Source organism: Butyrivibrio proteoclasticus (assembly GCF_900115735.1).
In the GTDB taxonomy this organism is placed as follows: Bacteria; Bacillota; Clostridia; order Lachnospirales; family Lachnospiraceae; genus Butyrivibrio; species Butyrivibrio proteoclasticus_B.
In genome coordinates this window covers 1-219409 of the sequence record NZ_FOXO01000003.1, presented here as the reverse complement: position 1 = coordinate 219409, position 219409 = coordinate 1, and the positions used below count along the sequence as shown (strand labels likewise).

Sequence of the window (219409 nt, the reverse complement as noted above, 5' to 3'; positions counted from 1 at the left end):
CGCAAACACAGGGCTTCAGAAGATAAGGCCATCATGAAGGCCAATATGGAATACCTCAAAGATATGATAAAGCATGAACTTGGAAAGAACGTCTCCATGCCCGGTATGGGCGGCAGCGGTGTTTCCCCTGCCACATCCATGAGCATGCCTCAGGGTATGGGAATGGGAATTGAGATGGATGTCTCAGCGCCCCAGGCTTCGGCTCCATCGATTGATATTCAGGTGTGAACATCCTCTTGCGTCATATGTTACAATGAAATTACAAAAAGAATTTGGCACGAAGCAGGACACAATTTTGCCGATGGATATTATATAGAGATTGCAAGAAATCCCTCTGCGTTCATGCAGAGGGATTTTTGTATTGCATTAGTACCAAAACTAATGTTGCTTCATTTTATACCAAATCAATCTACTCAGAGCACGCAATAAGTTCTAAAAATCAGTACCATATCTAACGAACCTCATATTTGGGCTCCCATTTTTATGCATATGACTTTATCTTGCTGATATCGGGCCATGAAGATGGAAAAAACTATTTATTGGCTGAATATTGTGCCAAGTTAAGTGTGTCAGGAACCCCCCAGGGGGCTTGTGGGGCGGATTTGACAATGTTATCCTTTCATTTGTGTGAGTCAATATAAACACAGTGGAGGATACTAAATTATGAAAAGTAAATTTTTAGCGGCACTACTTGCTGCAACCATGGCATTATCAATGGTTGCTTGTGGTTCAGGTGCCGAGACTCAGTCAACAGAGATTCAGACAACAGACGCACAGACAACTACTGAAACATCTGAGAATCAGACAGCTGACGAAAGTAAGCCTGCAGCTACAGGTGAGAAGATTCTTCACACTGCAGCATCTTTTGCTTATCCAAGTCTTGATGTACACAAGGAATACTATGGATGGTACACATCAATTTATGGAGTTTCAGAGGCACTGTTTAAGCTCGACGAGACCATGAGTGCTGTTCCATGCCTTGCTAAGGACGCAGTTGCAGATGGCAGCACATGGACTATTACACTTAATGATGGAGTTCAGTTCTCAAACGGAAAACCTCTTACAGCTGATATGGTAATTAGAAACTTTCAGCGTCTTGCTGCAGAGAACAGCAGATTTGCTTATCTCGGCGATTTTGAAATGACTGCTACAGATGACAAGACAATCGTTATCGATACAAAGGAAGTTTATCCTACTCTTAAGAACGACCTTGCAAGTCCTGAGTGCGGAATGATCGATCTTGATGCAACAACAGATTTTGACAACGCACCTGTATGCACAGGACCATTTGTTATTACAGAGTTTATCCCTGAGGGAGACGTAACAGTAGCAAAGAACGAAAACTACTGGGGCGGCGATGTTAAGCTCGACGGCGCTGTATTCTACTACATGCAGGAGGATGATCCCAAGCTCCTTGCTATGCAGAGCGGCGAGATCGACTGCTACAACAGCGTTTCATCAGCAGCTCTTGAGGTTTATAACCAGAGCCCTGATCTGTACGATGTAGTTTCAATTCCAGGTGCACGTCTTCAGTTCTACATTCTCAATGAGAATACACTTGATGATTCTGTGAGAGAAGCAATCAATCTCACTGTTGATAAGGACAAGATCGCAGAGTACCTTTCAGGTACAGTATCTGCAGCAGTTGGACCATTCTCAACATCAGCTGCTTATGGCAAGGTGAGTGTTCCTGCAGTAGATACAGCCAAGGCAAAAGAGCTTTTGGAGGCCGATGGTTACACACTTGGAGCTGACGGCATCTACGAGAAGGATGGTAATAAGCTCAGCATCAGCATTGCATACTATGCAGCAAGATCTCTTGATACTCTTGCAATCCTGATCCAGGAGCAGCTTAAGGCTGTTGGTATTGATTCAACACTTAGAGTTGAGGAAAATCCTGATGCTACTTACATTGCTAACGCAGACTTTGATCTTGCTCTTTACTGCATGATCGCTGATAAGTCAGGTGATCCTCTTTATTTCATCGACTCAACTCTTGCAGACGGAGCTTACTACAATGTAGGTGGATTTGAGAGTGCTGAATGCCAGAGCATGATTGAGCAGCTCAGAACTGAGACAGATACTGCAAAGAGAGCAGAGCTTGCCAACAAGATTGTTCAGATTGCTATAGATGACAATGCATTTGGATATGTTGGACTTTTCAATAACACTACAGTTCTTCGTAAGGGCGTAAGCGGATTTGCAGAGTATGTTCCTTTCGATTTCTATGGAGTAGACGCAGAGACTGACATTAATGGCTAAACAAATACTTAAAAGGATCCTGGGACTTGCCCTGATACTTTTAGTGCTGAGCTTTCTTGTGTTTGGCATAATGTATCTGGCTCCCGGTGACCCTGCGGAAAAGAGACTCACCTCCCAGGGTGTGGTGGTCACAAAAGAAATACTGCAAGCGGAGCGGGAGAGGCTTGGCCTCCTCCGCCCCTTTATCGTTAGGTACGCTGAGTGGCTTTCGAATGTTCTCAGAGGAGATTTTGGTGTTTCCTTTAAGGATGATCTTCCCGTAGCGCCAAAACTGATAAAAGGGCTTAAGAACACATGTGGACTGGCTTTAACCAGTCTGCTTTTGGCGCTTATAATCTCTTTTCCACTGGGAATATGGTCAGCGGTCAAAAAGGGGAAATTGGTAGACCATATCGTCAGGCTCTTTTCATTTATAGGTAATTCTCTTCCGAATTTCCTGATATCAGTACTTTTGATGTATCTGTTTTGCATACATATCAAGATCTTTCCTGTAATTGCAGATGGAAGCATCAAAGGACTTATGCTCCCTGCGCTTTCTCTGGCAATACCCATGGCAGGAAGGTTTACAAGACAGATTAGGAGCGAACTCTTAGATCAGCTTGGGGAAGAGTATGTTGTGGGAATGAGGTCCAGAAAGGTAAAGGGCAGATTTATTCTTATCAACAATGTCCTTAGAAACAGCCTTGGACACATACTTACAATAATCGGCCTTCAGATCGGAACCCTGATGGGAGGCAGCGTTGTTATTGAGAATATTTTCAGATGGCCGGGTATCGGCAAACTTGTGATGGATTCCATAACAGCCAGGGACTACCCTGTGATCATGGGCTTTGTGCTTATTATGGGAACAATCTATGTTGTTATAAATCTGATAGTTGATATTACCTACAGGCTCTTGGATCCGAGGTCTTTTTAATGAACCATAAACGGAAAAAGATTAACAGAATAAAAGTAATAATATCTGCAGGTGTTGCACTGCTTTTGGTGCTTATAGCTCTTTTCGCAAGTGTTATTGCACCTAATGATCCATATGCAACAAGCGCATCAGCCATAAGGTCAGCTCCGTCCGGGGAATTTCTGTTTGGAACAGATAACCTGGGAAGATGCGTGTTTTCAAGAGTTTTATACGGAGCAAGGACAACTATAGCAGCTACATTTATACTGGTTGCGATTTCTTTTATCCTGGGAAGCATTATTGGAATTCTTAGCGGATATTATGGCGGAATATTGGATGAAATAATGATGAGGATTGCCGATATTATGCTGGCATTTCCTCAGATGGTAGTAGCCATCGCGGTTGCGGGCATTCTTGGAGGAGGACTTTCAAGTGCCATGATTGCGCTGGGAATAACTATGTGGACCGGTTTTGCCAGACTTGCACGGAGTCATACATTTGCCATAAAGAATTGCCCCTACGTGCAGGCTGCGAAATTGGCGGGAAAGAGTGGGCCGGCTATAATGATGGCCCACATACTTCCCAATATAATAGCACCACTTCTTACAAATGCCCTTACACAGATAGGAACCACCATGATAGGTATCTCGGGCCTGTCTTTTTTGGGGCTTGGAGTTGTGCCACCCACTGCTGAGTGGGGGTCAATGATCAATGAGTCCAGGGCATATATACAAATAGCACCTTGGGCTGTGCTGTATCCGGCAATTGCTACCATAGTCACCATCATAGTATTTAACTATCTTGGGGACTGCGTAATGGAATATAGAGATGAGGATTAAGCATGGATACAATACTTAGGATAAACAATCTCTCTGCCGGCTATGGCGATGAGAGTGTTATAAATGATATCTCTTTTGAAGTGGAAGCAGGTAAAAGAGTCTGTATCGTCGGCGAGAGCGGAAGCGGTAAATCTACGCTTCTTAAGGCTATTCATGGCTTTGGAGGCGTGACTAAAACATGCGGAAGTATAGAGACTCCAAAAGACATTTTACTTGGCATTGTGCCTCAGAATCCCGGCGGATCTTTTAATCCCATAAGGACTTACAAGGCACAGATAATGGAGGCGCTAAAAAGTAATAACATCGATTTTAAAATAGATGAAGTTGAGAAGACACTCCAAATCCTGGGACTTAATGATGCTAAAAGAGCGCTTGCATCAAGGCCTTATGAGCTGTCAGGAGGCATGAACCAGCGTATGGCCATTGCCACAACAATGCTCTTGGAGCCGGGGATTTTATTATGCGATGAAGTTACAAGCGCCCTGGATGTTAAAACTGCAGGGATGGTTGTGGAGCAGCTTCTTGAGATCAACAAACTAAAGGGTACTACTATTTTGATGGTTACCCACCATTTGGGTATTGCATCTAAAATGGCTGATTACATTGGAATCATGAAAAGTGGCAGGATGCTTGAGTATGGCCCTGCAAAAGAAATCCTGGAGAATCCACAAAACGAGTACACAAAGAATCTCTTGAAAGCCGTACCAAGACTGAAGGTGAGCTGATATGCCGGATTCAGATATAAATTTAGAAGGAAAAAATCTAAATAAAAGCTACGTTGATAAAGGCAAAAAATTACAGGTTTTAAAGGATGTGAGTTTCTTCCTGAAAAATGGAGAGATTCTTGGAATCGTAGGCGAGAGCGGAAGCGGAAAGAGCACCCTTCTTCGTCTCGTCACCTGCCTGGAAAAGCCTGATAGTGGAAATCTTTATTATAAGGGAACAGAGTATACAGGTAAGTCGCCGGCCTTTGCCGGAACTTTTCTGCAGATGATATTTCAGGATGCCCAGATGTCTTTTGACCCAAGAATGAAGATGAAAAAAGCCGTTGTGGAAGCTGCAAAGGGCTGTGGTCATGAAAAACTGTCACGAATCCTTGAGGCCGTTGGGCTTGATGAGAGCCTTTTGGAGAAAAAGGCAGGAAGCATGTCCGGAGGACAGTGCCAGCGAATGTCAATTGCAAGGGCGCTGTGTTCTGATGCCGGGATTCTTTTGTGCGACGAGGCAACAAGTGCGCTGGATGTTACAACTCAGGCCCAGGTAGTAGCTCTTTTGCAGCAGCTGAGGAAAAAAGAAGGGGTGTCGATCATATTTGTCTCCCATGACATTGCTCTGGTGAGCATGCTGTGCGACAGGATAATGGTAATGAAAAACGGCGAGTGTGTGGAAGAGGGAGAGACCGGTAAAGTTCTTGGAAATCCACAGCATTGGTACACCAGGGAATTACTTGATAACCTGATTGAGTAACTTACTTTTAGAAAGATATTTGAGGTATATGTGGTAATATGACTAAGCTTAGGCAGATTCCTTTCGAAGAGGAAGCGGAAGATATCAAAGATAAAGTGGTGACCTATTGGTCAAAGAGAGCTGAGAGCTTTAGTGAGCACAAACACGAGGAAATACACAGCAGGAAAAAACAGCTGTGGCAGGCGGAGTTTTTAAGACACTTTTCAGCTGATGATAAGCTGTCTGTTCTGGATGTTGGATGCGGAGCCGGTTTTTTTGAAATGGTGTTGTCGGATTTCGGGTTTGAGGTGACAGGCGTGGATCTTACGCCTGAGATGATAGAGAAGGGAAAAGAGCTGCTTTCACGCCATGGAGCAAAGGCGCGCCTTATGGTTATGGACGCCGAGAAACTGGATTTTGCCGATAGCTCTTTTGATCTGGTGATAAATAGAAATCTTGTATGGACACTTCCGCATCCGGTGGAAGCCTACATGGAGTGGCACAGAGTGTTAAAGCCGGGAGGAATGCTGCTTGTGTATGATGCGGAGTATGCAAAGGGATTTCATCACTATGATCAGATGCAGAACCTTGCCCACAAAAATGTGACCGACGCCATGGTAGAGGAGTGCCACGATATTTACCACATGTTATCTATCAGCACTTTGGACAGACCGGAGTGGGACAAGGCTTGTCTTGAAAAGATCGGTTATGAAAATATAGTTACTGATCTTGGGGCGGGAGATAGACTCTATAGCGAGAAAGACCAGTTTTATATGCCTGACAGGATGTTTCTGGTAAAGGCTCAGAAAGCAATAGTCTAATAATATGAATGGAGTTTGAGATGAGAAGAGGAATTGATACTACAGATATGATGGTATATGGTCACGAAGCCTGGATAATCACTGATAAGAGTGTATATGAGCCGGGGGAAGAAGTCTGCGGAATAATGAGATGGGGACATCACATGAGACCTGACGGGTTCTTTCGCCTTGATGAAATAAGAGCCTTTGCTACAGATGAAAAAGGAAACAGGATAGCAATAACACCGGTCAAAGGCCCCGGCGATGAGCAGGGAGACTACTACGAGCTTCGCTTTACTCCTGCTTCTGAGGGCATTTACACCCTTATGTGTATTTATGACAATAATTATGTAAGAGATGAAAAAGACGTGTATTATGAAGGCGACAGAAGGACATATCCTGATATTCTTGATGCCAAGAACTATCCTCAGATATATGTGACAAACATAACTGTTGGAGATAAGAAGGGGACTCCCGAATTTATCCATGAATCCAGAGTAAGCTTCGTTCCCGATCCCTGGGAAGCAGACACCGACGTGCTTCATTTAAAGCTTATTCACGACAAATTCCCGCTTGGGGGATCCACAGTAGTTGTTGTGTTCTATGATGGAAAAGAGTATTTTGAGAGAATCCTGAACACAGATGAGGAAGGCAGGATATTCTTCTCAGTGGAGAAAAAGGGTGTGTATATGGCCGTTACAAGAACTCCGCTGGCGGAAGGAATTCCCGGAATCTATGACAGTAAAGAGATAGCTTCAACATTCACATACGTTAAAAGGTAATACAAAAACAGGATGCGTTTAACATGCATCCTGTTTTTGTATTACTCCGTAGGTCACCATGGGACCATTCTTGATTATGCTAAGAGATGAGCACTGGTGGATCAGAACTCCGTCAGTATCGGCAATGGCTGTGTGAAGGGGTCTTCCAAAGTAATCCCTTATCTCACCAAATTTATCACCTTTTGAAAATTTATCTCCCACCTTTTTCTCCGGATACCAGCAGCCGGTGAATGGGGCGTCATCACTGAATTCTCTGAGTTCTGTCTTGGGATATGTCTTGTACTCTCCTTCAATAAGACCAAGGAATTTCAAAATGTTCAGTACATCTTCTTTGTCTGCCTGTACCTCATCTTTTGGAAGGAGACTAAGCTGACCGCGCTCTATTAGAACACTGGGGATTCCGGCCATGGAGGCTGTGTTGTAGGCGCCTTCGGTGGTGCAGGTACTCTTTACGCAGTAGGAGGCGTTGACGCAGTCCACCATCTTTTTTGCAATATCACTGGCAGGAGAAGCTCCCACGTAGTATGCGTAGGGGATAAGAGTCTCGTATCCGTCTCCGCTATGCAGGTCAATGTAAGCATCAGCGTTTTTAATAAAAACATCAAACAGAAGGCTTGCCAGTCGATCGGCGGCTGAACCATCCTTGTCTCCCGGGAAGACTCTGTTGAGATTCTTGCCATCCTCATAAACAAGGGACATGGTTCTGTTTTCAAAACCTGACCTGTTGGCTAATGGGATGATGATAAGATTTCCTGAAAGGTCTTTGGGAGAAATCTCATTAGAGAGCTCAATAGCTGCCTGAATGCCGACATATTCCGCATTATGGATACCTGCTGTAACTAGTACGGTTTTGCCCGGCTTTTCGCCACAGATAATGATATGTGGAATGTGTATTTCAGTTCCATCTACATGTATATGGTCTTTTATCGTCTTGCCGGAACTAAGCTCGTGTCCGGCTATATTTATTTTCGCCATTGTCTTAACCCTCATTTCAGAGACAAGGTTATCATGTTAGGACCGGGACTTTCAAGCCCCCTGGGGGGTTACATAGCTTCCGCGTACACAAAAAACCATAAACATCAGTACCACATCTAATGAACCTCAGCCTCAGGATACTTGCTAAGTGCTGAGTTTTTTTTTGTAGGAATGCGGTGTCAAAATTTAAAAATTTTGGCTCCGGTTTTCTGTTGTAGTAAAAATGCGGCATAGGGCAGTGTCAGATATACGTGTCATTAAGAAATAGCGCATACTCTGGAATTGCTTAAGAAAAACTCTTATAATCAAAGTTGCAGCTATGACAGTATCCTAAGCCTGCGTGAAGTGGGTCTTGATTATTTGCCGGATGATATAAAGAGGCCTGTTTCAGAAGACAAGATGCAGGAGTTAGTAATCCCACTCGACTATGTGAATGCAGAGTGGCTGCCTAGGGAGGTTCAAGATACCGCTGTAATCAGAAAGCAAGAAGAATCTTAGTATAGAATAACTTTCAGTTTTATCTGTTAAAGGAGAATGAATCATTTTGGACTATAAGAAACTGAATGCGATTATATATGCATTATTAGCGGCATTGTTTTATGCAATAAACATACCGTGTTCGAAATTACTGCTTAATAACGTGCCACCGACGTTTATGGCTGCATTTCTGTATATGGGAGCAGGTCTTGGAGTCGGAATCATGTATATTTTCCATGCAAAGAAAGAATCCACAGAAGAAAGGCTTGGGAGAGAAGATATACCATATACTTTTGCAATGGTTGTTTTGGATATTATAGCGCCAATCCTGCTGATGATAGGCATAAAACTGGGAACAGCAGCCAACGCATCACTTCTTGGAAATTTTGAGATCGTAGCAACAACGTTGATTGCATTCGGACTCTTCAGAGAGAAAGTATCCGCAAGGCTGTGGGGAGCAATATCTCTTATTACAGTGGCAAGTATAATACTTTCATTTTCAGGAGAGGGGAGCTTTTCCTTTTCACTAGGATCGATGTTTGTTCTTGGGGCAACTGTTTGCTGGGGACTTGAAAATAACTGTACGAGAAAGATATCCGGGAAAAGCACTTATGAAATAGTGACTATAAAAGGAATCGGATCGGGGACAGGATCGTTCATAGTTGCTATGGTACTTGGAGAGAACATCCCGAGGCTTTCATATATAGGAATAATTATGATTCTTGGTTTTGTTGCGTATGGACTCAGTATATTCACGTACATCAGAGCACAGAAGACTTTAGGAGCAGCAAAGACAAGCGCTTATTATGCGGTAGCACCGTTTATTGGGGTGGTAATGTCAGCTGTATTTCTGAAAGAAAGATTCACGATGTTGTTTATAATTGCGCTGATAATAATGATTACAGGGACTGTACTTATTGTCAGGGATACATTGATACATAGCCATAAACATGCTCACACACATCTGATAACGCATACGCATGACGGATCTACACATACGCATGCTATCGAGCATTCCCATGATCACACCCATGTGATCAAGGAGGGAAAACATGGGCATACACACAGTGTAGAGGAGTTGGAAACCGCCCTGGGACATAGGGGAGCATTGTAAGATAAATCCGAATATATTATAGAGTAGAACTGATTATCAAGTATTAAGATGGAGCGTTTTATGATACATACCTTGATGAAAGAAGATGGGTTTGAAGGAATCCTGTTTCCGGGCAACGGAAGCAAGGACAAAGTAATAATAGTTATGTCCGGTTCAAATGGTGGAATGAATATGGCTAAACATGAGGCAGAGTTCTACCATAAGAACGGCATTCCAGCTATGTCGCTTGCACTTTTCAAGACAAAGCAGACATCTCCTGATCTGGTAAGTGTAACCATTGAATACGTTGAAAATGCTATCAGGTACTTAAAAGAAAAGTACTCAGAGATGAAGATTATCAATATCGAGTTGAATGGCGTATATATGATAAAGCAAGCCATGCACTTACTGACGGGCTTGATGAAATGTCCGGTTATGCCAAATGGGCTCTGAATCATATGCTTCCGGCTGAGAAAAAATATCCTAAAGAGTGCGAGGAGGCCAGACAGGACAGCATTAAGCTAATATTGAAGTTCCTTGATGAATAGGGCAATAGATCCTGCTGAATAAGGATAGGAGATGAGACAGAAAAAATACTGAAGTACTATTGAAAATGGAGTTAGCTTATGCTAACATTTGAGATAACTGATAATTATTTTCATGATATTAAATATCTATTAAAAACACCCGGTTAGTGCGGGATTTTCTTTTGAGAATGGGTTAGTTGAGACTAACGAAATAATGTTTGGCTGGAAGTGATGGCATGATGAATAATGAGCAGATTGTTGAGGCTTTAAAAGAGAGCGGTATGAGAATAACCAGACAGAGAATGATAGTTGCAGATGTCATTGCGGATAATGACGGAGCCAGCTGCAAGGATATCTGCTGTATTGTACGAGGCAAAGATTCTTCTGTGGGAGTAGCTACGGTATACCGCATGATAAATGTGCTGGAAGATATCGGAGTAATTGAGAGGATAGATATGATCAAACATAGGAGGAATGGCGATGAAGGCTGATTACAAGAATTGGATGCCGAAAGGGATGGTACTTGGGACGATTGGAATTACTGCAGCGATATTCTTTGTTGCAGTAATTGTAGGTATGGCTTCAATAGTGGGAAAGGTATTGCTGATTTTAACTGTGTTGTTTGCCTTGATATCTTTGTGGATGTACCTGATGTACAGGGCATTTTCCTATAACGGAACACGTCAGATGTCTAAGCAGATAATAGAAGGTGTTTCATCCTATGTAAAAATCCCGGATGGCGGTAAATGCCTCGATGTTGGATGTGGAAGCGGGGCTCTAAGTATTGCCTGTGCAAAGAAAAATCCAGGCGCTCAGATAATTGGTATAGACAGATGGGGTAAAGAGTATGCTTCATTCAGCAAGAGTCTCTGCGAAAGTAATTCTGTTGCTGAAGGTGTAAATAACACATCTTTTCAGCAGGGCGATGCCTGTAAGCTTGATTTTGCAGATGAGACTTTTGATGCAGTTACAAGTAACTATGTGTATCACAACATACCAAGTAAGGACAGACAGGCGATTCTTCTTGAAACACTAAGGACCCTTAAGAAGGGCGGAACATTTGCTATTCACGATATTATGTCCAAGGCAAAATATGGAGATATGGAAAGCTTTGTAGAAAAGCTTAAAAATATGGGATACGAAGAAGTAAAACTTGTTGATACTACTAACGGTATGTTCATGAGCAAGTGGGAGTCCACCTGGATGGCTCTTACAGGTTCTGCGCTTCTTATGGGGAGGAAATGATTTATGGGACTTTTTAAAAACTTTGTAAGTCAGACAAGAAAGCCGGAAGGTTTCCTGGGACAGATGATGGTCAATGGCATGAACAGTGGGCACGCGAAGATGGCCGACTGGGGAATGGCACATTTAAAAACTATTGCACCGGAAGAAATTCTTGAAGTTGGATGCGGTGGTGGAAGAAATGCACATGAGTTGCTACGGAAGTATCCATCTTCTAAGGTTACGGCGATTGATTATTCAGATGTTTCGGTTGCAAAAGCAGCAGCTTACAACACAGGCATGATACAGAAGGGACGCTGCAAGGTTCAGCAGGGCGACGTTTCTAATCTGAACATGAATGAGCAGTATGATCTTGCAACAGCTTTTGAGACCATTTATTTCTGGCCGGGACTTGAGAAATGCTTTTCAGAGGTAAACAAGGCACTTAAGCCTGGTGGAATCTTCATGATTGTAAATGAGTCTGATGGAACTGATAAGGCGAGTCTCCAGTTTGAGAGCATCATTGATGGCATGAAGTGTCATACAGTAGAAGAAATCGAAGGGGCTCTGAAACCTGGATTCTCGGATTAACATGACGAGGTTGGTAACTCGATTCCGAGAGTCTCGTAAATCTCAGCCTGCTTGTTCAACATCTCACCAATCCTGAGCGCGCGGTTTTCATCTTCATAGCACTCAAGCACATCGAGCTTATCAAGCAGTTGCTGCATCGTGTAACTTTTATATAAATCTGTTTCTTTCATCTTGTGATCAAGACAGGAAATCAGAATTAATGCTATAAATTCGTTGAATATTTTGCCATCGAGGTTCTTCTCTGACTTGGAAAGAAGCCGCCTCATGTTGAGTTTCTCTTTGATGTTACAAAAGCCTTTCTCAACGATATCCTTCATCCTATAGAGATGGAGTGCTGTAAAAGCGTCCATCTTCTCATTGGTGATAAGGGCAAAGTATCCTATATACCTACGTGCTGCTTTGATCTCGTCCTCTTTGTAATAGACCTGCCTGCCACGAGCAGGTGTGTCCTTTACTTCAAAAAACCTGGCATAAGCTTTCCTGTGTTCCTCAACCTCTTTGTTTTCAAGCAGCTCATTACAGAGAGTGGCAATACGTTTGTCAAAAGCCTGTTCCTCGTCAGCACCTCTTTCGATGCTGTAGAAATAGTGGATGTAAATCCTGCGTTTCTCTTCGAGAGTATCGCCGATATATGGCCTGTCCTGTGTGTAGTTCCATTCAGCACTGACTGTAAGGCCATAAGTATTAAGGCCCTCATCGAAGTTGTTAAACATACGGATGTCATCATATACATCATCAAGATTGCTCTTGATGAGCTTGAGGGAGAGCTTAACTCCTACGAGGAACTTAACATGTTCCTTGTAAAGACCATTTATGTTGTCTTCAGAGTAAAATCCTCTGTCCATAACAAACTTGGTCTTGCCAAAGCCCAGAATATCCAGATCTTCTAACAGATGCTTTACCGTCTTGGAGTCCGGGATATTTCCGGCAAGCTTGCGGTAATAGAACGGAAGACCTGACTTTTCTCCAAATACAAGAAGGAGATTGATCTGGGGAAGCTTGTCATCTTCCTTGTTCTTGCCCCACTGTACCTGGTTGAGGGTCTCGGAATAGCTTGAGATACTTGTGCTGTCATAAGCCCAGTACTCATCTTCAACTCTACGTCTGGCCTGGAGTTTCAGGAACCTGGCCACCTGGTCATCAGAGATGGAAGCAAACATTTCACTGCTTCTGGGCGAAGCTATATCTTGTCCATAAGGATGCTTATGGGTAAGATTCCATTTTTCAAACCTGTACAGAGGGTTGTTATCCTCGAGTATCAGGTAGAAAGCTACTGACAAAAGCTTTTTGTACATGTCCGGGAAACATGTCTTAAGATCAGCTGTTAGCCCGATCTGATCAGACAACTTTTCAAGAAGGTATGTGGCTCCAAAATAGAGACGTTTTGTCTCCGTGAATGGCTTGGGTCCAGTCTTGACAGGCAAGGATTTGGAGGGCTTTGCCTCCCCTTTCTTGGCACGGCCACGGGTAGGGATAATCTCTCCCGAAACAGGATCAACCTTTCCGATACATACTCTCTTAGAACGAGACTGCTGTTTTTCCTTGTCCCAATAGTAGGTTGTCTCGTAAGCGTAGGTAATGCCTGATCTTTTGTCAGTTTGAGTAACAATTGCCATTATCACACCTCGTCACGTTTTCTTATAATCATTATAAAACATGACGAGACAAAAATCAAGTGTAAAACAGCAATAAATTCAGTATTTTAGCGGCTTTTGGGAAATTGTGACGAGGTTTTCATCGTCACGTTTCCGAGAATCCAGGCTGAAAGAAGCGGGTTTTTCAAAGGTTAAGTCAGATCATCATGAGAGTAAACCGTGGATTACAGTCATTGCAAAGAAATAAGGAGTAGATGGCGCGGTTATGATGAAGTATAAAGGAACTTATCTGTGATTACTGGATCGTACCTGATAAGATAGCGAATCCTCAGTAAAGTTGGAGGATAAGGGATGGACAGAAAGATAAAAGTCTATAAAAAGATATATCGAAAGGCCATTGAAAAAACTGGACTTAATAATGTCGATGACAGAGTTGAAGCATACGCTGCCCGACTTTCTAAGATGTATGCCTCTGATGATTTCAGGAAACACAATGTTTATCCATCAACAAGTACGCTTCATGTATATGCGGTAATTGCAATGTGTCTGGAACTAAAGCAATTTGGCTTTTCTGACACAGATATCATGGATTATATAAACGCTGGTTTTGAAGCAAGAAGGACATTTTTCAATGTGATAATTGCAATAATCAACGCACTTCCGAACAGTTTTGATATTGCCAGAAAGTGGAATATCGGCGACCATGAAAAACGAATGACTGATGGCAGCATAACCTATGACTATTTCAATGTCACCAGAGACAAGGTAGAATATAGAATTTCAAAGTGTATGTATGTCGAAATGTTTGAAAGCTATGGGATAAGACCGCTTTGTAAAATATTCTGTAATACAGATACAAGAGCCTATTCGGGACTTACACGGCATGTAGAGTTTATCAGACATTCGGATTTATCAGATGGGCCTGCATGTCAAGATGAGGTGATCAGAAAATGTTAAAGAACTACATGAAGGAAGGGCAGAAACTCCCTCTCTTTGGAGTCGGGCCATATATTGTTTATGGAATTGCTATGGTCAATGTAATAGGAATTATCTTGTTTGGCTATGTGCTTAAGATAGGAATCCTGTATAAGCCATGGATATTTATTTTCCGAGTGGTTGGTACATTACTCATAATAATGGGAATCGGAGTCTGGTATATAGGAGCTGTCCGGTCAGATATGGATGATTCTATAACAGAGAACAGGCTTCAGACCAATGGCATTTATTCATGGGTACGGAACCCGATGTACAGCGGCTGGTGGTTTGCGCTATCTGGGATTACCCTTATGTGGCATAATGCATGGCTGCTACTTTTTCCGATTGTTGACTGGATTATTATGACAGTTGCACTTATAAAAACGGAAGAGAAGTGGCTTTTGGATTTATATGGTGAGGAGTACGCTGAGTATAAGAAAAACGTAAACAGATGCATTCCGTGGAAACCTGGCATTGGGATATTTAGAACGGAGATATCCGCAGCTAAGTGGATGATATATGATTTGCCGGGGAATGCAGGCTGGATAATATGGATCGTTTGTACAGTGAAATGTTTGAGGCAAGAGGCGAATATGTATGCCGTACTTTCTGTCATAGTAGCAATTTTCATGATGATTGGCGTGTTGGAACTAATTAGTGAGAGGGCGGCAGGGCTTAACCGCATCCTTACAGCGACAAGGCTGCACAGGGGCTTTGGAGCCTTAACTCTGGGCGGGCTGATTGGAATCCCTGTTTCAATATATGGAATTATTTCAAAGACTGACCGGGGATTGCCGCTGTGGATGCTGACAGGAGCAGTGCTGTGTGCCCTGTTTGCCGGGCTCATACTCATAACGTTTAAGAGGGAAAAATAAGATGAGAATACTCGTTTATGGAGCAGGAGTGTTGGGTGGAAATCTGGCAAGCAGTCTGTACAGACAGGGAAAAGATGTCACACTTCTTGCCCGTGGAAAGTGGTATGAAGAGATAAAAAGAAATGGGCTTAGTATTCATCATTATTTCGGCAGAAAGACCAATATGAAGATACCTGTGATTAATGGGTTGAGATCGGATGATAGATACGACGTTATATTCGTGGTGGTCAGATATACCCAGATAGATAGTGTTGTTCAACCTCTTAAAGATAATGCTTCCAGGAACATTGTATTTGTCGGCAACAATCTTAAGACAGACGAACTTACATCCGCACTATCAGAAAAAACTGTGCTGTTTGCATTTGCAATGTCTGCAGGGCATAGGGGAAAAGACTATATCAGATCAGTGTCACTGAATAAGATAACAGTTGGAAATACTAAGGGGACTTCCTCGCAGGAGAATTTTATAAGAAATGTATTCTCCGGAACAAACTTCAAAGTAGTCTATGAATCAAATATGACAGACTGGCTCATATGCCATGCAGCATCAGTAATACCAATAGCTTTTGCCTGTTATTATGCAAATGGTGATATAAAAAAGCTTAGGCGCGACAAAGTCTATGTCAACAGGATCATGGATGCAACTATTGCGGCTTATACAGTACTGGAAGACAATGGGCATGAAATCATGCCTGATTCCGACAAAGATTTTAGGAATCCAAAGTTCAAAAAGAAATACCTTCCGTTCTATCAATTCATTTTCGCAACGAAGCTTGGAAAACTCTGCACTTCAGACCATGCGATGAATGCAGTCGATGAGATGAGTGCGCTCAACAGGGATTTCAAGGCATACATCGGGCAATACGGCGATATTCCAAAGCAGTGGACAGACCTTGAGAGGGATACTAACGGATATCTGGTGTAAATATGGAGGCCGGACGGGGAAATCCATGGATGCTTGCTGGACTATTGATTATGACGAAAAAGGCTAAGGTTGTTGATATATGACTATACACGAATTTGGAAAAGATAATGATAAGGTCATAGTGTTGCTACATCCGTCCGTGGTTATGTGGGATTACTTCGAGTATGTGATTCCGCTTTTGGAAAAGAAATACCATCTGATAATTCCTGCACTTCCGGGGTATGACCCTGACAACAAGAGCGATTTCACAAGTGTTGAAGAGATCTCAGCAGAACTGGAAGAATGGCTGAACCTGAACGGGCTGAGCAATGTGACGTGTCTTTACGGCTGCTCCATGGGTGGAAGCATTGTAGTCAGGATGCTTGCAGGCAACAAAGTGACAATACAGAGTGCAGTAATCGATGGTGGTATTACTCCATATCAGCTTCCTTGGATCGTTACAAGATTGATAGCAATAAAGGATTTTTTGTTGATATACACAGGAAAACTTGGTGGAACAAAGCTGTTGGAAAAAGCTTTTTCAACTGATGAACTGTCAGAGGAAGATGCGCAATACGCGGCAAAGGTTCTTAAAATGATCAGTGCAAGAACAATCTGGAGAACATTTGAATCATGTAACAATTATTCCATGCCTGAGAATGTCCATATTGACTGCAGGTATATAGAGTACTGGGTTGCAGAAAAGGAAGTCAAAGACCGAAAGTGGGATGTGTCATATATCAAAAATTACTTTCCACGGACGGTTTTCAGAAAAATAAAGGATGTAGGGCACGGGGGTCTTGCTCCGTTTAATCCGGAAAAGTTTGTGAGGGGGATTGAAAGCACTATATGGAAAAGTACGATGTTACAAAGCCCGTCATTTTGAAAAAAGGAGTCTATAAACTCAACGGCGAGGCAAATTTTAATTATCAGCTGAATAGAGTTATCAACTGGGATGGCGGTAGACTTGAAGATGTCGAAAAAGTCTCCGGCAAGATCCACAACAGTGACGATTGGAAAAGAGAACTTATCTTGCTCGGCGACGAAGCCATGAAAGAGGGCAGGACAGATAATGCCATTGCCTATTATCGAATGAGCGAGTTCTTCATGTATGACGGTGATCCTGATAAGAGAAAGTACTATGAGAAGGCAACCAAGCTCTTTTACGAGTACTATGCAGATTTCTTTGAGGGAGAAAATCCAAGGATTGAAAGATATGATGTCCCCTATGAGAATGTGAAACTCCCTGTGATGCATGTGGTGCCTTATGGTGAGAGCAAGGGGACTATACTTATCCATGGTGGCAATGACAGCTATTTTGAGGAATTTCTTTTCACTGTCCTATATATGCAGGAACAGGGCTTTGAAGTCTACATGTTTGAAGGCCCCGGGCAGGGTGGCGTAATGCGCGTTCAGGGAATGCATTTCACCCATGAATGGGAGAAACCTGTTAAGGTAATCCTGGATTATTTCAAGCTTTCTGATGTGACTATCATAGGCATATCTCTCGGAGGTTATCTTGCCCCAAGAGCAGCGGCTTTTGACAAACGCATAACTAAAGTGGTTGCTTGGTCCATATTCCCATGCTTTCAGGATATTCTTGTGAGTATGCAACCACAAGGTACGCAGAGAGCATTTCATATCCTCATGAAGCTACATGCCCGTCCACTTCTTAATCTGGTATTTGGCAAAAAAGCTAAGAAATCTCCCATAATCGACTGGGGAATCAAGCATGGATGCTATGCCTATGAGGCAAAGGATGCATATAGTTATGCCAAGAAGCTGAAGCTATATGACATTGCACCCGTCGCAGATCAGATTACGCAGGATATGCTGATTCTTGGGGCCAGTGGAGACCATTTCATTGATTACCACCTTATCGGAAAAGAGATCAACATGCTAAGGAATGTCAGAAGCCTTACATTTCGCCTGTTTACTGACAAGGAAGAAGCGGAAAATCATTGTAATGTGGGTAATGGGAAATTGGCTATAGATGAAATACTTAGTTGGATTACACGTATTGGGAGTAAGGAATGATTGTTACAGCTGTCGCAGTGGGAACCAGGGGGGATGTAAATCCTCTGGCAGAGCTTGGCGAGGAAATGACAAAAAGGGGACATGAGTTCCGGATACTGACATCGGAGGCTTTCCGTCCGCTCATAGAAAGTAAAGGCGTGACCTTCTTAAGGCTTGATACGGATGCAGATCATGTCATGAAATATATGGTTACAGACTATAAGACTAGCCTTGATTTTGTTAATGGGCTATTTAAGCTTAAGAAGGAAAATCCGAGATTTATGGAGCAGACCATTGATGCTATAAAAGGCTCTGACCTTGTAATGTATGGTACGTGCTCAGCTTTTGCAAGACATGCGGCTGAGTATCTTGGAATCAAATGTGCAAGATATTTTTACAGTCCGATGGATCCGACCAGACAATACTCGCTTTATACTGATGATTTTAATTCGGACAAAGTGCTTAAAAGCTATGATGGACTATCGGATGGGATGAGCCTCATGACAATTGTCGCCCTAAATAAATGGAGAAAAAGTGTAGGTCTTCCAAAGTGGAAGAAAAGCAGCAGATATACAGAACTTAATGGAAGAAAAGTACTTACTTTTTATCCTACAAGTCCTCTGCTTATGCCACCGGATCCTGCATGGGGAGACCACATACATGTGACAGGGTACTGGTATCATCCGGAAGCGAGTATAAAAGATTATGAAGAGCCTGAGGAACTTACGGCCTTTTTGGCAGTGGGTGAGAAACCGATATTTGTAGCTTTTGGAAAGGCAGAGTCACCTGAACTTGCGAGACTACAGCTGCTGACATTAGATGCTTTAAAAAAGACCGGAATTCGTGCTGTCGTGCAGGCATACCAGATACCGAAAAAAGACAAGATAAATACTGACAAGCTGTTTTTTATAGATAACGTCCCATATGCTTATATCTTCGGAAAGGTGAGAGCAGTAGTGCATCATGGTGGAAATACAACAAACGGTCTGGGACTTAGGGCAGGGCTTCCAACACTGGTGATAGCACTGGCGCTTGATCAGCATTTCTATGGCAGGGTGGATCACAAGCTTGGATGTGGACCAAAACCTTTATACATCAGAAAGAAGTTATGTACAGCCACAGAAATCGCAGATTCTCTTAGAGACTTGGTCAGTGGAAATTACGATGTTACGGCGCAGACAATTTCTGAGCTGATAATGAAAGAAAATGGCATAGAAGAGGCTGTTAAAGCAATAGAGGACTATGTTTCAGAGGGGTAAATGAGTATGCTTTTAACTGTTTTTCTTACAATTGTTTTCTGTGCTGCGATAACGCTGATGATGTTTTCTGCGGTGGCATTTATACAGAATGAAAAGTTCTTTTCTTCAGCGCCAAAGGAAGCACAGGCGGTGCTTCGTCATAGAGACAAGGAACTTTTCTATGGGGCGAGGATAATTGGATGGACACTTATGATATTCAGCCTTCTGATGATACTTGGTGTTGGAGTGATTTCAATCTGGGATGGCTTCAGGAGTGGGTTCACGTTTGGGCAGTTCTTCTTCAGATTTGTTTTCATATTCACCGTATACAAGATTTACGATATGGTCTGTTTTGATTACTTCCTTCTCATGAAATTCCGTTTCTTTCAGTTTTATTATCCAGAGGTGGAAAATGTATATAGAAATAGGAAGTATGGATATAACATCAAGAGCCAGCTGCTGAAACTTCTTGTGATTTTCCCGGCAGCGTCAGCTATTGTGGCCTGGATATGTACATTGTTTTAAGAAACGTGGAGGAGGCAGATATGTCTGACAGGAAAACTGAGATAAAGAGTGCGTATAAGAGTCTGGGAAAGGCTCACGGCTTTTATGATGGGATGATGACCTGCAGTACCTTTATGGGCAGGTTAGTCACAAAACTTGTGTGGAACATGGACAGAGAGGATGCGCTGGAATATCAGGCGAGAGCTTTTGAGATGATACCTGCAGACTTTTCAGGGAAACTACTTGAGGTTCCGGTGGGCACCGGTGTCCTTTCAATGCCGGTTTGGAAAACGCTTCCGAACGCAGACATTACATGCCTTGATTATTCGGAAAACATGATGGCATCTGCATCTCAAAGAGCAGATGAAATGCGGATAAAGAACATAGTATTTAAGCAGGGGGATGTGGGAAATCTTCCTTTTGAAGACAGTACATTTGATGCGGTTGTTTCGCTGAATGGTTTTCACGCATTCCCGGATAAAGAAGCTGCTTATAAGGAGACATTCAGAGTTCTCAAACCAGGTGGCATTTTTACCGGATGCTTTTATGTAGAAGGCGCCAACACACATACTGATAAGATGATAGACAGGTTTTACATAAAAAGCGGATTCTTCACAAGACCGTTCGAAACAGTAGAGTCCCTGGAGAAGCGACTCAAGGGACTGTACATTGAAGTCAATGTTACAAATGTTGAGAGCATTGCGGTATTCCAGTGCAGAAAGAAGGAGCTATGAGCATTAAATATGAGATCCTTAAGCGGATAGTAAAAGCCGCAGGTCTAAAGAAGATGTGGGATGGAAAAACTGCTGAGGAGATTGTTGCAGCAAAGAAAAAGGAAAATGCTAAGAACCATATTCCTGAGCTTAAAGATTCTGAGTTTAATATAGACCGGATCAAGGTTATGGGTTTCACAGTGATCAGAATGAAGCACAAAGCCAAGGCAGTTCATGCAAATCTTTTTATCATTGGCGGTGGAATGGTAATGGCGCCAAGACCTGACGCTGTCAAGAAAGCACTGCGCTTTGCCAGGGAAACAGGCGTAGATGTGTATGTGCCATATTATCCACTTTGTACCGATTATCCTCTGACAAAAGCATACGCCATGATCCATGAGACATATAAAGAGATGCTAAGGGATTATGATGCTGAGAACATCTCAGTTTTAGGCACATCATCAGGCGGGAATCTTGCGCTTGGAATAGTCCCATACATCAATGATGGACATGATGACACCCCAATGCCGGGATATATCCTCGCAATTTCGCCCGGAACCTGTGTTGAAACGGACGAAGAGTGGCAGAGAATGCTTGAACTGGATAAAAAAGATGTGGCAATTCCGGCAAGCTATATGAGAACCGCTGTGGATATCATGAGACATGGCGATTTGTCAGTTCCTGAATACATGATATGGCTTCAAAAGGCCGATTTTACCAATTGTCCGCAAGTGACTTTTGTTTATGGCTCCGAAGAAACGTTGTATGCCTGCGCTCCATCTTTCGAAAAAGTCATGCAAAAATATGGAGTGGATTATGAGATGATCGTAGGCGAAGGCATGTTCCACTGCTATCCGGCATTCCCAATAGTGAAAGAGGCCAAGGAAGGCTGGGATAAGATGGTGGATTTAATCAGAAATACTACAAAACAGGGGAGTATAAAAAATGCAATTTGAAGAAATTGGGAATATGTCAGGAAAGACGCTTATGCTGCTTCCCGGGACATGCTGTGACTGGCAGACAAACTTTGGAACAGTAATCGATAGGTTATCAGAGAAATATCATCTTATATGCGTGAACTATGATGGGTTTGATGGAAGTGATGGTATCTTTCCTGATATGATTACGGTAACAGAGAAAATCGAGAAATATATCTGTGAGAAGCATAATGGCAGGCTTGATGGAGCTATTGGATCTTCTCTTGGTTCAAGTTTTGTGGGTCAGCTTGTTATGAGAAAGAACGTGCATATAGATCATGCTATCTTTGGCAGTCCTGACCTTGATCAGAGCGGGCCGGTATCAGCAAAACTCCAGTCAATGCTTGTTGTGCCTCTTTTAACAAGCTTTACAGGCAGTGAAAAGAAACGGAATAAATCCAAAGAAAAGCTGAAAAAAATCTTTGAAATGGATGATGAAAATGCTGAGAAATTCATGAACTGTTTTTCCAAGTTTAATCCCCGGTCCATAAAGAATGAGTATTACACAGACCTCCTGACCCATCTTAGGGATGATATCAATGTTGAACATACAAGAGCTCATTTTATCTATGCCAACAAAATGGGTGAGAAATATCTTGAACGCTATAAGAAGTACTTCCATGATCCTGACATCAGAGAGTTCAACATGCAGCATGAGCAGTGGCTGTTCGGCGGGAAAGAATACGCAGAACCTGTGCTGAAAGCTATAGATGAATTTATGGTAATGACAGTTTGAGGGTAATATGGGGGTGACTATGGTTCTAATATTAGAGTGCATTGTGGTTTGCTTTATACTATTTCTCCCCTGTGTAGTTGTTATAGCAAATGGAACAGAACAGGGAGCTTTTTTATATGAAAAAGATGTACAGGATCGCGTCGTAGAGATGGGACTTATAACAAAGGCACAGATCGATAAGAACTGTAAATTATTCAAGATAGGCACACTTACAGTGATGATTGCTTTTGTGCTGTGGTCAGTTTATGGTATCAATGGAGCAAGAGGATTTATAGTGCCATTTCTCCAAATATATGCTATGACAATGGCAGAAGGACTATTCGATAGATTCTTTATTGATTGGTATTGGGTGGAGCATACAAAAGCCTGGACGATTCCAGGAACCGAAGATCTAAGGCCTTACATCCCCAAAAAGACGAAGATTGTGAAGTGGCTGATTACGATTGTAGGCAATCCTATTATTGCAGCTGTACTGGCAGGGATTATGATGGTCGTATTATGAGGGAGGGAAGCAGGTAACATGGTTTGGTATGTATTGGTAATTGAAGCGATAGTATTTGCAGTATTATTTACAACAATTCTTTTTGTGTCTTTTCATGGGGAAAAAATGTACAGTCCGGCATGTATCCATAATTACCCGCCTGATATTCAAGAAGAATACTTCAAAACACATGAAAGAGTGGATGTTTCATATAAATCAAAAAAGGTAGTACTGGCGAAGTCCTGTGGAATAATCATGTTTACAGTTATTCTTACCATATGCGCGAAGCTTGCCGGGGCAGTTACATTTTGGCAGGGATTCGCGATCGCTTTTGGACTCATGGTATGGATTGGAGCCTATGACACACTCTTTCTGGACTGGGTGCTATTTGCAAATATGAAAATGTTCAGGCTGGAAGGAACAGAGCACATGGACAAGGCTTACCATCAGAAGTGGTTTCATTTAAAAGGTGCTATATTCCCAGGGCTGTTGTTTGCACTGATTCCGGCAGCGCTTGTAGGACTGTTCATAAGTTTGATGGGTTGAATAAGAAAAGAGCTTTGATTAAGTGGTAAGCCAGGAACAGAGCATGAAACATGTGGGTACAAGAACGCTTGGGGAAAAGAGCTTTATGTATGATCTTGTAAGAGAAAAATGAAATGATAAATTTTTGAGAAAAGTTAGCAACAACTAACATTAAGTAGTATCATGAAGTATAGTAAGTAAAAGATTGGGGATAAAGAAGTGACGGAGAGCAGTCTGTATGAGCAATACTCTTAAAAAATCTTCTATATTTAAGCGTTTTTATTCGGAATTGGCTGAGAAATACGGAAAAGCTAAGGCAAAAGATATATGGGATTATGCTGAAGAGGAGTTTTCCAGATTAAAGAATGCTGAACCATCCGCAGATAAGGCGAGTGTGTCATATGTCTTTCCGGCAGTAGCACTGTATCGTTCAGTTGAGCATTTCTATCCCGGAGAAGCTTTGGCTGTTACAAGAGGCTTTGGAACAAAGATGGGACGCAGACTACAAGGTATCTTTAGCAAGATTACTGCTTTTCCGGGCATTCCTTCACTCATGTGGAAGAGGATGGATAGAATTGCTGCAAAACTGAGCGATGGATATGAAATAAAGAACCTTAAAGTTACCAAAGAACAGTGCTTCATGGATGTGGTAAGCTGTCCTCTTTATGATAAGGCACGGGAACTTGGGACTCCGGAAGCTGTTCAGATGATCTGCTGCATGGATAAAGAATACATGAACGGCTTCAGGGGAGTTGATTATAAACGGACTAAATCAGTGGCTGAAGGTGATGACTGTTGTGACTACAGGCTCACAAAGTCGTTGTAAAGGCTATAGACATGAGAGAAAGAGAATGCTATGATTTGGAGTTAGCATAAGCTAACGTTTTAAAAGGAGGAGTGGACAATGGAACTTACTTTTGGTGATGTACAGGAAACAGCTCTTATTCCACTTGCGATAAAGGCAAGTGAGACAGCAAGATCTAATGCCAGGATAATTGATCTTAAGGCTAAAGAGATTATTGATGCGCTTGGAGTTGACGTTAGTAAATACGATCCCTTTTTATCACATGAGGGTGTAGTGGCTAGAACAATACTATACAGAAATGAGTTGAAGCGGCTTATCAGTAAATATCCGGATGCACTCTGCATAAATCTTGGATGTGGTTTTGATGATAAGTTCTTGCAGGTAGACAATGGCAAGATCACGTGGTTTGATGTGGATCTTCCGGATCAGATAGAGAAGAGACGTAAAGTGTACTCTGACAGGGACAGGTGCACAATGCTCGATGGGAGTGCGCTTGACGGAGAATGGACAAGGAAACTTCCTAAGCGAGAAATGACCATCGTGGTTATGGAAGGAGTCCTTGAATACTTTTCCAAAGACCAGGTAAAGACATGCATCAACATGCTTTGTGACAGCTTCGAACATGGATATCTTCTTGCGGAGCTTCATTCTCCGTTTCTTGAAAAGAATGGTAGCCATCACGATGCTGTGAAACATACTAATGCTTCTTTCGGCTGGGGAACAAAGTCAGGCCGTGAATATCTGGATCTTGAACCAAGAATGAGCCTTGTGTCTGAGACGAATTATAACGAAGAAATGAAGAAATACTCAATACGCGGAAAACTTTTTGCTATCGTTGGAAAGAACATCAACAACAGACTGGCAGTATTTAAATGGTAAAGCATTAAGGGCGGAATGTATGGATAAGTTTAATGACATCGAAATTGATGACAAGTTAGACTGGAACAGGATAGAGAAGCTTATGCGGATAGGCATATTTGCCGCATGCATGGTGCTTGTGGGAGATGTGCTTATAGGTTATGGGATGCATGATTCCTCTAAAACAGGTATGGAATGGTTCTTGTCAGCATATTTGCAATTATCGGATACCAGAATGTTTTGGTCAGCATTTCTGGGATTCATAGGTATTCCGCTTGAGGCACTTTGCTATTTTGGAGTGTACAGGCTGATTGTTCCTAAATCACAGAAATATGCTCATCTTTATAGAACAGGAATACTTGGGGTATTGGCTTTCGCGGGATGTGGAGTGCATGTCCCGTGTTTGTCCACATGCTTCTTTTACAAGTATATGAACGATGTTGCCCCGGAGATTGCAGTAGATGCAGCAGTGAAATTTGGTAAATACTTTCTTTTGCCGGGAATGATAGTGTTCTTTCTATTCTGGATCATCCAACATGTGGCACATATTGCAGCATTCACAAAAGGGCTGACTCCATATCCTAAATGGTGCTGGATATTCTGTCCTGCGGTAGGAATGGCCGCAGTCATGCTGTTTAAGGTCCTTCCTGAATCAGAAGTTCGCAATGCTATTACTGCTGCTTGGATCAGTATAGGGAATTTGTGGATGTTTGTTGGACTTTTGATTATGGCGAAGAAAGTCAAGGTTGGAGACAGATGATTATTCTGATACAGATGGTTTTATTCTGCCTGCTTTTTACTGCGATGGTCATGTACGCGGTAAGAGGGGGCGCTATTGATGGATTGTATTTCTATCCGAAAGCAGTACAGGAAAGGGCTATAGATATAGGCTTTATAACAAAAGAAACTATGCAGAAAAAGCGCAAGGTCTTCATGACAGAGTTTTACATAGTAATGCTGACAGCGCTTGTACTCATTATCGGATTATGGAACAGAGTCTCTGATTTCAAAACGGCATATTTACAGGCTCTGCTATTTCTTGAAGTAATGAATATCTATGATGGTATTGTCATAGACAAGATCTGGGTTGGACATAGCAGGTTTTGGATCTTGCCTGGCTGTGAAGATATTCCATTTGTTCAGACCTGGGGCCAGGTTTTGAAAAAAAGAAGCTTGCTGGCAATGATATGGATAGCAGGAGCTGCTATAGTTGCAGGGATTGTGGTGTTTTTGTTTTGAAAGGGAAATGAGATGTATATCAACGAGTATGGAAATCCGAATAATCCAAAGCTCATATTGCTGGCGCCAATGATGATATCCGGTGCAAATCTGTATGATCTGATGAGCCCGTATCTTAAGGGAGATTACTTTATCATCGCTCCCGATCAGGGAGGTCATGGTAAAGCCGGGGCATATATCAGTGCTGATGATGAGTACAGACAGCTTAAATCGTATCTGACTGATAAAGACTATAAGGATATCAAGCTTGTATACGGAGCTTCACTTGGCGTAGCAGTTGCATGGCGGCTATTCTGGGATTTCGATTTTAATTTAGAACGTGCCTGGTTTGACGGTGTTGCACTCAATAAGAGTTCTAAGATGGCAGAAGTGCTTGTGTGTAATCTGTTCAGAAAGAGAAAGAAACAGCTGGATAAGACTCATGTGGAAGCATCAAAATCCCTAGTGGATTGGTATGGCTATGACTTCGCAAAGATGATGACTAAGAACTTTGAAAGAATCACGCTGAGTGATATCGATGCAATATGCCATGCATGCTGTACCTACGATATGAAGCCACTGTCAAAAGAACAACAGGCCAAACTCCATCTTGAATATGGCGAAAAGGATTTTGACCTCAAACTTTCTAGAAAATCTTTTGCCAAGTACTTGCCAGATGTGAAGGTGGTTATTAGAAAAGGGTATCCGCATTGTGGATACATGGCTGCGCATACCAGAGAGTATGTTGAAGAAATAGAGGAATTTGTAAATGTTTAAAAAGACAAAGAATATAAGGGGACTTATTTGTGGAATCATCGGATGACTATGCTATGGATGCTTTTGTAAAGCAGATAAAAAAAGTGAGTACTCTTGAAATTGAAGTTAGCAGGTGCTAACATATAATACAGCTGATAATAATTTTCATGATACATCAGTACACCAAATAATAAATAACTGCATCAAAATTCTCGGCGGATTTGTTTCGGTTATTTATTATTTGGTGTATTAGGGGGCAGGATGAATAAGGAGCAGCTGGTATATGTATCACATTGAGAAAAACACAGTGCAGGAAACGCTTATAATCCCACTGTTTGGAAGAAAAGTATGCTCGGAGCATTTTCCGGAATTGTTTAAAGACCCAGAGGCAGAACGCATCTGCTCCATGCTTGATTATGATTTTGCAGAGAATGGTCAGAAGATGGAGAGTGCAGTCGGGCTTTTTGGCGCGCTTGAAGTTGCGCAGAGACAATATGACCTTGCTTGGGAGGTCAAGGAGTACCTAATAAAGCACCCCTATGCTGCTGTCGTAAATCTCGGGTGCGGATTGGATGACACCTTCAGAAAATGTGATAACAAAGCCTGCGTGGGCTTCAATATAGATATGCCGGATGTAATAAAGGTCAGAAATGAGATCCTTCCAGCCGGAGAGAGGGAAAACAATCTCGGATACGACCTTAATGATGAACACTGGATGGATGAAATAGATCCATCCCATGGTGCTGTGTTCTTTGCATCCGGTGTTTTCTATTATTTTAAGACTGAGGCTGTAAGGAAACTGTTACAAAAGATGGCAAAGAAGTTTCCAGGAGGAATAATAGTATTTGATTCCTGCAATCAGCGTGGGGCTAAGATGATGACTAAGACATGGCTTAAGGAAGCGGGAATCTCAGACGTGGGCGCATTTTTCTCTGTTGAAGATAAAGCTGAGATTGAGGTATGGAGCAATGATTTCACATCAGTAACTGCACGAAGCTATATGAGGGGCTATCGTGATATCTATAATGAGGTCAGGCTTCTACATAAATTGATGATCAGGTTCTGCGACAGTCTTGTAAAGATGCAGATCATAAAGATTACATTCAAGTGAGACCTATAAGGAGATGCTGAATGGCTGTTTTTATAAATAAGAGCACACAGATTGATTTTAAGCTTCCGGCAACTGACTGCGGGAATGAAGGAAAAATGAAATGGATTGTATATGATGATCTTTTTCACGCCGGCTATATAGATATATGGTCAAGGTATTTACCGGAAACTATTTTCAGGTCAACCTCATTTAAAAATCAGGATACGGTACCAGTCAAGATAAATTACTGCTTTCGTGGTCGATGCGAGGTACTGCTCAACTCGGGGGTGACTACCTTTGTTGTGGGTGATGAACTGGCAATTGATTATGGCACTTCCCAGAACAACGAGGAAGCATTCTTTTACCCAACGGCAGAATACGAGGGGATAGAACTGATTCTGTATCCTTCTGAGGAACTTGGCAAGATCCTTTCATTTAATGGCAAAGAAAATATTATAAATGAAATAACACAAAAGTGTACTGATAGAAGCATTCCATTCATAACCGTGGCAGAAGAGCGTATCAGAAGATGTGTGGAGGATCTTAAGGATGATATTCTGGGGCAGACTGACAGTAATCTTTTGCTTATGGATATCATAAAACTTTTGTATCTCATCAACGGTATGTCTTTTAAGTCTGACAAAAGAAGAACCTTTTGCACCTCTTCACAGGTGGATATTGCTAAAGAAGCCCTAGGGATTATATCAGCTGATTTATCAAAACGTCATTCAGCAGCCGAGCTGGCTGCTTCTTTTGGTATAAGTGAATCCTCGCTTAAGAATTATTTTCGTGCAGTATTTGGAAAAGGGTACAGTGAGATTATAAGCGAAATAAGGATGAGAAAAGCAGCTGAGCTTATCAGGGAAAACAAAGAAAACCTTGGTAAAATCGCAGAAACTGTAGGTTACCAGAACCAGTCGAGATTTTCAGAAGCATTCCTTAAGTATCACAAAGTTCTCCCAATGGAATATAAAAGAATAAGTCGATGCTAAAAAGGCTAAAAATGCTATTTTGCTGTAGAAATATAGGAGGCAAATAACTAAAATCATATAGTGGTGTTAGCGGAAGCTAACAATCACTATAATGCCAGTGTGGCGGAAGGAGAAAAATATGGATGGGATAATGACTCAGAAAAAAAATAATGAAAAGCTTGGAGGAAAAGACCTGATAAATATCGGAATTTATGCAGCTATCTATCTTGTGATAATGACTGCAATCTCTATGTTGGGATTCATTCCGATCATGATGCCGATGTTATCTGTTCTATGCCCTCTGATTGGTGGTATTACCATGATGCTATTTTTTACAAAGGTTAAAAAGTTCGGGATGATCACAATTATTACTATTATAATTGGAGCATTTTTGTGGGTTACAGGAATGGGCTTCTGGCCGTTTATTTTTGGAATTATATGCGGAATTGTTGCGGATCTTGTTGCAAAGAGCGGAGATTATTCAAGTAAAAAGAAGACAGTCTTAAGTTATGGAATTATGTGTATAACAATCTTTGGGTGTTTCCTGCCATTATATCTTGACATAAACGGATATTTTTCAACAAGAACATCCTTTGGAAGCGACTATGTTGAGGCTATGACAAGGATATTCAGACCATGGACAGCACCTATAATCCTGGCATGTTCATTTGTCTTCGGGGTTCTCGGAGCACTCCTTGGAATGCATTTCCTTAAAAAGCATTTTGAGAAAGCCGGTATCGTCTGATGGAAAGTGCGGTATATAACCCGGGAAAACTTGATCGTGGACTTATCATGGATCCCAGAACAAAGCTGGCATTACTCATCACGGTAACAACCTTTGCATTGGGCGGTGCCGGAGGTAGAAGATGCGGAATGCTTGTACCTGTACTTTGCATGGTGCCTTTTCTCCTGCTTCTAACTGCAAAGAGATTCAAAACAGCGATTATTGGAATAGTGCTGTTTTGGGGATCGAGTATGCTTCTGGCCTTTGCTAATGCGCATGATTTGAGAGGGCTTATTTACTATATTATCCTCGGCTCATGCGGAGTGCTTGGAAGGTTCCTTCCCTGCATAATGATGGGGAGGTATCTGATGGAGTCTACAACTGTAAGCGAATTTACAGCAGCAATGAAAAAGCTCCATGTAAGCGATAATTTCATCATTCCGTTATCTGTTATGTTCCGTTTTTTTCCTACAGTTGTAGATGAGGCTGATTCAATTAGCTGCGCGATGAAAATGAGAGGAATAAACATTGGGGGGAGACATGCTTCCAAGATTATAGAGTACAGGATGGTTCCTCTTATGACCTGCTGTGTAAATATCGGAGAGGAACTATCAGCAGCGGCTCTTACAAGAGGTCTTGGCGGCGAGGTGAAAAGAACTAATATCTGCAGGATAGGTTTTCATCTGCAGGATTACGCTGCATTGTTATTGTGCCTGGTCCCGTGGGTATTACTGATTGTGGATGTGGTGAGATGATAGAATTTGAAAATGTCAGCTTTAATTATTTGAGGACAGAGCAAGCTTCTGTCAGGAATATTAACCTTAAGATAAACAAGGGAGAGACGGTGCTTTTATGTGGTGAATCCGGATGCGGTAAAACAACGCTTATCAGGATGATAAATGGTCTTATCCCGCATTTCTATGAGGGACGGATGAATGGAAGTGTATCGGTTGCTGGGATGGATACGACAGAAGCAGAACTTTATGAGACGGCAAAAGTTGTAGGTTCGGTATTCCAGAATCCCAGGAGCCAGTTCTTCTGTGTGGACAGCACAAGCGAGCTTGCCTTTGGCCCTGAAAATATGGGACTTCCGGAGGAAGAAATAAGGGAGCGCATAGACACTACTGTGGCTTTGATGAAGATCAGATCTTTAATGGACAGAAGCATATTTGAAATGTCGGGTGGAGAAAAGCAAAGAATAGCCTGCGCATCTGTAGATACGCTAAATCCAGAGGTTTGTGTTTTGGATGAACCTTCATCTAACTTAAGTCTTGAGGCTATTGAAGACCTTAAGAATACTCTCCTTGGCTGGAAGCAGAAGGGAAGGACGATTGTTGTAGCTGAGCATAGGCTGTACTGGCTTAAGGATATCTGCGACAGGGTAATCTGCCTTAAAGAAGGGAAGATCATCTTTGATATGCCGATGAAAGAGTTCAGAAATCTGTCTGAGGAAGAGTTAAGACGCCATGGTCTTCGGTCTATAAATGAGAATCTTTCGATGGCGCCAATTGAAACAGGGAAGATGAATCCTGAGACCATTACCTTTGAGAAGCTTTTCTACAATTACAGAAATTGTGATGCTCTTCATATAGACAGGCTTGAAATACCCCGGAATGAAGTAATAGCAGTAGTCGGTTCCAATGGTGCAGGCAAGTCCACATTTTCGAAATGTATATGCGGGCTGATGAGGGGATTTAAGGGTTATGCCATCATCGGAAAAAAGAAGCAAAAGAGTAGAAATCTTCTGAAGAGTTCATACATGGTCATGCAGGATGTTAACCATCAACTGTTCTGTGAAACGGTTATGGATGAGGTCACGTTGGGAATGGATGAGGAAAACAGACAAAGAGTAGTTGAAATCCTGGATAAGCTTGGGCTTAAGGAATTGGCAGACAGGCATCCCATGAGTCTTTCAGGTGGACAGAAACAGAGGGTTGCAGTTGCAAGTGCGCTGCTTTCTGATAAAGATATTATCCTGTTTGATGAGCCCTCCAGCGGGCTTGATTTCTATAACATGGAGCGCGTGGCAGAGCTCATACGGTCACTGCGTGGCCAAAAGACAGTTTTTGTTGTTACTCACGATCCGGATCTTGTCAGGAGATGCGCTACTGTGGTTCTCCGGTTAGAGAACGGGCAAGTTGTAAATACTAATTCAAGCGGGGAGATAAAAGATTATGGGAGAGAAAAAGAAAAGTGTTATAGCGCAGCTGTTCGAATATGCGGGCAACCATAAGTATTTTACCATATGTTCATGGATACTGGCAGCCATAAGTGCTCTTGTGGCACTTGTGCCATTCTATTACATATGGTGCATCATAAAAGAGGTTGTTGAAGTAAGGCCTGACTTTGACAGGGCAACTCACATAGTATCTCATGGCTGGAGCGCTGTGGGTATGAGCCTTTTAGCCATGGTCATATATATCGCAGCTCTCATGTGTTCACATATCGCAGCCTTCAGGGTTCAGGCTAACATGAGGACTGCAATGATGGAGCATGTTATGAAGCTTCCCATGGGGTATATAGAATCCGAGGGGAGCGGAAAAATCAGAAAGATAGTTGCGGAGTCAAGCGCTGCTACAGAGACATTCCTGGCACACAGTCTGCCGGATAAAGCCGTGAGCTACGCAACTCCCATTGGGCTTATTGCCATGCTTCTTTTCTTTGACTGGAAGATAGGTCTTATCTGCCTCATTCCTGCTGTCATCGCATTCCTTGCCATGGGAGGCATGATGGGGGAAAAGATGCAAAATGACATGAAGGAATACCAGAATGCGCTTGATGAGATGTCCGCTGAGGCTGTTGAATATGTCAGGGGAATTCCGGTTGTTAAGACCTTTGGACAGTCAGTCTTTTCTTTTAAGAGGTTTAAGGAAGCAATAGATAAATATGAAAAGTGGACCATTACCTATACAATAGGAATGAGAATGCCCATGATAGGCTTTACAACAGCGGCTAATGGTGTGTTCGCAGCACTTGTGGCCTGCAGTCTCATTTTTGCCGGGAACGGCGTCCCAGATACATTCCTTTATAACATTCTCTTTTACATCATAATTACTCCGATACTCACGGTAACCCTGATGAAGGTGGCTTATGCGGGGGAAAGTCAGATGGTGGTAAAAGATGCTCTGGAAAGGATGTACTCACTTTTAGAGGTCGAGCCCCTTAAGGAGGCTACGAATCCTCAGCTTCCTAAAGATAGCAGCATCAGCATTGACAATATCATCTTCACTTACGACGAAAAAAAAGCCAACGCCATCGATGGTATCACACTGGATATAAAGCCGGGTGAACATGTGGCATTTGTGGGACCTTCCGGAGGAGGAAAGACCACGCTAGCATCCCTTGTTGCAAGATTCTGGGATGTTAAAGAGGGCAGTATTAAGATTGGAGGTGTCAATGTAAAAGACATTGCGTCCTCTGAGCTTATGAAACAGGTATCTTATGTTTTTCAGGACAGTAAGCTCCTTAAGATGTCGATACTTGATAATGTAAGAATGGGGCGTCCGGATGCTACACAGGACGAAGTGGTACAGGCTCTTAAGGATGCCATGTGCTGGGATATAATAGAAAAACTTCCGGACGGCATAAATACTATGATCGGAAGCAAAGGTACATATGTATCAGGTGGCGAAGCACAGCGAATATCCATAGCAAGGGCTTTTCTTAAAAATGCACCGATACTGATTCTGGACGAGGCGACAGCCTTTGCGGATCCGGACAATGAGATAATGGTCCAGCAGGCCTTTGCAAATCTGTCAAAAGATAAAACATTGATCATGATCGCCCATCGTCTGTCAACTGTAGTAAATGCAGATAAGATATGTGTCCTTACAGATGGTAAGATTGCAGAATCCGGAAAGCACGAAGAGCTTCTTGCAAAGAGGGGAATCTACAGCCATATGTGGAACGAATATCAGAAATCAGTAAACTGGAAGGTAGGTAAGGGCGCATGAGTATAGTGGAAAAATTACAGCATAAATACGCCCTTTCAGAGCAGGGCGCCAAGGACATGTTAAAAGCGTTTGCGGCATGCACGCTGGCAAACCTGGCACAGATGATGCCTGTAGGGATCCTCTTTATGATGACAGGAGATCTTTTAAATGGGCAGTTGCCGAAAAATCATGTGGTAATATTCATTGTGGGGAGCATTATCTGTCTTTTGCTTATAGCAATTACTGAATATTTCCAGTATAATGCAACGTTTTTCTCAACCTATGTCGAAAGCGGCGTTAGAAGACGTTCTCTTGCAGAAAAGTTAAGAAGGATACCGCTTTCATTCTTTGGTAAAAAAGATCTGGCAGACCTGACCAATACCATCATGGCAGACTGTGCAACGCTTGAGACTGCTTCATCTCACTGGCTGCCGGAGCTTGTGGGCGCTTTCATTTCTACAACGCTTGTAGTAATAAGTCTGTTCTTCTTTGATGCAAGAATGGCTATAGCAGCTGTATGGGTGCTTCCTGTAGCATTTATCATAGTGTTTTTCTCAAGAAATGTGATGCATGCTGTAAACAGGAGAGGAAGCAGATATAAGGTGGCATGTCTTGACGGTATACAGGAAGCGCTTGAGACAGTGCGCGACCTGAAAGCCTACAATGCTCAGGATACATACATGGAAGAACTTAATAAGAAAATCAAGGCTGTTGAGTCCCACAATATCTTTTCTGAGTTTCTGAATGCAGCATTTGTCTGCAGTGCCCAGATGATCTTAAAGTTCGGCATCGGAACTGTTGCAATTGCCGGTTCAGCTCTTCTTATTAAGAATGAGATAAATGTTGTCACTTTTTTTATGTATCTTCTTGTCGTATCAAGGATGTATGAGCCTTTGCAGATAGCACTTCAGAATTTTTCTGCACTTATAGCAACGGATACTCAGTGTGAGAGAATGGATGAGATCCTTTCACATAGGGAACAGACAGGCATAGATACCCTTTCAAACAAAAACTATGATATTGAGTTTAAGAATGTGCATTTTTCATATGAGGATGGAGAAACAGTATTAAGCGATGTGAGTTTTGTGGCAAAGCAGGGAGAGGTTACAGCGCTTATCGGTCCTTCCGGCGGCGGAAAGACTACTGTATCAAGACTGGCGGCAAGGTTTTGGGATATTGACAGCGGGCTTATTACCGTTGGTGGAATGGATATATCAAAGATTGAGCCGGAAACTCTTTTATCAATGTATTCCATAGTGTTCCAGGATGTGACTCTTTTCAATAATACTATTCTTGAGAATATCAGGATTGGCAAAAAAGAGGCTACAGATGAGGAAGTACGGGCTGCAGCAAAGCTTGCCCACTGCGATGAGTTTATTGATAAGCTTCCTGATGGTTACAATACACTCATAGGAGAAAACGGCTCTGAGCTGTCCGGTGGGGAAAGGCAGAGAATATCCATCGCCAGGGCATTCCTTAAGGATGCACCTATCATTCTTATGGATGAAGCCACAGCGTCCCTTGATGTAGATAATGAATCACTGATCCAGGAGGCCATCAGCGACCTGATAAAGGATAAGACTGTCCTTATCATCGCCCATCGCATGCGCACAGTTGATGGTGCAGACAAGATAGTTGTGCTAAAGAATGGTACAGTAGCAGAGTCGGGAAAACCTTCTGTGCTTAAAGTTAATGACGGTATCTATAGTCACATGATATCAGTTCAGATGCAGTCAGAGAATTGGGTATATAACTGAAGAACTAATCCTTATCACGGCGTTTCATATGATGAATATATTGCAAAGGTACTTCCGACCCTCATTTCATATGAGCATCCTATAAATATGCCAGACTGGTTTGTGCCTGAAACGTATTACTACTTATGGAATGAAGGGAAGCTGATTGGAGAGTTTCGTATCAGACATCATCTTACAGAAGCTCTTAGGAATGGTGCAGGACATATTGGTTACAGCATCAAGAGGGATGAAAGAGGAAAAGGATATGATACAGCCGGCCTAAAGCTTACTATTTCCGAGGCGAAAAAGATTATTCCAGAGGATGAGATTTATCTTCGTGTCAATAAAGACAACATCGCATCCCAGAAGGTAATGCTGAATAATGGGGCATACAGAGCAGGTGAAGACGAGGACCATTATTTCATGAGGATTAAAAAGTACTAAATACGACAAAGAGGAGACCGGCAAACGATGACAGGTTTGCTATTACTCCTCTTTTATATTGGAAAAAACGATATGGTCACGCTGTTTTATCGGAGATATGTTCAGCAGCCAGCTTCTGGTTTATGGTATCTTCACATGCCTGCATCGCCTGCAAAGTCATGGTAAGAAGCTTATCAAGTTCCCAACCGAGCTGGGCAGCGCCTCTTTCTATAACCTCTCTGGAACAGCCTGCTGCAAAGCCTTTACTTTTATATTTCTTTTTCAAGGACTTTAGTTCCATGTCTTTTGTGCTCTTTGAAGGCCTCATGAGAGCAGTAGCCCAGATCAGGCCGGTCAGTTCGTCAGCAGCAAAGAGTACCTTTTCCATTTCTAAGGTGGGCTCTACGTCTATAGTTGTGCCATTTCCGACAGTTATTCCGTATCCGTGAGAGCAGACTGAGTGGATAATGTCATCACTGACGCCTCCTTCTCTGAGAAGCTCAGGAGCTTTTAGGCAGTGTTCATCCGGATATAACTCGAAATCAATATCATGAAGTAATCCAACTATTCCCCAGTGTTCTTCTTCAGCTGAATAACCAAGTTCTTTTGCGTACCATTTCATGACAGCTTCTACAGTAAGAGCGTGCTGGATGTGAAATGGATCTTTGTTATATTTCTTTAATAGTTCAAATGCATCATCACGTGTGATCATAATATCCTCCAATCTTTCAGAATATTCTACTTCATTTTTGCTCGGATGGCGATTAACTATTTACGATAGTTGGCGATAGCAACGGTATAAGGAAACGATAAATAATCAGTGTCTGAGTAGTATACAGCTGTATACTAAAACATCCATAAATCGTATACCGGTGTTTATTTTTACTGCAAACATATTGAAATAAAATAATATCAAGGAGGCTTCGCGTGTAAGGAGGCATTTTATGGATGAAATCGCAACTGACTATATTTATTGCAGAATAATGACGCTTGCTGATGAAGTTGAAAAATCACTCTATCGTGTCGCTGTTGATGGAGGGCTCGAGAGAAATCAGATATATAATATGATGAAAAGAGGATCCATGCCAGATTTGAGGATACTTAATAAGATATGTCGGGGGTTAGATGTAACATTAAAAGAATTTTTTGATGAGGAGTTTCATGCAGATAAAAATGAAAGAATATTGATAGAGACATATCGATCATTTAAAGGACAAGAAAACAGAAACCGATTCACAAGGTATGTTGTTGGATTTGCTGGAGCAATGAAAGATGAAAATACGGAAGGCTTGAAGAACGTAAATGACAGGGAGGCTAATTGATAGCGGATCTGTCTTTTTTTAATTATGGAGGGAGAAGCATGCAAAAAGTAACAAGAATGACAGCGGAAAGACTTGCCGAAGAATTGTGTAAGCAGGAAGGTTTTGATGTTAAGGATGCTTCTGACTTTGCAGAAGACATGCTTACCAGGTTGTTGGCAGGACAAGTTGTAGCTGAAGAGGACGCAAATAACAATGTGCCTGCAGTCATACAATCCCAGAAGCTTAGGCTTAGACATTGGTACATTCTTCTGGTTGATCAAATGCCGAATGTTTTTAATCACGATAAACCGATACCAATTCCTGCCGAATATGGAGGACGTGGAGATTTTATATGGGAACTTGTACGTACTATTTGGATCAAAGGAAAGTCAGATGGGATGCTTGATAAAATAGAGAGGATGCTTGATGGTAATGTGTCAGGTACGCCATATGATCCCGAAAAAGACAGACGTAAGGATGGTAAGCTTATCAGGACGATACTTACAGATTGCTTTTTTACTGGAGAGGCAAGTTCACTTACTAACGAGGAGTATGCCAGACAATTACAGATAAGCCGCTCAACTCTTGAGAGTAAAAAAGAAGCAGGCATGGCAATTTTTGGAATCTTGATGTGGATATATGCTGTCAGAAGAGAAATGGAAGATATAGAAGAAGGAATTATACCAAGACCAGAACAGCATAGATGGTGGATGAAATATGTTTAGGGAGCAGCTTTGAGGCTGCTCTTTTACATTAATTGAGAAACACTCAACAATTACGCAATAAAAAACATATAAACTACGTCTAATGTTTAACAAACTTCATTAAATCCGCCAAATGCCAGTGATCATGTGATAAAATGCCTATCGTTGCAGAAAGGAGGAGTCATTATTTGGGGAAACATATCACTAAGTGGGGAGCTAGTGATTGTTATGAAAAAATGTGTAAATGCTTATATGGTCGAATAAGATGTGGGCCATTGCAATTCCGGGGAATCTGATTTTAATTAGGAAGAGTAAAAAGAATTGTTGGGAGAAAATGCAATGGCAGATATAAATGTAGCGGCTTGCTTTGAGAGGGAATTGGAGGAATTACATTGCCCATACTGTGGGAAGTGGGTGTGTGATACCGATATGGATATTGGGCGCATTATAGAGCCCTGCAGAGAATGCGGAAGAAGGCTTGTCATAATGAATATGGGAGAGGGACCATTTATTTTTAAGGACAGAAGAAAGGTTGCCAGAATCCGCAGAAAAGAAAAAAGAATGCAAAAAAAAGGCATTCATGAATACAACTAAATATTGATATGAGCTGTATGTATTGGGCGTTGAATCCGTAATTGAGGAAGGTTCGCAGCATGCAGCAAGAGTTTGCTTAGACGGACTATGAACAGTAATTGATGTTGAAAGGCGGAGCAGAACAGAGGAAATATCCATGACGGGTATTCTGTTTTGCTACCGTCTTTTTATTATGCCCATTTTTAGCGTTCAAATTTGAACTCATTTCGGAGATTTTTCTCTGTTTTCTCTGAATAAGGTTCAGATTTGAACATTTTTAATTGGGAAACTTACATAGGCAGATATCCGTGAAGCCCGGTTTTTGAAACTGACAACTTTCAAAAATCGGAGGAAACGGATAATGAATATTAATGAGAAAAATGAATATGAAATAATAGACCTTGGCTATGAGTATCCAGGAATGACAGGAGGAGTCAAGTGGGCTGTTATCACGGAGCTTGATAGTGAAATGCTTATAGAAAAATATGGAGATGAATTATCTATGTTCAAGCCATTTGTTGTCATGACAAAAGCTCAGGGAGAGGTGCTTAAGGATTATGACAGAAATGAGGCTAAACATAGAATGAGAAGAGTCAGAACCTGCTCACTGGACGGATATGTGGAGGGAGAAACTGAGTATATATATTCTGTTTTTTCAAAGGATGAACCAGAGGATATAGTTGTCCAGATGGATGAGGTAGAATGCTTACGTAAGGCTGTTGAAACTCTTACAGATATTCAGAAAAGGAGGCTCAAACTGTATTTTTATAATGATTTGACTGCGCGTGAAATAGCTGAACTAGAAGGTGTTTCACATAAGAATGTGTTGAAATCTTTGAACGAGGCAATTAAGAAAATTCAAAAATATAAAAACTAAGGGGTACCATCAGTAACTTCTCTGTTCGGATAGATGAGAGGATAAAAACTCATTTGTCGGACATTGAAAAGTAAATAGCCATTCATCAGGTACGTTCCTGTTATTCAAGCCCCAAAGGTACGCCTTGCGCGATATAGCCTCACTGAAAGCCGGTAGCACCGGTCTGGCGATGACAATAACATGGATAATGATACTTCCGCTCAGCCACAACTCATCGTAATGGGAGCGGCCCGGCGAGATCCGCGGGGAGGTAAAGAGCCTATGGAGCTGTCAGCTGCAGCCGCCTGATGACTTCCGAAATCCGGGTGTCGAGGACAAATAGATACAATATAAATATTTTGGAGCGTTTCTTCCATATTTTATTTATGAAGGAAACGCTCTTTTTTTAGGAGATATAACAAATATGAGAGAAGTTTTAAGAGGAGACATATACTTAGCAGATCTGGGTGAAAACATAGGATCTGTACAGAGAGGCGAGCGTCCTGTTGTAATAGTACAAAATAATAAAGGAAATAAGTATTCGCCTACAATTACAGTAATACCTGTGACGACTAAGATTCATCGAAGTAAAGGATTTCCCACGCATGTGCTTTTGGATCATATTGGGGGACTTGATGAAGAATCAGCGTCTATGGCAGAGCAGATAACTACCATAAGCAGGAGTAAGCTCATAAGATACATTGGTAGTTTGCCAGAGGACTTTATGAAAGCGAGAATCAATAAGTCAATTCGTATACAGTTAGGGCTGGATAAAATAGAGAAAACTGCTAAGAAGGATTTGATAAAATCGGATCCGTCTGGGGTACCAATTTGGCACAAAACTTCAATGACTGTCGAAGAAGCATCGGAGTATTCGAATATTGGAATAAACAGAATAAGGGAATTATGTAAAGATCCCTTAATCAAAATCTCTTTTCAGGTAGGAAGAAAAATATTGATAAAACGAGAGGCGTTTGACGAGTATTTAAATAATGTGGAACTCATCTGATAGAGCCTGCCAATCTTGAAAAAAAGGCTTTTCTATGTTATTTTTATACACGCGTGATGATGCTTCCTTTATTAAGAAGGAGTGTTATTGTGGGTAAAGATTTAAGAGGCCGAGAAATCGGCGAAGGAATTGTGCAGAGAAAGGATGGTTTATATTCAGCCAGATTTACTAACAAGAGTGGAAAAAGAGTAGAAAAATATTTTGATAATGCTGCAGATGCCAAAAAGTGGGTCACGATAAGCCGGCTTGAGGATGATAAAAAACCGGCCACAGCCATTGAATATAGCATGACTGTTGATGAGTGGTTTGTATATTGGATAAAAACATTTAAGCAGGGTTTATCGCCAAATACGATAAGAAATTATAAGGATCGTTACTATACTAATGTCCAAAACCATATAGGTAAGATGTTGCTTATAGATGTTAAGGCGATGCATTGTCAGCAGATTCTTAATGAAATGCAGGCAGATTACGCAATATCTACAGTCTATCAGACATACATTTGTCTTGGCTCAATGTTCAAATCTGCTTTGCTAAACGATCTTATTCCTAAGCATCCGCTTGATGCAGTGAACTTCAGAGCAAAAAAAGTAAAGACACCGCGCAGAGTTCTCACTGTGGAGGAACAGGAAAAATTCCTCGAATTTGCAGATAAGAATCATAATGCAAAACAATTTAGGTTGCTTTTGCAGACAGGACTTAGAACCGGTGAGCTGATAGGTCTAACTTGGGACAGCTTTGATATTGAGAATAGAACCCTGACAATTGATAAAGCACTTGAGTATAGACATGAGCGTGGGTATTGGAGAGCTGGACCACCAAAAACAATGGCCGGATTCAGGACAATACCGCTTACTGAAGAAGCTTTTGATATATTATATGGGTTGTATCAAAAGCGGCACACCAGGAAAGAATCCATGGCACTGTCACAGGTATTAACCTTCATTGACCCGAGAACCGGACTTGAGAGAACAGTAAACATGAAGGAATTGATATTTGTAAATTTTCGGACCGGAGAGCCTATCAAGAATTCTACTTATGATACCAATCTTTATAAGATATGTGATAAGGCAGGAATTAAACCTTTTTGTATGCACGCATTAAGACACACATTTGCTACCAGATGTATTGAGAGAGGAGTTAATCCGAAGTCTCTTCAAAAGATTTTGGGACATGCACAGTTGTCTACCACGATGGATACATATGTACATGTGACTGATGATTCTTTAATTCTTGCGATAAGACAGTTTGAGGCTGCTGTATAGCCTTTATAATTTTGTATAAAAGTTGGGAAGTAAAAAAATAATCAAAACTTATCATTTCTGGTGTAAAATGGTGTATATTTCATTATTCTAGATAGAAAGAATCCCGTAAATACGGGCTGGAGGTAATAAAAAATGAAACTAGGAATCGTAGGTTTACCAAACGTAGGTAAGTCAACACTTTTCAATTCACTTACTAATGCAGGAGCGCTTGCAGCTAATTATCCTTTTGCGACAATTGATCCTAATGTTGGAGTTGTTGCAGTTCCGGACAAGAGACTTAAGCTTCTTGGCGATCTTTATCATTCAAAGAAGGTTACACCTGCAACAATTGAGTTCGTTGATATTGCCGGACTAGTAAAGGGTGCATCAAAGGGTGAAGGACTTGGAAACCAGTTCCTTGCAAATATCCGTGAGACAGATGCTATTGTACATGTTGTAAGATGTTTTGAAGATCCTAACGTAGTTCACGTTGACGGATCAGTTGATCCTGCAAGAGATATAGAGACAATCAACCTTGAGCTTATTTTTGCTGATCTCGAGGTTCTTGAGAGAAGAATAGCAAAGGTTTCTAAGACTGCACGTATGGATAAGACTGCAGCAAAAGAGCTGGATCTTTTGAACAAGATAAAGGCAACTCTTGAAGAGAATAAGATGGCTAGAGAGCTTGAGATCACAGATGAAGATGAGCTTGCTCTTATGAATGGGTACGACCTTCTTACATGGAAACCTGTTATTTATGCAGCCAATGTAAAGGATGATGATCTTGCTGATGAGGGAGCTTCCAACAAGTATGTTGCAGCAGTCAGAGAACTTGCTTCAAAGTCCGGCAGTGAGGTATTTGTTATCAGTGCTCAGATTGAAGCTGAAATTTCTGAACTGGAAGCAGATGAAAAGGCAGAGTTCCTTGAAAGTATGGGACTTACAGAGTCTGGACTTGATAAGCTTATTGCAGCAAGCTATAAGACACTTGGTCTTATGAGTTTCCTTACATCAGGCGAAGATGAGACAAGAGCATGGACAATTAAGATTGGAACAAAAGCTCCTCAGGCAGCAGGTAAGATTCATACAGATTTTGAAAGAGGATTTATCAAAGCTGAAGTTATCAATTATGAGGATCTTCTCAGAGAGGGCTCACTTGCAGCAGCGAGAGAAAAAGGTCTTGTCCGAATGGAAGGAAAAGAGTACGTGGTTCAGGATGGAGATGTGATTCTCTTTAGATTTAACGTGTGATACTGCAAAGCATCGCAGCAAAGCATGAAAATATGCAGATCCATGCTTGCATGGGAATCTGCATATTTTCATGCTTTGATATGAGGCGCGCAGCGCCTCAACGAGGAATTGCGAAGCAATTACGAGTCTGCGATGCGAAGTGAAGCAGAGGAATTGCGAAGCGATTACGAGTCTGCGATGAAAAATAAAATACAGGGAGGCTGTTATGCCGGATATAATGGGGAAGATGGATATTGCGTTTCCGCACTTAAATATCTATTTGGAGAATGTCCCAAAGAGTTTTACTGTTTTTGGTTTTAGTATTGCTTTGTATGGAGTGATTATTGGACTGGGCTTTTTTCTGGCACTTATCCTTATTTCGAAAATTGCCGGGGCAACAGGTCAGAATCCTGATACATACTGGGATGTGGCGACTTTTGTAATAATCTTTTCAATTCTTGGCGCTAGAGCTTATTATGTGTTTTTTGCCTGGGATTATTATAAAGATAATCCTATCAGCGTGCTTAACATCAGAAATGGTGGTCTTGCCATATATGGTGGCGTGATTGCCGGGTTCCTTACAGCGTTCATTTATTGCAAGGTTAAAAAAGTTAATTTCTTTTTGCTTACAGATACCATTATGCCGGGGCTTTTACTTGGACAGGTAATGGGGAGATGGGGCAATTTTACTAACAGAGAAGCCTTTGGAGAATATACAGATAACCTTTTTGCTATGAGGCTTCCGGTGGAAGCTGTACGAAGCGGAGAGATAACTGAGCTTATGAAGGCTCACATGGTGGAAGGTACGAATTATATTCAGGTGAGTCCGACATTTCTTTATGAAAGTATGTGGAACCTGTGTCTTCTTATTATTATACTTTTGTATATCAAGCACAAAAAATTTGATGGCGAGATAGTTTTGATGTATCTTGGTGGTTATGGTCTTGGAAGATCCTGGATAGAGGGACTTAGAACAGATCAGTTGATAATGCACACTACAGGACTTCCGGTGTCTCAGATGCTTGCTATATGTCTTGTGACTTTTTCAGTGGCAGTTATGGCTGTAAAACGACTTCGAATGCGTAAAAAGTAATAAATCGAATAAATATTTTTTCTATAAAAAATGTCTTCTTGAATTTATGATTCAGGAGGGCATTTTTTTTCATGGATTTTTAATGGACAGCATGAAAGAAGTGTTTTATAATGTGTTCAGGTGGTAAAAAGTGTCATAAAGTGGTTAAAAGTGGTAGAAAAGTGGTAAAATAGGTGGGAGCAGCATTTAAAGGCGAATACAGTCATTCCATAGATGCTAAGGGACGACTCATAATACCTGCTAAATTCCGCGAGCTTTTGGGCGATCAATTTGTGGTTACCAAGGGCTTTGACGGATGCCTTTTTGTGTTCGCAGAAGAGGGATGGAACCAGTTTGAAGAAAAACTCCAGTCTCTGCCTATGGATAAACCGGAAGCCAGAATGCTTGGACGATTCTTTATTGCAGGCGCAATTGATGCGGAAGTCGACAAGCAGGGAAGAATCCTTTTACCAGCAAATCTTCTGCAGCACGCAAAAATAGAAAAAGAGGCAGTTATTGCCGGTGTTGGTAACAGAGCTGAAATTTGGAGTAAGGCAGAATGGGAGAAGGCTAGTACCTTTGATGACATCAATGAAATTGCAGCTAAGATGAGTCAGTACGGTTTAAGCATTTAAGCTGAACTTAGAAGTGCTTTGAGTCTGGTGCATGGCTTAATAAAATAATAAGGAAAAAGTATGGAATTCAAACATTATTCAGTACTACTTGATGAGTGCTTGGACAATTTGAATATTAAGCCCGACGGAATATATCTTGACGGAACTCTTGGAGGCGCAGGTCATTCCCTGCACATCGCAGAGAAATTGACAGCTGGAGGGCATTTGTATGGCACAGATCAGGATGAAGATGCTATACGTGCAGCTACTAAGAGACTTGAGCCTTATGAATCAAGAGTTACTATCATCAGAGATAACTATGAAAATGCAGTTGAGAGACTAAAGGCGCTTGGGGTTACAGGAGTTGACGGAATACTTCTTGACCTTGGTGTCTCATCTTATCAACTTGATAACGCAGAAAGAGGCTTTACCTACAAGGAAGATGTTCCTCTTGATATGAGAATGGACCAGAGGCAGACGTTGACTGCCAGAGATATTGTCAATGACTATTCTGAAATGGAGTTATTCCATATTATAAGAGACTTTGGCGAAGATAAATTTGCCAAGAATATTGCAAAGCATATCTGCATAGAGAGAGCTAAGTCACCAATAGAGACAACAGGACAACTTAATGACATTATTAAGGCGGCTATACCTGCCAAAATGAGGGAAAAGGGAGGTCATCCTTCCAAGAGAACTTATCAGGCTATCAGAATTGCACTTAACAGGGAATTGGATGTTTTACAGAATTCGTTGGATGGATTTATAGATTTCCTGAATCCTGGAGGAAGGCTTTGCGTTATTACTTTCCATTCACTTGAAGACAGAATAACCAAGAATAATTTTAGAAGAAATGAAAATCCTTGCACGTGTCCTCCTAATTTTCCGGTTTGCGTATGTGGTAAGACATCGAAAGGCAAGGTTATAACAAGAAAACCGATTTTACCAAGTGAAAAAGAGCTGTCTGAGAATAAACGCTCTCAGAGTGCAAAGCTTCGAGTATTTGAAAAAGTTTAATTGGGATTATTGAACTGTAATAGCAGTGAGAAGGGAGGCTAACATGGCAAATGAATATATTCACGGAAATACCGTAAAAAGAATTAATGAACAACCAAAAGAGAAAAAAGACCGCTTCCATGTGCAGGAGCCTCAAAAGAAAGATAGAAGGCGCCATCACATGAGCCTTGGCTATCTGGTATTTTTGTCTATGGCAATGGTACTGATGGTTGGAACACTTGCCTGGTACATTAACTTACAGTCACAGATTAAGAACAGTGTTAAACATGTAGCTCAGCTTGAGAGCCAGCTTAACACATTAAAACAAGACAATGATGAGGCTTATAACAGAGCTAATGGTAATGTGGATCTTGATGAGATAAAAAGAATAGCAATTCAGGAATACGGAATGACGTATGCCAGTGAGGGACAGATCATAACATATTCTGATGGCGGTGGAAACGACTACGTACGCCAGATTGCGCCTGTTCCACATGAATAACTTCTAAAAGTATTTGCCCCTGAAACAAAATATGACTATAATTTAAAGGGTGTAATTGGAAGGATTTTATGTTTAGATGAAAAGGCGTAAGGAAAAAAATAAGCAGAAGTTTACTATAGGAATGAGAAAAAAGCTGGTAGTGCTGTTTGTATTGGTACTACTGGCTTTCGTTGGGTTAGGGGTCAGACTTATCCTTATAACCAAGAATAATGGCGAAGAATATCAAAAGCAAGTTCTTTCACAGCAGCAGTATGATTCGACGACGATTCCTTTCAGAAGAGGAGAAATACTGGATGCGAATAATACTATTCTTGCTTATAGCGAGAAAGTATACAATGTTATCCTTGATGCCAAGATTCTTTTAAGGGATTCCAAGTATCTTGATCCTACATTAAAAGCTCTTGTAAGATGTTTCGGACTTGATGGAGGGGATATCAGAAATTACCTTGCAGAACATCCGTCTTCGCAGTACTATGTTTTGGCTAAAAAGCTTACTTATTCAGAAATCAGCGAGTTTCAGGAACTTATAACTCCTGGATCTGAAAGTTATGATGAGAATATACAGGGCGTATGGTTTGAAGAAAGCTATATCCGTAAATATCCAAACGGCACACTTGCCAGTGACATAATCGGCTTTACATCAAGTGACAATACAGGTATGTATGGACTTGAGGAGTATTATAACAACACTCTTAGCGGAACTCCCGGAAGAGAATATGGTTATCTCGATGATGATTCTACTCTTGAAAGGACTACTATTTCGGCTACAGACGGCGATAGTATTGTTACAACTATAGATGGCAATCTCCAGACAATAGTTGAAAAACATCTCTATGAGTTCAACGAGCAGTACAAAAATAATGCCAGAGAAGGAAATGGCGCTAACAATGTGGGATGTGTGATCATGGACATCCATACCGGTGAAGTTCTTGCTATGGCAAGTTATCCAAATTTTGATCTTAATAATCCCAGAGATACTGCGGCTCTTATTGGCATGCCGGCAGTTGATGAAAAAGGAAACAAGGTAAAGGGCGAATCTGTTTACGATTCAGGTGTTTACATTACTGAGGAGATGCTTCAAAACTTTACTGATGAGCAGCTATATCAGAATTACAATGCTTTGTGGAAGAATTTTTGCATTGCTGATACTTATGAACCGGGATCTGTTGCAAAGCCTTTTACTGTTGCAACCGGACTTGAAAGCGGCTCCATAACAGGAGATGAAGTTTATAACTGTCTTGGAAAACTTGAAGTTGGCGGATGGGAGATTAAGTGCCACAATACCTATGGTGACGGAGCGGTTTCAGTTTCAAGAGGAATTGAGATTTCTTGTAACGTGGCTATGATGTATATTTCTCAGGCTATTGGTGTAAATACTTTCACTAAGTTCCAAAAAGATTTTGGCTTTGGACTTAAGACCAATATAGATCTTGCAGGAGAGGCCAGAACAGAGGGACTTACCTACAGTGCTGCCAATATGACATCTACTGACCTTGCAACCAACTCCTTTGGACAGGGTTTTAACGTAGATATGATTGAGATGATAACGGCTTTCAGCTCACTGATAAATGGAGGTTATTACTATGAACCTCATGTTGTTAAAAAAATAGTAAGCAGCAGCGGAGCTACTATTAAAAATATTGAACCGAGAATTTTGAGGCAGACAATATCACAGAGTACTTCGGATAAAATTATCGAGTACTGTAATCAGGTTGTTGCCGGTGAAGAAGGTACAGGTAAAACAGCAAGACCTGCAGGATATATGATTGGCGGTAAGACAGGAACAGCGCAGACTCTTCCCCGTGGAAATCATCAGTATGTCGTTTCTTTTATGGGATATGCACCTGCATCTGATCCTGACATTGCAATTTACGTTGTAGTTGACAGACCAAATGTGCTTTACCAGGACGATGCCAAGTTTGCAACCAGAATAGTCAGAGCTATTCTTACAGAGGCGCTTCCTTATCTTAATTATCCTATGACAGAGGAGCTTTCTGAAAAGGAGAAAACTGAACTTGAAACTCTTCGCGAACAGCTTGTTACTACAGCTGTAACAGAGGAGGAGCAAGAAGAAAATCCTGAGGAAGTTACAGAAGAGACAGGTGAAAACCAGGAGGAGACAACTGAAACATCTGAGGAAAAGGAAAGAACTTCAATTTGGGAGTCATTTGACAAAGACCCTGCTACGGGCTATTATGTAGACCCAAGTAACGGAAATCTTATAGATCCGGATAGCGGAAGCGTAATTGGTGGAGATGAACTTCCTGATTTTGAAGGAGTACCGACTGAGGCCGCTTCGGAAAGCAGTAGTAATTAAGATTAGAGGATGTAATTATGGAAAACTATTTAACCAGAGCATTGATACCTGTTCTTGTATCGTTTATTATAGCAGTCATTATTGGACCTTCAGTAATAGGTGTCTTAAAAAAGCTAAAGGCAGGTCAGACAGAGCGTGAAGAGGGGCTTGAATCCCATCAGAAAAAGACTGGAACTCCAACTATGGGAGGAATTATATTTCTAATTCCTTTCTTTATTATAGGAATTTTGTACGGAGCATCACATAAAGAAGTTATTCCAATTCTTATCCTTACTTTTGGTTTTGGCTTAATAGGATTTATTGATGACTATATCAAAGTTGTAAAAAAACACAATCTCGGACTTCGTGCCTGGCAGAAAATTGTTGGTCAGCTCGTGATTGTTGTGGTTTTTGCTCTCTATGTTGAGAACTTTACAGACCTTTCTCTTGCAATGAAGGTGCCATTTACAGATATAATACTTGATTTTGGCTTTTGGAATATTCCTATTCTGTTTTTTATTGCACTTGGAACAGCAAACGGAACAAACTTTACAGATGGAGTGGATGGCCTATGTGCATCTGTGACTGCGGTTGTAGCTGCATTTTTTGCAGTAGCCGGAATGGTAACTGGCGCTACAGGTGCAGAGGTTATGTCATCAGCTATGCTTGGAGCTCTTTTGGGATATCTTGTTTATAACGTATACCCCGGAAAGGTAATGATGGGAGATACAGGTTCTCTTGCTATTGGAGGATTTGTTACCGGAGTAGCGTACGTTATGCATATGCCTGTTTTTATAGTGATAGTTGGCTTTATTTACGCTATCGAAGTTGTTTCAGTCATTATGCAGGTTTCATATTTTAAAATAACACACGGCAAAAGGATATTCAGAATGGCTCCTATTCATCACCATTATGAAAAAGGCGGCTGGTCTGAGACAAAGGTTGTGAATGTGTTTACTACAGTAACAATTCTTATGTGTCTTATTGCTTATGCCGGTTTGTAAAAAAACTTATGATATGCGAAGGAAAGTAAAATGAAAGCAACAGATATTATTGGGAAAAAAGTACTGGTAATCGGTTCGGGTCTTTCAGGTGTTGGATCTGTAAGGCTTCTTCATCAGGTTGGTGCAGTGCCAATCCTATTGGAAGAAAACACAAAGGTAACTGAAGAAGATATTAGAAAAAAGCTTCATGAAGAGGATAGGGATACTACACAGATTATTATCGGAAATATCGAAGATAGTGTATTGGATGAACTTTCTCTGACAGTTCCAAGTCCGGCAGTACCTCTTGATGCACCTACAGTGATGAGGATTAAAGAGAAAAATATACCTATTTGGAGCGAGATTGAGCTTGCTTATAATTTTTCAAAAGGTAAGCTTGTTGCGATAACAGGTACAAATGGTAAGACAACAACTACAACTCTTGTGGGCGACATAATGAAAGCTCATTTTGCGGATACATATGTAGTTGGAAATATAGGAGTGTCCTATGCTGAGAATGCGCTTAAAATGACTGATGACTCTGTTACTACAGGCGAGATCAGCTCTTTTCAGCTGGAGGCTGTGGATAATTTCCATGCAAACGTATCAGCAATCCTTAATATTACACCTGATCATCTCAACAGACATCATACAATGGAATGCTATGCTTCCATGAAAGAAAATGTCACAAACAGACAGACAAAGGACGATACTTGTGTTCTTAATTACGATAATGAATATACAAGAGATTTTGGAAACAGATGTCCGGCAAAGGTAATCTTTTTCTCAACAAAAGAAAGGTTGTCTGATGGATTTTTCCTTGATGGCAATGAGATTTTTATGAGCACAGCAGGAAATGCAACCAGAATCATGGACATTCATGATATGAATCTGGTTGGTCTTTGCAATGTGGAAAATGTTATGGCAGCCATAGCAATATCTCTTTCTATGGGCGTACCGCTTGCAACAATTCTTAATGTGGTTCGCAATTTCAAGGCAGTAGAGCATAGAATTGAATTTGTTGCCACCAAGAAAGGCGTTGATTATTATAATGATTCCAAGGGAACCAATCCTGATGCGGCTATTCAGGGCATAAGAGCCATGAATAGACCAACAATCCTCATCGGTGGTGGCTATGATAAAGGTAGTGAATACGATGAGTGGATTGAAAACTTTGGCGGTAAGGTAAAACTTTTGGTACTTATAGGCCAGACCAAAGAAAAAATCGCGGAGTGCGCTAAAAAACACGGATTTACTGATTACTGCTTTAAGGATAGTTTTGAAGAAGCACTTAAGTTCTGCACAGAAAGTGCCAATGAGGGCGATGCAGTTCTTTTGTCACCTGCATGTGCAAGCTGGGATATGTTCCCAAATTATGAGACCAGGGGAAAGAAATTCAAGGAATACGTAAATGCACTTTAATGTGCTTTTTAACGGTATTTTGTATGTTATGAGGGATTAAAGTGGAGAAAGTCAAAACACTTAGAAAGCCAAAAGTTGAATCATATATTGATTATAGCCTGGTTTTCATAGTTCTGTTTTTGCTGGCGTTTGGTCTTGTTATGCTTTATTCGACAAGCTCTTACGAAGCTAATTTGGACTATGGAGATTCAGCCTATTATTTCAAACATCAGCTTGGACCAACTTTGATTGGACTTGGAGCTATGATTTTTATGTCCTATTTTCCTTACAGGATCTTGAGGAAGGTTGCGTTTCCGATTTATTTGATTGCAACTGGACTGCTGCTTCTTCTTGTTCCTTTTGGAAAAACTATAAACGGTGCAAAAAGATGGATCTATATTGCAGGTATATCAATTCAGCCTGCTGAGGTTGCTAAATTTGCCGTAATTGTTTTTTCTGCAACACTTGTTATTTCGCTTAAAAAGAAATTGCTTGATCCAAAAGGATTTGGGACTATGCTGGCGTTTCCGGCTTTTCTTTCACTTTTGGTCTATGGAATCACCAAGAACCTTAGTTCAGCGATCATTATCATGGGTATTGCAGTAGTCATGCTTTTTGTGTCTACTCCGGGATATAAGAGATATGTTATCGCAGCCCTTTCTGTTTTGGCGCTGGCAACTGTAATTGTTCTAATAGTTGCTAATTCTGCAGATTCAAGCGGAATGAACTACAGATTCAAAAGAATCCTTGTGTGGCTGGATCCTGCTGCTTATGCAAGTGGCAAGGGATTCCAAACTATTCAGGCTCTTTACGCCATTGGGTCAGGTGGCATTTTTGGTAAAGGACTTGGAGAAAGCATGCAGAAGATGGGTTTTATCCCTGAGGCACAGAACGATATGATTTTCTCCATTATTTGTGAAGAATTAGGGCTTTTTGGCGCTATTGCTGTAATGCTTATGTTCCTTCTTCTTATCTGGAGATTAATGGTTATAGCTAATAATGCACCTGATATGTTTGGAGCACTTCTTGTCATCGGCGTAATGGGACATATTGCTATTCAGGTTGTCCTTAACATTGCGGTTGTAACTAATACCATCCCTAATACGGGAATAACGCTTCCATTTATTAGCTATGGCGGATCTGCAGTTATTGTTCAGCTGGCTGAAATCGGTATGGCGCTTAATGTGGCCAGAAATATAGGAAGATGATATAGATGGCAAAAAGAAAGCGTAGAAAACCAAAGTCAAGAAAAAAGAATAATGTAGATATCAGAAGTTTTTTTGAAAGAATCGGAGACTCCTTAAGATATAACAGGAGTCTTTATATTATAATCGGAATAGTTTTTTCAGTATTCATTGTTGGACTTTTGGCATTTACTTATATTAGGGATAATTATACCATTACAAACGTTTATGTTACGGGAAATACACACTATACCAATGAAGAAGTGATTGATATGGTCATGACAGACAGATTCTGCCATAATTCTTTGTATCTTTCGCTTAAATACAGGAATAAATCTATAGAAGATATTCCTTTTGTTGAGAAAATGAGTGTTGAGATAGTCTCACCCGATACTGTAAGAATAAATGTTTATGAAAAAGCAGTAGCTGGTTATATTTCGTATCTTGGACATTACATCTATTTTGACAGGGATGGAATAGTGGTAGAAAGCTCAATGGAGGCTAGCGATGATGTGCCGGAGGTTCTGGGACTTAGTTTTTCTTATATAGTCCTTTATGAGAAATTGCCAATAGATAATGAGGAGGTTTTTGAAGAAATCCTTGATATCACACAGCTTTTGTCGAAGTATGACCTGAAGGCAAACAAGATTTTTTTTGATAGCGAGTATAATCTTTACCTTTATTTTGATGGAATTGAAGTAAGTATAGGAACAAAAGACTATATTGATGAAAAAATAATACAACTTCAGTATATTTTACCTAAACTGGAAGGAAAAACAGGGCTGCTTGAAATGAAAGACTATGATGAAGATACCAAAAATGTGACTTTTCAAGAAAAAAAGCAGTAAATTATTGTACAAAAACGTAAATTTATAAGAAAAAAACAGGTTGATAATTGGACGAAAAAATCGTATCATACCTATTAGGAGTCTATGGATTATGAAGGAGGAGTTGTTTTGCTGGAGATAAAGTCAAACGAAGCAGAAAATGCCTGCAAGATAATTGTCGTTGGGGTCGGCGGTGCAGGTAATAATGCTGTAAATAGAATGGTAGACGAAAATATTACCGGTGTTGAATTTATCGGTATAAATACAGATAAACAGGCACTTCAGTTATGCAAAGCCCCTAAGCTTTTACAGATTGGTGAGAAGCTTACAAAGGGTCTTGGTGCCGGTGCAAAGCCTGAGATTGGCCAAAAAGCTGCTGAGGAGAGCGCAGAAGAGATTTCTGCTGCACTTAAGGGAGCTGATATGGTATTCGTTACTTGTGGAATGGGTGGCGGAACAGGAACAGGTGCGGCTCCAGTTGTTGCAAAACTTGCCAAAGAGATGGGTATTCTTACAGTTGGTGTGGTTACAAAACCTTTCAGTTTCGAGGCTCGTGTTCGTATGCAGAATGCTATGCTCGGAATATCTAATATAAGGACTAATGTAGATACACTTATTGTTATCCCTAACGATAAACTTCTTCAGATTGTTGACAGACGTACAACTATGCCTGATGCCCTTAAGAAAGCTGATGAAGTACTTCAGCAGGCAGTTCAGGGTGTTACTGATCTTATCAATGTACCTGCAGTTATCAATCTTGACTTTGCAGATGTACAGACTGTTATGAAGGATAAAGGCATTGCTCATATTGGTATTGGTACCGGTAAGGGTGATGATAAGGCAGCAGATGCTGTTAAGATGGCGGTTGAGAGTCCACTTCTTGAGACAAAGGTTAACGGGGCTACAGATGTTATCATCAATATTTCAGGTGATATCAGCCTTACAGATGCACAGGAAGCTTCTGACTATGTTCGTGGCCTTGCCGGTGATGATGTAAATGTAATATTTGGTGCAATGTATGATGAAAACAAGACTGATACATGCACAGTTACAGTTATTGCAACAGGAATTGATGATAAAATTGCAACAGCAAGACAAGCTGCAGCAAGACCTGCTCAACAGGCTGCAACTGTAACAACAGCTTCGATTCCACAGCCTGCAGTTAATGCAGCATATGCTACACCTGTTACACCATCTTCAGTAGTTACTCCTGTACAGCCTTCAGTAGAAACAATTGGTATTTCTCGTGAGAATAGTGCTACAGCTCCTAAACCAAGTCTTGGTATCAACAGACCTACAGATATCAAGAGCACAGTAGAGCCTAAGTCACTTAAAATTCCTGATTTCTTACAGAGAAAGTAATAATTAACGAAATTGTATTAAAAAGCCTTTTGCAGATTATGCAAAAGGCTTTTATTTTTGCTTGAATAATGCTACAATAATTTGTGTGGCTGTTTGTTTTTTTACCAATATGTAGTAGACATGTCAAATAGGAAAATGGAGGAAATGTTATGAAGTGCCCATTCTGTGGGAAAGATGATACCAGAGTAATTGATTCCAGACCGGCTGATGATAATACATCAATCAGAAGAAGAAGGGTTTGTGATTCCTGTAGCAAGCGTTTTACTACATATGAAAAAGTTGAGACTATACCTCTCATTGTTATAAAGAAGGGCGATGTGAGAGAACCATATGACAGAGCCAAGATAGAGGCTGGAGTTTTCAGAGCGTGTCACAAGAGACCTGTGAGCGCCGAGCAGATTACTAAAATAGTAGATGCAGTTGAAACAGAAATTTTCAACATGGAGCAGAAGGAAATCCCCAGCAGAGCTATAGGTGAGATAGTAATGGACAAGATGAAGAATCTTGATCCTGTTGCATATGTCAGATTTGCATCTGTTTACAGAGAATTTAAAGATGTGAACACCTTCATGGATGAGCTTAAGTCAGTCCTCAAAAAGGAAGCGGAAGGAACAATAACAGACAGTACAGATAAAAACACACCACTATTGAAAAAAGAATAAGCAAAAAGTGATAGTAATAGCCTTGACAATAAGTTGTCGAGGCTTTATATTTACATAGATATTGCTGCGCAATACCCATGTAAATTTTTTTATGCGCTCGGTGAAAATGTAATTTTTGCTGGCTGAATTTAATTTAATGGTATTGTGTGCGAATAAAACAATTTCATAGGAGGAAGATTTTAGCATGATTAGAGGAGATGTTATGAGAAAGGGAGTATCATCACTTCTGATGATCGTGTTAACAACACTGACTGTTGCATTGAGTGGATGCTCAAGTGACAAGGCAGGGGAATCTGCTTCTTTAGACCAGAGCGCAGGGGCGAGCACTGAAACAGTGACTGGCACAGCTGATACAGCGTCTGAAGCGGTTGCAGATGATCTTTCTAAGCTTATCGTAGGTATACCTCAGGATATAAGCGATCTTGACCCTCATTACGCAACGGGGGCTGGAATCAAAGAGGTATTATTTAACGTCTTTGAAGGCCTTGTAAAGCCTGACGCTAGCGGTAATCTTATCCCGGCTGTAGCAAGTGAAGTTAACATATCTGATGACAACAAGGTTTACACATTTACACTTCGCGATGGAATTAAGTTCCATGATGGAAGTCTGGTTACAGTGGAGGATATTAAGTATTCTATCGACCGCAACAGGGGCGCTGATGGAAGCGAACCGCTTGTTTCTTCATTTTCCAATATTGAAAGTGTAAATATTATTGATGACAGCCATGTGGAGATTGTTCTTACTACTCCAAATTCTGAGTTTTTACCACTTCTTACAGTGGCTATCATCCCAGAGAGCAATACAGATCCTGCTACTAATCCAATTGGTACAGGCCCTTACAAGTATGTTTCAAGCTCACCACAGGAGAACTTCATCGTTACAAGATTTGATGACTATTGGGGTGATAAGGCATACATTAAGGATGTAGTATTTAAAGTTGAGGCTAACTCAGATGCGATCGTACTCGATCTTGAAGGCGGATCACTTGATATGGTTGCCCGTCTTACAAGCGCTCAGGTAGCTCAGCTTTCAGATAAGTTTGATATTTACGAAGGCACAATGAACCTGGTTCAGGCCATGTACCTTAACAACGCAGTAAAGCCTTTTGATGATGTTAAGGTAAGACAGGCTCTGTGCTATGCAATAAGCCCTCAGGAGATTATGGATTTTGTTTCTGATGGCGCCGGAACAGAGATTGGTAGTGCAATGTATCCTTCATTTACAAAGTACTATGATCCGGCTCTTAATGACACTTATAATCAGGATGTAGAGAAAGCGAAAGCTCTTTTGGCTGAGGCTGGTTACCCTGATGGATTTACATTTACAATTACAGTTCCATCAAACTATGCGCAGCACGTTGATACTGCACAGGTTATTGCAGAGGAACTTAAGGCTATTGGTGTTACAGCCAATATTCAGGAAGTTGAATGGAATACATGGCTCAGTGATGTTTATTCTGACAAGAACTATGAGGCAACAGTTGTAGGCTTTGATGCTTCTACTCTTTCTGCTTCAGCTCTTCTTGCAAGATATTGCTCAGATTCAAGCAAGAACATGTTCAACTTCAAGAGCGATGCATATGATGCAGCTTATGCAAATGCAGTAGCAACTTCTGATGATGCTGAAAAGACCAAGTACTATAAAGAGTGCCTTAAGATCCTTTCAGAAGAAGCAGCTAATGTATATATTCAGGATCTTCCTGAGTTCGTTGCTCTAAATAAGAAATTTACAGGATATGAATTTTATCCTCTTTATGTACAGGATATAGCTAAGATCAGACCTGCACAGTAAAGAAAAGTAAGATATAGCGAGGAATGCGATATGAAATATATCATCAAAAAGTTTTTTTCTACGATTGTGACTTTGGTGGTGGTTTCGTTGTGCGTATTCCTCGCTTTTAACGTTATCCCCGGTGATCCGGCACTAAGAAAACTTGGAACAGAAGCTTCACAGGAGCTGATTGAACAGACGAGACAACAGATGGGACTTAATGATCCGCTTCTGGTAAGATATGTCAGATGGTTTACCTCTTTTCTTCATGGAGATATGGGAACTTCCTATAACTACAATGTTCCGGTTGCGGGCATGATCATTGATAAGATCCCGATTACTCTGACAATGGCTGTTATGTCATTTCTGCTTACGATTTTGGTTTCAATTCCTCTTGGAATCGCAACAGCTAAACATGAAAACGGTCTTCTGGACAAGACAATCACCATAACTAATCAGATAATTATGGCGATTCCGCCTTTCTTTTCCGGAATCCTGATCACTTTCATATTTGGAATGATCTTTAAGCTGTTTACTCCGGGAGGATTCGTATCTTATACAGAAGATATGTCTAAATTTATCAGGTATCTGATCTTCCCTTCAGTTGCCATCGCACTTCCTAAGATTGCAATGACAGTTAAGATGCTTAGGTCGAGCCTTCTTGATGAGGCTGAAAAAGATTACACGAGAACGGCCTATAGCAGAGGAAATAATACAAGTGGTGTGCTTTACAGGCATGTACTTAAAAATGCCATGATACCGGTTATCACATTCCTTGGAATGCTTCTTGCAGACATGGTGGCAGGCAGTATCGTTATTGAACAGGTATTTAGCATTCCCGGAATCAGCAGGATTTTGCTGGCGAGTATCAGCAACAGGGATTATCCCGTTGTACAGGCGATCATTATGGGAATTTCAGCCATAGTTATCGTGATAAATCTTTTCGTAGATATAATTTACAGAATAATCGATCCAAGAATTGAGATAGCAGAGTGATGAAGGATTTCTTAAAAAAGCTGAAAAAAAATCCCTACATGATAGCGGGATTAATAATAACAGGGTTAATAGTACTCCTTGTAGTAGTGGGAATATTCTGGATGCCCTATGAACCTACCAAGATGAGTGCAACAGAAAAGCTTCAGGGCATTTCTTTTAAGCACCTTATGGGAACTGATAACATGGGACGTGATGTGTTCAGCAGAGTTATGTATGGAAGCAGGATCACGCTTCTTATAGCGATTGGAACCGTTTTGATAGGTGCAGGTGTGGGAACCATAATAGGCGCACTTACAGGATACTACGGAGGAGCCTTTGATGAAGTTGTAATGAGAGTTATAGATGCTCTTTTTGCCTTCCCAAGTATTCTTTTGGCACTTGTTATTGTCAGTGTATTTGGAACCGGATGGTCACAGCTTCTTTTATCACTTGGAATTGCCTTTGTTCCCAGCTTTGCGAGGATAGTAAGAGGCGAGGTCTTAAGAGTAAAGAGCATGGACTACATAGAGAGTGCCAAGCTTCAGGGAGTGTCAGATATCAGAATGATATTTGTTCACATACTTCCTAATATTAAAAATGTTTTAGCTTCTTCAATCCTTATTGGATTTAACAATGCAGTTCTTGCCGAAGCTGGTCTTAGCTACCTTGGGGTAGGTTCACAGCCTCCTTTTGCAAGCCTTGGTAAAATGCTTTCAGATGCGCAGCAGTACATGTTTACAGTGCCCAGCATATGCTTATGCCCGGGAATTGTAATAGTACTTATGGTTTTAGGATTTTCCTTTTTGGGAGAAGGTATCAGAAGATGGAAATAATACTGGATGTAACAGATCTTCATATAGAATTTCATGATCATGAGCTTCCTGAAACTGTAGTAGAGGACTTTGATCTGATGCTTGGCAAAGGGGAAATTGTGGGCATTGTAGGTGAGTCAGGTTCAGGAAAAAGCATGAGTGCCCTGGCAATTGCAGGTCTTTTGAACAGGCATTCCATGGAAAAAACAGGAAAGATAATGTTTAACGGCGACAATCTTCTTACCTGTAACAGAAATAAGCTAAGGACCTATCAGGGCGATGAGATTTCGATCATTTTCCAGGAGCCGATGACTTCTCTCAATCCGGTTAAAAAAATCGGTTGGCAGGTGGAAGAACCTCTTTTTATCCATCATCCCGAGATAAGTAAGACAGATAGGAAAAAGAGAGCTATTGCGATGCTTGAATCTGTTGGACTGGAAAATGCAAGCGAGGTTTACAATATGTATCCTCATGAACTCTCAGGCGGAATGAGACAGAGAGTTATGATCGCAGCTGCAATGATAGGCAATCCGCAGATCCTGATTGCTGATGAGCCGACTACAGCGCTGGATGTCACTGTGCAGGCTCAGATTGTAGAGCTCCTTAAAAAGCTTAACAGAGAAATGGGAACATCGATTATTTTTATTTCCCATGATCTTAGTCTTGTCAGACAGCTTTGTCAGCGAGTTATTGTTATGCAGAAGGGCGTGATCGTGGAAACAGGAAATACAGAAAATGTATTTAGAAACCCGAGGGATCCATATACTAAAAAGCTCATAGCTGCCATACCCAAAATTGATCTTGGAGATTGAAAGGTCTGAGAATATGGAAGAATCAAAGGTACTTAAGGTAGAGAACCTTAATGTATATTATAAAAACAGAAAAAGAAAGTTCTTTTCAGGGACTAAAAAAATTCATACCCTTTATGATGTCAGTTTTGAGATGGAAGAGGGTGAGGTTCTTGCTATAGCCGGAGAGAGTGGCTGTGGAAAATCGACCCTTGCGAGAGCAATAGTAGGTATTAACAAGGATTACACCGGTACTTTGTGGCAGAAATATGACGAACCACAGATGGTTTTTCAAGACCCATATAGTTCGCTTAATCCTGCCAAAAAGATTGGATGGCTTTTGGAAGAACCACTGAAAGTAGATAAAAAGCGCAAGTGGACAAGTCAGGAGCGAAAAAAGAGAGTAGAAGAAATTATGGGGGAGATAGAACTTCCTCTGGAGATGCTTGACCGATATCCTTCTCAATTGTCAGGGGGACAAAGACAGAGAATATGTATTGGCATAGCACTTATGAAATCACCGCGGTTATTGATTGCAGATGAGCCTGTATCAGCGCTTGATGTCACGATTCAGGCGCAGATTATGGAGCTTCTGCAGAACCTTCACAAGAGGCTTGGAATTTCAATTATATTTATTTCCCACGATCTTAGAGTCGTTTATCAGATTAGTGATCACGTGATGATCATGAAATCCGGAAAAGTCGTGGAATATGGAAAAACACGCGATGTTTATAAGAATCCTCAGGATGAATACACTGTTCAGCTTCTTAAAGCTGCAGGAATACGACAGTAAAAACGGCAATTTATTTATAAATTATTAAAAGAATTAAATTAATCTTAAATAACGTTCTGACCGCCTAAAATTGCACATTATTCTCATATAATGGTATTAAGAGATTTTTCAAAGTATCCGATATTCTTTATGGAAAGTTATTGTGGGAATGATTGCAGGAAAGGAGGCAGGACGTTATGGCATTAAATAGATTAAATAGTGGCCTTTCAGGTTATAATGCATATAATATCCCATCCGCAAGTGATAAGAACTCGCAGATTGCCCCTGCCCCCATACAAGAATCTCAGGATACAAGTGTAGATCGTGAAAACTCCAACAAGCAAGAATCTAAAAAGATGGATCTTACTGTTGAGGTTCCAAAGAGGGATAATGCTTCTATTGAAAATGTAGCTATTTCTTTGGGAGTATTCGATGGCATTTCTGTTGATCTCTTCGGTGTAGATGGAATTGCATCAAATGATATGAAACAGGCAATTTCAGGAATGAAAAAGGATCATATCCTTCATGAATACCAGTATTTTGTAGGAAACAAGGATATGACCGGCAAGGCTGCCAATGTTATTACAGACACAGGAGACGGACTTGTTATTAAACTTAATTGATATATTTTGACTATTAAAGGGAGCTGGAAAAAATGATTTCTCATTTTTTCACAGCTTCTTTTTGTGTGGCAAAAAAGTCATCGGAATGGGGATGGGACTCCCTTGCGTTACAAGTGATTTGAAGGTAAAATTTACTGAATAAGATAACAGCGCGGGGTGAGAATTATGAACTATACAGATGGATATACAAGAACATGCGGACTCATTGGTAATCCTGTAAAACATACAATGTCACCGCTGATACATAATTCACTTGCTTCAATGACAGGGATAAACATGGTGTATGTTCCCTTTGAAGTTAAGGAAAAAGAACTTAAGAGCGCTATAAACGGAGCTTTGGCCCTTGATATTCATGGGATGAATGTCACAATTCCTTATAAAACGGCAGTTATTCCTTTCCTTGAAGATGTAGATCCTCTGGCAAAGGCTATTGGTGCTGTCAATACACTGGTAAGAACGGAAAATGGTGGCTTCAAGGGATATAATACGGACATGACAGGCCTCTATCATGCTATGAAGGATGAAGGGATAGAGCTAAAAGAGCAAACGGTAGTTATCCTTGGAGCTGGAGGTGTTGCAAGACCTACAGCCTTTTTGTGTGCCAATAAAGGTGCCAAAAAAGTCTATGTCCTGAACAGGACCTTTGAAAAGGCTGTAGACGTGGCAGACGAAGTGAATTTGGCCCTTTTAAATTTTGAGGGTGATGAAAAATGCGCTGATGATGGCATGAGTGCAAAGGATTGCCAAAAGATGTGTGCAGCATCGGGCCAAAAGGATGATGAAGTAAAAGATTATAGTGACAAAAAAGTTGTACCTATGCGTCTTGAGGATTACCGGCAGGTTTTGGAAGCAGAAGATTGCTTTATTGCAATACAGTGTACTTCGGTAGGGCTTTTTCCTGACGTTAACAGCGCTGTAATAGAGGATGAAGAGTTTTATAAAAAAGTATCTTCCGCAATGGATCTTGTGTACAGGCCGCTTCAGACGAAGTTTTTGAAACTTGCAGCTAATGCAGGCGCCAGGATATTTTCAGGACTTAAAATGCTTCTCTATCAGGGAATTGATGCCTATGAACTCTGGAATCAGGACAAAGGTATTAAGGTAACAAAAGAACAGGCGGATGAAATCTACAGATCTATGATGCTTGAAGTGGTTGGAGCTTCTAACATTGTACTTGAGGGCTTTATGGGGAGTGGCAAGAGTACAGTTTCAGAACTTTTATCAGAAGAACTGATGCTGGAACTCATTGATACAGATGAAGTCATTGAAGACACTGAAGGAAGAACTATAAATGAGATCTTTGAGACAGATGGCGAGACTTCATTTAGAGAAATGGAAACTGACCTTTTGAAGGCTATAGATTCTGATCACTGGAGAGAGTTTGTTATTTCTCTTGGAGGCGGAATACCTGTCAAAGAGGAAAACAGAGAGCTTTTAAGAAAAATCGGAAAGGTTGTATACTTAAGGGCAAAACCTGAAACAATTTTTGAGAGAGTAAAAGATGATGATAAAAGACCTCTCTTAAAAACTGAGGATCCTCTCGCAAAGATTGAGGAGCTTCTTGAAATGCGTGCATCATTATATGAAGATGTTGCTGATATGATAATTGATACAGATGGTAAGACTCCAATGGAAATTACCAGAGAAATAATAGATAAATTGGGCTTTTAAGGAATGAACAAAAGAAATTATTCAAAAGAACTCGAAGAAAAAATAGAGGATTTTCAAAAAAATGATGAATATCCAAAGCTCTTATTACATGCCTGCTGTGCACCCTGTTCTTCATATTGCCTTGAGTATTTAAGGGAGTTTTTTGATATAACTGTTTTTTTCTATAATCCCAATATTACTTCTGAGAGTGAGTACTCCAAGCGCGTTATTGAGGAAAAGAGACTTATAGCTGAATATAACAGACAGGTCGAGGAAAAGGACTTTGACGGGATGAATTCAGACGATAAAGCCCGAAAGATTGAAATTCTGGAAGGCTTTTATGATCCAAAAGCTTTTTTTGAAGTTACCAAAGGCATGGAGCATTTAAAAGAGGGCGGTGAAAGATGCCGAAAGTGCTTTGAACTGCGACTTGATGAAACGGCAAGGATTGCAAAAGAAAAAGGCTTTGACTATTTTACTACCACGCTCACGATCAGTCCTTTGAAAAATGCGGATGTTTTAAATGAAGTGGGCGAAAAAGCGGCACAAAAAAACGGAAGCAGATTTTTACCATCGGATTTTAAAAAGAAGAACGGATACAAGCGTTCAATTGAGTTGTCTCATAAATTTGATCTTTACAGACAGGATTTTTGTGGATGCAGTTATTCAAAAGCTCAGAGGGAGCAGGAAAAACGTGAAAGAGATGGGGAATAATGGATACAGGAATAAATGAAAATGCCTTGCCGGATTCACTGGTGCTTCATGATCCGATAACGGGCGAACCTATTCAAAAGCAATATGATGAGAACAGTATTGTTCTGGATCCTTTGACAGAAAAGCAAATTGCTGATCAGGAACATATGCTCGAAATGCAGCGCCTTATGGCACAGCAGAAAGTGGCAGGATATACGGGATATAACACTGCGATTCCCAATACGGCCGGCACGGTGGACGCTTCTTTGGACAAAAACAAGGATACAAGCCGCACACTGTGCTTTTTATCTCTTGCCGGATTATTGATTTCACATTTCTGGGTATATTTTTATTTTTTTATTATTCAGAACTTGTCACCGGCTTGGATTTTGGGAGTTCCTGCGCTGGGAGGTCTTTGTGGAATAGCAGGTTTTATTCTTATGATTGTGGCAAGGGTTAAAAGTCCCAAATATGTTTTTGCAAAAGTTGTTATGTGGATATACATAGTTCTGATCTCATTAAGAGTTATAGGGGGAGTACTGATCTGGTATATTTTTATGATAATGTAGACAGCTAATTTGCCATTGATAGAACAGCTTTATTCTGTTAAAATTCATTAGTCTGATTTTAAGTAGTGATTATTTTTTATTATAGAAAGAAGGGTAAGTTTTGGAAAAAGTACTTGAACTCATATCAAAAGAAGTTTCTGATGCTTTTGAAGCAGCAGGATATGACAGGGAACTTGGAAAGGTAACTATATCAAACAGACCTGATCTGTGCGAATACCAATGTAATGGTGCAATGGCCGGTGCTAAAAAATATGGCAAGGCTCCTTTTATGATCTCTGATGCTGTAGCCGAAAAGCTCCAGGACAATGAGATGTTTGAAAAAGTAGAGTCTGTTAAACCGGGCTTTCTTAATATTACTGTAAGTGGAGATTTTGTAAGAGGATACATTGTAAGAATGCTCCATGAGAAGCACATGGGAGTAACTCTTCCGGGACATGAGCCTACATTTATGCTTGATTACGGCGGACCAAACGTTGCAAAGCCTCTTCACGTAGGACACCTTCGTTCAGCAGTTATTGGTGAGAGTATAAAGAGAATCTTGAAATACAACAGTTACAAGGTAATAGGCGATATTCACCTTGGTGACTGGGGACTTCAGATGGGACTTGTTATCACAGGTCTCAAGGAGAGAAAACCTGATCTTTGCTATTTTGACCCTGATTATGAAGGAACATATCCGAAGGAACCTCCATTCACTGTCAGTGAACTTGAAGAGATATATCCTGCAGCCAGCAAGAAGTCAAAAGAGGATGAGGCATTTAAGGCTGCGGCTATGGAGGCGACAAAGCTTTTGCAGGACGGCTATAAGCCATACAGAGCTCTTTGGCATCACATTTTGAACGTATCTGTTGCCGATTTAAAACAGAACTATAAAAAACTTAATGTGAACTTTGATCTCTGGAGAGGTGAGTCTGATGTTCATGACGTTATCCCGGGAATGGTAGAATACATGAAGCAACACGAGTATGCGTACCTCAGCCAGGGGGCACTTGTGGTTGATGTTGCAAAAGAGACTGATACAAAAGAAATCCCACCATGCATGATCCTTAAGTCTGATGGAGCTTCTCTTTACAATACAACCGACCTTGCTACTATCAAGCAGCGTATGGAAGAGTTCCATCCGCAGGGACTTATCTATGTGGTTGATAAGAGACAGGAACTCTATTTTGAGCAGGTATTCCGTTGTGCGAGAAAGACCAAGCTTGTTATGCCTGAGACAGAGCTTCACTTTGTAGGCTTTGGTACTATGAATGGAAGCGATGGCAAGCCATTTAAGACAAGAGATGGCGGAGTTATGCGTCTTGAAAATCTCATAGCTGAGATTGATGAGAAGATGTACACAAGGATCAAGGAAGGAAACCTTGATGTTTCTGATGAGGAAGCCCGTGATACAGCTCACAAGGTTGCTCTTTCAGCAATCAAGTATGGCGATCTTTCTAACCAGCCATCCAAGGATTATATTTTTGATGTTGAGAAGTTTACTTCATTTGAAGGAGATACAGGCCCATATATCCTTTACACTATCGTTCGTATCAAGTCTATTCTTAAGAAGTACGAGGCAGAAGGAAAGAGTGCTAAGGAAGCGAAGCTTGATAAGCCTGACAGTGATGATATGAAGAATCTCATGCTTCAGCTTACAAGATTTGCTGATGCAGCTGAAAGTGCTGCAAGGGACCTTGCTCCAAACAGAATCTGTGCATATATTTATGATCTTTCAAATGCATTTAACAGTTTCTACCATGGAACAAAGATCCTTGCTGAAACAGATGAGAACAAGAAGGAAAGCTACATCGCACTTCTTGTTATTACCCTTAAGGTCCTCGAAACAGGTATCGATCTTTTAGGATTCGACGCGCCTGAGCGCATGTGAGCGATATAAGGATTCAAAGTAATACAATGCTGTGCTTGCACAAAGCATTGTATTACTTTGAAGACTGAACGGACATGAGGAAGCAGCACGATAGTGCGGATTCCTCATGTCCGTAGGATTGCGAAAGCGAAGCGGAGCAATCCGTATATCGCGAGCGATAGCGAAGTCCGTAGGATCGCGTTTTTTTAAGAGGAATAACATGAATAATAACCATATGTTCAGCAACAGAAAGCTTCTTCTGTTGCTGATTCCTATTATAGCTGAACAATTCTTAAACTCCCTTATGGGAATGGCTGATTCCATGATGGTCAGTAACGTGGGAGCGGCAGCTCTTTCGGGAGTTTCACTTGTAGACTCCATCAACAATCTGGTGGTGCAGGCTTTTAATGCCATGGCTACAGGTGGTGTAATAATATGCTCCACATATATTGGACAGAAGGATATAAAAAGAGCTTCAGAAGCTGCAAGACAGGTCATCTTAGTATCTACCTTTATTTCGGTACTTTTGATGGTACTGGGCCTTATCTTCAGAATGCAGCTGTTAAAACTAATATTTGGAACTGTTGAGGCAGATGTAATGGAAGCAGCAGGTATTTATTTCTTCCTTACCATTTTGTCTTATCCGGGTGTTGCTTTGGCAGCTGCAGGAAGTGCAATATTCAGGGCACAGGCCAATAGCAGACTTCCGATGAATGTGGCTATAGTATCCAACATTCTTAATGTAACAGGTAATGCACTTCTTATCTGGGGCTTTGGACTTGGCGTATATGGTGCAGCCCTTGCTACTTTGTTATCAAGAATTTTTTCAGCCGTAGTTCTTTTGATATATCTAAGGAATAAAGAGCTTGAGATAAGCATACGGGATTATCTGTCAATCAGACCTGATAAAGACAAGATTCACAGAGTTCTCGCGATGGGAATCCCTAATGGCATTGAAAATTCTATGTTCCAGTTTGGTAAGCTGGCAATCCAGTCTTCTGTATCTATTTTGGGAACAACAGCTATTGCAGCTCAGTCTATGACCAATATATTTGAAAATGTAAATGGTGTTGCCGGAATAGGCGTAGGAATAGGACTTATGACGATAGTTGGCCAGTGTCTTGGTGCAGGCAGGAAAGATGAGGCTGTTTACTATACCAAGAAGATGATCCTTTGGGGCTACATAGCTATTTTGAGTAGCTGTCTTTTTGCTTATGCGATCGCAAGACCTGTGACTTACCTGGCTGGTATGACTCCTGAAAGCGCAAGTCTTTGTATATACATGCTTGGATGGATCACGATCGCCAAGCCTATTTTGTGGTCACCATCCTTTGTTATCCCATATGCTTTAAGAGCTGCGGGGGATGTTAAGTTTTCCATGATAGTTGCAACACTTACCATGTGGCTTTGCAGAGTAACACTTGCTACATTCCTTATCAGAGTTGTGGGAGTTGGTGCTATTGGCGTGTGGATCGGAATGTTTGCTGACTGGGCTATAAGAGGTGTTATTTTTACCATAAGATTCAGGCGTGGAAACTGGATCCACAAGGTTGTTGCGTGATCCAATAATTCTGTATTCAAGATTTTATACAATTTTAATTCAATTTGATAATGAATAGAAATATAATTAAGATAGTCACTTTTTCGATAGCATTTTTAGGAAAAACCGCATGAAAAGAAGGAACTATCTTTTTTATTTAAGGTATATATTAGCTGCAATGGGAGTGGTTTGCCTTATTGCAGCTTTTGGTATGCTCGGACAACATATGCAGCAAAGTGCAGTCAGTCGTCTGTCGCAGATTCCTTCAGAAGTAAAGCATAAGGTGTTAGTTCTTAGTTCTTACGAACCTACGTATTTTACATTTGAAGATCAGGAAATAGGCCTTAAAGAGGGGTTATATCCCAATGGAATAGAATTTGACACGGTTTATATGAATACAAAGAAATTTGGCACCGCGCAAGATATTGAGACTTTTCATGATTACTTCAAGGATAGGTTCCTCAGGGATAAAACATATGAGGGTGTTCTTATAGGTGATGATGATGCCCTTAAGTTTGCGCTTAGGTATCAAACGGAACTCTTTAACGGAATGCCTTTGGTGTTTTATGGAATAAATGATCTGCAGCTTGCCAAGGAGGCAAGCCGCAATCCTATGGCAGCTGGATTTTATGAAAAAGACTATCTGCAGGAGACTATGGAAACTGCAACGAAAAGCCTTCCTGACAGAAAAACTCTCGTTGCTCTTCATGATGAATCTGCGGCGGGAACAGCAGATATGAATATATTTTACTCATTAGCTGATAAGTATCCTGATTATACTTTTATAGATATAGACAGTTCCACACTTTCGCAGGAGGAGCTCATACGAAGTCTCCAGAATCTGCCTAAAAACTCAATATTGTTTTATATGACTTGTTATAATGACAAGTACGGAAACAGTTATTCTATGCTCAACAGAACAAGAACTATTGTCAATAATGTGACTGTTCCTATATTCAGAAATTATTCCGGAGGAAGAGACGCGGGAGTTTTGGGCGGAACCTTTATGGATTTTGAGGTTCAGACAAAAAATGCTGCGCAGATAATGTGCGATGTTTTGAATCATGATGTAGAGATTTCTGAGTATAGTTTGATCCTGGATACTCCAAGCAGGAATGAATACAATTATCCTCTTGTTATGGAGTATGGAATCTCTATAGATAATCTGCCAAAAAACACAATATATATAGACAGACCTACGACTTTTTTTGATAACTATAGTGAAATACTTCCGGTAGCATTGCTGATGATCTCATCAATGGTACTATTTATCGCTGCAATGTATGCGGCTCTTAAAAATGAGAAAAAAGTAAATGAGGCGCTTAGAGATTCAAAAGAGGAAATAGAAAATTCCCGTTACAAATTGCAGTATCAGGCCCAGCACGACGAGTTCCTTGATATATTTAACAGGCGAGCTATGGTTGAGTACCTCAATGACAATGTGACAATGAATCAGGTCTATTCGATAATAATGCTTGATATAGATGGCTTTAAAGATGTTAATGAAAACTATGGACATGAAGCAGGAGACAAAATTCTTAAAACTATAGCTGATCATCTGCAGAGTTTTTGTCACTCCAACGGAATGACTCTGGGAAGGTATGGCGGTGATGAATTTTTGATCTATTGTCCTTCAGAAAGGCTTGATGAGAATTCTAAAAAGATATGTGATCTGAAAAAGCTCTTTTCACAGTCTTTTACCTCAAACGGGATAAATATTGTTCTTTCAGCCAGCATGGGTATTTCCAATTCGGATGGCCTTTCATATCCCGAGCAGCATATTATAAATGCTGAGATTGCAATGTATGAAGCAAAAGAACGCGGAAGAGGCATGATATTCGTATATGCTGACGTGATGAAAGATAAGGTAAACAACGAGGAAAAAATAAAGACGCAGTTTATAAAGGCCATTGAAAAAGACGGCTTTTATATGAAATACCAGCCAAAGGTTTCAGCCAAGGCGAAGGAACTTGTGGGCTTTGAAGCGCTCATCAGAATGAAAGATGGCTCATATGAACCAAATCTTTTTATCCCTGTGGTTGAAAAGAGCGGGTGGATCACAAGGCTTGGCAGACATGTCACGCTTATGGTAGTTAAACAGTTATCTGAATGGATGGCACAGGGGAAAAAGCTATATCCTGTATCAATTAACTTCTCAAGTAAGCAGATACATGATATTGGATATGTTTCTTTTTTAAAAGAACTATTGGATATCTATGATGTAGATCCAAAGTACCTTCAGATCGAGATTACCGAGAGTCTTCTTTTGGAAAACTCAATACAGACTGACGACCTGTTCGAAGGTCTGAAGAGACTGGGAATTAAAACTCTTCTCGATGATTTCGGAACCGGCTATTCATCACTTGCTTATCTTATCTATGTTCCGGTAGATGATATAAAGCTGGATAAGTCTTTGGTTGACGCATATCTGATTGATGGTAAGGACAGCTTCATTGAGGATGTTATCAAACTTGTTCATGATATGGGCAAGACTATAACAATAGAGGGAGTAGAGTATGAATGGCAGTATGAAAAGCTTCGCAAGTACGGAGCTGATACTATTCAAGGGTATTATTTCAGTAAGCCTCTTGAACCGGATGCGGCTATTTCGTTCGAAGTACAGAAATAGAAACAGGATAAAAACGCGCAATTATGCCTTATTCATGCTATAATAAAATTTACAATAAATTTTTTTACGAGGAGCTAGTATGTCTTTTGTTGTATTTACGGATGGGTCGGCAAACCTTCCGGCGAAAATGTCTGAGGGGATAACTATATTGCCGTGTAGTTATATGTTAAATGGAACTGAAATTGTGTACGAGGGAGATGTTGAGGCATTTGATGCTCATTCTTTTTATGAAGGGCTTAAAAATGGCGATAAGGTAAAAACATCGCTTCTAAATACACATCTTTTTATGGAACATTTCAGACCTGTACTGGAAAACGGACAGGATCTTGTATACATTGCTATGGCAGCAGGCATAAGCGGTACTTACAATGCTGCTATGAATGCAGCCGATGAACTTATGGAAGAATTTCCTGACAGATTTATCCATATTGTTGATTCAAAGGGCTGTGGATTTGGAAGTGGAATTTTGGCAATTAAGGCAGCAAAGCTCTCCAGAGAGGGCAAAAGTTGCAAAGAGGCAGCACAGATTCTGGATGATGCAGTGCCTCATGCATGCCAATATTTTACAGTTGATGATCTTAATTTTCTTAAAAATACAGGCCGAGTAAGTGGGGTAACCGCAAGTATCGGAACAATCCTTAATATTAAACCAATTCTTTTTGGCGATAGTACGGGACATATCATTTCCTGCAGCAAAGTAAGAGGCAGGAAAAATGCCATAAGCGCTATAGCTGCAAAGTATTCTGAAAAGAGGATGGAAACAGAAGATAACATAGTCTGCATCTCTCATGGCGATTGCTATGATGATGCCGTTAAACTTTCAGAACTGGTAAAAGAGGTTAATCCAAAAGCAGAGATCACAATCTGTCAGCATGAGCCTTTTTCTGGAGCTCATGTGGGACCCGGTATGCTTGGACTGTTTTTCTGGGGGAAAGAAAGATAGATAGAGTAAAACCTGCTGATCATGTATGTATTATCTATGAGGGGATTTGCTTATATGATTCTTATGTTGATGAAAATGTCAGGAATATCGGCACTTTATGTTGCATTGACGGTATTTCTGTGGAAACTTCTAAAGGACAGGAGACAGACTTTTATCATAAAACTGTCTCTTGGACTTGTCTATGGTATGTGCTCCGTGCTTTCTACGCATTGTGCTGTGGATTACGGAGATATGCTTCTTAATCTCAGAGATGTCGCTCCGCTTGCGGCAGGACTTTTTTTTAATCCTACTTCAGGTATCATAGCTGGCCTTATAGGCGGAATAGAACGATATATTGCGGGAACATATTTTGGGGTAGGCTCATATACGCGAATTGCGTGTAGCTTATCTACCTGCCTTGCAGGTTTTGTTGCCTGGCTTATGCATGCAAAAGTATTTGAAGGCAAAAAACCTTCACCTGTTTATGCACTGTTTATGGGAGCTGTAATGGAAGTCTTTCATATGTACGTGGTTTTCATAACCCACAGAGATGATATGAGAATGGCATTCCATGTAGTTAGCATTTGCTCTATTCCAATGATAGTTTTTTCGGGAATAGCCCTTTCGCTTATGTCGGTAATTCTTCAGGTTCTTTCCGGTGAATGGAAAAATCCTTTTAAGGATATGACAGGAGAAAAAGTATCGGTTTCGCAGAGGTTTCAACGCTGGCTCTTTTTGATCACTACGATTGTCATTGCAGGTAATTTTGCTTTTTCTTACATTATTCAGACTCAGTCTGCCTCTCAAAATGGCAGAAATAGTATTATGGAGACTTCTCAGAGTGTGAAGAGCAGATATCTTGAGGTATCCAAAAGACTCACTGCTGATGGTAATGAGTTTTTTGAGATTATAGATGATGATGGAGATATTATTGCAGGGAGACATAAGGATTCAAAAATAGATGCAAGTACTCTTGAAGTACTTAAAGGCAAAAAGGATGAGGAGCTTTTTGAAGGACAGTACTTTGAAGAGGTGTCTCTGAATAAAGTTGATGGTATCGGCATTGATATGATTCTTTTGACATACATACCCTACAGCGAGCTCTATTGGTATAGAAATGCCCAGGCCTATGAATCTGCGCTCGCAGATATCCTGTTATTTACTGTGATTTATGTTCTCATCGCATTTTTGGTAAAACAGATTGTTATCAGCAATATTGACCTTATCAATTCTTCGCTGGATAAGATAACAAACGGAGATCTTAATGAAGTGGTTAAGGTAAGAAACTCATCCGAGTTTGCGTCACTTTCAGATGATATTAATCAGACGGTTGAGACGCTTAAAGGTTATATAGCTGCTGCGGAAAAAAGAATAGAGCAGGAGCTTATTTTTGCAAGGACCATACAGGAATCATCGCTGCCAAGAAACTTCCAGTTTGCCACTTTGAAAGATAATATCGAGATATTTGCGTCAATGAAGGCGGCTAAAGAGGTTGGTGGAGACTTTTATGATTTCTTTTTTGCAGGCCCGGGAAAGCTTGCCTTTGTAATTGCCGATGTTTCGGGAAAAGGAATCCCTGCGGCATTGTTTATGATGAGAAGTAAGACTGCAATCAGAAGCTTTGCTGAGCTTGGAAAGAGTCCGGCTGAGATAATATTTAAGACTAATAATACTCTTTGTGATGGAAATGATGCAGAGATGTTTGTGACGGTGTGGATTGGAATTTTGGATTTGACAACAGGTGTTATGAAATGTGCAAATGCCGGTCATGAGTATCCTCTTATAAAACATGCTGGCGGTGACTATGAGCTTTTTAAGGATAAGCACAGTCTGGCCCTTGCTGCAATGGAAAATCTAAAGGCAAGAGAATATGAGATAACACTAGTACCCGGAGATAAAATATTTGTTTATACAGATGGTATCCCTGAGGCAATCAATGAGGATATTGTCCAGTATGGTACTGACAGGCTTCTTGATACTATCAATTCTGTAAAAGACAGGCCGTTTACGGAAGTTTTACCGGCAATATCGCAGGATATTGCAAAGTTTAGAGGAAAAGCCGAGCAATTTGATGATATTACAATGCTTGGTTTTGAGTTAAAAAGCTTGCGTAATCACTAAATATAGTATTTTTACTTTATAATTATAATTAAATATTTACTTTATTTTATAGATTCTTAATCGTTTTCGTACGAAATCACGTCTATACTAAATATAGTTTTTTTGCCATCCTTATTTTTGATTCGTATAAAAAATAGAAGACAAAAAATTGATAGATCGGGAGGTTTGTATGAAAACGATTGTTCGTATAAGGGAGATAAATGATATCACTTTGGCGTTCATGATGCTTGGACTTGCTGAGACTGTATTTGGAGCAGCGATGCTGGGCGCAGGCCTTTGGAGTTATATCAGAGAGATATTTTTGACAAATATAATGGTAGATGCCGTTATTCATGGAAGTGCACTTGTTTTAAACGGAAGTCTTCTCGTTATACTTTGCCTTATGTCGACATTATTTGCAGTAAGTAAGGCTAAAGTAAATATTCTTTTTTCACTATCATCATTATCTATTGCAATAGTCTTGATCGGATTCATTCGCGGGCTTTGCATTGGGGACAATGGTTTTGGACTTATCTTTTCTGTGATAGAGCTTATGATTTGTGGAATTGTTCATTTTGTTCTTTTTACAACCAAACGTTATCTTGGAAGAAGATCAAAGACAGCAAACTATTCCTGGTCAAATGAAATGGTGCTTAAGAAGGTTGGATAAATCCAATATTTTGAGTCACTATGCATTCTTGAATCAACAATTCAAGAATGCATCAACCAAGCCAATTTAAATCGACTTCGTCGATGAGGCTTGGTTGACTCTTCACTCATATTCTTACGAAATCCGCAGTATATGCGGATTTCTGGAATTTAGTTCAAGATGTCATACCTTATGGTACAGTGTTCTTTATCTCGAGAAAGAATGCAGGGTATACACTCCTTTCTATAATATGGTTTAAGACATTTGCTTTAAGACAAAAATAAAAATCTCTGAAACGCGTGTATTTACCACGTTTCAGAGATTTTTTTAGTAGCGAGAGGGGGATTCGAACCCTCGACACCGCGGGTATGAACCGCGTGCTCTAGCCAACTGAGCTATCTCGCCATATGGGCTTTGCCGAACTGTCTGTCGCAGCCGACTCGTATAATATACCCCACAGTGGCATATGTTGTCAACACAATTTTATAAAAAAATTCAAAAAAATATTTCTTAAATTTATCATTTGTGTTAATACAAGCATAAGTTAACAAAACAACGAACTTGGATTGTGTTAAGATATAGTAAAGTGCTATGTTTGCACTTTGGACATCTTTTGTGAATGAGCGAGGATTTTTTTTATGAATTTAGTTGTTGGGAAATCATTTTATTTTGATTTTGAAGTGGCATTTATGCAGTGGCTCCAAAGTGCCTTAGGGGAAAAAGGAGCAATGGCTGTTTCACATTTATCGGCTTTTGGTGAAGAAATGCTGCTTATAGGAATACTCGGATTCATTTTTTGGTGCTATGACAAGAGGTATGGAACCTTTATTGGAATAAATGTTATGGTTGGTCTCGTATTAAATCCATTGATAAAGAATGTTTTCTGGAGGAGGAGACCATATTTTGATCATGAGACTATAAAATGCTTTAGACCGGTTGAGAAAAATGCAGATATGTATGATATTGCTGCACAGGGGTTTTCTTTTCCCAGTGGGCATTCTACAAATTCAGTTACAGCGTACAGTTCAATAGCTGTGTATAAAAAGAATAAAGTATTAAATGTTGTTGCCTTTGTTATTCCGCTATTGGTCGGTTTTTCAAGAGTGGCAGTGGGTGTACATTACCCAACTGACGTAGTTTGCGGTTGGATTTCAGGTCTTTTGATTGTTCTTTTGATTCCTCTTATCTTTAGTAAGGTGGATGAGAAAAAACACTGGGTTGTTTATGCTGCGATTTTTGCAATTTCATGTGTGGGGCTTTTTTATTGTAAGACAAGTGATTATTTCACATCTTTAGGCCTAATGGGTGGATTTTTTGTTTCACTTGAATTTGAAAAGAGATTTGTGAAATTTGAAAATACGAGGAACCCGCTCTTTTGTATAACAAGAATAATTGGTGGTTTTGCAATTTACTTTGCAGTGAATACACTCTTAAAACTTCCATTTAGCAAGGAATTTTTGGATTCAGGAGTTTTTCTTGCAGGAGTTGTAAGAAGTATCAGATATTTTTTTGTTTCCTTTGCGGCAATTGGCTTATACCCTTATGTTTTTAGAGTGGAAAAGATATTAAGGAGGTAAACTTATGTGGGCTTATGAAACATCTTTTTATCAGATCTATCCCCTTGGATTTTGCGGGGCACCTTTTGAAAATGACGGTGTTTTGGAACACAGGATATTAAAGGTAATTGACTGGATTTCGCATTTGAAAAAACTTGGTGTGGGCGCAGTTATTTTTAATCCTGTGTTTGAGTCGGATACTCATGGTTATAATACAAGGGATTATAAAAAAATCGATGTGCGCCTGGGGACAAATGCTGATTTTAAGAAGGTTTGCAAAGCACTGCATAAGGAAAAAATACGGGTTGTGCTTGATGGTGTGTTTAACCATGCAGGTAGAGGCTTTTTTGGTTTTGAAGATGTTAAGGAAAAAAAGTGGGATTCGCCCTATAAAGACTGGTTTAACATAAGCTTTGACGGAAATAGCAATTATAATGACGGATTCTGGTATGAAGGCTGGGAAGGTAACTATGATCTTGTAAAGCTGAACTTGAGAAATCCTGCTGTTACGGATTATCTTTTGGAGAGTATTAAATTCTGGATTGATGAATTTGGAATTGATGGGCTTAGGCTCGATGTGGCTTACTGCGTGGACACCGATTTTTTAAGAAGACTTCGTCATGAGACTGCCGCGTGGAAAGAAGACTTCTTTTTGATGGGTGAGATGATAGGCGGTGACTATAACCGCATTATGTCTGATGAACTTTGCCACAGTGCCACTAATTATGAGTGTTATAAAGGAATGTTTTCTTCCTTTAACAGCATGAATATGTTTGAGATAGTTCATTCACTCCTTAGGCAGTTTGGACCTGAGAATTGGACCCTTTATAAGGGAAAACATCTTCTTTCTTTTGTGGATAATCATGATGTGAGCAGGATAGCAAGTACGCTTTCAAGGCCGGAGCATTTAAAACTTATCTATACACTAATGTTTGGAATGCCCGGTATTCCTACGATTTACTATGGTAGTGAGTGGGGCGAAAAAGCTGACAAATCACAGGGAGATCCGGCTTTAAGACCATGTTTTGACAGCCCCCTCTGGAATGATCTTACAGATGTGATTGCGGCGCTGTGTAAGGCAAGAGAAGGCTCTAAGGCGCTTAGCTACGGTGGCTTTTCATCACTTCTTTTAACTAACAGGCAATGTATATTTGAAAGGGAGGCAGATGGAGACAGGATGATAGTCGTGATAAACGCTGACGAAAACAGTTTTCATGCTGATTTCAATGCAAGAGCCGGTAAGGGAAAAGATATGATAACGGGAAAAGACATTGATTTTGGCGGAGGACTTGATATACCTCCTTACACCGGATATCTCATCCAGGTTTGATTTTGGACACAAAAATAATATTTTGAGTCTCCATGTCACAAGCAGAAATACTTTTTTGAAGTGCTTATAAGCTAAAATTTATATAGTACAACAAAAAGTATATGGAGGATGCTTAGAACATGAAAATCCATTTTGACAAGCTTTATAAGGATGATAGGGAAAAAGAACTATGTGGGCTTGGTATACCATTTCCAAAGGGCGAAGTTACTTTGGAAAAGTATGAGTCTATGTGCGTTTTGGATAAGGATAAAGCGATTCCTTCTCAGTTTAAAATTACTTCTGTCTGGGATGATGGAACTGTAAGATATGTTTTTGCAAGGTTTCTGGCTGATCTTCCGGGAAATGCGGATAAGGACTTTGAACTGGAATTTTCTGGCAAAAAAGCTGATTTTGAAGAAAAGATTGATATAAGTAAAGCCGGAGACTTAATATCTGTTTCAAATGGGGCTCTAAGCTTTAAGCTAAAAAATAATACTGATAGTATTTTCGAAGAATTTATTTATCAAGGTAAAAAAATAGACAGGGAGAGATTTGAGGGCCCTGTTTTATGTGCAGATGGTCAAAAATTCAAGACGGTTTTTGATGATTTCAAAGTAGTTGAAACGGGCAATATATATGCTGCGATTGAGGCAAACGGAAGATTCATAGAAAAAGAAAAATATCTTTCGGGCGAGGGGATAAGGTTCACATTCAGAATATATGTGACTGCCGGAAAGCCGTGGATTGAGTGCGCTATAAGACTATTTAACTGTACTGATGGCGATTTTCAGCCCCAGTCTCTTATGTTTGAAATAAAAAACAGTTCCGAAGATAAAAAAGACAAGATCAGGACGATGGTTGCAAAATCCAATTATAAGACCAGCTTTATTACAAACGATGAAGGTGAAGAGGTCTCTTTGAAGATCATGGCTGAGATGCTTGAAAAGGAAGCCAATGAACATTTTGCAGAAGTATTCTATGGAACTTTTTTTGCTGACTGTACAAGCTATGCTTCGGGAATGGGAATATGTGCAACTGTATTTCAGGCGCAGCAGAACTTCCCTAAGGCAGTAAAGGCATCATCTGATGGAATGTGTATTTCGCTTATTCCTGATCAGGAGGAAACTAAAGCAAAGTCACAGAGTGAACCTGTAGTATTTAGCTCAGGAATGGCAAGAGAACAGAGGATTTTACTTCATTTTCATGAAGCTACTATGGATGTTTATGAGATAAATAACAGAAGCCTTATTTATCAGATGCCTGACACACCTCAGCTTGCTCCTGAGGTCTTTGAACAGGCAGGGATCATGCCGGATATCTTTTTACCTGAAGATAAAAAGATTGATGACTATGAACTTGCGCTTATCGACAAGGCAGATAATCATGTGCGCTGCTATGGAATGCTTAACTGGGGAGATGGGCCTGATCCGGGATATACCAGCCAGGGCCGCGGAGGCGGAAGGCTTGTCTGGACCAATAATGAGTACGATTATCCTCATGCAATGTACATGATGTACGCCCGGAGTGGAATAAGGCGATTCTTGGACTATGCCAATGTGGCTGTCATGCACTGGATGGATGTGGATGTTTGTCATTACAGCAAGGATGATCTGCAAATTGGCGGTCAGTGGGAACACATAAATGGCCACACCGGAGGCTCGAAAGAAGGGAATGGCTGCGCCGGAGTACTGGCCTGCAGTCATGAATGGGTTGAAGGCCTATTGGACTATTATCATTTTACAGGGGATGAAAGAGCCCTTGAAACGGCAATAGGAATCGGCGAAAATGTTAAAAAGCTTCTTGATACTCCGATGTTCCGAATTCCGGGAGAGAGCAGTGCAAGGGAGACCGGCTGGGCTCTTAGAAGTCTGTCTGCGCTGTATGTTGAAACTCACGATGAGAGCTGGATTGAAAAGTGTGAATGGATCGTTTCTCAGTTTGATGAGTGGAACAAAAAGTATGGACACTGGCTTGCACCATATACTGACAATACGACCATCAGAGTTGGCTTTATGATTTCAGTTGCTGTCGGTTCACTTATGCGCTACTACAGAATTTTTCCTTCAGGTAAGTTAAAAGAGATGATCCTGGGTGCTATAGATGATATAGTCGAGAATCAGATGAATCCTTACGGATTATTCTACTACAAAGAGCTTCCGAGCCTTAGCAGAAATGGAAATAATCCTTTGCTTCTTGAAGCCATGGCTATTGCTTACGAACTTACAGGGGATGCTTCATATCTTGATAAGGGAATCAAGACATTTAAAAAACATATGTCATCAGCCGGATACAGTTTGGGACAGAAAAAAATCATTGAAGATACTGTAGTTGTTGGCAGCGGAGCACCTAAGGCTTTTGCACAGGGATTTCTGCCACTTGCCTTGTTTTATACCAAGGTTGTAAAAGCAAATAAGTTGTTGTTATGAAGAAACTATATTATAATTAATATATGGAAATACGTACACCAATTGTTGCAATTATAGTACTCTCTATACTGATTATAATTTATCTGCGCAAGACAAAACCGCAGCTTAGTTCGTCACGTGTTTTTTTTGTCTTCCTTGTGATGGCTTTTATAAATATCGTCTCTGAGATAACAGAATGCTATGTATTTATATTTCTTGGGGGATCCTTCAATGCCTTAAGGCGCGGTGTTCAGAATTTCTATGTCGGATCGCTTTTGATATGTACATATGTGATGGCTTTATATGTCTATTCGAAAGTAACTGTCAAAAGAGGTGTATCTGCAAGGGTGAGCGCGATACTTGCTATCCCTCTTGTGATCGGATTGATTTCGATGCTTAATGGAAAAGTCCGGTATGGAAGGACACAGACAGGTTTTTATTACAACTATGGGACTATGATAATAGTTTGCTATTTCATAGGATTCTTTTACCTGCTTGCCATGGTGATCAGTATTCTGATCTATAGAAAACGCCTTAGACGAGAAGATTTTATAGCGCTTTTCTCAGGGGCATTAGCATGGCTGCTTTTTGCAGCATATCAGTACTATACCAAGGGAGTTCAGGTGTCGGCCATAGCCATGATGGTCATGGCTCTTGTGGTATTTCTGGTCATCGAGAATCCTAAAGAACTGTTTGAGAGAGCACTTCCTAATGTAAAAAACAAAGATGCTTTCACGATGTATCTTTTGGAAAAATATGGACATGAGAAGCCGTTTTTCATTGTGTCTGTCATTTTTACCGGAAAAACAAGTGTTCAGACTGCGGCCAACAGAGATGAACTCTATAAACTTCAGGCCGATGTGGCAGAGCTCATTCAGGACAAGCTTGATGTTGATGGGTATCTCTCAAACTGGAATACATTGAGCTTTGTGGTTGTTTCTCCTGAAAAGATAGAAGAGTTTATGAATATCATAAACAACTACAAAGTGGATGGTGGTAACTATAAACTTACATTTGCAGTAATAGATGCTCTAAAATGTGCCAGAGATGCCAATGAGGCTCTTCAGATTCTTACATATGTGTCCGGAGAATATATCTACAAACAGTCATCTCCAAATCTTGTGATTGATGAGAAAGTCATCGACAAGATGAGGTACAGAAATACTATTGAGGATGTGGTCAGAGAGTCTGTAAGGAATAATGCTTTCGAAGTTTATTATCAGCCAATTCTTTCAGTTAAAGATGGGACTTTTTCATCAGCGGAAGCGCTGGTAAGACTTAAAAGACCTGATTCAGCCAATTATATTTCTCCTGAAGACTTTATTCCTATTTCAGAGAAATGTGGCCTTATCCAGCAAATTGATGATCTGGTATTTGAGAAAGTATGCTCTTTTATTGCAAAAGAGAATATTTCAAGTTTTGGAGTAAAGACTATCGAGGTTAACCTTTCTGGAAATGAAGTTGTTGATTACCAGGCATTTGAAAGGCTTAGCCGGAAAATGGAAAAGTATCACATTCCTCCGAAATTTATCAATTTTGAAATAACAGAGACAGCTTATATAAATAACGACGAAGCTTTTAGGGAAAATGTTAGAAAGCTCAAGGAAATGGGTAGTACTTTCTCGATGGATGACTTTGGATCAGGTTATTCCAATCTGCTTGAAATCCTCAAAATGGATTATATCCTGGTCAAGATGGATAAGGAATTCATATGGAGCTGCCTTGATAAAAGTAAGCCGGAGAACCTGAAAATGCTCCAATATACGATAAATTTCCTGAAAGAATACGGACTTCATATCCTGGCGGAAGGTGTTGAGACAATGGATCAGGCCAAGATACTTATTGATAACGGAGTTGAGTATTTGCAGGGATTTTATTATTCAAGGCCTATTCCGGAAAAAGAGTATATTGAATTTTTGAATACACAAAAAGGACTTTTTGAGTCGAAAGTGAAAGGAGAATGATTATGAACGAGGCGTTATATGATGCGGTTTTTTGTTACGGTGAGAACAGGGTGGATCCTTTTGAAAACACAAAAGTTGATTTTCAAAGGATTATATCAGATATGCGTCTTGTTGGATATGAAATTTCTGCTTTGAATATTGTTCAGCAGATTATGCTTGAGCAGCTTGATAATCTTCTTAAGATAAAGGCCAATATTATTGAAGCTACAATGGACATGGAAAATAAGGATGAGTATTGTAAAGAAAAATATGGCCTCTCATTTAAGGATATAGATGCATTGGATCCAAGGCATGATATTGAGTGGGATATTAAAAGTGGAAGGGTGATCTTTTTCCTTGCCCATGATGCTCAATACAAAGAGGAGGCTTATTTTATCATGTTTAAGAAAGCCTTTGATGTGTTCACTGAAAAAACCGGTTTCAGTTATATGAGTCAATGAAATGGGAATAATACTTGAGACAAGCAGATTGATACTTAGAGGCTGGCAGGATAATGACGCTGCCAGCCTTTTTAAGCTTGCCAGCGATGAGCGGGTAGGTATGGCAGCAGGCTGGCCTGCGCATGAAAGTGTGGGTTACAGCAGGGCAGTAATACGGACAATTTTTAACAAAAAAGAAGTATATGCCATTTGCCTTAAAGGGGGGAATGATGAGCCTGTAGGAAGTATTGGGCTGACACTTACCGGAAGCAGGGAACGTCCCCTTATGGACGGCGATGCTGAGCTTGGGTACTGGGTAGGAGTACCTTTTTGGGGAAGGGGAATAGCTACTGAAGCAGCCTGTGAAATAATAAGACATGGCTTTGAGGATATTAAATTACGCCGTATTTTTTGCTGCTATTTTGATGGAAATGTAAGATCAAAAAGAGTACAGGAGAAGTGCGGCTTTGTACCCTATGCTGTGAACGAAAATACGTACATTCCAATACTTAAGGAAACTAGAAAAGAGTACGTGAATGTAATGTGCGCACCAAAGTGCAGATAGCATAGATACTGAGAATCGCACATAAAAAAGACACAAAATTATCAAATTTTTCAAACGATTAACTATTACAAAATTTGTAATAATATGTTATAATTTAGTCACGTTCGAAAAGTGCCAAAGGCACTTTAAAAAAGTCCATAGATGAAAGCGCTTTCAGACAGATACAGCAGGTTGTTTTTTTCAGAAGGAGGAACAATATGTTAAATGTAGGAGAGTGCGTTATTTACGGTAGTCATGGTTTATGTAAGGTTCGAGAGATTCTCGTACCGTCGTTTCTTGAGAGGGGAAATGAAAAGGAATATTACATGATGATTTCTGCTGTAGATGCGGGCAGTGTCCTTTATGTTCCGGTTGACGGAGCTGAGGATAAGGTTCGAGATGTTATGAGCGCTGACGAGGCTATGGGACTTATAGATGATATCGAGGATACACCGGAGATTGAGTTGCTCGAAGGAAAAAAGGCTGAACCGGCCATCGTCAGTGTCATCAAGCGTAACGTTGTGGAAGAGATGATGAGCCTTGTAAAGACACTTCACAAGATCAAGGCGATGCGTGAGGCAGAGGGCAAGAAATTCGCTGCCCTTAACGAGAGATACCTCAATATCGCTGAGAAACTTCTTTATACCGAAATGGCTTTTGCACTGGAAACAGAAAAGGATGTCGTAAAGAGCCGCGTGATCGAGGAACTATCACATTTACCACTAGAGACTGCATAAAGCAGTCTCTTTTTTCGATTACATAAATGTATGTTCAAAATAAAACTGGCAGGACAATGGCAGCCGTTTCTCTTTATTTCTACACTTTAATGTGCTAAAATTGGGGCTATGGAAAAAATAGTGGAAATTTATTATGAAAGTGCATATATAAAGGAGTTTGACGCGATAGTCATCTCCTGCAAGGAGAGAAAAGACGGGAAATATGATGTAATCCTTGACAGAACAGCTTTTTTCCCTGAGCAGGGCGGACAGAGCTCTGATATAGGTACTATAGTTGATGAAAATGGAGCAGAGCATAATGTGACCCATGTCTCCATAAAAAATGAGTCTCTTGCAGATTCTTGCGAAAACCTGGAAGAAACTCTAAATGAATCTATAGCTGTGATAAGGCATGTGGTAGATACACCTTTAACTGAAGGAGAAAATGTTCACGGCGTTATCGACTGGGCTCACAGATTTTCCAATATGCAGCAGCATACCGGAGAGCATATTTTCTCAGGAATCGTGGCATCGGAATATAGTTATGACAATGTGGGATTTCATTTAAGCGACACTGAAGTTACCATGGATTACAACGGCCTTCTTACTTCAGAGAATATCAGGGACATTGAACTTAAGGTAAACAGGGCAATTTGGGAGAATGTTCCTGTTATTTGTGAGTTTCCGGATGAACAGACCCTTAGGTCATTAAACTATAGAAGTAAAAAAGAACTATCAGGTGATGTCAGAATTGTCACAGTCAAAGGTTATGATGTCTGTGCCTGTTGTGCGCCGCATGTTGAGCACACCGGTGAGATTGGAATTCTAAAAGTTACTGGTCTTCAGAATTACAAGGGCGGTGTCAGAGTTAATATTTTGTGCGGAAAACGTGCGCTTGAGTATATAACAAGCCAGCAGCAGATCGTGGACGAGCTCTCAAGGCAGTTTACGACGTCTTTTGATAACATAATTTCTTCTGTAAAAAAGCTTTCATCTGAAAATGCAGATCTTAAAGGGGAGCTTTCGGCTACAAAGGAAAAGCTTATAGAGTATGAGCTTAAAGAGATTCCTTCTGATAAAGAGAATGTCATTTTGGTAAAAGATGAGTCAACGGATGGGAACTCTATGAGAAAGATTGTCAACTTGCTTTCACAGAGCCATGATGGATTTTGCGGAGTGTTTGCAGGAACTGACGAGAAGGGTTATAAGTTTGTCTTTTCATCCGGTCAAAAGAAAAAAGATCTGAATGAAGTGATCAAAGTTCTAAGAGAAAACTTCGGGGCAAAGGGCGGAGGAAATGCCCAAATGATCCAGGGAAGTTTATCAGCAATAGAAATATCAGACGTTTTAGAAAAAATAGAGGAGTTGTAATGGAGATTATGAAAAAATGAGTGCTGGAACGATAAAGGATTTCAGGGATGGATGCAGAGATGCGATTCCAATCTGCCTTGGCTATGTGGCAGTTTCTTTTGCTTTTGGAATAGAGAGTTCCAAAATTGGAATGTCTGTTTTTGAGGCAGTCATGACTTCGCTTTTGAATGTAACAAGTGCAGGGCAGTTTTCAGCCCTTGATGTTATCGCAAGGAACGGCAGCTACATCGAGCTTATCATGCTTCAGATCGTTATCAATCTGCGCTACAGTCTTATGTCTACGGCTCTTTCCCAAAAACTTGATACCCATCTTGGCACGCTCCACAGAATGGGAATATCCTATGGAGTAACTGACGAGATATTTGGTGTAAGCATATTAAAACAAGGGACGCTTTATCCTATGTATTCCTACGGCCTTATTGTCACTTCTGTTTTTGGATGGGTGCTGGGAACAGGACTTGGTGCTACAGCAGGAGCAATTATGCCTGCCAGGATAATCAGCTGTCTTGGGCTTGCCATATATGGTATGTTTGTTGCGATCATCATTCCGGATACCAGGACAAGCAAGGCTGTTATGTACGTTGTAATATCAGCGATGACATTAAGCACATTATTTACATATGCACCATTGGTAAAAGAAATTTCATCAGGCTTTAGAATAATAATCGTAACGGTTGTTGTTGCTGCTTTAGCTGCAATCATAGCGCCGGTAAAGGAGGAAAGCCATGAATAATGTTTTTTCCTATATCATAGTTATGGCTCTTGTGACATATCTTATAAGAGCGCTTCCTTTGACTCTTATCAGAAAAGAGATAAAAAGTAGCTTTGTTAAGTCTTTTTTGCACTACGTACCCTATGCAACCCTTGCGGCCATGACTTTCCCTGCAATACTTCATGCCACAGACTATGTGTTATCATCTGTCATAGGCTTTGTAGTTGCTCTTGTACTTGCTCTTAATAAAAAGAGCCTTCTCACAGTTGCAGGTGCAGCCTGCGCTGTAGCATTTGTAGTGGAAATATTTCTTCATTGAGATTATTATATAGTTCATAGATAGAAAGAACGAGGTAATAAACATGCGAGTTGGAATGGGATATGACGTCCATCGCCTGGTAGAAGATAGAGACCTTATCATCGGTGGAGTAAAGATTCCTTATGTTAAAGGGCTTCTTGGTCATTCGGATGCGGATGTACTTTTGCATGCGATAATGGATGCGCTTCTTGGAGCGGCAGCCCTTGGAGATATTGGCAAGCACTTCCCTGACACAGATCCTAAGTATAAGGGAGCTGATTCATTATTTCTTTTAAAGACAGTTGGAGAGATGCTTTCAGAAAAGTGCTTTATGATTGATAACATTGATGCTACAATCATAGCTCAGGCTCCAAAAATGAGACCACATATAGACACTATGAGAGAAAACATTGCAAATGCACTTGGAATTGATATCTCTCAGGTCAATGTCAAAGCTACAACAGAGGAAGGACTTGGATTTACCGGAACCGGTGAAGGAATATCCTCTCAGGCAGTCTGTATGATCAGTAGCTTTTTTGAAAAAGGAGCTACTGTATATGACAGTGGGGCAAGGTGCGCAGGCTGCGCCGGATGCACCAAAAATTGAGAGAATAATTGGAGAGAAAAAATGGCACATTCATTTACTTTTTATAATACTTTATCAAGAAAAGTCGAAGATTTCATACCAAGAGAGGAAGGCAAGGTATCAATGTATACCTGCGGACCTACTGTATATCATTACGCTCATATCGGTAATATCAGAACATATATCATGCAGGATGTGCTTATAAAAGCCCTTGAATATGCAGGATATGATGTAAAAAGAGTTATGAATATCACAGATGTAGGACACCTTTCTTCAGATGCTGATACAGGCGAAGATAAGATGCTTGCAGGAGCAAAAAGAGAGCACAAGACAGTAATGGAAATTGCAAAATACTATACAGATGCTTTCTTTAAAGATTTTGACGCCGTAGGCAATAAGCGTCCTGATGTTGTGGAACCTGCAACAAACTGCATTCCTGAGTTTATTCATATGATTGAAGTTCTCCTTGAGAAGGGCTTTGCATATGTAGCAGGCGGAAATGTATATTTTGATACCAGCAAGTTAAATGACTATTATGTTTTTTCTTCAGATATTGAGAAAGAGCAGCTTCAGGTCGGTGTTCGTGATGATGTAGAAGAGGATGTCAACAAGAAGAACAAGACAGACTTTGTGCTCTGGTTTACAAAATCAAAGTTTGAAGACCAGGCTCTTAAATGGGAGAGCCCATGGGGAGTTGGATACCCGGGATGGCATATCGAGTGCTCATGCATTTCAATGAAACACCTTGGAGAATATATTGATATTCACTGCGGCGGCGTGGATAATATCTTCCCACACCACACAAACGAAATTGCCCAGTCAGAGAGCTATCTTGGCCATGAGTGGTGCAAATACTGGTTCCATAGCAATCACTTAAATGACAGAGCAGGTAAGATGAGTAAGTCAAAAGGTGCAGTTCTTACTGTTTCTGTATTAAAAGAAAAAGGATATGATCCTTTGGTTTACAGATTCTTCTGCCTCCAGTCACATTACCGTAAGCCTTTAGAGTTCTCTTTTGAGGTACTTGACAGCACAGCTGTTGCTTTTGACAAGCTGGTTAAGAGAGTTGCTGAGCTTAAGGAAGAGGGAGCAGTTGACGAAAGCGTACTTAAGAAGTTTGAGGACAGCTTTGCAGATGCTATCTGCGGAGACCTTAATACTTCAATGGCTATAACAGTTCTTTATGATGCATTGAAGGCTGATACTAATGATGCTACAAAGCTTGCAATCGTGAAGAACTTTGATAAAGTTCTTTCTCTTGATCTTATTGGTCATGCTAAAAACATGAAGGAATCAGCTACAAGCGTTGATCCTGAGCTTGAGGCATATGTTCTTGATGCCATCGAGCGCCGCAGCCAGGCCAAAAAAGAAAAGAATTTTGAACTTGCAGATGCTATCAGAAATGAACTGCTTGAAAAGGGTGTTGAGATCAAGGATACCAGGGAAGGTGTTAAATGGCAGCTTCGTTAAATGATTATTTTAATGAACAATTTGGAATAAAAGAGCAGGATATAAGAACTTTTTCTCCTTTGACGCTGGCCTATATAGGGGATGCTATTTTTGATGTAATAGTGCGTTCTATACTGGTTAATAAGGGAAATACAGCAGTGAATAAGCTTCATTCAAGAGCAAGCTCAATAGTCAAGGCCCAAACTCAGTCGCTTATTATAAGGACTATAATGGATGACCTTACAGATGAGGAAAAAGAAATCTATAGAAGAGGCCGCAACTCTAAACCACATACCAAGGCAAAAAATGCATCAACTATAGAGTACCTTGATGCCACTGGCTTTGAGGCTGTAATGGGATTTCTTTATCTCAAAGGAGATATGGACAGAGTCTGCGAAATTGTTAGATTGGCAATTGAAAAAGCTGATCTTGATATCTTGAAATAATGAGGAAAAATATGGAAGAAAATTTAGAGAGCAGAATTGTTGAAGGTCGAAATGCCGTTCTTGAGGCTTTTAGATCCGGTAAAGTAATAGACAGACTGTTTGTGCTTGATGGATGCAAGGATGGCCCGATTCAGAGTATTTTGCGCGAAGCAAAAAAACACAAGGATACAGTTATTTCTTTTGTCAAAAAAGAAAGACTGGATCAGTTGTCAGAAACCGGTAAACATCAGGGTGTGCTTGCGTATGCGGCAGCCTATGAGTATGCTGAAGTTGATGATATTTTAGAAGCAGCTAAAAAGAATGGTGAAGATCCTTTTATCATCATTTTGGATAATATTGAGGATCCACACAATCTTGGCGCTATTATAAGAACAGCTAACCTTTCCGGCGCGCATGGAGTTATAATCCCAAAGCACAGGGCAGCATCACTTACAGCGACAGTTGCAAAGGCTTCTGCGGGTGCTATCAATTATACACCTGTCGCAAAGGTTACTAATATAGCCCAGACAATTGAAGAGCTTAAGGACAAAGGACTTTGGTTTGTATGCGCTGATATGGGCGGTACAACAATGTATGACCTTAATCTTAAGGGACCTATCGGACTTGTTATAGGTAATGAGGGAAGCGGAGTATCAAGGCTTGTCAGGGAAAAATGCGATATGATCGCATCCATTCCTATGAAGGGGGATATTGATTCCCTTAATGCTTCAGTAGCAACCGGTGTTCTTGCTTTTGAAATAGTTAGACAGAGACTTAAGTAAATGAAGAATTATAAAGACTACACTGATGAAGAGTTAGTACTGAAAATTCATGATGACAACGAATCAGATGTTATAGACTATATCATGAACAAATATAAGAATCTTGTCAGAAAAAAAGCCGGTTCAATGTATATTTTAGGCGCTGACAGGGATGATCTGATTCAGGAGGGAATGATAGGCCTGTTTAAGGCAATCAGGGACTATGATATTGGAAGAGATGCAAGTTTTATGACGTTTGCCGATCTTTGCATTTCAAGACAGATGTACTCAGCAATAGCATCCTCGGCCAGAAAGAAGCATGCACCGCTTAATTCCTACATTTCCATCTATTCCGGCAGGGAAGATGATGAAAATAGTGCAACAGCGATAGAGAGTATTTTAGAGTCTGATTCCAGCTCGATTCCTGAGCAGCTTATAATTGAACAGGAAAATATCAAGGATCTTGAGGAGGCTATCGATAAAGAGTTAAGTGGTTTGGAGAGGCAGATACTTGATCTGTACATAACCGGAATGAGCATAAGGCAGATTTCTGCGGTGCTTGGCAGGGATCTTAAGTCTACAGACAATGCAATGCAGCGTATCAGAAAGAAATTAAAAAAATACTTGCGAAAGTAACTATATTATGTTATATTGATATAGCTGTGCAAGCAGCGGTAACTATAGTTAATTATGAAGATCTTTTGTATATAGAGAGGTGAGAAGAGATGAGACAGGACATTCAGCCAGAATTCCATCAGGCAACTGTTACTTGTAACTGCGGTAACACATTTACAGTTGGATCAACAAAGAGTGAGATTCACGTAGAAATCTGCTCAAAGTGCCATCCATTCTATACTGGTCAGCAGAAGGCTACAACTGCTCGTGGACGTATTGATAAGTTCAACAAGAAATACGGCATGAACAATCAGTAATTCATAAAGGTGTAGAGTTAAGAGGTTGAGGCTTTTGGCCTCAGCCTCTTTTTTCGATAATAAGCAGAGTTACGTGACGAGGTGAATATGAAGAAAAGAAAAGTTAAACACTATTCAGGTATTGGCGGACAGGCTGTTCTTGAAGGCGTAATGATGAGAAATAAAGACATGTATGCTGTTGCGGTCAGAAAGCCTGACGGAGATATAGCTGTTGAGGTGGATGAGTTCCATGGCATTGCATACGGCAGTAAGCTTTTAAACATTCCATTTGTCAGAGGCGTGTTTGTATTTATTGACTCTCTTATTTTGGGACTTAAATCTTTGAATTATTCTTCTACTTTTTATGAAGAGGAAAAAGAAAAACCATCTAAGTTTGATGAGGGTATTGATCAGGTTTCAGGAGGTCATGAGGATACATTTCTTATGATCCTTACAACGGCTATATCTTTTATTTTTGCCATAGGTCTTTTCATGATCCTTCCATATGCACTTTCGGAAGTAATCAGTAAGTATATCAGAAATACATCTCTCGTCGCTATTATAGAGGGTGTACTCAGGATCCTTATCTTTATCCTGTATATTCTTTTGATCTCTCAGATGAAAGATATTAAGCGCTTATTTATGTATCATGGCGCTGAGCATAAATGCATCAACTGCATTGAAAAGGGCAGACCTCTTACTGTTAAAAACGTAAGAAAGAGTTCAAGACTTCACAGAAGATGTGGCAGCAGCTTTATATTATTTGTAATGCTCGTAAGTATTATCCTGTTTTTCTTTATAAGAGTTGACTCTTATTTATGGAGAATTGTAGTAAGGATCCTTCTTATTCCTGTAATTTCAGGAATATCCTATGAGCTTATAAGATTAGCAGGGAGATATAACTTCTTCCTTGTAAGAATGATCTCAGCTCCGGGACTTTGGCTTCAGAAACTGACAACTAAGGAACCTGACGATAGCATGATCGAAGTTGCTATAAAATCTGTTGAGGCAGTATTTGATTGGAAAGCTTATCTTAAAGATTCTTTTGGATATGAGATAGATGACAGCTGGCTCAATGATGAAGAGGAGACTGAGGAGCTTGAATCTGCTAACTGATATTTTTATTTGGTGATACTATATGAATTATAAAGAGGCTTATGAAAACGGAATAAACAAACTTTCCAGAGTCGGAATTCCAGACGCAGGTCTGGATGCACGGCTCCTTTTGGAATATGTATGTAATACTTCTCACAGCACTTTATATGCCCATCCGGATAAGGAGCTGACAGAAAAAGAAGAGAAGGATTATGAGGCTCTTATAGCAAGGAGAGAGGGGCGTGAACCTGTAGCCTATATTCTTGGAAACCAGGATTTTATGGGCCTTAATTTTAGAGTTAATGAAAATGTCCTTATCCCGGAACAGGACACAGAAAATTTGGTGGAAGAGGCGCTGAGGTTCTGTGAGGATGGTATGAGAGTGCTTGATCTGTGTACCGGTTCCGGCTGTATAGCTTTAAGTATTCTAAATTTTTCCAATGACACTAAAGCGGTTTGCACAGATATTTCTGATAAGGCTTTAGCGATTGCAACAGAAAATAGTGAGAGGCTAGGCCTTAAGGAAAGAGCTGAATTTATTCATACGGATCTTTTTCCGCCAAAAGATGGTTCCAGGTATGACCTTGTAGTATCCAATCCTCCATACATAGCAAGTGATGTTATTGAGACTCTTGCTCCTGAAGTTAAGGATTTCGAACCAAGACTTGCACTTGATGGTGATGATGATGGCTTGTCTTTTTACAGGAGGATTGTAAATGAGGTTCCGGAGTATCTTTATTCTAACGGATATCTTATTATGGAAATAGGATATGATCAGGGTCAGGCTGTAAAAGAGCTTCTAGAACAGGATGAGAGATATCACGACATAGAGGTAATAAAGGACTATTCAGGTAATGACAGGGTCGTAAGAGCGTGTTTTTATTAGGTGCATATTCTTTTTTTGACCATGATGAGATTTAGTACGAATAGAGGTAGCTATGTTTGATAAGATAGAAGATATTTTAAGGCGATATGAAGATATAACAATGGAGCTTAATGATCCTTATGTTGTATCTGATCAGAATAAATTCAGAAATCTGATGAAAGAGCAAAAGAGTCTTGAAGCGCTGGTAGAGTGCTATCAGGAATATAAAAAGTGTAAACAGACAATTGATGATAGTTTGCAGCTTTTAGATGAGGAATCAGATCCTGATATGAAGGAAATGCTTCGTGAAGAGCTCTCAGAAGCCAAGGAAAGGATACCGGAGCTTGAGAACCAGCTAAAGATACTTCTTTTGCCTAAGGACCCTAATGATGAAAAGAACGTTATTGTGGAAATACGTGCAGGTGTAGGTGGGGAAGAGGCAGCCCTTTTTGCTGCAGATATGTACAGACTCTATACAAGGTACGCTGAGAGGAAGAACTGGCGTGTTGAGACTATGAGTGTCGAGGATACAGGTATAGGCGGTATCAAGGACGTCAGCTTTATGATAAAGGGCGAAGGTGCTTATTCAAGACTCAAGTTCGAAGGTGGAGTGCACAGAGTTCAAAGAATTCCGGCTACAGAATCAGGCGGAAGAATCCACACTTCAGCCATTACGGTAGCAATAATGCCGGAAGTTGAGGATGTGGAAGTTGAGATTGATATGAACGACTGTAAATTTGATGTGTTCAGAGCATCAGGTAATGGAGGACAGTGCGTTAATACAACAGACTCTGCTGTAAGACTTACCCACCTTCCTACAGGAATTGTTATTTCCTGCCAGGATGAGAAGAGCCAGCAGCAGAACAAGGCAAAGGCGCTTAAAGTATTAAGAGCAAAGCTTTATGAGCTTGAAGAGCAAAAGAAGCACAATAGTGAAGCGGCACTTAGAAAATCCCAGGTTGGAAGCGGAGATCGTTCTGACAAGATCAGAACATACAATTTCCATCAGGGGAGAGTTACAGATCATAGAATCAATCTTACACTTTACAAGATTGACCAGATAATGGATGGTGATCTGGATGAAATCATTGATTCTTTGATAGCCGCAGACCAGGCAGAAAAACTTGCTGCAGAATAAAAAGATTCTTGGATTGTTAATCCAAGAATCTTTTTATTTGACGAAAGTTATACGTTGTATTTGGTCAGGATAGCAATGAGCTCATCATATTTGGGCTTTATCTTGTCATATTTCTCCTCGTAGCCGTACATGGAACCAGCTCTTAGAATCTCGGTTAGTTCACATACAGGTGTTAAAAAACCTTTAAGCCCAAGGTTAGCGCTTACTCCTTTAAGTGTGTGAACAGCTTTAAAAGCTTCTGAAACGTTTTTTTCTGCAAGATATTTTGTCAGATCGCTCATGCTCTGGTCGTTCAAAAACTTAAACATAAATTTAGCGATAAGATCTTCATTGCCCATGAATCGGTCTAATATTTCGTCCCAATCCACACCCCATTCAATTAGTTCTGCCTTAAATCCAGCGTCCATAGTTCTCCATTCCGTAATAATGATGTCACGCAAACTGCAGAGAATGCGTGTTTCTTAGATTACAATCAGGATACATACGTTTTTAAAAATATAAATCAACTATATGTTATAATTGTACACCTTTTGATTCAGTCCTTCAATCATAATAGTTCATATTCTATGTTGTTTTTGTCAAGAAAGCTTGGGATGTATGAATCCCAGGCTTTTTCTATTTCCTTATCAAGAGTAAAAATACTAAAGGCAGTACCGGTAGTAAGAATCATTTCTCCACTTGAATATTTTATGTTAAGGCCCAAGTTTACCTGCTCAGGTAATATATCACTACCGCTTGCGTTAATGAGAGCTTCTCTTAGGGAACCACCAAGATAGAAGATAAATCTAAATCCAAGAGGAGTTCTTTTGCCTTTTATGAGATCCAGACAAATGGGACGGAGATTTTTCCATAAGGAGAAATCACTGTCTGGAATATAATCAGATGAATCAACGCTATTATAGAAATCTTTATGGAGCTTGCCATCTATGTGAAATGTGTTAAATGTTTCTATAGTGGCTTCATTTACGAGAAATGTATCAAATATTTCACTGGTGAGAAGCTTTCCCATAAAGTCTTTTTGCTTTTGGATTCTAATAGCAATCATTTATTATTGTTTCCTTTGAAGATATGCAACTAATGCATATGTGTTCTAGCATGTAACTACAATTCCGCCTTTACCTGCATATGTTGTTGATACGCCGGCAGCATCAACGATGATTGTTTCTTTAAATGGAACCTTTTTAAGAATAAGGTCTCTAACGACGCAAGCTCTTTCATAGCAGTTCACATGGGTGATCATAAGACGCTTGGTCTCAGGATTTTCAATTTCAGCAGCAACTATTTCTGTCATTTTAACAAGTGCTTTGCGAATGCCGATTCCCTGACTTTTTTGCATAATCTCACCCTTGGTACCGATACAGACTGGCTTAATATTGAGTGTTGTGGCTACAAGAGCCTTCATACCTGTTAAACGTCCGTTTTTTCTAAGGGTATCAAGAGAGTCCAATACAAAGTATGTGGCCATTTCGTCCCTGTATTTTTCAACTTCTGTAATGACGTCACTGAAAGAAAGGCCGGACTCAGCAAGTTCCATGGCCTTTAATGCTATATTCGCCTCGCCGCAGCAGGCAGAGAGTGAGTCGATTATATGTATATTTTTTTCGCCTTTTTCTTCGTGGAAAAGATCTTTTCCTAAAAGAGCACTGTTGTAGCTTCCGCTAAGCTTGGATGAAAGGGTTACTACGTAAACATCATCAGCATCACAATCAAAGGCATCCATATATAATTCTGGTGATGGGCAGGCTGTCTTTGCACAGTTTTCAGATGCTGCAACCTTAGCAAGGTAATCTGCCTGATCAAAAGTGTCATCATCAACTATAATGTTGTCATCAATCTCAAGTATAAGAGGTACTACCTGAAACTTGGGATTTTTTCTGTACTCAACCGGCAGGTCACAACAACTGTCTACTACAATTTTATAACTCATAGATCCTCCAAAAAATTAGTACACATAATACAAAACGTAGTATTGAATACTACATCAAAATGATACCACGTGTGCAACTGCCAGTAAACAAACGTATTTAAGACTGTTTTTCACTTGCTAAACGTTCACATATTTCTTTTGCCTGTTTAATTGAATTTATATAGGTGAGAGAAATAGGATAAGAGTTTCTGTTGTCCATGGTAACTCTCATAAAGGCAGTTTTTGATATGTGATTTATGTTGATAAGTGTGGTATCGGATACAGGGCAAATCTGAGGGAAAATAGCGCACTGATCGTAGAAATTATAGATGTCATCCATGACGACCTGAATGCGTCCATCGGCAAGGTGGATGAAAAGTTCAGCGCCTTTTTTAATAACGCATATTATGTCATCTCCCTTGGCATAGATTGTCCCGTGTTGTCCTCTAAGTTCCAAAGTTTGGATAGGATCACCCATCCATTTCTTTATTTCATCCATTGTTGCCGTAAGATCAGCAACTTTTATTGGCTTGTCCAAGAAAAAGATATTTGGTTCATTTATTTCTTCCTCTGCAATTCTTTTTCTGTAGTCAATAGAAGAAGAGCAGAGTACGATTGGGTTTGTGACGCCATCTGCAAGCAACATCTTTGCTATCTGACAGCCGTCTAAATCGCTACTTACCATGTCAATAAACAGCCCATGATACATTTGCGGATGCTGCATAAAAGCGTCTATGTTGCCATAGGAGTCAATATAGATCCTTTCTCCAAAATCTTTAAAAAATCTGTCTGATTGCCTGCCGAGAAGCCTTTCTGTCTGCTTTCTGTCAGCAATGTTGTCATCACATACAGCTATATGCATTTTTCCTCCCCATTTCCCCAAAAAACAATTAAATGAAATCAATATTGATCGGAACTACAATTAATAATACACCAAACAATAATTGAAGCAAAAGAATAACAGGCATCCCTATTTTGAATGAAAGATGCGCTGTCTTATGTCTGAAAAGCTGCATTCCAATTATGGAACCGAGGCTTCCACCAATTATTGCAACAGAAAAAAGGGTTGCCTCAGGAATGCGAAAGGCGTTTTTACGCGCCTTTCGCTTGTCTATTCCCATTAGGGCAAACCCAATTATGTTCACTAAAATGATGTAACCAATTAAGCAAGTGAGCGAATTCATTACTTACTGTTCTTTTCGGCTTCCTGCATCTTCATAGCGCGTACCTTAGAAGAAAGGCCAAACAGATTTATGAATCCCTCTGCATCATGGTGATCGTAAAGGTCTCCTGTCTTAAATGATGCAATGCTTTCGTTGTAGAGAGAGTATGGAGAAGTTGTTCCGGCTTTAATAATATTACCTTTGTAAAGTTTAAAGGTTACTTCACCGGTTACATATTTCTGCGTGGATTCAATAAATGCCTGTTCTGCTTCACGAAGAGGAGTAAACCATTTCCCTTCATATACTATATCAGCAAACTTGTTGCCCATATCTTTCTTCATTGTATAGGTATCGCGATCTAAAATCAACTCCTCAAGCTGTTGGTGAGCCTCGTAAAGAATTGTTCCTCCAGGAGTCTCGTATACGCCACGGGACTTCATTCCTACTACACGGTTTTCAACGATATCAACGATGCCGATACCATTATCGCCACCAAGTTTATTGAGAGTGCGGATAATATCTGAAACCTTCATTTCTTTTCCGTTAACTGACTTTGGAACGCCACCTTCGAATGTCATTGTGACAGTTGTTGGTGTGTCAGGCGCTTCTTCAGGAGTTTTGCCGAGTACTAAGAGATGCTTGTAGTTTGGTTCTAAAGAAGGATCTTCAAGTTCAAGTCCCTCATGGGAAATATGCCAGAGGTTTCTGTCACGGCTGTAGCTTGAATCAGCTGAGAATGGAAGATTGATTCCATGTGCTTTGCAGTATTCAATTTCTGATTCACGTGAATCCATTGTCCACTTATCATTTCTCCATGCAGCGATAATTTTGATATCAGGAGCAAGAGCTTTGATTCCAAGTTCGAAACGGATCTGGTCATTTCCTTTTCCGGTTGCACCATGGCAGATTGCTACAGCACCTTCTTTTCTTGCTACTTCAACAAGCTTTTTGGCAATAAGAGGACGAGCCATTGATGTGCCAAGAAGATACTTATTTTCATAAACTGCGTGTGCCATTACGCAAGGAACTATATATTCATCACAGAATTCATCAACTACATCTAATATATAGAGTTTGCTTGCCCCGCAACTTAATGCTCTTTCATTCAGACCGTCAAGTTCCTCTTCCTGACCGCAATCTATGCAAACGCAAACAACTTCATAATCGAAGTTTTCCTTAAGCCAGGGTATGATAGCAGTAGTATCCAAACCGCCCGAATATGCAAGAATAACCTTTTCTTTTGCCATTTTTTCTCTCCTCGTCTTTCTTTATGTTTTCTCGAATTTATTTTATTACAATATAAACTCTTTATACACAAAATGCAACCCAAAATGTATAATTATTTATAAAAGTTCAAAAATATGCATAAATATTTATTTTGATTATTGCATATTTTTTTTATAGGTCGTATACTGAAAAAAGTTCATAGGAGGTTTCAAAAAATGATAAAAGTAGGAATCATTGGTGCCACAGGTTATGCGGGTGCAGAAATTGTAAGATTATTGCAGGGACATCCTGAAGCAGAAGTCGTTTGGTATGGATCCAGAAGCTATATAGATGAGAAGTACAGTAGTATATATGGAAACCTTTTTAAATTGATAGATGCAAAATGCATGGATGACAACATGGATAAGCTTTCAGATGAGGTAGATGTTATTTTTACAGCAACTCCACAGGGGCTTTGTGCGTCACTTGTTAATGAAACTATTCTAAATAAGGTGAAGATAATTGATCTTTCAGCAGATTTCAGATTAAAAGATGTATCGGTTTATGAAAAATGGTACAAGATTGAGCATAAGGCTCCGGAATTTATAAAAGAAGCTGTATATGGTCTTTGTGAAATAAACAGGGATAAGATCAAAAATGCAAGACTTATAGCAAATCCCGGATGTTATACAACATGTTCGATTCTCACGGCATATCCTCTTATTAAAGAAGGACTTATTGAGCCGGATACTTTGATCGTGGACGCGCTAAGCGGTGTCTCGGGGGCAGGAAGAGGCGCGAAAGTAGCCAATCTTTATTGTGAAGTTAATGAGAGCTGCAAACCATATGGCGTGGCTACTCACAGACATACACCTGAAATCGAGGAACAGCTCGGATACGCTGCGGGAAAAGAAATGGTGATAAATTTCACGCCACACCTTGTTCCTATGAACAGAGGAATACTTGCGACGGAGTATGCAACTTTAGTCAAAAAGGATGGCAAGCTTCCGAACGAGTCAGACATAAGAGCAGCCTATGAAAAGTATTACAAGGATGAATACTTTATCAGACTTCTTGATGAGGGGGTATATCCTGAAACAAGATGGGTTGAATGTAGTAATTATGTTGATATTGGATTTAAAATCGATGAGCGCACCGGAAGAATTATCATGATGGGTGCCATCGACAATCTTGTAAAGGGTGCTGCAGGACAGGCAGTTCAGAATATGAATATTGCCTTTGGACTTAAAGAGAGTATGGGACTTGAGATTGTTCCATGCTTCCCTTAATAAAAAGAAAAGTTGGTGAAACTATGGTTCGTACAATGACAATTGATGATTATGATGAAGTATACGCGCTCTGGATGTCGATACATGGTTTTGGAATCCGTTCAATTGACGATACTAAAGAAGGCGTAGAGATGTTTTTAAAAAGAAATCCCACTACAAGTGCAGTTGATGTGGAGGATGGAAAGATAGTCGGTGCTATTTTATGCGGACATGATGGAAGAAGGGCTTGTCTCTATCATGTATGTGTAAGTGAGAAATACAGAATGCACGGAATCGGCAAAAAAATGGTGGAATTTTGCTGTGAACAGTTAAAAAAGGAAAAGATCAACAAGGTATGCCTGAATGCTTTTGTTACGAATACAGTTGGAAATAAGTTCTGGCAGAAAATGGGATGGACACTAAGAACAGATCTTAATTATTACGATTTTGCTTTAAATGAAGATAATCTGACTATTTTTAATAAATGAGCTGGTTACCGTTAGCGACCGTATTTTGGTCGGTTACGGTATCCGCATCCGACCAGATATAGTCAGATAATAAAATATCGTTATTAGAGGTGGAGACAGATATATGAAAGAGATAACAGGTGGCATTACAGCAGCTAAAGGATTTAAAGCAGCAAGTTGTGAAGCAGGTATCAAATATAAAGACAGGACTGATATGGCGCTTATTTATTCTACAGTGCCATGTGTGTGTGCCGGGACCTTTACTTCTAATGTGGTTAAGGCAGCATGCGTTCAATGGGATAAAAAAATAGTTGAATCAGGAAATGCCATGCAGGCAGTTGTAATCAATTCAGGGATAGCCAATGCATGCACAGGAAAAGAGGGCTTTGATGCCTGTGAGGCAGTTGCTAAAGCAGTGGAAAAGAGCCTTGGAGTAGATCATACATCTGTTGGCGTTGCATCTACCGGTGTAATTGGGATGCAGCTTCCTGTAGATAAGATAACACTTGGCGTATCTAAGATGAGCGAAAGCCTTGATGAGAGTATTGAAGCTGGAACAGCAGCATCAAAGGCTATTATGACAACTGATACGGTTAATAAAGAGATTGCCGTAACCTTTGATATTGATGGAAAAGAAATCACTCTTGGAGGTATGAGCAAGGGCTCCGGAATGATCCATCCTAATATGTGCACGATGCTTGCTTTTCTGTCAACTGATTTAAATATTGAGAAATCCTTGCTTCAAGAAGCAGTAAAAGACGTTGTAGCAGACACTTTTAATATGATAACAGTTGATGGTGATACATCTACGAATGATACTCTTTTATGCATGGCAAATGGTATTGCAGGCAATGACTGCATCAGCATTAAAGATAATAACTATGAAACATTTAAAGAAGCTCTTTCATATGTCTGCACATATCTGGCAAAGAGAATGGCTTCAGATGGAGAGGGAGCAACAAAGCTTTTTGAAGCAAAGGTTATAAATGCAAAAAGTAAAGCTGACGCAAGAACTCTTTCAAGAGCAATTGTTGGATCAAATCTTTCAAAAGCAGCTATCTACGGCTGCGATGCTAATTTTGGAAGATTTCTTTGTGCCATGGGATATTCCGGCGCAATCTTTGATCAGAACGATGTGGAACTTTTCTTTGAAAGTGTAAATGGCAAGATAGAAGTATTTCATATGGGAACACCACTTGATTTTGATGAAGATAAGGCACTTCAGATCATGAAGGCTGATGCTGTAACCGTACTTGTCAACATGCATGAAGGTAATGAGTCAGCAACAGCTTGGGGATGCGATCTTACATATGATTATGTGAAGATCAATGCTGATTACAGGTCATAAGGAGGACTTACTATGGATAAGGATATGGAAAGCGTATTAAAAAAAGCAGAAGTACTGGTTGAGGCCCTTCCATATATTCAGAAATTTAATAAGAAGATCATCGTTGTAAAATATGGCGGTAGTGCCATGAGTAACGAAGAACTTCAAAAGAGTGTAATAACAGATGTTACTCTTTTAAAGCTTGTAGGACTTAAACCGATCATTGTACATGGCGGTGGAAAGGCCATCAGTTCCTGGGTTTCAAAAGTGGGAAAAGAAGCCCGGTTCGTAAACGGACTTAGAGTGACTGATGCAGAGACTATGGAAATAGCCGAGATGGTCCTTGGCAGAGTTAATAAGCAGCTGGTTACAATGGTTCAGGAGCTTGGAGTTAAGGCTATTGGAATAAGCGGAAAAGATTCAGGACTTTTGCATGTTAAAAAGAAATATTCAGATGGCAAGGATATTGGCTTTGTTGGTGAAATCGATAAGGTTGATCCCAAGGTATTATTTGACCTTATTGATAATGAGTATCTTCCTGTCATCGCACCTGTTGGATTTGATGACAACTTTGATACATATAATATAAACGCGGATGATGCGGCATGTGCTATTGCAAAGGCTGTTGGTGCAGATAAACTCGCATTTTTGACTGATATAGAGGGCGTATATAAAGATATAAACGATCCTTCATCGTTCCTGTCAAGGCTTACATGCTCGGAGGCAGATGCACTTATTGCCGGTGGAAATATAGGCGGAGGAATGCTTCCAAAACTTAATAACTGCACAGATGCCATAAGACAGGGCGTTAACAGTGTCCATATTCTGGATGGAAGAATAGCACATTGCCTTCTTTTGGAAATATTTACCAATAAGGGCGTTGGAACGATGTTTACAGCTGACTAAGAAGTGGCAGCAGTTAAAAAACATAATAATAAGGGAGAACTTAAGCTATGAGCGAAATGATGAAATCATATATCGAAGAGGCTGAGAAAGCACTGCTTCATACATATAACAGATATCAGATTGTCCTTGAAAAGGGCGATGGAGTCTATCTATATGATATCGATGGAAAAAAGTACCTTGATTTTGTGGCAGGTATTGCTGTTTTTGCCCTTGGTTACAATAACAAGGAATACAATGACACATTAAAAGCTCAGATTGATAAGGTTCTCCATACATCCAATTATTACTATAATGTGCCGGCTATAGAAGCTGCAAAGAAGCTAAAAGAAGTCTCTAAAATGGATAGAGTCTTTTTTACAAACAGCGGCGCAGAAGCAGTTGAAGGCGCACTTAAGGCTGCCAGAAAGTATGCATTTTTAAAGGATGGAAAAACTGATCATGAGATAATTGCTATGAACCATTCTTTCCATGGCAGGACTTTCGGAGCACTTTCAGTAACTGGAAATCCTCACTACAGAGAGGCTTTTGAGCCTATGATCGGAAATATAAAGTTTGCTGATCTTAATGACTTTGAAAGCGTTCTTTCACAGGTTAATGGTAAGACTTGCGCAATAATTCTTGAAACAGTACAGGGAGAGGGCGGAATATATCCGGCAACAGAGGAATTCCTCACAAAGATAAGGGAACTTTGTGATGAAAAAGATATCCTTCTTATCCTTGATGAGATACAGTGCGGCATGGGAAGGACAGGAAATATGTTTGCATGGCAGAAATACGGTATAAAGCCTGACATAATGACAACTGCAAAGGCTCTTGGGTGCGGAGTACCGGTAGGAGCGTTTCTTATGACTGAAAAAGTAGGGGCTAATTCCCTCGTAGCAGGCGACCATGGTACTACTTACGGCGGTAATCCTTTTGCATGCGCTGCAGTCGGTAAAGTACTTGATTTATTTAAGCAGGACAATATAATAGAGAATGTGAATGAGGTGGCTCCTTATCTGGAGAAGCGCTTAGATGAGCTCGTAGAGCGCTATGACTTCATTCAGTGCAGAAGAGGAATGGGACTTATGCAGGGGCTTGTTTTTGACAGACCTGTTGCAGAAGTTATCAATAAGGCACTTGAAAATGGTCTTATTTTGATAAATGCAGGATCGAATATTATTCGTTTTGTACCTCCTCTTGTTATAACCAAGGAAAATGTAGATGACATGATAGGTATACTTGATTCATGTCTGAGGAGTTTATGAGATTAAGAGTTAAAGTTTTTTCTATTGTTTTAATACTTTGTATGTTATCTGGTACGATTCTTTACGCGCAGTCCAAGCAGAGCGTGTTTGAGGATTATTCTCTTTTTAACCTGAACAAGACAACTGTAAGAATATGGTACACGGACGATGCGCTTACTCCATATCTTCAGAATAAAGCGGTTGCTTATTCTGAATCACGCAGCAGAGTGCGTATCGAGCCTGTACTTGTATCAGGTCTTGAGTATCTAGAAGCTATCAATAAGGCTTCTCTTGAAGATGATAATTATCCTGATCTTTATATAATAACAAATGATTCTCTTGAAAAGGCCTATTTGGCAGGACTTGCTCTTGAGATTGACAACGGAGCTGATTTTTTGGATGAGGAGACATTTCCTGCATCTGCAGTTAATTCCGTTACTTATAATGGAAGGCTGATTGCTTATCCTTTCTATTACGAGACAAGTTCTTTGGTCTATAACAAGACTTACCTTGAGAACATGGTAAGAGAAGAGCTTCAGGCTGAGATTGACATGGCAGAAGGTGTGGAAGCAGAAGAAAATGCGGCTACAGACAGCTCAGCCGATGCTTCAACAGAGGAAGACAGCAATGAGAAATCAACTATTTCAGATAAAGAGGTTCAGGCAGGAGTTGAGGAAAAAATTCCACATACTATTGCAGATATTTTGAAATTTGCTCAGAGCTATAATGCTCCTGATCAGGTTGAAGCAGTATTTAAATGGGATGTTACTGATATTTTTTATAACTATTTCTTTGTTGGAAACTACATGAATGTAGGTGGTAAGGCAGGAGATGATGTAAGTCTCATAGATATTTATAATTCAGATACCATCAGTTGCATGAAGATATATCAGCAACTCAATCAGTTCTTTGCCATTGATGCAAAGGAAATTGATTATGACCAGATTGTTCAGGATTTTATTGACGGCAAGATAGTATTTACTGTTGCTACTACTGATATCCTTTCTAAGATAGAAGCAGCAAAAGCTTCCGGTGAATGCGAATATGATTTTGAGGTTGCTGACATCCCTGATATAACTTCAGATTACAAGACAATAACTATGTCAGTTACTGACTGCATAGTTGTTAACGGATACACTGAGCATCCTACAGAAGCTAATTCTTTTGCCAAATATCTTTTAAATGATAATTCCGGAGATATATACAAACTCGGCGGAAAGCCTGCTGCTCATTTCGGTGTTAATTATGGGGACAAAAATCTTGATACATTCACTGAAGTATATGCAGATTCAGTACCTATGCCTAAAACTATTGAGACAAGTAATTTGTGGATGGAACTTGAGATTGCATTTACCAAGATCTGGAACGGAGATGATTGTAATTCTACGTTGAAAAATGTATCTGAGAATATCATGACTCAGGTTACCGGTACGGATTTTGAGGAAGATACCCTTCCTGATCCGACAGATTTGGATGTCACAGACGGACTTACAGAAGAAAGTGATTAATTTTTGTTTATGCTTGCGTTATTTTTTTTAATCGACTAGAATAAAAAAGCATGGCGGGGTTCCTCTTAGGAGGAAAACATGCGCAAGTTTATATTTCTATTTTGTTGCACTATGGCTATTATTCTGGCTGGGTGTACAAATGCCAGATATGATTCGGATATAGTTCTTAATGATACTATAGATGATGAGGGGTCTGAAGATATTTCTGATGAAAATTGTAGCACGGGGGATGACACTGCAACTGCTTTTGAGGAGCATCCGAATATTGTAGTGTATGTATGTGGTGCAGTTATTTGTCCTGGTGTTTATGAATTACCGGCTGTTTCGAGAGCAGATGATGCAGTAAAGGCAGCAGGTGGTTTCGCCGATGGCGCAGATGATACTTATATCAATCTTGCAGCCAAAGTCGAGGATGGCACCAAACTCATGATTCCAACTAAAGACGAAGTTAAAAATGGCCTTGTTGCAGATAGTACGGATATCACTGGTGAATCAGGCAGCAATGGGCTTATTAATATTAACAAAGCCACAAAGGAGGAACTAAAAACTATTCCTGGAATTGGGGAGAAAGTTGCCGGTAAGATTGTTGAATACCGGGAGCAAAGTGGGTATTTTGCCTGCATCGAAGATATTATGAAGGTGTCAGGCATTAAGGATAAACTTTTTTCTAAAATAAAGGAATATATAACAGTTTAACAGTTTTAGAAAGCGGAGAAGTAATGAGTAAGAAAGCACTTGTAGTAGATGATGAAAAAGCAATAGTTAAAGGTATTAAGTTTAGTCTGGAACAGGATGATATAGTTTGTGACTGTGCTTATGATGGCCAGACAGCTCTTGAGATGGCAAGGACTAATACATATGACATTATTCTACTTGATGTGATGCTTCCCGGACTTACGGGCTTTGAAGTATGCCAGCAGATCAGGGAATTTTCAAATGTTCCTATCATCATGCTTACAGCAAAGGGTGATGATATGGATAAGATTCTTGGTCTTGAATATGGTGCAGATGACTATATGACCAAGCCTTTCAATATTCTTGAAGTGAAGGCTAGGATTAAGGCAATCATCAGAAGAACCGGTAGGACAGTGACACCTGAAAAGACTTTGACATTTGGAGATCTTAAACTCAACGAAGCTTACAGAAGAGTTTTTGTGAAAGATAGAGAAATAAATGTTACCAGTAGGGAGTATGAACTTTTGGAACACCTTGCTTCTAATGCCGGAAGGGTATACTCAAGAGAAGAACTTTTGCATACCATATGGGGAACTGACTATCCGGGGGATGAGAGAACTGTCGATGTTCATATCAGAAGACTTCGTGAAAAACTTGAGAGTAACCCGAGTGAACCAAGATATGTACGAACAAAATGGGGCAGTGGCTACTATTTTCAAGGATGATTAAAATAAAAGTATGAGTCTTTTTTTGTCTAAAGTAAGAGATATAGCTATTCAGCTCAATATAAGAAATATTTTCAAGAGTCTAAGAGTGCGATTTTTCATAGTGGTTTCTATTACGGGATTGCTTTCTTGTTTAGTTATGCATGCCCTGATATTACAGAGCTATGAAGATCGTGCTGTCAACGTTAAATCAACGGAAGTTCAGACGCAGTTGCGTATTCTTGCCAATCATCTTATTACTTATAATTATCTGCAGGATACTTCTTCAGAAGTTATTAATGCAGAACTTGATATGATTGCTAACCTTTATGATGGCCGTGTAATGGTTATCAATGATGATTTAAAGGTTGTAAAGGATACATATAATATCAGTCAGGGAAAAACCATTATTTCCGAAGAGGTTGTTAATTGTCTAAAGACAGGATCAAGGGGAACTTTGTCAAAATATGACAGTTCGAATGGTTATATTGAAATGATCACTCCTATAGTAACAACTGAACTTATTGAAGAGGGTGATATAGCGGTGGCAGGAAATTCCAATGAAGTTGTCAGAGGAGTTCTTTTGACGAGTGTATCAACTGAAACTATTGCCAATACGCTAGAAATCTTAAGCAGACGTGCAACAACTCTTGAAACGCTTATTGTAACCATAATTCTAGTGTTCTCAGCACTGGTTTCATACGCACTGCTTAAGCCTTTCGACAGAATTACAGCTGCTATCAATGACGTTAAAGCGGGCTACACAGATAAACCTGTAGTCGGGCCTAACTACCTGGAGACTGAGCAGATAATCAATGCGTTCAATGCCCTTTTGAGGCGTATGAAGGTTCTTGATGATTCGCGACAGGAATTTGTATCCAACGTGTCACATGAACTTAAGACACCGATAACCTCTATCAAGGTTTTGGCTGATTCCCTTTTGGCTCAAGAAGACGTTCCCAATGAAGTATATAGGGAATTCATGACGGATATAGGTGAAGAGATTGACAGAGAGGATAAGATAATAAACGACCTTCTGGCGCTTGTTAAGATGGACAAAAAGGCATCGGGACTTTCTATAACATCAGTTGATGTTGTGAATCTTACAGAAGTAGTTCTAAAGAGAATGCGCCCTATTGCAAGAAAACACAATATTGATCTTACGCTTGAGAGCAACAGAGCAATTACTGCCGAGATTGATGAGGTGAAAATATCACTTGTGATCATGAATCTGGTTGAAAATGCTATAAAGTATAACAAAGAAAACGGTACTGTTAAGGTTGAACTTGATGCGGATCATCAGTATTTTTCAATTAAGGTAATTGATACTGGAATTGGTATCCCGAAAGATAGCCTGGATCATATTTATGAGAGATTTTATAGAGTTGATAAGTCACGATCAAGGGAAATTGGCGGTACAGGCCTTGGACTTTCCATTGCCAGAAATGCGGTACTCATGCACAGAGGTTCAATAGATGTTAAGAGTACTCTTGGAGAGGGTACAACGTTTGTTGTGAGAATTCCGCTTATTTGTGTAGGGTCAAAATGATTAATAATATGAATAAGAGACAAATGCTATACAAAAGAATAATGTTTGCCTGTATTGGAGTGATGATTTCTATTCTGACAGTTGGGTGTGAAAGAAAAAATCATGGTGATGCCGATGATTTCATGGTTTACTATGTAAACAGCAGTGAAACTGGGATTATTTCAGAAAGCTATGAAATTCAGGCTGATATGTCTGATTTAGAGGCTGTTGTAAATGAACTGATTACTATGCTTGAAACTATGCCTGACAGGCTTCAGTATGAGGCACCGATTGCTGGCGATATTAAGCTTATTAATTATTCACTTAAGGATAAGCTGCTTACACTTAATTTTGACCGTAAGTACAATGAACTTGGAAGAACTATAGAGATACTCGACAGAGCTGCTATTGTCAGGACTTTTACTCAGCTTGAGGATGTTGAATATGTTACCTTTCAAGTGGAAGGGACACCTCTTACGGACCATTCTGGAAATGTAATTGGAAATATGTCTGCTGATACTTTCATCTATAATGTGGGCAAAGAAATAAGTACCTATGAAAAGATTGAATTAAAGTTGTATTTTGCAAATGAAACCGGGACAAAGCTTGTTCCGGTTTACAGATCGGTTGTTTACAACAGTAATATTTCAATGGAAAGGCTTGCTGCAGAGCAGGTTATAAGCGGACCAAATACAGATATCGCATTTCCTACAGTTAATAGGGATAGCAAGATAAAAAGTGTAAATATTAAAGATGGAGTCTGCTATATAGATTTTGATTCAACATTCCTGACTCAAACGCAGAGTGTATCAGCAGAAGTTGCTCTTTATTCAATAGTGAATACCATTACGGAGTTTTCTGATGTCAATAAAGTAGTTCTTTCCGTGAATGGAGAAACTTCATTTACATTTATGGATTTTGCAATATCAGGTCCTTATGAGAGAAATCTTGATATTGTAGAATGATTTAGGAGTTTTATATGAAAAGACCGCTTTGCGCAGTTGCGCTTATAATGGCGGTGATTGTCTATATTTATCTTGAGCTTTTTAGTTCTAAACTGATAGTATATGAGCCTGAAGAGAGTTTTAAAGAAACAATCAAAGTTGTTGGGGTAGTTATCCATAAGGAACAAAAGAAAAACTCTCTGGGCGATATATACACAGCTCTTTATCTGGTTCCGGAAAAATCCTTAAAAGGAAAATTTGAATATATCGAATGTTATTTATCTGCCGGCTCATATGAGCCCTCTATTGGTGAGACAGTTCTGGTCGCAGGTAAGATGAAAGTATTTCAGGAGCCAAGAAATCCCGGTGAATTTGACTCTCGCCTTTATTACTCAACTTTAAAAATTGCATATTGTATAAAAAATGCTCGTGTGGAAAAGAACAATGGTAAGAAAGATATTTTTAAAGAAAGCTTGTATAAAATGCGTCTGTTTTTTGAAAGAAATCTTGATGAGAGCATGGATGAAGAGGATGCTGCTATTATGAAAGCAATGCTTCTTGGAAACAAATCTTTTATGGACGAGGAAATAAAGGATCTATATAAGGATTCCGGAATCATGCATATTCTGGCGGTGAGTGGCCTTCACATATCTATAATTGGTATGGGGATATATAGACTTTTAAGGAAAATAAGAGCTCCTGGCGGAATGGCAACAGCATTGGCGATTATTATCATGTTTTGTTACGGGTCTATGTGTGGAATGAATACATCTGCCTTTAGAGCTATATTGATGTTTACATTTCGCTTGTTGGCACCGCTAATTGGGAGAACATATGATATTTTCACAAGCCTTTCGATGGCATTTATTTTGCTATTGCTTGAACAGCCTTTGTATTTATATAATAGCGGATTTTTGTTTTCATTTGGCGCAATTGTTGGAATAGCTTTGGTAAAGCCTGTTTTAGCGCCGCTGTCTTTAAGTTATGAGTCATTTTCAATGAAATTTGTTAACGATGAAGATGAGAGCTTTCTAAAAAAAGTTACGAAGAAGTGTTTTGATTCTATCACCACATGTCTTGCAATAATGATCGTTACGCTTCCTGTGTATACATCTTTTTATTATGTTTACCCAATTGGATCGATAATTCTAAATCTGGTGGTTTTGCCACTTATGGGAGTTCTGATGGTTATGGGAATAATGAGTATGACTATTGGTGCACTACTTGTTCTTATCGGAAAAGCACTTGGTATAGGTACTCATTTTATTCTTTTGTTTTACAAGGCGTCATGTAGTCTTAGCAGATTTCATGGAGGGTTTACCTGGTATGTGGGGCACTCTTCAGAAGTTCAGGTTGTTACCTATGTGATTCTTGTGAGCTCTCTTTTGGCAGTTTTAAATTATGAGAGGCATGGGCTGGTAAGCGAAAATAGCACTCGCAATAAACTTCTTAAAGTCGATGCGCTCAAATATTTCTTTCTTTTATTTTCCATAGTGGTTCTTACTTTCAGGATTCATCCGGACCTTGAAATAAATATGATTGATGTAGGGCAGGGAGATGGTATTTTAATATCTTCTTCAGGGAAAAACCTTCTTATTGATGGGGGAAGCACCAGTTGTAAAAATGTCGGAAAATATAAGATTATCCCTTTTTTGAAGTACAAGGGCGTCGGGAAAATAGATGCTGCTGTAGTAACTCATGAGGATGAGGATCATATAAGCGGACTTCTGGAAATAATGGATGATATGGAAAAGGGAGGAATATGTATAAAGAAACTAATTCTTCCTGAAGTGTCGGAAAAGTCCAGGGGTGAGAATTTTAATCATGTTGAAAAGAGGGCAATAGAGCTTGGTGTTCCAATAATCTATATAAACACAGGTGAAAGCTTTAATATGGCAGAAGCATCGTTTTTATGCCTGAATCCTCAAAAAAATATGATAACTGAAGGAGCAAATGCCTATTCTACAGTTCTTTATATGGAGTATGGGAATTTTACAGCTCTTTTCACAGGCGATATGGAGAAAGAGGGACTTGATAATGTTAAGAATATACTAAAATTAAGCAGAACAGATGTGACTCTTCTAAAAGTAGCACATCACGGTTCAATGTACACTACAGATGAGGAATTCCTTGAACTTACAAAGCCTAAATTTGCGCTTATTTCCTGCGGAGTGGACAATAAGTACGGGCATCCTCATAAGGAAACTCTTGATAGATTAAAGAGCATCACAGCTGCAACCTACAGGACAGATGAAGATGGATGCATAACAATTGAGGTGAATGGTGATCACATAAAAATAATGAGCTTTTTGGAGTGAGCATTAGTGGCTTTTTATATATGCTTCTGCTAGAATAGTCTACGGAGTGTGATTTTATGGCAGCTAAAACAACGGATTTTCCCGTTAAACAGAGACAACTTAATGATGATATAAAGAATGGAACGTTTAAAAGATGCTATCTGATATATGGAGAGGAAGCGTATCTTAGACTTCAGAACAGGGACAAACTTGTGAAGGCCCTTGATGGCGGTGCTTCTTCCATGAATTTTACAAAGTATGAGGGAGATCAGATTAATCCGGCACAGGTCATAGATATGGCAGAGACTATGCCTTTTTTATCAGATAAAAGAGTCATCCTTATTGAAAATAGTGGCTTTTTTAAGAACGGGTGCCCGGAGCTTTCAGATTATCTTAAAAAGCCTTCAGAGACGACGTATTTTATTTTTGTAGAAAAAGAGATTGATAAGAGAAAAGACATTTTTAAGGCTGTCAGTAAGATAGGCTTTGAAATGAATTGTGACACACAGGATGAAGATACCTTAAAGAGGTGGATAGCAGGAAAATTTGCTTCGGAGGGGAAAAAAATATCTCCGAGGGCAGCAGCTTTTTTTCTTGAACGAGTTGGCACAGATATGTCCAATATCAGTACCGAAATAGAAAAGCTTGTTTGCTATTGTATTGACAAAGATGAGATAACTGTCGAGGATATAAATGCAGTTTGTGCAGGGTGGCTTACAAGTAGGATTTTTGCTATGACTGATGCAATTGCTTCTCAGGACCAGAAAAAGGCTATTGACCTTTACTACGATCTTTTGGCATTAAAAGAGCCACCCGCCAAGATACTGGCACTTATTACCAGGCAGTTTAATATCATGCTTCAGGTAAAAGAGATGAGTGCTAATCACAAGGACAGAGCACAGATAGCATCAGGCGTGGGAATAGCACCGTTTCTTGTGGGAAAGTATGAGAGTTGGGCGAGAATATATTCATTTGAAGAACTTCGAAGGGCGCTTGAGCTGTGCGCAGCCAATGATGAAGCGGTAAAAACCGGTAAGCTTGATTATATTATCAGTGTAGAAATGGTCATTATCGGAACAACCAGAAAACGGTAATTTGAAAATCTGTGGCAATCGGGTTATACTATACAACATATTGGCTAAATATTTTGTGAATAAATCTATATTTAGAAAATTGGTTTTTATAATTTAGGGGAGAAGGAGTATGGAGAGACAAAGACCGGTGCCTTTTGAATTGTTTAGGCATTTTAAGGGGAATATGTACCAGATCATTTCTGTAGCAATCCATTCTGAAACAAGAGAAGAGATGGTAGTATACCAGGCTCTTTATGGCGATTACAAAGTTTATGTAAGACCGCTTAATATGTTCATGTCTGAAGTTGATCATGTTAAATACCCCAGTGTTAAACAGAAATATCGTTTTGAGAGGATAGAGAGAGACTCTGATGGAAGGCTCACACAGGAGAGCGGTTCCGGTAAAAAAGAGGAATCTGACTCTATAGTGAAAAGTGAAAATGTAATAAGACCTGAAGGCGAAGTTGAAAGAAAAGAAAAAAGCGATATTGCTGAAAAGGAAGAAATCAGAAAGCAGTTTAGAAGCGAACCTTACCATCATTCAGAAATAATGGATAAATCCATTGATGCAGAGGCAAAAGAACTGAATCTGAATCCACTTGTTATAGAGTTTATGGACGCAGATCTTGCTGTGGATAAAAAAGATATTTTGTCTAAGCTTCGTCCTGTTATAACAAATGATATGATAGATATCATGGCCATGTCACTTGGCGTTGTTGTTAACGAAGGAGATGTGTACGACAGGTACAATGATCTTAGAACCTGTCTTACAACAATGGAAAAATTTGAGAGTACCAGATTAAGGAGTTGAAAAATGAAATTACTTTCGGTTGCAATACCTTGCTATAATTCAGAAGGGTATATGTCAAAATGTATAGAATCCCTGCTTGTAGGCGGAGAAGATGTAGAAATTCTTATAGTAGATGATGGATCAAAGGATAGAACAGCGGAAATTGCTGATGAATATGCTCAAAAGTATCCAACAATCTGTAAGGCAATCCATAAGCCAAACGGCGGACATGGCAGTGCTGTAAATGCAGGGCTTGAAGCTGCCACAGGTTTATTCTTTAAGGTGGTTGATTCGGACGACTGGGTAAAAGAAATAGCTTACAGAAAGATACTTTCTACTCTTGCTGAGCTTGCAGGAGGTGAAAAACAGCTAGACCTTCTTATTAGTAACTTTGTTTACAACAAAGTTGGTGAGAAGAGACATAAAGTTATGCGTTACAATTCAATGTTCCCAATTGAGGAGCTCTTTACATGGAAAGATATTAAGAGAACTCCAAAGGGGCATTACCTTTTGATGCATTCTGTCATTTTCAGAACAAAACTGTTGAAAGATTGTGGACTTAAGCTTCCTGAGCACACATTCTATGTGGATAACATTTATGTATTTAATCCACTTCCTTTTGTTAAGACTATGTATTACCTCGATGTCAATTTCTATTATTATTACATTGGCCGCGAGGATCAGTCGGTTAACCAGAAAATCATGCTTTCACGTATTGACCAGCAGCTCCGTGTAAATAAGCTCATGGTTGATTATTACGTAGAAAACTATGGAATGATACGTTCTCAGAGAGAAAGACATAAATATATGTTTAACTATCTCGAGATCATTACAGCTATTTCATCAGTTCTGTTGATCACGGAGGATACTCCTGAGAACCTGAAAAAGAGAAAAGAACTGCTTGAATATATTAAGGACAAGAACTACTGGCTCTATCTTAAGATCAGATACAGTATTGAAGGAACATATATCTATCTTCCCGGAAAGGGCGGAAGAAAGATCACACTTGCTGGATACAAGCTCCTTCAGAAAATATTCCACTTCAATTAAAAATCTGAGTTAACAGATTCTTTATAATTTGTTCGGCTTGTATTACTGTAATTTAGTGATAAAATAATACGAAGTTGATATGTGTTCTTTCTAAATTGAGGAGTTTATGAAAAACATGAAAGTAAAAATTGAAGAGTGGATAGGAAGGCCACTGAACAGGGATTATTGGCGAGATATGCTAAAACTCTCGACACCTATTTTAGTGTATGGACCCATTTATCTGATGTGGTTTATCTTGATTGAGAAACACAGATTTTCCCATTATGCAGTTATCCATACTGCTATTGATGATATGATCCCTTTTGTAGAAGCTTTTGTTATTCCGTATTATATGTGGTTTTTGTATGTTTCGCTTACGCTTTTGTTTTTTATGTTTTCCTGCGATGTAGAGGATTATTACAAAAACTTTGCATTTTTGGCAACAGGTATGACAATTTTTCTCATTATCTCGACTTTGTTTCCGAATATGCATCAGCTTAGACCTGCTGTTATGCCAAGGGATAATGTATTTACACATTTGGTTGCAATAATTTACAAAAGTGATACAGCTGCAAATTTATGGCCAAGTATTCATGTATATAATTCAATTGGATCCATGATAGCAATCCATCGCAGCAGACGTTTTAATAAAACGGGTAAGGTTGTAAGCGATATTATAGGGACATCGATAATTCTTTCTACATTGTTTATCAAGCAGCACTCTATGTATGATGTGATTACAGCGTTTATTATGGCAATTATTCTTTACCTTGTTGTATATCATACTTCCATATTGGAGGCTTTTTGCAAGAGAAGAGAGGAAGAACTGGCTGTACGTTATAATTAAAAATTTGACCTCAATTTCCAAAAATATTGGTGATTGAGGTCTTTTTTAGATCATTAAATATATATGTTAGGGGAGGCAACAATGGTTTTTACTAATGAAAATGGGGCATTAGTAGCAAAAAGACAGGGTGAGACCCTTAGAATCGAGGGCTGGGGAGAAGATTCACTCAGAGTCAGAAGTACGATGTATCCGGAGTTTACCGGGAATAATTGGGCGCTTGAAAAGAAAAGTGCAAGGACTGAAGTTATCATTTCCCAAAGGGAAGATGGGCCTTTTGCAACCATAGTTAATGGGCGTGTTAAGGCAACTGTCAATTTTGCGGGAGTTATTTCTTTTTACAAGGATGACTCCATGATTCTTAGGGAGTATTATAGATGCTATGGCGGTACAGAGTCTAAAGAGTCGAGGTGTCTGAAATACATTAACCGTGATTACAAGCCACATGTGGGCGGCGATTACAGGATAACTGTCAAGTTCGAGAGTAATGATGGGGAAAAAATCTTTGGTATGGGTCAGTACCAGCATCCGTACAACAATCTAAAAGGCTGTATTCTTGATCTTGAACAGCGCAATTCTCAGGTGTCTGTTCCGTTTGAAGTATCGAGCTTGGGCTATGGTTTCTTGTGGAATAATCCTGCTGTTGGAAGAGCTTCATTTGGCATGAATTATACTGAATGGGTGGCAGAGGCTACAAAGGAAATGGACTATTGGCTCACTGTATCTGATACTCCGAAAGGTATTTTGGAAAATTACACTTCTGTATCCGGAAGAACTCCCGAAATGCCAGAGGATCTGATGGGGCTTTGGCAGTGCAAGCTTCGCTACCGCACACAAAAAGAAGTGCTTGAGGTTGCTCATAAGTGCAAGGATGAGGGAATACCTATCGACTGTATCGTTATTGACTTCTTTCACTGGACGGTGCAGGGAGACTGGAAGTTTGATGAGACCTACTGGCCTGATCCGAAAGCTATGGTAGATGAACTCCACAGCATGGGAATTAAAGTTGTTGTTTCTGTATGGCCTAGCGTTGATAAGAGAAGCGAGCATTTTTATGATATGCTCGAGAAAGGCCTTTTGGTGAAAAATGAGCGCGGCGGCCTGCAAAACTATGATTACCAGGGGGATTGCACTATTCTTGATGCAACCAATCCTGAAACAAGAGAATATGTATGGAACGTTTGTAAAAAGAACTATTACGACCTTGGAATAGATATGTTCTGGCTTGATAATTCGGAGCCTGATCTTGTTAAATATGATTTTGATCAGCTTAGATATTATCTTGGACCGGGACTTGAAGTCAGCAATATTTATCCTCAGTACTATAGCAGGCTCTTTTACGAGAATATGAAAAAAGAGACTGATAAGCCGGTTGTCAATCTTTTAAGATCTGCCTGGGCAGGAAGTCAAAAATATGGAAATGTTGTGTGGTCAGGTGATGTACCAAGTACCTTTGAAGCCCTGAAAGATCAGATTGCAGCAGGACTTAATATGGGGCTTTGTGGCATTTCCTGGTGGACTACTGATGTTGGTGGCTTTATGACAGATGATGTAAATGATCCTGATTTTAAGCAGCTCCTTGTCAGATGGTTTGAATTTGCAGTATTTTCTCCTGTACTCAGGATGCACGGTGATAGAGGCCCTTATGATATTGCACCTCTTGATAACAGAGACTTTGGAGGTGGTTATCTTCACACGGGGCAGCCTAATGAGCTATGGAGTTATGGAGAAGAAGTTTATGATATCCTAAAAAAGCAGTTACAGCTTCGCCTTGAGTTAAAACCATATATCAAGAGCATGTTTGATGAAAGCAGCAAAAACGGTTCGCCTCTTTTGAGAACTCTTTTCTATGAGTTTCCTGAAGATGAAAAGTGCTGGGAAACTTTTGATGAGTATATGTTTGGCGATTCATATCTTGTTGCGCCTGTCACTGATCTTAACTGCTTTGAGAGAAATGTATATCTTCCAAAGGGGCGGTGGAAGGATATCCGTGATGAAAAAGTTTACGAAGGTGGGCAGATAATAATATCAAAAGCGCCGCTTGAGTCAATTCCTGTGTTCTGTAAAATATAATATTGGATTTAAGAACAAAAACTCTCTGTGTGCAGTTAAAAGTAGCATATTGAGAGTTTTTTGTTTAGAAAAACACCTAGATTTTTTAGGGGTTATATGTTACGATATGCCATGTGTGTAACTTTAACACATTAAATTGTAAAAATGTTTAGGAGGAGCGAAAAATGTACTCACTGGAAGAAGTCAGGAAAGTTGACCCGGAGATTGCAGCTCTTATTGAAAAAGAGGTTGCAAGACAGAATGATCACATTGAACTTATTGCGTCAGAGAACTGGACGAGCAAAGCTGTTATGGCAGCTATGGGCAGTCCGTTAACTAACAAATATGCAGAGGGACTTCCCGGAAAAAGATACTATGGTGGATGTTTTGTAGTTGATGAAGTTGAAAAGCTTGCAATTGAGAGAGCCAAAGAGCTTTTTGGCTGCGACTATGCAAATGTTCAGCCTCATTCAGGCGCACAGGCAAACCTCGCTGTTCAGTTTGCTCTGCTTCAGCCAGGAGATACCATTATGGGTATGAATCTCAATCAGGGCGGTCATCTTACACATGGCAGTCCGGCTAATATTTCAGGAACATATTTTAACGTAGTTCCTTATGGTGTTGATGAAAATGGCTTCCTTGATTACGACCAGATGTACAAACTTGCTGTAGAGCACAAACCTAAACTTATCATTGCCGGTGCATCAGCATATTGTAGAATAATTGACTTTAAGAAGTTCAGAGAGGCAGCAGATGCATGTGGCGCTATCCTTATGGTAGATATGGCACATATCGCAGGACTGGTTGCTGCAGGTGTTCATCCAAGCCCATTTCCATATGCAGATGTTGTAACTACAACAACTCATAAAACACTCCGTGGACCAAGAGGCGGCCTAATTCTTTGGAATCAGTCAGCTCAGGATAAGTTTAAAATTAATAAGGCTGTATTCCCTGGAATTCAGGGCGGCCCGCTTGAACACGTTATTGCAGCTAAGGCTGTATGCTTTAAAGAAGCTCTTTCTCCTGAATTTAAGAAATATGCAACGGATGTAGTTGAGAACTGCAAAGCTCTTTGTGATGGACTTATGCAGAGGGGAATCAAGATTGTTTCCGGTGGAACAGATAATCACCTTATGCTTGTTGACCTGACAAATTTTGGCCTTACAGGAAAAGAAGTTGAGGCATGGCTTGATGATGCTCATATTACAGCCAATAAGAACACCATTCCAAATGAGCAGCAGTCTCCTTTTGTAACAAGTGGAATCCGTCTTGGAACAGCAGCTGTTACAACGAGAGGAATGAATAAAGAGGATATGGATAATATTGCTGAAGCAATAGCAATCGTTATCAAAAACAAGGGCGAAAGGAATGATGAAGCAAGAGCTATCATCAAGAGCCTTACAGATAAGTATCCGCTTGACTGATCAATATAAAAAGCTTTGGACTTTTAATGAAGTCCAAAGCTTTTTTATAACATAGGAAATTGCTTCCTATGTTATAAAAAATCGCTCCGCTATGGATGCGCACATCGCGCGATTGGAAGATGTTGCATAAATGCAACCGCGCTCGGCGCGAGAATGTCGCAAGCGACATTCTTTTCAGCACATGAGCTGGAGTTTTTCTTGTAAGCACTCAAGAGTTATGTTGTCGGATTTTACAGAAACTTCGCCATCTGTGTGGACCCACATGGGGAGAAGTGGTTTGATAGTGACTTCCTTTACTACATGATGCCCAATTCCCTTTATCCAGTAGTGTTTGCCAAAAAATGATAAGGGTAGGGCGAATATCATTCGTAGTGGCGGCATATCACCAGCATATACCAGATCAAATTTACCGTCAGCTAAATCTGCATGTGGAGCAAAGTTAAAGCCTCCGCCTTCATAGTGATGGATCATTGATGCAATAAAAATAAAACGTTTTAAATGTATGACCTGCCCGTTATCAAGTTCAATCTCACAAGGTATTTTATCAGCTTTAAGGAGTTGTTTTATGGCTATGAGTCCGTAGGTAAGCTTTCCTAGTCCAATTCTGTTAAGAAAGTTTTTGGTGCCTGAAGAAAGCGCTTCTTCGCAGACTGCCGCATCGAATCCGATTCCTGAGCTGACATCAAAAATTCTTGTTTTAGATATATTTTTTTCATGTAGTCTGGACATTGGAGCTGTCATTGAATTAAATGTAAGTTTTCCAAGATCAAGTTTTCTTACAACTTTTCCATCTAAAATTGTATCCAAAAGGGTGTCTATATTTTTTGAGTAAGCGAGATCTCTTGCAAAATCATTGGAAGAACCGATAGGAACATATCCCACGAGAACTTTGTCAAAGTCTGATATTCCGTTCATTACTTCGTTGAGAGTTCCGTCACCGCCCAAAACAATTATTTTAATATAATTGTTTGGCTCACTTTTTCTTGCGAGATTGTCTGTGGATTTTTCGGTTGAAGAAATTTTTTTAGCAAGTATCGTCCCATCTCCCGGGCCTTTTGTCATGTAAGCTGTATAATCAATTTTCTTTTCCAAGAGTTTTAACTCGAGCTTTTCCCAAATTGCCTTGCCTTTTCCTGAGCGTGCAGATGGGTTTACTATGCAGTGGTACATGGGTGAAGTTCCTTTTCTTATATTGGAATTTGTAGATTGAATAAATGGGCGTAATTATAAGCCCTTGTAATATCATAATTATTTTTGTGTCTTATGTACAGAGCATTTATACATAGGTTTTTGTTTTTTCTTTAGAAAAACAAAAAAATACTTGACTGGCTTTTATCTTTTGATTCAAAGTGGCAAAACTCAGGCACAGGTTCAAGAAAAATTATTTTTTGAGAACATATAAATATAAACTAAATTTCGAAAAGAATACAAGTTTTTGGGGGAGCGCTTTTAAGTGTATGAGAATTGAGCATCGTGAAAAATACAATATATAGGCATCCTTTTGTATATTAAAGTAATATACCTAATTGTATATAAAGAATATACAATTAGAATAATTAACTGAATACTAAAGGATGATAATTAAGTAGTCAAAATAAATAAAAGAAAATTATAAAATGTATTGACAAAATGAAAGGATGAAAATATAATAAAACCATCAAGTAAGAGATACAAAAATACTTTTCCAATCAATATATAGTATAGATTACAGATTGGAGAAAGAAAGGGAGGTACGGTCCAAAGGGATAGTTAATTAAAATATTCAGAGAAAGGATGGTACGGTCCACCAGCATACTAAGTTTAGTTTTTTAAAGTTTTAAGTTCGAAGTTCAAAGAAGTAATAAGAATGACAGCAATTCAAGTACATGATTAGTGGTTAGGGCATGTTTAAATCTTGCAACCACAGCATATGAATGCAAAAGTTAATGGAACGATGAGCTGAGAATCGGAGGAAGGGTCCATTGGACGCAGAGAATTTTAATTTAGATGATGAGTACTCGGTATAAGGGCAGAAGCAGGTAATATGATGAAGCTTCTGCCCTTGATTTTTGGTTCCGGACAGAACTTTTGATGTGCAGTTATATTCTCTGAATTTTTTGTGAATAGTATAGAAAGACTATGCATTGGTTCTTCATTGGACTTATAAAATATGATAAAATAGATAACAGAAAAAGTTTTGCAGTTAACGGGGATTTTATGAGTAGATTAGATGAACAGGATTTTGATGAGCAGCGAATGGCCCGGAGAAACAGGAGAAAAAGGAGCCAGCTCATTGCGTATATATTACTGACTTTTGTTGTTATACTGTTTGTTTTGGCTATCGTTTTTGGGGTGATTTTTTTAAAGAATTTGTTTGGTGGAGGGAAAAATGCTGAGTCTTCAGAAGGAGAAGAGGAGGCTTCAGTTCTTGAAAGCAGTCAGGAAATAGTTATTGAGACTCCTGAGGCTGTAAGTGAGCCTGAGGAGATGTCTGAAGAAGATATAATGAATGAAGTCGTTTCAGATATGATAGAGGCAATGCCGGTTGAGGATAAGGTTGCAGGTCTTTTTATCATTACACCTGAACAGCTTACCGGTGTGGCAACTGCGGTTAAGGCCGGAAGTGGCACGCAGGATGCTCTTTCTCAATATGCAGTAGGCGGTATAGTTTATTCAGCCAAGAATATTAAGTCTGAAGATCAGATAACTGAAATGCTTGCTACTACATCTTCTATGAGTAAATATCCTATTTTTACCATGGTTAATGAATGGGGAAACGGTGCGATCAGTTCATCGATTGGACTTGGTGAGATAAAAGATTTTACGGATGAAAATGCAGCTGCAGAAAATGGACAAGCTGTTGCAGATTCTATGTATAAATATGGTTTTAATTTTGATCTTTCACCCAATATGGATTTCACAGAAAATGGGTTTTATGGTACAGATATAGATACGGTAAAAAATGTGACGGCATCATTTACGCAGGCACTTCATGATGAGGGAATATGGTCATGTGCATATTCTTTCCCTAAGCAGGGGGATACTTCAAGCAGCATGGAGCAGATTGATGACTCCACAGAGATGCTTGCTACAAGTGAATATGCATTGTTTAAAAATGTGATAGACAATGGAAATGTTACAGCAATTATGATTTCAAATGCCTCTTTTCCAAACGTGGTTGGGGATAACACTCCTGCTTCACTTTCATCTGTGATCATAGAGGATGAATTAAGAGGAGTTTTGGGCTTTGATGGAATAGTAGTTACCGGAGCTCTGGATGATGGGGCTATCACAGAGTATTACACATCGGATCAGGCAGCAGTTATGGCAATAAAGGCCGGTGCGGATATAATCTACCTTCCTGAGGATTTTGAGACAGCATATAATGGTCTTTTAGAAGCTGTTAATAATGGGGAAATATCAGAGGAAAGGATTGATGAATCGCTTAACAGGATATATAGAATAAAATATGCTGACAGAGTAGAGGAGATAGCAAAAGGAAATTAAGGCAGAACGTAAGTGGGGAATAAAGTATTTAGGGAGAATAGGCCGTAATGGATACTCTTGTAGTAGGTAGTAATGGTTATTTTTCGAAGGATTCCCTCGAAACTGCATTTGGCGCAGATAATATAATACTTTGCGGACAAGAGCTTGAGAGTAAAAAGGCAGGTAATATCAGATGGTTTAAAAAATCAATAATGGGTGACGATTTTACGACTCTGTTTTTTACCTACGGCTTCGAGCGCGTTGTATTTGTGTCGCATTTTATAAATAAGGACAGTTACGAAGTTGGTGAGATTGAGCAGCTTCGAAATGTCCTTTCGCTTTGTAGAAAGTCTAAAGTAAAACAATTTGTTTACATTACATCTGATGAGGCACTTCTTGATATTGAGAACAGTGACTCTATCATATACAGTTCTGTAGAGTCTATCTGCAGATATTATGCTGAACAATACCAAATTTCAGTAAAAATCATATATTCACCGCATTTGATAAGTGGGCACTATAAAGATGATTTCTGGTGTCGTATTTTTGATTCCCTTGAAAGAAATGAAAAAGTTGAGATCAAAGCAATGGGCGATGAGATAGCAGATTTTTTGTCTGTTGACGATCTGGCTGCTTTTTTGAAAAGAATGTTTGATGCCTGGGAAGAAGATGAGTACAGCTATGGAACCTATGAGACCATATATCTTAGAAGTGGCGCAAGTACTACTTATGAAGAGGCTTTTTCATCGATAAGGAAGATTTATAAGATGGCAAATGTGTCTTATATCGGATCATCCATAAAAGGACGTTTTGACTATGGACAGGATGTAGCAAGGCAGTTCTATGGCTGGTTTGCCAAAAAAGATGCGGTAGCTGAAATAGAAAACTATGTGGAGGAATATCGGAATAATTATCATGCCAAAAGAAAAATAACAGAAATAATACGTGATAAACTCAGGTTGAATGGAAAAATAATGATGCTTGTTGAGCTTATCCTTGGAGCGTTTTTGGTTGAAATATATAACTATTATTCTAATGGTAGTGTGCAGTTCAGGATGATTGATGTGAGGCTATTGTTTGTAGTTCTGATGGCATTGGTATATGGAACAGGTGTTGGCGGTATCACAGCATTTATAGAAATACTTTCGTTGATTCTGGCTTATTATAGGCAGGGAACTAATGGATTGTTATTGTTTTATGATCCAAGCAATTGGATACCGTTTATACTTCTTTTGGTTGCAGCTGCTGTTTGCGGATATATCAAACAAAGCCGGGATGAAGAGCGAACATTTATAACAGATGAAAACAAGCTTCTCAAAGAGGAAAAAGACTTTGTTAACAGGCTATATGAAGAGGCAATGGAGTATAAGAATCAGTATAAACAGGATCTTATAGGGAGTAGAGATGGCTTTGGAAGAATATTTGATGTTGTAAAGAAGCTTAGTACTACTGTTCCTGAGGAAATTTTTGCTGAATCTATTCCTGTTATGGAAGATGTCCTTGATAACAGATCAATTGCTATCTATACAATTAATGATCCAAACGCAAGATTTGCAAGACTTAACGTTGCTTCAGAGCAAATAAGTGTAAAACTAAAAAAATCAATAAATCTGGAGGATTACAGTCAGGTTATAGAGGAAGTTAAGAAGGGCGAAATCTGGTTCAACAGGGATGTAAGAGAGGGATATCCAACCTATGTCGCCGGGATAAAGTCAGATGGCGTCCTTAGTGTTTTGATAATGATATATCAAGTTGAGTATATCCAGATCAGCACATATTACACAAATCTTATCAGAATTTTAAGCGGACTTATGGAGAACTTCATAATCAAAGCCTGGGAATATCAAAAAGTTGTTGCAGATAAAACTTATGTCGAGGGCACTCAGATCGCTAAATATGACTATTTTATCCAGCAATTTAAAATTCAGAAAGAAATGGCTGATAATAAATTGACAGATTTTAGACTCTTTAGGATCATGCGAGAAAACAGAACCATTATGGAGATTGATGAAATGCTTCAGACCAAGATTCGTAACAATGATATTGTTGGCCTTGGCAGGGACAACAATATATATCTTTTGGCTTCACAGGTGGATGAAAGCAGTGAATCTATTGTGCTAAAGAGATTTCGTAATATGGGGCTTAAGTGTGATGTAGTGGAGAGTGTGGGATGATAGTGCTTATTTTTCTGCTCATACATTTTGGTATATGCCTTGCTGTATTCGTTTTTATGAAGCTTGGCGTTTTAAAAGTGGATAGTCTCATGATGGTCATGGTTGTTTGCATTCCGCTATGGGGCGCTCTTTGCGCTGTGATAATAACTGTTATGATAAAGCTTGGAAAGGTTGGCAATAAGAACGGAGACCTTGAACTTATGAGGAGTAATCTTATTGAACAGTCTCTTTTACCTAGGCAGGAAGCAGAGTCTGATGATATTGTTCCTCTTGAGGACGCACTTATCATGAATGATCCTACTGTAAGACGATCAGTTATGATGGATGTTCTTATGACCGATACAAAAAAATATATTCCTGTCATCAATCAGGCAAGAATGAATGATGATGTGGAAGTGGTTCATTATGCAACAACTGCCATGGTTGAATTGTCTAAAGAATATGAATTAAAACTTCAGGAGTACAGCAGCGAATATGCTACCAATCCCGGCAAGGAAGGACTTCTTGATGAATACGTATCTTTTCTTGCCCAGTATATATCAAGCGGTATGGTTCAGGGACAACTTCTTGAGATTCAGAGAAATACCTACCACCAGCTACTCATAACAAAGCTTACGCTTAATCCCAATATTGATGATTACGAGAGACTTGTTAAGAGCCTTTTGGATTCAAAACTCTATATCAGAGCAGATGTCGCTCTTTCTACGATGGAGCAAAATTGGCCCTCTGATGAGAGGAACTGGCTTCTGCGTTTCAGATATTATTATGAGACGGGTGCCAGTATTAAGTTAAAAGAAATGATAAAAACCACATCTGAAAGCGGTAATTATTATTCCAAAGAAATAAGGGATATAGTGAAGCTGTGGAAAAAAGAGGAGATGGGCGCATGAAGAAAAAACGATTTATTGCTTTGGCAAATGTGACCATTGGCTTTTTTGCAATGTTTTTACTGCTTCTTATTGAGCGTGTCGGAATCCTATACGAGGGGACCGATGAGCAGGTGACGCTTCTTCCTACAGATAACGTTGTTCATATGAAAGAACTTTCGTCAAAAAAGAGTTGTTTATTGATATCAGATAGTGGTAACGATACAAGCATATTGATTACACCACAGTATGAACAGATATTTGCCGACATGAGAGTTTCCTATGACATTATTGATTTGGCTAAGAACTCAATTGAAGATAACAGAAAAAAAGACAGACTGTCAGATTATAAAACAGTTGTTATTGCAACTAATGACTACACGGTATTTGGTGAAGATATCCTTACACTTACTGACTGGGTGAAAAGTGGTGGACGATTGCTTATAGGAATAACTCCGACAAGGTCAGAGGTCTTTGATATTATCACTTCAAAACTAGGGATAGTTGAGATTGGAGATAACTTTGTTCCTGTAAGAGATTTTGTTTCTGATGAGAATTATATGCTGGGGGCTCAAAAGACATATTATGTTGATGATGCATATGAGTCAGCCCTGACTGTACAGCTTGGATCTGATACTAAAGTATATGCGCATACGACAGACAATGTGCCGCTTGTGTGGAGTCAGGAATATGGAAAAGGAAAGTTTGTTGTCTGTAACTTTAGTTATGTTTCAAAGGCTTACAGGGGGATTTATTCAAGTGCTTATACACTTTTGGAGGATATTTTTGTTTACCCTGTCATAAATGCTTCCACTTTTTATCTTGATGATTTTCCATCACCTACTCCATCTGGTGACGGTGAGTATATCAGGAGAGATTACGGAATGGGAATTGCCCAGTTTTACTCAGCTGTTTGGTGGCCTAAAGTTCTTTCTCTTGGAGAAAAACATAATATTCCCTACACAGGTTTGATAATTGAAACGTATGAGGATGATACGGGAGAAATTCTTCCTTCCAACGAAAGTACAGCAGATTATTACTACTATGGGAATATGCTTCTTAATAAAGGGGGAGAGATTGGGTACCATGGTTACAATCACCAGCCTTTGTGCGGACCGGATTATGTTTATGAAGATGACATTGGTTATAAGGTTTGGGAAAGCTATGATGCCATGTACAATTCTCTTGATGAGCTGACAAAGTTTTCAACGGGCATTTTTACAAATACTGAACTTTCTGTTTATGTGCCGCCTTCAGATGTTTTATCTCCTGAAGGAAGGGCGCTTATAGGAGAAGAGTTTCCGAATATCAAAGCGATAGCGAGTATCTATTTTGAGGGACCTGATGCATATTCTCAGGAGTATGAAGTTTCTGAGGACGGGATTGTTGAGACGCCTAGAATAGTATCCAGTTGCATAATTGACGATTACATGAAGTTGGCGTCTTTTTCAGAACTGAATTTACACTTTGTAGCTTCCCATTTCATGCATCCGGATGATCTTTTGGATGAAGACAGAGGCGCAGCTTTAGGCTGGGAACAACTTAGCAGAAATCTTGATGAGTATATGACCTGGATAGATACTTCAGCACCTGATATAAGACATCTGACAGGATCATGCATGGCAGGAGCAGTTCAGAGGTATGTCAATGTAATACCTGATACAGAGATATCTGACTTACAGCTTACTATCACATCTGACGGACTTATCGATGATGCATATTATTTTATAAGAGTTTCGGAAGGGAAACTTGTAAAAGTTGAAGGTGGAAAGCTGATAAAGCTTAATGAAACGCTATATCTTCTTGATGCAAATAATGAAACAGTAACTATAACAAGGAAGTAGGTTATGAGAATTTGTCTTATTCTTGAAGGAAGTTACCCTTATACATATGGCGGAGTTGCAACCTGGATGCATGGCTATATCCAAGCTCTTCAGGAGCACACATTTATTTTGTGGGTTATCGGTGCGCATGCCAAAGACAAGGGAAAATATAAATACGAATTGCCATCTAATGTAAAAGAAGTTCATGAGGTGTTTTTGGATGACGCTTTGAAGGTAAGAGCAAGGAAGAAGGATAAGTTTAAACTCTCAGATGATGAGAAGGAAGCTATAGAAAAGCTTATAGACTGTGAAAGGCCGGATTGGAAGATCCTTTTTGATATGTATCAAAAAAGACATTATAATCCTGCAAGTTTTCTTATGAGCGAAGAATTTCTTGAAATCCTGACGCGTCTTTGTAAGGAAAAGTACCCATATGTGGCTTTTGCGGAGACATTCCATACTATTAGATCCATGCTTTTGCCGGTACTTTATCTGATTGGGAGTAAGATCCCTGAAGCTGACATCTATCATACGATCTGTACGGGATATGGTGGCCTTTTAGCTTGCCTTGGAAACTATATGACAGGAAAACCGATTATATTATCTGAACATGGCATTTATTCAAGAGAGAGAGAAGAAGAAATAATCAGGGCACAGTGGGTGATACCGGCATTTAAAAGGCATTGGATAAAGTTTTTTTACATGCTTTCAGATGTAGTTTATAAAAGAGCAACTTTTATTTCGTGCCTTTTTGAAAATGCCAACAAGATACAGGTTGAGTTGGGAGCAGAGCCTTCAAAATGCAGAGTTATTCCGAACGGTATCAGGTATGAGAGGTTTTGTAATATTCCGTATAAAGAGGATGATGGTTTTATAGACATAGGTGCGATAATAAGAATTGCCCAGATAAAGGATGTTAAAACACTTATATATGCATTTCATGAGCTTACTGGAATGAGAGATAACGTAAGACTGCATATCCTTGGGGGAATTGATGATGAGGAATACGCAGAGGAGTGCTATCAGCTTGTCGAAAGTCTTGAAATAAAAAATCTGAAATTTGTTGGTCAGGTTGATGTTGTGAAATATATGGAAAAACTGGATTTTACGGTTCTGACCAGTATTTCTGAGGGACAGCCATTGTCGGTTCTTGAATCATTTGCATCGGGAAGGCCTGTGGTAACAACGGATGTAGGCTGTTGTAGGGAACTTATAGAAGGAGCCAGTGACGATTTTTTTGGTACAGCAGGATTTATTGTTCCGCCTATGCATAGAGAAGGATTGGCTAAAGCCATGGACAAAATGTGCAGTGACAGACAGGTACGCATAGAAATGGGACAAAATGGGAAAAGGAGAGTGGAGAAGTTTTTTCAGCATCCACAGATGATGAAAAAATATAACAGTTTATATAATGAGATTTACTATGGAGTTAAATTGTAAATGGCGGGTATAGGGTTTGAGTTAAAAAAGCTCTTTAGGGCCACAGGCGTCCTGTCGATGCTAAAAGCCTATGGCTATACAGGTATGATTACAGCGGGACCTATGCTTCTGGGTGTAGTGTTTCTTCTTAGCATCAACTACATAGGGAAGGTGGCAGGACTAATTGAGGCAGATCGGGATTTGCTGGTCTGCATGATAACTTATTGTCTCATAGCGTCAATGATACTTAACAGTATCTTTTCAATGGTAATGACAAGATATGTTGCGGATCTTTTGTATGATGGAAAGGAAAGTGATGTACTGCCTTCGCTGGAAGGAATCCTTGGAATAATGATGCCTGCAGGTGGCGTTTTGTGGATAGTTTTTCTTTGCTTTTCAGGACTGGATTTTTTGTTAAGTGTTCTTAATTTTATTTTGTTCATGGAACTTACTGCTGCATGGACGCAGATGAACTATTTGACGGCAGTAAAGGATTACAAAGGAATACTCCTGTCATACATATATGCTATTATTTTTGCTGTTCTTACAGCATTTTTTGGATGTGCATTTTTAGGAGTTTCAATCTACATTCTTATGCTTAGCGTAAGTGTTGGCTATGGAGTTATGATAGTTTATGACATGATTCTATTATACGGATATTTTCCAAATTCTATGGAAAATCACTATTCATTTCTTCCGTGGTTTGATGAGTACAGCGATTTGATGCTTATCGGCTTTTTTACCAATGTAGGTTTGTTTTCACATCTGGTGATAGCGTGGATGAGTGATGTGGGTGTCAAGGTAAAAGGGCTGTACTACGGAGCGCCACAGCATGATGTTGCGGCACTGTTTGCCTTTATTACGATTCTTATAACAACAATAAATTTTGTTGCATCAGTAGAAGTGAATTTTTATCCAAAGTATAGAAAATACTATGATCTGTTTAACGGAACGGGTTCAATCATGGAGATAGAGCAGGCTGAAAATGAAATGTTAACAGTGCTTGAACATGAGCTTATTTACACTGCCAGAAGGCAATTCTATGCAACTGCACTTATTCTTTCAGTTGGTCTTGTTGTTTTGGAGAGACTTCCTTTAGGATTTGACTCTCTGATGGAAGGATTCTTCAGAATTCTTAGTGTTGGTTATGGCGCATATGCAGTGGGAAACGTATTGATGCTTATTCTTATGTACTTTACGGATTACAAAGATGCCAGAAGTTCTGCTATCATCTTTGGAACATTGTCAACTGTTTTAAGCCTTATGTCGCTGCAGCTTGATCCTAAGTATTATGGCTTTGCATTTACTTTAAGCAGTATAGTATACCTGATTTTTACCTTGAAAAAACTTATGAATTATACCCAAAAGCTTCCGTATCACATTTTAAGTTCGCAGCCAATTGTTGCAGAAAAAAGGTATGGGCTTGGTAGCAGATTGTATGAATTTATAAGCAGAAATTCAAAAACTGCATAAGAAAGGCATCTATATGAGAAAGAAAAAAAGAAAAGCTATAGGAATAATATTTGCGTTTGTTGTGATCGCTGCTGCAATTGCCGGAAGCAACCTCTATAATTACTATTTTAATGAGGATAATCAGACGCAGGTAGAGACAAATACTCTTTTGCAGGCCATAGACAATATAAATATCAATACGTCTCGAAATGATAACAGCCATATTCGTGATGTGGATGCTTTGTATGAGGATGATGGAACAAATGTAGTGACAATGTATCTGACTGTCAGGCAGGGCAATGCTGGCGAAGGAACAAATCATACTTGGGAAGAAGTGAATTCACATTCTGCTTATTACTACGATGAACTTGGTATTCCAAGGTATAAGGTGGAAGCTCTTTTACAGGTGGGAACAGAAGAGGGGATTCCAGCAGGGAATCTTGGATACGGAAGGACGGCTCCTAATGCGACTGTTCAGATAAGAGGTCAGACTTCAAGCAGAAATTATCAAAAGAACTATAAGATCAAGCTCAAAGAGAATCAGGGTAATTGGAATGGTCAGACTACCATATCATTAAATAAGCATCAGACTGATGGACTTAGATTTAGAAATAAATTGGGCTTTGATATTTTGAAAAATGTGGATCAGCTAATGAGTCTTAGAACCCAGTTTGTACATCTTTATGTCAATGATCTTACAGATGGAAGTGATGACGGATTTGAAGATTATGGATTGTATACGCAGGTTGAGCAGCTAAATAAAACAGCTCTCAGGGCTCATGGCCTTGACAGATATGGTCAGCTTTATAAGGTGAACTTTTTTGAGTTTTTCAGATATGAAGATGTTATAAAACTTGAGACAGATCCTGAGTACGATGTCAGTAAATTTGAACAGTACCTCGAAATAAAAGGTGATAGCGACCATACAAAACTCATTGATATGCTCAATGATCTTAATGATTATTCCATTTCGATAGATGAAGTGCTAGACGAGCATTTTGATAGGGAAAATCTTGCATATTGGCTTGCGTTTAATCTTTTGACAGGAAATGTTGATACCCAGAGCAGAAACTGCTATCTTTATAGTCCCAAGAATGAAAAAGTGTGGTATTTTATTAGCTGGGACTTAGATGGTACTTTCAGGACTAAAGAAAATGAATTACTAACCAGATCAGATTATGGAAGCTGGGAAAAAGGTGTAAGTAACTATTGGGGAAATGTGTTATTTAATAGATGCTTGAAATCTGATAGCTTTAGAAAAGAGCTTGATGATGCTATTCTTGATTTAAAAGAAAATGTTATTACTCCAAATAGAATCAGTGAGCTTATAACAGATTACAGGGCAGTAGTAGAACAGTATTTATGGGATGCTCCCGATATCACATATGAACAGCTGACTCCGGAGCAATATGATGAGGTAGCTTTGGAACTTCCTTCTCAGATTGAGGAGAACTATGAAAGCTATCTTGCATCATTGGAAAAGCCGTTGCCTTTCTATGTTGGAGAACCGGCTATTGAGGATGGAAAGCTTCTTATGAACTGGGATACTGCTTATGATTTTCAGCATGATGATGTTACTTACAGGGCAGTTTTGTCTAGAAATTCCAATGGAGATGACGTAGTGGCTTCTTATGAAGGTGTATGGACAAAGTTTAGCTGCGATGTTCCTGAACCTGGCGAATACTTCCTTTCGGTGAATGCTATTGACGAAAATGGCAATTCTCAGGAGTGTTTTGATTATTATGAAGATGCTGAACTTGGAAAAACATATGGTGTGCTATGTTTTTATATAAATGAAGATGGTACAATAGACAGATATACTGTCGTTGAATAACGAATATTATTGATAGAGCGGTGCATATATGGATAAAACCTTTAGACATGAGTGGAAATATCTGATCAGCTATGGGGAGTTTGAAACCTTAAAGTCAAGGCTTTCGCCTTACTTTAAACTTGATCCCAATGCTGTGAATGGAGAATATCTTATTAGAAGTTTATATTTTGATGATTACTTTAACAGCGCTTATGAAGAAAAAGATATGGGTGTTTTCTTCAGAAAAAAATACAGGATCAGGATTTATAATTTTTCTGATAAAGGTATTAAGCTCGAAAGAAAAATAAAAAACGATAAGTACATTTATAAAGAATCGGCAAAGCTCACTAGAGATGAGGTTTACAGAATACTTGACGGAGATTATGGATTTCTTTTGCAAAAAGACAATAATCTGTTAAAAGAATTTTATGTTGAATGTGTAAGTAATGTTTTAAGACCACGTGTTATTGTTGATTATGACAGAACTCCTTATATTCATGATGCAGGGACGGTCAGAATCACCTTTGATAAAAAGGTTAGAGCTGCAATTGGAAGTTACGATATATTCGATGCTACTCTTCCAACACTGGCTGCACTTCCGGCGGATAAACTCATTATGGAGGTAAAGTATACGGAATTTTTACCGCAGCTTGTAAGGGATCTTTGTCCGCCTGCTTCAAGTGAATTTACAGCTGCGTCAAAATATGTTTTATGTTGTGATAAGACCGCGTACCTTAATGGTAGCGATAATTATGTAGATGAGAGGAATATTATATGAGCGTTAAAGACATGATCAAAAAATCAATTTTAAATTCTGATACCTATTCAACCTATGACGTCGGAAATATTGCAATTGCACTGTTTATTGCACTTTTGTTAGGTATTTTGATCTACCTTGTATATAGAAGATTTTATGCAGGTGTCATTTTTTCAAAGAGTTTTGCTGTAACACTTATCGGCATGTGTGTTCTTACGTGTATGGTTACATTGGCAATCAGTACCAATGTTGTTATTTCTCTTGGTATGGTGGGTGCACTTTCAATTGTAAGATTTAGAACTGCAGTCAAGGATCCACTTGATCTTTTATATCTGTTCTGGTCTATAACAACCGGTATTACAGCGGGCGCCGGAATGTACGCGCTTACACTTGCTGCAGCAGTTATCATGATAATCATGATTGCCATTTTCTATTCAAAATCATCAAACGGTAAGATTTATATTGCTGTTATTCATTACGAGGGAGTAGAGACCGGTGATGAGATACTAAGAGCATTTGGTAAAAAGAAATACTTCATAAAGTCCAAGACAATGAGAGGCAATGTTACAGAGCTTGCTGTAGAAGTAAATGTAAAGGGCGATGATTTCTTCTTTGAAGAGAAAATCAGAAATATTGATAACGTAAAAGATGTAACACTCATTCAGTATAATGGGGAGTACAATGCATAAAAAAAAGCTGATGCTGCTGTTTGTCTTTACAATTTTTGCAGCGGTTTTGGTTGGAGCATTTTATATGTTCTTTAATTTCAGAAAAGAAAAAGTAATCACTTATAAGGCGGATGATGGCGTTTATCCCAATCCGTATATGGGATTTGCGCCTGATTGTGATAGTGTGGAACTATGTCAGACAAGTACTCTTGTTTATATGAATTTGAAATGGCGAGAACTTGAGCCTGAAGAAGGCGTTTATGCCTGGGATGATATTGAGGCAGACAATCATCTTGATGAATGGAGAAAAGAGGGCAAGCATCTTGTCCTTAGATTTGTTTGCGATTATCCAAAGAGTGAAGAACATATGGATATTCCGGACTGGCTCTATGAAAAGACAAAAGATGGAGAATTCTATACGATAGAGTACGGGTGTGGATATTGTCCTGATTACAATAATAAGACATTTATCAGTGAACACGAAAAGGTTATAAATGAGATAGGAAGGCATTTTTCAGAAGATGGGTTCCTTGCTTATGTTGAGCTTGGAAGCCTTGGGCACTGGGGAGAGTGGCACACATATTATCCTGCAGGAATTCCTAAAATGCCTCTGACAGAGATTAGAAGCATTTACGTGGGGCAATATGTGAATGCTTTTCCTTATGCGCGGCTTTTGATGAGAAGACCTTTTGCGGAGATGCCTGAAGACTTTGGCGTTTTCAATGATATGACAGGAGCAGAAGAGGATACTCTGGAGTGGCTTGGCTGGATAGAAAACGGCGGCTACTATAATGCAACCAAAGAAGAAAATGGTTTAAGGAGTGCTCAGGATGTATGGAATATAGCACCTATAGGCGGAGAGTTTACAAGTTCAATACCTATGAGTACTATGCTTGGAGATGATCTGGATAAAACGCTATCTTTACTTGAAGATTCTCACATGACATTTATAGGACCTATGGTACCTGAATGCCCAAGAGGGGATGACGGAGTATTGGAAGCTGCATGTGATGTCCTGAGAACTGTTGGCTATAGATACAGAGTTAGCTCGTTTAGTATGAGAAATGCAGTTAATAACATTACAGAAATAGGCATAACAATGACAAATGACGGCGTTGCACCTGTGTATTTTGATCTGTTACCGTATATTTATATTGAAGATCAAAATGGTACGGTGCTGGAGAAATCCCTGATTTCTATGGATCTGAAAAAGTTATGTCAGGATCAGGAGATGCAGAGCACTATAAGAGTATCAAGTGATCTGCTGAAAGAAGACGGAACAAAGATTTACGTGGGAATAGAAGAACAGGGGAAAAATGAGCCATCAGTTTATCTGAACATGCAGGCGCAGCGCGAAGGCACAAAGTCTCTTTTATGGAGTAAAAAATAAGAAAACTTTCTCAATAAAAAAACTGGTTCATGAATTTAAAGTTCATGAATCAGTTTTTTAATACTGTTTTAATCTCTTGGCCTCATATAGAAGTTACCCATAACTTCTTCGGTGCGGATAGAATTGATAAATGCGTTTGGGTCAATCTCTTTTATCTTAGGAATAAGCTTTCTGGTATCGGAAGCACTTACAATCGAATATACAATCTTTTTGTTTTTATGGGCATAAGAGCCTTCGCCATCAATAAGAGTTGCGCCGTGACTGCATGTTGAATAAATCATTGAACATACTTTGTCAGGCATATCAGTAATGATAAAAAGAGTTCTTTGTTGATATGTTCGATAAAGTACGTGCAGGGTCTGCGTGGATACATACTGGAAGATCATTGAGTAAAGAGCCTTTTCCCATCCAAACATTGCGCCGGCTATGGTAAGAACTATTACATTTCCTGCAAGGATTATAGGAAATGCGTCGATTCCTTTTCTTTGAGATAGGAAAATAGAAATAAAGTCTGTTCCTCCGCTTGTTGCATCGACCTCAAGACACATGGTAATTGCAACTGCATTTAAGATACCACCGAAAACAGCCACAAGAAGCGGGTCATGGGTAACGGTGTGAATCGGAATGACATCTACAAAAAAACCATTGGCCAAAACCATGATCATTGAAAACAAAGTAAATTTTTTGCCAATGTAACGAAAACCGATATAGACAGGAATTGCGTTTAAGCAAATATTTATAGGAGAGTAGGCAATCTGAAGGCTCAGATACTTAAGAGCTGCTCTTTGGATAACGATCGTAAGTCCCTGTGCACCTCCCGGGATAAGTCCGCCACCATTAATGAAAGTCTGGATATTGATAGACATTAGCAATGCTGCAAGAAGCACTACAACTAGTCTGATACAATCCCATCTTAGAGTGGATACAATTTTCTTTTGCTTATCTGACATGAAATATACCTTCACTATTCAAGATTTAAAATTTCATATGCAATTTATGTAAACAACAAATGCTATAATAGTATATACGGAATAAACTATGAATTCAACCTGAAATCTCTCGGACTGCAGCCAAAATTTCTTCTGAACAGCCTATGAAAAAAACTGGTGTTATCATATCCTACCATCACAGAAATATCGGCTATTGAAATATTTGTGTTTTTAAGTAGTTCCTGAGCTTTGTTCAATCTTTTTGATTGCAATAGTTCTTTGAAAGTACTTCCTGTATTTTTCTTTATGATCCTGCTAAGAACGTAAGGGTCTTCACTGACAGAATTTGAAAAAGAAGTAAGTGAGGCGTCTCTGTAATCTGTATCTATGTACCTTAAGAGTTTAAACATTATTTCCTGATCATAGGAAGTTCTTGATACACCGATGGATTCTGTGTGTTTTAGGAGGTTCAAGAATAAAAGTCCGATTGTTACCTGATTTACATTTTGATAGTCGGTACTGTCGGTGCCAATCATATTCCAAATCATGTTTTCCATTATGTTCTGAATCTGAGGAATATCAGATACTTTAAAATACAGAAAGTTGCCATCTGCATTTTTCTTGGTCAGACAGCTTACCAAAAAATCTCTTAGGGGACTCTCGTTTTTTTCAAGCATTGAAAAGGCTGTGTCAAAAAACTCCGGAAGAATCATGAAATTAACAGCAATATCGTTTTCGCCTGCCGGGAGTATTTCCTGCCTCGCGTGCTGGTTCATGAAAAGAAGATCACCCTCTTTTAGTACTATACGCTGGCCGTCTATTATGTGCGTCGTTTCACCCTGACACATATAGATGAATTCTACATAGTTGTGAGTGTGGAGAGGGAAGTGAATAAAGCGCACATGAGGACGCATATCTATGAGTTTACCATCCTGCAGTACTCTGGAAGAATCGATTTCATCGTCGGGGGTAGAGGACTTCTCATCACTATAGTATAAATTCCTGTTTATGTGCTCTGCTCCATCTAAAATGGCTTTTTCTTCATCGGTTATAGGATTTAATATTTCAAGTATTTTTTTATTCATGGTTATATTTTAAGTATTATTTAGGAACTTTGCAAGAAAGGACGTATTTTTTGTTTTTAAAAGACCTTAAATTGAAGCCCTTTTTTTATTATTCTTGATATTAGTAATAAAAGTAGTATGTGCAAATGCAGATATATTTTTGTACACAAATATATAGTTCACGAGAAGGAGAAGGGGAATGACAGTTAAAGAAAGATACGAAGAAGCAAAAATGCGCTATTCCAAAATTGGCGTTGATACAGAGAAAGCAATTAGCGAGCTCTCAAAAATAAAGCTCTCAATGCACTGCTGGCAGGGAGATGATGTAATAGGCTTTGATCAGAAAGGACCTCTTACAGGCGGAATTCAGACAACAGGTAATTATCCATATAAGGCAACAACTCCGGAGGAGCTTATGGCTGATATCGATAAGACACTTAGCCTTGTTCCCGGTAAGCACAAAATCAATCTTCATGCTTCATATGCTATTTTTGAGGATGGAGAGTGGGCTGACAGAGACGCCCTTGAGCCAAAGCACTTTAAAAAATGGGCAGAGTTTGCAAAGGAAAGAGGGCTTGGAATTGACTTTAACCCAACATATTTCAGCCATCCAAAGTCCGATAACGGAACGCTTTCAGCTGCAGATGAGGATGTAAGAAAATTCTGGATAAGACACGGTCAGGCATGTCTTAGAATTTCTGAGTATCTCGCATCTGAAACAGGTCAGGTCTGCATGATGAACATCTGGATTCCTGATGGACTTAAGGATGTACCTGGTGACAGAAAAGCTCCAAGAGAAAGACTGAAGGCTTCTCTTGATGAAATTCTTGCAACACCTTATGACAAGAATAAAGTTGCGGTTGCTGTTGAGTCAAAGGTATTTGGAATTGGCGCAGAGTCATACACAGTGGGAAGTCATGAGTTCTACATGAACTACGCTGCCAAAAATAACGTAATGTGCCTAATTGATACAGGACATTTCCATCCTACAGAGAATGTAGCTGACAAGCTTAGCTCAATGCTTCTTTTCTATGATAAGATGGCTCTTCATGTATCACGTCCTGTTCGTTGGGATTCAGATCACGTTGTTATTTTCAACGATGATGCAAGGGATCTTGCTCAGGAAATCGTAAGAAATGGTGCTGACAGATTCTACATTGGAATGGACTACTTTGATGCAAGCATTAATCGTATTTCTGCATGGACAAACGGAATGAGAAATTTCCTGAAGGCTCTTTTATATGCAGAGCTTCAGCCAATGGAGAAGTTCACTGAGCTTCAGAATGCTCAGAACTTTACAGAACTCATGTCTCTTACAGAGCAGATTAAGATGCTTCCTATGGGTGATGTTTGGAATTATTACTGTGAGAAAAATGGTGTAGCTCTTGAAGAAGACTGGTTCAAAGACTGTATGGAATATGAGAAAAATGTTCTTTCTAAAAGAGCATGACTTCTTGAACTAAATTTCAGAAATCCGCATATACTGCGGATTTCGTGAGAATATGAGTGAAGAGTCAACCAAGCCTCATCGACGAAGTCGATTTAAATTGGCTTGGTTGATGCATTCTTGAATTGTTGATTCAAGAATGCATAAGTAAATATTTGGATTAAGGAGATTTTTAGAAATGAAAGTATTGGATGCTAAGTTTGCAAAAGGATTTTGCCGCATGTGCGTTGACGGTTTTTACCAGGGATGGCATGAGAGAAACGGCGGTAATTTAAGTTACAGGATCAAGCCTGAGGAAATTGAATCAGTAAAAGAGGAACTAGATGAGTCTTCTGAGTGGAAACCAATCGGAACAACAGTAAAAGATTTGGCCGGTGAGTATTTTATGGTCACAGGTTCAGGTAAGTACTTCAGAAATGTAGAGATCGATCCTGCAGCAAATGTCTGCATTATCAAAGTTGATGACCAGGGTGAGAATTACAAAATTTTATGGGGACTTGTTGAAGGCGGAAGGCCAACATCAGAACTTTCTTCACACCTTATGAATCTTGAAGTTTGCAAGAAGAGAAATCCTGAGATCAGAGTGGTATATCACTGCCATCCTGCAAACACAATAGCGCTTACTTATGTTCTTCCTCTTGATGGAAAAGTATTCACAAGAGAAATCTGGGAAATGGCTACAGAGTGCCCTGTAGTATTCCCTGATGGAATCGGAGTTGTGCCGTGGATGGTTCCCGGAGGAAAAGAAATCGCTGTTGCAACTTCAGAGATCATGAAGAAGCAGGATGTAGCTATCTGGGCTCATCATGGAATGTTTGCATGCGGAACAGATTTTGACATTGCATTCGGACTTATGCATACAGTAGAAAAGGCAGCAGAAGTTCTTGTCAAGGTGATGTCCATGACAAACAAAAAGAGACAGACAATTGAACCTGATGATTTCAGAGCTCTTAACGGCCCATTTGGAATCAAGGTAAATGAAGAATGTCTTTATACAAAAAAGAGCGATATTATTGGCGAAGTTTAATGGAGACTTACTATGGAATACTATTTAGCAGTTGATATAGGAGCGTCATCCGGCAGACATATCCTGGCGCATATGGAAGATGGCAGGATAGTACTTGAAGAAGTATACCGCTTTTACAATGGCATGGAAGACAAGGATGGTCACAAGATCTGGAATGCTGAAAAACTTTTTGATGACATTCTGGAAGGTATGAAAAAGTGCAAGGAGATCGGCAAGATTCCTGTGACTATGGGAATTGACACCTGGGGCGTTGATTTTTGTCTTCTTGATAAGGATGACAAGAGGATTGGAGACCTGGTTGCTTACCGTGATGACAGAACTGCGGGAATGGATGAAGAAGTATATAAGATCATTTCCGAAGATGAGCTTTATGAAAGAACAGGAATCCAGAAGGCCATTTTTAACACAATCTATCAGCTTATGGCACTTAAGACAAAAGAGCCTGAGAAGTTAAAAGAAGCAAGGACGCTTCTTATGGTTCCTGACTATTTCAATTTCCTTTTGACAGGAGTCAGAAAACAGGAATATACCAATGCTTCAACAACACAGCTTCTCAATGCAAAAACAGGCGAGTGGGATCACGAGCTTATTAAAAAGCTGGACTTTCCTGATGAACTTTTTGGAGAACTCTCTATGCCCGGAACAGTAGTGGGACCTTTAAAGAGAGAAATAGCAGAAAAGGTTGGATTTGATCTTAAGGTTGTCCTTCCTGCTACGCATGATACGGGCTCTGCAGTTATGAGTGTGCCATGCACTGAAGAAAACACTCTTTATATTTCTTCCGGAACATGGTCACTTATGGGATGTGAGCTTCCAAAAGCAAATTGTTCGAAAGAAGCTAAAAATGCCAACTTCACAAATGAAGGCGGATATGAGAAGAGATATAGATTCCTTAAGAATATCATGGGCCTTTGGATGATCCAGTCTGTGAAAAAAGAATTTGAAGCAGGATTTGATTATCCCGGAAAAAATAAGGATGATGATTATTCTTTTGCAAATCTTTGTGACAGGGCAAAAGAGGAGACTATAGATTCTATTGTTGCAGCTAATGATGGCAGATTTTTAAATCCTGACTCTATGATAAGAGAAATTCAGAATGCCTGCCGTGAGTGCGGCATGCAAGTTCCTGTAACTCCATGGGAGATAGCAAGAGTAATCTACAGAAGCCTCGCAAAATGTTACAAAGAGACAACGGAAGAAATAGAAAACATCACCGGAAAGAAATTTAATTCTGTAAATATAGTTGGAGGCGGATCAAATGCAGTTTATCTAAATGAGTTGACAGCTGCAGAAACAGGGCGCTCAGTCAATGCCGGTCCAGGAGAAGCTACTGCTATAGGCAATATCGGAGCACAGATGCTTTCAAATGGCGTATTTTCAAGCCTTTCAGAGTTTAGAGAGTGTGTATACCAGTCATTTGGCGTAATTAAATATTAAATGATCATAAACTTTCAAAGCCCATCAGATTTTCTGGTGGGCTTTAAATTTGACATTAAAGAAAATTTTAATTTTTTATTAATAAAGTTTTTATTTTTTTGGGTTTTAATGTATAATGAAAGGCTGCACTGTAAATTTAGTTTAATTAGGGTAGGTAGAAATGGATATTAGAATTGAAAACTTAACAAAAACATATGGCAACCTTAATGCTGTAGATCACATGAACCTGTGTATTAAGGATGGCGAACTCGTAGGTCTTCTCGGACCATCAGGCTGCGGTAAGTCAACAACTCTTTTCATGCTCTCCGGACTTACAACTCCTACAGAAGGAAAAATTTATTTTGGTGATAAAGATGTTACATCTATTCCTCCAGAGGATCGTGAAATTGGACTGGTGTTCCAGAACTATGCATTGTATCCACATATGACAGTAGAGGATAATATCACATTTCCTTTGATCAACAGAGGTATGAAGAAGGCTCAGGCACGTGAGGAAGCCTTTGAAATTGCCAAAGTTGTAAAAATCGATGAATATATGAAGAGACGTCCAAGCGAGCTTTCAGGCGGACAGCAGCAGCGAGTTGCAATTGCAAGAGCACTCGTTAAAAAGCCTCAGGTTCTGCTTCTTGACGAACCTTTATCAAACCTTGATGCAAAACTTCGTGTTGCTACAAGAGAAGAGATCAGACGTATCCAGCAGGAAGTTAAGATCACAACTATTTTCGTTACACATGACCAGGAAGAGGCTATGAGTATTTCAGACCGTATCGCTGTTATGAAGACAGGTGTTCTTCAGCAGTATGAGGTTCCGCAGACAATGTATCTGAATCCTGCAAACTCTTTTGTAGCTAATTTCCTTGGCATGCCTGAAATTAACAACATTGAGATTGATGTTAAGGATGGTGTAATAACTGCAAACGGAATAGTTCTCAGAAAGGGAGTTTCTCTTGCTGATGGACATTACAAGGCTGGTATAAGACCTGAGTCATTCTTTGTTGATGATAACGGAGCAATTCTTGAGGTAAATAACATTCGTATGACAGGCCGTGACCTTCTCATCTTTACCAAGCTTGGAAACACTAACGTAAGAGTACTTGTACATTCATACATGCAGGTAGCAGTTGGTGATAAGTTTGGAGTATCTGTTCGCGATGGACATATTCTTGTATTTGATGACAATGAAATGCTTATTGGCAGATTCTGATTTGGAGAAGGGAGATTATCATGGACAAAAAGAGCTTTAAGGGGTATCTCTACCTCCTTCCATCAATAATCATTATGATCTGCTTTACTCTTTATCCTTTGGTAAGAGCGATTATTATGAGCTTTTTAGGTAACTATAGCATTATCAATGATGGTTACACTTCAATCGGCTTTGAAAATTATCAGGCTTTGTTTTCAGATCCTGATTTTGGAAAGTCACTTTTGAACACAGCAATCTATGTTATCTGCGTAGTGCCTGCTTCAATTATTTTGTCACTTCTTTTTGCAGTTCTTATCAATAGCTGCAAGAAATTAAAGGCATTATTTCAGACTATATACTTCCTTCCGTATGTTACCAGCGTAATTGCAATCGGTATTGTATGGAGATGGATGTTTAACAGTAACTATGGTCTTATAAATTATGTGCTTAGCATTTTTGGAATTGAGCCTATCCAGTGGCTTAACCTTCCTGAATATGCAATGCCTGCACTTATAATATTTGCTATTTGGAAGAGCATGGCGTTTAATATCTTGATCTTCCTTGCAGGGCTTCAGACAATACCTGAAGATCTTTACAGAGCAGCCAGAATTGATTCAACACCACGCTTTCGTGTGTTTACAAGAATTACTGTTCCTTCACTTGCGCCTATGATTGTTTATTCAAGTGTCATCGGTATGATCGGAGCATTTAAGGTTTACAATGAAGTATTTTCACTGTTCCAGGGCAAGGCAGGTCCAGCCAACAGCGCAATGACAATTGTTTACTACATTTATGATAAGTTCTACAACAGCTATAAATATGGCGTTGCTGCCGCAGGTAGTGTTGTATTGTTCCTGATAATACTTGCGCTTACACAGATCCAGCTCAGAGTAACTGGCGGACGTAAGGGTAAAAACTAAGGGAGGGCGCCATGAAGAATAATAGAAAAGTTGTAAATATAATCGCGGAAGTTTTAAAGTATGTAATCCTCGTTGCGGGTTCAGTATTTACTATACTTCCTTTCATCTGGATGATATCTTCATCGCTTAAGACACCGGCTGAACTTGTTCAGGTTCCACCTGCACTTTTCCCGGAAGTACCTCAGTGGCTCAACTATAAGTCAGCCTGGGAGGCAGCACCATTTGCAAGATATCTTGTAAACACAATTATTGTTACAATATGCACTACAGCCGGAGTTTTGGTTACAACAGTTCTTTCTGCATTTGCATTTTCAAGATTGAACTTTCCTGGAAAGAAGACAGTATTTTCACTGTTTTTGGCAACACTTATGATTCCCGGCGAGATGCTTATCATCACAAACTATGAGACAATCATCAAACTTAAATGGATTGATTCATATAGGGCTATGATCGTGCCTTGGATTTCAAGTGCGTTCTACATTTATCTGCTTACAAGATTCTTTATGCAGGTTCCTGAATCACTTTACCTTGCTGCTAAGGTTGATAAGTGCTCAGATTTTAAATACATGATCAAAATCATGGTACCTATGAACAAACAGGCTATTTTCTCAATTGCGATACTGAACATTATCAGTTCATGGAATGCATTCCTGTGGCCACTTCTTGTTACTAACTCACAGGAGATGAGAGTTCTTTCAAATGGTCTTGTTCGTTTCCAGACAGAGGCAGGCTCTTCAACAGAACTTATAATGGCTGCTTCATGTATTTTGGTAATGCCTATCATAATTATCTATCTGTTCCTTAGAAAGTACATCATTGAAGGTGTAACAAGAAGCGGACTTAAGGGATAATACAAAACTATAGGCAGGTATTAAGTCAGGTCAACATGGCGTGAGCCGTTGATGATAACATCTTGAGTAATGATTCAGGATGTCATATGTATTTTAAGTACCCGTATGGGCAAAGAAGGGAGAATTTTCAAATGAAAATGAAAAAGTTAGGTGCAAGTATTCTTGCTACTATCATGGCAACATCTATGCTTGCTGGCTGCGGACAGAGCAGCACACAGACACCTGAGACAACATCTGATGCACAGGTTACAGAAGCTACAGAGGTAGCATCTGACGCTGCTACAGCCGCTGATGAAGCAGCTGCTACAAAGTCTATCGAGCCTACAGAGATCACATTCTGGCATTACATGACAGGTAATCTTGAAGAGACTCTTACAGCACTTACAGATGAGTTCAATTCTACAAACGAGTATGGTATCACTGTTACTCTTGTAAACCAGGGATATGCAAGTGACCTTCAGACAAAGCTTCAGGCTAGTGCTGCAGCAGATGCACTTCCAGATCTTACACAGGCTTACAACAACTGGCTTACACCTTATCTTGACAAGATTGTTCACCTCGATGATTTTGTTGCTAACGATTTCGACAACTGGGATGACATTGTAGAAGCTTACCGTGGTGAGTGCTCAGAATTCGGATTCGTTCACGCTGTACCATTCAACAAGTCAACATACGTTCTTTTCTACAACAAGACACTCTTTGATGAACTTGGAATTGAAGCTCCTAAGACATGGGCTGATGTAGAAGCTGACGCTAAGATCGTAAAAGATGCTAAGGGAATCGCTTTCATCGGATATGATGACAGCACAGGTGCTATCGAAGCTACTCTTAAGCAGAATGGTGAGAACTTCGTTGATGAGACAGGTGCTTTATTTGATACAGACGGTGGCCGTGAGGCATTTGAGTATCTTTCAAACCTTTACAGCAATGGATATGCTCGTCTTGTTGGTGAAGATGGATACTTCTCAAACGTAATCAGCAACCAGAACATTGCCAGCTACGTTGGTTCTTCTGCAGGTGTTTCTTACATCACAGCAGAAGGATGGGAACTTGGTGTAGCTCCACTTCCAGGAAACAAAGTAAACGCAGCTAACATGGCAGGAACAAACATCGTTATGTTCTCACAGGATACAAACAAGCAGCTTGCAGCTTGGGAGTACCTCAAGTTCCTTACAAGCACAGAGTCAACATCTAAGTGGGCTGTTTCAACAGGATACCTTCCAGTAAGACAGTCAGCTTATGAGACAGCTGAATACAAGGCATACATGGAGGAGAACATCTGCGCAGCAGCTTGCTATGAGCAGTCTAAGGACTTCTTCTACTCACCAACATTTGACGCATCAAACGACATCAGAAACAGCGTTTCTCCTGCATTCGAGCAGCTCGTTCTTGACAAGGCTGATGCTCAGACCTGGTTCGACACAATCCTTAGCACAATCAATGCACAGTATTAATGATATACGCGTCATAAGTCAAATGTGTTAGCAAGCTTGCTTGCGTAACACAGTTTGACTTCATGACCGTAACAAGAATGAGTAAAAAAGATATGCGAGCGAAGCGAGCATATCGATTTACGAATTCTTGTAGCCTTGGCATCAGCCAAGGCGTGTATCATTAATTGTTTACAAGAAAAAGTAAAAAGATATGCGAGCGAAGCGAGCATATCGATTTACGAATTCTTGTAGCCTTGGCATCAGCCAAGGCGTATATCATTATTTGTTTACAAGAAAAAGTAAAAAAGATATGCGAGCGAAAGCGAGCATATTGATTTACGAATTCTTGTAGCCTTGGCGTTAGCCAAGGCTACAAGAATCACAGGGGCCTTCTACTTTGTAGTAGGAGGCTTTTCTTATCTAATGGAATGGAAGTTTCATTGGATAAGAAAGGCTTTCTTCATGAATGCCCTGAAATGTTAATTAGTTAAGGAGTAATTGGTATGACTAATCTTAAGTTTTATAGCGGGTTACGTGAAATAGGCGGTACAGTTGTTGCTGTAGAAACTGATAAGGCAATCTGTATCTTTGATTTTGGATATGCTCATGCTGACAGAATAGATGATAAAGTTAAGGTCAGAAAAGGCAAAGAGACAATAGACCTTGTAAGACTTGGAGTTCTTGACAAAGTTGATGGGATATATGAGGAAAAAGATGCTCATGAACTTGGTCTTAAGGCATATGGTGAAGTTGATAAGGAAGTGTTTGTTATCATTTCTCACATGCATATCGACCATATGGGAGGCCTCGGAAGCCTTGCAAGTAAACTTCCTGTATATATGAGCAGAGACTCAGCAGTTCTTTATCATGAACTTGGAGTTATGGGAGAACTTGAGCTTAGAGAGCATGAGAACGTACTTCCTATTGATTATGATGCTTCTATAACTGTAGGGGACATCAAGGTTACTTGTGTCCAGGTTGATCATGACGTTTTAGGTGCCTGTGGATTTATCATTGAGACTGATGATGGAAAGCTATGCTATACAGGCGATTACAGATACCACGGATATCACCCTGAAATTAGTAAGGCTTTTGCTGAAAAGTGCAAAGGTGCAGATTACATGATAACTGAAGGAGTTACCATAAGTTTTGGGGATGTAGATATGTTATCGCTTGAAGGTCCTGTAAGAGATAACAGTGAGTGGACCTTACTAGATGATATGAAAGCTCATGCCATCGAAGAGAATGGTCTTATCGTTATAAATAATTACAATCGTAATGTTGAACGAGTTCATAGAATGATTGGTGCATTAAAAGAGTGCGGAAGAGTATTCGCCCTTGAACCTGCGCAGGCTGATTATGTTGCGGCTTTTTATCCTGAAGATTATTTTGAAGTATATCTTCCTGATGGAGGAGAACTTAATGCTCCATTATTAAAAGGGAAAAAAATTGTTACAAGAAAAGAGCTTATGGCTGATGCAGGTAAATATATCCTTCAGCAGGATTATAAGAATGTATATGAACTCTTTGACCTTAAAGAATGCATTTCCTTATACCTGCATATGGACGGAGCACCTCTCGGGGACTATGATCCTTCGTTTAAAAAGTTCTATGACCTTTTAGATGTGCTTGGACTAAATTATACAAAGTGTGGACTGGGCGGACATGCTGAGCCATATTATCTCAGAAGTACAGTTGATGAGATTGCACCAAAGACACTTATACCGCTACACAGCTTCAGACCTGAACAGTTTAAGTCTGAAAAAGTTGAAAAGATAATTCTTCCACAGGAGGGAGAGACAATTTCATTCTAAACTATAAGACTTCACAAATTATACTTTCTTGTAAACGTATGCAGCCGAGCTGAAAGTGTAGGTATAGCTCTGCTCACTCTGATATTTTTCAATGTGATAAATTGGATATAAAACACCCACAAAAGACTTGTTTCATACTTATTCAGAACACAAGTCTTTTGTGGTTTTATTTATATCCATTTATCATCATTTCAAAATAAATCGTTCACATCACTATGCCTACACTTTCAGTTCGTCTGCTGTTCTTGCAAAAAAATTATTCTTTATATGTGTAGTAAACCATAAATCCAGAAGTGCCCATAACTTCGGATAGAGCGATTTAGTATGAGCAATAGAGACAGTTAATATAAAATAAAAGCCTTGTTTTCTGTTTTGAATAATCATGAAAGAAAACAAGGCGCATTATTTAATATTTACTGTGTCTTTGCGAATACTCCGAGATCTATCCGAAGTTATGGGCACTTCTGGATTTTATGCCACTCGCAAGAAAGTATGAGAAACGTTTTGTTCTGCTAATTTTCATAGTAATTTAATCGCAATTTTATATATGTTAACGAGGAAAAAAGACATGAATGTTATAATGATGACGTCAACTAAAAAACGTGCTTTATTGTATGGAGTAATGTGAATGGCGAGCAGTAATTCTTTTGATCAGTTTATTAGTGATGAAATTGAAAAAGGTAAAGGCCTATATGTTCCTGTTAAAGCGAGCCGTTTCGAGCGTATGTTTGTGAAATGGCATGATTGCAAGGAGCTTCATCCAAATCCTGATGATGAGTTTAGTGATCCTGCTATAGGTCCAAGCTATAGAATAATAGCTGACTATGAAAGGAAATTCAGGGAAAGATTAAAAATGGGTGAGGTGCCAATAAGCGAACCACTTATCGTTGGCAAGGTTCACCCTGAAGGCTACATGCTCATTAATGGTCACCACAGATGGGCAGCCGCTTTGAAAGTTGAAATCAAAAAGGTTCCTATAAAGATCATCAACATGATGAGTGAGGAGGAACTTCAAAGAATAGTTGAATCATCACAGCATGATAAAAGAGTCACCATGGACCTGGACGAAGTAGTATTCAAGAGCAGATGGGACAATTACATTGAAAAAGAAACAGGATTCCACTTCGGTTCCAGAATAAAAAAGAAAATGATGCTCGGAATTCCGGCACTTTTCAATTATCTGACCACTCATGGTTATGACATATTTGTATACTCATCCGAGTTCTATTCCATTGATGACATAAGGCGCTACTTCAACAGATTCTTCGTTCATGTGGATGGAATCATAACAGGAACCGGAAAAAAGAACGTAAAGTTCTCCGAGTCCCAAAAGACCGTCATGAACCTCATCAAAAACAAGTACGCAAAAACGATCCACATCGACAATGACTCTGTCATCTGCACTCACAGCGGAACAGGCGACTTCGAAGAATACGGCCTCGAAGTCCCAGGCTCCCTATGGTCCAAAAAGGCCATCGAGATCATCGAAAAAATAGATGCCCCACACGCAGAGTAGGCAACCACCCCGGAGAGAACCATTTGCGTGTCTAAGAGAGTTTAGATAAGTTTATGAGCATTCAAATTTCCTCTTTGGGATTCCGCTTTTGGATCACATGTCTGAGCCGCTGACACCAGGCACTTTTAGGAACATTGGGCTCCCTTTTTCTCTGACAGGAAAAATGGCGTTTTCTTGCGACAGAGAAAAATGAAGCCCACAGTTCCATAAGTGCCGGTAGTCAGCGGTGAGTTTGATCCAAGGAATCCCAAAGCGGAAATTTGTTGCCATAAACTTCTAAACTCGAAATGTCACGCAAATGGTTCTCTCCGGGGTGGTTGCCTACTCTGCGGGTGGGGCACTACTGTCAGGGATGGAGCGATGGCGTTAGAATAGGCCTTGGCGCCAGGACTTTTGGTGGTAGCGGATGAAGGCGGTGACACCGACTATTGTCCAGGTGATGCCAGTGGATATCCATAGGCCCCAGGGTCCGAGGAAGGGAAGGGAGCAGAAGAAGGCGGGGAATATTACTCGGCCGATCATTTCTGAGATGCCGGATATCAGTGGGAATTTGGCATCGCCAGCTCCGTTAAGAATTCCGCGGCAGACGTAGATTGTTCCTAGTGGGAGATAAAAGCTTGAGAGAATTCTCATGGCTGTTTTACCAAAAGCTATTACTTCAGGCTCACTTACAAATACTCTCATGAGGAAATCTCCCAAAATCCACATAAGAGGAATCATAATAAGGGCGTATACGCCCATCATTGTCATGCCAACTCGGTAACCTTTCTTTACTCTGTCACCTTTTCTGGCACCAATATTCTGGCCTGAGTAGGTTGACAAAGAATCTCCAAGAGCTTTGAACTGCATATTTACGAGGTTTTCAATTTTGCTTGTAGTAGTGAAAGCAGCGATAACAACTGCTCCAAAAGAATTAATGACTCTTTGGAGTATGACAAAGGAAAGTGCTATTAGTCCGCTTTGAAGCGCCATTGATCCACCTAAAGCGTAGCATTTGATTATTATATCTTTGTCAAGTACGAAATCTCTTTTTTCAAATTTAAAAACAGGATTTTTCAAGAGCGCATATCCAATTGAAAGTACAGCGGATAGCGCTTGAGCTGTTATGGTGGCTATAGCAAGCCCCTTTACCCCAAGATCAAAGTAAATAACAAAGGCAAGATCCATCAGGATATTAAGAACACTGGAAACAATAAGGAAATAAAGAGGTGTTTTGGAATCACCGATTCCTCGCATGATGTAGGAAATTGTATTATAAAGAGCTGTGCCTATAAAGCCTATGCAGGTTACAGACATGTATATTACTGAGTTTTCAAGGATTTCATCAGGAGTTTTTAAACCATAGATCAGCACAGGGCGGGATAAAGAAGCACCGAGACATCCCACGAATATAGATGTTGCGCTCACCATAAAGAAGGCATTTGTAATTGTTTTTCTTACACCGTCATTATCGCCTGAGCCAAAGAACTGAGAAACAATAATACCTATTCCTGTAGCAAGCCCGTTTCCAAGTGCAAAAAAGAGATTTGTTATATGGCCGGTTGAACCTACTGCAGCAAGAGCGTTGGAATCAATGAACTTTCCTGCGATAATGGTATCTACAATATTGTAGAACTGCTGGAAGATATTTCCTATCATCATCGGTACCATGAAGCTTATGAGAAGACTGAAGGTATCGCCATTTGTCATGTCTTTTGAATACTTTTGTGAAATGGGATTTGCCATATGAAATGATACTCCTAAATTTGATAAAAAATGCTGCCGTGGGGAAAGAAAGAAAAACCCAGGCAGCAATTTTAGTTTAGTACATAGAACTAAAATAATCTAATTAAAATTTGATATATCCACATATAGAATTATGATTTAATGCTATTGTTTTTTAATGCGTAAATTTTCTTTGGGATTTTTACTTTTAAATATAGGTCGGCGTACTGCGAAGCGCTGAGATCTTCGATATAGTTTAACTGATATTTTTTATTTATCCCGTTCTTCATAAGAATATCTGCAGCTTTATTATAAGCTATGGCAGCTTCAATCTCAGAATTGTACACGCCTACAACGTAATTACTTTTTATGTGGATGAAGGTTTTGTATCGGATAAATCCTTTGTGGGCAAACTGCCTTACACCGTGGTAACGATTGAGAATAATTATATTTTCATATCTTAAATCAAAAGGATCGTCATTTGCAAAAAGATAGTCTCTGCCGGATACGGCATAACTCTTTATTCCATAGCGCTGCATAATAGATATCTGGCTTCCGTAATCTGCGACAAAAAGATGCCCTCCGCGTTTCATAATCTTGTGTGATGAGTAGTAAAAAAGATCATCTATATCAAATTTCAAGATTTCATCAGGAGATAAGTAGTAAAGAAAGTATTTTTTTTCAAGATAGATTGGATTGGGGATATATATGCCTTTGTCACGAAAGTTAATTAATATCACGCACTTTTCAAAGGGAAGATTCATTCCTTTTTTGTAGGAAGAAATTACAAAGCTTTCACTATGGAGAATGTAGTAGCTTTCATCATAAACAGCACTGGCTTTTTTTAGAGTTGGATATGAGCCAAGTGAAATGTGCTTTCCATTGTAGATTATGGATGTTCTGTAAGACGGTGTGCCGTTTTTTAAAGCCGTCTTATACACTCCGGTATGTTCTCTTTGCTTCAAAAGTAGTCCCCCGCTATTTACTTTACTAATTCAAAGTGCTAAATTATTATGGATATACTGTTTGGCAGTATGGTATACTAACCATGTAGTGCGTGATTTACATCACAACACTATTTTATCAACAAAAGAGGAGTGAAGGCAATGGCAAAGGAAGTTTTGTACAGTAGCACAAGAGGAGCTTTAGGCAGTATTCATGCATCTGAAGCTATCTTAAAAGGTCTTGCGGGCGATGGTGGTTTATATGTTCCGGATCATATTCCACATCTTGAAAAATCACTTAAAGAAATTGCATCTTTAAGCTACCAGGAAACGGCTTACGAAGTAATGAAGTTATTCCTGACTGATTATACAGAGGAAGAGCTCAAATACTGCATTACACATGCATATGATTCCAAATTTGATACACAGGAGATAGCTCCTTTAACAGAAGCAGACGGAGCTTTTTATCTTGAGCTGTATCATGGTTCAACTATTGCTTTTAAGGATATGGCTTTGTCAATTCTGCCTTATCTTATGGTTACAGCTGCAAAAAAGAATAATGTAAAAAATGAGATAGTTATTCTTACAGCGACAAGTGGAGATACAGGAAAGGCTGCGCTTGCAGGTTTTGCAGATGTTCCAGGCACAAAGATTATTGTCTTTTACCCCAAGCACGGTGTAAGCCCTATCCAGGAAAAGCAGATGGTTACACAAAAAGGTGCTAACACATGCGTTATAGGTATCGAGGGTAATTTCGACGATGCACAGACAGGTGTTAAAAAGATTTTTACAGATCCTGAGCTTGCAAAAGAAATGGATGGCAAGGGATTCCAGTTCTCATCAGCAAATTCTATCAATATTGGACGACTTGTTCCTCAGATTGTTTATTATGTTTATTCTTATGCAAAACTTCTTAAAGAGGGCAGAATTGCAGATGGCGATTGCATAAATGTAGTTGTTCCGACAGGCAACTTCGGCAATATTCTTGCAGCATACTATGCCAAAAATATGGGTGTGCCTATTTCAAAGCTTATTTGTGCATCCAATTCAAATAAGGTCCTTTTTGATTTCTTTAAGACAGGTGAGTATGACAGAAACCGTGATTTTGTTCTTACGGCATCACCTTCGATGGATATCCTTATTTCATCTAACCTTGAAAGACTGATTTACCATATTTCTGGTGATAATTCTGCAAAAGACGCTGAGTTTATGGAAAAGCTTTCTAAGGATGGAAAGTATGAAATCACAGATGAAATGAGAGGAAAACTCACAGATTTCTTTGGTGGTTATGCTTCTGAAGAAGAGACATTTGAAACTATTAAAAATCTTTTTGATAAGACAGGATATCTTATTGATACATACACAGCTGTAGCAAGCTGTGTATATAATAAATACGTAAAAGAAACAGGCGATAAGACTGTTTCAGTTATTGCTTCTACAGCAAGCCCATACAAGTTCACCAGAAGCGTTATCAACGCTCTTCAAATTGCAGAAGAGGGCAAGGACGACTTTGAACTTGCTGATAAGCTCAGCGAGGTTTCAAAGGTTGAAATACCTGAGGCTGTAACCTCTATCAGAACAGCTGACGTATTACACAAGACAGTAGTAAATAAAACAGAAATGGAGAAGGCAGTAAGGAAATTCCTTGGCCTGTAAGTAAATGGATTCATTCAGTAATATATTCGATATTTTGATTGTTTTTGGCGGCGTAATCATAATTTATTATGCCGAGCAGATGAAAGCTAATGATATAATAAAAGTAGGAATAATGGTTCCTCCTTCAGTTAATGTCAAAAAAATGAAAGACAGGGAAGGCTTCAAGACTTATGCTTTCCCAAGACATTTTTTGCAGGGACTGATACTGATTGTATTAGGACTTGTGGGAATCGGATGTGACTTGTATGCAAGACCTGACCTGCATGCTATTGTTTACATTATTGTTCTTGCATTCTATATCATTGGTAATCTCTTTATTGAGAAAGGGAAAAAGAAATTCTACTAAAAATGCTTATATAACAGGAGGTGCGTATGGATTTAGGAAAAGGGTACTACTCGGATAACACACCGGAGATTGTTGAGTTATCTAAGCTTTCAGAAGCTGCTGATCAGATTGAGAATGATCTTTTTATCAAGTATGATGTTAAGAGAGGACTTAGAGACTTAAACGGAAAGGGTGTACTTACCGGTCTTACAAGGATTTCAGAGATCATTGCCAAAGAGGTTGTTGATGGCAAAGAAATACCGAAAGACGGTGAAATATACTTTAGAGGCTATGATGTCCACAACCTGATCGATGCTGCAGTTAAAGAGAACAGATTTGCGTTTGAAGAATGCGCATACCTTCTCTTATTTGATAAACTTCCTTCTGGAAAAGAGCTGTTTGAATTTGAAAAATTACTTGGATTTTATAAGAGTCTTCCACCGAGCTTTGTAAGAGATGTCATCATGAAGGCTCCAAGCCGTGACATGATGAACACCCTTGCAAGAAGTGTTCTGACTCTTTATGCCTATGACGATCTTGCTGATGATGTTTCACTTCCTAATGTACTTAGGCAGTCACTTCAGTTGATCAGCATGTTCCCGCTTTTATCAATTTACGGGTACCATGCTTACAATCATTATCATGAAGGCAATTCCCTTATTATCCATCCGCCAAGGGAGGAACTTTCTACAGCAGAGACGATTCTTTATCTGCTTAGACCTGACAGCAAGTATACGGAGCTTGAAGCCAAGCTTTTGGATATTTGTCTGGTGCTTCATATGGAGCATGGCGGTGGTAACAATTCATCTTTTACAACTCACGTAGTGAGCTCGAGCCTTACGGATACTTACTCCGTTATTGCAGCTGCAATTGGTTCTTTAAAGGGTCCTCGTCACGGTGGCGCAAACATCAAGGTTGTGCACATGGTTGATGATATTGAGGAAAATGTAAAAGACTGGAAAGATGAAGAAGAGGTAGGAGCGTACCTGGACAAGATTTTGAATAAAGAGGCATTTGACAGATCAGGACTGATTTACGGTATTGGTCATGCTATTTATTCTAAATCTGATCCAAGAGCTATGATACTAAAGAGCTTTGTAGAAAAGCTCGCTGTTGAAAAGAAAAGAGAAGATGAACTTGCTCTTTATGAAATGATAGAGCGCCTTGCACCAAGAATCATCAGCGGTGAGAGGAAAATGTATAAAGGCGTAAGTGCCAACGTGGATTTTTATTCTGGTTTTGTTTATAGAATGCTTGAACTTCCGGAAGAACTTTACCCGACTATTTTTGCTATTGCAAGGATTGTTGGATGGAGTGCACACAGAATGGAAGAACTTGCTAATAATGGTAAGATAATAAGACCTGCGTATATGGCTATAGAGCCACGAAAAGAATATGTTCCTATGTCGGAGCGATAATTAGAATAACATGTAAAAAACTCACGCAGACAAAACTGTGTGAGTTTTTTTATTGGCATTCTCCTAGGGAGACATGTATTTTCTGATTAGAATTAAAGGTTATATTTTGCTGCGATAAGCGGAGCAACCTTTGAAGAACCAATACGGCTGCAGCCTGCATTTGCATAAGCAAGAGCATCCTCTATTGTACGGATTCCACCAGCAGCTTTGATCTTAACATCAGGACCAATGTGCTTTTTGAAGAGTTCGATATCTTCAAGAGTAGCGCCTGCGCTTCCAAAGCCTGTTGAAGTCTTGATATAGTCTGCCTTAGCTTCTGTAACGATCTTGCAAAGCTCAATCTTTTCTTCTTCTGTAAGATAACAAGTCTCGATGATAACTTTAAGGAGTTTATCTCCGCAAGCCTCACGGATCATCTTAAGCTCTTTTCTTACCTCATCGTATCTGTGATTTTTAACATCACTGATATTTACAACAGTATCAATTTCGTCTGCACCATCAGCGATAGAATCCTTTGCTTCTACAACTTTTGATGAAGTTGAGTTGTAACCAAGAGGGAAGCCAATAACTGTGCAGAGCTTTAAGCTGTCGCCATATTTATCGTGAACTCTTTTAAGATATGTCTGTGGGATGCATACGGTAGCAGTTCCGTATTTAACTGCTTCATCGCAAAGTGCAACGATCTGCTCCCATGTGGCATCAGCCTTTAAAAGTGTGTGGTCAATAAGCTTTAAAATATCTTTTTCTTCCATAACAACTCCTTTTTCAAATCAAGAATGTATTGATAATTATATACTTAAATCATAAAATATAAAATAGTGTTTTGCAGGAGGATTTATTAAATGGCAAAAGAGAATACAGTTATAAAAGACAGACTTGAGAAATTGCGCGCTGCAATGGCAAAAAACGGCATTGATTACTATATTATGCCAACTTCAGACTATCACAATTCTGAATATTCTGCAGATTTCTTCAAAGTAAGAGAGTATTTCTGCGGATTTGACGGATCTAACGGAACACTGGTAGTATCACAGAATTTTGCAGGAATGTGGACTGATGGAAGATATTTCATCCAGGCAGAGAATCAGATGAAGGGCACAGGAGTAGAACTCTTTATGATGCTCAATCCGGGTGTTCCTACAATTGCAGAATTTCTTTTTGACAATATGAAAGATGGAGAGACATTAGGCTTTGATGGAAAAGTTATATCAACCAGTGTTGGTGAGAATTATGAGAAAAAGCTTTCCGGCAAAGCTGTAAAATACAAGATCGATAAAGATCTTGCTGAGGATGTCTGGACTGACAGACCTGCACTTCCTTGTCACGATATGTATGTACTGTCTGACGAGCTTTGTGGCAGATCATTTAAGGAGAAGCTTGCAAATGTCAGAAGCAAGATGAGAGAGTTCGGAGCAACTGCCCATCTGTTAAGTAAGCTTGATGATATCATGTGGCTTACAAACCTTCGTGGAAGCGATGTTGAATGCAATCCTGTTGCGCTTGCTTATGCATATATTACTTTTGACAGATTTGTTCTCTTTGTTCAGGAAAAAGAGGTGACAGATGAAGTAAGAGCATACTGCGACAAAGTGGGCATCGAGCTCAAAGATTATCATGAGGTAATGAATTTTATCTCAGAAGTTAAACTTGATGGAAATGTTCTTTGCGATAAGAGAAACACTAATTTCCTTACATATAAAACACTTCTTGACAGAACAAAAGAGGCAGGAGTTCTTTTGAAAAATGAGAAAGACCCTACCGAGATTATGAAGGCTGTTAAAAATGACACTGAACTGAAAAACATCAGAGAAGTATATTTAAAGGACAGCGTTGTTCTTACCAAGTTTATTTATTGGGTAAAAAAGAATGTTGGAAAGATTCCTATGACTGAGTATACTGCTGCTGAAAAGCTTGATGGCATGAGAGCAGAACTGCCGGGCTTTATAGAGCTTTCATTCCCTACTATCAGCGCTTACAAATCTAATGCTGCAATGGCTCATTATGAGGCTACTAAAGATAACGCAGCTGAAGTTAAAGCTGATGGTATGCTGCTTGTTGATTCAGGCGCTACATATATGGGCGGAACAACTGATGTTACCAGAACTATAGTAGTGGGTGAGATTTCAGATGAAATAAAGAAGCACTACACAGCAACTGTAATGGGAATGCTTAACCTTGCATCTTCCAAATTTATGGAAGGCTGTACCGGCAGAAACGTGGATACTTTTGCAAGAATGGCACTTTGGGAAATGGGCATTGATTATAACCATGGAACAGGGCACGGAATCGGATATATGCTTAACGTTCATGAGGGACCTCATAGCATCAGATGGAGATTCAATGAAGGCATGCATGAAGCAGTTCTTCAGCCGGGTATGATAGTTTCTGATGAACCAGGCGTTTACATTGAAGGAAGCCACGGTATTCGAATTGAGAATATTGTTGAGGTAGTTGAAAGAGAAACTAATGAGTATGGAAGATTCCTTGGATTCGACCATCTTACTTATGCACCTATTGATCTCGAGGCAATTGATAAGAAGTATATGCAGCCTAAGGATATTGAAAAACTCAACAATTACCACAAGATGGTTTATGAAAAGGTGTCTCCTTTCATCGATGATGAAGATGTAAAGAAGTGGTTAAAAGAGGCTACAAGGGCAATTTAATAAGTTTAAGTTTTCATAAAAATAGTGTTAAAAAACGTGAAGCCCCTTGAAAAATAAGGCGTTTTGAATATAATAGAGTTTAGAAGTACACAAGTACTTCTCCTGGGGTGTCCGACATCTCCTGTGTAATTTGAACCTACATTACTTTAAACGGGACTCCTACATCACCATTTTTTATGTCACGCCTTCGGCTCTGCGCATGCGCAGAACAAGCTTTGGGAGAGGAAGACAGCGATAATGGTTGCGGTAACCCACCTGGCGTTAGCTAGGAGTCAAATAACAGGAAACGGCATTTTGGGGTCAATTAGGAATCAAAAGCAGCCATGAAATAGTGGCTGCTTTTTCCTTTTGTACTGCCAATAGGGAGATTTGTTATGAATGTAAAAGCTGCACTTATAGCAATGGGAGTGGACTTTGCTACGAAAATGCAAAAAAAGAATATCGCAGCATTTGCAAGCAGCACAGCTTTTTTTCTTATACTTTCTTTTATCCCCCTGCTTCTTTTGATTACATCTATATTGCCATACACTACAGCTACCAAAGAGGATCTGGTGCGAGCTATTATTCAGGCTACACCGTATTTTGCCCATGATATCATTGTAAGACTTGTTGACGAAGCCTATATGCAGTCTCCGGCTATATTGTCTTTTTCTGCTATCATAACTATCTGGGCGGGATCACTTGGAATGCTAGCTCTTATCAGAGGGCTTAACTGTATCTATGACATTGATGAACGAAGAAATTATTTTTATTTAAGACTCATTGCTTCGGCTTATACATTGGTAATGATCGTTATCATGCTCCTTATGTTGGTGCTCATGGTTTTTGGAAAACTGATAGAAGGATTTTTTATTAAATTGTATTTGCCGGTTTCATATGTTTTTACATTTCTGGTTAATTTTAGATTTATACTTGTTATAGGAATTGCGCTTTTTATGTTTGCACTTATTTATACCTATGTTCCAAGTGCAAAATTTAAATTTATATATCAGCTTCCGGGAGCAGTTTTTTCAGCAGTTGTCTGGTATGTCTTTTCATGGATATTCTCTGTTTATGTTGATCTGACTGACAACTATTCTCTTTACGGGAGTCTGGCTACGCCTGTGATCATGATGTTTTGGCTGTATTCCTGTATGTATATTTTTTTTATTGGGGCTTTTATCAACAGATTTTTTCATCCTGCGGTTAAGCTTTTATATCAGGACCATCATCAGAAAACAGTTAGGAAAAAAGCTAAAAAGAAAAGTACAAAGCAACTGAGAAAACCCAGAAAATATGATGAATTTGGATGATCATTTTCCTTTAAGGAGGTAGTTATGAAATTCAATGGTAAGTGGTTTAAGAAAAGGTGGGTGTCTTATTCGATTGCAACCTGCTCTGCAGTTTTATTTTATATGCTGTTGTCACATCTTCCTGAAATTTTTCGTTTATTTGGGGATTTATATGGATTTATCAAACCTGTGGTTATAGGAGCAGTAATAGCATATATTTTTGATCCGTTAGCCCGTACTTTTAACGGCTCTGTTTTTAAAAAAATCAAGAATGAAAAGACAAAGTGGAAGCTATCGGTTGCGACAACAATAGTTGTTATCATAGCCGCGGTAGTTCTTTTGTTTGTTGCACTTATTCCTCAGGTTGCAGACAGCGTGGCGACTTTTGCCTCGAATCTGGGATCATACATAGCTTCATCACAGCAGTTACTCGATAGCTTTGAGAGTCAGTCCGGCAATAAGGTCTTGGGAATAGACATTAGCGGACTTGCTGGTCTTGGTGAAAGAGCTCTTGATAATATTAGTAAGTATTTTACAAATCAGCAGAATATGCAGAATATTTTGGATGGATCTTTGAATGCTGGAAAAGGCTTTTTTGATGCGGTTATCGCTTTTATTCTGGCAATTTATCTTATGCTTGATAAGCACAGACTTATAAATGGAATATCAAGGGTTATGAATCTTGTATTAAAAGAGAAAACATATACTAATGCAGGAGACTTTCTTGCGAGATGTAATCAGATTCTCATCAGATATATAAGCTTTGATATTATTGACGGCGTTATCGTGGGTGTTATCAACTTCATATTTATGCTTATTACAGGAATGAATTATTCTGTGCTTATTTCAGTAATTGTTGGAGTTACCAATCTTGCTCCTACATTTGGACCTATTGTTGGTGCGGTCATTGGCGGATTTATCCTTGTTCTTGTAAAACCATGGCATGCAGTATGGTTTCTGATATTTACGATCATATTACAGACAATAGATGGTTATGTCCTTAAGCCCAAGCTTTTTGGCGAGAGTCTTGGTGTATCACCTCTGATGATCCTGATCTCCATTATTTTGGGAGGCAGATTATTTGGAGTTGTAGGAATTCTTTTAGCCATTCCTTTTGCAGCAATAATAGACTTTGTTTGGAAGGACTATTGCCTTAAAAAACTTGAGGAAAGAAAGCTAAAGAGTTACAATAAGGTCATAAAAGAAAAAGATGTATAGGAGGGGGACTATGACAGAATTTGTGGATGCTGCAATTGAATTTGCTAAGGATAAGTTTGATCATGTCATGAAGATATGGAACGGCTTTGATGATGATCAAAAAAAGCTCATGATAGGATGTGCTGTTGCTTGTGTCTGTGTTATAGTTGTAGCTTCAGTATGTTACGGATTAGGAAAAGCAAGAGGTAAAAAACTTGCTCTTATGGAAGAAGATTTTTAAAAGTATTTTTTAGAAACTTCCGTTTGCCAGGTGTTCGTAAGATTCCTGGAAACGGAAGTTTCTTTTTTGGAGGAAATGTGAAAAAGATCGTTAAACCATTTATCATTACAGTTTGTTCTGCTTTGGCTTTTGTTTTGCTATTGTTTGTCACAATACTGGGTTATCTTACTATGGATGAGTATAAACCGGATGATGTAGAAAAGCTGGAAATTGAAAATTATGGCGGCAAAACAATAAAAACCAATAAGTCTATCAGGATAATGACATGGAATATTGGATATGGAGCCCTTGGGGACAATGCTGATTTCTTTATGGATGGTGGGCAGATGGTAAATACTGCAACATATGATAGAGTCAGACATAATCTTGATGGAATTATTGACAGAATAGATGAGATAAATCCTGATATTTTAATGGTTCAGGAAATGGATCGAAATTCTACAAGATCTCATTTTGTAGATGAATATGAGTATATACAAAAAAAATCCGGAAGCTTTGTTGTTAAGAACCAGAGCACATTCGCTTATAATTATAAAGTTTCTTTTGTGCCGTATCCTATTCCACCTATAGGAAAAGTAGAGGCCGGACTTGCAACTTACAGCTCATTTGTGATAGATGATGCCAAAAGAATCCAGCTTCCATGTCCTTTTTCATGGCCCCTTAGAACCGGAAATCTTAAGAGGTGCCTTCAGGTAATGAGAATGCCTATAGAGAATTCTGAAAAGGAACTTGTTCTCATAAATCTTCATTTGGAAGCTTACGATGATGGAGAAGGCAAGATAGCCCAGACCAATATGTTAAAAGATCTTATGAGGGACGAATTTAATAAAGGAAATTATGTGATAGCAGGCGGAGACTTTAATCAGGTCTTTTCTAATATCGATATCAGCAGTTATCCGGTATTGGAAGGTAACTGGGAGGCAGGGATAATTGATGTGTCAGATTTTGGTGCTGATTTCAAATTTTTGACAGATGCTTCCAATCCGACATGCAGATCTTTGGATAAAGTGTATTATGATACAGAAGATAAATCACCTGAGGCGTTCCAGTATTACGTTATAGATGGATTTATAGTTTCCAGCAATGTTGAGGTTCAGAGCCTTAGAACGCATAATACTGTTTTTCAGTACTCGGATCACAATCCGGTTAGCATGGATGTGATGCTTATTGATAACTGATTTGGTTACTGTTCACTCGCATACAGCTCGCTCCAGTAACCACTTCGCGCATTCATTCCAAATCGACTTCGTCGATGGAATGCGCTCACTCCCGTATCAAGTTCTCACGAAATGCGCAGCTTAGTGCGCATTTCTGTCTGAACAGTAACCTGATTTAAACAGACGATATTACATATAAATAGTGACAGTTGACGTTTTTTTGAATATAATAATATTACATGATATTTCGTGAAAGGGGACTGGAGGAAATGGTACAGAAAAAGAAACGTAACGTTATTGTTGGACAGTCGGGAGGTCCTACAGCAGCTATCAACTCGTCACTTGCCGGGGTTTATAGAACTGCTAAGGATCGTGGATACAACAAGGTTTATGGTATGATCCACGGCGTCCAGGGACTTATGGAAGGAAGATATGTTGACCTTTCAGATCACATTCAAAGCGGACTTGATATTGAGCTTTTGAAGAGAACCCCATCTGCATATTTGGGATCATGCAGATTCAAACTGCCGGAAATCTTTGAAAACAAAGAAATCTATGAGAAGATATTTGATATACTGACAAAACTTGAAATTGATTGTTTTATCTATATCGGTGGAAACGACTCTATGGATACGATCAAAAAGCTTTCGGATTATGCTATTATTTCCGGATCTGATATAAGGTTTGTTGGTTGTCCTAAGACAATTGATAATGACCTTGCACTTACAGATCATACACCTGGATATGGCTCAGCAGCTAAGTATATCGGAACTTCTGTTAAAGAGATCATCAGAGACAGTTGGTCCCTCGAAACCAGTCATGGACAGGTTATTATCGTTGAAGTAATGGGAAGAAATGCCGGATGGCTTACAGGCGCAACAGCACTTGCAAGAGGCGAGGATTGTGATGGACCTGATGCAATCTATCTTCCTGAGATTCCATTTGATATGGATGCATTCCTTAAGAAAATAAAATCCCTGCTTAAAAATAAAGCGTCTATCGTTGTTGCTGTATCAGAAGGTATCAGAACTAAAGATGGTAAGTATATAAGCGATATGGATAACAACATTGAATATGTTGACGCATTTGGACATAAACAGCTTACAGGTACAGCAAGATACCTTTGCAATGTTGTTGCCAGTGAGTGTGGTTGCAAGACCCGTGCTATTGAGCTTTCTACACTTCAGAGAGCAGCAAGTCACTGCGCATCCAGAGTTGATATTCTTGAAGCGTATGAAGTAGGTGGTGCGGCTATGAAGGCAGCGGACGAGGGCGACAGCGGGAAAATGGTTGTTATCGAGAGACTTTCTGATGATCCTTATCAGGCCGGAACAGAAGTTAAGGATGTTCATAAGATTGCCAATGATGAAAGAACGGTTCCGAGAGATTGGATCAATAAGGAGGGCACATATGTAACTAATGAGTTTATCACCTATGTAAGACCTCTTATTCAGGGTGATGTTGGACCAATCATGGTTGATGGTATCCCAAGACATCTTTACAGACCTGGATTTCAGGATATCTTATGATTCGGCCACCTTTAGGAGTAGCTATGGCTTCAGATAATGCAGGAATTGCGATAGTTGATGAAGAACTAAATATTATCGACACTGATTTTGCTTTTTCTGATTATGTTTCAGATCCGGATCAAAAAAGCTTTTTGGCTAACGTTTATCCGGATGATCAGCATTTATTGTATGAAATAGTAGAGCATCTCGCTAGTATAAATAGCGAGACGCTCTGCTTTCGCGTTTTTGGGAAAAATTTCAATTTATTCTGGGTGATTGCGAATTGTAAAAGAGCAGATAGTAATCCAAAGAATATTTCGATTTCAATAAAGGATGTTGAGACCTTAAATGGTGGGAATAACTGGTCCATAGACTATGGAACAGGACTTTTGGATAAGCAGGCAATAATTGATTATGCCAAATCAAGAATGGTTGAAGGAAATAATGGCTTTTCACTATGTATCATGGATATTGACAATTTTAAAAAGATAAATGATACCATGGGGCATTCATTTGGTGATAAGATTTTGCTTGAAGTTGGAAAAATTGTCCTGGATGTTTTGAAAAATGATGGAAAAGCAGGAAGAATCGGCGGCGACGAGATTATGCTTGTCATAAATGGCAAATCTGATTCGAATGGTCTTAGAAGTTATTTGAAATCTATTCGTGAACGAGTGGAGCAGATGCGCGTTGATAAAGATGGTTATCCCCTTGTTACTGTTTCTATTGGAACCGGTAATTATCCTAAAGATGTAGATTCTTATGATAAGCTTTTTAACCTTGCGGACAAGATGCTATATAGAGCTAAGAACAGAGGAAAAAACAGATATGTGATGTATAATTCCGAAGTTCACGGGGCTATAATAGATGGCGAGCTTGATACTATTGGAGGAATTGTCAGTGAGGCTAAACCACAGGACAAAACTAAACTGGTACTGGGGGTTTTGGATGGCTTTTTTGGATTAAGCAATAAGACTATTGTTACTTCGTTCATGCAGATTGTTGCTACTTATGAAATTGATGAAGGCTATATTTTCTTTAAAAACTTGAAAGAAAGCTACATGGGGTTTAGTCGAAAATTCGATAAAAACAGTGAAAATGACAAAAGACTTGGTGTGATCGTAGAGAGCACAAGTGACCTTGAATATGTAACTGATCGTATCTTTGATGAAAAATTTGATGATAACGGAGTGTTTGTTGTAGATACTCCGGAAAATCAGCTAAAATCAACACCGGCTTTAGAATTTTTCAGGGAAAACAGTATTAAGCATGCTTTCTTTTATAAGATGAATGAAAAGTATCAGAAGGGGTATGTGGTTCTGTATAATACAAGGAATAATTCGCGTAAAATACCTCAATCTGACATAACTGACTTCACATATCTTGGAAAAATGATAGAAATCGCCTTAAAATCCAGATAAAATTGGGTGAAAATCAGAAAAACATAGTGTTTTTCTGCATTTTGCTGTTGTTATGCACGTGCATTAGTGGTAAAATGGGCTTTGTAATAAATAATTTCTTTTTGGAGGGAAAATTAGATGAACAAGACAGAACTTATCGATGCAATTGCTAAAGAAGCAGGACTTTCAAAGAAGGATGCTGCTGCAGCACTTAATGCATTCACAGACACAGTAACAAAGGAGCTTAAGAAGAAGGGTAAGGTTCAGCTTGTTGGTTTCGGTACATTCGAGACAACAAAGAGAGCTGCTAGAACAGGTAAGAATCCTCAGACTGGCGCAGCTATCAAGATTCCTGCATCTGTAGCACCTAAGTTCAAGGCTGGTAAGGCTCTTAAGGATCTTGTAAACAAGAAATAATTTTCTTTTGAAGGTGAAGGCTATGCCAAGATGTGGCATAGTCTTTTTCTATGCAATTAAATTTCAATATTTATTATTTTTGGTTTGCATGTAATTGAAAAAAAGTACTTTTTTTTATAAAATTATATTGTGTCACACTTTTACAAAAAACAATGAGGATGCGTCCATGACATTTGAAAGAAGTTTTGAAAATTACGTGCAGATTTTATCAGAAGAGGAAGTGACTCCCGAAATATCGCCGGGGGCTCTTTCAGATGTTGCCAAGGAATTTTCTTTGCGTTCCATTGTTGCAATAGTGTCTGATTCAAAGAATTCGGATAAAGCAGGTGAGCCTGATGTGGTTATACCGCTGTTTGGACCCGTGCCAGAAAAAGAAGCGCCGGCGTATCTTTTTAAACATAAAATGGCTGGACGAAAGGACGTTACATATAATGTTTTTCTTTATGGCGATAAGGGATGGTCAGAGGAAGAGTACAAGGCTTTTGCTGTTATCATCGATATATTATCTTTTCATATGGAGCGATTTCTTTTATCCCAGGTGGTTGAAAAGAGCGCCCTTACCCAGTATCTTACAGGCCTTCCAAATTCTGGTGGATTTGTTCAATATGCCACTAAGCTTTATGGGACCAAGGCTATATATGAATATGATTCATTTTACTTCAATTTAAAGAGTTATGGGCTTATCAGCAGAAGATATGGACTTGCTGAAGGTGATGAAATCATGAAGCGCTACGCAAAAAAGCTTAGGGAATTTTGCGAGCCGGATGAGATCGTTGCCCATTTTGGCGGTGATAATTTTACCGCTCTGATAAAAAAAGAGAGGACCAAACAGTTCCTTAAGTTTTTGTCTGCTGTACCTGTTTATGGAGAAAAGAATGGCAAAAGAGACGATTTTACCATTTCGGCTGTAATAGGTGTGTATGCTGTAGATGAGTCGTTAAAAGAGCCGGGACAGCTTATTTCAAGAGCTATTATGGCATGTAACTATGCCAAGAATGTAGCTAATAAGCCTTATGTTTTTGTTAACAAGGCTATGAGTACCAGAATTTACAGACAGAAACAGATTGAGGACAGATACGAGGAAGCTCTTGCAAATGAGGAGTTTAGAATATATCTTCAGCCAAAAGTAGACACTATTACAGGAGAAATTGTTGGTGGTGAATCATTGGCAAGGTGGTTCTGCAACGGAGTGGTCCTTTATCCTACCGAGTTCGTTCCTATTCTCGAACAGGAGGGGGTGGTTGCATCTCTTGACTTATATGTCTTAAAAAAGACATGTGAATTTATTAATGACTGGAAGCAAAAAGGAATGCTCCCTGTGCCTGTTTCTGTTAATTTTTCAAGGAAAGATTTAAGCTATAAACATCTTGCCAAGGAAATTATAAGAATAATTGATGAAAGTGGAATTGAACGCAATATGATTCAAATAGAAGTTACCGAAACTTCAAGTGAGGATGAAAGAAGCCTTATGACGGCATTTCTTGAAAAACTTAAAGATTATGGAATAGCGACTTCAATTGATGATTTTGGAACAGGATTTTCTTCTCTTTCTACACTACGTGATTTTCCTGTGTCAGAGATAAAAATCGATAGATCATTCATTAATAACGATAATCTCAATAAAAGAGACGAAATAGTATTAAGAAATATTATCATAATGGCAAAAGAACTTGGAGTAAGTGTTATTGCTGAAGGCGTTGAAAGAGAAGATCAGATAGAACTTCTCAAGCATGTTGGATGTCACGTTGTTCAAGGCTTTTTGTATGATAACCCGATGCCGAAATCAGACTTTGAAAAACGTCTTGAAAAAAGATTTTATTCATAATTTAATAATTTATACTTTTTTAATTCTTTTTCTGTTCACAATTTATACACAAAGTGCTATCATAAGTACTGTTGTTGCTTTTGTTGAGGCTGCGGCATACTTATGAGATAAAAGGGGAAAAAAGAATGAAAAAAGAAGTTAGGGTTTCACTAGGTTGTAAGTCACAGATTGTTCAGTTTATCAATATGAACTCTAAATCAGCGTGTGAGATCGATGTGCAGGACGGGCACAGTTACATTGATGGAAAGTCGATTGTTGGTTTATTATCACTTAATCTGTTCAGACCACTTGATGTAACACTTATAGGCGACGACAAAAAGATCACTAACCTTATTAATGATTATGATGTGCATCATTTACTTCTTGCTGAATAATATTTGACTACGGATGTACAGCTAATTAACAAAAGAGCCATGGTAACGTAAAAATTACCATGGCTTTATTTTTTATATCATAGGAAATTGCTTCCTATGATATAAAAAATCGCTCCGCTAAGGAAGCGCGCTCGGGCGAGAAAGAGCCGCAAGCAATTCTATATTATTAATCGATTCGTTTATCTCCCCAGAAGAAGAGTGCAACTGTCCCGGGACCTGTGTGGCTTCCGATTGTTGTTCCAATGCTAAAAATCTTAACGCGACCTTTTAGTTTAGGGAATTTTTCTTCAACCATATCAGCTACAGCCTTTGCATCTTCATAGCAGTCTGAATTGGAAATGTAACATTCTCCATCATAGTCAGTTCCATTTTTCGCAAGTTCAACCATTTTCTGGACCTGCGCCTTCATTACTGCATTCTTACCACGAATCTTGGATCTTACAATCAAATGCCCCTGATAATCTACATTCATTAGAGGGCAGATATTTAATACATTTCCGATAGTTCCGGCAACTTTTGAAACACGACCACCTCTTACGAGATACTTAAGGTCTGATACAAAGAACCAGTGCTGACATTCAAGCTTGTGCTCGATAACCCATTCATAAAGAGAGTCAATTGACATGCCTTCATCTCTTAAATCAGCAAGCTTGTCCATTAGAAGACCGTAACCGGCTGAAGCAGCAAGTGAATCTACTACATATATTTTTCTGTCAGGATATTTTTCTTTTAACTGTTCTTTTGCAATAGTGGCGGAATTAAGTGTGCCTGAAATACCTGAGCTGAGTGTGAGGTGAATAATATCCTTTCCCTCTTTAAGAAACTTCTCGAAATACTCTATATACTCACCGGCACTGACTTGGGATGTTTTTGTAATGGAACCATTTGCCATCATGGTGTAGAACTCTTTGAACGGGATGGATTTTCCTAAATCATCCTGAAATTCTGTTCCATCAATTTCAAAGTGAAAGCATATATAATTGATATCTCTTTTATTGAAATGTTCATTTGTAAGATCTGCTGTAGAGCAGCAGCTTAATATATAATTGCTCATAAGCTTCCTTTCAAAATAAAAATAATCTACAAACATAATACATTATTATCTAGTAGGTATCAAACAAATTTCTTAAAAAAAATAGATAAGAGAAATGTGCTGCATAAATTGTTTATCGTTATTTACTGGAATTGTTTGAATAGTCTGAAAATAAATACATTACATATGAAGTTGTTGACAAAATTATCATCAGATGGTATATTATATATACAATCACATAGCAGATAAAACCTATGTAGTCCAAGTGGCTTATGCTTCACGGAAGATGAACGAAGGTTTTCGGAGCGGCTGACATTCACAGCGAGGGTGGCATAAGCTTCACATTAGCCAAGGAGTGTCAAGGAGTCGCTAAAGGATGTGATTAACATAGATTTGCAAAATAAAATTGCAGAAAGTAGAGGAATAGACCCTTGGAAATTTCAAAGTAAGGGCGGGCGTTCATAAAAGTATGGATGCCCGCCTATTTCGTTGAGCAGAGCACTTAATGAGGTATTATCGAATTTAGTGCGAATCCCATAGCAGCACATTTAATATAGTAATAAAAGTTACATAGTGTTATAATGGTCAAATATTCGGTTAGGAGAGAATATTATGGCTAAGTATATATTGTTTGTATTTAATAGTATTCTGCTGGGGGTTGGCCTCGCTATGGATGCTTTTTCTGTGTCCCTTGCCAATGGCTTTATCGAACCCAAAATGAAAAAAGTCAGAATGAGCTATATGGCAGGAATTTATGCGGGATTTCAGTTTATTATGCCGGTAATTGGCTGGTTTTTGGTTCATAATGCTGCACAATTTTTTAGTGGATTTCAGAGGTTTATTCCATGGATAGCGCTTATCCTTCTATCTTATATTGGTGGGAAAATGCTTTTTGAAGGCATTAAGGAAAAGAAATGTATAAGGGATGGAAAGTGTGAGGGTTGTGATAATAAAGAATGTCCTAAATACGGAGCTGTTGTAGGAGAGAACACACTTACTACAAAGCTTTTATTGGTTCAGGGTGTTGCAACATCAATTGATGCGCTGTCTGTCGGATTTACAATTGCTGATTACAATACTTTGATGGCAATTGGAAGTGCTACAATCATAGCTGTTGTGACATATGTTGTATGTTACATGGGAATAGGACTTGGCAAGACATTTGGAACTAAACTTGCTTCAAATGCCAAGATTCTTGGTGGAGTCATTCTTATAGCTATAGGCCTTGAAATATTTATAAAGAGCTTTTGGGGCTGATATGTAATTAAAAATATTGGGTCATTTGCTTGACTTTTATTATATCGAAACATAGAATAATTAAAGTGGATTTTTAAATTAATATTGTAAATACAATGATGGTGTCAGATTTATATCTGGAGATGTCATATTATCCTTTGAGAGAGCGTGGGTCACTGGCTGAGAGCCCTGCAGGCAATGATATGTACGGAATGTTCGCACCGGAGTAGTTTTGGTGAAGGCTTTTTGCTTGTAGTCAGAGCCGTATGTCTACGTTACAGATAAAACCATTATGGTTGAGAGCCTGTCTGACAGGAACTTGGGTGGTACCGCGGTGATTAATCGTCCCTTGTGTAGTTTTGTGACTATGCAAGGGCTTTTTGTTTTTATAGGAAATATCTAAAAAATTCTTGTAAAGCAAAAAAGTTCTCCGCTATGGAAGTTACATCTTTAAATAACAGGAGGAAGAAATTTTGGAAAACAGCGTATTACGTCAGCAAATTGAAGCAATTCGTGAAGAAATCAAAGAAAATTCAAAGTTGCTTGAAAGCTCAAAGCATGTTTATGAGCAGAGAAAGGTCTTTTTGGATAATAAAAACGGCAAAATCTCAGCACTGATGAAAGAGATGAAGAACATTGCTGCAGAGGATCGTGCTGAATATGGTAAGAATGTAAATGAACTTAAGCAGTGGGCTCTTGAACAGTTTGATGAACTTGACAAGAAGATGAAAGAAAAAGAGCTTAAGGCAAGATATGAAAGAGAAAAGCAGGATGTTACGGAGCCTCCCAAAATGCGTTATCAGGGCAACCTTCATCCTGTTACACAGATGAGAGAAACTCTTATCGATATCTTTGAAGGAATGGGGTTTGAAATATACGAAGGTACTGAAATTGAGAATGACTACTACAATTTCACTGCTCTTAATACTCCTGCAGATCACCCTGCAAGAGATATGCAGGATACATTCTATCTTAGCCCAGAGTTCCTTTTAAGAACTCAGACTTCATCAGGTCAGATCCATGTAATGGAAAACAAGAAACCACCGATCAAGATTCTTTCACCCGGTAAGGTCTTCCGTTCAGATGATGATGCGACACATTCACCTATGTTCTCGCAGATGGAAGGACTCGTAGTTGATAAGAATGTTACTCTTTGTGACCTTAAGGGAGCTTTGGAGACATTTGCACAGAAGATTTTCGGTGAGGGAACAACAACAAGACTTCGTCCTTCATACTTCCCATTCACAGAGCCTTCTGTAGAGGTTGACTGTAGCTGCTTTGCATGTGGCGGCAAGGGATGTAATCTCTGCAAGGGTACAGGTTGGATTGAGGTTCTTGGTGCCGGTGTTGTGAACAAGAAGGTTTTAGAAAACTGTGGAATTGATTCAGAAGAGTACAGCGGATTTGCATTTGGTATCGGTATCGAGCGTGCAACAATGCTCAAATACGGCATTAACAACATCAAGCTCTTATATGAGTCAGACCTTGATGTTCTTAAGCAGATCGATCACTACGAATAATTCAGGAGGAGAATGAAATGTTAGTACCTTTAAGTTGGCTTAAAGATTTTGTTGATATAGATTTAGAACCAAAGGAACTTGAGAAAAAGCTCTTTGACTGCGGCTTCGAAGTAGAAGAGTGCTGGGAAGTAGGAAAAGACATATCAAATGTCGTAGTTGGACAGGTAGAGAAATGTGAACCTATTCCGGATACTCATCTTCATGTTTGCCAGGTAAATGCAGGAGAACACGGAACATTCCAGGTATGCTGCGGTGCAGACAACGTTCAGGCAGGAGGCAAATACCCACTTGCTCTTGTTGGCGCAACAGTAATTGAAACAGAGAGAGATCACGTAACGGTTATCGGTGTTGCTACTATCAAGAAGGGCAAGCTTCGTGGCGTAGATTCAGAGGGTATGCTCTGCTCAGGTGTTGAGCTTGGCGTAACAGAGGATATGTACCCGGGAGCTGGCTACAACGGACTTTTGGTATTCCCTGAGGATACAGAGGTAGGTGCTGATGTTAAGCCTATACTAGGCCTTGACGACTGGATCTTTGATGTTTCCATTACTGCAAACAGACCTGACTGTCAAAGTATTTACGGCCTTGCAAGAGAGGTTGCAGCTGCACTTGATAAGCCCTTAAAAGAGATTGATCTTAGCTACACAGAGACAGACGTTGAGAATGAAGGATTTAGTGTAACTGTAGAAGCCCCTGATCTTTGCCCAAGATATATCGGTCACTATGTCTATGATGTAAAGCTTGGTGAGAGCCCTCTTTGGATGAGGAGAAGACTTGCCATGGTTGGCAATAACTCTATCAATAATATCGTTGATATCACTAACTATATTATGAGAGAGCTTGGTCAGCCAATGCACGCATTTGACGGCAATTTCCTTGAAGGTAACAAGATTGTTGTAAGACGTGCCAAGGCAGGAGAAAAGATAGTTACTCTTGATGAGAATGAGTTTGAGCTTACAACAGACAACCTTGTTATCTGTGATGGAGCAAAGCCGGTAGCTCTTGCAGGCATCATGGGTGGTCTCAATTCAGAGATCCGTGATACAACAACTACTGTTACATTTGAAGCTGCTAAGTTCATGCGTGACAACATCCGTAAGAGTTCAAGAGCTCTTGGACAGTCATCTGATTCATCAGCAGCTTTTGCAAAGGGCGTTTATGAATATACAACTGTTATAGCTATGAAGAGAGCTCTTCACCTCATTGAACAGCTTGGAGCAGGTAAGGTTTCCAAGACTCATGTGGATATAAATACAGGAAACAGCCTTGATAAGAAGGAAATGAAGGCATCCATAAAGAAGGTTAACGGAGTACTTGGTATCGAAGTTCCTACTGATGAGATCAAGAGAATTCTTACAAATCTTAATTTTGAGCCTGAAATAAACGGCGATGAGCTTACTATTAAGATTCCCGCGTATCGTGAGGATATGGAAGACTATCCGGACATTGCAGAGGAGCTTATCCGTATGTACGGATATGAGCATGTTGAGCCAACATTCCTTAAGGATTGCAGCGTTACCGTTGGTGGCAGAAACCTTAAGCAGAAGACAGAGCTCAGGATCAAGAGAGCTCTTTGCGCACAGGGAGCATATGAGTGCATGCATTACTCATTCTTCTCACCAAGTGACCTTGACCTTTTGGGATTTGCTGATGATGCACAGGAGAGAAAGGCTATCAGGATCCTTAATCCTATAAATGAAGATCTTTCACTTATGAGAACAACACTTGCAGCACAGATGATTCATGCCATTGCAAGAAACCAGAAGAAGGGTACTCTCGAAGGAAGATTATTTGAGCTTGGCAACAGATTTATTCCAAAGGCTTTGCCACTTACAGAATATCCTGAAGAGAAAGCTACTCTTTGCATTGGTATTTTTGGCGAAGGAGAGGATATCTTCACATTAAAGGGACTTGCTGAGAATGTAGCAGAGGCTCTCCATATAAACTTCAAGTATGAGGCTGCAACCAAGACTTTCTTACACCCTTACAGAACTGCAAAGATCGTTTGTGAAGGAGAAGAGGTTGGATATCTTGGACAGATCACTTATGAAATCCAGGATGAGACTGATATGAGAATTCCTGCTTATATCTGCGAAATAGATCTTTCAGCACTTGATAAGTGGTATGGTAAGACACCTACATTTATACCACTTTCAAAGTTCGCTACTGTTAAGCGTGATCTTGCGCTTATCATGGATAAGACAGTTACATGTGGAGAAGTTGAAGATGCAATCTATGGATCCTGCAAGTATGTAACTGATGTACACCTCTTTGATGTATACGAGGGACTTCCTATTCCTCCTACAAAGAAGAGTATGGCTTTCACAATTACATTCACTCCTAAGGACGAGGAACTTACTGATGACGCTATAAGCGGATATGTAGACAAGATGCTCAGAAAACTCTCATTTACAATGGGCATTGAAATTCGTTCTTGATTTGCCTGATGGCGCAGTAGGTGTTAAAATAGTCATTGCTTTAGTTAGCAATGGCTATTTTTTTCTCGAAAGGAGCTTAAATATGAATAGAAAAAATGTTTGGGCAAACTATAATGCTACTCAGCTCAAAGCTGTAGATAAGTTTGCTGAGGATTACAAGAAATTCCTTGATAATTCAAAAACAGAGCGTGAAGCAATTGATACAATTGTTAACGAGATTGAGGAAGCAGGATACAGAGAACTCAATACTTTAATCGGCACAAAGACAAAGCTTAAAAAGGGCGATAAGGTATATAGCGTATGGATGAATAAGTCAATCGCTATCTTCCAGATCGGATCAGACCCTATCGAGGCCGGTCTTAACATCCTTGGTGCTCACATCGATTCTCCAAGACTTGATGTTAAGCAGAATCCTCTTTATGAAGACAACGGATTTGCTTATCTTGATACACATTACTATGGCGGAATCAAGAAATATCAGTATGTTGCTATGCCACTTGCTATTCACGGCGTAGTTGTTAAGAAGGATGGTACAACAGTACAGCTTAATGTTGGTGAGGATGAGGATGATCCAGTATTCTTCGTTTCTGATCTTCTTATCCACCTTGCTGCAGATCAGATGAGCAAAAAGGCATCAAATGTAATTGAAGGTGAAGCTCTTGACTTAATCGTTGGTCACAGACCATTTGTTGTAGAGAGCAAGGAAAAAGAGAAGGCTGAAAAGGCTGACAGCAAGCTTTCTGCAGGCGAGAAGTATGCAATTGCTGCTGAGAAAGAAGAAAAGGCTGAGAGCGGAAAGCTTTCAGGAGCAGTTCGTCGTGGAGTTGTAGCTCTTTTAAATGATCTTTACGGAATCGAAGAAGAGGACTTCATTTCAGCAGAACTTGAGATTGTACCTGCAGGTAAGGCTAGAGATGCCGGATTTGACAGATCAATGATCCTTGGCTATGGTCATGATGACAGAGTATGCGCATATCCTTCAATGCGCGCTATTCTTGAAGCCAAGAACCTTAAGAGAACAGCTTGCTGTATTCTCGTTGATAAAGAAGAAATCGGAAGCGTTGGAGCAACAGGTATGCGTAGCCATTTCTTCGAGAATGCTGTTGCAGAGCTCATGAACCTTACAAAGGAAGGCTACAATGACCTTTCACTTAGAAGATGTCTTGCAAACTCATGCATGCTTTCTTCAGACGTAAGTGCCGGCTTTGATCCTACATATGCATCAAGCTTTGAAAAGAAGAACGCTGCATTCCTTGGAGAAGGACTTGTATTCAATAAGTTTACAGGTTCAAGAGGAAAATCAGGCTCTAACGATGCAAATGCAGAATTTATCGCTGAGATCAGAAGAGCATTTGAGAAAGATGGCATCATCTATCAGACAGCAGAACTTGGTAAGGTAGATGTTGGCGGCGGCGGAACTATCGCTTATATCCTTGCACTTTACGGAATGAACGTTATCGATTCAGGTGTAGCAGTACTTAACATGCATGCGCCATGGGAAGCAATCGATAAGGCTGACCTTTACGAAGCAAAGAGAGGCTATGTATCATTCCTTCAGAATATCGATTTTAGAAACGAATAAATAATATAAAGACTTATACTGTAGAATAGGGAGAGTATTTGGCATAATCAAAAATACAGCCATAATACTCTCCCTGTTTTACATTGTAAGGTTTTGTGATTATTGATTTAGATGTAAATTGGTTTTGCAGATATAAAAGTAATGTTTATTTAAAAAAACATGCATCTCCAAACGAGAAGAAACGGTAGCGTTCTTTGATGGCCTCTTCGTATGCGGCAAGAACGTGTTCTCTGCCTGCAAGTGCCGAAACAAGCATTACAAGTGTTGACTCAGGCAGATGGAAATTGGTGATGAGCTGGTCAAGAACCTTGAATTTATAACCGGGATAGATAAATATTGATGTATCTCCGCTACAAGCTGTGAGGTGACCGTTTTCATCAGCGGCACTTTCTATTGTTCTGCAGCTTGTTGTGCCAACACAGATAATGCGGTGGCCATTCTCTTTAGCCTTGTTGATCTTGTCGGCTGCTTCCTGTGTGACCTGATACCATTCTGTATGCATGTGATGCTCTAATACATTGTCTACTTTAACAGGTCTGAAGGTTCCAAGACCAACGTGAAGAGTGACAAAGGCCATATCTACGCCTTTGGCTTTTATATCTTCAAGGAGTTTTTCTGTAAAGTGAAGTCCTGCAGTTGGTGCGGCGGCTGAACCTTCATACTTTGCATATACAGTCTGGTACATGCTTTTATCTTGAAGTTTATGTGTAATGTAAGGTGGGAGAGGCATTTCACCAAGTCTGTCCAAAACTTCCTCCCAGATTCCGTCGTAATAGAACTTAACAAGTCTGTTTCCTTCATCAACAATATCAAGAATCTCAGCCTTAAGTATTCCACCGCCGAATGAAACTCTTGCGCCAGGTCTTAGCTTTTTACCGGGTTTAACAAGTGTTTCCCATACATCAGCTTCTTTTCTTTTTAGAAGGAGAATCTCTACGGCAGCGCCTGTTCCTTCTTTCTCTCCAAGAAGCCTTGCAGGAATAACCTTTGTGTTATTGAGAACAAGACAGTCACCCGGCTCAAGGTAATTTATGATCTCGTTAAACTTATGATGCTCTGTTTCTCCTGTTTCTTTGTCTACTACAAGGAGTCTGCATTCATCTCTTTTTTCCATTGGATCTTGTGCGATAAGTTCCTCAGGAAGGTCAAAATAATAATCTGAAGTTGATAATCCTAATTCTTTATTTTCTGCCATTTCTATCTCTTTTCTATATATTATTATTGTTTTAGTATCGATTTAAAGTTTTTTATTTGGAACAATACACTTATCGTGCCACGTTATTATAGCAAAAAATAAGTTAAATACAACCATGGAAGAATGTGAGGAAAAATATCAGAATAGTTTTAGATATAAATAAGTAAAGATTTAAAGTTTTAAGGATATAGTTCCGGTGATAATATATGATGTAATATTTGCAATTGAATTTTATCAGACCTAATATATTTTTAATATTACTATGTGAGAGGATTTGATTATGCTACAGGATATAAAACCTTTGGAACTTAAAAACCATTATGATCCAACAATAAAGCCTGCAAATGATGACATTGTCATTGCATTTACCTGTTCTGATAAGGGAAAAGAGCTACTTATAAATTTTGATGAAAACACTAAAAAAATCACTTATCCAACTGTGTCAGAGATTCAGTATTATTTAGTTGATCACAGTGTCGATGAAGCTCTTATATATATATTTAGCATAGGAAAAGAGCGGTTCTTTTTATTAAGACCGGAAATTGCTGATAATGCATTTGAAAAAAATGCGGACGAAAAGAATGCATACAAGAATCTTCCGGCGAATTTTGGGTTTGAACTGATGGCAATCTTTCGCAGAGAGTACTTTAATCCTCAGCACTATGTCTATGCTGCTTATACAGCATTTCAGCTCCATGAGTGGTATCAGGTGACCAGATTCTGTGGAAAATGCGGTGCTCTTAATGAGAACCATAAGACAGAAAGAGCAAGGATATGCCCTAAGTGTGGCAATGTGATCTACCCTAGGATAAATCCTGCGGTTATTATCGGAGTCACCGACAAAGAGACGAACAAAATGATCCTGACCAAGTATAGAACCGGCTTTGCGCACAATGCACTTGTAGCAGGATTTACGGAAATCGGTGAGACTCTTGAAGAAACGGTTAAGCGCGAGGTTATGGAAGAGGTTGGTCTTGAAGTGACCAATATCAGATATTACAAGTCGCAGCCTTGGGGAATTGTAAGTGATATTCTGGCTGGATTTTTCTGTGATGTTACAGGAAAAAAAGATATCACTATGGACCAGTCTGAACTTAAGTATGCCGAGTGGGTCAGCCCTGAAGATGTACAGTTGCAGCCGCTTGAATACAGTCTTACCAATGAAATGATGAAGCTGTTTAAAGAAAAAGGGTATATGGGGACATTGTAAAAATAGGACAGTGAATGCTAATGGAGATATAAGCGAAAGTTATAGCTACATACAAATCTTGGATATTTCCAAATTTGATTTTCCATTGCTATAATTTGTTTTATAATAAATAGAAAATCAATTGTTGAGGAGGAATTATTATGAAGAAGAGATTTTTGACAAGCATCGTACTTGCTGGTGTTCTTGCTTTTGGAGCTCTGACAGGTTGCGGAAGCAGCGCTGATAGTGCAGCAGAGACAACACAGGACACACAGACTGCAGAGACTACAGAAAAGACACAGGAGGCTACACCTGCACAGACAGAGGATGGAGATAAGACTATCAGAGTTGGTGCTACACCTGTACCACATGCAGAAATTCTTGACAATATTGTAAAAGAAGTACTTGCGGAGGATGGCTGGACACTTGAGACAGTTGTATTCTCAGATTATGTACTTCCTAATACATCACTTGAAGCTGATGAGCTTGATGCAAACTATTTCCAGACACTTGGTTATATGAATCAGCAGAATACAGACGCAGGACTTCATCTTGCAGCTGTAGCAGGTGTTCACATTGAGCCAATGGGAATTTATTCTCAGAAATATACAGCAATTGCTGATATTCCTGATGGCGCTTCAATCGGAATTCCTAACGATCCTGATAACGGAGAAAGAGCTGTTGACCTTCTTGTCCAGAAGGGACTTCTTGCTTCAAAGGGCGGCTTTGGAACAGATGATAACTACACAGAAGATTCTTTAACAAAGGATAAAGAGGCTAATCCTCACGGATATGTGATCACACCTCTTGAGGCAGCAAGCCTTCCACTTTCACTTCCTGATCTTGATGCAGCAGCTGTAAATGGTAACTATGCTCTTGAAGCTGGTCTTCCTTCATCATATCCTGCACTTGATATCGAGGAGTTTGACGAGGAGACAACTGTTAAGAGAACAAATTTCCTTGTAGTTAAGCAGGGCAACGAGGCATCAGAAAAAACACAGGCTCTTATAAAGGCTCTTCAGTCTGACAAAGTTAAGGCTTACATTGATGAGACATATAAGGGAGCTGTAATTGCATCTTTCATTGACGCACAGTAATAAATAATAGAAACTAAAAAATATAAACAAATATAAGCCTCTCTGGTGTATGATTAGTAAGTGGTTTGCTAAAACATTGGGGAGGCTTTTAGTATGAAGGAAAAATTTGTTACAGGATGGAAATTTTTAAAAACTGATTTTGGAACAGAACTTGAAGATGTCAGGAACAGGCTTTCTGAATTTAAAGAGGTGGAGATACCTCATGATTTTCTTATAGATGATGCAAGAAACTTTTATACAGATGCCACAGGCTGGTATTACAAAGGCTTTGTGACCACACTTAAGCCAAGGCATTTTCTTGTCTTTGACGGATTATATATGGACAGCACTGTGTATATAAATGGTCAAGAGGCAGGAGAGTGGAAGTATGGCTATTCACAGTTCATTCTCGATATTACGGACTATTGTAAAGTAGGAAGTAATGATGTTCTTGTAAGAGTCAATTACAAAAATCCCAATTCAAGATGGTATTCAGGAGCCGGAATATACAGAAATGTATGGCTTTGCAGTTATGAAGATATATATATCCCTGAAAACGGAATTTATATCCATACACATAAGGGAGATATGGGATATTTTCTTGACATTGATACAGAAATAAAAGGAGGAGAAAATAAGAATACAAACGTATCCTACAGACTCCTTGATAAAAATAAGAGAGAGATTTCACTAAATGCCACCGGAAAGAGTTTTTTTGCAAGGAATGTAAAAGAGTGGTCTACTGATGAGCCCAATCTCTATACATTGGAAGTTACTCTTTTCGATGGAAAAAAGGAGCTCCAAAAGGAAGAAGTAAAATTTGGATTTAGAAGTATTTCTTTTGACCCGGATAAAGGTTTTGTATTAAATGGCAAAATAACCAAGCTAAATGGTGTTTGCATACATCATGATCTTGGTGCTCTTGGAGCTGCTTACAATAACAGCGCCATGAAGAGAAGGCTTATTCAGCTTAAAAACATGGGTGTAAATGCCATAAGGCTTACCCACAATATGTATGATCCCCAGACAATAGAGCTTCTTGATAGCATGGGATTTATGGCTATCTCTGAGGGCTTTGATATGTGGGAGAGATCAAAGACTGAGTTTGATTACGCAAGATTTTTTCCAGAGTGGCATGAGAGGGATGTTGAGAGCTGGGTAAAAAGAGATAGAAACCACCCTTCAGTTATCATGTGGAGTATAGGCAATGAAATCTATGATACCCATGCGGATGAGAGAGGTGCGCAGATCACCCGTATGTTAAAAGAGCTGGTTGAGAAGTTTGATTATATGGGAAATGCCCATCCAACCTTTGGCTCCAATTATATGCCTTGGGAAAATGCTCAAAAGTGCGCTGATATCCTGAAGGTTGTAGGTTATAACTACGCTGAGAAGTTTTATGAGAAACATCACAGGGAGCACCCTGACTGGGTTATATACGGAAGTGAGACCTATTCAATAGTTCAGAGCAGAGGAATATATCATTTCCCTTTATCAGAGGGGATTTTGGCAGATGATGACCTTCAGTGTTCAAGCCTTGGAAACAGTCAGACAAGTTGGGGCGCAGAGAGCATCGAGAGCTGTATTTGCATGGACAGAGATATGCCTTTTTCCATGGGACAGTTTGTCTGGACTGGCTATGACTACATCGGAGAACCCACGCCATACCACACCAAGAATTCTTATTTTGGACTTATTGATACAGCAGGCTTTTATAAGGATGCTTACTATGCCTGGAAGTCAGCCTGGGTGAGCGCTGATAAAGATCCTTTTGTTCACGTGTTCCCATATTGGGATTTCAATGAAGGAGAAGAAGTTGATGTGAGAGTAGTCAGCAACGCCCCTTTTGTTGAATTATTTGTAAATGGCAAAAGTCTGGGAAAGCAGGAGCTTACTCATGAAAGAGGAAGCGGAGATCACATCTTTGCTGATTATAAGTGTATTTATGAGAAGGGCGAGATAAAGGCCATCGCTTACGATGCTTCCGGAAAAGGGATTGCGGAACAGACACGCAGATCCTTTGAAGATACAGACAACTTTGAAGTAGCTTATGAAAAAGTTGATGAGCTTGTTTTTGCAATGATTAGTGCTGTTGATAAGAATGGCAATCCTGTAGAAAATGCCTGTGACAGAGTAAAGGTAACTGTGACAGGTGGAGAACTCATTGGACTTGATAACGGCGACAGTACAGATTACGACAGCTATAAGGCAAGCGAGAGAGCTCTTTTTAGTGGTAAGCTCCTTGCAATTGTCAAGATAGATGACAGCGCAGATAATGTAGTGGTAAATGTTCAAAAAGTAAGTAACATAGTTCAGGTAAGAAAGGTAGAGCTTTCGACAGACACTGAAACTAAGCTCTCTATGCAGAGACCAAAGGCAAAAATAAAAGCAAAAATTCTGCCTGAAAATGCAACAAACAAGGATGTATTTTACAGAATACTTGATTCTAAGGGCAATAAGTCCAATATTGCAAGGCTCTCTGTAAGCGGTAATGAAGCCGAAGTTGAAGCACTTTTTGATGGAGAATTTATTTTAAGATGCGAGACCAGGGATAGTGAAGGCATCGTAAAGACTATCTCAACACTTAAGTTTACAGCCATTGGCATGGGCAAAGCATTTCTTGATCCATACAGCTTTATTCCGGGAAACGTATTTAGTCAGAGCAAGGGCAGAACTGCTGCAGGCAATGAGCACGGTGTTGCTACAGACAGGGGCAATGAAACAATGGTTTCTTATGAAAGCATAGACTTTGGAATCGAGGGCTCTGATACAATCACCATTCCTATTTTTGCGCTTTCAGGTGACGCCTACAGGATACAAATCTGGGATGGAATAGCAGGAGATGATGGAGCAGTTTTACTTAATGAAGTCATCTACCAGAAAAAATCGATATGGAATACGTACCAGGAGGAGACCTGGAAGCTTTCAAAACGCCTTTGCGGAGTTCATACCATTAGCTTTGTAACTTATGATAAGATACATATTAAGGGCTTTTATTTTGAAAGACAGCTCAGGGCATTATGTGAAAACAGCGCTATTTATGCTGACAGCATATATGGGGATTCTTTTACAAGATCTGAAAATGCGGTTGAAGGAATTGGTAATAATGTTACACTTTCATTTGATAATATGAATTTTGGAGATGAAGGGGTAAAAGAAATTGTTATTACAGGAAGGGCAATGGCAGCCAGCAATACGATTCATCTACGAATGAAAAATGAAAATGGAGAGACCAAGGAAATACTCGAGTTTCCACTAAGCAGCGAATATACTGAAGTCTGCTTCCCAATAGAGCATAAAAAAGGCAGCTATGATATCTCTTTTGTTTTCCTTCCGGGAAGTAATTTTGACTTTAAGAGTTTTAGATTTAGTGAGAAAAACTCAAAAATATGATATATTATTAAATGTGACTGCACAAAACCCGCATGTATTGCGGGTTTTGTGAGAATATGACACAACAGGAAGTTAGGAAAGATGATAAAGATTCAAAATGTTAAGAAGTCTTTTAAGAACAATGAAGTATTAAAAGACATTTCTCTTGAAATAGAAAAGGGAGAGATTTTCGGAATAATCGGACAGTCAGGAGCCGGAAAGTCAACACTGCTTAGATGCATAAACGGCCTTGAGTCCTATGATCAGGGAGAAATACTTGTAGATGATCAGAAGGTAGATATCAATGATAAAAAGAACCTTCGCCTTCTTCAAAAGAGAATGGGAATGATTTTCCAGGGATTTAATCTTCTTGAGCGACTGGATGTGTATGGAAATGTGGCACTTCCTATGAAGTTCTGGGGGATGAAGACCAATACTCCTGAGGCAAAAGAAAAAATCTTAAACCTCATAAAGCTTGTAGGACTTGAAGATAAGGTTCATGCCAAGCCAAGAGAACTTTCAGGTGGACAGAAGCAGAGAGTTGCCATAGCAAGAGCGCTGGTGCTTGATCCTGAGTTTTTGTTATGCGATGAGGCTACAAGTGCACTTGACCCTGAAATCACTAAGGGCATACTTGCTCTTTTACAGAAAATCAACAGGGAGATGGGAATTACAATCATCATCGTAACTCATCAGATGGAAGTAGTTAAGCAGATCTGTCAGAAGGTAGCATTCCTTAGTAGTGGCAAAATGCTTGCAGTTGGTAAGCCTGAACAGCTCTTTGTATGGCCAAAAGAGCGTGAAATCAGAGACTTCCTTAGAGAAGAGAGCGATAAGCTTCCAACTACAGGAGTTAATCTTAAGCTCTTTTTCTTCGGAGAGGGCAATCAGAGACCTATCGTTACTCAGATGTCTCAGGAACTTCATACAGATTTCAATATCTGTTGGGCGAAGCTTGAGGACTTTAGAGAAGATGTTTATGGAAGTCTTGTCCTTAATATGGATGAAAAAGATCTTGATAGAGCCTGTGCATTCCTTGATTCCAAGGGAGTTACATGGGAACGTATTAACTAAACTGTTTTTATATAGGAGAATTACAAATGTCAGGAATTTTATCAACAACAGGCATGGGAGCAGTTGTTCTCACTGCCTTTAAGCAGACACTTTACATGGTGTTCTGGTCTACACTTTTTTCAGTAATATTGGGCTTTATACCGGCTATCATACTTACGCTTACAGCCCCCGATGGGCTTAAGCCAAATAAATTAGTATATGAGATTCTTAGTTTTGTAGTTAACGTATTCAGAAGCTTTCCTTTTATCATTCTTTTGGTAATACTCATTCCTTTTACCAGAATGGTCGTAGGAAAGTCCATTGGAACTACAGCTTCGATCGTACCTCTTACAGTGTCAGCAATACCTTATATTGCAAGGGTGTTTGAGACTAGCCTTAGAGAGACTAATCCAGGAGTTATAGAGGCAGCAAGATCATTTGGGGCATCCAACTTCCAGATACTTATGAGAGTTTATGTAAAAGAGTCTATTCCAAGAATGTTAAATGGCGTAGTACTTCTTATAATTTCTCTCATTGGATATTCAGCAATGGCCGGAACAGTAGGTGGTGGCGGAATAGGCGATATTGCAATACGTTATGGTTATCAGCAGTATAAAACAGATTATTTGATTGTATGTTCAATCGTATTGATAGCATTTGTTCAGCTTATTCAGATGCTAGGAAACCATATGTATAAAAAGATGAGTTGATTTTATGGCACCCTGATTCTTTCAGGGTGCTTTTACTTTGTATAATTGAGTTTGTGTTTGATATACCGTTAAAAAGTTAGTAAAATTAATGTATAAAGGAGTATTGGATATGAGGGGAATTAATACGCAGACTCTATGGAAAATAATGCAGCTTCTTGATAGTGATCAGGTGGAAAGTGCGTTGGCAGACGCATTTGAAGCTTTGATAGCAGATATTTCTGCTGATTTGGGAGCAATATGGCTTAAGAACAGTAGTACTAGCCGCATTAACAGTATTGTATCTATTGGAAAGAATAATATTTCAGGCTTTTCCATTGAAAATAAGCAGGGAATAGTAGGTGAGGCCTGCGAAGCTAAGGAACCCATCTTTGTTTCGGATATTTCTAAAGATGAGAGGTTTCCGGGAGGGAAGGATGAGATAACAGGCATTGAGATAAAAAATGTTTATTTCATGCCAATGATCTATAGAAAAGAGACTGTCGGATGTGTTGAGATCATAAATCTTAACCGGGATGAGCTTTCAGAAGAAGACATAGCCCTGATTCATTCTTTTGCGGGAATCATTACACTTTTTATCAACGAAAATGGATATTCCTATGTTGCTGACACTAAGAAGAAAGTTGTAATGTCACTTCGCGACATTACCAAAGACTATCCCTCAGGAATGGAAATCACGCATGTGCTTAAGGGAGTAGATCTTGATATATATGAAAATGAACTTTTGGTTATTCTGGGAGAAAGTGGCTGTGGAAAGACCACTCTGTTAAACATAATCGGAGGAATGGATAGTCCGACAAATGGCGAGATTACTCTTGATGGTAAGGATTTTTCACATCCTACGGAAAAAGAACTGGTTAATTTCAGAAGAAATTATATTGGTTTTATTTTTCAGTCCTATAATCTTATGCCCAATCTTACAGCGCTTGAAAATGTGAAGTTTATTTCTGAGATATGTGAAAATCCGGTGGATCCTGCAGAGGCAATAGATATGGTCGGACTAAGTAGTAGAGCCAATAATTATCCCTCCATGATGAGTGGCGGGCAGCAGCAGAGGGTATCAATTGCAAGGGCACTTGTGAAAAATCCAAGGATAATTCTGGCAGATGAACCTACCGCCGCACTTGATTTTTCAACAGGTCAGGAAGTACTTGCGCTGATAGAAGAGGTTATTTCAAAAAGACATACTGCTGTAGTAATGGTTACACACAATGTTGAAATAGCCAAGATGGCAAACAGAGTTATCAGGGTAAGAGATGGAAAAATCTCAAGCATAAGAGTAAATATGTGGCCATTACATGCATCTGACCTTGCGTGGTAGTTTTTCATATCAGTATCTGGTGATACTTGTGAGCGGGACTGTATTAATTTTTCTGAAGGCAATGGTATTTATAACTACTGAAAACAGGGCATTTATTAAAACTGATGATGCCCATGCCAAAACAAAGGGACTTCGTACAAACATAAAGGCATCTGTTTCAAGATTTTTTATTATGATCCCGGTCAGAGGAACGCCCAGTGACAGCGCTATGACCACGGACAATATACTTGTAAGAAGAACCTCTCTTACAAGATATCCAATAACCTGTGAGTTATAAAAGCCGTTTACTCTCATGGTGAGAAGTTCTCGCATTCTGTGGGCAACTAGTATGTTGCTAAGATTTAGAAGAATCATGAAGGTGAGCATGATAGAAAAGATTATAACTATAGCAACAACTGTGTTATAAAGGCTCACTACAGCCATGTTCCCATCGCGGAGGTTTTTTTTGAGATCAACAGTTGAAACTCCGGGAAGTTTAGACAGTGTATCCGTAAGCTCTTTTGCCTTATCGCCTGGAGCTTTTATGTAATAGGTGTTCCTGGTAGGAAGAGAGCCGAAATTATCTTCGTAATACTTACTTGTCATTATTGTGGTTTTTCCTGCATAGAGCATGAAGGTTCCGCTGACAGTAACTTCTGAATATCGCAGATTACCGCTTATCATGTGAAGAGAGCTGCCTTTTGAAATCTCATTTTTTTCTTCCATTTCCTTGGTTATCAAAACACCGTTATCCGGAATTTCTATTCTCTTTCCAAATTCATCCTTCAAAATGTAAAATCTATCAAATTCTTTTGAATCATCCACGCATATCGTATTAGTTAATATCTGAGAGTCGTCATCAATGATAACGCTGACGGACACAGGCAGATAGAGAGTGTCATACTCAGATAGTGCTTTGGTTATCACAGCTTTTTCTTCATCAGTAATGGAACTTGATTCTGTGAGAGTCAGGTCATATTGCCATATATCATTCATCTGACGGCCCAATGCGCCTTCGTAGGCGAGCTTTATATCAATTCCAAATCCCACTATAAAAACACAGATAACTGTTATTACTACAGAAACCACTTCTCGCCCGATGTCTGTAAAAAGATTTCTTACAATGAGTTTTAGATATATACCTTTTGCAAAAGATTTCCCGGCTTTTTTGCCATATTTCGATGCAGGCTCATTGCCGCTTATAAGTCCGACAGCAGAGCAGTGGATATATCTGTGACAGGACAAGATGACTGCCAGAGTAGTAACAAGTACTTCCATTAGTGGAAGGAGAATTATCATGACAATGTTATGCCCTGTGCCATCGAGTGAAAACGCCAGATTCTCTTTCATGGTATTTATAAGGAGTTTTTCTATGGTAAAAGATCCGGCAACTCCAAGAAGAGCGCCTATAAGTGCGGCCGAGACACCGAAAATGATATATTTTCGCATAATTTCAGATTCAAACATACCAAAGGCTTTGCAGGTGCCTATCTGGCTTGTTTGTTCCTCTATGATTATGGTCATGGTAAAAAAGCATACTATGGCAATTATTCCGGCATATAGAGGCGTAAAAGCAGTGAAAAATCCGTTGATGGCTTTCATATAGGACTTTGTCTGAACATAAGGAAAATTTACGTCTCTTGTTTGGACCATATATGTGCAGGGAGTAGCTTTTGCTGTATCAATCTGTTGCTTTAAATCTGATAACTTGTCATCTGCTTCCTTTTTGGCACTTTCATATTGGGAAGTAGCTTCGTTTATGGATTTTTCGCCTTCTTCCTTTTGGGATGCATATTCATCTTTGGCTATCTGAAGCTGTTCTTCGAGGCCTTTAATAGTTTCAGTCGCCTCACTCATTTTTGAGCTTAAAGTCTTTTTTGCATCCTCAAGCTGAGCGGCGCCTTCAGCTTTCTTTTGTTCATATTCAGCCTTGGCGTCTTCAAGGCGCTTTTTTGCTTCAGGTTCTCTCTTTGCAAGTTCAGCTTTGCCATCTTCATACTGCTGCCAGCCTTTTTGAAGATCATACCAGCCCTGATCGAGCATTTTTCTGGCTTCTTCCAGTTGTTCTACTCCATCATCATATTTCTTTTGACCTTCTTCAAGTTCATATTTGCCTTTAAGTAACTTGTCATAATCAGCTTTGAAGTCATCTATATCTAAACTATCGTCGAATAATTCCTGAATATGAGGGGGAGCATTGTCATAGGCGTCGATAAGCAGACCGCATCTTTCTAATGTTTCTTTCCCTTTAGCGTTATTTAATTTCTCTATAGTTTCTTCTGAATCCTCTTCCAGCTCCAATATAATAATAGCGGCATCAATAATATCGTCATTTACTTTTTCGTCGGCCTGACGGATTGCTTCATTGTATTCCTTGTAGCCATTATCAAGTTTTTCTTTTCCTTCCACCAGTTTTTCTAGCCCTTTAGAGTATTCGGCTTCTTTTTCTTTCAGGAGTTTTTCTGCAGCATCAAGAGACAGAAAGGCATCAAAGAGCTTGAATTTTGCATCATTTAACTCTTTTTCCATGTCTTTCTCGGCTTGCTCGAGTTGAGCCTGTCCATCCGCAACCATTGTATTGTATTCTTCTTCGCCTGATCTTATTTTGGATTTTGCTTCTGACAGCTCTTTTTCAGCGGCAGACTTTATGTTGTTTAACTCTTCCTCGCCATTTTCAAGGGTGCTGCGCGCTGTTTCAATGGCATCGGTAAAAGTCTTTAGTCCTTTGTCGAGTTCGTTTTTTGCTTTTGAAAGCTCGTCTTTTGATGTGCTTTGGGCATTAGCATATTCTTTGTCAAGCTCTGAATGCAGATTGACAATCCTGTTAGCTGACATGGAAACTGTTTCCGACTCCAAAATGTCCTTTATTTCTGCACTTTTCTTTTTATAGGCACTTTTAAATGTATCTTCTGGTATATTTGCGTCAATAAGTATGTTGGAGTAGTCAAAGGATAGCTTTGAAGTATCAAAGCAGGAGAGGGGAAGAACTATATAGTCGGTGGAAATGTTGACCATATAATCGGGGTGCGATGCAATTCCTGTAATTTTGTAGGTCTTGTTGGGAAGAATGCCGTCAAATCTGACAGATGCAATGCTTATTTCAATCTCATCGCCGATTTTAGCACCGATTTTTTTCATGGCGCTGTATGAGACTATGCACTCATCCAGAGAGGAGGGAAGGGAGCCCGTGGTTACAGTTGGAGTGCTTATTTTTTCAGTGCTGGATATGACTGTAACGCCGGTACTCTTATCATCAAGTGACAGCTCACCCATAAAAGAAATCTGGCCTTCAGCGTCATTTACTTCATCAAGAGTTTTTAAGAAGTCAATTTCATCATTCTTTATTCCCATGCTGCAGGAGATGTCATAGTCCTTGAAGTTCTGCGTTGCAATATAGGAAGTGCTGGCTTTTTTTACTGTGGAAGAGCCAAAATAAAGCCCGAGAATAAGTGTGGTACCAATAAATACTATCGTGACGATTGAAAGCCAGGATACTATTCTTACTTTTATATTTCGAAGCGCGTCCACAAGCCAGGTTTTTAACATTTTCAGAAATCCCCATGATATTTTTGCAAGATGTTGTTTATTTATGCTCGGTATAACAACTATTATAGCACATGATGGCTGTTAATGATATTTTGTAACAGCTATAAGTATGGCTAATAATTAAAAAAAGAGTTATACTAGTACCTTGGTTTGACTTAAATCTATGGTGGAGGAAGATGTGAAAAGTCCTGTTTTTTGTGTGATCAGAAAAATAGTTTCTATGGTGGCTCCGGTATTTAAGGCAGAAGGTGTAGAAAACCTTCCAGATGGACCGTCGATAGTTGTGGGGAATCATTCTCAGGCTTTTGGCCCGCTTGCGGCAGAGCTGTATTTTCCCAGGAAACATTATACCTGGTGCATATCCGAGATGATGGAAAGGGATAAAGTTGCTGATTATGCATACAAGGATTTTTGGTCAAAAAAGCCTCTATTATTAAGACCGTTCTTTAGACTATTTTCGTATATCATTCCACCGCTTTCAGAGCTCATATTTACTAACGCAGATACGATTCCGGTATATAGAGATAGGCGTGTCATGAAGACATTCCAGCTATCATGTGAAAAGCTGGATGACAATGCATCAGTTGTTATTTTTCCTGAAGATTACACTGAATACAATAACATCGTTCATGAGTTTCAAAGGGGGTTCGTTCATGTTGCCAAGTATTACTACAGGCAAACCGGTAAGAGCGTTCCTTTTGTTCCTATGTATGTATGCCCGGAACTTAAAAAGATAATTTTTGGGAAGCCTGTCATGTATGATCCTGAGGCAAAAACAGATGTGGAAGCAGAGAGAATCTGCACTTACATTCAGGAGAGTATATCAGAGATCGCATATGGCTTACCCAGGCATAGAGTCGTGCCATATCCTAATGTTTCCAAAAAGTATTATCCGTTTAATGAGAGAAAATGATGAAAAAACCAGTTGTTGATTATAGAAAACTTAGATTATCGAATATTGCAAATAAAGAGTACAGGCATCTGTTACTTCTTTTAGGATGGCTTGCTTACTTTTTTATGTATTTTATTACGGAAAGATTCATTCCTGAAAGCAGATGTCATGTAGTCCATAGCGTTGTTGATGACATAATCCCTTTTAATGAGTATTTTGTACTGTTTTATGTATCATGGTATTTTTTCATGATTATCTCACTTCTTAGCTTTGCTCTGTACGATATAGAGAGCTTTGTAAGAGCCGAAAAGATTATAGTGGGAATGCAGATAATATCTGTTATAACCTATATAGCATGGCCATCTGTTCAGCTTCTTAGGCCGGATCATTTTGAGCATGAAAATTTCTGTACCTGGCTTCTTGGAATAATATATAAAGCAGATACGCCAACCGGCGTATGTCCGTCCCTTCATGTGGGATATACCCTTGCAGTTCTTTCTGCATGGCTCATTAGAAAGGACATTAAAGCCGTTAAAAAAGCTCTTATTGTGCTATGGGGCCTGATAATATGCGTTTCGGTTTGCTTTGTAAAACAGCATTCATTTGTTGATGTATTGGCGGCAGTAATAATGTATTTGTTTCTTGAACTTCTTTTATTTGGGAGTGAGATATCGCTTGCGACCGTATTCAGGTCGGTTAAGGTATCCACATCCGACCGTTCTAAATCAGACATAAAGGAGGACTATTAACATGGGAAAAAGAAGAATAGGCGACAGATCTGATGGAACACAGATAAGGGATATCGATGCAATGCATTATGTGATGCCACTGATGTATCCGAACAGATGTGATAACGAAGCTTATATGAAGGTTTCTGTTGATATAACTAAAACAGAAGATTATATAAAAAAATATAACGAGGAGCATCCTGATAACAGGATTGCTATTTTTGATATCATTATCGCAGCAATGCTTAAGACCTTAAGACTTCGTCCTCAGATGAACCGCTTTATCGCCAATCAGACTATGTATCAGAGAAACTGCATAACAGCGGCATTTACAGTAAAAAAAGAGTTTAGGGATGATGGAGATGAGACTCTTGCAAGAATCGTTGCAGAAGATACTGATAATCTCGAGAGCATAAGCTTTAAGGTAAGGGAACAGATAGCGAAGTGCAAAGTTGAGGATGATGAGTCTACAGACGCTATGAATTTCATCAAGAGACTCCCTGCTAAACATGTTCTTGGTGCAGTGGCAAGATATCTTGACAGGCATGGATGGATGCCGAAGTCTGTGATAGCAACTGATCCTTATCAGTGTTCAGTGGTACTTACAAATCTAGGATCTCTTGGAATGGATATTGGATATCACCATCTTATGAACTGGGGAACAAATTCCATATTTGTCATAGTGGGAACCAAAAAATTCAAGCCATTTTATGACAAAGATGGAAATGTTACCATGAAGAGAGTTATAGATCTTGCGGTTACTCTTGATGAGAGAATATCTGATGGATTCTACTATGGAAGATCACTTAGGCTTGTTCAGAAGCTCATTGAAAATCCTGAGCTTTTGGAAGGAGCTTTATCAAAAGAAATATAATTCATTCCCGTGATCTTTCAGCCATTTGCGGCGCTCTTTATAATCTGGAAGTACTTCTTCCACATGGGCCCAGAAACGAGGAGAGTGATTCATCTCTTTTCTGTGACAGAGCTCATGAACTACAACGTAATCTATTATTTTGTCCGGGGCATTCATAAGAAGACAGTTGAAGTTCAGGTTTCCTTTAGAACTGCAGCTTCCCCAGCGACTCTTTTGCATTTTGATAGTGATGCGGCCATAATCAACTCCGATTATGGCCGCATATTTTTTTACCTTAACGGGAATTATCCTTTTTGCTTTTGTAGTAAAAAGCTTTATGTCAAGTTCGTTTAGCGGTTTTAGATTGCTGTTTTCTTCAGCTTTTTTGTTTTGTCTGAGTTTCATTTTTGATAGGCTTTTTTCTATCCAGTCAGCTTTTTCACCTATGAATCTGTTTATTTCTTTTTCAGATACCCTTAGCGGTGCTCTTACAATGACTTCGCAGCTTGAGGTTACTTCTATACATAAAGTTTTTCTTTTGCTTCTTACAAGTTTAATCGGTGGCATGTGTTATTTTGGCCTTTCATTTTTGTAACATATAATTTAGCAGATTTTGTGAGGGGAGAAAAGTGTGGAGTCAGGTAAGACAGAGGGACGGTTCTTATTTAATATAATTTTAATAATTTGGTTACCCAAAAATTGTTAAACTGAATTGTGTAAACAATTATGAGGAGAGGAGAAACAAAGTATTATGGACATTCAGTATCTATTATGGCTGCAGGAACTAAGAGGAGCGACAGGAGGCTTATTTGACGAGTTCTTCAATGCACTTTCAAAGTTTGCTGTAGATATCTTACCATTTTTACCCTTTGTGATCTTTTGGGGCGTTGACAAGAAATGGGGTTATATTTTCATGATCAACCAGTGGTTTAGCGAGGTTATCAATGGACTTATCAAACTCACAGTGTGCGCATATCGCCCATGGATAAGGTCAGATTTGATTGAGCCTGCAGGAGACTCAAAGGTTGCTGCAACCGGTTATTCTTTTCCAAGTGGCCACACCAAAACCGCAACAACTGTTTATGGCTCAGTAATTGAATGGCAGAAGGATAAGAGGAAAAAGATCTGTATTCTATGCGGAGTGCTTATTCTGCTCACTGGCTTTTCAAGGAATTTCCTTGGCGTACACACACCGCAGGATGTACTTGTTGCAATGATCGAATCAATTATCATTATCTGCGCAGTTGCTGCAGTTTACAAAAAAGTAGAAGGAAATGAAAAGGTAATTGATCTTCTTACACTTGTAGGACTGATCTTCATAGTCGTATCACTTATCTATGTGTATCTTAAATCGTATCCAATGGACTACGATGCTTCAGGAAATCTTTTAGTTGATCCTCAGAAAATGATGAATGATTACTTTAAAGCATGCGGAGCTTTTGTTGGTTTCCTTGTTGGAAGTTTTATTGAGCGTCACTATGTTCACTACGAGATCCCGGTTGGTTCAAAAAATCTTCCACTTCTGGTCAGCATTGGATTTGCTCTTACATTTGCCTGGAAAGAATGGTTTGCTCCTGCGACAGTAGTAGCAGCTTTAGGATCTCACTGGGGGAACTTCATAGCACGTTTCATAATGATTGCGTTTGTAATGTGTATCTGGCCAATTGTGATAAAGAGAGAAAGTAATTGATTGAAACATTTTGTTCAAAAGAGAACAGATAGTTTCCTTCAGCAAAAAGCTGCAGATGACGCGGCTTAAATATAAAAAACGGCCAAGGATTTTAAATCCAGGCCGTTTTTTTAGTGAGATAACTCAATCATGCTCTTTGAATACTTTGGCGCGTACAATGAAGTAGACGCTAATGGTGATGGCACCGGTAAGTAACCATGACAGCGGATATACGTGGAAGAGTGAACTGAAGTTGTGGTGCTTTGGTATGTAGGTAAAGACGTATATCAGTCTGAATACACAGGTTCCAAATATAGAAATAAGTGCAGGGAATAGTGAGCGGTTCATGCCTCTTAGGCATCCACCGCTTATTTCATAGGTTCCGATAAGGTAGTGGAAGTAGAAGGCACTGCTTATTCTTATCATGGCATATTCGATAACTGCAGGATCAGTAGTAAAGAGATTTATCACCTGATACCTAAATACAGAAAGAATGAGTACCACAATAACTGAAGCACCAACACCGCATCCCATGCTGATCCTGAATACTTTTTTGCATCTGTCATAGCGTTTTGCACCGTAGTTTTGACTGGTGAAGGTTACAGCGGCCTGAGCAAAGCCGTTCATTGCGCAGTAGGAGATGAAGTCAAAATTAGTTGCAGCAGTGGCTCCTGCGATTGCATCAGCACCAAAGCTGTTAACTGTTGACTGAATAACTACGTTGGACAATGAGAAAACTGCTCCCTGTAGTCCTGCAGGAAGACCAATTTTAAGCATCTTTATAAGATAATCCTTGTTGACGCAAAGCTTTTTGAAGCTAAGTCTGAAAGTCTCTTCCTCTGTCAAAAGGAAGTAAAGAACAAGGCCGGCACCAAACATGTTTGAAAAAACGGTGGCAATGGCAACACCTATGACATGAAGGTGAAAGATTATTACAAATATCAGGTTAAGGAAGATATTTATGATTCCGGAAAGAACCATGGCATAAAGGGGTCTTTTTGAATCACCTTTGCTTCTAAGAATAGCTGAGCCATAGTTGTAGATCATAAGCGCAGGCATGGCAAAGAAATAGATGCGTAGATAAAGTATAGCCAGATTCATTACTTCGGCTGGAGCAGCCATTAGTATCAAAAGAGGCTTGGAAACGAAAAATCCGATTACGATAAGTGAGCATCCGGCGATCAGAGATACTGTAATTACAGTGTGTACGGTTTCATTGATCCTCTCTTTATGTCCGCTGCCGATCTCCATAGCTATAAGGGCATTGGCACCTACAGATAATCCCACAAAGAAACTGATGATAAGGTTTATGACTGAAGAATTGCTGCCTACTGCGGCCATTGCCTGTGGGGAGGCAAAACGGCCTACAACAGCAAGATCTGCAGCGTTAAAAAGCTGCTGTAAAATACTGGTAATTGCCAGAGGCAACGCAAAAAGGACGATCTTATCAAGAAGCGTCCCTGTAGTCATGTTAGTTATTGGTTTATTATTTTTTTTATTCATAGTATCCATAAGTCAATTATAACATAGTAAAAAAGTTGAAAAATATAAATTAGTGTGTATTTTACGTGATGAATTATTGATATATAATTATTTACAGCGACAATACATAAGGAGAGACTAACATGGCAGAAACAATCACGCTAACTATCAAAAAGCAAAAAAATATCGCACTTATAGCCCATGACGGAAAAAAGGCTGAACTTATAAAGTGGTGCAAGGATAATGCTGATATACTAAGCAAACATTTTTTATGCGGAACAGGAACAACAGCCCGTATGATAACAGATGCAACAGGCCTTCCTGTTCGTGGATATAATTCAGGCCCTCTTGGTGGAGATCAGCAGATTGGAGCCAAGATTGTTGAAGGAAAGGTTGATTTTGTAATATTCTTCTCTGATCCACTAACTGCAGCACCTCATGATCCGGACGTTAAAGCACTAATGAGAATTGCACAGGTGTATGACATACCATTTGCCAACAACAAGGCAACTGCAGATTTTCTGCTTCATTCTTCATACATGGATGAAGAGTATGATCATGACGTTATCAATTTCAAACAGAATATTGAACATAGAGCAGAAACATTGAAGTAATGTTTTTTATCCCTGCAAACCGTTGGTAAGAGCGGAATGCAGGGATTTTTTTATATCATAGGAAATTGCTTCCTATGATATAAAAAATCGCTCCGCTAAGGAAGCGCACTCGCGCGATTGGAAGATGTTGCATAAATGCAACCGCGCTCGGCGCGAGAATGTCGCAAGCGACATTCTTTTTTAACAAAGTATAAAACTCTTATTAAATCTTTTATATAGGAAACGGGAAATGAAGTATATGTAGTAGAATGACTGTATACGATATAGCGATAAAATGCCGCTATATATTTTTGCATGGCGATTTGTTAGTTGGTATGTTTTGAGGATGTAATGCTATGGCTGAAAAAATAAATGCTTTATTTCGTAAAATTCTGATTGTAGCGTTTTCTCTTATAGTTGCGTGTATAAGCAGCGGATATTCTACACGTACTGTTTCAAAAGTGGATGGGGCGGGTAGTGTTGTAGATTTTCAGCATGATCTGGATGACTATGTGCCTGCTAAAAAGAAATACAATTTTTACTTTACCTATAAGATTGTTCATCCCTGGTGGGATGCTGTTGCACTTGGAATGGAGGATGCTCAGAAAAAATATCTTGAAAAGGGCATAATCATTACGTATGAATATATGGCTCCGGATGCAGCTTCATATGAAGATCAGACAAAAAAACTATTGCAGGCTCAGGAAGAGGACTATGATGTAATAGGAGTAGATGTGGCAGATGAGGAGAAAATATCTCCTATTATAGATGAAATGGTGGCATCAGGTAGTAAGGTCATGACGTTTTCCAGCTCTGATGCATCTCCTGATTGCAAGAGAATTGCTTACGTTGGTAATACTCATAACTATCAGGATGGGGCAGACTTAACAGAGGCGCTTTGTGAAAAACTTGGTTACAAGGGCAAAGTGGGGATACTTGTTGGTAGTTTTGGTGCTCCTTGCCATGAAGACAGAGCAAAGGGAGCAAAGGATACTATTGCGAAATATAAAGATATGGAAATAGTGGCAGTTGAGTATGACATGGACTCTATAGACAAGGCATATGAACTGGCGGTAAAGATGCTTAATGACAATCCTGATATTGCAGGATTTGTATGCTGCAATATGAGTAATCCTGTCGGGGCAGCCAGAGCAGTTTTAGAGCTGGAAAGCAAGGCAGTTATTGTGGGAATGGACCACGATCAGGAGGCACTTAATTATTTAAAAGATGGTGTAATTTATTGTCTTGGAGTTCAGGATTGTTACTCGATTGGTTTTGATACATTGCAGGTTGCTGTAAAAATTGCAGATGGAAATTTACCGGGAGATCTTTTTCCGGACAAGACCGATGAAAATACAACTATTGTTTATCAAGAAGAAGCAGCACCAATACTTGAAATCTTGTATGGAGACGTTTCGCAATGAGAAGCAGGAAAATTACTGAAAAGGCGGTGAGTATAACTGCGGCGATTGGAAGTGTTCTTATTATGGTAATGGTAATTGCCAATACTTATTGGGCATCTAAGCAGGCTATTTCGTCCACAAATCAGGCAGTTTCTGCGGTAAGTGCTTTTTACCTTGAATCCATGGCTGACAGACGGGCAAGGACGATTACGAATCTGATCAACAATAATTTTGACTATATGAAAAAGGCTGTAAGCGTCATAGATGATGAGAAAATTGAATCTCAGGATGATCTTCGGGTAGCTATTGGTAAAATTAAGAGTCTTTTGTCTCTTAACCGGTTCGCGCTGGTAGATGAGGATAATATAGTTTACACGCAATATACCACATATACCGGAGGCAGCAGACATCCGTTTCTTGCAAATGCGACTTTGGATGACAAAATGATAAGCACTGTTTTTCTTTATGGCTCTTCAAAGGAACTATGTCTGGCAATCCCGATAAATGTAAAGATAATTGGAAAGCAGTTTAAAGCTTGTTTTGTTCAGATAAATATTAACGACATAGTGGAACTGCTTGCTTTTGATGATCAGGAAAGTACACACTTTGCATTGTATTCCACAAATGGTGGGAACATATCAGAAACAGAGCTTGGGCAGCTTATTGGGACTCAAAATATTTTCGATGCCACAAGGCAGAATATTTCAGAGGAAAAGTGGGATTCATTTCGCGATGATTTTGCAAATAATAAAAGAGGAACGCTGACTTTTACTATAAATGATGTAGTTGAAACTATATGTTATGAGCCTGTGCCAGACACCGGATGGGAACTGGTTGTAATGATCCGTGAAAGCGTTATTCAGGATCAGATTCGCGAGATTAGTGAAAAAAATCTTTCCGCTAATTATATGCAGATAGTATTTTTACTCGTAGTAGTGTCGCTGTTCTCGGCTGTTTTATTCTACATGCTAAGACGTGTTGCAAACGATAAGCTGGATGAAGAAAAAGAAAACAGCAAAGTTTTCAGGAGCATGGCAAATACTGATTCGATGACAGGAGTCAGAAATAAACATGCTTATTTGGAGACAGAAGCTCAATTAAATAACAGGATTCGCGAAGGAACTATTGATAAGCTGGCGCTTGTTGTATGTGACATAAATGGACTTAAATATGTCAATGATACAAAAGGCCATGCTGCCGGTGACAGGCTTATCAAGGATGCAAGTGCACTTATCTGTGATCATTTCAACCATGGCTCAGTTTACAGAACCGGTGGTGATGAGTTTGCAGTTCTTTTGCTGGAAAAAGGATATGATACCAGGGATGAAGTAATTACTGCTTTTAATAGACAGGTAGAAGAGAATATTAAGAAAAACGAGGTTGTTGTTTCTATTGGCTATTCAACATTACAGCCGGTGGATGAACAATTATATGATGTATTTGAACGTGCAGATCATATGATGTATGAGCGAAAAAAGGAATTGAAGAGCATGGGAGCAAGAACAAGAGAATTCGATGATTCTAAACCGCAATAAAAAGCAGACTTGGATGTGGTTTAGAGAAGGGATAGTGCGCACCAAAACATTGACAACAATATAATTGCAAAAAATATATAATGTGGTATAATTACAAAATATCTAGTGACTTGCAGTAACTTGATATATTGTTTACTGATAGGAGATTGTGTTATGGCTAATGATTTTGATATCCAGGAATATATGACAAAAGGTGTAGAGCGAGTTGTAGCAGATGCTATAAAGGCAACCCTTAAAAACCCTAAGGAAAGTGCGTATATGGCAAAGTTCGCACTTGCATCCAAGGCAGCCTCCCAAAAAAGAGCAAGTCTTGAAAAGGCGGGCGAGCACATTCCACCGTTTCTTATTGCAAGCATAACAAGCAGTTGCAATTTACATTGTGCCGGTTGCTATTCAAGATGTAACAATGCAACAGAGGATACAGAGCCGATCCGGCAGCTTTCCGATGAAGACTGGCTCAAGGTTTTTGATGAGGCAGAGGATCTTGGAGTCAGCTTTATTCTTCTTGCAGGTGGTGAGCCTCTTCTTAGAAAAGGCGTGATTGAGGCAGCAGGCAAAAAGCAGAATATTCTTTTCCCGATATTTACAAATGGCACATACATGGCAGACAAGTATTTTGACATGTTTGATAAGAATAGAAATCTTGTTCCAATCATGAGTATCGAGGGAGAAAAAGAAGCCACTGACAACAGAAGAGGTGAGGGTGTTTATGACAAGCTTGTCTCAAATATGGACGAGCTCAATAAAAGAGGCCTTATCTATGGATCATCTGTAACGGTTACTACTGAGAACCTTAAAGATGTTTCTTCTGAGAAGTTTATCAGTATGCTCTCTGACAAGGGATGTAAGGCTGTTATTTTTGTTGAATTTGTTCCTGTTACAGATGAGTCCAGGCATCTTGCACCTGGCGATGATGATAGAGAGTATTTGAAAAAAGAAATAGCAAGGTTAAGAGTTGAGCATCCTGAAATGGTATTTGTTTCATTCCCCGGAGATGAGAAGAGCTCAGGTGGATGTATAGCTGCAGGAAGAGGATTTTTCCATATCAATTCACACGGCGGTGCAGAGCCATGTCCATTTTCGCCATATTCTGATATAAATGTTAAGGATACTTCTCTTAGAGAGGCGATAAATTCAAAACTCTTCAAGGCTCTTCAGAGCGAAGGAGTTCTTTTGGATGATCATGATGGAGGATGCGTTCTTTACGAAAAGAGAAAAGAAGTAGAGGCGCTCCTTGGGAATGCTGTATAAAATGTGTTTTGAAAGAATTAAGAGAGTAAATGCAGTATTCTTTATGTTGATATAAAAAAGATTAGTAGAGAGGTGTGTTCAAAATGAAAAGTTTTGTGGAACTTGTAAAGAGTAGAAGAAGTGTTAGAACATTCGATGGCAATATGCCTGATGCAAAAGTTATTGAAGAACTTAAGGCTTTTGCGCAGACTATTTCCAATCCATACGGAGTAGATGTAAGATTCATTTTTCTTGATGCTGCTGAGCATAAGCTCTCAAGCCCGGTTCTTTCAGGTGAAAAGCTCTATGTAAGTGCTGTTGTTAAAAAGCAGGAGCATGCAGAGGAAGCTTATGGCTATAGTTTTGAAAAGCTTTTGATGAAGGCTCATGAACTTGGACTTGGAACAGTTATGATAGGCGGAACAATGCCAAGAGAAAAATTTGAAGAGGCATCAAATCTTGGAGAGGATGAGGTTATGCCATGTGTAAGTCCGCTTGGTGTTACAGCCAGGAAAATGGGCGTAAAAGAAGTTCTCATGAGAAAGGGAGTTAAGGCTGATACAAGACTTGATTTCAAAGAGCTCTTTTTTGACGGTGATTTTAACAACCCTATTGATGAGCAGTACGCTAAGTCAAATGGTCTTTTTGATGATCTTGAAGTTGTAAAATGTGCTCCATCAGCAGTAAATAAGCAGCCTTGGAGAATTGTTATAGATGGTAAGAAAGCTCATTTTTATGAGCACCATGACAAGGGTTTTGTTACAGCAAATTATGATCTTCAGAAAATTGATATAGGTATCGCGATGTATCATTTTGAAACTCAGATGATATCTGAAATGAGGAAGCCTGTATGCAAGATTGAAGATCCAGGTATAAAGACTCCTGATCAGGTTGAATATGTAATGACATATGAATTCTGATAAGTAAATAGGGATAATACGGATATTTAACTCAAAGAGGAACAGTTTGCCGCTGCTCCTCTTTTTTGTTGAGTAGAAAAGCTTATATCTGCCGATAAGTTTCATGTCTTATGCAAAAGAAATCACATAGTAGATAATTATTATAGTAAACGTTAATGGTGATTTTAGGGGAATTGTGATATGAAACAGATAATGGCATTTGGAGATTCTAATACATGGGGACTTGTTCCCGGTTCGAGAACAAAAGAAAGATATCCTTGGGGAGTACGATGGACAAGCATTCTTCAAAATAAGATAAGTGATGTGAGAGTTGCAGAAGAGGGGCTTTGCGGAAGAACTACCATATTTGAAGATGAGCTTCGACCGGGACGTAAGGCAGTGAGCATACTTGATCCGCTTTTGGAGAGTCAGTACCCGGTGGATGGAGTTATTCTCATGCTTGGAACCAATGACTGTAAGAGCTTTTACAATGCGTCAGCTTACGTGATTGGGAAGGGTATCGAGAGGTGCCTTGACATATTAGAAAAATATGTTGAGCCTGAGAAGATTCTTTTGGTATCGCCAATTCATCTTGGAGATGATGTCTGGCGCCCAGAAAAAGACCCTGAGTTTGACACAGATTCTGTATCTACCAGTAAGGAGCTAAAAAAGGTCTATGAGACCATCGCACGCAAAAGAGGAACTGGCTTTCTTGCAGCATCTGACTATGTTCAACCAAGCCCTGTTGATGACGAGCACATGGATGAAGAGGGACACAAAATATTTGCTGACGTTGTTTACAGAAAACTCGAAGAAATGAATTACTGAAAGCAGTAGGCATGGGCGTGAAAAACGCCCTTGTTTTGTGTTGGTGCATTGGATAATATAAGAAATGTGGCATTTTAATATGAGATACTTACCACCCACTCACCATCAAGGAGCTGTTATGAGCTATATAGAAGTCAATAATCTAATGAAAGATTTTACAGTAAAAAAGAAACGTGAAAAAGGAAAACTTTTTAGGGAAAAAGAAATTGTGAATGCTCTAAAAGATGTTTCTTTTTCTGTCGAAAAAGGGGAACTTGTAGGATATATAGGGCCTAACGGAGCAGGAAAATCAACCACGGTAAAGATTCTTTCGGGAATCCTGACGCCGGATGGTGGAGATGTAAAGGTTGGAGGAATCGTTCCCTGGAAGGATAGGAAGAGACATGTGGGGAATATAGGAGTTGTGTTTGGACAGCGAAGCCAGCTTTGGTGGGATGTTCCCATAATCGACAGCTATATGCTTCTTAGGGATATATACAGGATTCCCAAGGGGGATTATGAATCAAGGTTAAAAGAGCTGACAGGCGCCCTTGATCTTGAACCACTCTTAAGGACACCTCTAAGGCTCCTTAGTCTTGGACAAAGGATGAGGGCAGAGCTGTGCGGGTCACTTCTTCACAGGCCTGAGCTCTTATTTCTTGATGAGCCGACAATCGGCCTTGATGCGGTAAGTAAGCTTTCTCTGAGGGATTTTCTTAAATGGGAAAACAGAGAGTATGGTACAACCATCATGCTCACAACCCATGATATGGAAGATATTGAGGCACTGTGCTCGAGGGTTATGGTTCTTGGGCATGGTAAAAAACTATTTGACGGAAAGCTTCAAGATCTTCTTGAGCGTTACGATACAGTTCGCAATGTGAATATTAAATATGATGGAGAGCTGGCAGATCTTAGACTTCCTGAAGGAATTAAATGGAAACAGACTGAAGATGGAATTGAACTAAGCTACAATCCATCTGATTTTCCGACATCAAACCTTTTGGGAATGCTGCAGGATGCCGGGAATATCCGGGAACTTACTTTGCAGTCGGAAAATACGGATCATCTGATTGCTGCAATGTACAAGGAACTTGATCTGTAAAAAAGAAAAATTAATTAACAGAGGGTGACCATGTCATATTTTACAGTTTTTAAAATGAGGCTTCGTATGGAGCTTCAATATAGAGGGGCGATGATCGGAGGAATTGCTTGTCAGATGTTCTTTGGTCTTATTCTGGTTGCGCTGTACAGGGCGCTTTATGCAGGAAAGCCCCAGTCTTTGCCTATTGAAAGCGTTGCAACTTATGTATGGCTGCAACAGGCTTTCTTTAGAATGATGCTGGCTTCTGATTCAGAGCTGGTGGACAAGATAAAATCAGGGGATATAGCCTATGATATGTGCAGGCCTGTAGACATGTACGGATTTTACTATGCCAGGATCATGGCCCAGAAACTAATGGGAAGTATCATGCGTGCCGTTCCTATGCTGGTGATGGCTTCTTTACTACCCAAGGGATGGGGAATAAGTCTTCCTGCATCTTTACCTGGATTTTTAGCTGCTATACCGGCTCTCTTTTTAGGACTTTTGTGCGTCTGTGCTCTTGAAAATATCACTGTTGCTTTTACCATGAAGACCCTTGATCCAAGAGGAATGCAGGGACTTCTTAGTCTTTTGATGATGACCTTTTCAGGGAATCTTCTTCCGCTGACTCTTTTTCCGGAAAGCTGGCAAAAGGTTATTACTTTTTTACCATATGCGCAGCTTCTTGATGCGCCCATCAGGCTGTATACGGGAAACTTCATGCCAAACGAGGCTTTGAGGATCTATGCCATTCAGGCCTTCTGGGTGGTAATTCTTATTGCACTGGGCGAGGCTATGTGGAATGCAAACAAGAAACGCATGATAGTTCAGGGAGGTTGAGATAAGGCTAATATCAGCCTTAGCAGTTTTTTTGTTTGGAGAAAAAATGAATACATTACGACTATATTTTAAATCAATAGGAATGTTGCTTAAGAGCCAATTGCAGTATCCGTCCTCTTTTATAATGCAGACCCTCGCGCAGCTTGTTATGGAGGGCGGCGAGATGATGGTTGTCATCCTTATAGTTGACAGATTTGAGAAGCTGAAGGGATGGAGCGGAGGAAATCTGTATTTCTTTTTCGGGATAATGTCTGTATCTTTTTACATTACTGAGTTATTCGGAAGAGGAATCACCGGAGATTTTCCATCTATGGTCAGGACAGGCAGGCTTGATACGTTTCTTGTAAGACCAAGAGGTGTGCTTACTCAGGTTTTGTGCGGCGGAACAGACCCAAGAAGAATTACCTGCATAGCAGTGGGCGTGGCGGCGCTTGTCATGGGAAGTAATCTTTCAGGGATTGCCTGGAGCCCGCTTAAGGTGCTTGCTTTGGTTGAGTCCATAGCCATGAGCTGCCTTCTTATATTGGGCCTTTTTATGATCGAGGCAATCTTTTCTATTTTCAGTGTAAAATCCGTGGAACTGGTAAATGCTATAACCTACGGCGGGCGAAGCGCTTGTCAGTATCCAATCGATATTTATCCGCTGCCCCTTAGAGCTCTTTTTACTGTTATTGCACCATTTGCACTTACAATGCACGTTCCGGCGTCCTGGATATTGGATAAACCGTTATATGGCTGGCCTGTCTGGACGGCTTTTGTTACGCCCCTTGCCGGAGCTGTAGTTTTTGCTGTGATGACGGCGCTTTTCCATTTAGCCATGAGACATTACAGATCAACTGGCAGTTGAAAAAACAGAAATCATATGAAGCGGTAGATTGGTAAAAAGATCTACTGCTTTTTTGTGATCCAAATCACAGTGAAAAGATTTATTTATATCCACCGATAAGTACAGTGTCTTTTACATTCCGGGCGCAGTAAAGCATGAAGGAATCAGCTCTTTTGATTTTGTGCAGATATCAGGAAGCGCAGCGAGAGATGCTCTTGCGTCAGGAAATCTTACAGTAGCAATCGGATTTTTGTCGGACTGGCTTTTGTATTACCAAAATGGTGAAGAGGTCGTAAGTACACTGGCACTTCATTCCGGATGTGCATCAGCTGCAACCTTGGCTGATTCAGACATAACCAAATTTGAAAAAGGAATGCGTGTAGGTGTTTCGGGAGATATAGGTGGTGTTTTCCATAACATTGGACTCAGATTCATAAATCATGATGGATTTTCAACAGAAGATTTCACATGGGTAGCACTTGAACCGGGGACACTTCTTGCAGCACTTCAGGAAGGCCAGGTAGATGTGATAGTTGCCAGTGATGAACTGATCTACAATTTTGTCGAGGATGGCTATGCGAAAGTTATTCGTTCACAGGACTACGATCCGGACTTTGAAAGTGAGGTTTGCTGCTCACTTGGATTTAATAAGGACTTTGTCAAGAATAATCCGGTTACAGTTTACAAGATCACCAGAGCAGTTTACAGAGCTTCTAAGTGGCTTGCGGAAAGCGAAGCTAACCGCGAGGAGGCAGTAGATCTGCTTCTTGATAAGCAGTACATTTCAGCTTCGAAGGAAATGGGAGTAAAGCTTGTAAATCTTCTTAACTATGGCTTTGGTACAAAAGAACTTGTGGCTACTACAAATGTTATAGGTCAGGAATATAAAGATTTAGGACTACTTCCTGCAGATTTTGATTTATCTGATGCTGAAGAAAAGTTCCTTGTTAAGTACGATCTTACAAAAATTCAGTAATAAGGGGGAGGACTTGTATGGCAGAAATAGCAGGTACTTTAAATGTAAATATTTCCCAAAAAGAGCTGACACTTCTCGAACAGAGAGATTTAACAGGAAGAGACAGACTGGTAAGAAGGATTGTTGTTTTTTTGCCTGCAGTCTTTGTTTTGATCCATATACTTGAGCATTTGTATGTTCCTTCCTTCAAAAACTATAAGCCGTCAGTTTCATATCTGATTCTTATGGCTATACTTCTTGGAGCGCTTATAGTATGGGATATCTTTACTTTCTTTTCTTATGAGGCCTTTGAAAAACTGAGATTTAAAAGTGCCCTTTATGTAGCGATTGCAATAATACTTACAATATATGACCTTGCAACAATTAAGTTTGGTGTTCTTGAGCTTCCATATTTTCCGTGGATTGGAAAAGTGTTTGATGCAATGATATCAGATAGGAGCAAGCTCTGGGAGTGTGTATATCATTCCTTTAAACTCCTGTTTACAGGTTATTTTTGCGGAGTTGGGATAGGCCTTTTGTGTGGGATATTGGCAGGCTGGTCCAAAACAGTACATTACTGGATACAGCCAATAACAAGGGTTTTGGGAGCAATACCGAGTACGACCTACATGCCAATAGTAATGATGCTGGCTTCATCTTTGTTTGGTGGGGCAGCTTTCATCATTGGCCTTGGAGTATGGTTTCCTGTGACTGTTTCAGCGATGAATGGAGTTCAAAATGTCCAGAAACACTACTACGAAGCTGCAGAAACCCTGGGGACAAAAAGACTTGGAATTCTCTCAAGAGTAGTTATTCCAGCTTCTATGCCAACTATATTTACCGGCCTCACACAGGGAATGAGCATTGCATGTCTGACCCTTGTAGTTGCAGAGATGATGGGAGTTGAGGCAGGACTTGGATGGTACATCAATTGGCAAAAGGGCTGGGGAGATTTTACCAAGATGTATGGAGCGATCATTCTTATCTGCTTAACATTTATTTTAGTCAACACAATACTGGGACTTATAAGGAAGAGAGTTCTTCGTTGGCAGGATGGAGGTATCTGATGGCTGTAGGTAATGTTGAGATAAAAGATGTAACAAAAATATTTAGAAGAAGTGATGAACAGGAAACTCTTACGGCGCTTGATCATATAAATCTGTCTGTTGCTCCGGGCGAGTTTGTGTCAATAGTTGGAGCAAGTGGCTGCGGTAAATCAACACTTCTAAGGATCATTGCAGGACTTGAGAAACCAACCTTGGGCGAAGCTGTATGTGACGGAGACGTGATAAGCGGAACAAGTGAAAAAAGAGGGCTGGTATTCCAAAACCATGCACTGTTTCCCTGGCTTACAGTTTGGGATAACGTTTTGTTTGGTTTAAAGTCCACAGGAAGAGTAGGTGAAAAAAATGATCTTGCAGAGCAGCTTCTTGATCAGGTGGGACTTACCAAATTTAAAAAATCCTATCCCAATCAGTTATCAGGTGGAATGAGCCAGAGAGTGGCACTGGCAAGAGCTCTTGCTACAGAGCCGGATGTCCTTCTTCTTGATGAACCTCTTGGCGCTTTGGATGCTTTCACAAGAATGAATATACAGGATGCCTTGATCGATTTGTGGAAGACCAGAGAAAAGACCATGATACTTATTACTCATGATGTGGATGAAGCAATCTACCTGTCCCAGAGAGTGATAATAATGTCACCAAGACCCGGGAGAGTCATCGAGACTTTAAATATTGATCTTCCATACCCAAGAAACAGAAGTGATTCCAATTTTACTTACTACAGGAATTATATCCTGGAGAAACTTGATTTTGCACAAAAGGGCGGAGAGATAGAATACATAATCTGACTCTGTCCATAGTTCTTTTAAAGAGGATAGATAGTATGAAAAATAAAGTTATAGCGGTGGTCACAGTAGTCCTGGGGCTTACTGCAGCAATAGGACCAAGAACAATTTTTCCGGTTTGCTCTGCAGCGGAAATGAAAATGAAATGCTACTACACAGCCCAGTGGGAACTTGTAGTTGGAATAATAGCTGCGCTAGTGGGAGTGGGACTTATTTTAATAAATGATAAAAAGATAAGGACTGTGTTATCGGTTATTGAAATAGCACTTGGCGCTCTGATAGTCCTTATTCCTACAGCAATTGTAGGCGTTTGTTCAAGTCCTATGATGCATTGTGTTTCAGTGACCAGACCAGCTCTTATCGTTACAGGAGTATTGGAAATTGTTACGGCAGCAGTATCTTTGTATTTTGCAGTTGAAGATAAGCTTGGTAAAGGCAGCATAAAGGTGGCACAACTTGAAAATTAGAGAAATTGTATTTCGAAAAATAAAGAACGGTAAGACAGGAGGGGCAGCAGCATTTTTCTTTGCAGTGCTACTCTCTTTTACGGTATTTGCAGGAACAATGCTGTACAGCAGCCTTTCCAAAGGAGCAGATAACCTAAAGGCAAGACTTGGTGCGGACATTGCGGTAGTTCCAAAAGGACAGGAATCAAATTACCAGGGGATTATTTTAAACGGAGAACCCATTGAATGCTCATTTGAGAGAAAGTATGAAAGTACGATCAGAAGCCTTGAAGGAGTAGAAAAAGTTACTCCTGTTATATATCTTGCAAGTTTAAATGCATCCTGCTGCTCAGTGCCGATTCAGATTATTGGTTATGATCCGGAAACAGACTTTGTGACAACACCGTGGATATCTGATGAATGCGTAAGTAAGTATAAGGAGGGAAGCCTTATTGTTGGAAGCAATATCGCAATAGATGAAGGCAATACTCTTACTTTCTTTGGACGAGTATATGAAGTCAGTGCCAGGTTAAATAAAACAGGTACCGGAATGGATAAGTCAGTATATGTTTCTTTTGACGTAATAAAACAGCTTATAAAGGATGGCAACGAAAAAGGAATTAAATTTGGTGATGAAAGTTCTTTGAGCGGGGAAGATATTACAGAAAAATATGTGTCAGCTTTTCTTGTGTCAGTAAAGGAAGGTTATAGCGTTGATAAAGTCGCAGGTCTGATAATGAGAGATGTTCCGGGGGGAATTGTCCAGAGTAAAAGCCTTTACAATACAGTTACAACCGGAATAAAACTGATCTCAGATACTGTGAAGATGCTGATCATCTCAGTCTTTGCGGCAATCACATTTGTAACAGCAATACTTCATATCTACAGAGTCAACAACCGAAAAAAAGAGTGGGCTGTCTATAGAATGATGGGCGGAACTGGAACATGGATAAGGAGCTATATACTTACTGAATCGATGACTCTGTCACTTCTTGGCGGGATTGTTGGAATATTTTTTGCAGCCTTATTCTATTTTCCTTTTAGTGATCTTATTTCTGAGCAGATAGGACTTCCATTTTTTGTGCCGGGAATCCTACAGATAATCGGAATGGTTGTCCTTAGTCTTGTGATCACAGCGTTGAGCGCAGTGATCCCGGGAATAATAGCAGGAGAAATAGCTTCCGGGACTGAGTGCTATGTGTTGATGCGGGAGGGTGAAAACTAAATGTCAGTAGTATCGAATAATATTGTCAAAGAGTATAAAAGGCGTGGCGCATCCTTCACCGCTTTGGATGATGTTGATATTGAGGTAAAAGAAGGGAAGATCACGGCTATAATGGGAAGGTCAGGTAGTGGAAAAAGCACTCTTTTAAATGTTCTGGCCGGTATGATAAAACCAGAGAGCGGCGCAGTTACCATAGATGGTATGAATATCTTTGAAAAAGACCTAAGATCAAGAGACAAGCTCCGTGCAGAAAAGATAGGAATAGTTCCGCAGAGCCATAGCCTGATAAGCGGACTTACAGCATATGAAAATATCATTCTTCAAAATAGCTTTTCAGAGCACGATAGGCAAAGTGGTGAAGGGACTTTGGCTGAGATAGTAACCTTTCTTGGACTTGATGAACTTATGGATGTTTATCCCGGCAGTCTTTCCGGAGGAGAGATGAAAAGAGTTTCCATTGCAAGAGCCCTTTTCGGGAATTTGAAATATCTTTTTGCTGATGAGCCAACCGGTGAGCTTGACAATGACAATTCTAAGAAGGTCATGGAATTATTCAGATCTCAGGCTGAAAGAGGAAAGGGAATACTGATAGTTACCCACGATAAGCTTGTTGCGGATATGGCTGATATCGTATATACAATGGAAAACGGAAAATTGAGTCTGCTGTAAAAGGCAGGCTCTTTTTAATTAAGAAAAATTTATATCCTCCTATAAGTACAGTATCTTTTACATTCTGAGCGCAGTGAAGCATAATCACTATTATCAAAAACAAGAAACCAAGAAAAATCTGAGGAGGATAACCATTATGAGAAAGAACTTATTAAACAAGACAGTTTCTATTGCAGCAGCTGCTGCGCTTACAGGAAGTTTTTTGACAGGATGCGGAAGTGCCGAGACAGCAAGTGCTGCAAATGAAGAAGCAAAGGCAGCAGAGAGTGCTACAGAAGTATCAGAGGAAGTTAAAGAGGAAGGCTCACAGGAGAGCAGCACAGAAACAGCAGAGGCAGAATCAGTTGATGCAGGTCTTCTTGCAGATATTAAAGAAAGAGGCTACATCGTTGTTGGGACAGAAGGAACCTGGAGCCCGTACACATATCATGATGATAATGATGAACTTGTTGGATTTGAGGTTGAGGTAGCAAAGTACATCGCTGACTACATTGGAGTCGATGTTCAGTTTTCAGAAACAGTATGGAGCTCAATGTTTGCTTCTCTCGATGCAGGCCAGATAGATATCGTTGTTAATGGAGTTTCGTATTCTGAAGAAAGAGCTGAAAAGTACGATTTCTCTGAGCCATACAACTATTCACAGTATGCGATCCTTACACTTGCTGATAATGATGAGATCAATTCTTTAGAGGATGCAAAGGGTAAGACAGCAGCAAATGATCCAACAAGTTCAATCGGTAAATTTGCAGAGGAGAGCGGAGCTGTGCTTGATGAAGTTGGTGAAGCTGCACAGGCTATAAGCGAAGTTAAAAATGGAAGGGCAGATCTTACATTCAGCCCTGTAACTGTTTTTGCAGATTACTTAAAGAATCATCCTGAGGATGCTGACAAGTTTAAGGTAATTGTTGTTACAGATCCAGAGCCTAGTGCATACGTTCCTGTTGTAAAAGGAAATGAAGCACTTGTAAATGTTATAAACGAAGCACTTGACCAGGCTAAAGAAGACGGAACTTTATCAGAACTTGCACTCAAGTACTTTGATGTTGACACAACCAAGGGTGAATAAAAAATAAATTGATTGGATAGTGGTTATGAACGAGAGAATTGTAACTGAGTTAATTGAATCATTTGGAAAGCTGTTTTGGGCCGGAGTAAAGGTGTCAATCCCTCTTACGGTAACTTCATTTTCAGCGGGGCTTCTCATAGCATTTTTAGTTGCTCTTGCACAGATAGCCAAGGTGCCAATCTTAAGGAGACTTGTGAGGATTTATGTCTGGATCATAAGATGCACACCGATGATCGTTCAATTATTTGTAGTATACTTTGGACTTCCAAGCATTGGCATCACATTAAATTCTTTTTTTAGTGCATGGCTCGTAATGTCACTCAGCGTAGGAGCTTACTGCTCTGAAACAGTGAGAGCAGCAATAGAGTCAGTTCCAGCAGGACAGCTTGAAGCCTGCTACTGTGACGGACTTACATTCTGGCAGGGTATGATATATGTCATAGTTCCCCAGGCGCTGAGAACAGCATTTCCACCACTGTCCAATTCGATAATTGGTCTGGTGAAAGATACATCACTTGCTTACAGTGTTGCATTGGTGGAAATCCTTGCTACAGCTCAGAGAATAGCAGCAAGAACCTATGATTATTTCTGGCTTTATATGGAGGCAGGTCTTATCTATCTAATCATCTGTTCAGTTCTTACAATACTTCAAAGTAAGGCGGAAAAAGCACTTGAAAGGAGAAGATAAGTATGCTGGAGTTAAAAAATGTACATAAAAAGTTTGGCGAAACGACAGTTCTAAAGGATGTGAGCCTCAAAGTAGACAAAGGAGATGTTGTAGCAATACTTGGTCCAAGTGGCTCTGGTAAAACAACTTTTTTAAGATGTGCAGGGTATCTTAACAGAGCTGACAGTGGAAAACTTATTATCGGCGACGAGGAATATGACCTTAAGAAGATTAAGGGAAAAGATTTACTTAGATACAGAAGCAGAGTTGGTTTTGTTTTTCAGAGTTTTAATCTCTATGGAAATAAGACGGCGCTTGGAAATGTTACTTTGGGACTTAAGGTTGCCCAGAAAATGAAAAAAGAAGATGCGGATAAAATAGGGCGAAAGCTTCTTGAAAAAGTCGGGCTATCAGACAGAGCAGATTTTTATCCATCTAAACTCTCTGGCGGACAGCAGCAAAGAGTAGCCATAGCAAGAGCACTTGCTACAAACCCTGAAGTCATCTTTTTTGACGAGCCAACATCAGCACTTGATCCTGAACTTACAGGTGAAGTACTAAATGTTATAAAAGAACTGGCTGATGAAGGGGTAACAATGATAGTTGTAACCCATGAGATGGAGTTTGCAAGAAAAGTAGCAACAAAGGTTGTCTTCATGGAAAATGGGGAAATTGTGGAAGAGAACAATTCCAAGGATTTCTTTGAGCATCCGCAAAAAGAGAGAACACGAGAGTTTATCTATAAGTCCAGCACTTGGGCAGCAGATGCCCAGTATGACGGAAGTGGAATTTGACAAAAAGGGGATTTACAAATATGTATCTGAAGAATGTAGGAATTTTTGTAGAAGATCTTGAGGGAGCAAAAAAATTTTTTGAAAGCTATTTTGGAGCTAAAGTATTAAAAACTTTTGATAACCCAGCTAAGGAGTACTATTCATATATTCTTGAGTTTGATGGTCAGGCCTGGGTTGAACTTATGAAAAAACCTGAGACTGTCAGTCTTCCAAAGGATCCAAACAGACTGGGACTGGCACATATATGCTTTAAGATTGATACCAGAGAAAAACTTAATGAGATCATCTCCGGGTTTAAAAAAGATGGTTATAAAATTCAATATGAACCAGAAAACGAAGACGGTCCCGGAGAAGTAAGAGCAATAACTTTTGAAGATATAGTAATTGAGGCCAATTACGGATATTGATATAGATACTAAAAAATAGTCTGACAGGGGATAAAGAAATGGCACATATTGTGAAAAATATCGCTGAACTGGTAGGGCACACGCCACTTTTTGAATTTGTTAGATTAGAAGAAAAATACGGATTAAAGGCGACAGTACTCGGCAAACTTGAATATTTTAATCCGTCCGGGTCAATCAAGGACAGGACAGCACTCAACATGCTGCTTGATGCTGAAGAAAAGGGCCTTATAAAACCAGGGGATACAATAGTTGAAGATACTTCAGGAAATACAGGAATTGGACTTGCTGCGTTTGCTGCCAGCAGAGGGTACAAGCTAAAGATATTTCTTGAAGAAGATCAGTCAATCGAAAGACGCAAGATATTAAAGGCATATGGAGCTGACGTCATGTTTACCAGTCAGGTTCCGAGAATAAAAGAGGCGAAGGAAGCCGGAATTTTTTCTATGGCTTTTTATCAAAAAGCAATTGAAGAATACTGCGCAGCTCAGGAAACAAAGCATTTTTTTATAAATCAAATGTCAAATGAATCAAATCCAAACGTACATTATTCTACGACAGGTCCTGAAATATGGAATGATGCAGATGGCAAAGTGGATATCTTAGTGGCAACAGCGGGAACCGGTGGAACAATAACAGGATTATCCAAGTTTTTTAAAGAGAAAAACCCTGATATCAGGATAGTGGCAGTACAGGCTGATAAAAAATCAAGAACAGGGTCATCGGATAATCCAAAAACAATTGATGGTATCGCTCCGTTCTATGGTGATGACATTAGAAATGAATACAAAGCTCCATTTATGGTGTCATTTGAATATGATGAATGTATTGAAGTCAGCGGAGAAGATACATATAGCACAGGACGGGATATTGCCAGAACGGAAGGAATTTTCCTTGGACAGTCTGCGGCTGCAGCAATGGTGGCTGCAAAACAAGTCGCACAAAGGCCTGAAAATGAAGGAAAAAATATTGTAGTAATTTTGGCAGACAATGGAATGAAATATCTTAGTACGCAGATGTATGATAAGTAACTTTTAACTCTGCCTATAAGCTTTGTTTAATTTCACAATGAATCTTTCTGTGCTAATATTTATTTAACAAAACAAACGCAGATAAAAAATACTTTAAAATACATGGAGGAAATCATCATGGCAGACATCAAAGAAAGCGCATTAGAACTCATTGGGGGAACACCACTTCTTAAACTTAACAATTACAGCAAAAAGGCAGGAGCTACAAACGCAACACTTCTTGCCAAGCTTGAATACTTAAATCCAGCCGGATCAGTAAAAGACAGAGTTGCTCTTTCAATGATCGAAGATGCTGAAAAGAGCGGAAAGCTTAAACCAGGAGCTACAATCATTGAGCCTACTTCAGGAAATACCGGAATTGGTCTTGCAGCAGTTGCAGCAGCAAAGGGATACAGAGCAATCCTTACACTTCCTGACACAATGAGCGTAGAGAGAAGAAATCTTCTTAAGGCTTATGGCGCAGAGATCGTTCTTACAGAAGGTGCAAAGGGAATGAAGGGCGCAATTGCAAAGGCTGATGAATTAAACGGTCAGATCGAAGGTTCAATCATTCTTGGACAGTTTGTAAACCCTGCAAACCCTGCAGTTCACAAAGCTACAACAGGTCCTGAGATCTGGGAACAGACAGACGGAAAAGTAGATATCTTTGTAGCCGGTGTAGGTACAGGCGGAACAATTACAGGTGTAGGCGAGTACTTAAAAGAACAGAACCCTAATGTGAAGATCGTTGCTGTAGAGCCTGCAACAAGCCCTGTTCTTTCAAAGGGTGAGGCCGGTGCACACAAGATTCAGGGAATCGGTGCAGGATTTGTTCCTGATACACTTAACACAAAAATTTATGATGAAGTTATTGCAATTGAGAATGATGATGCCTTTGAAGAAGGTAAGAGATTTGCAGTTTCAGAGGGTATTCTCGTAGGTATTTCATCAGGCGCAGCACTTAAGGCTGCAACTATATTAGCAAACAGGGAAGAAAACAAGGGAAAGAATATCGTAGTTCTTTTACCTGACTCTGGTGACAGATATCTTTCAACACCATTATTTGCCGACTAATGGTTTTTGCTTCATAATAATCTTCTTTCATAGATTGCTCCGGGGCTCATTTGCTTCGGAGCAATACTCATAATCAGAAATGGTAAAAGAGTGTATGGGAAAATATAACTTTGATGAAATAATAGCAAGAAGAGGAACTAGCAGCCTGAAATACGATTTTGGCCCGGAGAGAAAGGGAAGGGATGATCTGCTTCCACTGTGGGTTGCAGATATGGATTTTAAGCTTCCTGAAGAGATACTTTCGGATATTCAAAAAAGAGTGGCGCATGGAATATTCGGATATACAGATCCTAAGGATGATTATAAAGCTTCACTAAGACACTGGTTTAAAAAAAGACATGGCTTTGTAATAGAGGATGACTGGAATACCATAGAACCTGGCATGGTCCACTCAATTTCACTTGCCATAAGGGCATTTACTAAACCAGGAGATTCTGTCCTTATCCAGCAGCCGGTTTATTATCCTTTTATGGAGTCAATTACTTTAAATGGCCGAAAAGTTGTCAACAACCAGCTTGTATATAAAGACGGGCACTATGAAATTGATTTTGAAGACTTTGAAAGAAAGATCATTTCTGAAGATGTAAAGATGTTTATTCTTTGCAGTCCTCACAACCCTGTGGGAAGAGTCTGGACAAAAGAAGAACTTCAAAGAATTGCAGATATTTGCCTTGAAAGAAATATTTATGTTTTTTCTGATGAAATCCATTCAGACTTTGTGTATAGTGGTCATAAGCATGTTTCCTACATTACCCTTGGGGAGAAGTATTGGAAGCGCCTTATTTTGGGAACTGCTCCAAGTAAAACTTTCAATATAGCAGGGCTTCAGCTGGCAAATATTATTATTCCGGATGAAGATACCAGAGCTGTTTTTAGACGAGAAAACGAGGCAGCAGGCTATAGTCAGGGAAATGTCCTTGCAATGGCAGCGACAGTTTCTGCCTATACAAAGGGCGAGGAGTGGCTTGATGAGCTTATCTATTACCTTGAGAGGAATGTCAATTATCTGAGGAGCTTTTTAAAAGAGAATCTTCCGGAGGTTAAGCTCATTGAACCTGAAGGAACGTACCTGGTGTGGCTTGATTTTTCAGGGATTACAGATGACCCAAGAGAGCTTGAAAAGCTTATAGTTGATGAAGCAAAGCTCTGGCTTGATGCTGGAGCAATCTTTGGAAAAGAGACAGCTCTTTTTGAAAGAATAAATATAGCATGTCCAAGGGCAGTGCTTGAACAGGCGCTTGAGCAGTTATATATGGCAGTAGATAAGCACAAAAAAGCATAATGCTATTGCCGGATATTTTAATGAGAGGATATAAAAAATGGATTGTAGTGGTTGTAACAAATGTACAGAAGTCAGATGCAGCATAGAGACTAAGTGTCAGCAGCTTGACAGAAATCTTATGGATAAATGGGGAGCTATAAGCTATCCGATCTATCAGACGGCAACTTTTGCCCATGACGGATTTGGGCAGAGCACAGGCTATGATTATACAAGAATGCAGAATCCTACAAGGCAGCAGCTTGAGTCAATTGTTGCCTATCTTGAAAATGGAAAAGATGCACTGGCTTTTTCTAGCGGAATGGCAGCAATTGCTACTGTTATGGAGCTTTTTAAGCCGGGAGATCACTTTATTATTGATGAGGATCTCTATGGAGGAAGCATCAGACTTTTTAACGAGATCAGCAAAAAGAACGGGCTCACTTATACTGCAATAAGTTTAAGCACCGAGGATATCACACCTTATATAACTGAGAAAACAAAAGCTGTATATCTTGAAACACCCACCAATCCCATGATGAATGTTACTGATATCAGGAAGCTTTCAAAGATTACTAAGGAACATGGCCTTCTTCTTATCGTCGACAATACGTTTTTGTCTCCTTATTTCCAGAATCCTCTTAATCTTGGGGCTGACATTGTGGTTCATTCAGGAACCAAGTTCCTTGGAGGTCATCACGATACTATTGGAGGCTTTGTGGTTGTTAAGGATGAGGAGCTTGATGAGAGGATCCGCTTTATCTATAAAACAACAGGAGCAGGACTTTCACCTTTTGACAGCTGGCTGATCCTTCGCGGTATCAGGACTTTGGCGGTAAGACTTGACAGAGCACAGCAGAATGCCCTTGAACTAGCAGAGTTTTTAAAGGAACAGGAGCATGTCACAAAGGTTATTTACCCGGGACTTCCTGAACATCCGGGATATGAGATCATGAAAAAGCAGGCAAGGGGCTTTGGAGCTATGCTCACCTTTGAGGTGGACTCAGCAGAATTTGCCAAAAAGATACTTAATAATGTTCAGCTAATTTATTTTGCAGAGAGTCTTGGGGGAACGGAAACTCTGATAACTTATCCTATTACCCAGACTCACGCAGATGTGCCAAAAGAGCTTTTGGAAAAGAATGGAATAAACGACAGAGTGCTCAGACTTTCAGTGGGTATTGAAGGCATACGGGACCTGAAAGCAGAGCTGACAAGAGTTTTTGCAATCTGAATATAATAAACACTATACCGAGAGGACATTTTATTCCTCTCGGTATTTTTATTTCGGAAACTGCTCAAATTTTTGAAATAAAGTATTGTTAAAAACTATATTGCATAAAATACAATAAATGATATAATGACTTCTGTTTTAACCAAAAAATTATAAAAAGTTTATGTTTGTTTAATTATTTTATTGGAGGAATTATGAACAGAAAGCTATGTATGAGTGCAGGAGCTATTGGTGTGTCAGCTCTTTTGCTCAGTGCCTGTGGACAATCAGCAGGCGCAGCTACAGCAGCGAAGTCAGGCTTAAAAGAAACTGACGTGATCAGTGAAGTTAAAAACGATGCTGAAAAGCCTTCATCCATAAGAATCATGGTTGATGGAACCTTAGTAACCCAGGAAAATGGGCGTGATGAATTTGAGAAAAAGTGGGAGGACCTCACAGGAATCGATCTTGAAATAATCCAGCCGGAGCATGATGTTTACTACGAAGAAGTTTCAAAGGCATTTGAAAGTGGAGATCTTCCTGACGTTGTTTTACTTAGTTCAAATTACTATACCAAATATGCAGCAGAGGAGATGCTAGCTGATATTACACCTTTTTATTCAGGTTCAGAGCTTGAGCAGAGGGTAAAAGAAGCAGGAAATGAAAGCCTTGTTGACGGTATCAGGATAAATGGCAAGCTTTACGGCTTTTCTCCAACAAGGGGAAATGGGTGCGTTACCTATATCAAGAAATCATGGCTTGATAATACAGGACTTTCGGTACCCACAAATTTTAGTGAATACATGGAAATGTTAAAGGCCTTTTCTGAAGGAGACCCCGATGGTGACGGGATAAATGGTAACACTTATGGCGTTTCTGCAGCAGGCATCATAAATAATGAGGCACCTTACATAAACTATCTTCCTGAGTTTTATCAGGATGCTTATCCTTCTTTTTATGAAAAAGAGGATGGAACCTGGAGTGATGGATTTATGGAAGAGCCGATGAAAGCAGCTCTATTACGTCTTCAGGATGCATATGCCAAGGGTTATATCGACAAGGATATAGCTGATAACGGAACAAGTAATTGCAGAGACAAGTACTATGCAAATGAGTACGGCGTGTTTACTTATTGGGCAGGAACATGGGCAAAGACTCTGTCTGGAAAGCTTGTTGAAGCCGGAGTAAACGGAGAACTTGTTGTAATGCCGCCTCTTGCAGAGACTGGTCAGTATCTTGAGCGAGTAGCGCCTGTGTGGTGCATTACATCAGCCTGTGACAATCCATCAGGAGTTTTTAAGTACTTTTTTGAAACAATGAATGATGGTGGAGAAATGGAAGAGCTTTGGACCTACAGCCCAATATCAGATAGTTTTACCAAGAATCATATAGACCATCTTCTTGCCACAGTACCTCTTTTAGAGGATCCGGGGAAAGAGAGCATAACACCGGATCAGGCAAATGCTTTACAAATATTTAATGAAAATAGCAGGATGGCAGATCTTCCGTATAGTACTGATGCCTATTCTCTTTACAATGAAGATCTCATGGCACTTAAGAAAGAGCTTATAAAAAAAGTTGTAGTTGACGGAGCTGAAATAGAGTCTGCATATTCAGAGTTTGTGGCAGCAAATGGCGCATATATGTCCCAGGCCATTGTTGATTCGCTCAATGCAGAATGAGGAGATTAATATGAAAAATAACAGAGGAATGAGATTTAGTATTAGATTAAAAATAATAATCATGAGTATCATGATAAATATCCTTATATGTACAGTTATGGGCATTACAATTTACCGCTTTGTACATACCAGCTATGTAAAGAGCGCATCAGAGGATACTCTTGCCGTAACACAGATAGCTGCAAAACAGCTCAATGGTAATCTGCTTAGTCTTTTGGATGCAGGCGCTGACGACAGCTATGCCAATACAGTAATGCTTGAAGATATGGCGCAGGTTGTAAGTTCAGCAAATATAAGTTCCATCTATACAGCGGGAACAAGAAATGGCAGTCTTGTTTATCTTTCAAGACCTGTTTCAGACGGCATTGCTATTGGAGCAGGAGTTGAAAGCGCATTCCAGGCTGGAATGAATAAGGCTCTGACTTCAGACGGATATGTATCAACAGACATAAACAAAGCTGCATCAGGAGCTCACTACATTACAGCTTATGCTCCTATTTTTAATAAAGCAGGAGAAACAGTTGGTATTCTTGGAGTTGACTATATTGTCGATGAACTTGTTAACTCACTTAATGCTATAGTAAGGACCATAATTATTATTGGAATTATTCTTTCTGCAGTTTCTGCCCTCGTTTCTATTCTCATGGCAGGAGGAATTGTAAGTGGTCTTAACAAGGTAGAGAGAAAGATAAATGACCTTGTAAGCAATGATGGAGATCTTACACAGAAGATCGAGATCAAAGGAAACGACGAAGTAACTGATATTGCAGATGGTATAAACAGCCTTCTTGAGTATATTAGAGATGTTGTAAGTTCAATCTATACAAGCTCAAGCAAGCTTTCAGGCTCTGTTGATACAGCCCTTGATACAACAATAAAGACAAATGATCAGCTTGACACTGTATCTGCAACCATGGAAGAGATGAGTGCTGCTATGGAAGAAACATCAGCGTCTCTCCAGCAGGTTCAGGGATCAACCAGCAAGATCAAAGAAGACGTTCAGGGAATGTATTCAAGTGTCCGTGAAGGAACAGACTATGCAGGCAGAATGGAGCAGCGCGCTATGGAAATGAGACAGCACGCAGAAGAAGAGACTAATCTTGCCAAAGAAGCAGCTGATAACATGGCAGACAATCTGAATGCCAAGATTGAGAAGTCAAAGGCTGTTGAGGGCATAAGCGGTCTTACCCAGACAATTCTTGAGATTGCATCTCAGACAAATCTTTTGTCACTTAATGCCAGCATTGAGGCTGCAAGAGCAGGAGAACACGGTAAGGGCTTTGCTGTAGTTGCGGGAGAAATAAGCTCACTTGCAACTAATTCTGCAGATACAGCTAAAAAGATTCAGAAAATTTCTGATGAGGTTATAAGTACCGTAAAAGATCTTACAGATGAAGCAACAAAGATGGTTGACTTTGTCCGTGAGAAGACGGTTGACGGATATCTTCAGCTTATGGACACCGGAATACAATATCAGGAAGATGCAAAAAAGATATCTGAAATGTTAAAGAGAATGGAAACAGCATCTCAGAATATCGAGAGTTCTATGAATATTGTATCTGACGCGATGGATGATGTATCAACAGCAGTAGATGAGAGTGCAAGAGGCATCAGCGATGTTGCAGGTGCGGTATCTGAGATGTCAGATAACATGAACCAGAACAGAGAAGTGGTAAATGAAAATGCCAATATCGCTCAGCAACTTGATGGCGAGGTAAATAAGTTCAAATTCTAAAAAAAAATGTTGTGATATAGAGTGATTGTGGTATGATATAGCAGTACTTTTATACTTTAAAGGAGTAATGTGTATGACCATACTACAGCTAAAATATGTGATCGCTATCGACGAAGAGTGCTCCATGAGAAAGGCAGCAGACAGGCTCTATGTATCGCAGCCGGGACTTTCAAGTGCGGTAAGGGACTTAGAGAGCGAGATTGGTATCCAGATCTTTGAGAGAGTACATAACGGAGTGGTTACCACGGCAGCAGGTTCATCATTTATTGCTTATGCAAGGAATGCTGTTGAGCAGTTTGAAAAGGTTGAAAATAAATATTTGAATTCCGGAAGTCACAGACAGACCTTTGCGGTATCAATGCAACATTACACAATAGCTGTAAATGCATTTATTGACACAGTAAAAGAGTTTGATCTTGAGGAGTACCAGTATTCAATAAAAGAGACACAGACCAGCGAAGTAATTGAAGATGTGAAGACGTTAAAGAGTGAAGTTGGCGTTATAGCTCTCTCGGATTTTAACAAAAATACTTTTAAAAAAGTGTTTGCAGATGCTTCTTTAGAGTTCCATGATCTTTTTACAAGGGATACATATGTATATCTTCGTAAGGACCATCCGCTTGCTTTGGAAAGTGAGATATCGCTTGAGCAGCTACAGGATTATCCGTGTATGGTCTTTGATCAGGGAGACAATACTTCTTTTTACTACAGAGAAGAAGCACTTGCTACCTACGATTATAAAAAGGTCATCAGCACCAATGAAAGAGCAACTTCAATCGAGCTCATGCTTGGACTTAACGGTTATGCTGTAGGTGCGGCAATGCTCGGTGACAGCTTAAACGATTCTGAACTTACTGCAGTTAAGTTAAAAGAGGAAGAGAAGCTCACTTTTGGATATATAACCAGAAAAGGCAGTGAACTTAGTGAAATGGGACAGGCTTTTGTCAAAAAGCTTGAAGCCTATAAGTAGAAAATAAAAATCCCTTATTTACCTATGGCATCATTTAGATGCAGGTAAATAAGGGATTTTTTTATAACATAGCGACATTCTTTTTTAGTTTTCGCCAAGCTTTGCCTTTTCATCCTCTATGATTTCATAGACATCGATGCGCTGTTTAATGTCCTCGGGCATTCCGATGAACAGTCCGCCATAATGGTATCCATCTTCATTGACAGTAGCTCTGACAATTTTTATAAATACATGCAAAACTTCTTTTGTCCAAATGGCGAGATGGGCTTCATAGTTGTCACCGATAGTAAGCTGTTTGTCTGTAATAAAACCTACTCCGACACTTGATGCGTCAGTAATTTTGATATCAACTGTTTCTCCATTATCTGGACCGCCTACTTCTTTGATGATAATTTCGCCAGTCAGGTCAAGCCTTCTACTTCGTCTTTTTTCTTCCATAATTACCCCCATTATTAAAAATGAAATAACGCACCATTGTATATGCTTCGTTACTGTTCACTCGCATACAGCTCGCTCCAGTAACCACTTCGCGCATTCATTCCAAATCGACTTCGTCGATGGAATGCGCTCACTCCCGTATCAAGTTCTCACGAAATGCGCAGCTTAGTGCGCATTTCTGTCTGAACAGTAACTATGCTTCATTATACACTATTTGCTATAATAAGTGAAATTGTAAACAGCCTATGCCTGGTGTATAATCTAATATGCTGGGCAGAGTTTTTACACTGAAACAGAGCCTAATAATTTTAAGGAGATCAATATGAAAATTGCGGTAGTTGGAACCGGCTATGTCGGTCTTTCCAATTCAATTTTATTATCACAATATAACGAGGTTGTTGCAGTAGATGTCATTAAGGAAAAGGTAGATTTGGTCAACAGCAGGAAATCACCTATAGTAGATAAAGAGATAGAGGAATATCTTGCTTCTAAAACACTTAATCTTTTTGCTACAACAGATGCATCATCAGCTTATGACGGAGCTGATTTTGTAATTGTTTCTACACCTACAAATTACGATGAAAAGATGAATTACTTTGATACTTCATCAGTTTTGTCAGTTGTTGAGCAGGTAAGAAAAGAGAATCCGGATGCTTATATAGTTATTAAATCAACTATCCCTGTAGGATACACAGAAGAACTTATGGAGGAGTTTAACACAGACCACATCATGTTCTCACCTGAGTTCTTAAGAGAGGGTCATGCTCTGTATGACAACCTCTATCCATCAAGGATCATTGTTGGTTACAACACAGACAGCGAGGAAGCAGAACAGAAGGCTCATCTTTTTGCAGGAATGCTTAAACAGGGCGCTCTTAAAGAAGATGTTCAGACTCTGTTCATGAATACTACTGAGGCAGAATGTGTTAAGCTTTTTGCCAATACATTCCTTGCTCTTCGTGTTTCATACTTTAATGAGCTTGACACATATGCAGAGGTGAGAGGACTCAACACCAGAAATATCATCGATGGTGTCTGCCTTGATCCCAGAATTGGCAATTTCTATAACAACCCTTCTTTTGGCTATGGTGGCTACTGTCTTCCAAAGGATACCAAGCAGCTTCTTGCCAACTATGAAGATGTTCCCAATAACCTTATCAGCGCGATAGTTGAGGCCAACAGAACCAGAAAAGATTTCATAGCTGACAGAATATGGGCTCTTCAGCCAAAAAAAGTTGGTGTTTACAGACTTACCATGAAGGCAGGCTCAGATAACTTCAGACAGTCAGCTATTCAGGGAATCATGAAGAGAATAAAGTCCAGAGGTATTGAGTGCGTGGTTTATGAACCAACTCTTAAGGATGATCTGTTCTTTAATTCCAAGGTTGAAAGGAATCTTGAAACTTTCAAGAAAGAGTGTGATTACATAATTGCGAACAGAATCACACCTGACCTTGCAGATGTAGTGGATAAGGTATACACAAGAGATCTTTTTGGTAATGAGTAAGATTTTTATTAAAGGATATAAGAAAGTATAGTTTTGAAAAAATAATAAAGTAAGCCTTGTTTTCCTTTCAGAAAAGAAAACAAGGCTTTTGTATTATTTGTTATGGGACCGTCCGCCACCATTGACTGAACCTGAGAAAAACGCCCTGGTCTGTGAGCCGACGGTGAGGATGATGGGAACAGTAGATTCATTCATACACCGTCGGATTCAGCATTGTAGCGTTTTTCTCAGGTTCAGTCAATGGCAGGCACCTGCGGTGTGGCTGGGTACAAGTGCCTCTGGCTCTGAATCCGAGAACAGTAGGGGTGGCTGCTTTCAAGGATGCGCAGAACTATATACCCATTTCACTGTGACAATCCAGAGTTGTTGAAGAAGATATCGGAGAGATGTGGGATAAGTGCTCAAATAATGTGCTTTTTATCCTATTGATTTGACAGTCTGATAATGGATTTTGCTCCTGAGTAGGATAAATGTTTGACTTTTACTCTTTTTATCCCACTCGTATTATATAGTCATACCCATTCTTTACCTTTTCTATAGGTATAGGGTATGCTGTTGAAGATGCTGTGGATTGGTTTTGTCCCACTACCGCATAGACGGTTTCGAATAGGCTCCAACCACAGCCTCTTTGTCACAATGTTAATCAGTTAGATACCGCATGACGGTTTATGTAGAACGAGGTTACATCGGCAGAGAGTCCTGTGGATCCAATACAGCGTCAAATACTTTTAAGGAGGATCACATGTATGATCTATGTTGGTATCGATGTTGCAAAGGATAAGCATGATTGCTGCATCCTGGGATCAGAAGCCGATAATCTCTATCCGGT

201 protein-coding genes, 1 tRNA gene and 1 other RNA gene are annotated in these 219409 nt (G+C 39.6%); 181 read left to right on the top strand and 22 right to left on the bottom strand.

Annotation, left to right across the window (positions count from 1 at the left end):
- The 8 genes from BM146_RS19320 to BM146_RS03435 form a co-directional block, all read left to right on the top strand.
- The coding region (locus BM146_RS19320) for a hypothetical protein (protein ID WP_177201575.1) at nucleotides 1-228 on the top strand (228 nt) is incomplete at its 5' end.
- Between the two features lie 435 nt (nucleotides 229-663).
- Nucleotides 664-2262 (top strand): ABC transporter substrate-binding protein, encoded by a 1599-nt coding sequence (locus BM146_RS03465; protein WP_074884351.1) that lies wholly within the window; start codon nucleotides 664-666, stop codon nucleotides 2260-2262.
- Complete coding sequence (locus BM146_RS03460) at nucleotides 2255-3178, top strand: ABC transporter permease (RefSeq protein WP_074884348.1); 924 nt, start codon at nucleotides 2255-2257, stop codon at nucleotides 3176-3178. Before BM146_RS03465 ends, BM146_RS03460 begins: the two co-directional genes overlap by 8 nt.
- A complete protein-coding gene (locus BM146_RS03455) occupies nucleotides 3178-3996 on the top strand; it encodes an ABC transporter permease (protein WP_022779912.1) in 819 nt (272 codons plus the stop codon). The genes BM146_RS03460 and BM146_RS03455 overlap by 1 nt, the downstream gene beginning before the upstream one ends.
- A 2-nt stretch (nucleotides 3997-3998) precedes the next feature.
- Nucleotides 3999-4721: an ATP-binding cassette domain-containing protein gene (locus BM146_RS03450; protein WP_026519960.1), complete on the top strand. Its 723-nt coding sequence runs from the start codon at nucleotides 3999-4001 to the stop codon at nucleotides 4719-4721.
- Nucleotide 4722: 1 nt separating this feature from the next.
- Complete coding sequence (locus BM146_RS03445) at nucleotides 4723-5463, top strand: ABC transporter ATP-binding protein (protein WP_074884345.1); 741 nt, start codon at nucleotides 4723-4725, stop codon at nucleotides 5461-5463.
- 38 nt (nucleotides 5464-5501) lie between these two features.
- A complete protein-coding gene (locus BM146_RS03440; protein ID WP_074884342.1) occupies nucleotides 5502-6263 on the top strand; it encodes a class I SAM-dependent methyltransferase in 762 nt (253 codons plus the stop codon).
- 8 nt (nucleotides 6264-6271) lie between these two features.
- Complete coding sequence (locus tag BM146_RS03435; protein ID WP_083413381.1) at nucleotides 6272-7024, top strand: DUF4198 domain-containing protein; 753 nt, start codon at nucleotides 6272-6274, stop codon at nucleotides 7022-7024.
- Nucleotides 7025-7042: 18 nt separating this feature from the next.
- On the opposite strand, the gene BM146_RS03430 is transcribed toward BM146_RS03435, so the two are convergent.
- Nucleotides 7043-7999: a succinylglutamate desuccinylase/aspartoacylase family protein gene (locus tag BM146_RS03430; RefSeq protein WP_074884336.1), complete on the bottom strand. Its 957-nt coding sequence runs from the start codon at nucleotides 7997-7999 to the stop codon at nucleotides 7043-7045.
- 544 nt (nucleotides 8000-8543) lie between these two features.
- On the opposite strand from BM146_RS03430, the gene BM146_RS03425 reads away from it, so the two are divergent.
- The 5 genes from BM146_RS03425 to BM146_RS03405 all read left to right on the top strand — a co-directional run bounded on the left by BM146_RS03425 (nucleotide 8544) and on the right by BM146_RS03405 (nucleotide 11908).
- On the top strand, nucleotides 8544-9590 hold the full coding sequence (locus BM146_RS03425) for a DMT family transporter (protein WP_074884332.1): 1047 nt from the start codon (nucleotides 8544-8546) through the stop codon (nucleotides 9588-9590).
- Nucleotides 9591-9650: 60 nt separating this feature from the next.
- A complete protein-coding gene (locus BM146_RS03420; RefSeq protein WP_074884330.1) occupies nucleotides 9651-10022 on the top strand; it encodes a hypothetical protein in 372 nt (123 codons plus the stop codon).
- Nucleotides 10023-10314: 292 nt separating this feature from the next.
- Complete coding sequence (locus BM146_RS03415; RefSeq protein ID WP_242949328.1) at nucleotides 10315-10587, top strand: Fur family transcriptional regulator; 273 nt, start codon at nucleotides 10315-10317, stop codon at nucleotides 10585-10587.
- Complete coding sequence (locus tag BM146_RS03410; RefSeq protein ID WP_022766179.1) at nucleotides 10577-11341, top strand: class I SAM-dependent methyltransferase; 765 nt, start codon at nucleotides 10577-10579, stop codon at nucleotides 11339-11341. The genes BM146_RS03415 and BM146_RS03410 overlap by 11 nt, the downstream gene beginning before the upstream one ends.
- Before the next feature lie 3 nt (nucleotides 11342-11344).
- Nucleotides 11345-11908, top strand: coding sequence for a class I SAM-dependent methyltransferase (locus BM146_RS03405; RefSeq protein WP_074884327.1), 564 nt, complete (start codon nucleotides 11345-11347; stop codon nucleotides 11906-11908).
- Here BM146_RS03405 and BM146_RS03400 read toward each other — a convergent pair.
- Nucleotides 11905-13524 carry an IS1634 family transposase gene (locus BM146_RS03400; RefSeq protein WP_074884324.1) on the bottom strand — a complete coding sequence of 540 codons (1620 nt, stop codon included), beginning with the start codon at nucleotides 13522-13524 and terminating at the stop codon, nucleotides 11905-11907. The two genes, BM146_RS03405 and BM146_RS03400, sit on opposite strands and share 4 nt — an antisense overlap.
- Before the next feature lie 330 nt (nucleotides 13525-13854).
- Here BM146_RS03400 and BM146_RS03395 point away from each other — a divergent pair, with 330 nt between their 5' ends.
- The 25 genes from BM146_RS03395 to BM146_RS03275 all read left to right on the top strand — a co-directional run bounded on the left by BM146_RS03395 (nucleotide 13855) and on the right by BM146_RS03275 (nucleotide 35981).
- Nucleotides 13855-14460 carry an L-2-amino-thiazoline-4-carboxylic acid hydrolase gene (locus BM146_RS03395; RefSeq protein WP_027217876.1) on the top strand — a complete coding sequence of 202 codons (606 nt, stop codon included), beginning with the start codon at nucleotides 13855-13857 and terminating at the stop codon, nucleotides 14458-14460.
- Nucleotides 14454-15353, top strand: a complete 900-nt coding sequence (locus tag BM146_RS03390) for a methyltransferase family protein (protein ID WP_051211677.1) — start codon at nucleotides 14454-14456, stop codon at nucleotides 15351-15353. Before BM146_RS03395 ends, BM146_RS03390 begins: the two co-directional genes overlap by 7 nt.
- A 1-nt stretch (nucleotide 15354) precedes the next feature.
- On the top strand, nucleotides 15355-16278 hold the full coding sequence (locus BM146_RS03385; protein WP_074884321.1) for a ketopantoate reductase family protein: 924 nt from the start codon (nucleotides 15355-15357) through the stop codon (nucleotides 16276-16278).
- Between the two features lie 79 nt (nucleotides 16279-16357).
- On the top strand, nucleotides 16358-17143 hold the full coding sequence (locus BM146_RS03380; protein WP_074884319.1) for an alpha/beta fold hydrolase: 786 nt from the start codon (nucleotides 16358-16360) through the stop codon (nucleotides 17141-17143).
- Nucleotides 17107-18294, top strand: coding sequence for an alpha/beta hydrolase (locus BM146_RS03375; RefSeq protein ID WP_074884317.1), 1188 nt, complete (start codon nucleotides 17107-17109; stop codon nucleotides 18292-18294). Before BM146_RS03380 ends, BM146_RS03375 begins: the two co-directional genes overlap by 37 nt.
- Nucleotides 18291-19532, top strand: coding sequence for a glycosyltransferase (locus tag BM146_RS03370; protein WP_074884313.1), 1242 nt, complete (start codon nucleotides 18291-18293; stop codon nucleotides 19530-19532). Before BM146_RS03375 ends, BM146_RS03370 begins: the two co-directional genes overlap by 4 nt.
- Nucleotides 19533-20036: a hypothetical protein gene (locus BM146_RS03365; protein ID WP_242949327.1), complete on the top strand. Its 504-nt coding sequence runs from the start codon at nucleotides 19533-19535 to the stop codon at nucleotides 20034-20036.
- A 20-nt stretch (nucleotides 20037-20056) separates the two neighbouring features.
- Nucleotides 20057-20749 carry a class I SAM-dependent methyltransferase gene (locus BM146_RS03360; RefSeq protein ID WP_022753571.1) on the top strand — a complete coding sequence of 231 codons (693 nt, stop codon included), beginning with the start codon at nucleotides 20057-20059 and terminating at the stop codon, nucleotides 20747-20749.
- The gene (locus BM146_RS03355; RefSeq protein WP_074884310.1) at nucleotides 20746-21684 is read left to right on the top strand and encodes an alpha/beta hydrolase; all 939 of its coding nucleotides are present in this window, start codon (nucleotides 20746-20748) and stop codon (nucleotides 21682-21684) included. Before BM146_RS03360 ends, BM146_RS03355 begins: the two co-directional genes overlap by 4 nt.
- Nucleotides 21674-22441: an alpha/beta fold hydrolase gene (locus BM146_RS03350; protein ID WP_022766189.1), complete on the top strand. Its 768-nt coding sequence runs from the start codon at nucleotides 21674-21676 to the stop codon at nucleotides 22439-22441. The genes BM146_RS03355 and BM146_RS03350 overlap by 11 nt, the downstream gene beginning before the upstream one ends.
- A 19-nt stretch (nucleotides 22442-22460) precedes the next feature.
- Nucleotides 22461-22943, top strand: coding sequence for a hypothetical protein (locus tag BM146_RS03345; RefSeq protein ID WP_236845951.1), 483 nt, complete (start codon nucleotides 22461-22463; stop codon nucleotides 22941-22943).
- An 18-nt stretch (nucleotides 22944-22961) separates the two neighbouring features.
- Nucleotides 22962-23468: a hypothetical protein gene (locus BM146_RS03340; RefSeq protein ID WP_074884307.1), complete on the top strand. Its 507-nt coding sequence runs from the start codon at nucleotides 22962-22964 to the stop codon at nucleotides 23466-23468.
- Nucleotides 23469-23685: 217 nt separating this feature from the next.
- A complete protein-coding gene (locus BM146_RS03335) occupies nucleotides 23686-24273 on the top strand; it encodes an L-2-amino-thiazoline-4-carboxylic acid hydrolase (protein WP_022766192.1) in 588 nt (195 codons plus the stop codon).
- 78 nt (nucleotides 24274-24351) lie between these two features.
- Nucleotides 24352-25131 (top strand): class I SAM-dependent methyltransferase, encoded by a 780-nt coding sequence (locus BM146_RS03330; protein WP_022766193.1) that lies wholly within the window; start codon nucleotides 24352-24354, stop codon nucleotides 25129-25131.
- Nucleotides 25132-25150: 19 nt separating this feature from the next.
- Nucleotides 25151-25870, top strand: a complete 720-nt coding sequence (locus tag BM146_RS03325; RefSeq protein WP_074884305.1) for a DUF6796 family protein — start codon at nucleotides 25151-25153, stop codon at nucleotides 25868-25870.
- A complete protein-coding gene (locus tag BM146_RS03320; RefSeq protein WP_022766195.1) occupies nucleotides 25867-26349 on the top strand; it encodes a hypothetical protein in 483 nt (160 codons plus the stop codon). Before BM146_RS03325 ends, BM146_RS03320 begins: the two co-directional genes overlap by 4 nt.
- Nucleotides 26350-26361: 12 nt before the next feature.
- Nucleotides 26362-27105 carry an alpha/beta fold hydrolase gene (locus BM146_RS19820; protein ID WP_022766196.1) on the top strand — a complete coding sequence of 248 codons (744 nt, stop codon included), beginning with the start codon at nucleotides 26362-26364 and terminating at the stop codon, nucleotides 27103-27105.
- Between the two features lie 262 nt (nucleotides 27106-27367).
- A complete protein-coding gene (locus BM146_RS03310; protein ID WP_022766198.1) occupies nucleotides 27368-28195 on the top strand; it encodes a class I SAM-dependent methyltransferase in 828 nt (275 codons plus the stop codon).
- 20 nt (nucleotides 28196-28215) lie between these two features.
- Entirely contained in the window at nucleotides 28216-29166 is a 951-nt protein-coding gene (locus tag BM146_RS03305) for a helix-turn-helix domain-containing protein (protein ID WP_022766199.1), read from the top strand.
- A gap of 118 nt (nucleotides 29167-29284) precedes the next feature.
- The gene (locus BM146_RS03300; protein WP_022753563.1) at nucleotides 29285-29890 is read left to right on the top strand and encodes an MptD family putative ECF transporter S component; all 606 of its coding nucleotides are present in this window, start codon (nucleotides 29285-29287) and stop codon (nucleotides 29888-29890) included.
- Nucleotides 29890-30624, top strand: a complete 735-nt coding sequence (locus BM146_RS03295) for an energy-coupling factor transporter transmembrane component T (protein ID WP_022753562.1) — start codon at nucleotides 29890-29892, stop codon at nucleotides 30622-30624. The genes BM146_RS03300 and BM146_RS03295 overlap by 1 nt, the downstream gene beginning before the upstream one ends.
- Nucleotides 30621-32102, top strand: coding sequence for an ABC transporter ATP-binding protein (locus tag BM146_RS03290; protein WP_022766200.1), 1482 nt, complete (start codon nucleotides 30621-30623; stop codon nucleotides 32100-32102). The genes BM146_RS03295 and BM146_RS03290 overlap by 4 nt, the downstream gene beginning before the upstream one ends.
- Nucleotides 32044-33822: an ABC transporter ATP-binding protein gene (locus tag BM146_RS03285; protein ID WP_074884302.1), complete on the top strand. Its 1779-nt coding sequence runs from the start codon at nucleotides 32044-32046 to the stop codon at nucleotides 33820-33822. Before BM146_RS03290 ends, BM146_RS03285 begins: the two co-directional genes overlap by 59 nt.
- A 2-nt stretch (nucleotides 33823-33824) precedes the next feature.
- Nucleotides 33825-35558: an ABC transporter ATP-binding protein gene (locus tag BM146_RS03280; RefSeq protein WP_074884404.1), complete on the top strand. Its 1734-nt coding sequence runs from the start codon at nucleotides 33825-33827 to the stop codon at nucleotides 35556-35558.
- Nucleotides 35559-35645: 87 nt separating this feature from the next.
- Nucleotides 35646-35981 (top strand): GNAT family N-acetyltransferase, encoded by a 336-nt coding sequence (locus BM146_RS03275; protein WP_074884299.1) that lies wholly within the window; start codon nucleotides 35646-35648, stop codon nucleotides 35979-35981.
- 76 nt (nucleotides 35982-36057) lie between these two features.
- Here the strand turns inward: BM146_RS03275 and BM146_RS03270 are convergent, their stop codons facing one another.
- A complete protein-coding gene (locus BM146_RS03270; protein ID WP_074884295.1) occupies nucleotides 36058-36672 on the bottom strand; it encodes an HD domain-containing protein in 615 nt (204 codons plus the stop codon).
- Between the two features lie 232 nt (nucleotides 36673-36904).
- Here BM146_RS03270 and BM146_RS03265 point away from each other — a divergent pair, with 232 nt between their 5' ends.
- From BM146_RS03265 to BM146_RS03105, 33 genes are all read left to right on the top strand, one after another.
- Nucleotides 36905-37282, top strand: a complete 378-nt coding sequence (locus BM146_RS03265; RefSeq protein ID WP_022766205.1) for a hypothetical protein — start codon at nucleotides 36905-36907, stop codon at nucleotides 37280-37282.
- 38 nt (nucleotides 37283-37320) lie between these two features.
- Complete coding sequence (locus tag BM146_RS03260; protein WP_022766206.1) at nucleotides 37321-37986, top strand: hypothetical protein; 666 nt, start codon at nucleotides 37321-37323, stop codon at nucleotides 37984-37986.
- A 318-nt stretch (nucleotides 37987-38304) separates the two neighbouring features.
- Nucleotides 38305-38559 (top strand): hypothetical protein, encoded by a 255-nt coding sequence (locus tag BM146_RS03255; RefSeq protein ID WP_022766207.1) that lies wholly within the window; start codon nucleotides 38305-38307, stop codon nucleotides 38557-38559.
- 340 nt (nucleotides 38560-38899) lie between these two features.
- Entirely contained in the window at nucleotides 38900-39415 is a 516-nt protein-coding gene (locus BM146_RS03250) for a sigma-70 family RNA polymerase sigma factor (protein ID WP_022766208.1), read from the top strand.
- Between the two features lie 403 nt (nucleotides 39416-39818).
- Complete coding sequence (locus BM146_RS03245) at nucleotides 39819-40403, top strand: excisionase (protein WP_022766209.1); 585 nt, start codon at nucleotides 39819-39821, stop codon at nucleotides 40401-40403.
- A gap of 89 nt (nucleotides 40404-40492) precedes the next feature.
- Nucleotides 40493-41668 carry a tyrosine-type recombinase/integrase gene (locus BM146_RS03240; RefSeq protein WP_074884292.1) on the top strand — a complete coding sequence of 392 codons (1176 nt, stop codon included), beginning with the start codon at nucleotides 40493-40495 and terminating at the stop codon, nucleotides 41666-41668.
- Between the two features lie 132 nt (nucleotides 41669-41800).
- A complete protein-coding gene (gene ychF, locus BM146_RS03235) occupies nucleotides 41801-42898 on the top strand; it encodes a redox-regulated ATPase YchF (protein ID WP_074884289.1) in 1098 nt (365 codons plus the stop codon).
- 205 nt (nucleotides 42899-43103) lie between these two features.
- Entirely contained in the window at nucleotides 43104-43970 is an 867-nt protein-coding gene (gene lgt / locus BM146_RS03230; protein WP_083413380.1) for a prolipoprotein diacylglyceryl transferase, read from the top strand.
- A gap of 173 nt (nucleotides 43971-44143) precedes the next feature.
- Entirely contained in the window at nucleotides 44144-44584 is a 441-nt protein-coding gene (mraZ, locus tag BM146_RS03225) for a division/cell wall cluster transcriptional repressor MraZ (protein ID WP_074884286.1), read from the top strand.
- A 60-nt stretch (nucleotides 44585-44644) separates the two neighbouring features.
- Nucleotides 44645-45580: a 16S rRNA (cytosine(1402)-N(4))-methyltransferase RsmH gene (rsmH, locus tag BM146_RS03220; protein ID WP_074884283.1), complete on the top strand. Its 936-nt coding sequence runs from the start codon at nucleotides 44645-44647 to the stop codon at nucleotides 45578-45580.
- Nucleotides 45581-45623: 43 nt separating this feature from the next.
- On the top strand, nucleotides 45624-46061 hold the full coding sequence (locus tag BM146_RS03215; RefSeq protein ID WP_074884279.1) for a cell division protein FtsL: 438 nt from the start codon (nucleotides 45624-45626) through the stop codon (nucleotides 46059-46061).
- 76 nt (nucleotides 46062-46137) lie between these two features.
- A complete protein-coding gene (locus BM146_RS03210) occupies nucleotides 46138-48378 on the top strand; it encodes a penicillin-binding transpeptidase domain-containing protein (RefSeq protein ID WP_074884277.1) in 2241 nt (746 codons plus the stop codon).
- Nucleotides 48379-48395: 17 nt separating this feature from the next.
- Nucleotides 48396-49361 carry a phospho-N-acetylmuramoyl-pentapeptide-transferase gene (mraY, locus tag BM146_RS03205; RefSeq protein ID WP_074884275.1) on the top strand — a complete coding sequence of 322 codons (966 nt, stop codon included), beginning with the start codon at nucleotides 48396-48398 and terminating at the stop codon, nucleotides 49359-49361.
- Nucleotides 49362-49391: 30 nt separating this feature from the next.
- A complete protein-coding gene (murD, locus tag BM146_RS03200; protein ID WP_074884272.1) occupies nucleotides 49392-50762 on the top strand; it encodes a UDP-N-acetylmuramoyl-L-alanine--D-glutamate ligase in 1371 nt (456 codons plus the stop codon).
- Between the two features lie 41 nt (nucleotides 50763-50803).
- Complete coding sequence (locus BM146_RS03195; RefSeq protein ID WP_074884269.1) at nucleotides 50804-51949, top strand: FtsW/RodA/SpoVE family cell cycle protein; 1146 nt, start codon at nucleotides 50804-50806, stop codon at nucleotides 51947-51949.
- Nucleotides 51950-51954: 5 nt separating this feature from the next.
- Complete coding sequence (locus BM146_RS03190) at nucleotides 51955-52773, top strand: cell division protein FtsQ/DivIB (protein WP_083413379.1); 819 nt, start codon at nucleotides 51955-51957, stop codon at nucleotides 52771-52773.
- A gap of 108 nt (nucleotides 52774-52881) precedes the next feature.
- Complete coding sequence (gene ftsZ, locus BM146_RS03185; RefSeq protein ID WP_074884394.1) at nucleotides 52882-54114, top strand: cell division protein FtsZ; 1233 nt, start codon at nucleotides 52882-52884, stop codon at nucleotides 54112-54114.
- 149 nt (nucleotides 54115-54263) lie between these two features.
- Nucleotides 54264-54776, top strand: coding sequence for a transcriptional regulator NrdR (gene nrdR, locus BM146_RS03180; RefSeq protein ID WP_074884266.1), 513 nt, complete (start codon nucleotides 54264-54266; stop codon nucleotides 54774-54776).
- Nucleotides 54777-54960: 184 nt separating this feature from the next.
- Entirely contained in the window at nucleotides 54961-56568 is a 1608-nt protein-coding gene (locus BM146_RS03175) for an ABC transporter substrate-binding protein (RefSeq protein WP_022774125.1), read from the top strand.
- A 30-nt stretch (nucleotides 56569-56598) separates the two neighbouring features.
- Entirely contained in the window at nucleotides 56599-57543 is a 945-nt protein-coding gene (locus tag BM146_RS03170) for an ABC transporter permease (protein ID WP_074884263.1), read from the top strand.
- Nucleotides 57543-58355, top strand: a complete 813-nt coding sequence (locus BM146_RS03165) for an ABC transporter permease (RefSeq protein ID WP_074884260.1) — start codon at nucleotides 57543-57545, stop codon at nucleotides 58353-58355. The genes BM146_RS03170 and BM146_RS03165 overlap by 1 nt, the downstream gene beginning before the upstream one ends.
- On the top strand, nucleotides 58346-59146 hold the full coding sequence (locus tag BM146_RS03160) for an ABC transporter ATP-binding protein (RefSeq protein WP_074884256.1): 801 nt from the start codon (nucleotides 58346-58348) through the stop codon (nucleotides 59144-59146). Before BM146_RS03165 ends, BM146_RS03160 begins: the two co-directional genes overlap by 10 nt.
- 13 nt (nucleotides 59147-59159) lie before the next feature.
- Nucleotides 59160-59915, top strand: a complete 756-nt coding sequence (locus BM146_RS03155) for an ABC transporter ATP-binding protein (RefSeq protein WP_074884253.1) — start codon at nucleotides 59160-59162, stop codon at nucleotides 59913-59915.
- Nucleotides 59916-60091: 176 nt separating this feature from the next.
- Complete coding sequence (locus BM146_RS03150; protein WP_074884250.1) at nucleotides 60092-60517, top strand: hypothetical protein; 426 nt, start codon at nucleotides 60092-60094, stop codon at nucleotides 60515-60517.
- Between the two features lie 165 nt (nucleotides 60518-60682).
- Entirely contained in the window at nucleotides 60683-62188 is a 1506-nt protein-coding gene (locus BM146_RS03145; RefSeq protein WP_074884247.1) for a shikimate kinase, read from the top strand.
- Nucleotides 62189-62191: 3 nt separating this feature from the next.
- Complete coding sequence (locus BM146_RS03140) at nucleotides 62192-62881, top strand: epoxyqueuosine reductase QueH (RefSeq protein WP_074884243.1); 690 nt, start codon at nucleotides 62192-62194, stop codon at nucleotides 62879-62881.
- Nucleotides 62881-63429, top strand: a complete 549-nt coding sequence (locus BM146_RS03135; protein WP_074884240.1) for a hypothetical protein — start codon at nucleotides 62881-62883, stop codon at nucleotides 63427-63429. The genes BM146_RS03140 and BM146_RS03135 overlap by 1 nt, the downstream gene beginning before the upstream one ends.
- A 100-nt stretch (nucleotides 63430-63529) precedes the next feature.
- The gene (gene argS / locus BM146_RS03130; protein WP_074884236.1) at nucleotides 63530-65299 is read left to right on the top strand and encodes an arginine--tRNA ligase; all 1770 of its coding nucleotides are present in this window, start codon (nucleotides 63530-63532) and stop codon (nucleotides 65297-65299) included.
- Between the two features lie 199 nt (nucleotides 65300-65498).
- Entirely contained in the window at nucleotides 65499-66839 is a 1341-nt protein-coding gene (locus tag BM146_RS03125) for an MATE family efflux transporter (RefSeq protein ID WP_074884233.1), read from the top strand.
- Between the two features lie 109 nt (nucleotides 66840-66948).
- Complete coding sequence (locus tag BM146_RS03120) at nucleotides 66949-69447, top strand: bifunctional diguanylate cyclase/phosphodiesterase (RefSeq protein ID WP_074884230.1); 2499 nt, start codon at nucleotides 66949-66951, stop codon at nucleotides 69445-69447.
- A gap of 79 nt (nucleotides 69448-69526) precedes the next feature.
- Nucleotides 69527-70390, top strand: coding sequence for a DegV family protein (locus BM146_RS03115; RefSeq protein WP_074884227.1), 864 nt, complete (start codon nucleotides 69527-69529; stop codon nucleotides 70388-70390).
- Nucleotides 70391-70444: 54 nt separating this feature from the next.
- Nucleotides 70445-72490, top strand: a complete 2046-nt coding sequence (locus tag BM146_RS03110; RefSeq protein WP_177201574.1) for a SpoIIE family protein phosphatase — start codon at nucleotides 70445-70447, stop codon at nucleotides 72488-72490.
- A gap of 169 nt (nucleotides 72491-72659) precedes the next feature.
- Nucleotides 72660-73139, top strand: coding sequence for a hypothetical protein (locus BM146_RS03105; protein WP_074884223.1), 480 nt, complete (start codon nucleotides 72660-72662; stop codon nucleotides 73137-73139).
- Nucleotides 73140-73449: 310 nt separating this feature from the next.
- Here BM146_RS03105 and BM146_RS03100 read toward each other — a convergent pair.
- Nucleotides 73450-73523 (bottom strand) — tRNA-Met (locus BM146_RS03100).
- 233 nt (nucleotides 73524-73756) lie between these two features.
- Here BM146_RS03100 and BM146_RS03095 point away from each other — a divergent pair.
- The 19 genes from BM146_RS03095 to prfA all read left to right on the top strand — a co-directional run bounded on the left by BM146_RS03095 (nucleotide 73757) and on the right by prfA (nucleotide 91642).
- Nucleotides 73757-74695 (top strand): phosphatase PAP2 family protein, encoded by a 939-nt coding sequence (locus tag BM146_RS03095; protein WP_074884220.1) that lies wholly within the window; start codon nucleotides 73757-73759, stop codon nucleotides 74693-74695.
- Between the two features lie 4 nt (nucleotides 74696-74699).
- The gene (locus BM146_RS03090) at nucleotides 74700-76004 is read left to right on the top strand and encodes an alpha-amylase family glycosyl hydrolase (protein ID WP_074884217.1); all 1305 of its coding nucleotides are present in this window, start codon (nucleotides 74700-74702) and stop codon (nucleotides 76002-76004) included.
- A 119-nt stretch (nucleotides 76005-76123) separates the two neighbouring features.
- The gene (locus BM146_RS03085) at nucleotides 76124-78409 is read left to right on the top strand and encodes a hypothetical protein (protein ID WP_074884214.1); all 2286 of its coding nucleotides are present in this window, start codon (nucleotides 76124-76126) and stop codon (nucleotides 78407-78409) included.
- Between the two features lie 23 nt (nucleotides 78410-78432).
- Nucleotides 78433-80352 (top strand): EAL domain-containing protein, encoded by a 1920-nt coding sequence (locus tag BM146_RS03080; RefSeq protein WP_074884211.1) that lies wholly within the window; start codon nucleotides 78433-78435, stop codon nucleotides 80350-80352.
- A 2-nt stretch (nucleotides 80353-80354) separates the two neighbouring features.
- On the top strand, nucleotides 80355-80792 hold the full coding sequence (locus BM146_RS03075; protein ID WP_074884208.1) for a hypothetical protein: 438 nt from the start codon (nucleotides 80355-80357) through the stop codon (nucleotides 80790-80792).
- A 1-nt stretch (nucleotide 80793) separates the two neighbouring features.
- Nucleotides 80794-81336, top strand: a complete 543-nt coding sequence (locus BM146_RS03070; RefSeq protein WP_177201572.1) for a GNAT family N-acetyltransferase — start codon at nucleotides 80794-80796, stop codon at nucleotides 81334-81336.
- Between the two features lie 197 nt (nucleotides 81337-81533).
- Complete coding sequence (locus BM146_RS03065; protein WP_074884205.1) at nucleotides 81534-82052, top strand: CarD family transcriptional regulator; 519 nt, start codon at nucleotides 81534-81536, stop codon at nucleotides 82050-82052.
- 108 nt (nucleotides 82053-82160) lie between these two features.
- The gene (locus BM146_RS03060; RefSeq protein WP_074884202.1) at nucleotides 82161-83402 is read left to right on the top strand and encodes an alanyl-tRNA editing protein; all 1242 of its coding nucleotides are present in this window, start codon (nucleotides 82161-82163) and stop codon (nucleotides 83400-83402) included.
- Nucleotides 83403-83418: 16 nt separating this feature from the next.
- Nucleotides 83419-84135, top strand: coding sequence for an AzlC family ABC transporter permease (locus tag BM146_RS03055; RefSeq protein WP_074884199.1), 717 nt, complete (start codon nucleotides 83419-83421; stop codon nucleotides 84133-84135).
- Nucleotides 84128-84433: an AzlD domain-containing protein gene (locus tag BM146_RS03050; RefSeq protein ID WP_074884195.1), complete on the top strand. Its 306-nt coding sequence runs from the start codon at nucleotides 84128-84130 to the stop codon at nucleotides 84431-84433. The genes BM146_RS03055 and BM146_RS03050 overlap by 8 nt, the downstream gene beginning before the upstream one ends.
- Before the next feature lie 43 nt (nucleotides 84434-84476).
- Entirely contained in the window at nucleotides 84477-85019 is a 543-nt protein-coding gene (gene ispF, locus BM146_RS03045; RefSeq protein WP_074884192.1) for a 2-C-methyl-D-erythritol 2,4-cyclodiphosphate synthase, read from the top strand.
- A gap of 21 nt (nucleotides 85020-85040) precedes the next feature.
- The gene (gene cysS / locus BM146_RS03040; RefSeq protein ID WP_074884189.1) at nucleotides 85041-86468 is read left to right on the top strand and encodes a cysteine--tRNA ligase; all 1428 of its coding nucleotides are present in this window, start codon (nucleotides 85041-85043) and stop codon (nucleotides 86466-86468) included.
- On the top strand, nucleotides 86453-86893 hold the full coding sequence (locus BM146_RS03035) for a Mini-ribonuclease 3 (protein WP_074884186.1): 441 nt from the start codon (nucleotides 86453-86455) through the stop codon (nucleotides 86891-86893). Before cysS ends, BM146_RS03035 begins: the two co-directional genes overlap by 16 nt.
- An 11-nt stretch (nucleotides 86894-86904) precedes the next feature.
- Nucleotides 86905-87654, top strand: coding sequence for a 23S rRNA (guanosine(2251)-2'-O)-methyltransferase RlmB (rlmB, locus tag BM146_RS03030; RefSeq protein ID WP_177201571.1), 750 nt, complete (start codon nucleotides 86905-86907; stop codon nucleotides 87652-87654).
- Entirely contained in the window at nucleotides 87655-88269 is a 615-nt protein-coding gene (gene sigH, locus BM146_RS03025) for an RNA polymerase sporulation sigma factor SigH (RefSeq protein WP_074884180.1), read from the top strand.
- 89 nt (nucleotides 88270-88358) lie between these two features.
- Nucleotides 88359-88565 carry a 50S ribosomal protein L31 gene (gene rpmE, locus BM146_RS03020; protein WP_022774079.1) on the top strand — a complete coding sequence of 69 codons (207 nt, stop codon included), beginning with the start codon at nucleotides 88359-88361 and terminating at the stop codon, nucleotides 88563-88565.
- Nucleotides 88566-88652: 87 nt separating this feature from the next.
- The gene (locus BM146_RS03015) at nucleotides 88653-89660 is read left to right on the top strand and encodes a DUF1385 domain-containing protein (RefSeq protein WP_074884177.1); all 1008 of its coding nucleotides are present in this window, start codon (nucleotides 88653-88655) and stop codon (nucleotides 89658-89660) included.
- 22 nt (nucleotides 89661-89682) lie between these two features.
- The gene (gene prmC / locus BM146_RS03010; protein WP_074884174.1) at nucleotides 89683-90525 is read left to right on the top strand and encodes a peptide chain release factor N(5)-glutamine methyltransferase; all 843 of its coding nucleotides are present in this window, start codon (nucleotides 89683-89685) and stop codon (nucleotides 90523-90525) included.
- Between the two features lie 52 nt (nucleotides 90526-90577).
- Complete coding sequence (gene prfA / locus BM146_RS03005) at nucleotides 90578-91642, top strand: peptide chain release factor 1 (protein WP_074884170.1); 1065 nt, start codon at nucleotides 90578-90580, stop codon at nucleotides 91640-91642.
- A 47-nt stretch (nucleotides 91643-91689) separates the two neighbouring features.
- On the opposite strand, the gene BM146_RS03000 is transcribed toward prfA, so the two are convergent.
- From BM146_RS03000 to BM146_RS02975, 6 genes are all read right to left on the bottom strand, one after another.
- Nucleotides 91690-92049 carry an Hpt domain-containing protein gene (locus BM146_RS03000; RefSeq protein WP_074884167.1) on the bottom strand — a complete coding sequence of 120 codons (360 nt, stop codon included), beginning with the start codon at nucleotides 92047-92049 and terminating at the stop codon, nucleotides 91690-91692.
- Nucleotides 92050-92189: 140 nt separating this feature from the next.
- Nucleotides 92190-92687: a DUF5721 family protein gene (locus tag BM146_RS02995; RefSeq protein ID WP_074884164.1), complete on the bottom strand. Its 498-nt coding sequence runs from the start codon at nucleotides 92685-92687 to the stop codon at nucleotides 92190-92192.
- 45 nt (nucleotides 92688-92732) lie between these two features.
- Entirely contained in the window at nucleotides 92733-93569 is an 837-nt protein-coding gene (locus BM146_RS02990; RefSeq protein ID WP_074884161.1) for a DegV family protein, read from the bottom strand.
- Between the two features lie 97 nt (nucleotides 93570-93666).
- Nucleotides 93667-94410, bottom strand: coding sequence for a response regulator (locus BM146_RS02985; protein WP_074884158.1), 744 nt, complete (start codon nucleotides 94408-94410; stop codon nucleotides 93667-93669).
- Nucleotides 94411-94438: 28 nt separating this feature from the next.
- A complete protein-coding gene (locus BM146_RS02980) occupies nucleotides 94439-94732 on the bottom strand; it encodes a DUF1294 domain-containing protein (protein ID WP_074884154.1) in 294 nt (97 codons plus the stop codon).
- Entirely contained in the window at nucleotides 94732-95958 is a 1227-nt protein-coding gene (locus tag BM146_RS02975; protein ID WP_074884151.1) for an argininosuccinate synthase, read from the bottom strand. Before BM146_RS02975 ends, BM146_RS02980 begins: the two co-directional genes overlap by 1 nt.
- Nucleotides 95959-96153: 195 nt before the next feature.
- On the opposite strand from BM146_RS02975, the gene argC reads away from it, so the two are divergent.
- From argC to glyA, 17 genes are all read left to right on the top strand, one after another.
- A complete protein-coding gene (argC, locus tag BM146_RS02970; RefSeq protein WP_074884148.1) occupies nucleotides 96154-97206 on the top strand; it encodes an N-acetyl-gamma-glutamyl-phosphate reductase in 1053 nt (350 codons plus the stop codon).
- Nucleotides 97207-97229: 23 nt separating this feature from the next.
- Entirely contained in the window at nucleotides 97230-97673 is a 444-nt protein-coding gene (locus BM146_RS02965) for a GNAT family N-acetyltransferase (protein ID WP_074884388.1), read from the top strand.
- A 103-nt stretch (nucleotides 97674-97776) separates the two neighbouring features.
- Entirely contained in the window at nucleotides 97777-99000 is a 1224-nt protein-coding gene (gene argJ / locus BM146_RS02960) for a bifunctional ornithine acetyltransferase/N-acetylglutamate synthase (RefSeq protein WP_074884144.1), read from the top strand.
- A 12-nt stretch (nucleotides 99001-99012) separates the two neighbouring features.
- Nucleotides 99013-99885: an acetylglutamate kinase gene (argB, locus tag BM146_RS02955; RefSeq protein ID WP_074884141.1), complete on the top strand. Its 873-nt coding sequence runs from the start codon at nucleotides 99013-99015 to the stop codon at nucleotides 99883-99885.
- 56 nt (nucleotides 99886-99941) lie between these two features.
- On the top strand, nucleotides 99942-101132 hold the full coding sequence (locus tag BM146_RS02950) for an aspartate aminotransferase family protein (protein ID WP_074884385.1): 1191 nt from the start codon (nucleotides 99942-99944) through the stop codon (nucleotides 101130-101132).
- Nucleotides 101129-102619, top strand: coding sequence for a sugar ABC transporter substrate-binding protein (locus tag BM146_RS02945; protein WP_074884138.1), 1491 nt, complete (start codon nucleotides 101129-101131; stop codon nucleotides 102617-102619). The genes BM146_RS02950 and BM146_RS02945 overlap by 4 nt, the downstream gene beginning before the upstream one ends.
- 111 nt (nucleotides 102620-102730) lie before the next feature.
- Nucleotides 102731-103315: a helix-hairpin-helix domain-containing protein gene (locus tag BM146_RS02940; RefSeq protein WP_177201570.1), complete on the top strand. Its 585-nt coding sequence runs from the start codon at nucleotides 102731-102733 to the stop codon at nucleotides 103313-103315.
- Nucleotides 103316-103338: 23 nt separating this feature from the next.
- Nucleotides 103339-104019, top strand: a complete 681-nt coding sequence (locus BM146_RS02935) for a response regulator transcription factor (RefSeq protein WP_074884133.1) — start codon at nucleotides 103339-103341, stop codon at nucleotides 104017-104019.
- A gap of 13 nt (nucleotides 104020-104032) precedes the next feature.
- Entirely contained in the window at nucleotides 104033-105547 is a 1515-nt protein-coding gene (locus BM146_RS02930; RefSeq protein WP_074884130.1) for a sensor histidine kinase, read from the top strand.
- Nucleotides 105548-105555: 8 nt separating this feature from the next.
- The gene (locus BM146_RS02925) at nucleotides 105556-106491 is read left to right on the top strand and encodes a GerMN domain-containing protein (protein WP_177201569.1); all 936 of its coding nucleotides are present in this window, start codon (nucleotides 105556-105558) and stop codon (nucleotides 106489-106491) included.
- Nucleotides 106492-106505: 14 nt separating this feature from the next.
- Nucleotides 106506-108788 (top strand): DNA internalization-related competence protein ComEC/Rec2, encoded by a 2283-nt coding sequence (locus BM146_RS02920; protein WP_074884124.1) that lies wholly within the window; start codon nucleotides 106506-106508, stop codon nucleotides 108786-108788.
- Between the two features lie 56 nt (nucleotides 108789-108844).
- The gene (gene holA, locus BM146_RS02915; protein ID WP_074884120.1) at nucleotides 108845-109861 is read left to right on the top strand and encodes a DNA polymerase III subunit delta; all 1017 of its coding nucleotides are present in this window, start codon (nucleotides 108845-108847) and stop codon (nucleotides 109859-109861) included.
- Nucleotides 109862-109970: 109 nt separating this feature from the next.
- Nucleotides 109971-110651, top strand: a complete 681-nt coding sequence (locus BM146_RS02910; RefSeq protein ID WP_074884117.1) for a DUF1653 domain-containing protein — start codon at nucleotides 109971-109973, stop codon at nucleotides 110649-110651.
- 3 nt (nucleotides 110652-110654) lie between these two features.
- Complete coding sequence (locus BM146_RS02905; protein WP_074884113.1) at nucleotides 110655-111680, top strand: glycosyltransferase family 2 protein; 1026 nt, start codon at nucleotides 110655-110657, stop codon at nucleotides 111678-111680.
- Nucleotides 111681-111786: 106 nt separating this feature from the next.
- A complete protein-coding gene (locus BM146_RS02900; RefSeq protein WP_242949325.1) occupies nucleotides 111787-112506 on the top strand; it encodes a phosphatase PAP2 family protein in 720 nt (239 codons plus the stop codon).
- An 81-nt stretch (nucleotides 112507-112587) separates the two neighbouring features.
- Nucleotides 112588-114576 carry a glycoside hydrolase family 31 protein gene (locus BM146_RS02895; RefSeq protein WP_074884110.1) on the top strand — a complete coding sequence of 663 codons (1989 nt, stop codon included), beginning with the start codon at nucleotides 112588-112590 and terminating at the stop codon, nucleotides 114574-114576.
- Between the two features lie 164 nt (nucleotides 114577-114740).
- Entirely contained in the window at nucleotides 114741-115979 is a 1239-nt protein-coding gene (glyA, locus tag BM146_RS02890; RefSeq protein WP_074884106.1) for a serine hydroxymethyltransferase, read from the top strand.
- 174 nt (nucleotides 115980-116153) lie between these two features.
- On the opposite strand, the gene BM146_RS02885 is transcribed toward glyA, so the two are convergent.
- A complete protein-coding gene (locus tag BM146_RS02885) occupies nucleotides 116154-117149 on the bottom strand; it encodes a diacylglycerol/lipid kinase family protein (protein ID WP_074884103.1) in 996 nt (331 codons plus the stop codon).
- Nucleotides 117150-118175: 1026 nt separating this feature from the next.
- Between BM146_RS02885 and BM146_RS02880 the strand changes: the two genes are divergently transcribed.
- Genes BM146_RS02880 through BM146_RS02835 form a run of 10 tightly spaced genes read left to right on the top strand, consistent with a single transcriptional unit; the run spans nucleotide 118176 to nucleotide 131806 of the window.
- Nucleotides 118176-119465: a glycoside hydrolase family 3 N-terminal domain-containing protein gene (locus tag BM146_RS02880; protein WP_074884380.1), complete on the top strand. Its 1290-nt coding sequence runs from the start codon at nucleotides 118176-118178 to the stop codon at nucleotides 119463-119465.
- A 47-nt stretch (nucleotides 119466-119512) separates the two neighbouring features.
- Nucleotides 119513-121618, top strand: a complete 2106-nt coding sequence (locus BM146_RS02875; RefSeq protein ID WP_074884100.1) for an NAD-dependent epimerase/dehydratase family protein — start codon at nucleotides 119513-119515, stop codon at nucleotides 121616-121618.
- Nucleotides 121615-122508, top strand: a complete 894-nt coding sequence (locus BM146_RS02870; protein WP_074884097.1) for a hypothetical protein — start codon at nucleotides 121615-121617, stop codon at nucleotides 122506-122508. The genes BM146_RS02875 and BM146_RS02870 overlap by 4 nt, the downstream gene beginning before the upstream one ends.
- Nucleotides 122505-124328, top strand: coding sequence for a DUF2194 domain-containing protein (locus BM146_RS02865; protein WP_074884094.1), 1824 nt, complete (start codon nucleotides 122505-122507; stop codon nucleotides 124326-124328). Before BM146_RS02870 ends, BM146_RS02865 begins: the two co-directional genes overlap by 4 nt.
- A gap of 3 nt (nucleotides 124329-124331) precedes the next feature.
- Nucleotides 124332-125747 carry a GT4 family glycosyltransferase PelF gene (gene pelF, locus BM146_RS02860; protein ID WP_074884091.1) on the top strand — a complete coding sequence of 472 codons (1416 nt, stop codon included), beginning with the start codon at nucleotides 124332-124334 and terminating at the stop codon, nucleotides 125745-125747.
- Complete coding sequence (gene pelG, locus BM146_RS02855) at nucleotides 125748-127199, top strand: exopolysaccharide Pel transporter PelG (RefSeq protein ID WP_074884088.1); 1452 nt, start codon at nucleotides 125748-125750, stop codon at nucleotides 127197-127199. It begins immediately after the preceding gene.
- A 13-nt stretch (nucleotides 127200-127212) separates the two neighbouring features.
- Nucleotides 127213-129012, top strand: coding sequence for a CotH kinase family protein (locus BM146_RS02850; protein WP_074884085.1), 1800 nt, complete (start codon nucleotides 127213-127215; stop codon nucleotides 129010-129012).
- A 28-nt stretch (nucleotides 129013-129040) separates the two neighbouring features.
- Nucleotides 129041-129769: a polyphosphate polymerase domain-containing protein gene (locus BM146_RS02845; RefSeq protein ID WP_074884082.1), complete on the top strand. Its 729-nt coding sequence runs from the start codon at nucleotides 129041-129043 to the stop codon at nucleotides 129767-129769.
- A complete protein-coding gene (locus BM146_RS02840) occupies nucleotides 129766-130437 on the top strand; it encodes a DUF4956 domain-containing protein (protein ID WP_074884079.1) in 672 nt (223 codons plus the stop codon). Before BM146_RS02845 ends, BM146_RS02840 begins: the two co-directional genes overlap by 4 nt.
- Nucleotides 130430-131806 (top strand): DUF4832 domain-containing protein, encoded by a 1377-nt coding sequence (locus tag BM146_RS02835; RefSeq protein ID WP_177201568.1) that lies wholly within the window; start codon nucleotides 130430-130432, stop codon nucleotides 131804-131806. Before BM146_RS02840 ends, BM146_RS02835 begins: the two co-directional genes overlap by 8 nt.
- Before the next feature lie 68 nt (nucleotides 131807-131874).
- Here the strand turns inward: BM146_RS02835 and BM146_RS02830 are convergent, their stop codons facing one another.
- Nucleotides 131875-132756 carry a YitT family protein gene (locus BM146_RS02830; protein ID WP_074884072.1) on the bottom strand — a complete coding sequence of 294 codons (882 nt, stop codon included), beginning with the start codon at nucleotides 132754-132756 and terminating at the stop codon, nucleotides 131875-131877.
- A gap of 86 nt (nucleotides 132757-132842) precedes the next feature.
- Nucleotides 132843-133820, bottom strand: a complete 978-nt coding sequence (locus BM146_RS02825) for an AraC family transcriptional regulator (RefSeq protein WP_074884068.1) — start codon at nucleotides 133818-133820, stop codon at nucleotides 132843-132845.
- Between the two features lie 178 nt (nucleotides 133821-133998).
- On the opposite strand from BM146_RS02825, the gene BM146_RS02820 reads away from it, so the two are divergent.
- The 9 genes from BM146_RS02820 to BM146_RS02780 all read left to right on the top strand — a co-directional run bounded on the left by BM146_RS02820 (nucleotide 133999) and on the right by BM146_RS02780 (nucleotide 145427).
- Nucleotides 133999-135249 (top strand): L-rhamnose isomerase, encoded by a 1251-nt coding sequence (locus BM146_RS02820; protein ID WP_074884065.1) that lies wholly within the window; start codon nucleotides 133999-134001, stop codon nucleotides 135247-135249.
- Nucleotides 135250-135424: 175 nt separating this feature from the next.
- Nucleotides 135425-136273 (top strand): rhamnulose-1-phosphate aldolase, encoded by an 849-nt coding sequence (gene rhaD, locus BM146_RS02815; RefSeq protein WP_074884062.1) that lies wholly within the window; start codon nucleotides 135425-135427, stop codon nucleotides 136271-136273.
- 12 nt (nucleotides 136274-136285) lie between these two features.
- Nucleotides 136286-137710, top strand: coding sequence for a rhamnulokinase (gene rhaB, locus BM146_RS02810; RefSeq protein WP_074884059.1), 1425 nt, complete (start codon nucleotides 136286-136288; stop codon nucleotides 137708-137710).
- A 160-nt stretch (nucleotides 137711-137870) separates the two neighbouring features.
- On the top strand, nucleotides 137871-138914 hold the full coding sequence (locus tag BM146_RS02805; RefSeq protein WP_074884055.1) for an ABC transporter ATP-binding protein: 1044 nt from the start codon (nucleotides 137871-137873) through the stop codon (nucleotides 138912-138914).
- A gap of 20 nt (nucleotides 138915-138934) precedes the next feature.
- Entirely contained in the window at nucleotides 138935-139813 is an 879-nt protein-coding gene (locus BM146_RS02800) for a carbohydrate ABC transporter permease (RefSeq protein WP_074884052.1), read from the top strand.
- Nucleotides 139814-139824: 11 nt separating this feature from the next.
- On the top strand, nucleotides 139825-140664 hold the full coding sequence (locus BM146_RS02795; RefSeq protein ID WP_074884049.1) for a carbohydrate ABC transporter permease: 840 nt from the start codon (nucleotides 139825-139827) through the stop codon (nucleotides 140662-140664).
- 131 nt (nucleotides 140665-140795) lie between these two features.
- Complete coding sequence (locus BM146_RS02790) at nucleotides 140796-142118, top strand: ABC transporter substrate-binding protein (RefSeq protein ID WP_074884046.1); 1323 nt, start codon at nucleotides 140796-140798, stop codon at nucleotides 142116-142118.
- A 482-nt stretch (nucleotides 142119-142600) separates the two neighbouring features.
- Nucleotides 142601-143911 carry an MBL fold metallo-hydrolase gene (locus tag BM146_RS02785; protein ID WP_074884043.1) on the top strand — a complete coding sequence of 437 codons (1311 nt, stop codon included), beginning with the start codon at nucleotides 142601-142603 and terminating at the stop codon, nucleotides 143909-143911.
- Nucleotides 143912-144539: 628 nt separating this feature from the next.
- Complete coding sequence (locus tag BM146_RS02780; protein WP_074884039.1) at nucleotides 144540-145427, top strand: ParB/Srx family N-terminal domain-containing protein; 888 nt, start codon at nucleotides 144540-144542, stop codon at nucleotides 145425-145427.
- Nucleotides 145428-145793: 366 nt separating this feature from the next.
- Here the strand turns inward: BM146_RS02780 and BM146_RS02775 are convergent, their stop codons facing one another.
- Entirely contained in the window at nucleotides 145794-147152 is a 1359-nt protein-coding gene (locus tag BM146_RS02775; protein ID WP_083413376.1) for an MATE family efflux transporter, read from the bottom strand.
- A 131-nt stretch (nucleotides 147153-147283) separates the two neighbouring features.
- The gene (locus tag BM146_RS02770; protein WP_074884036.1) at nucleotides 147284-148096 is read right to left on the bottom strand and encodes a hypothetical protein; all 813 of its coding nucleotides are present in this window, start codon (nucleotides 148094-148096) and stop codon (nucleotides 147284-147286) included.
- A 141-nt stretch (nucleotides 148097-148237) separates the two neighbouring features.
- Between BM146_RS02770 and thrC the strand changes: the two genes are divergently transcribed.
- The 3 genes from thrC to BM146_RS02755 are packed head-to-tail and all read left to right on the top strand — an operon-like array spanning nucleotide 148238 to nucleotide 151474.
- The gene (gene thrC, locus BM146_RS02765) at nucleotides 148238-149731 is read left to right on the top strand and encodes a threonine synthase (RefSeq protein WP_074884033.1); all 1494 of its coding nucleotides are present in this window, start codon (nucleotides 148238-148240) and stop codon (nucleotides 149729-149731) included.
- Nucleotides 149732-149735: 4 nt separating this feature from the next.
- On the top strand, nucleotides 149736-150077 hold the full coding sequence (locus BM146_RS02760) for a hypothetical protein (protein ID WP_074884030.1): 342 nt from the start codon (nucleotides 149736-149738) through the stop codon (nucleotides 150075-150077).
- A gap of 26 nt (nucleotides 150078-150103) precedes the next feature.
- Nucleotides 150104-151474: a citrate/2-methylcitrate synthase gene (locus tag BM146_RS02755; RefSeq protein ID WP_074884026.1), complete on the top strand. Its 1371-nt coding sequence runs from the start codon at nucleotides 150104-150106 to the stop codon at nucleotides 151472-151474.
- Between the two features lie 92 nt (nucleotides 151475-151566).
- Here the strand turns inward: BM146_RS02755 and deoC are convergent, their stop codons facing one another.
- On the bottom strand, nucleotides 151567-152226 hold the full coding sequence (deoC, locus tag BM146_RS02750; protein ID WP_074884023.1) for a deoxyribose-phosphate aldolase: 660 nt from the start codon (nucleotides 152224-152226) through the stop codon (nucleotides 151567-151569).
- A gap of 90 nt (nucleotides 152227-152316) precedes the next feature.
- Here deoC and BM146_RS02745 point away from each other — a divergent pair, with 90 nt between their 5' ends.
- From BM146_RS02745 to BM146_RS02695, 11 genes are all read left to right on the top strand, one after another.
- The gene (locus tag BM146_RS02745; protein ID WP_074884020.1) at nucleotides 152317-154140 is read left to right on the top strand and encodes an aminopeptidase P family protein; all 1824 of its coding nucleotides are present in this window, start codon (nucleotides 152317-152319) and stop codon (nucleotides 154138-154140) included.
- Between the two features lie 96 nt (nucleotides 154141-154236).
- Nucleotides 154237-154445, top strand: a non-coding RNA gene (gene ssrS, locus BM146_RS02740) — 6S RNA.
- 69 nt (nucleotides 154446-154514) lie between these two features.
- Nucleotides 154515-155432, top strand: coding sequence for a YihY/virulence factor BrkB family protein (locus tag BM146_RS02735; RefSeq protein ID WP_242949324.1), 918 nt, complete (start codon nucleotides 154515-154517; stop codon nucleotides 155430-155432).
- A gap of 24 nt (nucleotides 155433-155456) precedes the next feature.
- A complete protein-coding gene (locus BM146_RS02730) occupies nucleotides 155457-156629 on the top strand; it encodes an AI-2E family transporter (protein WP_074884017.1) in 1173 nt (390 codons plus the stop codon).
- Between the two features lie 10 nt (nucleotides 156630-156639).
- Nucleotides 156640-156849, top strand: a complete 210-nt coding sequence (locus BM146_RS02725; protein WP_074884014.1) for a hypothetical protein — start codon at nucleotides 156640-156642, stop codon at nucleotides 156847-156849.
- Between the two features lie 77 nt (nucleotides 156850-156926).
- Nucleotides 156927-158027: an endonuclease/exonuclease/phosphatase family protein gene (locus BM146_RS02720; RefSeq protein WP_143087410.1), complete on the top strand. Its 1101-nt coding sequence runs from the start codon at nucleotides 156927-156929 to the stop codon at nucleotides 158025-158027.
- A gap of 248 nt (nucleotides 158028-158275) precedes the next feature.
- Nucleotides 158276-159535 (top strand): 6-phosphofructokinase, encoded by a 1260-nt coding sequence (locus BM146_RS02715; protein WP_074884011.1) that lies wholly within the window; start codon nucleotides 158276-158278, stop codon nucleotides 159533-159535.
- 23 nt (nucleotides 159536-159558) lie between these two features.
- Nucleotides 159559-160935, top strand: coding sequence for a GGDEF domain-containing protein (locus BM146_RS02710; RefSeq protein ID WP_074884009.1), 1377 nt, complete (start codon nucleotides 159559-159561; stop codon nucleotides 160933-160935).
- 117 nt (nucleotides 160936-161052) lie between these two features.
- Nucleotides 161053-161331 (top strand): HU family DNA-binding protein, encoded by a 279-nt coding sequence (locus BM146_RS02705; protein WP_013280467.1) that lies wholly within the window; start codon nucleotides 161053-161055, stop codon nucleotides 161329-161331.
- Nucleotides 161332-161497: 166 nt separating this feature from the next.
- Nucleotides 161498-163156: a putative bifunctional diguanylate cyclase/phosphodiesterase gene (locus tag BM146_RS02700; RefSeq protein WP_074884007.1), complete on the top strand. Its 1659-nt coding sequence runs from the start codon at nucleotides 161498-161500 to the stop codon at nucleotides 163154-163156.
- Nucleotides 163157-163281: 125 nt separating this feature from the next.
- The gene (locus BM146_RS02695; RefSeq protein WP_022775297.1) at nucleotides 163282-163530 is read left to right on the top strand and encodes an HPr kinase; all 249 of its coding nucleotides are present in this window, start codon (nucleotides 163282-163284) and stop codon (nucleotides 163528-163530) included.
- Nucleotides 163531-163696: 166 nt separating this feature from the next.
- On the opposite strand, the gene BM146_RS02690 is transcribed toward BM146_RS02695, so the two are convergent.
- Nucleotides 163697-164584 (bottom strand): DegV family protein, encoded by an 888-nt coding sequence (locus tag BM146_RS02690; RefSeq protein ID WP_074884369.1) that lies wholly within the window; start codon nucleotides 164582-164584, stop codon nucleotides 163697-163699.
- A gap of 591 nt (nucleotides 164585-165175) precedes the next feature.
- Here BM146_RS02690 and BM146_RS02685 point away from each other — a divergent pair.
- The 4 genes from BM146_RS02685 to BM146_RS02670 all read left to right on the top strand — a co-directional run bounded on the left by BM146_RS02685 (nucleotide 165176) and on the right by BM146_RS02670 (nucleotide 171339).
- Nucleotides 165176-165820 carry a manganese efflux pump MntP gene (locus BM146_RS02685; protein ID WP_074884004.1) on the top strand — a complete coding sequence of 215 codons (645 nt, stop codon included), beginning with the start codon at nucleotides 165176-165178 and terminating at the stop codon, nucleotides 165818-165820.
- Between the two features lie 452 nt (nucleotides 165821-166272).
- The gene (gene pheS, locus BM146_RS02680) at nucleotides 166273-167319 is read left to right on the top strand and encodes a phenylalanine--tRNA ligase subunit alpha (RefSeq protein ID WP_074884002.1); all 1047 of its coding nucleotides are present in this window, start codon (nucleotides 166273-166275) and stop codon (nucleotides 167317-167319) included.
- A 17-nt stretch (nucleotides 167320-167336) separates the two neighbouring features.
- Entirely contained in the window at nucleotides 167337-169757 is a 2421-nt protein-coding gene (gene pheT / locus BM146_RS02675; protein ID WP_074883999.1) for a phenylalanine--tRNA ligase subunit beta, read from the top strand.
- 82 nt (nucleotides 169758-169839) lie between these two features.
- Entirely contained in the window at nucleotides 169840-171339 is a 1500-nt protein-coding gene (locus tag BM146_RS02670; RefSeq protein ID WP_074883996.1) for an aminopeptidase, read from the top strand.
- A 145-nt stretch (nucleotides 171340-171484) separates the two neighbouring features.
- On the opposite strand, the gene queA is transcribed toward BM146_RS02670, so the two are convergent.
- Nucleotides 171485-172534 (bottom strand): tRNA preQ1(34) S-adenosylmethionine ribosyltransferase-isomerase QueA, encoded by a 1050-nt coding sequence (queA, locus tag BM146_RS02665; RefSeq protein WP_074883993.1) that lies wholly within the window; start codon nucleotides 172532-172534, stop codon nucleotides 171485-171487.
- Between the two features lie 280 nt (nucleotides 172535-172814).
- Here queA and nudC point away from each other — a divergent pair, with 280 nt between their 5' ends.
- The 6 genes from nudC (at nucleotide 172815) to BM146_RS18985 (ending at nucleotide 181252) form a co-directional block, all read left to right on the top strand.
- Nucleotides 172815-173744, top strand: a complete 930-nt coding sequence (nudC, locus tag BM146_RS02660; protein WP_074883988.1) for an NAD(+) diphosphatase — start codon at nucleotides 172815-172817, stop codon at nucleotides 173742-173744.
- Nucleotides 173745-173884: 140 nt separating this feature from the next.
- A complete protein-coding gene (locus BM146_RS02655) occupies nucleotides 173885-174820 on the top strand; it encodes a MetQ/NlpA family ABC transporter substrate-binding protein (protein WP_074883985.1) in 936 nt (311 codons plus the stop codon).
- Between the two features lie 93 nt (nucleotides 174821-174913).
- Nucleotides 174914-178192, top strand: a complete 3279-nt coding sequence (locus BM146_RS02650; RefSeq protein WP_074883981.1) for a glycoside hydrolase family 2 TIM barrel-domain containing protein — start codon at nucleotides 174914-174916, stop codon at nucleotides 178190-178192.
- Nucleotides 178193-178273: 81 nt separating this feature from the next.
- Entirely contained in the window at nucleotides 178274-179245 is a 972-nt protein-coding gene (locus BM146_RS02645) for a methionine ABC transporter ATP-binding protein (protein ID WP_022775282.1), read from the top strand.
- Nucleotides 179246-179271: 26 nt separating this feature from the next.
- Entirely contained in the window at nucleotides 179272-179934 is a 663-nt protein-coding gene (locus BM146_RS02640; protein ID WP_330391709.1) for a methionine ABC transporter permease, read from the top strand.
- Nucleotides 179935-180043: 109 nt separating this feature from the next.
- On the top strand, nucleotides 180044-181252 hold the full coding sequence (locus BM146_RS18985) for an ATP-binding cassette domain-containing protein (protein WP_177201567.1): 1209 nt from the start codon (nucleotides 180044-180046) through the stop codon (nucleotides 181250-181252).
- 9 nt (nucleotides 181253-181261) lie between these two features.
- On the opposite strand, the gene BM146_RS02625 is transcribed toward BM146_RS18985, so the two are convergent.
- Nucleotides 181262-184777: an ABC transporter permease gene (locus BM146_RS02625; RefSeq protein WP_074883979.1), complete on the bottom strand. Its 3516-nt coding sequence runs from the start codon at nucleotides 184775-184777 to the stop codon at nucleotides 181262-181264.
- Between the two features lie 178 nt (nucleotides 184778-184955).
- Here BM146_RS02625 and BM146_RS02620 point away from each other — a divergent pair, with 178 nt between their 5' ends.
- From BM146_RS02620 to BM146_RS02610, 3 genes are read left to right on the top strand one after another with little or no spacing between them, the layout of a single operon-like run.
- Nucleotides 184956-185690 carry a lysophospholipid acyltransferase family protein gene (locus BM146_RS02620; protein ID WP_074883974.1) on the top strand — a complete coding sequence of 245 codons (735 nt, stop codon included), beginning with the start codon at nucleotides 184956-184958 and terminating at the stop codon, nucleotides 185688-185690.
- Nucleotides 185687-186418 carry a phosphatase PAP2 family protein gene (locus BM146_RS02615; RefSeq protein ID WP_143087408.1) on the top strand — a complete coding sequence of 244 codons (732 nt, stop codon included), beginning with the start codon at nucleotides 185687-185689 and terminating at the stop codon, nucleotides 186416-186418. The genes BM146_RS02620 and BM146_RS02615 overlap by 4 nt, the downstream gene beginning before the upstream one ends.
- A 1-nt stretch (nucleotide 186419) precedes the next feature.
- Nucleotides 186420-187271, top strand: coding sequence for a 2-oxo acid dehydrogenase subunit E2 (locus BM146_RS02610; protein WP_074883969.1), 852 nt, complete (start codon nucleotides 186420-186422; stop codon nucleotides 187269-187271).
- On the opposite strand, the gene BM146_RS02605 is transcribed toward BM146_RS02610, so the two are convergent.
- Nucleotides 187257-187817, bottom strand: a complete 561-nt coding sequence (locus BM146_RS02605; protein WP_074883966.1) for a M48 family metallopeptidase — start codon at nucleotides 187815-187817, stop codon at nucleotides 187257-187259. The two genes, BM146_RS02610 and BM146_RS02605, sit on opposite strands and share 15 nt — an antisense overlap.
- 184 nt (nucleotides 187818-188001) lie before the next feature.
- Between BM146_RS02605 and BM146_RS02600 the strand changes: the two genes are divergently transcribed.
- Complete coding sequence (locus BM146_RS02600) at nucleotides 188002-188940, top strand: phosphatase PAP2 family protein (protein ID WP_074883963.1); 939 nt, start codon at nucleotides 188002-188004, stop codon at nucleotides 188938-188940.
- 123 nt (nucleotides 188941-189063) lie between these two features.
- Here the strand turns inward: BM146_RS02600 and BM146_RS02595 are convergent, their stop codons facing one another.
- Nucleotides 189064-190422 (bottom strand): MATE family efflux transporter, encoded by a 1359-nt coding sequence (locus BM146_RS02595; RefSeq protein ID WP_242949323.1) that lies wholly within the window; start codon nucleotides 190420-190422, stop codon nucleotides 189064-189066.
- A gap of 122 nt (nucleotides 190423-190544) precedes the next feature.
- Between BM146_RS02595 and BM146_RS02590 the strand changes: the two genes are divergently transcribed.
- From BM146_RS02590 to BM146_RS02465, 26 genes are all read left to right on the top strand, one after another.
- A complete protein-coding gene (locus tag BM146_RS02590) occupies nucleotides 190545-191015 on the top strand; it encodes a methylglyoxal synthase (RefSeq protein ID WP_074883960.1) in 471 nt (156 codons plus the stop codon).
- 335 nt (nucleotides 191016-191350) lie between these two features.
- The gene (locus tag BM146_RS02585; RefSeq protein ID WP_074883958.1) at nucleotides 191351-192418 is read left to right on the top strand and encodes a substrate-binding domain-containing protein; all 1068 of its coding nucleotides are present in this window, start codon (nucleotides 191351-191353) and stop codon (nucleotides 192416-192418) included.
- Complete coding sequence (locus BM146_RS02580; RefSeq protein WP_074883955.1) at nucleotides 192415-193932, top strand: sensor domain-containing diguanylate cyclase; 1518 nt, start codon at nucleotides 192415-192417, stop codon at nucleotides 193930-193932. Before BM146_RS02585 ends, BM146_RS02580 begins: the two co-directional genes overlap by 4 nt.
- Before the next feature lie 153 nt (nucleotides 193933-194085).
- The gene (locus BM146_RS02575) at nucleotides 194086-195183 is read left to right on the top strand and encodes a radical SAM/SPASM domain-containing protein (protein WP_074883950.1); all 1098 of its coding nucleotides are present in this window, start codon (nucleotides 194086-194088) and stop codon (nucleotides 195181-195183) included.
- Between the two features lie 83 nt (nucleotides 195184-195266).
- On the top strand, nucleotides 195267-196082 hold the full coding sequence (locus BM146_RS02570) for a nitroreductase family protein (protein ID WP_074883948.1): 816 nt from the start codon (nucleotides 195267-195269) through the stop codon (nucleotides 196080-196082).
- A gap of 180 nt (nucleotides 196083-196262) precedes the next feature.
- Nucleotides 196263-196889 (top strand): GDSL-type esterase/lipase family protein, encoded by a 627-nt coding sequence (locus BM146_RS02565; protein ID WP_074883945.1) that lies wholly within the window; start codon nucleotides 196263-196265, stop codon nucleotides 196887-196889.
- Between the two features lie 64 nt (nucleotides 196890-196953).
- Entirely contained in the window at nucleotides 196954-197973 is a 1020-nt protein-coding gene (locus BM146_RS02560; protein ID WP_420314838.1) for an ABC transporter ATP-binding protein, read from the top strand.
- 66 nt (nucleotides 197974-198039) lie between these two features.
- Complete coding sequence (locus tag BM146_RS02555) at nucleotides 198040-198792, top strand: ABC transporter permease (RefSeq protein WP_143087407.1); 753 nt, start codon at nucleotides 198040-198042, stop codon at nucleotides 198790-198792.
- 46 nt (nucleotides 198793-198838) lie between these two features.
- On the top strand, nucleotides 198839-199639 hold the full coding sequence (locus tag BM146_RS02550; RefSeq protein WP_083413372.1) for an ABC transporter permease: 801 nt from the start codon (nucleotides 198839-198841) through the stop codon (nucleotides 199637-199639).
- 160 nt (nucleotides 199640-199799) lie between these two features.
- On the top strand, nucleotides 199800-200594 hold the full coding sequence (locus tag BM146_RS02545; protein WP_074883937.1) for an ABC transporter substrate-binding protein: 795 nt from the start codon (nucleotides 199800-199802) through the stop codon (nucleotides 200592-200594).
- Between the two features lie 17 nt (nucleotides 200595-200611).
- A complete protein-coding gene (locus BM146_RS02540; protein ID WP_074883934.1) occupies nucleotides 200612-201640 on the top strand; it encodes an ABC transporter permease in 1029 nt (342 codons plus the stop codon).
- Nucleotides 201640-202425: an ABC transporter ATP-binding protein gene (locus BM146_RS02535; RefSeq protein ID WP_074883931.1), complete on the top strand. Its 786-nt coding sequence runs from the start codon at nucleotides 201640-201642 to the stop codon at nucleotides 202423-202425. Before BM146_RS02540 ends, BM146_RS02535 begins: the two co-directional genes overlap by 1 nt.
- 35 nt (nucleotides 202426-202460) lie before the next feature.
- Nucleotides 202461-202889, top strand: coding sequence for a DUF4418 family protein (locus tag BM146_RS02530; protein WP_074883928.1), 429 nt, complete (start codon nucleotides 202461-202463; stop codon nucleotides 202887-202889).
- A complete protein-coding gene (locus BM146_RS02525; protein ID WP_074883925.1) occupies nucleotides 202879-204093 on the top strand; it encodes an ABC transporter permease in 1215 nt (404 codons plus the stop codon). The genes BM146_RS02530 and BM146_RS02525 overlap by 11 nt, the downstream gene beginning before the upstream one ends.
- Nucleotides 204094-204762: an ABC transporter ATP-binding protein gene (locus BM146_RS02520; protein WP_074883917.1), complete on the top strand. Its 669-nt coding sequence runs from the start codon at nucleotides 204094-204096 to the stop codon at nucleotides 204760-204762.
- Between the two features lie 136 nt (nucleotides 204763-204898).
- Nucleotides 204899-205828 carry a transporter substrate-binding domain-containing protein gene (locus BM146_RS02515; RefSeq protein ID WP_074883914.1) on the top strand — a complete coding sequence of 310 codons (930 nt, stop codon included), beginning with the start codon at nucleotides 204899-204901 and terminating at the stop codon, nucleotides 205826-205828.
- A 25-nt stretch (nucleotides 205829-205853) separates the two neighbouring features.
- On the top strand, nucleotides 205854-206516 hold the full coding sequence (locus BM146_RS02510; protein ID WP_074883911.1) for an amino acid ABC transporter permease: 663 nt from the start codon (nucleotides 205854-205856) through the stop codon (nucleotides 206514-206516).
- A 2-nt stretch (nucleotides 206517-206518) separates the two neighbouring features.
- Nucleotides 206519-207289 carry an amino acid ABC transporter ATP-binding protein gene (locus BM146_RS02505; RefSeq protein WP_074883908.1) on the top strand — a complete coding sequence of 257 codons (771 nt, stop codon included), beginning with the start codon at nucleotides 206519-206521 and terminating at the stop codon, nucleotides 207287-207289.
- Between the two features lie 20 nt (nucleotides 207290-207309).
- Complete coding sequence (locus BM146_RS02500; protein ID WP_074883906.1) at nucleotides 207310-207696, top strand: VOC family protein; 387 nt, start codon at nucleotides 207310-207312, stop codon at nucleotides 207694-207696.
- A 38-nt stretch (nucleotides 207697-207734) separates the two neighbouring features.
- Nucleotides 207735-208724 carry a PLP-dependent cysteine synthase family protein gene (locus BM146_RS02495; protein ID WP_074883904.1) on the top strand — a complete coding sequence of 330 codons (990 nt, stop codon included), beginning with the start codon at nucleotides 207735-207737 and terminating at the stop codon, nucleotides 208722-208724.
- Between the two features lie 117 nt (nucleotides 208725-208841).
- The gene (gene cysK / locus BM146_RS02490) at nucleotides 208842-209777 is read left to right on the top strand and encodes a cysteine synthase A (RefSeq protein ID WP_074883901.1); all 936 of its coding nucleotides are present in this window, start codon (nucleotides 208842-208844) and stop codon (nucleotides 209775-209777) included.
- Between the two features lie 94 nt (nucleotides 209778-209871).
- The gene (locus BM146_RS02485) at nucleotides 209872-211059 is read left to right on the top strand and encodes a MalY/PatB family protein (RefSeq protein ID WP_074884357.1); all 1188 of its coding nucleotides are present in this window, start codon (nucleotides 209872-209874) and stop codon (nucleotides 211057-211059) included.
- A 37-nt stretch (nucleotides 211060-211096) separates the two neighbouring features.
- Entirely contained in the window at nucleotides 211097-212269 is a 1173-nt protein-coding gene (locus tag BM146_RS02480; RefSeq protein WP_083413370.1) for a trans-sulfuration enzyme family protein, read from the top strand.
- A gap of 194 nt (nucleotides 212270-212463) precedes the next feature.
- A complete protein-coding gene (locus BM146_RS02475) occupies nucleotides 212464-213930 on the top strand; it encodes an extracellular solute-binding protein (protein WP_074883899.1) in 1467 nt (488 codons plus the stop codon).
- A 10-nt stretch (nucleotides 213931-213940) separates the two neighbouring features.
- The gene (locus BM146_RS02470; protein ID WP_074883895.1) at nucleotides 213941-215665 is read left to right on the top strand and encodes a methyl-accepting chemotaxis protein; all 1725 of its coding nucleotides are present in this window, start codon (nucleotides 213941-213943) and stop codon (nucleotides 215663-215665) included.
- A gap of 73 nt (nucleotides 215666-215738) precedes the next feature.
- Entirely contained in the window at nucleotides 215739-216635 is an 897-nt protein-coding gene (locus BM146_RS02465; protein ID WP_074883893.1) for a LysR family transcriptional regulator, read from the top strand.
- Nucleotides 216636-216719: 84 nt separating this feature from the next.
- Here BM146_RS02465 and BM146_RS02460 read toward each other — a convergent pair whose 3' ends face one another.
- Entirely contained in the window at nucleotides 216720-217073 is a 354-nt protein-coding gene (locus BM146_RS02460) for a PilZ domain-containing protein (protein ID WP_074883889.1), read from the bottom strand.
- A gap of 322 nt (nucleotides 217074-217395) precedes the next feature.
- Here BM146_RS02460 and BM146_RS02455 point away from each other — a divergent pair, with 322 nt between their 5' ends.
- Nucleotides 217396-218580 carry a nucleotide sugar dehydrogenase gene (locus BM146_RS02455; protein ID WP_074883886.1) on the top strand — a complete coding sequence of 395 codons (1185 nt, stop codon included), beginning with the start codon at nucleotides 217396-217398 and terminating at the stop codon, nucleotides 218578-218580.
- Nucleotides 218581-219409 lie beyond the last annotated feature (829 nt).

Excerpts from the sequence above, each read along its gene's own strand:
- BM146_RS03465 (WP_074884351.1), top strand. The coding sequence starts at position 664 with ATGAAAAGTAAATTTTTAGCGGCACTACTTGCTGCAACCATGGCATTA.
- BM146_RS03460 (WP_074884348.1), top strand. The coding sequence starts at position 2,255 with ATGGCTAAACAAATACTTAAAAGGATCCTGGGACTTGCCCTGATACTT.
- BM146_RS03455 (WP_022779912.1), top strand. The coding sequence starts at position 3,178 with ATGAACCATAAACGGAAAAAGATTAACAGAATAAAAGTAATAATATCT.
- BM146_RS03450 (WP_026519960.1), top strand. The coding sequence starts at position 3,999 with ATGGATACAATACTTAGGATAAACAATCTCTCTGCCGGCTATGGCGAT.
- BM146_RS03445 (WP_074884345.1), top strand. The coding sequence starts at position 4,723 with ATGCCGGATTCAGATATAAATTTAGAAGGAAAAAATCTAAATAAAAGC.
- BM146_RS03440 (WP_074884342.1), top strand. The coding sequence starts at position 5,502 with ATGACTAAGCTTAGGCAGATTCCTTTCGAAGAGGAAGCGGAAGATATC.
- BM146_RS03435 (WP_083413381.1), top strand. The coding sequence starts at position 6,272 with ATGGAGTTTGAGATGAGAAGAGGAATTGATACTACAGATATGATGGTA.
- BM146_RS03430 (WP_074884336.1), bottom strand. The coding sequence starts at position 7,999 with ATGGCGAAAATAAATATAGCCGGACACGAGCTTAGTTCCGGCAAGACG.
- BM146_RS03420 (WP_074884330.1), top strand. The coding sequence starts at position 9,651 with ATGATACATACCTTGATGAAAGAAGATGGGTTTGAAGGAATCCTGTTT.
- BM146_RS03410 (WP_022766179.1), top strand. The coding sequence starts at position 10,577 with ATGAAGGCTGATTACAAGAATTGGATGCCGAAAGGGATGGTACTTGGG.
- BM146_RS03405 (WP_074884327.1), top strand. The coding sequence starts at position 11,345 with ATGGGACTTTTTAAAAACTTTGTAAGTCAGACAAGAAAGCCGGAAGGT.
- BM146_RS03400 (WP_074884324.1), bottom strand. The coding sequence starts at position 13,524 with ATGGCAATTGTTACTCAAACTGACAAAAGATCAGGCATTACCTACGCT.
- BM146_RS03395 (WP_027217876.1), top strand. The coding sequence starts at position 13,855 with ATGGACAGAAAGATAAAAGTCTATAAAAAGATATATCGAAAGGCCATT.
- BM146_RS03390 (WP_051211677.1), top strand. The coding sequence starts at position 14,454 with ATGTTAAAGAACTACATGAAGGAAGGGCAGAAACTCCCTCTCTTTGGA.
- BM146_RS03385 (WP_074884321.1), top strand. The coding sequence starts at position 15,355 with ATGAGAATACTCGTTTATGGAGCAGGAGTGTTGGGTGGAAATCTGGCA.
- BM146_RS03380 (WP_074884319.1), top strand. The coding sequence starts at position 16,358 with ATGACTATACACGAATTTGGAAAAGATAATGATAAGGTCATAGTGTTG.
- BM146_RS03375 (WP_074884317.1), top strand. The coding sequence starts at position 17,107 with ATGGAAAAGTACGATGTTACAAAGCCCGTCATTTTGAAAAAAGGAGTC.
- BM146_RS03370 (WP_074884313.1), top strand. The coding sequence starts at position 18,291 with ATGATTGTTACAGCTGTCGCAGTGGGAACCAGGGGGGATGTAAATCCT.
- BM146_RS03365 (WP_242949327.1), top strand. The coding sequence starts at position 19,533 with ATGAGTATGCTTTTAACTGTTTTTCTTACAATTGTTTTCTGTGCTGCG.
- BM146_RS03360 (WP_022753571.1), top strand. The coding sequence starts at position 20,057 with ATGTCTGACAGGAAAACTGAGATAAAGAGTGCGTATAAGAGTCTGGGA.
- BM146_RS03355 (WP_074884310.1), top strand. The coding sequence starts at position 20,746 with ATGAGCATTAAATATGAGATCCTTAAGCGGATAGTAAAAGCCGCAGGT.
- BM146_RS03350 (WP_022766189.1), top strand. The coding sequence starts at position 21,674 with ATGCAATTTGAAGAAATTGGGAATATGTCAGGAAAGACGCTTATGCTG.
- BM146_RS03345 (WP_236845951.1), top strand. The coding sequence starts at position 22,461 with ATGGTTCTAATATTAGAGTGCATTGTGGTTTGCTTTATACTATTTCTC.
- BM146_RS03340 (WP_074884307.1), top strand. The coding sequence starts at position 22,962 with ATGGTTTGGTATGTATTGGTAATTGAAGCGATAGTATTTGCAGTATTA.
- BM146_RS03335 (WP_022766192.1), top strand. The coding sequence starts at position 23,686 with ATGAGCAATACTCTTAAAAAATCTTCTATATTTAAGCGTTTTTATTCG.
- BM146_RS03330 (WP_022766193.1), top strand. The coding sequence starts at position 24,352 with ATGGAACTTACTTTTGGTGATGTACAGGAAACAGCTCTTATTCCACTT.
- BM146_RS03325 (WP_074884305.1), top strand. The coding sequence starts at position 25,151 with ATGGATAAGTTTAATGACATCGAAATTGATGACAAGTTAGACTGGAAC.
- BM146_RS03320 (WP_022766195.1), top strand. The coding sequence starts at position 25,867 with ATGATTATTCTGATACAGATGGTTTTATTCTGCCTGCTTTTTACTGCG.
- BM146_RS19820 (WP_022766196.1), top strand. The coding sequence starts at position 26,362 with ATGTATATCAACGAGTATGGAAATCCGAATAATCCAAAGCTCATATTG.
- BM146_RS03310 (WP_022766198.1), top strand. The coding sequence starts at position 27,368 with ATGTATCACATTGAGAAAAACACAGTGCAGGAAACGCTTATAATCCCA.
- BM146_RS03305 (WP_022766199.1), top strand. The coding sequence starts at position 28,216 with ATGGCTGTTTTTATAAATAAGAGCACACAGATTGATTTTAAGCTTCCG.
- BM146_RS03300 (WP_022753563.1), top strand. The coding sequence starts at position 29,285 with ATGGATGGGATAATGACTCAGAAAAAAAATAATGAAAAGCTTGGAGGA.
- BM146_RS03295 (WP_022753562.1), top strand. The coding sequence starts at position 29,890 with ATGGAAAGTGCGGTATATAACCCGGGAAAACTTGATCGTGGACTTATC.
- BM146_RS03290 (WP_022766200.1), top strand. The coding sequence starts at position 30,621 with ATGATAGAATTTGAAAATGTCAGCTTTAATTATTTGAGGACAGAGCAA.
- BM146_RS03285 (WP_074884302.1), top strand. The coding sequence starts at position 32,044 with ATGGGAGAGAAAAAGAAAAGTGTTATAGCGCAGCTGTTCGAATATGCG.
- BM146_RS03275 (WP_074884299.1), top strand. The coding sequence starts at position 35,646 with ATGCCAGACTGGTTTGTGCCTGAAACGTATTACTACTTATGGAATGAA.
- BM146_RS03270 (WP_074884295.1), bottom strand. The coding sequence starts at position 36,672 with ATGATCACACGTGATGATGCATTTGAACTATTAAAGAAATATAACAAA.
- BM146_RS03265 (WP_022766205.1), top strand. The coding sequence starts at position 36,905 with ATGGATGAAATCGCAACTGACTATATTTATTGCAGAATAATGACGCTT.
- BM146_RS03260 (WP_022766206.1), top strand. The coding sequence starts at position 37,321 with ATGCAAAAAGTAACAAGAATGACAGCGGAAAGACTTGCCGAAGAATTG.
- BM146_RS03255 (WP_022766207.1), top strand. The coding sequence starts at position 38,305 with ATGGCAGATATAAATGTAGCGGCTTGCTTTGAGAGGGAATTGGAGGAA.
- BM146_RS03250 (WP_022766208.1), top strand. The coding sequence starts at position 38,900 with ATGAATATTAATGAGAAAAATGAATATGAAATAATAGACCTTGGCTAT.
- BM146_RS03245 (WP_022766209.1), top strand. The coding sequence starts at position 39,819 with ATGAGAGAAGTTTTAAGAGGAGACATATACTTAGCAGATCTGGGTGAA.
- ychF (WP_074884289.1), top strand. The coding sequence starts at position 41,801 with ATGAAACTAGGAATCGTAGGTTTACCAAACGTAGGTAAGTCAACACTT.
- lgt (WP_083413380.1), top strand. The coding sequence starts at position 43,104 with ATGCCGGATATAATGGGGAAGATGGATATTGCGTTTCCGCACTTAAAT.
- rsmH (WP_074884283.1), top strand. The coding sequence starts at position 44,645 with ATGGAATTCAAACATTATTCAGTACTACTTGATGAGTGCTTGGACAAT.
- BM146_RS03215 (WP_074884279.1), top strand. The coding sequence starts at position 45,624 with ATGGCAAATGAATATATTCACGGAAATACCGTAAAAAGAATTAATGAA.
- BM146_RS03210 (WP_074884277.1), top strand. The coding sequence starts at position 46,138 with ATGAAAAGGCGTAAGGAAAAAAATAAGCAGAAGTTTACTATAGGAATG.
- mraY (WP_074884275.1), top strand. The coding sequence starts at position 48,396 with ATGGAAAACTATTTAACCAGAGCATTGATACCTGTTCTTGTATCGTTT.
- murD (WP_074884272.1), top strand. The coding sequence starts at position 49,392 with ATGAAAGCAACAGATATTATTGGGAAAAAAGTACTGGTAATCGGTTCG.
- BM146_RS03190 (WP_083413379.1), top strand. The coding sequence starts at position 51,955 with ATGGCAAAAAGAAAGCGTAGAAAACCAAAGTCAAGAAAAAAGAATAAT.
- nrdR (WP_074884266.1), top strand. The coding sequence starts at position 54,264 with ATGAAGTGCCCATTCTGTGGGAAAGATGATACCAGAGTAATTGATTCC.
- BM146_RS03175 (WP_022774125.1), top strand. The coding sequence starts at position 54,961 with ATGATTAGAGGAGATGTTATGAGAAAGGGAGTATCATCACTTCTGATG.
- BM146_RS03170 (WP_074884263.1), top strand. The coding sequence starts at position 56,599 with ATGAAATATATCATCAAAAAGTTTTTTTCTACGATTGTGACTTTGGTG.
- BM146_RS03165 (WP_074884260.1), top strand. The coding sequence starts at position 57,543 with ATGAAGGATTTCTTAAAAAAGCTGAAAAAAAATCCCTACATGATAGCG.
- BM146_RS03160 (WP_074884256.1), top strand. The coding sequence starts at position 58,346 with ATGGAAATAATACTGGATGTAACAGATCTTCATATAGAATTTCATGAT.
- BM146_RS03155 (WP_074884253.1), top strand. The coding sequence starts at position 59,160 with ATGGAAGAATCAAAGGTACTTAAGGTAGAGAACCTTAATGTATATTAT.
- BM146_RS03150 (WP_074884250.1), top strand. The coding sequence starts at position 60,092 with ATGGCATTAAATAGATTAAATAGTGGCCTTTCAGGTTATAATGCATAT.
- BM146_RS03145 (WP_074884247.1), top strand. The coding sequence starts at position 60,683 with ATGAACTATACAGATGGATATACAAGAACATGCGGACTCATTGGTAAT.
- BM146_RS03140 (WP_074884243.1), top strand. The coding sequence starts at position 62,192 with ATGAACAAAAGAAATTATTCAAAAGAACTCGAAGAAAAAATAGAGGAT.
- BM146_RS03135 (WP_074884240.1), top strand. The coding sequence starts at position 62,881 with ATGGATACAGGAATAAATGAAAATGCCTTGCCGGATTCACTGGTGCTT.
- BM146_RS03125 (WP_074884233.1), top strand. The coding sequence starts at position 65,499 with ATGAATAATAACCATATGTTCAGCAACAGAAAGCTTCTTCTGTTGCTG.
- BM146_RS03120 (WP_074884230.1), top strand. The coding sequence starts at position 66,949 with ATGAAAAGAAGGAACTATCTTTTTTATTTAAGGTATATATTAGCTGCA.
- BM146_RS03115 (WP_074884227.1), top strand. The coding sequence starts at position 69,527 with ATGTCTTTTGTTGTATTTACGGATGGGTCGGCAAACCTTCCGGCGAAA.
- BM146_RS03110 (WP_177201574.1), top strand. The coding sequence starts at position 70,445 with ATGATTCTTATGTTGATGAAAATGTCAGGAATATCGGCACTTTATGTT.
- BM146_RS03105 (WP_074884223.1), top strand. The coding sequence starts at position 72,660 with ATGAAAACGATTGTTCGTATAAGGGAGATAAATGATATCACTTTGGCG.
- BM146_RS03095 (WP_074884220.1), top strand. The coding sequence starts at position 73,757 with ATGAATTTAGTTGTTGGGAAATCATTTTATTTTGATTTTGAAGTGGCA.
- BM146_RS03090 (WP_074884217.1), top strand. The coding sequence starts at position 74,700 with ATGTGGGCTTATGAAACATCTTTTTATCAGATCTATCCCCTTGGATTT.
- BM146_RS03085 (WP_074884214.1), top strand. The coding sequence starts at position 76,124 with ATGAAAATCCATTTTGACAAGCTTTATAAGGATGATAGGGAAAAAGAA.
- BM146_RS03080 (WP_074884211.1), top strand. The coding sequence starts at position 78,433 with ATGGAAATACGTACACCAATTGTTGCAATTATAGTACTCTCTATACTG.
- BM146_RS03075 (WP_074884208.1), top strand. The coding sequence starts at position 80,355 with ATGAACGAGGCGTTATATGATGCGGTTTTTTGTTACGGTGAGAACAGG.
- BM146_RS03070 (WP_177201572.1), top strand. The coding sequence starts at position 80,794 with ATGGGAATAATACTTGAGACAAGCAGATTGATACTTAGAGGCTGGCAG.
- BM146_RS03065 (WP_074884205.1), top strand. The coding sequence starts at position 81,534 with ATGTTAAATGTAGGAGAGTGCGTTATTTACGGTAGTCATGGTTTATGT.
- BM146_RS03060 (WP_074884202.1), top strand. The coding sequence starts at position 82,161 with ATGGAAAAAATAGTGGAAATTTATTATGAAAGTGCATATATAAAGGAG.
- BM146_RS03055 (WP_074884199.1), top strand. The coding sequence starts at position 83,419 with ATGAGTGCTGGAACGATAAAGGATTTCAGGGATGGATGCAGAGATGCG.
- BM146_RS03050 (WP_074884195.1), top strand. The coding sequence starts at position 84,128 with ATGAATAATGTTTTTTCCTATATCATAGTTATGGCTCTTGTGACATAT.
- ispF (WP_074884192.1), top strand. The coding sequence starts at position 84,477 with ATGCGAGTTGGAATGGGATATGACGTCCATCGCCTGGTAGAAGATAGA.
- cysS (WP_074884189.1), top strand. The coding sequence starts at position 85,041 with ATGGCACATTCATTTACTTTTTATAATACTTTATCAAGAAAAGTCGAA.
- BM146_RS03035 (WP_074884186.1), top strand. The coding sequence starts at position 86,453 with ATGGCAGCTTCGTTAAATGATTATTTTAATGAACAATTTGGAATAAAA.
- rlmB (WP_177201571.1), top strand. The coding sequence starts at position 86,905 with ATGGAAGAAAATTTAGAGAGCAGAATTGTTGAAGGTCGAAATGCCGTT.
- sigH (WP_074884180.1), top strand. The coding sequence starts at position 87,655 with ATGAAGAATTATAAAGACTACACTGATGAAGAGTTAGTACTGAAAATT.
- rpmE (WP_022774079.1), top strand. The coding sequence starts at position 88,359 with ATGAGACAGGACATTCAGCCAGAATTCCATCAGGCAACTGTTACTTGT.
- BM146_RS03015 (WP_074884177.1), top strand. The coding sequence starts at position 88,653 with ATGAAGAAAAGAAAAGTTAAACACTATTCAGGTATTGGCGGACAGGCT.
- prmC (WP_074884174.1), top strand. The coding sequence starts at position 89,683 with ATGAATTATAAAGAGGCTTATGAAAACGGAATAAACAAACTTTCCAGA.
- prfA (WP_074884170.1), top strand. The coding sequence starts at position 90,578 with ATGTTTGATAAGATAGAAGATATTTTAAGGCGATATGAAGATATAACA.
- BM146_RS03000 (WP_074884167.1), bottom strand. The coding sequence starts at position 92,049 with ATGGACGCTGGATTTAAGGCAGAACTAATTGAATGGGGTGTGGATTGG.
- BM146_RS02995 (WP_074884164.1), bottom strand. The coding sequence starts at position 92,687 with ATGATTGCTATTAGAATCCAAAAGCAAAAAGACTTTATGGGAAAGCTT.
- BM146_RS02990 (WP_074884161.1), bottom strand. The coding sequence starts at position 93,569 with ATGAGTTATAAAATTGTAGTAGACAGTTGTTGTGACCTGCCGGTTGAG.
- BM146_RS02985 (WP_074884158.1), bottom strand. The coding sequence starts at position 94,410 with ATGCATATAGCTGTATGTGATGACAACATTGCTGACAGAAAGCAGACA.
- BM146_RS02980 (WP_074884154.1), bottom strand. The coding sequence starts at position 94,732 with ATGAATTCGCTCACTTGCTTAATTGGTTACATCATTTTAGTGAACATA.
- BM146_RS02975 (WP_074884151.1), bottom strand. The coding sequence starts at position 95,958 with ATGGCAAAAGAAAAGGTTATTCTTGCATATTCGGGCGGTTTGGATACT.
- argC (WP_074884148.1), top strand. The coding sequence starts at position 96,154 with ATGATAAAAGTAGGAATCATTGGTGCCACAGGTTATGCGGGTGCAGAA.
- BM146_RS02965 (WP_074884388.1), top strand. The coding sequence starts at position 97,230 with ATGGTTCGTACAATGACAATTGATGATTATGATGAAGTATACGCGCTC.
- argJ (WP_074884144.1), top strand. The coding sequence starts at position 97,777 with ATGAAAGAGATAACAGGTGGCATTACAGCAGCTAAAGGATTTAAAGCA.
- argB (WP_074884141.1), top strand. The coding sequence starts at position 99,013 with ATGGATAAGGATATGGAAAGCGTATTAAAAAAAGCAGAAGTACTGGTT.
- BM146_RS02950 (WP_074884385.1), top strand. The coding sequence starts at position 99,942 with ATGATGAAATCATATATCGAAGAGGCTGAGAAAGCACTGCTTCATACA.
- BM146_RS02945 (WP_074884138.1), top strand. The coding sequence starts at position 101,129 with ATGAGATTAAGAGTTAAAGTTTTTTCTATTGTTTTAATACTTTGTATG.
- BM146_RS02940 (WP_177201570.1), top strand. The coding sequence starts at position 102,731 with ATGGCTATTATTCTGGCTGGGTGTACAAATGCCAGATATGATTCGGAT.
- BM146_RS02935 (WP_074884133.1), top strand. The coding sequence starts at position 103,339 with ATGAGTAAGAAAGCACTTGTAGTAGATGATGAAAAAGCAATAGTTAAA.
- BM146_RS02930 (WP_074884130.1), top strand. The coding sequence starts at position 104,033 with ATGAGTCTTTTTTTGTCTAAAGTAAGAGATATAGCTATTCAGCTCAAT.
- BM146_RS02925 (WP_177201569.1), top strand. The coding sequence starts at position 105,556 with ATGAATAAGAGACAAATGCTATACAAAAGAATAATGTTTGCCTGTATT.
- BM146_RS02920 (WP_074884124.1), top strand. The coding sequence starts at position 106,506 with ATGAAAAGACCGCTTTGCGCAGTTGCGCTTATAATGGCGGTGATTGTC.
- holA (WP_074884120.1), top strand. The coding sequence starts at position 108,845 with ATGGCAGCTAAAACAACGGATTTTCCCGTTAAACAGAGACAACTTAAT.
- BM146_RS02910 (WP_074884117.1), top strand. The coding sequence starts at position 109,971 with ATGGAGAGACAAAGACCGGTGCCTTTTGAATTGTTTAGGCATTTTAAG.
- BM146_RS02905 (WP_074884113.1), top strand. The coding sequence starts at position 110,655 with ATGAAATTACTTTCGGTTGCAATACCTTGCTATAATTCAGAAGGGTAT.
- BM146_RS02900 (WP_242949325.1), top strand. The coding sequence starts at position 111,787 with ATGAAAAACATGAAAGTAAAAATTGAAGAGTGGATAGGAAGGCCACTG.
- BM146_RS02895 (WP_074884110.1), top strand. The coding sequence starts at position 112,588 with ATGGTTTTTACTAATGAAAATGGGGCATTAGTAGCAAAAAGACAGGGT.
- glyA (WP_074884106.1), top strand. The coding sequence starts at position 114,741 with ATGTACTCACTGGAAGAAGTCAGGAAAGTTGACCCGGAGATTGCAGCT.
- BM146_RS02885 (WP_074884103.1), bottom strand. The coding sequence starts at position 117,149 with ATGTACCACTGCATAGTAAACCCATCTGCACGCTCAGGAAAAGGCAAG.
- BM146_RS02880 (WP_074884380.1), top strand. The coding sequence starts at position 118,176 with ATGAGTAGATTAGATGAACAGGATTTTGATGAGCAGCGAATGGCCCGG.
- BM146_RS02875 (WP_074884100.1), top strand. The coding sequence starts at position 119,513 with ATGGATACTCTTGTAGTAGGTAGTAATGGTTATTTTTCGAAGGATTCC.
- BM146_RS02870 (WP_074884097.1), top strand. The coding sequence starts at position 121,615 with ATGATAGTGCTTATTTTTCTGCTCATACATTTTGGTATATGCCTTGCT.
- BM146_RS02865 (WP_074884094.1), top strand. The coding sequence starts at position 122,505 with ATGAAGAAAAAACGATTTATTGCTTTGGCAAATGTGACCATTGGCTTT.
- pelF (WP_074884091.1), top strand. The coding sequence starts at position 124,332 with ATGAGAATTTGTCTTATTCTTGAAGGAAGTTACCCTTATACATATGGC.
- pelG (WP_074884088.1), top strand. The coding sequence starts at position 125,748 with ATGGCGGGTATAGGGTTTGAGTTAAAAAAGCTCTTTAGGGCCACAGGC.
- BM146_RS02850 (WP_074884085.1), top strand. The coding sequence starts at position 127,213 with ATGAGAAAGAAAAAAAGAAAAGCTATAGGAATAATATTTGCGTTTGTT.
- BM146_RS02845 (WP_074884082.1), top strand. The coding sequence starts at position 129,041 with ATGGATAAAACCTTTAGACATGAGTGGAAATATCTGATCAGCTATGGG.
- BM146_RS02840 (WP_074884079.1), top strand. The coding sequence starts at position 129,766 with ATGAGCGTTAAAGACATGATCAAAAAATCAATTTTAAATTCTGATACC.
- BM146_RS02835 (WP_177201568.1), top strand. The coding sequence starts at position 130,430 with ATGCATAAAAAAAAGCTGATGCTGCTGTTTGTCTTTACAATTTTTGCA.
- BM146_RS02830 (WP_074884072.1), bottom strand. The coding sequence starts at position 132,756 with ATGTCAGATAAGCAAAAGAAAATTGTATCCACTCTAAGATGGGATTGT.
- BM146_RS02825 (WP_074884068.1), bottom strand. The coding sequence starts at position 133,820 with ATGAATAAAAAAATACTTGAAATATTAAATCCTATAACCGATGAAGAA.
- BM146_RS02820 (WP_074884065.1), top strand. The coding sequence starts at position 133,999 with ATGACAGTTAAAGAAAGATACGAAGAAGCAAAAATGCGCTATTCCAAA.
- rhaD (WP_074884062.1), top strand. The coding sequence starts at position 135,425 with ATGAAAGTATTGGATGCTAAGTTTGCAAAAGGATTTTGCCGCATGTGC.
- rhaB (WP_074884059.1), top strand. The coding sequence starts at position 136,286 with ATGGAATACTATTTAGCAGTTGATATAGGAGCGTCATCCGGCAGACAT.
- BM146_RS02805 (WP_074884055.1), top strand. The coding sequence starts at position 137,871 with ATGGATATTAGAATTGAAAACTTAACAAAAACATATGGCAACCTTAAT.
- BM146_RS02800 (WP_074884052.1), top strand. The coding sequence starts at position 138,935 with ATGGACAAAAAGAGCTTTAAGGGGTATCTCTACCTCCTTCCATCAATA.
- BM146_RS02795 (WP_074884049.1), top strand. The coding sequence starts at position 139,825 with ATGAAGAATAATAGAAAAGTTGTAAATATAATCGCGGAAGTTTTAAAG.
- BM146_RS02790 (WP_074884046.1), top strand. The coding sequence starts at position 140,796 with ATGAAAATGAAAAAGTTAGGTGCAAGTATTCTTGCTACTATCATGGCA.
- BM146_RS02785 (WP_074884043.1), top strand. The coding sequence starts at position 142,601 with ATGACTAATCTTAAGTTTTATAGCGGGTTACGTGAAATAGGCGGTACA.
- BM146_RS02780 (WP_074884039.1), top strand. The coding sequence starts at position 144,540 with ATGGCGAGCAGTAATTCTTTTGATCAGTTTATTAGTGATGAAATTGAA.
- BM146_RS02775 (WP_083413376.1), bottom strand. The coding sequence starts at position 147,152 with ATGGCAAATCCCATTTCACAAAAGTATTCAAAAGACATGACAAATGGC.
- thrC (WP_074884033.1), top strand. The coding sequence starts at position 148,238 with ATGGCAAAGGAAGTTTTGTACAGTAGCACAAGAGGAGCTTTAGGCAGT.
- BM146_RS02760 (WP_074884030.1), top strand. The coding sequence starts at position 149,736 with ATGGATTCATTCAGTAATATATTCGATATTTTGATTGTTTTTGGCGGC.
- BM146_RS02755 (WP_074884026.1), top strand. The coding sequence starts at position 150,104 with ATGGATTTAGGAAAAGGGTACTACTCGGATAACACACCGGAGATTGTT.
- deoC (WP_074884023.1), bottom strand. The coding sequence starts at position 152,226 with ATGGAAGAAAAAGATATTTTAAAGCTTATTGACCACACACTTTTAAAG.
- BM146_RS02745 (WP_074884020.1), top strand. The coding sequence starts at position 152,317 with ATGGCAAAAGAGAATACAGTTATAAAAGACAGACTTGAGAAATTGCGC.
- BM146_RS02735 (WP_242949324.1), top strand. The coding sequence starts at position 154,515 with ATGAATGTAAAAGCTGCACTTATAGCAATGGGAGTGGACTTTGCTACG.
- BM146_RS02730 (WP_074884017.1), top strand. The coding sequence starts at position 155,457 with ATGAAATTCAATGGTAAGTGGTTTAAGAAAAGGTGGGTGTCTTATTCG.
- BM146_RS02725 (WP_074884014.1), top strand. The coding sequence starts at position 156,640 with ATGACAGAATTTGTGGATGCTGCAATTGAATTTGCTAAGGATAAGTTT.
- BM146_RS02715 (WP_074884011.1), top strand. The coding sequence starts at position 158,276 with ATGGTACAGAAAAAGAAACGTAACGTTATTGTTGGACAGTCGGGAGGT.
- BM146_RS02710 (WP_074884009.1), top strand. The coding sequence starts at position 159,559 with ATGGCTTCAGATAATGCAGGAATTGCGATAGTTGATGAAGAACTAAAT.
- BM146_RS02705 (WP_013280467.1), top strand. The coding sequence starts at position 161,053 with ATGAACAAGACAGAACTTATCGATGCAATTGCTAAAGAAGCAGGACTT.
- BM146_RS02700 (WP_074884007.1), top strand. The coding sequence starts at position 161,498 with ATGACATTTGAAAGAAGTTTTGAAAATTACGTGCAGATTTTATCAGAA.
- BM146_RS02695 (WP_022775297.1), top strand. The coding sequence starts at position 163,282 with ATGAAAAAAGAAGTTAGGGTTTCACTAGGTTGTAAGTCACAGATTGTT.
- BM146_RS02690 (WP_074884369.1), bottom strand. The coding sequence starts at position 164,584 with ATGAGCAATTATATATTAAGCTGCTGCTCTACAGCAGATCTTACAAAT.
- BM146_RS02685 (WP_074884004.1), top strand. The coding sequence starts at position 165,176 with ATGGCTAAGTATATATTGTTTGTATTTAATAGTATTCTGCTGGGGGTT.
- pheT (WP_074883999.1), top strand. The coding sequence starts at position 167,337 with ATGTTAGTACCTTTAAGTTGGCTTAAAGATTTTGTTGATATAGATTTA.
- BM146_RS02670 (WP_074883996.1), top strand. The coding sequence starts at position 169,840 with ATGAATAGAAAAAATGTTTGGGCAAACTATAATGCTACTCAGCTCAAA.
- queA (WP_074883993.1), bottom strand. The coding sequence starts at position 172,534 with ATGGCAGAAAATAAAGAATTAGGATTATCAACTTCAGATTATTATTTT.
- nudC (WP_074883988.1), top strand. The coding sequence starts at position 172,815 with ATGCTACAGGATATAAAACCTTTGGAACTTAAAAACCATTATGATCCA.
- BM146_RS02655 (WP_074883985.1), top strand. The coding sequence starts at position 173,885 with ATGAAGAAGAGATTTTTGACAAGCATCGTACTTGCTGGTGTTCTTGCT.
- BM146_RS02650 (WP_074883981.1), top strand. The coding sequence starts at position 174,914 with ATGAAGGAAAAATTTGTTACAGGATGGAAATTTTTAAAAACTGATTTT.
- BM146_RS02645 (WP_022775282.1), top strand. The coding sequence starts at position 178,274 with ATGATAAAGATTCAAAATGTTAAGAAGTCTTTTAAGAACAATGAAGTA.
- BM146_RS02640 (WP_330391709.1), top strand. The coding sequence starts at position 179,272 with ATGTCAGGAATTTTATCAACAACAGGCATGGGAGCAGTTGTTCTCACT.
- BM146_RS18985 (WP_177201567.1), top strand. The coding sequence starts at position 180,044 with ATGAGGGGAATTAATACGCAGACTCTATGGAAAATAATGCAGCTTCTT.
- BM146_RS02625 (WP_074883979.1), bottom strand. The coding sequence starts at position 184,777 with ATGTTAAAAACCTGGCTTGTGGACGCGCTTCGAAATATAAAAGTAAGA.
- BM146_RS02615 (WP_143087408.1), top strand. The coding sequence starts at position 185,687 with ATGATGAAAAAACCAGTTGTTGATTATAGAAAACTTAGATTATCGAAT.
- BM146_RS02610 (WP_074883969.1), top strand. The coding sequence starts at position 186,420 with ATGGGAAAAAGAAGAATAGGCGACAGATCTGATGGAACACAGATAAGG.
- BM146_RS02605 (WP_074883966.1), bottom strand. The coding sequence starts at position 187,817 with ATGCCACCGATTAAACTTGTAAGAAGCAAAAGAAAAACTTTATGTATA.
- BM146_RS02600 (WP_074883963.1), top strand. The coding sequence starts at position 188,002 with ATGGACATTCAGTATCTATTATGGCTGCAGGAACTAAGAGGAGCGACA.
- BM146_RS02595 (WP_242949323.1), bottom strand. The coding sequence starts at position 190,422 with ATGAATAAAAAAAATAATAAACCAATAACTAACATGACTACAGGGACG.
- BM146_RS02590 (WP_074883960.1), top strand. The coding sequence starts at position 190,545 with ATGGCAGAAACAATCACGCTAACTATCAAAAAGCAAAAAAATATCGCA.
- BM146_RS02585 (WP_074883958.1), top strand. The coding sequence starts at position 191,351 with ATGGCTGAAAAAATAAATGCTTTATTTCGTAAAATTCTGATTGTAGCG.
- BM146_RS02580 (WP_074883955.1), top strand. The coding sequence starts at position 192,415 with ATGAGAAGCAGGAAAATTACTGAAAAGGCGGTGAGTATAACTGCGGCG.
- BM146_RS02575 (WP_074883950.1), top strand. The coding sequence starts at position 194,086 with ATGGCTAATGATTTTGATATCCAGGAATATATGACAAAAGGTGTAGAG.
- BM146_RS02570 (WP_074883948.1), top strand. The coding sequence starts at position 195,267 with ATGAAAAGTTTTGTGGAACTTGTAAAGAGTAGAAGAAGTGTTAGAACA.
- BM146_RS02565 (WP_074883945.1), top strand. The coding sequence starts at position 196,263 with ATGAAACAGATAATGGCATTTGGAGATTCTAATACATGGGGACTTGTT.
- BM146_RS02560 (WP_420314838.1), top strand. The coding sequence starts at position 196,954 with ATGTGGCATTTTAATATGAGATACTTACCACCCACTCACCATCAAGGA.
- BM146_RS02555 (WP_143087407.1), top strand. The coding sequence starts at position 198,040 with ATGGAGCTTCAATATAGAGGGGCGATGATCGGAGGAATTGCTTGTCAG.
- BM146_RS02550 (WP_083413372.1), top strand. The coding sequence starts at position 198,839 with ATGAATACATTACGACTATATTTTAAATCAATAGGAATGTTGCTTAAG.
- BM146_RS02540 (WP_074883934.1), top strand. The coding sequence starts at position 200,612 with ATGGCAGAAATAGCAGGTACTTTAAATGTAAATATTTCCCAAAAAGAG.
- BM146_RS02535 (WP_074883931.1), top strand. The coding sequence starts at position 201,640 with ATGGCTGTAGGTAATGTTGAGATAAAAGATGTAACAAAAATATTTAGA.
- BM146_RS02530 (WP_074883928.1), top strand. The coding sequence starts at position 202,461 with ATGAAAAATAAAGTTATAGCGGTGGTCACAGTAGTCCTGGGGCTTACT.
- BM146_RS02520 (WP_074883917.1), top strand. The coding sequence starts at position 204,094 with ATGTCAGTAGTATCGAATAATATTGTCAAAGAGTATAAAAGGCGTGGC.
- BM146_RS02515 (WP_074883914.1), top strand. The coding sequence starts at position 204,899 with ATGAGAAAGAACTTATTAAACAAGACAGTTTCTATTGCAGCAGCTGCT.
- BM146_RS02510 (WP_074883911.1), top strand. The coding sequence starts at position 205,854 with ATGAACGAGAGAATTGTAACTGAGTTAATTGAATCATTTGGAAAGCTG.
- BM146_RS02505 (WP_074883908.1), top strand. The coding sequence starts at position 206,519 with ATGCTGGAGTTAAAAAATGTACATAAAAAGTTTGGCGAAACGACAGTT.
- BM146_RS02500 (WP_074883906.1), top strand. The coding sequence starts at position 207,310 with ATGTATCTGAAGAATGTAGGAATTTTTGTAGAAGATCTTGAGGGAGCA.
- BM146_RS02495 (WP_074883904.1), top strand. The coding sequence starts at position 207,735 with ATGGCACATATTGTGAAAAATATCGCTGAACTGGTAGGGCACACGCCA.
- cysK (WP_074883901.1), top strand. The coding sequence starts at position 208,842 with ATGGCAGACATCAAAGAAAGCGCATTAGAACTCATTGGGGGAACACCA.
- BM146_RS02485 (WP_074884357.1), top strand. The coding sequence starts at position 209,872 with ATGGGAAAATATAACTTTGATGAAATAATAGCAAGAAGAGGAACTAGC.
- BM146_RS02480 (WP_083413370.1), top strand. The coding sequence starts at position 211,097 with ATGGATTGTAGTGGTTGTAACAAATGTACAGAAGTCAGATGCAGCATA.
- BM146_RS02475 (WP_074883899.1), top strand. The coding sequence starts at position 212,464 with ATGAACAGAAAGCTATGTATGAGTGCAGGAGCTATTGGTGTGTCAGCT.
- BM146_RS02470 (WP_074883895.1), top strand. The coding sequence starts at position 213,941 with ATGAAAAATAACAGAGGAATGAGATTTAGTATTAGATTAAAAATAATA.
- BM146_RS02465 (WP_074883893.1), top strand. The coding sequence starts at position 215,739 with ATGACCATACTACAGCTAAAATATGTGATCGCTATCGACGAAGAGTGC.
- BM146_RS02460 (WP_074883889.1), bottom strand. The coding sequence starts at position 217,073 with ATGGAAGAAAAAAGACGAAGTAGAAGGCTTGACCTGACTGGCGAAATT.
- BM146_RS02455 (WP_074883886.1), top strand. The coding sequence starts at position 217,396 with ATGAAAATTGCGGTAGTTGGAACCGGCTATGTCGGTCTTTCCAATTCA.